Source organism: Pseudoxanthomonas sp. GW835-FHT14C01, assembly GCF_058793715.1.
In genome coordinates this window covers 617,501-844,371 of sequence record NZ_JBXAGB010000001.1, presented here as the reverse complement: position 1 = coordinate 844,371, position 226,871 = coordinate 617,501, and the positions used below count along the sequence as shown (strand labels likewise).

The 226,871-nt window shown below is 68.0% G+C and carries 193 protein-coding genes and 5 pseudogenes (2 of these 198 running past the window's edge); 106 read left to right on the top strand and 92 right to left on the bottom strand.

What is annotated here, in order from left to right; translation table 11 throughout:
• From AC1Q5B_RS03680 to AC1Q5B_RS03660, 5 genes are all read left to right on the top strand, one after another.
• Positions 1-7, top strand: partial view of an N-acetylmuramoyl-L-alanine amidase gene (locus tag AC1Q5B_RS03680; RefSeq protein ID WP_492630371.1) — the 3' end only. Its footprint begins 755 nt before the window's first position; 7 of the gene's 762 nt are visible here — the last part of the coding sequence; its start codon lies off the left edge, out of view; the stop codon is at positions 5-7.
• 323 nt (positions 8-330) lie between these two features.
• The gene (locus AC1Q5B_RS03675) at positions 331-3,222 is read left to right on the top strand and encodes a TonB-dependent receptor plug domain-containing protein (protein ID WP_492630370.1); all 2,892 of its coding nucleotides are present in this window, start codon (positions 331-333) and stop codon (positions 3,220-3,222) included.
• Between the two features lie 109 nt (positions 3,223-3,331).
• Entirely contained in the window at positions 3,332-4,876 is a 1,545-nt protein-coding gene (locus tag AC1Q5B_RS03670) for a serine hydrolase (protein ID WP_492630369.1), read from the top strand.
• Between the two features lies 1 nt (position 4,877).
• Positions 4,878-5,585 carry a M15 family metallopeptidase gene (locus tag AC1Q5B_RS03665; protein ID WP_492630368.1) on the top strand — a complete coding sequence of 236 codons (708 nt, stop codon included), beginning with the start codon at positions 4,878-4,880 and terminating at the stop codon, positions 5,583-5,585.
• Entirely contained in the window at positions 5,582-6,847 is a 1,266-nt protein-coding gene (locus AC1Q5B_RS03660) for an NAD(P)/FAD-dependent oxidoreductase (protein ID WP_492630367.1), read from the top strand. The genes AC1Q5B_RS03665 and AC1Q5B_RS03660 overlap by 4 nt, the downstream gene beginning before the upstream one ends.
• Positions 6,848-7,025: 178 nt before the next feature.
• On the opposite strand, the gene trmL is transcribed toward AC1Q5B_RS03660, so the two are convergent.
• The 3 genes from trmL to AC1Q5B_RS03645 all read right to left on the bottom strand — a co-directional run bounded on the left by trmL (position 7,026) and on the right by AC1Q5B_RS03645 (position 9,099).
• Complete coding sequence (trmL, locus tag AC1Q5B_RS03655; RefSeq protein ID WP_492630366.1) at positions 7,026-7,505, bottom strand: tRNA (uridine(34)/cytosine(34)/5-carboxymethylaminomethyluridine(34)-2'-O)-methyltransferase TrmL; 480 nt, start codon at positions 7,503-7,505, stop codon at positions 7,026-7,028.
• A 110-nt stretch (positions 7,506-7,615) separates the two neighbouring features.
• Positions 7,616-7,996, bottom strand: a complete 381-nt coding sequence (locus AC1Q5B_RS03650; RefSeq protein WP_492630365.1) for a hypothetical protein — start codon at positions 7,994-7,996, stop codon at positions 7,616-7,618.
• A gap of 398 nt (positions 7,997-8,394) precedes the next feature.
• Positions 8,395-9,099, bottom strand: a complete 705-nt coding sequence (locus tag AC1Q5B_RS03645) for an SDR family oxidoreductase (RefSeq protein ID WP_492630364.1) — start codon at positions 9,097-9,099, stop codon at positions 8,395-8,397.
• Positions 9,100-9,241: 142 nt separating this feature from the next.
• Between AC1Q5B_RS03645 and AC1Q5B_RS03640 the strand changes: the two genes are divergently transcribed.
• The 4 genes from AC1Q5B_RS03640 to AC1Q5B_RS03625 all read left to right on the top strand — a co-directional run bounded on the left by AC1Q5B_RS03640 (position 9,242) and on the right by AC1Q5B_RS03625 (position 14,630).
• Entirely contained in the window at positions 9,242-12,106 is a 2,865-nt protein-coding gene (locus tag AC1Q5B_RS03640; protein WP_492630363.1) for a M16 family metallopeptidase, read from the top strand.
• 108 nt (positions 12,107-12,214) lie between these two features.
• Positions 12,215-12,532, top strand: coding sequence for a DUF4156 domain-containing protein (locus AC1Q5B_RS03635; protein ID WP_492630362.1), 318 nt, complete (start codon positions 12,215-12,217; stop codon positions 12,530-12,532).
• A 123-nt stretch (positions 12,533-12,655) separates the two neighbouring features.
• Positions 12,656-13,672 carry a 3-oxoacyl-ACP synthase III gene (locus AC1Q5B_RS03630; RefSeq protein WP_492630361.1) on the top strand — a complete coding sequence of 339 codons (1,017 nt, stop codon included), beginning with the start codon at positions 12,656-12,658 and terminating at the stop codon, positions 13,670-13,672.
• Between the two features lie 67 nt (positions 13,673-13,739).
• On the top strand, positions 13,740-14,630 hold the full coding sequence (locus AC1Q5B_RS03625; protein ID WP_492630360.1) for an alpha/beta fold hydrolase: 891 nt from the start codon (positions 13,740-13,742) through the stop codon (positions 14,628-14,630).
• A gap of 247 nt (positions 14,631-14,877) precedes the next feature.
• Here the strand turns inward: AC1Q5B_RS03625 and AC1Q5B_RS03620 are convergent, their stop codons facing one another.
• Complete coding sequence (locus AC1Q5B_RS03620) at positions 14,878-15,258, bottom strand: YkgJ family cysteine cluster protein (RefSeq protein ID WP_492630359.1); 381 nt, start codon at positions 15,256-15,258, stop codon at positions 14,878-14,880.
• 93 nt (positions 15,259-15,351) lie between these two features.
• Between AC1Q5B_RS03620 and oleC the strand changes: the two genes are divergently transcribed.
• From oleC to ubiB, 5 genes are all read left to right on the top strand, one after another.
• Complete coding sequence (gene oleC, locus AC1Q5B_RS03615; protein ID WP_492630358.1) at positions 15,352-16,995, top strand: olefin beta-lactone synthetase; 1,644 nt, start codon at positions 15,352-15,354, stop codon at positions 16,993-16,995.
• Positions 16,992-17,993: a 2-alkyl-3-oxoalkanoate reductase gene (oleD, locus tag AC1Q5B_RS03610; protein ID WP_492630357.1), complete on the top strand. Its 1,002-nt coding sequence runs from the start codon at positions 16,992-16,994 to the stop codon at positions 17,991-17,993. The genes oleC and oleD overlap by 4 nt, the downstream gene beginning before the upstream one ends.
• Positions 17,994-18,271: 278 nt before the next feature.
• Positions 18,272-18,430, top strand: coding sequence for a DUF1328 domain-containing protein (locus tag AC1Q5B_RS03605; RefSeq protein ID WP_146388387.1), 159 nt, complete (start codon positions 18,272-18,274; stop codon positions 18,428-18,430).
• A gap of 190 nt (positions 18,431-18,620) precedes the next feature.
• The gene (locus AC1Q5B_RS03600; protein WP_492630356.1) at positions 18,621-19,262 is read left to right on the top strand and encodes a ubiquinone biosynthesis accessory factor UbiJ; all 642 of its coding nucleotides are present in this window, start codon (positions 18,621-18,623) and stop codon (positions 19,260-19,262) included.
• Positions 19,259-20,911: a ubiquinone biosynthesis regulatory protein kinase UbiB gene (gene ubiB, locus AC1Q5B_RS03595; protein ID WP_492630355.1), complete on the top strand. Its 1,653-nt coding sequence runs from the start codon at positions 19,259-19,261 to the stop codon at positions 20,909-20,911. Before AC1Q5B_RS03600 ends, ubiB begins: the two co-directional genes overlap by 4 nt.
• 63 nt (positions 20,912-20,974) lie before the next feature.
• Here the strand turns inward: ubiB and AC1Q5B_RS03590 are convergent, their stop codons facing one another.
• Positions 20,975-21,367, bottom strand: coding sequence for a hypothetical protein (locus AC1Q5B_RS03590; RefSeq protein WP_492630354.1), 393 nt, complete (start codon positions 21,365-21,367; stop codon positions 20,975-20,977).
• A 166-nt stretch (positions 21,368-21,533) separates the two neighbouring features.
• Here AC1Q5B_RS03590 and AC1Q5B_RS03585 point away from each other — a divergent pair, with 166 nt between their 5' ends.
• Positions 21,534-22,100: a type 1 glutamine amidotransferase domain-containing protein gene (locus tag AC1Q5B_RS03585; protein ID WP_492630353.1), complete on the top strand. Its 567-nt coding sequence runs from the start codon at positions 21,534-21,536 to the stop codon at positions 22,098-22,100.
• Between the two features lie 24 nt (positions 22,101-22,124).
• On the opposite strand, the gene AC1Q5B_RS03580 is transcribed toward AC1Q5B_RS03585, so the two are convergent.
• The gene (locus tag AC1Q5B_RS03580; protein WP_492630352.1) at positions 22,125-22,505 is read right to left on the bottom strand and encodes a hypothetical protein; all 381 of its coding nucleotides are present in this window, start codon (positions 22,503-22,505) and stop codon (positions 22,125-22,127) included.
• Between the two features lie 3 nt (positions 22,506-22,508).
• Entirely contained in the window at positions 22,509-22,823 is a 315-nt protein-coding gene (locus tag AC1Q5B_RS03575) for a hypothetical protein (protein WP_492630351.1), read from the bottom strand.
• A gap of 77 nt (positions 22,824-22,900) precedes the next feature.
• On the opposite strand from AC1Q5B_RS03575, the gene AC1Q5B_RS03570 reads away from it, so the two are divergent.
• Positions 22,901-23,752 (top strand): endonuclease/exonuclease/phosphatase family protein, encoded by an 852-nt coding sequence (locus AC1Q5B_RS03570; protein WP_492630350.1) that lies wholly within the window; start codon positions 22,901-22,903, stop codon positions 23,750-23,752.
• Between the two features lie 617 nt (positions 23,753-24,369).
• On the opposite strand, the gene AC1Q5B_RS03565 is transcribed toward AC1Q5B_RS03570, so the two are convergent.
• Together AC1Q5B_RS03565 and AC1Q5B_RS03560 are read right to left on the bottom strand one after the other, a co-directional pair.
• Positions 24,370-24,645: a hypothetical protein gene (locus tag AC1Q5B_RS03565; protein WP_492630349.1), complete on the bottom strand. Its 276-nt coding sequence runs from the start codon at positions 24,643-24,645 to the stop codon at positions 24,370-24,372.
• Entirely contained in the window at positions 24,642-27,431 is a 2,790-nt protein-coding gene (locus AC1Q5B_RS03560) for a M16 family metallopeptidase (RefSeq protein WP_492630348.1), read from the bottom strand. Before AC1Q5B_RS03560 ends, AC1Q5B_RS03565 begins: the two co-directional genes overlap by 4 nt.
• 82 nt (positions 27,432-27,513) lie before the next feature.
• Between AC1Q5B_RS03560 and AC1Q5B_RS03555 the strand changes: the two genes are divergently transcribed.
• The gene (locus AC1Q5B_RS03555) at positions 27,514-28,242 is read left to right on the top strand and encodes a pseudouridine synthase (RefSeq protein WP_492630347.1); all 729 of its coding nucleotides are present in this window, start codon (positions 27,514-27,516) and stop codon (positions 28,240-28,242) included.
• Between the two features lie 129 nt (positions 28,243-28,371).
• Here AC1Q5B_RS03555 and AC1Q5B_RS03550 read toward each other — a convergent pair whose 3' ends face one another.
• The 3 genes from AC1Q5B_RS03550 to AC1Q5B_RS03540 form a co-directional block, all read right to left on the bottom strand.
• A complete protein-coding gene (locus AC1Q5B_RS03550) occupies positions 28,372-28,764 on the bottom strand; it encodes an MAPEG family protein (RefSeq protein WP_492630346.1) in 393 nt (130 codons plus the stop codon).
• Positions 28,765-29,051: 287 nt separating this feature from the next.
• Positions 29,052-30,755 (bottom strand): M28 family metallopeptidase, encoded by a 1,704-nt coding sequence (locus tag AC1Q5B_RS03545; protein ID WP_492630345.1) that lies wholly within the window; start codon positions 30,753-30,755, stop codon positions 29,052-29,054.
• A 128-nt stretch (positions 30,756-30,883) separates the two neighbouring features.
• Entirely contained in the window at positions 30,884-31,546 is a 663-nt protein-coding gene (locus tag AC1Q5B_RS03540; protein ID WP_492630940.1) for a DUF4097 family beta strand repeat-containing protein, read from the bottom strand.
• A 138-nt stretch (positions 31,547-31,684) separates the two neighbouring features.
• Here AC1Q5B_RS03540 and gpmI point away from each other — a divergent pair, with 138 nt between their 5' ends.
• From gpmI to AC1Q5B_RS03525, 3 genes and pseudogenes are all read left to right on the top strand, one after another.
• On the top strand, positions 31,685-33,241 hold the full coding sequence (gene gpmI / locus AC1Q5B_RS03535; RefSeq protein WP_492630344.1) for a 2,3-bisphosphoglycerate-independent phosphoglycerate mutase: 1,557 nt from the start codon (positions 31,685-31,687) through the stop codon (positions 33,239-33,241).
• Positions 33,241-34,500, top strand: coding sequence for a murein hydrolase activator EnvC family protein (locus AC1Q5B_RS03530; protein WP_492630343.1), 1,260 nt, complete (start codon positions 33,241-33,243; stop codon positions 34,498-34,500). Before gpmI ends, AC1Q5B_RS03530 begins: the two co-directional genes overlap by 1 nt.
• A gap of 117 nt (positions 34,501-34,617) precedes the next feature.
• A pseudogene (locus AC1Q5B_RS03525) lies at positions 34,618-36,028 on the top strand (S41 family peptidase); the annotation flags it as partial.
• Here the strand turns inward: AC1Q5B_RS03525 and AC1Q5B_RS03520 are convergent.
• From AC1Q5B_RS03520 to AC1Q5B_RS03510, 3 genes are all read right to left on the bottom strand, one after another.
• A complete protein-coding gene (locus AC1Q5B_RS03520) occupies positions 35,989-37,245 on the bottom strand; it encodes a cation:proton antiporter (protein ID WP_492630342.1) in 1,257 nt (418 codons plus the stop codon). The pseudogene AC1Q5B_RS03525 and the gene AC1Q5B_RS03520 overlap by 40 nt on opposite strands.
• A gap of 74 nt (positions 37,246-37,319) precedes the next feature.
• The gene (locus AC1Q5B_RS03515) at positions 37,320-37,640 is read right to left on the bottom strand and encodes a DUF1820 family protein (RefSeq protein WP_492630341.1); all 321 of its coding nucleotides are present in this window, start codon (positions 37,638-37,640) and stop codon (positions 37,320-37,322) included.
• A gap of 88 nt (positions 37,641-37,728) precedes the next feature.
• On the bottom strand, positions 37,729-38,421 hold the full coding sequence (locus AC1Q5B_RS03510) for a rhomboid family intramembrane serine protease (RefSeq protein ID WP_492630340.1): 693 nt from the start codon (positions 38,419-38,421) through the stop codon (positions 37,729-37,731).
• A gap of 224 nt (positions 38,422-38,645) precedes the next feature.
• Here AC1Q5B_RS03510 and AC1Q5B_RS03505 point away from each other — a divergent pair, with 224 nt between their 5' ends.
• Positions 38,646-40,025, top strand: coding sequence for an OmpP1/FadL family transporter (locus AC1Q5B_RS03505; RefSeq protein ID WP_492630339.1), 1,380 nt, complete (start codon positions 38,646-38,648; stop codon positions 40,023-40,025).
• Positions 40,026-40,169: 144 nt separating this feature from the next.
• On the opposite strand, the gene AC1Q5B_RS03500 is transcribed toward AC1Q5B_RS03505, so the two are convergent.
• The 3 genes from AC1Q5B_RS03500 to putA all read right to left on the bottom strand — a co-directional run bounded on the left by AC1Q5B_RS03500 (position 40,170) and on the right by putA (position 45,761).
• Positions 40,170-41,123, bottom strand: coding sequence for an SMP-30/gluconolactonase/LRE family protein (locus AC1Q5B_RS03500; RefSeq protein ID WP_492630338.1), 954 nt, complete (start codon positions 41,121-41,123; stop codon positions 40,170-40,172).
• Positions 41,124-41,138: 15 nt separating this feature from the next.
• Positions 41,139-42,299, bottom strand: a complete 1,161-nt coding sequence (locus AC1Q5B_RS03495; protein ID WP_492630337.1) for a GGDEF domain-containing protein — start codon at positions 42,297-42,299, stop codon at positions 41,139-41,141.
• Between the two features lie 246 nt (positions 42,300-42,545).
• Entirely contained in the window at positions 42,546-45,761 is a 3,216-nt protein-coding gene (putA, locus tag AC1Q5B_RS03490) for a bifunctional proline dehydrogenase/L-glutamate gamma-semialdehyde dehydrogenase PutA (RefSeq protein ID WP_492630336.1), read from the bottom strand.
• A gap of 263 nt (positions 45,762-46,024) precedes the next feature.
• Here putA and AC1Q5B_RS03485 point away from each other — a divergent pair, with 263 nt between their 5' ends.
• From AC1Q5B_RS03485 to AC1Q5B_RS03460, 6 genes are read left to right on the top strand one after another with little or no spacing between them, the layout of a single operon-like run.
• Entirely contained in the window at positions 46,025-46,501 is a 477-nt protein-coding gene (locus AC1Q5B_RS03485) for a DUF2244 domain-containing protein (RefSeq protein WP_492630335.1), read from the top strand.
• Positions 46,502-46,555: 54 nt separating this feature from the next.
• A complete protein-coding gene (gene coxB / locus AC1Q5B_RS03480) occupies positions 46,556-47,458 on the top strand; it encodes a cytochrome c oxidase subunit II (RefSeq protein ID WP_492630939.1) in 903 nt (300 codons plus the stop codon).
• A gap of 35 nt (positions 47,459-47,493) precedes the next feature.
• Positions 47,494-49,125: a cytochrome c oxidase subunit I gene (gene ctaD / locus AC1Q5B_RS03475; RefSeq protein WP_492630334.1), complete on the top strand. Its 1,632-nt coding sequence runs from the start codon at positions 47,494-47,496 to the stop codon at positions 49,123-49,125.
• A 19-nt stretch (positions 49,126-49,144) separates the two neighbouring features.
• Positions 49,145-49,279 carry a hypothetical protein gene (locus tag AC1Q5B_RS03470; RefSeq protein ID WP_268793362.1) on the top strand — a complete coding sequence of 45 codons (135 nt, stop codon included), beginning with the start codon at positions 49,145-49,147 and terminating at the stop codon, positions 49,277-49,279.
• On the top strand, positions 49,276-49,854 hold the full coding sequence (locus AC1Q5B_RS03465; RefSeq protein WP_492630333.1) for a cytochrome c oxidase assembly protein: 579 nt from the start codon (positions 49,276-49,278) through the stop codon (positions 49,852-49,854). The genes AC1Q5B_RS03470 and AC1Q5B_RS03465 overlap by 4 nt, the downstream gene beginning before the upstream one ends.
• A gap of 28 nt (positions 49,855-49,882) precedes the next feature.
• Positions 49,883-50,761 carry a cytochrome c oxidase subunit 3 gene (locus tag AC1Q5B_RS03460; RefSeq protein WP_492630332.1) on the top strand — a complete coding sequence of 293 codons (879 nt, stop codon included), beginning with the start codon at positions 49,883-49,885 and terminating at the stop codon, positions 50,759-50,761.
• 94 nt (positions 50,762-50,855) lie between these two features.
• Here the strand turns inward: AC1Q5B_RS03460 and AC1Q5B_RS03455 are convergent, their stop codons facing one another.
• The gene (locus AC1Q5B_RS03455) at positions 50,856-51,077 is read right to left on the bottom strand and encodes a twin transmembrane helix small protein (RefSeq protein ID WP_162335975.1); all 222 of its coding nucleotides are present in this window, start codon (positions 51,075-51,077) and stop codon (positions 50,856-50,858) included.
• Positions 51,078-51,166: 89 nt separating this feature from the next.
• Here AC1Q5B_RS03455 and AC1Q5B_RS03450 point away from each other — a divergent pair, with 89 nt between their 5' ends.
• Genes AC1Q5B_RS03450 through cyoE form a run of 4 tightly spaced genes read left to right on the top strand, consistent with a single transcriptional unit; the run spans position 51,167 to position 54,606 of the window.
• Positions 51,167-51,901, top strand: a complete 735-nt coding sequence (locus AC1Q5B_RS03450) for an SURF1 family protein (protein ID WP_492630331.1) — start codon at positions 51,167-51,169, stop codon at positions 51,899-51,901.
• Positions 51,902-51,927: 26 nt separating this feature from the next.
• Positions 51,928-52,500, top strand: a complete 573-nt coding sequence (locus tag AC1Q5B_RS03445; RefSeq protein ID WP_492630330.1) for a redox-active disulfide-containing membrane protein — start codon at positions 51,928-51,930, stop codon at positions 52,498-52,500.
• Positions 52,501-52,522: 22 nt separating this feature from the next.
• Positions 52,523-53,668: a COX15/CtaA family protein gene (locus tag AC1Q5B_RS03440; protein WP_492630938.1), complete on the top strand. Its 1,146-nt coding sequence runs from the start codon at positions 52,523-52,525 to the stop codon at positions 53,666-53,668.
• A complete protein-coding gene (cyoE, locus tag AC1Q5B_RS03435) occupies positions 53,668-54,606 on the top strand; it encodes a heme o synthase (RefSeq protein WP_492630329.1) in 939 nt (312 codons plus the stop codon). The genes AC1Q5B_RS03440 and cyoE overlap by 1 nt, the downstream gene beginning before the upstream one ends.
• Positions 54,607-54,753: 147 nt before the next feature.
• Here cyoE and AC1Q5B_RS03430 read toward each other — a convergent pair whose 3' ends face one another.
• Both AC1Q5B_RS03430 and dnaG read right to left on the bottom strand, forming a co-directional pair.
• The gene (locus tag AC1Q5B_RS03430) at positions 54,754-55,254 is read right to left on the bottom strand and encodes a protein tyrosine phosphatase family protein (protein ID WP_492630328.1); all 501 of its coding nucleotides are present in this window, start codon (positions 55,252-55,254) and stop codon (positions 54,754-54,756) included.
• A gap of 10 nt (positions 55,255-55,264) precedes the next feature.
• Positions 55,265-57,004 carry a DNA primase gene (gene dnaG / locus AC1Q5B_RS03425; RefSeq protein WP_492630327.1) on the bottom strand — a complete coding sequence of 580 codons (1,740 nt, stop codon included), beginning with the start codon at positions 57,002-57,004 and terminating at the stop codon, positions 55,265-55,267.
• Between the two features lie 54 nt (positions 57,005-57,058).
• Here dnaG and dld point away from each other — a divergent pair.
• A pseudogene (dld, locus tag AC1Q5B_RS03420) lies at positions 57,059-58,750 on the top strand (D-lactate dehydrogenase); the annotation flags it as partial.
• On the opposite strand, the gene AC1Q5B_RS03415 reads toward dld, so the two are convergent.
• From AC1Q5B_RS03415 to rpsU, 4 genes are all read right to left on the bottom strand, one after another.
• Positions 58,710-59,666 carry a YihY/virulence factor BrkB family protein gene (locus tag AC1Q5B_RS03415; protein ID WP_492630326.1) on the bottom strand — a complete coding sequence of 319 codons (957 nt, stop codon included), beginning with the start codon at positions 59,664-59,666 and terminating at the stop codon, positions 58,710-58,712. The pseudogene dld and the gene AC1Q5B_RS03415 sit on opposite strands and share 41 nt — an antisense overlap.
• A gap of 58 nt (positions 59,667-59,724) precedes the next feature.
• A complete protein-coding gene (locus AC1Q5B_RS03410; protein WP_492630325.1) occupies positions 59,725-60,219 on the bottom strand; it encodes a GNAT family N-acetyltransferase in 495 nt (164 codons plus the stop codon).
• Between the two features lie 62 nt (positions 60,220-60,281).
• Complete coding sequence (locus AC1Q5B_RS03405; protein ID WP_492630324.1) at positions 60,282-60,728, bottom strand: GatB/YqeY domain-containing protein; 447 nt, start codon at positions 60,726-60,728, stop codon at positions 60,282-60,284.
• 110 nt (positions 60,729-60,838) lie between these two features.
• A complete protein-coding gene (gene rpsU, locus AC1Q5B_RS03400) occupies positions 60,839-61,054 on the bottom strand; it encodes a 30S ribosomal protein S21 (protein WP_002808376.1) in 216 nt (71 codons plus the stop codon).
• Between the two features lie 135 nt (positions 61,055-61,189).
• Between rpsU and tsaD the strand changes: the two genes are divergently transcribed.
• The 4 genes from tsaD to folK all read left to right on the top strand — a co-directional run bounded on the left by tsaD (position 61,190) and on the right by folK (position 64,548).
• Positions 61,190-62,257, top strand: a complete 1,068-nt coding sequence (gene tsaD, locus AC1Q5B_RS03395) for a tRNA (adenosine(37)-N6)-threonylcarbamoyltransferase complex transferase subunit TsaD (protein WP_492630323.1) — start codon at positions 61,190-61,192, stop codon at positions 62,255-62,257.
• Between the two features lie 124 nt (positions 62,258-62,381).
• On the top strand, positions 62,382-63,647 hold the full coding sequence (locus tag AC1Q5B_RS03390; RefSeq protein ID WP_492630322.1) for a mechanosensitive ion channel family protein: 1,266 nt from the start codon (positions 62,382-62,384) through the stop codon (positions 63,645-63,647).
• Between the two features lie 52 nt (positions 63,648-63,699).
• Positions 63,700-64,059: a dihydroneopterin aldolase gene (folB, locus tag AC1Q5B_RS03385; protein WP_492630321.1), complete on the top strand. Its 360-nt coding sequence runs from the start codon at positions 63,700-63,702 to the stop codon at positions 64,057-64,059.
• Between the two features lie 3 nt (positions 64,060-64,062).
• Positions 64,063-64,548 (top strand): 2-amino-4-hydroxy-6-hydroxymethyldihydropteridine diphosphokinase, encoded by a 486-nt coding sequence (gene folK, locus AC1Q5B_RS03380; RefSeq protein WP_492630320.1) that lies wholly within the window; start codon positions 64,063-64,065, stop codon positions 64,546-64,548.
• A gap of 104 nt (positions 64,549-64,652) precedes the next feature.
• Here the strand turns inward: folK and AC1Q5B_RS03375 are convergent, their stop codons facing one another.
• Positions 64,653-65,393: a pteridine reductase gene (locus tag AC1Q5B_RS03375; RefSeq protein WP_492630319.1), complete on the bottom strand. Its 741-nt coding sequence runs from the start codon at positions 65,391-65,393 to the stop codon at positions 64,653-64,655.
• 180 nt (positions 65,394-65,573) lie between these two features.
• Between AC1Q5B_RS03375 and AC1Q5B_RS03370 the strand changes: the two genes are divergently transcribed.
• Complete coding sequence (locus AC1Q5B_RS03370; RefSeq protein ID WP_492630318.1) at positions 65,574-67,031, top strand: circularly permuted type 2 ATP-grasp protein; 1,458 nt, start codon at positions 65,574-65,576, stop codon at positions 67,029-67,031.
• On the top strand, positions 67,031-67,972 hold the full coding sequence (locus AC1Q5B_RS03365) for an alpha-E domain-containing protein (RefSeq protein WP_492630317.1): 942 nt from the start codon (positions 67,031-67,033) through the stop codon (positions 67,970-67,972). Before AC1Q5B_RS03370 ends, AC1Q5B_RS03365 begins: the two co-directional genes overlap by 1 nt.
• Before the next feature lie 6 nt (positions 67,973-67,978).
• Here AC1Q5B_RS03365 and AC1Q5B_RS03360 read toward each other — a convergent pair whose 3' ends face one another.
• Positions 67,979-68,155, bottom strand: a complete 177-nt coding sequence (locus tag AC1Q5B_RS03360; protein WP_492630316.1) for a hypothetical protein — start codon at positions 68,153-68,155, stop codon at positions 67,979-67,981.
• Positions 68,156-68,178: 23 nt separating this feature from the next.
• Entirely contained in the window at positions 68,179-69,009 is an 831-nt protein-coding gene (locus tag AC1Q5B_RS03355) for a proteasome-type protease (protein ID WP_492630315.1), read from the bottom strand.
• A gap of 119 nt (positions 69,010-69,128) precedes the next feature.
• Between AC1Q5B_RS03355 and AC1Q5B_RS03350 the strand changes: the two genes are divergently transcribed.
• On the top strand, positions 69,129-70,313 hold the full coding sequence (locus AC1Q5B_RS03350; RefSeq protein ID WP_492630314.1) for a class I SAM-dependent methyltransferase: 1,185 nt from the start codon (positions 69,129-69,131) through the stop codon (positions 70,311-70,313).
• On the top strand, positions 70,310-70,726 hold the full coding sequence (locus tag AC1Q5B_RS03345; RefSeq protein WP_492630313.1) for a VanZ family protein: 417 nt from the start codon (positions 70,310-70,312) through the stop codon (positions 70,724-70,726). The genes AC1Q5B_RS03350 and AC1Q5B_RS03345 overlap by 4 nt, the downstream gene beginning before the upstream one ends.
• A gap of 48 nt (positions 70,727-70,774) precedes the next feature.
• Here AC1Q5B_RS03345 and AC1Q5B_RS03340 read toward each other — a convergent pair whose 3' ends face one another.
• The 4 genes from AC1Q5B_RS03340 to AC1Q5B_RS03325 all read right to left on the bottom strand — a co-directional run bounded on the left by AC1Q5B_RS03340 (position 70,775) and on the right by AC1Q5B_RS03325 (position 80,060).
• On the bottom strand, positions 70,775-73,114 hold the full coding sequence (locus AC1Q5B_RS03340) for a beta-N-acetylhexosaminidase (protein WP_492630312.1): 2,340 nt from the start codon (positions 73,112-73,114) through the stop codon (positions 70,775-70,777).
• A 100-nt stretch (positions 73,115-73,214) separates the two neighbouring features.
• Positions 73,215-75,992, bottom strand: coding sequence for a TonB-dependent receptor (locus AC1Q5B_RS03335; RefSeq protein ID WP_492630311.1), 2,778 nt, complete (start codon positions 75,990-75,992; stop codon positions 73,215-73,217).
• A gap of 226 nt (positions 75,993-76,218) precedes the next feature.
• Positions 76,219-78,909 carry a TonB-dependent receptor gene (locus tag AC1Q5B_RS03330; RefSeq protein WP_492630310.1) on the bottom strand — a complete coding sequence of 897 codons (2,691 nt, stop codon included), beginning with the start codon at positions 78,907-78,909 and terminating at the stop codon, positions 76,219-76,221.
• Between the two features lie 137 nt (positions 78,910-79,046).
• Positions 79,047-80,060, bottom strand: coding sequence for a glucokinase family protein (locus tag AC1Q5B_RS03325; protein WP_492630309.1), 1,014 nt, complete (start codon positions 80,058-80,060; stop codon positions 79,047-79,049).
• Positions 80,061-80,458: 398 nt separating this feature from the next.
• Here AC1Q5B_RS03325 and AC1Q5B_RS03320 point away from each other — a divergent pair, with 398 nt between their 5' ends.
• The 6 genes from AC1Q5B_RS03320 to AC1Q5B_RS03295 all read left to right on the top strand — a co-directional run bounded on the left by AC1Q5B_RS03320 (position 80,459) and on the right by AC1Q5B_RS03295 (position 87,447).
• A complete protein-coding gene (locus tag AC1Q5B_RS03320; protein WP_492630308.1) occupies positions 80,459-81,778 on the top strand; it encodes a sugar MFS transporter in 1,320 nt (439 codons plus the stop codon).
• Between the two features lie 11 nt (positions 81,779-81,789).
• The gene (locus AC1Q5B_RS03315) at positions 81,790-82,857 is read left to right on the top strand and encodes a LacI family DNA-binding transcriptional regulator (protein WP_492630307.1); all 1,068 of its coding nucleotides are present in this window, start codon (positions 81,790-81,792) and stop codon (positions 82,855-82,857) included.
• Positions 82,854-83,888 carry an SIS domain-containing protein gene (locus AC1Q5B_RS03310; protein ID WP_492630306.1) on the top strand — a complete coding sequence of 345 codons (1,035 nt, stop codon included), beginning with the start codon at positions 82,854-82,856 and terminating at the stop codon, positions 83,886-83,888. Before AC1Q5B_RS03315 ends, AC1Q5B_RS03310 begins: the two co-directional genes overlap by 4 nt.
• The gene (gene nagA, locus AC1Q5B_RS03305) at positions 83,885-85,030 is read left to right on the top strand and encodes an N-acetylglucosamine-6-phosphate deacetylase (protein WP_492630305.1); all 1,146 of its coding nucleotides are present in this window, start codon (positions 83,885-83,887) and stop codon (positions 85,028-85,030) included. The genes AC1Q5B_RS03310 and nagA overlap by 4 nt, the downstream gene beginning before the upstream one ends.
• Before the next feature lie 10 nt (positions 85,031-85,040).
• Positions 85,041-86,111 carry an acyltransferase family protein gene (locus tag AC1Q5B_RS03300; protein WP_492630304.1) on the top strand — a complete coding sequence of 357 codons (1,071 nt, stop codon included), beginning with the start codon at positions 85,041-85,043 and terminating at the stop codon, positions 86,109-86,111.
• Positions 86,112-86,367: 256 nt separating this feature from the next.
• Positions 86,368-87,447, top strand: a complete 1,080-nt coding sequence (locus AC1Q5B_RS03295; RefSeq protein WP_492630937.1) for a PQQ-dependent sugar dehydrogenase — start codon at positions 86,368-86,370, stop codon at positions 87,445-87,447.
• Here AC1Q5B_RS03295 and AC1Q5B_RS03290 read toward each other — a convergent pair whose 3' ends face one another.
• The 5 genes from AC1Q5B_RS03290 to AC1Q5B_RS03270 all read right to left on the bottom strand — a co-directional run bounded on the left by AC1Q5B_RS03290 (position 87,448) and on the right by AC1Q5B_RS03270 (position 92,771).
• Positions 87,448-87,804, bottom strand: a complete 357-nt coding sequence (locus AC1Q5B_RS03290) for a lipid-A-disaccharide synthase N-terminal domain-containing protein (RefSeq protein WP_492630303.1) — start codon at positions 87,802-87,804, stop codon at positions 87,448-87,450.
• Positions 87,801-88,532 carry a glycosyltransferase family 2 protein gene (locus AC1Q5B_RS03285; protein ID WP_492630302.1) on the bottom strand — a complete coding sequence of 244 codons (732 nt, stop codon included), beginning with the start codon at positions 88,530-88,532 and terminating at the stop codon, positions 87,801-87,803. Before AC1Q5B_RS03285 ends, AC1Q5B_RS03290 begins: the two co-directional genes overlap by 4 nt.
• Positions 88,533-88,558: 26 nt before the next feature.
• On the bottom strand, positions 88,559-90,226 hold the full coding sequence (locus AC1Q5B_RS03280; RefSeq protein ID WP_492630301.1) for a phosphoethanolamine transferase: 1,668 nt from the start codon (positions 90,224-90,226) through the stop codon (positions 88,559-88,561).
• Positions 90,223-90,948: a phosphatase PAP2 family protein gene (locus AC1Q5B_RS03275; RefSeq protein ID WP_492630300.1), complete on the bottom strand. Its 726-nt coding sequence runs from the start codon at positions 90,946-90,948 to the stop codon at positions 90,223-90,225. The genes AC1Q5B_RS03280 and AC1Q5B_RS03275 overlap by 4 nt, the downstream gene beginning before the upstream one ends.
• Positions 90,949-91,064: 116 nt before the next feature.
• The gene (locus AC1Q5B_RS03270; RefSeq protein ID WP_492630299.1) at positions 91,065-92,771 is read right to left on the bottom strand and encodes an ArnT family glycosyltransferase; all 1,707 of its coding nucleotides are present in this window, start codon (positions 92,769-92,771) and stop codon (positions 91,065-91,067) included.
• Between the two features lie 133 nt (positions 92,772-92,904).
• Between AC1Q5B_RS03270 and AC1Q5B_RS03265 the strand changes: the two genes are divergently transcribed.
• Genes AC1Q5B_RS03265 through AC1Q5B_RS03255 form a run of 3 tightly spaced genes read left to right on the top strand, consistent with a single transcriptional unit; the run spans position 92,905 to position 95,578 of the window.
• The gene (locus tag AC1Q5B_RS03265; RefSeq protein ID WP_492630298.1) at positions 92,905-93,597 is read left to right on the top strand and encodes a response regulator transcription factor; all 693 of its coding nucleotides are present in this window, start codon (positions 92,905-92,907) and stop codon (positions 93,595-93,597) included.
• Positions 93,594-94,859, top strand: a complete 1,266-nt coding sequence (locus AC1Q5B_RS03260; protein ID WP_492630297.1) for a sensor histidine kinase — start codon at positions 93,594-93,596, stop codon at positions 94,857-94,859. The genes AC1Q5B_RS03265 and AC1Q5B_RS03260 overlap by 4 nt, the downstream gene beginning before the upstream one ends.
• A gap of 56 nt (positions 94,860-94,915) precedes the next feature.
• On the top strand, positions 94,916-95,578 hold the full coding sequence (locus AC1Q5B_RS03255; protein ID WP_492630296.1) for an MliC family protein: 663 nt from the start codon (positions 94,916-94,918) through the stop codon (positions 95,576-95,578).
• A 141-nt stretch (positions 95,579-95,719) separates the two neighbouring features.
• Here AC1Q5B_RS03255 and AC1Q5B_RS03250 read toward each other — a convergent pair whose 3' ends face one another.
• Positions 95,720-96,949 (bottom strand): multifunctional CCA addition/repair protein, encoded by a 1,230-nt coding sequence (locus AC1Q5B_RS03250; protein ID WP_492630295.1) that lies wholly within the window; start codon positions 96,947-96,949, stop codon positions 95,720-95,722.
• A 196-nt stretch (positions 96,950-97,145) separates the two neighbouring features.
• Positions 97,146-99,107: a transglycosylase SLT domain-containing protein gene (locus tag AC1Q5B_RS03245; protein WP_492630294.1), complete on the bottom strand. Its 1,962-nt coding sequence runs from the start codon at positions 99,105-99,107 to the stop codon at positions 97,146-97,148.
• A gap of 90 nt (positions 99,108-99,197) precedes the next feature.
• Here AC1Q5B_RS03245 and AC1Q5B_RS03240 point away from each other — a divergent pair, with 90 nt between their 5' ends.
• The 7 genes from AC1Q5B_RS03240 to AC1Q5B_RS03210 all read left to right on the top strand — a co-directional run bounded on the left by AC1Q5B_RS03240 (position 99,198) and on the right by AC1Q5B_RS03210 (position 109,335).
• Positions 99,198-99,971 carry a sulfite exporter TauE/SafE family protein gene (locus AC1Q5B_RS03240; protein WP_492630293.1) on the top strand — a complete coding sequence of 258 codons (774 nt, stop codon included), beginning with the start codon at positions 99,198-99,200 and terminating at the stop codon, positions 99,969-99,971.
• A 209-nt stretch (positions 99,972-100,180) separates the two neighbouring features.
• Entirely contained in the window at positions 100,181-103,024 is a 2,844-nt protein-coding gene (locus AC1Q5B_RS03235) for a TonB-dependent receptor (protein WP_492630292.1), read from the top strand.
• Positions 103,025-103,308: 284 nt separating this feature from the next.
• On the top strand, positions 103,309-105,483 hold the full coding sequence (locus AC1Q5B_RS03230; RefSeq protein WP_492630291.1) for a TonB-dependent siderophore receptor: 2,175 nt from the start codon (positions 103,309-103,311) through the stop codon (positions 105,481-105,483).
• A 40-nt stretch (positions 105,484-105,523) separates the two neighbouring features.
• Positions 105,524-105,838 carry an iron uptake protein gene (locus AC1Q5B_RS03225; protein ID WP_492630290.1) on the top strand — a complete coding sequence of 105 codons (315 nt, stop codon included), beginning with the start codon at positions 105,524-105,526 and terminating at the stop codon, positions 105,836-105,838.
• 16 nt (positions 105,839-105,854) lie between these two features.
• Positions 105,855-107,519 (top strand): PepSY-associated TM helix domain-containing protein, encoded by a 1,665-nt coding sequence (locus AC1Q5B_RS03220; RefSeq protein WP_492630289.1) that lies wholly within the window; start codon positions 105,855-105,857, stop codon positions 107,517-107,519.
• Positions 107,512-107,853 (top strand): DUF3325 domain-containing protein, encoded by a 342-nt coding sequence (locus AC1Q5B_RS03215; RefSeq protein ID WP_492630288.1) that lies wholly within the window; start codon positions 107,512-107,514, stop codon positions 107,851-107,853. The genes AC1Q5B_RS03220 and AC1Q5B_RS03215 overlap by 8 nt, the downstream gene beginning before the upstream one ends.
• Positions 107,854-107,985: 132 nt before the next feature.
• Positions 107,986-109,335, top strand: coding sequence for a putative bifunctional diguanylate cyclase/phosphodiesterase (locus AC1Q5B_RS03210; RefSeq protein WP_492630287.1), 1,350 nt, complete (start codon positions 107,986-107,988; stop codon positions 109,333-109,335).
• A gap of 9 nt (positions 109,336-109,344) precedes the next feature.
• Here AC1Q5B_RS03210 and AC1Q5B_RS03205 read toward each other — a convergent pair whose 3' ends face one another.
• The 4 genes from AC1Q5B_RS03205 to AC1Q5B_RS03190 form a co-directional block, all read right to left on the bottom strand.
• Positions 109,345-110,115, bottom strand: coding sequence for an endonuclease/exonuclease/phosphatase family protein (locus AC1Q5B_RS03205; RefSeq protein ID WP_492630286.1), 771 nt, complete (start codon positions 110,113-110,115; stop codon positions 109,345-109,347).
• 23 nt (positions 110,116-110,138) lie between these two features.
• Entirely contained in the window at positions 110,139-110,963 is an 825-nt protein-coding gene (locus AC1Q5B_RS03200; RefSeq protein ID WP_492630285.1) for a thiol:disulfide interchange protein DsbA/DsbL, read from the bottom strand.
• Between the two features lie 97 nt (positions 110,964-111,060).
• A complete protein-coding gene (locus tag AC1Q5B_RS03195) occupies positions 111,061-111,711 on the bottom strand; it encodes a thiol:disulfide interchange protein DsbA/DsbL (protein WP_492630284.1) in 651 nt (216 codons plus the stop codon).
• Positions 111,712-111,843: 132 nt separating this feature from the next.
• Positions 111,844-112,626: a c-type cytochrome gene (locus AC1Q5B_RS03190; protein ID WP_492630283.1), complete on the bottom strand. Its 783-nt coding sequence runs from the start codon at positions 112,624-112,626 to the stop codon at positions 111,844-111,846.
• 129 nt (positions 112,627-112,755) lie between these two features.
• Here AC1Q5B_RS03190 and yihA point away from each other — a divergent pair, with 129 nt between their 5' ends.
• A complete protein-coding gene (gene yihA, locus AC1Q5B_RS03185) occupies positions 112,756-113,358 on the top strand; it encodes a ribosome biogenesis GTP-binding protein YihA/YsxC (RefSeq protein ID WP_492630282.1) in 603 nt (200 codons plus the stop codon).
• A gap of 8 nt (positions 113,359-113,366) precedes the next feature.
• Here the strand turns inward: yihA and AC1Q5B_RS03180 are convergent, their stop codons facing one another.
• Positions 113,367-114,083 carry a VIT1/CCC1 transporter family protein gene (locus AC1Q5B_RS03180; protein ID WP_492630281.1) on the bottom strand — a complete coding sequence of 239 codons (717 nt, stop codon included), beginning with the start codon at positions 114,081-114,083 and terminating at the stop codon, positions 113,367-113,369.
• A 110-nt stretch (positions 114,084-114,193) separates the two neighbouring features.
• Between AC1Q5B_RS03180 and AC1Q5B_RS03175 the strand changes: the two genes are divergently transcribed.
• The 3 genes from AC1Q5B_RS03175 to AC1Q5B_RS03165 all read left to right on the top strand — a co-directional run bounded on the left by AC1Q5B_RS03175 (position 114,194) and on the right by AC1Q5B_RS03165 (position 119,195).
• The gene (locus tag AC1Q5B_RS03175; RefSeq protein ID WP_492630280.1) at positions 114,194-115,609 is read left to right on the top strand and encodes a glutamate--cysteine ligase; all 1,416 of its coding nucleotides are present in this window, start codon (positions 114,194-114,196) and stop codon (positions 115,607-115,609) included.
• 167 nt (positions 115,610-115,776) lie between these two features.
• Positions 115,777-116,328, top strand: a complete 552-nt coding sequence (locus AC1Q5B_RS03170) for an ECF-type sigma factor (RefSeq protein ID WP_492630279.1) — start codon at positions 115,777-115,779, stop codon at positions 116,326-116,328.
• The gene (locus tag AC1Q5B_RS03165; protein WP_492630278.1) at positions 116,325-119,195 is read left to right on the top strand and encodes a serine/threonine-protein kinase; all 2,871 of its coding nucleotides are present in this window, start codon (positions 116,325-116,327) and stop codon (positions 119,193-119,195) included. Before AC1Q5B_RS03170 ends, AC1Q5B_RS03165 begins: the two co-directional genes overlap by 4 nt.
• 25 nt (positions 119,196-119,220) lie before the next feature.
• On the opposite strand, the gene AC1Q5B_RS03160 is transcribed toward AC1Q5B_RS03165, so the two are convergent.
• Genes AC1Q5B_RS03160 through AC1Q5B_RS03150 form a run of 3 tightly spaced genes read right to left on the bottom strand, consistent with a single transcriptional unit; the run spans position 119,221 to position 123,070 of the window.
• The gene (locus AC1Q5B_RS03160; protein ID WP_492630277.1) at positions 119,221-120,864 is read right to left on the bottom strand and encodes a hypothetical protein; all 1,644 of its coding nucleotides are present in this window, start codon (positions 120,862-120,864) and stop codon (positions 119,221-119,223) included.
• A gap of 45 nt (positions 120,865-120,909) precedes the next feature.
• Positions 120,910-121,761 carry a DUF2272 domain-containing protein gene (locus AC1Q5B_RS03155; protein WP_492630276.1) on the bottom strand — a complete coding sequence of 284 codons (852 nt, stop codon included), beginning with the start codon at positions 121,759-121,761 and terminating at the stop codon, positions 120,910-120,912.
• A gap of 55 nt (positions 121,762-121,816) precedes the next feature.
• Entirely contained in the window at positions 121,817-123,070 is a 1,254-nt protein-coding gene (locus AC1Q5B_RS03150; RefSeq protein ID WP_492630275.1) for a hypothetical protein, read from the bottom strand.
• A gap of 377 nt (positions 123,071-123,447) precedes the next feature.
• Here AC1Q5B_RS03150 and AC1Q5B_RS03145 point away from each other — a divergent pair, with 377 nt between their 5' ends.
• The 4 genes from AC1Q5B_RS03145 to AC1Q5B_RS03130 all read left to right on the top strand — a co-directional run bounded on the left by AC1Q5B_RS03145 (position 123,448) and on the right by AC1Q5B_RS03130 (position 131,808).
• Positions 123,448-123,951, top strand: a complete 504-nt coding sequence (locus AC1Q5B_RS03145) for an anthrone oxygenase family protein (protein WP_492630274.1) — start codon at positions 123,448-123,450, stop codon at positions 123,949-123,951.
• A 410-nt stretch (positions 123,952-124,361) separates the two neighbouring features.
• Positions 124,362-129,698, top strand: coding sequence for an RHS repeat protein (locus AC1Q5B_RS03140; protein WP_492630273.1), 5,337 nt, complete (start codon positions 124,362-124,364; stop codon positions 129,696-129,698).
• On the top strand, positions 129,695-130,648 hold the full coding sequence (locus AC1Q5B_RS03135; RefSeq protein ID WP_492630272.1) for an RHS repeat domain-containing protein: 954 nt from the start codon (positions 129,695-129,697) through the stop codon (positions 130,646-130,648). Before AC1Q5B_RS03140 ends, AC1Q5B_RS03135 begins: the two co-directional genes overlap by 4 nt.
• A gap of 668 nt (positions 130,649-131,316) precedes the next feature.
• A complete protein-coding gene (locus AC1Q5B_RS03130) occupies positions 131,317-131,808 on the top strand; it encodes a hypothetical protein (protein ID WP_492630271.1) in 492 nt (163 codons plus the stop codon).
• A gap of 316 nt (positions 131,809-132,124) precedes the next feature.
• On the opposite strand, the gene AC1Q5B_RS03125 is transcribed toward AC1Q5B_RS03130, so the two are convergent.
• The gene (locus tag AC1Q5B_RS03125; protein ID WP_492630936.1) at positions 132,125-132,910 is read right to left on the bottom strand and encodes a DUF5694 domain-containing protein; all 786 of its coding nucleotides are present in this window, start codon (positions 132,908-132,910) and stop codon (positions 132,125-132,127) included.
• A 702-nt stretch (positions 132,911-133,612) separates the two neighbouring features.
• On the opposite strand from AC1Q5B_RS03125, the gene frmR reads away from it, so the two are divergent.
• The 3 genes from frmR (at position 133,613) to fghA (ending at position 136,012) form a co-directional block, all read left to right on the top strand.
• Complete coding sequence (gene frmR, locus AC1Q5B_RS03120; protein WP_492630270.1) at positions 133,613-133,888, top strand: formaldehyde-responsive transcriptional repressor FrmR; 276 nt, start codon at positions 133,613-133,615, stop codon at positions 133,886-133,888.
• A gap of 29 nt (positions 133,889-133,917) precedes the next feature.
• A complete protein-coding gene (locus AC1Q5B_RS03115; protein WP_492630269.1) occupies positions 133,918-135,027 on the top strand; it encodes an S-(hydroxymethyl)glutathione dehydrogenase/class III alcohol dehydrogenase in 1,110 nt (369 codons plus the stop codon).
• Between the two features lie 148 nt (positions 135,028-135,175).
• A complete protein-coding gene (fghA, locus tag AC1Q5B_RS03110; RefSeq protein WP_492630268.1) occupies positions 135,176-136,012 on the top strand; it encodes an S-formylglutathione hydrolase in 837 nt (278 codons plus the stop codon).
• A 60-nt stretch (positions 136,013-136,072) separates the two neighbouring features.
• Here the strand turns inward: fghA and AC1Q5B_RS03105 are convergent, their stop codons facing one another.
• Genes AC1Q5B_RS03105 through AC1Q5B_RS03095 form a run of 3 tightly spaced genes read right to left on the bottom strand, consistent with a single transcriptional unit; the run spans position 136,073 to position 138,110 of the window.
• Complete coding sequence (locus AC1Q5B_RS03105) at positions 136,073-136,762, bottom strand: Dph6-related ATP pyrophosphatase (RefSeq protein WP_492630267.1); 690 nt, start codon at positions 136,760-136,762, stop codon at positions 136,073-136,075.
• Complete coding sequence (locus AC1Q5B_RS03100) at positions 136,762-137,106, bottom strand: hypothetical protein (protein ID WP_492630266.1); 345 nt, start codon at positions 137,104-137,106, stop codon at positions 136,762-136,764. The genes AC1Q5B_RS03105 and AC1Q5B_RS03100 overlap by 1 nt, the downstream gene beginning before the upstream one ends.
• A gap of 56 nt (positions 137,107-137,162) precedes the next feature.
• Positions 137,163-138,110, bottom strand: coding sequence for a DegV family protein (locus tag AC1Q5B_RS03095; protein ID WP_492630265.1), 948 nt, complete (start codon positions 138,108-138,110; stop codon positions 137,163-137,165).
• A 263-nt stretch (positions 138,111-138,373) separates the two neighbouring features.
• On the opposite strand from AC1Q5B_RS03095, the gene AC1Q5B_RS03090 reads away from it, so the two are divergent.
• Positions 138,374-140,050 (top strand): sensor domain-containing diguanylate cyclase, encoded by a 1,677-nt coding sequence (locus tag AC1Q5B_RS03090; RefSeq protein ID WP_492630264.1) that lies wholly within the window; start codon positions 138,374-138,376, stop codon positions 140,048-140,050.
• A gap of 14 nt (positions 140,051-140,064) precedes the next feature.
• On the opposite strand, the gene AC1Q5B_RS03085 is transcribed toward AC1Q5B_RS03090, so the two are convergent.
• Together AC1Q5B_RS03085 and AC1Q5B_RS03080 are read right to left on the bottom strand one after the other, a co-directional pair.
• Entirely contained in the window at positions 140,065-141,318 is a 1,254-nt protein-coding gene (locus AC1Q5B_RS03085) for an amidohydrolase family protein (RefSeq protein ID WP_492630263.1), read from the bottom strand.
• A 113-nt stretch (positions 141,319-141,431) separates the two neighbouring features.
• Positions 141,432-142,853 (bottom strand): amidohydrolase, encoded by a 1,422-nt coding sequence (locus tag AC1Q5B_RS03080; RefSeq protein ID WP_492630262.1) that lies wholly within the window; start codon positions 142,851-142,853, stop codon positions 141,432-141,434.
• 114 nt (positions 142,854-142,967) lie between these two features.
• On the opposite strand from AC1Q5B_RS03080, the gene AC1Q5B_RS03075 reads away from it, so the two are divergent.
• From AC1Q5B_RS03075 to AC1Q5B_RS03065, 3 genes are all read left to right on the top strand, one after another.
• Entirely contained in the window at positions 142,968-143,744 is a 777-nt protein-coding gene (locus tag AC1Q5B_RS03075; protein WP_192274337.1) for an AMP nucleosidase, read from the top strand.
• A 275-nt stretch (positions 143,745-144,019) separates the two neighbouring features.
• Positions 144,020-144,454, top strand: a complete 435-nt coding sequence (locus tag AC1Q5B_RS03070; protein ID WP_492630261.1) for a DUF695 domain-containing protein — start codon at positions 144,020-144,022, stop codon at positions 144,452-144,454.
• 43 nt (positions 144,455-144,497) lie between these two features.
• Entirely contained in the window at positions 144,498-145,037 is a 540-nt protein-coding gene (locus tag AC1Q5B_RS03065) for a DUF924 family protein (protein ID WP_492630260.1), read from the top strand.
• A gap of 140 nt (positions 145,038-145,177) precedes the next feature.
• Here the strand turns inward: AC1Q5B_RS03065 and grxD are convergent, their stop codons facing one another.
• Positions 145,178-146,107: a Grx4 family monothiol glutaredoxin gene (gene grxD / locus AC1Q5B_RS03060; RefSeq protein ID WP_492630259.1), complete on the bottom strand. Its 930-nt coding sequence runs from the start codon at positions 146,105-146,107 to the stop codon at positions 145,178-145,180.
• A 50-nt stretch (positions 146,108-146,157) separates the two neighbouring features.
• On the opposite strand from grxD, the gene AC1Q5B_RS03055 reads away from it, so the two are divergent.
• On the top strand, positions 146,158-146,985 hold the full coding sequence (locus AC1Q5B_RS03055) for a polysaccharide deacetylase family protein (protein WP_492630258.1): 828 nt from the start codon (positions 146,158-146,160) through the stop codon (positions 146,983-146,985).
• 198 nt (positions 146,986-147,183) lie between these two features.
• On the opposite strand, the gene AC1Q5B_RS03050 is transcribed toward AC1Q5B_RS03055, so the two are convergent.
• The 3 genes from AC1Q5B_RS03050 to AC1Q5B_RS03040 are packed head-to-tail and all read right to left on the bottom strand — an operon-like array spanning position 147,184 to position 149,472.
• The gene (locus tag AC1Q5B_RS03050) at positions 147,184-147,831 is read right to left on the bottom strand and encodes an SGNH/GDSL hydrolase family protein (RefSeq protein WP_492630257.1); all 648 of its coding nucleotides are present in this window, start codon (positions 147,829-147,831) and stop codon (positions 147,184-147,186) included.
• Positions 147,832-147,891: 60 nt separating this feature from the next.
• A complete protein-coding gene (locus tag AC1Q5B_RS03045) occupies positions 147,892-148,140 on the bottom strand; it encodes a DUF4926 domain-containing protein (RefSeq protein ID WP_492630256.1) in 249 nt (82 codons plus the stop codon).
• Positions 148,141-148,191: 51 nt separating this feature from the next.
• A complete protein-coding gene (locus AC1Q5B_RS03040; protein WP_492630255.1) occupies positions 148,192-149,472 on the bottom strand; it encodes a pyridoxal phosphate-dependent aminotransferase in 1,281 nt (426 codons plus the stop codon).
• A 93-nt stretch (positions 149,473-149,565) separates the two neighbouring features.
• Here AC1Q5B_RS03040 and rsgA point away from each other — a divergent pair, with 93 nt between their 5' ends.
• Entirely contained in the window at positions 149,566-150,714 is a 1,149-nt protein-coding gene (gene rsgA, locus AC1Q5B_RS03035; RefSeq protein ID WP_492630254.1) for a ribosome small subunit-dependent GTPase A, read from the top strand.
• Positions 150,715-150,921: 207 nt separating this feature from the next.
• Here the strand turns inward: rsgA and gltS are convergent, their stop codons facing one another.
• Positions 150,922-152,124 carry a sodium/glutamate symporter gene (gene gltS, locus AC1Q5B_RS03030; RefSeq protein WP_492630253.1) on the bottom strand — a complete coding sequence of 401 codons (1,203 nt, stop codon included), beginning with the start codon at positions 152,122-152,124 and terminating at the stop codon, positions 150,922-150,924.
• Between the two features lie 83 nt (positions 152,125-152,207).
• Here gltS and AC1Q5B_RS03025 point away from each other — a divergent pair, with 83 nt between their 5' ends.
• Complete coding sequence (locus tag AC1Q5B_RS03025; protein WP_492630252.1) at positions 152,208-153,446, top strand: flavohemoglobin expression-modulating QEGLA motif protein; 1,239 nt, start codon at positions 152,208-152,210, stop codon at positions 153,444-153,446.
• Positions 153,447-153,494: 48 nt separating this feature from the next.
• Positions 153,495-154,139, top strand: a complete 645-nt coding sequence (locus AC1Q5B_RS03020) for a response regulator (protein ID WP_492630251.1) — start codon at positions 153,495-153,497, stop codon at positions 154,137-154,139.
• Positions 154,140-154,142: 3 nt separating this feature from the next.
• Here AC1Q5B_RS03020 and AC1Q5B_RS03015 read toward each other — a convergent pair whose 3' ends face one another.
• Positions 154,143-155,057, bottom strand: coding sequence for an AEC family transporter (locus AC1Q5B_RS03015; RefSeq protein WP_492630250.1), 915 nt, complete (start codon positions 155,055-155,057; stop codon positions 154,143-154,145).
• A 22-nt stretch (positions 155,058-155,079) separates the two neighbouring features.
• Complete coding sequence (locus tag AC1Q5B_RS03010; protein ID WP_492630935.1) at positions 155,080-157,722, bottom strand: hybrid sensor histidine kinase/response regulator; 2,643 nt, start codon at positions 157,720-157,722, stop codon at positions 155,080-155,082.
• Between the two features lie 137 nt (positions 157,723-157,859).
• Here AC1Q5B_RS03010 and AC1Q5B_RS03005 point away from each other — a divergent pair, with 137 nt between their 5' ends.
• The 4 genes from AC1Q5B_RS03005 (at position 157,860) to AC1Q5B_RS02990 (ending at position 166,061) form a co-directional block, all read left to right on the top strand.
• Complete coding sequence (locus AC1Q5B_RS03005) at positions 157,860-159,215, top strand: dicarboxylate/amino acid:cation symporter (RefSeq protein WP_492630249.1); 1,356 nt, start codon at positions 157,860-157,862, stop codon at positions 159,213-159,215.
• Positions 159,216-159,252: 37 nt separating this feature from the next.
• Positions 159,253-162,330 (top strand): TonB-dependent receptor plug domain-containing protein, encoded by a 3,078-nt coding sequence (locus AC1Q5B_RS03000; protein ID WP_492630248.1) that lies wholly within the window; start codon positions 159,253-159,255, stop codon positions 162,328-162,330.
• A gap of 25 nt (positions 162,331-162,355) precedes the next feature.
• On the top strand, positions 162,356-163,648 hold the full coding sequence (locus AC1Q5B_RS02995) for a hypothetical protein (protein WP_492630247.1): 1,293 nt from the start codon (positions 162,356-162,358) through the stop codon (positions 163,646-163,648).
• A gap of 115 nt (positions 163,649-163,763) precedes the next feature.
• Complete coding sequence (locus tag AC1Q5B_RS02990) at positions 163,764-166,061, top strand: NADP-dependent malic enzyme (RefSeq protein WP_492630246.1); 2,298 nt, start codon at positions 163,764-163,766, stop codon at positions 166,059-166,061.
• Between the two features lie 164 nt (positions 166,062-166,225).
• Here AC1Q5B_RS02990 and AC1Q5B_RS02985 read toward each other — a convergent pair whose 3' ends face one another.
• From AC1Q5B_RS02985 to AC1Q5B_RS02970, 4 genes are all read right to left on the bottom strand, one after another.
• Positions 166,226-166,609: an STAS domain-containing protein gene (locus tag AC1Q5B_RS02985; protein WP_492630245.1), complete on the bottom strand. Its 384-nt coding sequence runs from the start codon at positions 166,607-166,609 to the stop codon at positions 166,226-166,228.
• A 94-nt stretch (positions 166,610-166,703) separates the two neighbouring features.
• Positions 166,704-167,090: an STAS domain-containing protein gene (locus AC1Q5B_RS02980; RefSeq protein WP_492630244.1), complete on the bottom strand. Its 387-nt coding sequence runs from the start codon at positions 167,088-167,090 to the stop codon at positions 166,704-166,706.
• A complete protein-coding gene (locus AC1Q5B_RS02975; protein ID WP_492630243.1) occupies positions 167,087-167,524 on the bottom strand; it encodes an ATP-binding protein in 438 nt (145 codons plus the stop codon). Before AC1Q5B_RS02975 ends, AC1Q5B_RS02980 begins: the two co-directional genes overlap by 4 nt.
• Positions 167,496-169,523, bottom strand: a complete 2,028-nt coding sequence (locus AC1Q5B_RS02970; RefSeq protein WP_492630242.1) for a SpoIIE family protein phosphatase — start codon at positions 169,521-169,523, stop codon at positions 167,496-167,498. Before AC1Q5B_RS02970 ends, AC1Q5B_RS02975 begins: the two co-directional genes overlap by 29 nt.
• Before the next feature lie 231 nt (positions 169,524-169,754).
• Between AC1Q5B_RS02970 and aceE the strand changes: the two genes are divergently transcribed.
• The 5 genes and pseudogenes from aceE (at position 169,755) to AC1Q5B_RS02945 (ending at position 174,826) form a co-directional block, all read left to right on the top strand.
• On the top strand, positions 169,755-172,448 hold the full coding sequence (gene aceE / locus AC1Q5B_RS02965) for a pyruvate dehydrogenase (acetyl-transferring), homodimeric type (RefSeq protein WP_492630241.1): 2,694 nt from the start codon (positions 169,755-169,757) through the stop codon (positions 172,446-172,448).
• A gap of 22 nt (positions 172,449-172,470) precedes the next feature.
• The gene (locus AC1Q5B_RS02960) at positions 172,471-173,595 is read left to right on the top strand and encodes a DNA glycosylase AlkZ-like family protein (RefSeq protein WP_492630240.1); all 1,125 of its coding nucleotides are present in this window, start codon (positions 172,471-172,473) and stop codon (positions 173,593-173,595) included.
• Positions 173,556-173,783: pseudogene (locus tag AC1Q5B_RS02955) on the top strand (DUF3817 domain-containing protein); the annotation flags it as partial. The gene AC1Q5B_RS02960 and the pseudogene AC1Q5B_RS02955, both read left to right, overlap by 40 nt.
• A gap of 91 nt (positions 173,784-173,874) precedes the next feature.
• Positions 173,875-174,639 carry an HPP family protein gene (locus tag AC1Q5B_RS02950; RefSeq protein ID WP_492630239.1) on the top strand — a complete coding sequence of 255 codons (765 nt, stop codon included), beginning with the start codon at positions 173,875-173,877 and terminating at the stop codon, positions 174,637-174,639.
• Positions 174,640-174,664: 25 nt separating this feature from the next.
• Positions 174,665-174,826: a hypothetical protein gene (locus AC1Q5B_RS02945; protein ID WP_492630238.1), complete on the top strand. Its 162-nt coding sequence runs from the start codon at positions 174,665-174,667 to the stop codon at positions 174,824-174,826.
• Positions 174,827-174,932: 106 nt separating this feature from the next.
• Here AC1Q5B_RS02945 and AC1Q5B_RS02940 read toward each other — a convergent pair whose 3' ends face one another.
• The 3 genes from AC1Q5B_RS02940 to AC1Q5B_RS02930 all read right to left on the bottom strand — a co-directional run bounded on the left by AC1Q5B_RS02940 (position 174,933) and on the right by AC1Q5B_RS02930 (position 179,617).
• The gene (locus tag AC1Q5B_RS02940; RefSeq protein WP_492630237.1) at positions 174,933-178,064 is read right to left on the bottom strand and encodes a discoidin domain-containing protein; all 3,132 of its coding nucleotides are present in this window, start codon (positions 178,062-178,064) and stop codon (positions 174,933-174,935) included.
• 153 nt (positions 178,065-178,217) lie between these two features.
• Positions 178,218-178,592, bottom strand: coding sequence for a hypothetical protein (locus tag AC1Q5B_RS02935; protein ID WP_492630236.1), 375 nt, complete (start codon positions 178,590-178,592; stop codon positions 178,218-178,220).
• On the bottom strand, positions 178,589-179,617 hold the full coding sequence (locus tag AC1Q5B_RS02930) for a DUF2272 domain-containing protein (RefSeq protein ID WP_492630235.1): 1,029 nt from the start codon (positions 179,615-179,617) through the stop codon (positions 178,589-178,591). Before AC1Q5B_RS02930 ends, AC1Q5B_RS02935 begins: the two co-directional genes overlap by 4 nt.
• A gap of 174 nt (positions 179,618-179,791) precedes the next feature.
• Here AC1Q5B_RS02930 and AC1Q5B_RS02925 point away from each other — a divergent pair, with 174 nt between their 5' ends.
• The 3 genes from AC1Q5B_RS02925 (at position 179,792) to AC1Q5B_RS02915 (ending at position 182,018) form a co-directional block, all read left to right on the top strand.
• Positions 179,792-180,631 carry an arylamine N-acetyltransferase family protein gene (locus AC1Q5B_RS02925; RefSeq protein WP_492630234.1) on the top strand — a complete coding sequence of 280 codons (840 nt, stop codon included), beginning with the start codon at positions 179,792-179,794 and terminating at the stop codon, positions 180,629-180,631.
• Between the two features lie 74 nt (positions 180,632-180,705).
• The gene (locus AC1Q5B_RS02920; RefSeq protein ID WP_492630233.1) at positions 180,706-181,674 is read left to right on the top strand and encodes a polysaccharide deacetylase family protein; all 969 of its coding nucleotides are present in this window, start codon (positions 180,706-180,708) and stop codon (positions 181,672-181,674) included.
• Positions 181,675-181,775: 101 nt separating this feature from the next.
• Complete coding sequence (locus tag AC1Q5B_RS02915) at positions 181,776-182,018, top strand: hypothetical protein (protein ID WP_492630232.1); 243 nt, start codon at positions 181,776-181,778, stop codon at positions 182,016-182,018.
• On the opposite strand, the gene AC1Q5B_RS02910 is transcribed toward AC1Q5B_RS02915, so the two are convergent.
• A complete protein-coding gene (locus AC1Q5B_RS02910) occupies positions 182,015-182,794 on the bottom strand; it encodes a LytR/AlgR family response regulator transcription factor (protein ID WP_492630231.1) in 780 nt (259 codons plus the stop codon). The two genes, AC1Q5B_RS02915 and AC1Q5B_RS02910, sit on opposite strands and share 4 nt — an antisense overlap.
• Positions 182,791-183,897 (bottom strand): sensor histidine kinase, encoded by a 1,107-nt coding sequence (locus AC1Q5B_RS02905; protein WP_492630230.1) that lies wholly within the window; start codon positions 183,895-183,897, stop codon positions 182,791-182,793. The genes AC1Q5B_RS02910 and AC1Q5B_RS02905 overlap by 4 nt, the downstream gene beginning before the upstream one ends.
• A 139-nt stretch (positions 183,898-184,036) precedes the next feature.
• On the opposite strand from AC1Q5B_RS02905, the gene AC1Q5B_RS02900 reads away from it, so the two are divergent.
• Positions 184,037-184,489 (top strand): hypothetical protein, encoded by a 453-nt coding sequence (locus tag AC1Q5B_RS02900; RefSeq protein WP_492630229.1) that lies wholly within the window; start codon positions 184,037-184,039, stop codon positions 184,487-184,489.
• A 1-nt stretch (position 184,490) separates the two neighbouring features.
• Here the strand turns inward: AC1Q5B_RS02900 and AC1Q5B_RS02895 are convergent, their stop codons facing one another.
• The 3 genes from AC1Q5B_RS02895 to adh form a co-directional block, all read right to left on the bottom strand.
• The gene (locus AC1Q5B_RS02895; protein ID WP_492630228.1) at positions 184,491-184,883 is read right to left on the bottom strand and encodes a DUF779 domain-containing protein; all 393 of its coding nucleotides are present in this window, start codon (positions 184,881-184,883) and stop codon (positions 184,491-184,493) included.
• A gap of 20 nt (positions 184,884-184,903) precedes the next feature.
• Positions 184,904-185,932 carry an alcohol dehydrogenase AdhP gene (gene adhP, locus AC1Q5B_RS02890; protein WP_492630227.1) on the bottom strand — a complete coding sequence of 343 codons (1,029 nt, stop codon included), beginning with the start codon at positions 185,930-185,932 and terminating at the stop codon, positions 184,904-184,906.
• A 122-nt stretch (positions 185,933-186,054) separates the two neighbouring features.
• Positions 186,055-187,584 carry an aldehyde dehydrogenase gene (gene adh, locus AC1Q5B_RS02885; RefSeq protein ID WP_492630226.1) on the bottom strand — a complete coding sequence of 510 codons (1,530 nt, stop codon included), beginning with the start codon at positions 187,582-187,584 and terminating at the stop codon, positions 186,055-186,057.
• Positions 187,585-187,825: 241 nt separating this feature from the next.
• On the opposite strand from adh, the gene AC1Q5B_RS02880 reads away from it, so the two are divergent.
• Together AC1Q5B_RS02880 and AC1Q5B_RS02875 are read left to right on the top strand one after the other, a co-directional pair.
• Positions 187,826-189,706 carry a sigma-54-dependent Fis family transcriptional regulator gene (locus tag AC1Q5B_RS02880; protein WP_492630225.1) on the top strand — a complete coding sequence of 627 codons (1,881 nt, stop codon included), beginning with the start codon at positions 187,826-187,828 and terminating at the stop codon, positions 189,704-189,706.
• A 15-nt stretch (positions 189,707-189,721) separates the two neighbouring features.
• Complete coding sequence (locus AC1Q5B_RS02875; protein ID WP_492630224.1) at positions 189,722-190,108, top strand: DUF1801 domain-containing protein; 387 nt, start codon at positions 189,722-189,724, stop codon at positions 190,106-190,108.
• A 168-nt stretch (positions 190,109-190,276) separates the two neighbouring features.
• Here the strand turns inward: AC1Q5B_RS02875 and AC1Q5B_RS02870 are convergent, their stop codons facing one another.
• A complete protein-coding gene (locus tag AC1Q5B_RS02870) occupies positions 190,277-192,970 on the bottom strand; it encodes a bifunctional diguanylate cyclase/phosphodiesterase (protein WP_492630223.1) in 2,694 nt (897 codons plus the stop codon).
• 229 nt (positions 192,971-193,199) lie between these two features.
• A complete protein-coding gene (locus tag AC1Q5B_RS02865; protein WP_492630222.1) occupies positions 193,200-194,015 on the bottom strand; it encodes a CHAD domain-containing protein in 816 nt (271 codons plus the stop codon).
• Positions 194,016-194,172: 157 nt separating this feature from the next.
• Here AC1Q5B_RS02865 and AC1Q5B_RS02860 point away from each other — a divergent pair, with 157 nt between their 5' ends.
• On the top strand, positions 194,173-194,451 hold the full coding sequence (locus AC1Q5B_RS02860; protein WP_492630221.1) for a hypothetical protein: 279 nt from the start codon (positions 194,173-194,175) through the stop codon (positions 194,449-194,451).
• Between the two features lie 88 nt (positions 194,452-194,539).
• Positions 194,540-195,535: an alpha/beta hydrolase family protein gene (locus AC1Q5B_RS02855; protein WP_492630220.1), complete on the top strand. Its 996-nt coding sequence runs from the start codon at positions 194,540-194,542 to the stop codon at positions 195,533-195,535.
• 1 nt (position 195,536) lies between these two features.
• Here the strand turns inward: AC1Q5B_RS02855 and AC1Q5B_RS02850 are convergent, their stop codons facing one another.
• The 3 genes from AC1Q5B_RS02850 to AC1Q5B_RS02840 form a co-directional block, all read right to left on the bottom strand.
• Positions 195,537-195,887 (bottom strand): VOC family protein, encoded by a 351-nt coding sequence (locus tag AC1Q5B_RS02850; RefSeq protein ID WP_492630219.1) that lies wholly within the window; start codon positions 195,885-195,887, stop codon positions 195,537-195,539.
• 71 nt (positions 195,888-195,958) lie between these two features.
• The gene (locus AC1Q5B_RS02845; protein WP_492630218.1) at positions 195,959-196,669 is read right to left on the bottom strand and encodes an AraC family transcriptional regulator; all 711 of its coding nucleotides are present in this window, start codon (positions 196,667-196,669) and stop codon (positions 195,959-195,961) included.
• 10 nt (positions 196,670-196,679) lie between these two features.
• The gene (locus tag AC1Q5B_RS02840) at positions 196,680-197,648 is read right to left on the bottom strand and encodes a LysR family transcriptional regulator (RefSeq protein ID WP_492630217.1); all 969 of its coding nucleotides are present in this window, start codon (positions 197,646-197,648) and stop codon (positions 196,680-196,682) included.
• Between the two features lie 110 nt (positions 197,649-197,758).
• On the opposite strand from AC1Q5B_RS02840, the gene aceB reads away from it, so the two are divergent.
• Positions 197,759-199,390: a malate synthase A gene (gene aceB / locus AC1Q5B_RS02835; protein ID WP_492630216.1), complete on the top strand. Its 1,632-nt coding sequence runs from the start codon at positions 197,759-197,761 to the stop codon at positions 199,388-199,390.
• 45 nt (positions 199,391-199,435) lie between these two features.
• On the top strand, positions 199,436-200,770 hold the full coding sequence (gene aceA / locus AC1Q5B_RS02830; RefSeq protein ID WP_492630215.1) for an isocitrate lyase: 1,335 nt from the start codon (positions 199,436-199,438) through the stop codon (positions 200,768-200,770).
• A 75-nt stretch (positions 200,771-200,845) separates the two neighbouring features.
• Here the strand turns inward: aceA and AC1Q5B_RS02825 are convergent, their stop codons facing one another.
• Complete coding sequence (locus AC1Q5B_RS02825; protein ID WP_492630214.1) at positions 200,846-202,906, bottom strand: alpha/beta fold hydrolase; 2,061 nt, start codon at positions 202,904-202,906, stop codon at positions 200,846-200,848.
• Positions 202,907-203,012: 106 nt separating this feature from the next.
• Positions 203,013-203,729: pseudogene (locus AC1Q5B_RS02820) on the bottom strand (ATP-binding protein); the annotation flags it as partial.
• A gap of 32 nt (positions 203,730-203,761) precedes the next feature.
• Here AC1Q5B_RS02820 and AC1Q5B_RS02815 point away from each other — a divergent pair.
• A complete protein-coding gene (locus tag AC1Q5B_RS02815) occupies positions 203,762-204,352 on the top strand; it encodes a Tn7 transposase TnsA N-terminal domain-containing protein (RefSeq protein WP_492630213.1) in 591 nt (196 codons plus the stop codon).
• Between the two features lie 140 nt (positions 204,353-204,492).
• On the opposite strand, the gene AC1Q5B_RS02810 is transcribed toward AC1Q5B_RS02815, so the two are convergent.
• Positions 204,493-204,675: a DUF4031 domain-containing protein gene (locus AC1Q5B_RS02810; protein ID WP_492630212.1), complete on the bottom strand. Its 183-nt coding sequence runs from the start codon at positions 204,673-204,675 to the stop codon at positions 204,493-204,495.
• 20 nt (positions 204,676-204,695) lie between these two features.
• Here AC1Q5B_RS02810 and AC1Q5B_RS02805 point away from each other — a divergent pair, with 20 nt between their 5' ends.
• On the top strand, positions 204,696-205,082 hold the full coding sequence (locus tag AC1Q5B_RS02805; RefSeq protein WP_492630211.1) for a helix-turn-helix domain-containing protein: 387 nt from the start codon (positions 204,696-204,698) through the stop codon (positions 205,080-205,082).
• A gap of 87 nt (positions 205,083-205,169) precedes the next feature.
• On the opposite strand, the pseudogene AC1Q5B_RS02800 reads toward AC1Q5B_RS02805, so the two are convergent.
• Together AC1Q5B_RS02800 and ubiK are read right to left on the bottom strand one after the other, a co-directional pair.
• Positions 205,170-206,006: pseudogene (locus AC1Q5B_RS02800) on the bottom strand (magnesium chelatase domain-containing protein); the annotation flags it as partial.
• A gap of 10 nt (positions 206,007-206,016) precedes the next feature.
• Entirely contained in the window at positions 206,017-206,280 is a 264-nt protein-coding gene (ubiK, locus tag AC1Q5B_RS02795; RefSeq protein WP_492630210.1) for a ubiquinone biosynthesis accessory factor UbiK, read from the bottom strand.
• Positions 206,281-206,468: 188 nt separating this feature from the next.
• Here ubiK and AC1Q5B_RS02790 point away from each other — a divergent pair, with 188 nt between their 5' ends.
• Together AC1Q5B_RS02790 and AC1Q5B_RS02785 are read left to right on the top strand one after the other, a co-directional pair.
• On the top strand, positions 206,469-206,807 hold the full coding sequence (locus AC1Q5B_RS02790) for a P-II family nitrogen regulator (RefSeq protein WP_492630209.1): 339 nt from the start codon (positions 206,469-206,471) through the stop codon (positions 206,805-206,807).
• Positions 206,807-207,265, top strand: a complete 459-nt coding sequence (locus AC1Q5B_RS02785) for a hypothetical protein (RefSeq protein WP_492630208.1) — start codon at positions 206,807-206,809, stop codon at positions 207,263-207,265. Before AC1Q5B_RS02790 ends, AC1Q5B_RS02785 begins: the two co-directional genes overlap by 1 nt.
• Positions 207,266-207,323: 58 nt before the next feature.
• Here the strand turns inward: AC1Q5B_RS02785 and speE are convergent, their stop codons facing one another.
• A complete protein-coding gene (gene speE / locus AC1Q5B_RS02780) occupies positions 207,324-208,181 on the bottom strand; it encodes a polyamine aminopropyltransferase (protein WP_492630207.1) in 858 nt (285 codons plus the stop codon).
• A 130-nt stretch (positions 208,182-208,311) separates the two neighbouring features.
• On the opposite strand from speE, the gene speA reads away from it, so the two are divergent.
• Entirely contained in the window at positions 208,312-210,201 is a 1,890-nt protein-coding gene (gene speA / locus AC1Q5B_RS02775; RefSeq protein ID WP_492630206.1) for an arginine decarboxylase, read from the top strand.
• 98 nt (positions 210,202-210,299) lie between these two features.
• On the opposite strand, the gene AC1Q5B_RS02770 is transcribed toward speA, so the two are convergent.
• The 5 genes from AC1Q5B_RS02770 to radC all read right to left on the bottom strand — a co-directional run bounded on the left by AC1Q5B_RS02770 (position 210,300) and on the right by radC (position 214,775).
• Entirely contained in the window at positions 210,300-211,052 is a 753-nt protein-coding gene (locus AC1Q5B_RS02770; RefSeq protein WP_492630205.1) for an SDR family NAD(P)-dependent oxidoreductase, read from the bottom strand.
• 34 nt (positions 211,053-211,086) lie between these two features.
• Positions 211,087-211,509: a hypothetical protein gene (locus AC1Q5B_RS02765; protein ID WP_492630204.1), complete on the bottom strand. Its 423-nt coding sequence runs from the start codon at positions 211,507-211,509 to the stop codon at positions 211,087-211,089.
• Positions 211,506-212,297, bottom strand: a complete 792-nt coding sequence (locus AC1Q5B_RS02760; RefSeq protein WP_492630203.1) for an SPOR domain-containing protein — start codon at positions 212,295-212,297, stop codon at positions 211,506-211,508. Before AC1Q5B_RS02760 ends, AC1Q5B_RS02765 begins: the two co-directional genes overlap by 4 nt.
• A 14-nt stretch (positions 212,298-212,311) precedes the next feature.
• Positions 212,312-214,000 (bottom strand): arginine--tRNA ligase, encoded by a 1,689-nt coding sequence (gene argS / locus AC1Q5B_RS02755; RefSeq protein ID WP_492630202.1) that lies wholly within the window; start codon positions 213,998-214,000, stop codon positions 212,312-212,314.
• Positions 214,001-214,100: 100 nt separating this feature from the next.
• Positions 214,101-214,775, bottom strand: coding sequence for a RadC family protein (gene radC / locus AC1Q5B_RS02750; RefSeq protein ID WP_492630201.1), 675 nt, complete (start codon positions 214,773-214,775; stop codon positions 214,101-214,103).
• A 96-nt stretch (positions 214,776-214,871) separates the two neighbouring features.
• Between radC and coaBC the strand changes: the two genes are divergently transcribed.
• The 3 genes from coaBC to AC1Q5B_RS02735 are packed head-to-tail and all read left to right on the top strand — an operon-like array spanning position 214,872 to position 218,919.
• Positions 214,872-216,104, top strand: a complete 1,233-nt coding sequence (gene coaBC / locus AC1Q5B_RS02745) for a bifunctional phosphopantothenoylcysteine decarboxylase/phosphopantothenate--cysteine ligase CoaBC (protein WP_492630200.1) — start codon at positions 214,872-214,874, stop codon at positions 216,102-216,104.
• Entirely contained in the window at positions 216,101-216,565 is a 465-nt protein-coding gene (dut, locus tag AC1Q5B_RS02740) for a dUTP diphosphatase (protein WP_492630199.1), read from the top strand. Before coaBC ends, dut begins: the two co-directional genes overlap by 4 nt.
• Before the next feature lie 14 nt (positions 216,566-216,579).
• Positions 216,580-218,919 carry a phosphomannomutase/phosphoglucomutase gene (locus AC1Q5B_RS02735; RefSeq protein WP_492630198.1) on the top strand — a complete coding sequence of 780 codons (2,340 nt, stop codon included), beginning with the start codon at positions 216,580-216,582 and terminating at the stop codon, positions 218,917-218,919.
• 91 nt (positions 218,920-219,010) lie between these two features.
• On the opposite strand, the gene AC1Q5B_RS02730 is transcribed toward AC1Q5B_RS02735, so the two are convergent.
• Together AC1Q5B_RS02730 and pyrE are read right to left on the bottom strand one after the other, a co-directional pair.
• A complete protein-coding gene (locus tag AC1Q5B_RS02730; protein ID WP_492630197.1) occupies positions 219,011-219,727 on the bottom strand; it encodes a hypothetical protein in 717 nt (238 codons plus the stop codon).
• Positions 219,728-219,742: 15 nt separating this feature from the next.
• Positions 219,743-220,414, bottom strand: a complete 672-nt coding sequence (pyrE, locus tag AC1Q5B_RS02725) for an orotate phosphoribosyltransferase (protein WP_492630196.1) — start codon at positions 220,412-220,414, stop codon at positions 219,743-219,745.
• A gap of 115 nt (positions 220,415-220,529) precedes the next feature.
• Between pyrE and AC1Q5B_RS02720 the strand changes: the two genes are divergently transcribed.
• Genes AC1Q5B_RS02720 through AC1Q5B_RS02710 form a run of 3 tightly spaced genes read left to right on the top strand, consistent with a single transcriptional unit; the run spans position 220,530 to position 222,905 of the window.
• Positions 220,530-221,300, top strand: coding sequence for an exodeoxyribonuclease III (locus AC1Q5B_RS02720; RefSeq protein WP_492630195.1), 771 nt, complete (start codon positions 220,530-220,532; stop codon positions 221,298-221,300).
• Complete coding sequence (locus AC1Q5B_RS02715; RefSeq protein WP_492630194.1) at positions 221,300-222,631, top strand: AmpG family muropeptide MFS transporter; 1,332 nt, start codon at positions 221,300-221,302, stop codon at positions 222,629-222,631. Before AC1Q5B_RS02720 ends, AC1Q5B_RS02715 begins: the two co-directional genes overlap by 1 nt.
• 46 nt (positions 222,632-222,677) lie before the next feature.
• Complete coding sequence (locus tag AC1Q5B_RS02710; protein WP_492630193.1) at positions 222,678-222,905, top strand: hypothetical protein; 228 nt, start codon at positions 222,678-222,680, stop codon at positions 222,903-222,905.
• On the opposite strand, the gene AC1Q5B_RS02705 is transcribed toward AC1Q5B_RS02710, so the two are convergent.
• Both AC1Q5B_RS02705 and AC1Q5B_RS02700 read right to left on the bottom strand, forming a co-directional pair.
• On the bottom strand, positions 222,902-224,041 hold the full coding sequence (locus AC1Q5B_RS02705) for an anhydro-N-acetylmuramic acid kinase (protein WP_492630192.1): 1,140 nt from the start codon (positions 224,039-224,041) through the stop codon (positions 222,902-222,904). The two genes, AC1Q5B_RS02710 and AC1Q5B_RS02705, sit on opposite strands and share 4 nt — an antisense overlap.
• 70 nt (positions 224,042-224,111) lie before the next feature.
• Entirely contained in the window at positions 224,112-225,557 is a 1,446-nt protein-coding gene (locus AC1Q5B_RS02700; protein ID WP_492630191.1) for a M23 family metallopeptidase, read from the bottom strand.
• Between the two features lie 186 nt (positions 225,558-225,743).
• On the opposite strand from AC1Q5B_RS02700, the gene tyrS reads away from it, so the two are divergent.
• Positions 225,744-226,871, top strand: the 5' portion of a protein-coding gene (tyrS, locus tag AC1Q5B_RS02695) for a tyrosine--tRNA ligase (RefSeq protein ID WP_492630190.1). 81 nt of this gene lie beyond the right edge of the window; 1,128 of the gene's 1,209 nt are visible here — the first part of the coding sequence; the start codon lies at positions 225,744-225,746; the stop codon falls past the right edge of the window.

Here is a 226,871-nt window from a genome sequence, read left to right as displayed (position 1 = left end):
GCAATGAACAGGAATATTCAAGTCAGTTTTTTTGCAATGCAAGAATAATTTATTGACTGCGGTCAAGCTGCGTGCTAAACCGCCATCACAGGGGTTTTGCCGGCAGGGGTGCCGGTGTGGTTCGTTTCAAACGCAATCTGTGGTGCGCACCCGGGATGGGATGCGCGGCGAGGCGCGAATGGGGAGCCATCCGGGCCGGGGATCGACGAACGACCGCGACGCGGCCTGCACGGGCCGCCGGTGTCGGCCCCCGTACCGCGCGTCGAGCGTATCGCAGCCCATCACATTGGTCGCGCGCACCGCGCGTACAGACATTCAGAGGAGATCCGCATGCCCGCTCGACGTCCTTCGCTTCGGCCCACTCACCTTGCCACCGCCATCCTGCTGGGTCTGGCCGTTCCGGGCGTCGTGTTCGCGCAGGAGGCAGCCGCACCTTCCGGTAGCGCCCGCACCCTCGACACGGTCACCGTGACCGGCTCGCGCATCAAGCGCACCGACGTGGAAGCGGCGCTGCCCGTCACCATCATCCAGAAGGCGGAGATCGAGGCGCAGGGCATCACCTCGGCGGAACAGCTGCTGCAGTTCCTCAATGTCGCCAGCAACGCGTCCGACAGCCTGGCGTCCAACGCCGGTATCGCGCCGGCCGACCTGCGCGGCAACAACGGCGTGTCGGGCGCCAACCTGCGCGGCCAGGGCGCCGACGCCACGCTGGTGCTGCTCAACGGCCGCCGCGTCGCCACCCATGGCCTGCGCGGCCAGGCGGTCGACCTGAACTCGATCCCGTTCGCCGCCATCGACCGCGTCGAAGTCCTGCGCGACGGCGCGTCCGCGGTCTACGGGACCGATGCCATCGGCGGCGTGATCAACTTCATCACCCGCAGCGACTACCAGGGCATCACGGTCAATGCCGGCTTCGACATCACGCAGGAGGGTGGCGGCAACATCTACACCTACAGCGTGCTCGGTGGTGCGGGCGACATCGACAACGACGGCTGGAACGTCTGGGGCACGATGAACTACCGCGAGAACGAGATCCTGCTCGGCAGCGATCGCGACTACTCGAACACCTTCCAGCTCAACCGCGGCCTGTCGCCCGATACGCGCGGCACGCCGTTCGCCACGGTGTCCAACATCGCCGGCGGTATCATCAACGGCACGCTGGCCGATCCGGCCGGCGGTGGCGGCCAGGCGCTGATCAACATCCTGAACCTGCCCGGCGCCGCAGGATGCGAAGCGGGCGGCGACATGATGGGGCCGTACGCCTACCGTCTGTGGGGCGTCGCGAACTCCAAGTACGCCTGCGCCTGGGACTACCCGGCGGCGCAGGTCATGCAGCAGCCTCAGGAGAGCCTGCAGGCGCTGGGTCGCGCCACGTTCAAGATCGGCGAGAACCATCGCTTCTACGCCGAGGCGATGGCGTCGCGTTCGGAATCCAACCGCCAGTTCGAGGCGCAGCAGATCACTTCAAGTGCCTCGACGGCCCTCACGGCACTGGGTCCGGATACCTGGTTCCCATATCAGCCCGGCAATGCGCAGTCGCTGGCGACCTACAACATGGTCTACAACGCGCTGGCGTCGTATTTCGGCACGGCCAACATGGTCTATGGCCGTCCGATTCCGTACCGTTGGCGTTGTGAGGTTTGTGGTCCACGCCAGATCGAGACTACCACCAAGGCCTACCGTTTCCTGGTCGGCATGGAAGGCACGCTCGGCAGCTGGGATTACGACGTCGGTCTGTCCCGCGCGTCCAGCGAGGCCGAATCCGTTCTGGGCAGCGGTTACTACTTCACGCCAGGCTTCCGGGCGGCGCTGGGCAGCGGCTATCTCAATCCATTTCTGATGCCCGGCCAGCAGCATAATCCGACCGGCTTAGCGATGCTGCAGGCGGCCTCGGCCGCCGGCGTGCGCCTGTATGGCGGTGAGTCCACGGTGACCACGCTGGATGCCGCATTCTCCGGCGGCCTGGGCTTCAACCTGTGGGGCGGCGAAGTGATGGCGGCCGTCGGCGTCGACCTGCGCCGCGAAGAGTTCGAATTCGGCTCGACCAAGGACGGCATCGTCCTCGACAACAGCTACATCTTCGGTGCGCCGTTCGATGCCACCAACAACCTGCCCAAGGTGTCGCGTGACGTGAAGGCGGTCTACGCCGAAGCCTTCCTGCCGATCGTGGACAGCCTGGAAGTGAGCCTGGCGGTGCGTCGCGACGACTACGACGGCTTCGGCAGCACGATCAATCCGAAGTTCTCGTTCAAGTGGCAGCCGATCGACTCGCTGGCCTTCCGTGGCGCGATCAGCGACGGCTTCAAGGTGCCCGAGTTCACCAAGCTCTTCAGCGGCGTGACGTCCAGCCCGTACACCGGCTTCGACCTGGCCGACCCGGCCAGCTGTCCCGGCGGCGTCGTCAATCCCGCTGTGCCCGGCTGTACGGCGATCCAGCCCGACATCCTCACCGGCGGCAAGGCAGACCTGAAGCCGGAAACGTCCGACCAGAAGAGCTTCGGTGTGGTGTTCGCGCCCAACGAGCACTTCAACGTCAGCCTCGACTGGTGGGAGATCGAGCGTACCAACACCATCCGCACGCCCAACCAGGCCACCCTGGTCGCGAACTACGACCTGTTCGCCGCCAACTGGATCCGCGACAGCAGCGGCCAGGTGGTCGCCATCGATCGCCGCTTCATCAATTCCGGCGGTACCTTGATCAGCGGCGTGGAACTGGATGCCAACCTGATCGGCGACCTGGCCGGCGGTACCTTCCGCGTGAACCTCAACGGCAGCTACATCGACAGCTTCCAGGAGAAGCCGCTGGAGAGCCGCCCGTACGGCCCCAACCTGGTCGGGAAGTACGTGCGCTACTACAACCTGCCGCTGAAGTGGAAGCACACGCTCAGCTTCGCCTGGGCGAAGGGCGACTGGTCGCACACGCTGACGCAGATCTACCGCGACGGCTACAAGGACGAGCTGCCGGTGAGCGTGGTCAACGGCAGCTACATCCCGGAGGACTGGAATCCGGATGTGGACGACTACATCACCTACAACTACAGCCTGGGCTGGACGGGTCTGGAGAACGCCAAGTTCACCTTCATCGTGCGCAACCTCCTCAACGAAGATCCTCCGTTCACCGCGCACCAGAACGACTTCGCGTCCGGCGCTGCCTGGGAGCCGCGCGTCGCCGATCCGCGCGGCCGCTCGTTCGCGCTGATGGTCGAGTACAAGTTCGACTGACCGATCCGTCATCGGACCATCGATGACCCGGGCCGTCGCCGCGCTGCGGCGGCGGCCCGCCTTCATGCGGGGCGCTCCGTTCGCGATCCCGCGGATACTGAGCCCCGCCATGAAACGTCTCCTCGCCTGTCTCGCCCTGCTGGCGCCCGTCGCGCATGCCGCGACCGGCGACGACGCCATCGATGCGGCCGTGGAGCAGACGTTCGAACGCTACCGGTTGCCCGGACTCGCGGTCGGCGTCATCCGCGATGGCGAGGTGGCCTACGCGCGCACGCTCGGCGAGCTGCAGGCCGGCGGCGGCGAAAAAATCGACAACGACACGCTGTTCAAGATCGCCTCCAACAGCAAGGCGATGACGGCTGGCGTGCTGGCGCGGCTGGTCGATGCCGGCAAGCTGAAATGGGACGACCCGGTCATCAGGTACCTGCCGCAGTTCCGCATGCACGACCCGTGGGTCACGCAGCAGATGCAGGTCCGCGACCTGCTGATCCACAACAGTGGCCTGGGGCTGGGGGCGGGCGACCTGATGCTGTGGCCGGAGCCCAACAGGTTCACCCGCGACGACATCATCGCCGGGTTGCAGCATCTCAAGCCGACGCACAGCTTCCGCTCGGCCTACGCCTACGACAACCTGCTTTATGTCGTCGCGGGCGAGGTTGCCGCTGCGGCCGGCGGCGCTTCGTACGAAGCGCTGGTGAAGCGCGAGCTGTTCCAGCCGCTCGGCATGCACCGTTGCCAGGTCGGCGAATGGAAGCGTGCCGAGGTCGGCAACGTGGCGCAGCCCCACATGCGCACACCGCAGGGCAACCGCGTCATCCGTGAAGATGGCGATGTCGTTCCCAACGTCACCTCGATGGCGGCCGGCGGCATCCGCTGCAGCCTCGACGACATGCTGGCGTGGATGCGCATGTGGCTGTCGCCGGATGCCGAGCCCGCGTGGCTGTCGGCCGCGCAGCGCAAGGCCGTGTGGGCGGCGCATATGCCGATGCCGGTCAGCGCGCGCATGCGCGCCTGGGACAACAGCCACTTCTCCGCGTATGGCTACGGCTGGCGCCTGTCGGACGTGGACGGCGCATGGAAGGTCGCGCATACCGGCACGCTGGCGGGCATGTATTCATCGGTCATCCTGCTGCCCGACCAGCGCACGGGCATCGTCATCCTGATCAATGGCGAAGGCGAGGCCGCGCGCACGGTGCTGGGGCAGGTGCTGACCAAGCAGTTCACCGCACCGCAGTCCTCACCTACCGTCGCGCACTACGCCGGGTTGCTGGAGCAGGAGCGCGCCGGCGAGCGGGTGGCGAAACCCAAGCCGGACACGCGCGGTCGCACGACGGCGAGCGTGGGCTCGCTCGCCGCATGGACCGGTCATTACCGCGATCCCTGGTTCGGCGAGATTGTGCTGTGCCCGGCAGGCGATCGCGTGCGTTTCGTCGCGGAGCGTTCGCCGATGCTGACCGGCACGATCATGCGCGTGGGGGATCGCTGGCTGGTGGACTGGGACGACGACAGCGTGGATGCGGAGCCTTGGCTGCACTTCGCGCCGTCGGAAGCCGACGGCGACGCGCGACTTACACTGTCGCATGTCGATCCGGATGCGGATTTCAGCTACGACTATGCCGATCTCGATTTCCAGCGCACGCAGGCGTGCCACTGACATGCGCAGTGCCGGATTACTGCTGGCGTGCGTGCTTCCCTGGCTTGGCGCCTGTGCTTCGACGCCAGGCGTGCAGGTATCGCCTGCGCAGGAGGCGGCGGAGGTGGACCTGGTCGATGCCGCCGGCGTCGTATCCGGTCTGCGGACGGAGATCCGCTACGCCAGCGGCAACAACTTCGTCGGCACGCCGGTCACCGGCTACGGAGCATCGAAGTGCCTGCTGCTGGCGCCAGTCGCGCAGGCGCTGGCACGCGTGCAGCAGGACGTCGAGCGGGAAGGCCTGTCGCTGAAAGTGTTCGATTGCTATCGCCCGGTGCGCGCCGTGCAGCATTTCGTCCGTTGGGCGCATGATCCCACCGACCAGCGGACCAAGGCGGCGTATTATCCGAATCTGGAAAAAGCGAGCCTGCTCGACGGCTACATCGCCGAAACGTCCGGGCACAGTCGCGGCGCCACGCTCGACCTGACCCTGGTCCGCTGCGAAAGCGATACCTGCACGGAACTCGACATGGGCACGCCGTTCGACTTCTTCGATCCGCGCGCCAACACCGCCGACCCGTCCATCACCGACGAACAAGGCCGCAACCGTGAACGGTTGGTGCAGGCGATGGCGCGGCACGGCTTCCAGAACTACGCGATGGAGTGGTGGCACTTCACCTTCCGTCCCGAACCCACCCCACGAACCGCCTACGACGTCCCGATCCAATGAGTGCTTCCCCCTCCCCCACATCACCGCGGACCGCCGATGTCGCGGTGATCGGCAGCGGCATCGTCGGCCTGTCGACCGCCCACCATCTGATGGACCGCGGGCTGTCCTGCCTGCTGATCGACGCCAAGGGACCGGCGGGCGAGACCTCGTTCGGCAATGCCGGTTCCATTTCGGTCGGCAACGTCATGCCGCAGTCCACGCCCGGCATCGTCACCAAGGCGCTGCGCATGCTAGCCAACCCGCTCGCGCCGCTGAAGCTGGACTGGGCGGTCAGTCCGTCCTACGCACGCTGGCTGCTGGAGTTCCTGGTCCAGGGACGGCTGCAGCATGTAGTGCCGATCATCGATGCGTTGAACGCCATCAACACCGCGTCCCGTAACGCGTGGCTGGAGCTGGGCGAGCGGATCGGCGCGGGCGAGCTGATCGGACATACCGGCTACCTGCACGTCTACAGCGAGGACGCGACGTTCGCGAAGGGCGAGTGGGAACGCGGGCTGATGCGCGAACGCGGCGTCGCCTTCGATGTACTCGACGCGGCCCAGCTGCGTGATCTCGAGCCGGGTATCGGCGCGGGATTCCAGCGCGCGGTGTTCCAGCGCGAATCGCTGGCGATGCGCGATCCTGGCGAGTTCTGCCGCCGCCTGTTCGACGCTCTCCGCGAGCGCGGCGCGACTTCGCTGACCGCCAGCGCGTCGGCCGTCGTGCGGCAGGGCGACGGTTACCGGATCGACACCGACCACGGTCCCGTGCAGGCGGGCCGTGTGGTCGTGGCCGCAGGCGCATGGAGCAATGCGCTGCTGCGTCCATTCGGCCTGAAGATTCCGGTGATTCCCGCACGCGGCTACCACCTGATGTATCCGCAGGCGCCGGCGGTGGTGCAGCGCCCGACGCTGTGGGCCGAGCGCTACATGGTGGTGTCGCCGATGCAGGCGGGCATCCGCATGACCAGCATCAAGGAGCTGACCGCGCTCGGGCGCGATCCGCACTTTGCGCTGATCCATCGCCTCGATCCGGAGGCGCGCAAGCTGTTTCCCGGCATCAGCGGCGAACCGGTGTCCGAATGGGCAGGCAACCGTCCATGCACGCCGGACTCGCTGCCGATCATCGATCGCGTGCCGGGCGAGGGAATCTTCGTCGCGACCGGCCACGGCCACCTGGGTCTGACCCAGGGGCCGGTGACCGGCCGCCTGCTCGACCAGATGATGGCGGGCGACCCGACGGAGATTCCGCTGGCGCCTTACGGACTGGCACGCTTCGAGTAGGCCGGCGTTGCAGGAGCGACGTAAGTTGCGACCGCGACCCGCGAGGGATACAGGTCTTAGCTTGGGGGTAGAGGCTGCAACGGCCTTTTGCCGATGCGTCTTGCGTTGATGTCGGGCGTATCGGCCGTCAACGCGTGCGGTCGCGACTCACGTCGCTCCTACAAGAAAGCCCGATAGGTCACGCACCGCCAACGAATCCTGCCTGTCGCCACGCCTCGAACACCACCACGGCGACCGTGTTGGACAGGTTGAGGCTGCGGTTGTCCGGGCGCATCGGCAGGCGCAGGCGCTGGTCTTCCGGCAGGCCTTCGAGCACGTCCTGCGGCAGGCCGCGTGTCTCGGGCCCGAACAGGAACGCATCGCCAGGCTGGTAGGCGGGCCGATCGTGGCGGACGGTGCCGCGCGTGCTCAGTGCGAACAGGCGCGTGGGCCGGATACGCTGCAGGGCCGCATCGAGCGAGGCGTGGACCTGCAGCGTGGCGTACTCGTGGTAGTCCAGGCCGGCGCGCTTGAGCTGCTTGTCTTCCAATGCGAACCCGAGCGGTTCGATCAGGTGCAGCCGCGCGCCGGTGTTCGCGCAGAGGCGGATGGCGTTGCCGGTATTCGGGGGAATTTCCGGCTGGTACAGCAGGACGTCGATGTCCAGGGTGTCGGTCATGGCGCGCATTCTACGCGGCGCTGCATGGCCTCACGGGCGGGTGTGTCGGTGAAGCGCCGGTCGCAGCCGGCTTGCGTGATGACGCAGGTGAAGCGTGTCTTGCCTGCGTATCAGCGCGAAGCCAGCTGACCGGCCAGCACGCCCGCCTGCACCGCGATCTGCTGCATGTCCTCGGCCGACGGACGCACGGTGACCACCGGCATGTCGACCACGCGGACCGCCTGCTGGGCGACGAACTGGGCCAGGTCTTCGGCGGCCGGCGTGACGGTGATGGTGGCCAGGTCGACGATCTTGGCGTCCTTGTAGGTGTTGTAGTGGGCCAGGTCGGCGGCATCCGGGGTAACCGTCACGGTCGGCAGGTCGACGATGCGGGCGCTCGGGGCGACGGCGTTGTGGTTGTTGTCGGCGTGGGTGGCGGAGACGACCATGGCACCGGCGCACAGGGCGAACACGGCAGCGGCGGTCAGGGGGAGGAGGTTCTTGGCGTTCATTGTCATGCCTCTGTAGTGATGTTGTTGGGTGGTGTGGTAGTAAAGTAGTACACCTAATCAGAACGGTCAAGCGAAACCTTTCGTTTCGGCAATTTTGTTCAGGCTTCAGTCAGGTTTGATCGGTGCTGCGCGTTCTTGTTGTAGGTGACGCAGAAACCGTGCCAAACGCAAGTCATTGATCCATGGGTATTTCTTTGTGCTTCCTGCGTGTCCGCTGTCCGAGGCGACTGTCCGCCAGGGTGTCCGTCCTGCTTCATCAAGACGGACGGCGCTGTTCGGTGTGACTGCGAACACGCCGCTTCGCCCTACGTCCGGTCACTCCGGTGCGTAAGGGTTTGGATGCCGTTCAACTGGAAAGCGTTGCGTTGTCGCCCGAGAGGCGCAGCCAACGTTCAGTTTCACCAGGGCAGCGGATCGCCCTGCCAGTCGAGGAAGCGGCCGCTGTCTTCCGGCTGCAGATGATCGATCACCTGCAGCAGGCCGGTGGCGGATTCCGCCACGGAAAGCGCCGCGTTATCGCCACCCATATCGGTGCGCACCCAGCCCGGGTGCAGCGCGACCACCTTGATGCCGCGGGGTGCCAGGGCCTGCGAAAGCAGGGACGTCGCCATGTTCTGCGCGGCCTTGCCGATGGCGTAGCTGGGCGTGCGGAACTCCTGGCGCAGCGCGATCGAACCGATCTCGGACGAGATGTTCGCCACGACCGCGCCGTCGGCGAGCCGTGGCGCCACCGCCTGCGTCAGCAGGAACGGGCCGGCGGCATGGGTGTGGAAGCTGGCATCGAGATCCGCCGCAGCGACCTGGCCGAAGCGCTCGCCACCGCGGAGTACGCCGGCATTGTTGATGAGCAGGTGCAGCGGCTCTTCGTCGGTGACCAGGGGCAGCTCGCGCAGCAGCGCATCCCGACTGCGGGCATCGGCCACGTCCAGCGGCAGCACATGCAGGCGGCCGGGGTGTTCGCCGGCCAGCCGGTTCAATGCCGTCGCCTTGCCGGGATGGCGGCAGGTCGCCACCACGTGCCGTTGGCGGGCCAGCAGCCGGGAGGTCAGTTCCAGGCCCAGGCCGCGGTTGGCCCCGGTCACCAGGCAGTGTTTGCGGTCCATGTCACCTCCACGGCGGGTCGACGGGCGATGCACCAACGCCGCCTAGGCCATTGGTCATGGCTTGTGGCCTAGTGTAATGACCGCGTGCGGCGGCTAGCATCGGCGGCTCAAGTTGGTCCATTCAGTATTCAAGGAGTGTCCGATGTCCGTTTACCGCCGGCCCCGCACCGCCCTGCTTGCCGTTGCCCTCTCCGCCGCCCTCGGCGGTCTGGCCTATGCGCCGGCCCCCACGTATGCGAAGCCGGCCACCGGCGCGGACATCGTCATCCCGTACGAGGAGTTCACCCTGCCCAACGGCCTGCGGGTGATCGTGCACACCGACCGGAAGGCACCGATCGTGGCCGTCAACATCTGGTACCACGTGGGCAGCAAGAACGAGACCCCGGGGCGCACCGGCTTCGCGCACCTGTTCGAGCACCTGATGTTCCAGGGCAGCGAGAACCACGACGGCGAGTTCTTCACTCCGTTCGAACTGGTCGGCGCCACCGACCAGAACGGCACCACCAACCAGGACCGCACCAACTACTTCCAGAACGTGCCGACCACCGCGCTCGACATGGCGTTGTGGATGGAGTCCGACCGCATGGGCCACCTGCTCGGCGCGATCGACCAGAAGGCGCTCGACGAACAGCGCGGCGTGGTGCAGAACGAGAAGCGCCAGGGCGAGAACCAGCCCTACGGCCGCCGCATCAGCGCGCGCATGTTCGAGGCGCTGTATCCGGCCGGGCATCCGTACAGCTGGCAGACCATCGGTTCGATGGCCGATCTCGACGCCGCCACGCTGGACGACGTGAAGACCTGGTTCCGCAGCTGGTACGGCCCGAACAATGCGGTGCTGGTGCTGGCCGGCGACATCGACGTCGCCACCGCCAAGGAGAAGGTCGCGCGCTACTTCGGCGACATCCCGGCCAGCGCCACGCTGGCGGACATGAAGACCAACATCCCGACGCACGCCAAGGACACGCGCGAGACCGTTCCCGACCGCGTCCCGCAGGTACGTGTTTACCGCGCGTGGCCGGTGGCCGAGATGGGCACGAAGGATGCCACGCTGCTCGACCTGTTCGCGCAGGTGCTCGGCGGCAGCGCGGCCTCGCGCTTCGACACGCGGCTGGTGCACGGCGAGAAGATCGCCGACCAGGCGTCCGCCTACCAGTGGAGCAGCGAGATCAGCGGCACCTTCTTCCTGATGTCCACGGTGAAGGAAGGCGTCGATCCGGCCAAGGTCGAGGCGGCGCTGGACGAAGAGCTCAAGCGCCTGATCACCCAAGGCCCGACGGCCGAGGAACTGGAGCGCGCGCGCGTCTCCGGCGTGGCCGGCTTCGTGCGCGGCATCGAGCGCATCGGTGGCTTCGGCGGCAAGTCCGATGTGCTGGCCTCGTGCGCCGTCTACCAGAGCAAGCCGGACTGCTACAAGGACGAGCTGGCGATCTACGCCAGCGCCACGCCGGCCGAGGTGCAGGCGGCGGCGAAGAAGTGGCTGAGCGGCGGATCGCACACCATCCTGGTGCAGCCGAGCGAGACCCCGGCCTCGGCCTTGCCGGAGAAGGTGTTCGCGGCTCCGGCCACCACGCCGGCCGCCACCCCGAAGGTGGATCCGAAGTTCAAGACGATCGCCAGCACCGTCGACCGCAGCGCGGGCGTGCCGAAGACCACCACCTTCCCGGACCTGAAGTTCCCGGCCGTCCATCGCGCCACGCTGTCCAACGGCATGCAGGTCGCGCTGGCCGAGCGCCATGAAACGCCGGTGGTGCAGATCAACGTGGAGTTCCCCGGCGGTTACGCCGCCGATGTCGGCAAGAAGCTCGGCACCGCCAGTTTCGCGATGCAGATGATGGACGAGGGCGCCGGCGAGTACGGTGCGCTCGACTTCGCCGCCCGCAAGGAGGCGCTGGGTGCGGAACTGACCACCGGCGCCGGCCTGGACTCGGCCTCGGTCGGACTGTCGGCGCTGACCGACAAGCTGGCGCCCTCGCTGGACCTGCTGGCCGACGTGCTGCGTCGTCCGACCTTCGCCCCGGCCGAAGTGGAGCGCGTGCGCGCCACCTGGATCGCCGGCATCAAGCAGGAGAAGGCGCGCCCGCAGACCGCGGCGCTGCGTACGCTGCCGCCGCTGCTGTACGGCGCCGGCCATCCGTACGCCATTCCGTTTACGGGTTCGGGCACCGAGGCATCAATCGCGTCGCTGACCCGTGACGACCTGGCCGCCTTCCACCGCGACTGGCTGCAGCCAGACCAGGCCCGCATCACCATCGTCGGCGACACCACGCTGGCCGAGATGGTGCCCCTGCTGGAAGCCCGCCTGGGCGACTGGAAGGCAGCCCCGAACGCGCCGAAGCTGGCCGCGGTGCCCAAGGTGGCGAACGCCGCCAAGCCGCGCGTGTTCCTCATCGACCAGCCCGGCGCGATCCAGTCGAACGTCTACGCCGCGCAGGTGGTGCCCCCGACCGGCGACGCCGGCACCATCGATTTCGACTTCGCCAACGGCGTGCTGGGCGGGCAGTTCACCTCGCGCCTGAACTCCAACCTGCGCGAGGACAAGCACTGGGCCTACGGCTCCTACAGCGGTGCCCGCAACGCCCTGGGCCAGCGGCCCTGGTGGGCCAGCGCTGCGGTGCAGAGCGATCGCACGGCCGACTCGATGAAGGAACTGCAGAAGGAAATCAGCCAGTTCGCCACCGGCCAGGCGCCCGCCACGCCGGAGGAGATCACCAAGGTCCGCGCCGCCAATACGCTGGAATTGCCGGGCGCCTATGAGACCGCGTCCGCGGTGCTGGGCCAGATCGCGTCCAACCAGCGTTACGGCCGCCCGGACGACTACATCGTCCAGTACAAGGCCCGCAACGAGGCCATCGGTGCCGCCGACGTGGCCAAGGCGGCCGCCACGCTCTCCCCGTCCTCGCTGACGTGGGTGGTGGTGGGCGACCTGTCGAAGGTGGGCGAATCGGTCCGCGCGCTGCAGCTGGGCGAGGCGGTCGAGCTGGACGCCGACGGTAAAGTGAAGAAGTAAGCGTGTCCTTGTCGCCGCCCCTTCCGGAAGGGGCGGTGCATGGCCCGGATTCGATTCATCCGGCATCGGCCAGAATGGCCCCCGACTCACATTCCTAGGTGACTCCCGATGCGTCTCGTCCTGCTCGCCGCTGCGTCCACCGTGTTGCTCTCCGCCTGCACCTGGGTGCATCTGGCCCCCAATGCCAGGAATGTGCGGGTGCTGCCGGCCGGGGCCGCGCCCGCCGGGTGCGAAAAGCGCAGCGAGATCACGGTGAAGGTGCAGGGCAACGTCGCCTTCTATGAACGCAACGCCCTGCGCGTGCGGGATGAGCTGGAAACCCTTGCCCGCAACGAGGCGCCGGGCGTTCAAGCCGACACCCTACAGCCCCTGGGCGATCCGGCCCACGGCGAGCAACGGTTCGCGGCGTACCGTTGCGGCCGCTGAAACGTGAACTGAGTCACAATTGGGGGTGGGTGTCCGCCGCCCCCGTTACCCGTAAAGATGCGGTGAAGGCGGGAAGCCGTTACCCTTGTCGGCCCCCTCGCCTGAGCCTTGGCGCTAACCTCGATGCTCTTCAAGAATGTCTCCATCGCGGGACTGGCGCATATCGATGCGCCCCACACGCTGACGTCCGCCGAAATCAACGCCCGCCTGCAGCCCACGCTCGACCGCCTGGGCATCAAGACCGACGTGTTGAACGATGTGGCCGGCGTGCACGCCCGCCGTCTGTGGGACGACGACGTCCAGGCCTCGGATGCCGCCACGCTGGCCGCGAGGAAGGCACTGGACGATGCCGGCATCGGTGCCGACAAGGTCGGCCTGGTGGTCAACACCTCGGTCAGCCGCGACTACCTGGAGCCGTCCACCGCCAGCATCGTCTGCGGCAACCTGGGCGTGGGCGACCACTGCCAGACCTTCGATGTCGCCAACGCCTGCCTGGCCTTCATCAATGGCATGGACATCGCCGCCCGCATGCTGGAACGCGACGAGATCGACTACGCGCTGGTCGTCGACGGCGAAACCGCCAACCTGGTCTATGAAAAGACCATCGAGCGCCTCAACGCGCCCGACGTCACTGAGCAGCAGTTCCGCGACGAACTGGCCGCCCTGACCCTGGGCTGCGGTGCCGTGGCGATGGTGCTGACGCGCCGCGCGCTGGCGCCGGAAGCCCCGCGCTACAAGGGCGGCGTGACCCGCTCGGCGACCGAGTGGAACAAGCTCTGCCGCGGTAACCTCGACCGCATGGTCACCGACACCCGCATGCTGCTGATCGAGGGCATGAAGCTGGCCACCAAGACCTTCGCCGCCGCCAAGGTCGCGCTGGGCTGGGCCGTGGACGAACTGGACCAGTTCGTCATCCACCAGGTCAGCCGCCCGCACACGCAGGCGTTCGTGAAGTCCTTCGGCATCGACCCGAAGAAGGTCATGACCATCTTTACCGAGCACGGCAACATCGGCCCGGCCAGCGTGCCGATCGTGCTGAGCAAGCTGAAGGAACTGGGCAAGCTGAAGAAAGGCGACCGCATCGCCCTGCTCGGCATCGGCTCGGGCCTGAACTGCACGATGGCCGAGGTGGAGTGGTAATCCCACCCGGCATTCGCATACCAGGGGCCGGTTCGCCGGCCCTTTTCTTTGACGGCGGCGACGCGCGATGAACCTTCCCGGCTATCCCTCCCATCCGAAGCGCTTCGAGGTCCGTCCGGGCCTGTCGATGAACTACCTCGACGAAGGTCCGCGCGATGGCGAGGTGGTGGTGATGCTGCACGGCAATCCGTCGTGGAGCTATTACTGGCGCACGCTTGTGGCGGGCCTGTCGGACACTTACCGCTGCATCGTGCCCGACCACATCGGCATGGGCCTGTCCGACAAGCCGGACGACAGCCGCTACGAGTACACCCTGCAGTCGCGTGTGGACGATGTCGCCGCACTGCTCACGCATCTCGGCATCACCGGCCCGGTCACGCTGGCCGTGCACGACTGGGGCGGCATGATCGGTTTCGGCTGGGCGCTGTCGCACGCCGCGCAGGTGAAGCGGCTGGTCATCACCAACACCGCCGCGTTCCCGATGCCGGCGGCGAAGAAGATGCCGTGGCAGATCGGGCTCGGTCGCGACTGGACCATCGGCGAGTGGATCATCCGCGGCTTCAACGCCTTCTCCGCGGGCGCCTCGTGGATCGGCGTCGAGCGGCGCATGCCGGCTGACGTGCGCCGCGCCTATGTGTCGCCGTACGACACCTGGGCGAACCGCATCTCCACCATCCGCTTCATGCAGGACATCCCGCTGGGTCCGCAGGACAAGGCGTGGTCGCTGCTGGACGCCGCCGGCAAGGCGCTGCCGTCGTTCGCCGACCGTCCCGCGTTCCTCGGCTGGGGGCTGAAGGATTTCGTGTTCGACCGGCACTTCCTGGACGGCTTCCGCGCCGCGCTGCCGAATGCGGAAGTGCATGCGTACGAAGACGCCGGTCACTACGTACTGGAAGACAAGCACGAAATCCTGGTGCCGCTGATCCGCGATTTCCTGGATCGCCATCCGTTGCCATAGAGCGGAGTCCGCTCCACTGTCCTCCGGCCGGTACCGGGATGCCTGACGGGACACGGAGCCGAGCAAGCTCGGCTCTACGTTGTTCGCGGTCAGTCCCCACCCTCTGGCCCCAGACGTCTCGTACACGGCCCGTCATCGCATGGAACGCGTAGAGCGGAGCTCGCTCCGCTGCTCTTCGGTCCGGCGCTTGGATACCCGACGGGACACGGACCCGAGCGAGCACGGTTCTACGATCGACCGTGCACGGTCAGAGCTCCGGCAGCGGATTCTTGTCCGCCTCCACCACGCCTACCCAGTCCGCCTCCACCAGCAGCGGCAGGCCGTGCGCCAACCGCGCCTTGTCGCACTGCGCGCTGCGTTCGCCGAACTCCAGCGACGCTGGCACCAGCGCGCACACCGACGGGCGCCGGTCGTGGATCGTGCAGCGGCTGTAGCGGCCGATGTCGGCATCCAGCGCGACGCACCAGGGACGCTTCTGCGAAGTGCCGCGCATCACGCGCTCGTGCACGCGCAGCGGCTCGGTCAGCTCGATCGGCACCACGCCGCCCTGCTCCGGGTCTGCCTCGCTCCAGTGGAAGCTGACGCGGAAGTGGGCGCAGCAGGCGCCGCAGGTCAGGCACGGATGCATTGGCGGGTGACTGGCGACGTTGCACGGGCGGGACGCGCATTCTGCCTGCGCCGCGGGCTGACGCAAGTACCGTCCAGCGGCGACAATGGCCGCATGACCGAACCGTGCAACATCGCCGCCAGCCTGCCCCGGCTGGCCCGCGAGCGGCCCGACCAGGTGGCGATGCGCTGCCCCGACGGCGCAGGCCGCTACACCCGCGACCTCACCTATGCGCAGCTGGACGCGCGCAGCGACGCCATCGCCGCCGGGCTGGGTGCCTACGGAATCGGCCGTGGCACGCGCGCGGTGGTGATGGTGCGGCCGTCGCCGGACTTCTTCCTGCTGATGTTCGCCCTCTTCAAGGCCGGTGCCGTGCCGGTGCTGGTGGACCCGGGCATCGACCGGCGTGCGCTGAAGCAATGCCTGGACGAAGCCGAGCCCGCCGCCTTCATCGGCATCCCGCTGGCGCAGCTCGCGCGTTGCGCACTGGGCTGGGCGAAATCGGCGAAGAAGATCGTCACCGTCGGCACGCGCTGGGGCTGGGGCGGCACCACGCTGGCGAAGATCGAGGCGCGCGGCGCCGGTGCCGGCCCGCAACTCGCGGACACTTCGCCCGACGATGTCGCCGGCATCCTGTTCACCAGCGGCTCCACCGGCGTGCCGAAGGGCGTGGTGTACCGCCATCGCCACTTCGTCGCGCAGATTGACCTGCTGCGCAACGCGTTCGGCATGCAGCCCGGCGGCGTCGACCTGCCGACGTTCCCGCCATTCGCGCTGTTCGATCCCGCGCTCGGGCTGACCTCGGTGATCCCCGATATGGATCCCACGCGTCCGGCCAGCGCCGATCCCGAAAAGCTGCACGCCGCCATCGCGCGCTTCGGCGTCACCCAGCTGTTCGGTTCGCCGGCGCTGATGAAGGTGCTCGCCGACCATGGCCAGCCGCTGCCGACGGTGCAGCGCGTGACGTCGGCCGGTGCACCGGTACCGCCGGACGTCGTCGCGAAGATCCGCACATTGCTGCCGGACAGTGGCCAGTTCTGGACGCCGTACGGCGCCACCGAATGCCTGCCGGTCGCCGTCATCGAAGGGCGCGAACTGGAAGCCACGCGCGCGGACACGGAAGCCGGTGCCGGCACCTGCGTCGGCCGCGCCGTGCCGCCGAACGAGGTCCGCATCATCCGCATTACCGATGACGCCATCGCCGACTGGGCCGAGGTCGAGATACTGAAGGACGGCGAGGTCGGCGAGATCACCGTCGCCGGACCCACCGCCACCGACACCTACTTCCGTCGCGATGCCGCCACCCGCATCGCCAAGATCCACGAAACGCAGGTCGACGGCGGCACGCGCATCGTGCACCGCATGGGCGACGTAGGCTGGTTCGATGGTGAAGGCCGACTGTGGTTCTGCGGCCGAAAGACGCAGCGCGTCGAAACCGCCGACGGCCCGCTCTACACCGAGCAGGTCGAACCCGTCTTCAACACGCATCCGCAGGTGCGCCGCACCGCACTGGTCGGCGTCGGCGAAGCGGGACGCCAGCAGCCCGTGCTCTGCTACGAACTGCATCCCGGTGCCAGCGCCGATCCGTCGCGCATCGAAGCCGAGTTGCGCGCGATCGCCGCGCGCCATCCGCACACCGCACGGATGGCCGCCTACCTGCCGCATCCGGGCTTCCCGGTCGACATCCGCCACAACGCCAAGATCGGCCGCGAGAAGCTGGCTGTGTGGGCGACAACCCAGCTGGAGCAACCTGCATGAAGATCCTCGTCACCGGTGGCGGTGGTTTCCTTGGCCAGGCGCTGTGCCGCGGCCTGGTCGAGCGCGGGCACGAGGTGATCAGCTTCAACCGCGGCCACTACCCGGTGCTGCGCGAACTCGGGGTGGGGCAGGTACAGGGCGACCTGGCCGACGGCCACGCGGTGATGCATGCCGCCGCAGGCGTGGACGCGATCTTCCACAACGCCGCCAAGGCGGGGGCGTGGGGCAGCTACAAGAGCTACCACGACGCCAACGTGGTCGGCACGCAGAACGTGCTGGACGCCTGCCGCACGCACGGCATCGGTCGTCTCGTCTACACCTCCACGCCCAGCGTGACGCATCGCGCCACGCATCCCGTGGAAGGCGGCAGCGCCGCCGACGTGCCGTATGGCGAGGGCTTCAAGGCGCCGTATGCCACCACCAAAATGATCGCGGAGAAGGCAGTGCTGGCTGCCAACGACGCCACGCTGGCGACGGTCGCGCTGCGTCCGCGGCTGATCTGGGGACCGGGCGATCATCAGATCCTGCCGCGGCTGGTGTCGCGGGCGCGCGCCGGCCGCCTGCGCATCGTCGGCAGCGGCGAGAACCGTGTCGACACCACCTACATCGACAACGCCGCGCAGGCGCACTTCGACGCGTTCGACCACCTCGCGCCGGGCGCGGCCTGCGCCGGCAATGCTTACTTCATCTCCAACGGCGAGCCGTGGCCGATGCGCAAGCTGCTGAACGCGCTCTTGGAGACCGCCGGTGCACCGCGCGTCGACAGGCAACTGTCGTTCAAGGCTGCGTACCGCATCGGCGCGGTCTGCGAGACGCTGTGGACGGTATTGCCGCTGAAAGGCGAGCCGCCGATGACGCGCTTCCTCGCCGAACAACTGAGCACGGCGCACTGGTACGACATGGCGCCTGCGCGGCGCGACTTCGGCTACGTGCCGCGTGTGTCGATGGACGAGGGCTTCGAGCGCCTGCGCGCCTGGTTGCACGCCCATCCGGTGTAGGAGAGGTCTCAGGCTCGGCCGCATTTCATTGGAAACACGAGCAAGCCAATTCGCCGATCAGGACGCGCTGCGGCGCGCTCCCTGACCTGCATGCGTAGCGCCGGCTCGAAGCGGGCGCACGACGTCCTCCGCAAGCATGGCCTTCACGCGTGAATCACGAGGCTGAAGGCTTTCCTTACCGTGCTGCAGCGCGCTCACGCGGCGATGACTTCCGCCATTCCAGCATGTCCCACGCCACTACCGGCTGCACTACTGGCCACATGCCAAAGGGAGTTTCCATGCTGCGCTACGCCGTCATCTTCTTCGTCATCGCACTCATCGCCGCCGTCCTGGGTTTCAGCGGCATCGCCGGCGCCGCCACCAACATCGCGTGGGTGCTGTTCGTCGTGTTCGTGATCCTGGCGATCATCTCGCTGCTGCGCGGCAAGCGGGTCTGACGTCACGTTGTCTCTCCGCCGGGACGGCAGGATGCCGTCGAGCCCGCCCCGAGCCCGCACGAAGCAGGCAGACGGGCGGGCGGGGCGCACACGCAGCGCCGTCGGCCTGTCGATGCCCGGTACCCCGCCGTACCGCCCTGTGCGACATGCGACAGGGGTCATCCGCGTGAACAGGCCCTAGAATGACGACATGGACCTGTCTCCGTTCGATGCCCTCAAGCCCCTCGCCGGCCGCGCACTGGAAGTCGCGCTCAACCAGGCGCTGTTGCTGGACCCCGATACCGCCGCGGCCCTTCTGCCGCTCGAAGGCCGACGTATCCAGTTGAAGGTCGATGTCCCGCCGCTGGCGATGGACATCATGGTCGGAGGCGGTCGCTTGCAGGTCGGGCCCGCGAGCGAAGTGCAGGAAGCCGACCTTGCCGTGCGCGGCACGCTCGGTGGCCTGCTCGGCCAGTTGCCGTTTTTCCGCCGCGACCACGCGACGCCCGTCGGCAAGGTGAAGGTCTCCGGCGATGCCGACCTCGCGCGCCGCCTGCAGACGCTGGCGACCCGTTTCGATCCCGACTGGTCGCTGCCGTTCACGCGCATGTTCGGCGACGTGATGGGCGTGCAGGTCGCCCATGCGGTACGCGGCGGTCTGCAGCAGGTGCGGCACGCGGCGGGCAATTTCGCCGAGAGTGCGGCGGATTACGTCACCGAGGAATCGCGCGATGTCGTCGGCCGCGAGGAACTCGAGGCCTTCCATGACAAGGTCGATGCGATCCGCGACGACGTCGAGCGCATGGCGGTGCGCGTCGGTCGCCTTGCCGCGCGCGTGGAGCATCGCTCATGAAGTCGGTGTTGCGGGCCAGCCGCATCGGCCGGGTATTGCTCCGCTATCGCCTCGATGACCTGCTCGACGGCACCCCGGTCGAACGCTGGCTGCGCCTCGGCCGTCCGTTCGTGCCGCGCGCCTCGGCCGAGATCGCCGCCCAGCCGCGCGGTGCGCGCCTGCGGCTGGCGCTGCAGGAGCTGGGGCCGATCTTCGTCAAGTTCGGACAGATCCTGTCCACGCGGCGCGACCTGATCCCACCCGACATCGCCGAGGAACTGACCCTGCTGCAGGACCGTGTCGCCCCGTTCGACGGCGACCGCGCGCGTGCACTGGTGGAGGCGGAACTCGGTCGCCCGATCCACGAAGCGTTCGAGCAGTTCGACACCACGCCGCTCGCGTCCGCGTCGATCGCGCAGGTGCACGCGGCCACGCTGCCCGGCGGGCGCGAGGTCGTGGTCAAGGTGCTGCGCCCCGACATCCGCAAGCAGATCGCCGGCGACATCGCGCTACTGGAGAGCGTCGCGGCCATCGTCGAGCGTGCGCATCCCAGCGCTGACAAGATCCGCCCGCGCGAGATCGTCGCCGAGATCGAGAACACGCTGGCGGCCGAGCTCGACCTGCAGCGCGAGGCCGGCAATGCCAGCCTGTTGCGGCGCAACTGGTCGGAGTCGCCGGACCTGTATGTGCCCGAGGTGATCTGGTCGCATACCGCCGAGCGCGCGATGACGATGGAACGCGTGCGCGGCATCCCGTCCGACGACATCGCGGCACTGGACGCCGCCGGCATCGACCGCAAGGCGCTGGCCGCCAAGGGCGTGCGCGTGTTCTACCAGCAGGTGTTCCGCGACAACTTCTTCCACGCCGACGCGCACGCCGGCAACATCTGGGTCGATCCGGAGCGGAAGACGGATCCGAGCTTCATCGCGCTGGACTTCGGCATCATGGGCCAGCTCTCGCGCGACGACCAGTACTGGCTCGCCGAGAACTTCATGGCGATCTTCAATCGCGACTACCGCCGCATCGCCGAGTTGCACGTGCAGGCCGGCTGGATGCCGTCGCACATCCGCATCGACGAGCTGGAAGCGGCCGCGCGCGCGGTCTGCGAGCCGTACTTCACCCGCCCGCTCAGCGAGATCTCGCTGGCCGAGGTGCTGGCCAAGCTGTTCCGCACCGCGCAGCGCTACGAGCTGACGCTGCAGCCGCAGCTGATCCTGTTGCAGAAGACGCTGCTGAACATCGAAGGCGTCGGCCGCCAGCTCGATCCGCAGATCGACATCTGGGCGGTGGCGCGACCGGTGCTGGAGCGCATCCTGCTGGAACGCTACAGCCCGCAGCGCGCCGCGCAGGAATTCCGCAAGCGCCTGCCGGAGATCATGACCCACGCGCCGGACATGCCGCGTCTGGTGCACGCGTGGCTCAGCCAGCAGGTGGAGGGCCGCCACGAACTGGCACTGCGCTCGAAGGATCTCGCCGATCTCGCACTGACGATGAAGGGCATGCAGCGCCGTGTCGTCGCTGCGATCCTCGGCGTCGGACTGCTGATCGTCGCGGCCGTGCTGTACGCGCTGGAAGCGGGCGGGCCGAGCCTGTTCGACGTGCCCGCCGCGGCGTGGATCGCCGGCATCGGCGGGCTGTGGGCGCTGCTGGCGGCGTGGCCGCGGCGGTGAGGCGGGAACGAGGGAAGAGGAGTGAGGAGTGAGTAGAGCGAGGACTGCTCTTTCGCTCACGACTCACTCCTTCCCGTTCACTGCTCGCCTTACCGCCCATCGCCAGCCCAACCCCACCTGCAAGGGCAAGGTCAGCAGGCAGGCCAGGGTGAACCAGCGCGGGAAGTCGTCCCATGCTGCCACGGTCACGTAGACGCCCAGGACCCCATAGATCGCGAAGATCGTCCACGCATGCGCGGTCTTCGCCACCGCCGCGACGCCCACCATCAACGCACTGCCGACGAGTCCGGCCAGGAAGACCCACAGCAGGTCGTAGGCCAGGCGCGCATCGCCGCCGGGCGGCAGCCGAAGCAGCAGGGCGAGTTCGCCGCCGGCCAGGTTCACCAAGGGGATCGCGACGATGGCCAAGGTCAGCGCCAGCACGCTGCGCAGCACGATGATCGTGGGGTTCGCCACCGTTCCCGTCTCTCCATGAACAGGCCCCATTGAAGCACGCCCCCTCGAAGCGCGCCCGCCGTCAGGCAGGCGGGTCGCGTGCATTGACGCGCCCGCAACGATTCTTTCGCGCGCCGTGCGCATGGCGCGCGCTACGGTACAGGCTCATTCGTACGGGAGTTCCCCCATGAGCCACCTGACCGGAAAGCGCGTCGCCATCCTCGCCACCGACGGTTTCGAGCAGTCCGAGCTGACCGAGCCACTGCGTGCGCTGAAGGAACACCAGGCGCAGGTCGACATCGTGTCGCTGGAGAGCGGCCGCATCCAGGGTTTCCAGCATTTCGACAAAGGCGACCAGGTCGATGTCGATCACGTGCTGTCCGAGGTCAGCGCGCAGGACTACGACGCGCTCGTCATTCCCGGCGGGCTGTTCAACCCCGACGCGTTGCGCGTCGACGAGCAGGCATTGGCGTTCACGCGCGGCTTCTTCGAGGCCGGCAAGCCGGTCGGTGCGATCTGCCACGGCCCCTGGGTACTCGCCAATGCCGATGTGCTGAAAGGCCGCACCATCACCTCGGTGCCGAACATCCGCAAGGACCTGGAGAACGCGGGGGCCACCTGGAAGGACGACGAAGTGATCGTCGACAAGGGCCTGGTCACCAGCCGCACACCGAAGGACCTGCCTGCGTTCTGCGCGAAGCTGGTCGAAGAGATCGCGGAGGGCAAGCACGGCGGCCAGCGCCGTTCGGCATGAACCGCACCCGCGATGCCACGCACCTCAGCGTGGTGTCGTCGATGCGGGAGGCGTGTCCGGTGCGCAGCGCGGCAGCGGCAACGGCCCGAACACCTTCGTGGTGCCGGCGAAGCCGCCTTGTTCGACCACGTACACCGCACGCGCGCGCGTGTCGACATGCACGAACTGCTGGTAGCCGTCGGCGACCTGGCCCATGTCCGCGAGCGGCGCGCCCAGCGAGTCCAGCACATCGGCCGGCGGCGACGCCATCACCGGCCATGCCTGCTGGATGCCGTAGGGACTGACAAAGGGTTTCAGTCGCTGCGCAACGCAAGCGCTGGCGGGTTCGCCGATGGCGGCGGGTACAGGCGCGTCGCGGCCGTCGTGGGGAACCGATGCAGCCAGCAGCAGTACGAGGGCGTGCATGCCTCAGCGGATCCGCGGGTCGTCGATCTGGATGCTGGCGTAGCGCAGCTGAGCGCCACGGACAACGCTGCAGCGGACCGCGACGTCCTGCCCGTCCGCGCGCAGCTTGCCTTCGACGAACAGGGTGTTGCCGCGGTCGACCTGCGACGAAGTCCATTGATAGGTCGGCATGCTGCGCGCGGCGTAGCGCGCTTCGGCCTCGGCGCGGCACCAGCCCACCAGGTCGTTGGCGCTGTTGATGGTGCGGTCGAGGTAGTACGGATCGTGGGCGCCGGCCTGTCCGGCGAAGGCGAACAGCGTGGCGATGAGCAATGACATGGCGATCTCTCGCTGATACGGAGTGATGGTCACGGACGCGGCCTATACTGCGGCCGGTTCCCGTGGACGAGGCGCGCATGAAGAGGATCGCACGTGGCATCGCATGGCTGGCGCTGGTGATGGCGACCGGTTTCAGTGCCGGTTTATCCGCGGCGGACGACACGCCACTTTCCGTGATGAGCTTCAACATCCGCCTGCCCGTCGAGAGCGATGGCGCCGACTACTGGGAGACGCGCAAGCCGCTGGCGGTGAAGATGCTGCGGGAGCAGGCGCCCGATGTGATCGGGCTGCAGGAACTGGTGAAGGCCCAGGCCGATTATCTGGCGAAGGAGCTGCCGCAGTACGCGTGGTTCGGCCGTGGGCGCGACGCCGATGGCGGCGGCGAGCGCATGGGCGTGTTCTACCGGAAGGACCGGCTGACGGTCGTCGAGGCCGGCGACTTCTGGTTGTCCGATACGCCGACCGTTCCCGGCAGCATCACGTGGAACCACCTGCATCCGCGTCTGGTGACGTGGGCGCTGTTCGAGCGTCGCGCCGACGGCAAGCGCTTCTATGTCTTCAACACGCATCTGCCGTACCGCGACCAGGACGAAGCCGCGCGCGTGAAAGGCGCGAAGGCCATCGCCGCGCATCTGGCCACGTTGCCGGCCGGGGTACCGGTGGTGCTGACCGGCGACTTCAACACCACGCCCGACAGCGAGGTGCATGCGGTGCTGGCCCGCACGCTGCAGGATGCGTGGACGACCGCGCCACGCGTCGAGGGCAGCGAGGCCACGTTCCACGGGTTCACGGGCAAGGCCGACAGGCGCATCGACTGGATCTTCGTGAAGGGCGTGCAGCTGGAATCGGTGACATCGGTGACCACGCGCTGGAACGACCGCTATCCCTCCGACCACTTCCCGCTGGTGGTGACGCTGAAGCTGCCGTAGCGCGGGATCGGACCATCGGGCACGAACAGCGGAAGATCGGGCCTTTGAGGCCGGTCTCCGGGCACGACGTGTCATTGATCGCTTCGACAATGCCATCGCTGGGTCCGGAAACGCGATGGGATGGCATGGAGAACGCATCGATCGCTTTCCCGAACCCGGCGACCGCTTTTCGCATGCCATCGATCGGTCTTTTCCAGCCATCGATGGCTTTGTACGCAAGAGGGATCGGATGGTGGAAGCCATCGATGGCAAGGGAGCGCTCGATCTTCCGCATCCCGGTCGCCACCGTGGGGATTTCGGGGCCCATCGATAGTGCCCGAGCCTCGCGGATGGCGCTCAAGTGCCCCATGGAGCTTCGTGCGAGATGGCGCGGACGGTCCTTGTAGGAGCGACGTAAGTCGCGATGAGGCGTTACCGACAGCCCGTCGCGACTTACGTCGCTCCCACGGCGAGAAGGATTTCCGGGCATCCATCTGGTCTGGACCTGCTCGCCTTTTGCGGTCCTCGACACCGTTCCCCACAGGCAGGACGAGGGGAGCCTCCCCGCCTGCGGCGCAAACAACAACGGCCCCGTGCGGGGCCGTCGTCGATGCAGGGAGCGTCAGAGGCGTGCTCCGTCAGCGTTCCGTGCGCTCGCGGTGTTTCTCCGCCATGAACCACATCGCGCCACCCCAGACCAGGCCGCCGATGGGAAAGCCGATCAGCGCGGCCGTCAGCAGTGGCAGGAACTCCCGCTCGGTGAACACCGCCATCAATCCGCACCACAGCAGCGCGGTGGCGATGCCCCAGCCGAGCATGCCGCGCAACACGATGAAGCGCAGGGGCCCCTGGTCGCGGATCTTCTGCCAGCGCGCGAGGGCGGCCTCGCGCCTGGCGTCGGTACCGGTGTTCATGGCGTCCCTCCCGGAGTGGCCGATGCGCTTGTCGTCTTCTTGGCGAAATCGCCCGCCACGAACACGCTGAGCGCCTGCGGCTTCAGGTGCTTGCGCATCGCCGCGTTGACCTGATCCCGGGTCAGTGCGGCGTACTTCGCATCCAGGTCGGCGGTGAACTGCATGGTGCGGCCGAAGTACAACTGGTCGGTCAGCATGCCGGCGATCGTGCCGTCCTCGGCGCGGGCCTGCTCGCGTTCGGTCAGCGTGCCGGCTACGGCGTCCTTCAGCTCGTCGGCGGTGATGCCGTCCTTCAACAGCCTGTCCAGTTCCTCGCGCACCAGCGCTTCTACCTTGGCCATGTTCTCGGGCGCGGCGATGGCCTGCACGGTGAAGCTGCCGGCGTCGTCCTGGCCGCTGCGGCTGTCGTCGGCACGGATGCCGCTGGAGACGCCGTAGCTGAGACCTTCCTGCTGGCGGATGCGATCGCCCAGGCGCGACTTCAGCGCGCCGCTGCCGAAGATGCGATTGGCGACGATCATCGCGGGATAGTCCGCATCGGTCACGCGCAGCGACAGGTTCTGCCGGGCCAGCAGCACGGCGTTGGGCTTGTCCGGCGTCTCGAACCGCTGCTGCTTCGCCGCCACATCGGTGTAGCGCGTATCGATGGACGCGTATGGCGTGCCCGCCTGCCAGCCGGCGAACAGCCGCTCCAGCTGCGCGCGCACGGCCACCGGGTCGAAATCACCGACGATGGCGATCTCGCCTTCGGACGTGCCGTAGAAGTCGCGATGGAACGCGCGCACGTCGTCGAGCTTCAGCGCCTTCATCATCGCGATGGATTCGTCCAGCGTGCGGTTGCGAAGCGGATGGCCGGCGGGCCACGGGTCGAAGTACTGCGCCAGCGCGCGGCCGGCGATCGCGCCCGGCTCCTGGCGCGAAGCTTCCATGCCGGTCAGGGCCTGCACGCGCAACTGCTCGAACTCATCCTGCGGGAACGCCGGGTTACGCAGCACGTCGGCCGCCAGCGCCAGCGCATCGGCGAGGTATTCGCGCCGGGTCTGCAGGCCGATCGCCGCGCCCTGCAGGCTGCCGCTGATGCTGCCCTGCGTCTTCAACTGGTCCATGCGCTGGTCGATCTGCGCGCGCGTCAGTGTCTTGCTGCCGCGCATCAGCATCGCGCCGGCCATGCCGGCGGCGCCCTCGCGGCCGGTCAGCGCGGCCTCGTCGGCGAAACGGAAGTTGGCGTCGACGATCACCGTGCCGCCGCGCGTCTTCTTCGGCAGCAGCGACACGCGCAGCGCCTTGCCCAGGATGAAGGTCTGCGTGCGCGCTTCGATGTTCTGCGGCGAGGGATCGAACCGCTCGCCCGCAGTGACCGCGGCGCGGCCGGTGTAACCATCCACCAGGGTGGCGACCGCGGGCGCGGCGGGAATCTCCACCCGCTCCGGCGCCTCGCTGGGGATGAAGCGGCCCAGTGTGCGGTTGCTCGACTTCAGGTAGGTCGCGGCGACGCGGTTCACGTCGGCGGCGGTGACCTTCTCGATCGCATCGCGACTGGTGAACAGCAGGCGCCAGTCGCCGGCGGACTGGAATTCCGACAGGCCCATGCCGACCGCGTTGACGTCGGTGAAGTACAGGTCGTAGGCGTTGCCGATGCGCTGCTTGGCCTCATCGACCTCCTGCTGCGTGATCGGCTGTGCGGCGATCTGTTCGACCTGCTTCAGCAGTTCGGCTTCGGTCTTCTTCGCATCGCCGTCGGCCGGGATGACGGCGACGGCGGTCAGCAGGCCGGGATCGCGCATGGACTCGCTGTTGGCGCCGCTGCCGGCCGCCAGCCTGCCTTCGACGAGGGCCTTGTGCAGACGTCCGCCCGGCGTGTGGCCCAGCACGTTCGCCAGCACGCTCAGCGGCGCGTTGTCGGCATGCGCGACGGCGGGCACGTGGTAGGCGGTAGCGACCAGCCGCAGGTTGCCGACGCGGCGCACGGTGACCTCGCGCTCGCCGTCCTGCGCGGGCTCGACCGTGTAGAAGCGCGGCAGCGCGCGCGCCGGCTTCTTCAGCGGTCCGAAGTGGCGCGCGATGCGCGCCAGCACGTCGGCGGTGTCGATGCGCCCGGCGACGATCAGGGTCGCGTTGTCCGGCTGGTACCACTGGCGGTAGAACGCCTGCAGCCTGTCGATCGGCACGCCTTCCACGTCGCTGCGCGCGCCGATGGTGGTGTTGCCGTAGTTGTGCCACAGGAAGGCGGTGGAACGGATGCGCTGGAACAGCACGCCGCCGGGATTGTTCTCGCCGGCTTCCAGTTCGTTGCGGACCACGGTCATCTCGCTGTCCAGGTCCTTCTTCGCGACGTTGGAATGGACCATGCGGTCGGCTTCCATCGTCAGCACCCACTCCAGGGTGTCGGTGTTGGCCGGGAACGAGGCGAAGTAATTGGTGCGATCCAGGCCGGTGGTGGCGTTGAAGTCGATGCCGCGCTTCTTCATCTCGCCGCTGATGTCGGACTGCGTGGGCGTGCCCTTGAACAGCAGGTGCTCGAGCAGGTGCGCCATGCCGGTCTCGCCGTAGTTCTCGTGCACCGAGCCGACGTTGTAGACCAGGTTCACCGTCACCGTCGGCTTGGTGGCGTCGGGGAACAGCAGCACGCGCAGGCCGTTGGCCAGGGTGTATTCGCTGATGCCCTCGATGCTGGGGCCGGCAGCGACGCCTTTCGGCAGCGCCGTCTGCGCCTGCAGCGCGGTGGGCGCGCCCAGGGCCAGCGTGATGGCCAGTCCGAGTGCGACAATGAAGCGGGGTGACGACATCCACGATCCTCCAACAGGGCCGCGGGCGTCCATCGCGTGCGGCGGACCCCGAGTTTCGCAGATTTGCAGGAAAGGGTGATTCATGGATCAGGAGGAGACCACGACCGACGACGGCGCGTTGCCGGTGCTGTATGCCGATGCGCAGATCGCGGTGGTGAACAAGCCGGCGGGCGTGATGGCGCACGACAGCAAGCTGGCGCGCGGCGAGACGGACTTCGTCGCCGACCGCCTGCGCGCGCAGTTCGGCAAGCCGATCTTCCTGATCCACCGGCTGGACCGCGCCACCAGCGGCTGCCTGCTGGTGGCGTTCGACCGCGACAGCGCGTCCACGCTGGGCAAGGTGCTGATGTCGCGCGAGGTGCAGAAGGATTACCTGGCCGTCTGCCGCGGCTGGCCGGAGCCGGACTTCATCGTCGACCACGCCATCGACGGCGGCCCGGGCAAGCCGGAGAAGAAGCCGGCGTTGACGCGCTTCATGCGGCTGGCGACGGGCGAGCTGCCGTTGCCGTCGGGCGACTTCGAGACCTCACGCTATGCGTTGCTCCGTTGTCAGCCGGAGACCGGCCGCTTCCGCCAGATCCGTCGCCATCTGAAGCATGCGTTCCATCACCTGATCGGCGATACCAGCCACGGCGATGGCCGCCACAACCGCCACTTCCGCATGCACGGCGTGCATCGCATGCTGCTGCACGCGGTGCGGCTGTCGTTCCCGCATCCGGTGACCGGCGAGCGTGTCGAGGCGGTGGCGCCGCTGGATGCGGAGTTCCTGAAGGCGTTTGCGTTGTTCGGGTGGGAAGAGGATCTGCGCTGAGCGTGCCGCGATCGGGCTGATCGGAGGAGTGGGATAGTCGGTGTGGGAGCGACGTAAGTCGCGATGGGCCACCGGTGAAGCTTCATCGCGACTTACGTCGCTCCCACATCTATTATCCCGGGGGCAACCTCACCCCACCTGCATCGCCGCCAGCACCATCAGCGCGACCGCGCACAGCATGCCGACGAGCCAGATGAAGCTGCGCAGCGACTGCTTGTCGGCCAGGTAGAAGACGCCGTGCAGCACGCGCGCGACGACGAAGGCGATGGCGAGCGGTGTGATCGTCGCTGCCGGCACGCCGGCCAACTGCGCCATCAGCACGCCGGCGACGAAGGCGGGAAATGCCTCGAAACCGTTGAGATGCGCGGCGTTGGCGCGCTGCACTTTGTAGTTGCCGTCCTGTTTGGCCAGCCACGCGCGCGGATTGCGGTTGTTGTAGCGCTCGCCGGACCGCTTGGCGATGAAGACCCACAGGTACGGCAGCAGGGCGGTGATCAGGATGCACCAGTAAGCGATGGCCATGCGTATTCCCTCCGAGGATGGCGCAGGGTAGTGCGCGTGCGGGGTGGGCGTCCATGCTCCTGTCCCTCGCCCCGACACGGGAAGAGGGGGTGAGGGGGGCGATGGCGTGCTGCCGGTTGCCAGGAAAGAGTGGTGTGGGAGCGACGTCCGTCGCGATGGGCCGCCGGTAACGCCTCATCGCGACGGACGTCGCTCCCACAGGAAAGAGGGTCGGTCGAACGAGTGGCCGGCAAAAAAGAAAACGGCGCCTTCCGGCGCCGTCTTCGTATCGCATCACAGCCGCCGGCTTATTTCTTCGCCGGCTCCGTCTTCATCATCGCGTCGCGCGCGGCCTTGAAGGGGTTGCCGTCGTACCAGGTCGGCCAGGTGTCTTCGACCGCCAGGTCCTTGCCCACGCCGTACAGCGCCTGCAGGTCCTGCACCACGCCGTCCAGTTTCCAGCCGTCGTGCACTTCGTCGCTGGCCTGGTGGTAGCGCTTGGCGTACTCCTCGCTTGCCGCCTTGCCGGCTTCCACGCCGCCTGCCAGCAGGTCGTTGCCGCCCTTGGCGTACAGCGCCGGCACGCCGGCCTTGGCGAAGTTGAAGTGGTCGCTGCGGAAGTAGTAGCCGCCGGCCGGGTTGCCTTCCTCGGCGAGCACGCGGCCCTGCTGGTCGGCGTAGACCTTCAGCATGTCTTCCAGCTGCGAGTTGCCCTTGCCGGTGACGACGAAGTCGCGCGACTTGCCGCCCACGCTCATCGCGTCGAGGTTGATCACGCCGGCGATCTTGTTGAGCGGGAAGGTCGGGTGCGCGACGTAGTACTTGGAACCGAGCAGGCCGGATTCCTCCAGCGTCACCGCCACGAACACCACCGAGCGCGCAGGTTTCGGATCCTGGTGGGCGAAGGCTTCGGCGATCTCCAGGATGCCGGCCACGCCGGTCGCGTTGTCGACCGCGCCGTTGTAGATGTTGTCGCCCTCTTCGCCTTCATGCTTGCCCAGGTGGTCCCAATGGGCCATGTACAGCACGGCCTCGTCGGGCTTGCTGGCGCCCGGCAGCAAGCCGATGACGTTGCGCGAGGTCTTCTCGGTAATAGTGCTCTTGAGCGTGGCGGACACCTGCGCTTTCAGCGGCACCGGCTTGAAGCCGCGCTTGCCGGCGCTGGCGTAGGCGGCTTCGAGGTCCAGGCCGGCATCGGCGAACAGCTGTTTGGCGGCATCGGCGCTCAGCCAGCCCTGCAGCGGGATGCGCTTCTCCGGATCGTCCTTGGCCGGCAGGTCGTACTGCGCGCCGGACCAGGAATTCTTCACCACGTCCCAACCGTAGCTGGCACCGGCGGTGTCGTGCACGATCAGCGCGGCGGCGGCGCCCTTGCGCGCGGCCTCTTCGAACTTGTAGGTCCAGCGGCCGTAGTAGGTCATGCGGTTGCCGCCGAACAGCGTCTCGTCCTTGCTGTGGAAGCCCGGGTCGTTGACGAACATCACCACGGTCTTGCCGGTCCAGTCCTGGCCGGCGTAATCGTTCCACTTCTGCTCGGGCGCATCGACGCCGTAGCCGACGAACACCAGGTCGCTGGCGTCCAGCGTGACGTCGGTCTGGCCGGTGCGGGTGCCGATGACGTAATCGGTGCCAAACTTCAGGTCGCGCTTGCCGGTCGAGGTGGTCAGCGACAGCGTGGTCGCGGCCTCGTCGGCGGTGGTCTCCACCATCGGCACGTTCTGGAAGTAGCTGCCGTTGTTGCCCGGCTGCAGGCCGATGCGCTTCATCTGCGCTTCGAGGTAGGCGGCGGTCTTCTCTTCGCCGACCGAGCCGGGCGCGCGGCCTTCGAACTCGTCCGACGCCAGCGTGTTCACCATCTCGGCGAAGTCGCCTTCGGTGATGTCGGCGGTGAAGGCGTGCGCGGCGGCGGGCGGCGTGGCGGCTTCTGGCGCGGCAGCGGGCGCCTCGGGTTCGCGCTTGCACGCGGCCAGGGCGGCCGCGGTGGCAAGCACCAGCATCAACTTGCGGGACATCGGGATTCCTCAACGAACGGAATCCCGATTCTAGCGGAACGGCCTGGCGGCAATGGACGGGTCGGGCTCAGCACGAGCAGTGCCCCACCCCAGTCCTCCCCCGCGGGCGGGGGAGGGAGCAGGACGGGTTACTCTGCCGGGGCGGTGTCGGTGCTGAACGGCTTGGCGGTGGCGCCGGTCACCGGGCCGATCTTGGCGCTGGTGTGCACGTAGAGGGTGACGGGGCGCTCGAACACCAGCGGGCCATTCACTTCGGCATTGGGGCCGATCACGATGCGCGGTACCTTCTTGCTGTTGGTGTTGAAGAAGCCGGCGTTGGACTTCTGCACGCGCAGGCCGCCGCGGACCTTCGAGCCGACGCCGACGGTGACGTCGCCGAGCACGGTCTCGATGCTGCCGCCGACCTGCGTGCCGACCAGCCCGATCGCGCCGTTGACGGTCTCGACGTCGCCGCCGACCACGCCGCCGCGATCGATGAAGATGCTGCCGTTGACGGTTTCGACGTCCTTGCGGACGTTGACGTCCTTGCCGGTGCGGATCCCGCCGTTGACGGTTTCCAGCGATTCCACCACGGCCTTGTCGCCGACGGTGATGCTGCCGTTGACGGTGCTGGCGTCCTCGGCGGTGACGCCGTCGGCGATGCGGATGCTGCCGTTGACGGTGTCCAGATCGCCATAGGTCTGGCCGGCGTCGGCGTTGATGCTGCCGTTGACCTTGGAGATTTCCTGCTGGGCCAGCGCGGGCGTGGCGGCCAGGGCCAGGGTCAGCAGCAGGGCGGTACGGGGACGGATCATGGTATTGCCTCTTGGGTGGTCTCGTATCGGTCTGATGCGCCGGCGGCGGCAAGGGTTTAAACACCGGCGTGCGGGCAAGGATGGCACCATGCTTCGCTACAATCGTCACCTGCCTGAAGTCACTGGAATCCTGCCGTGTCCGCATCCCCCGCGCCCGTGAAGCGTCCCAAGCCCGTCGTGCTGCTGATCCTGGATGGCTGGGGGCATCGCGAAGATCCCACCGACAACGCGCTGGCGCAGGCCGAACTGCCGAACTGGCGCCGCCTGCTGGTGACATCGCCGCACACGCTGATCCATACCGAAGGCCGCCACGTGGGCCTGCCGGACGGGCAGATGGGCAATTCCGAAGTGGGGCACATGAACCTGGGCGCCGGCCGCATCGTCTACCAGGACCTGACCCGCATCGACGCCGCCATCGAGGATGGCAGCTTCTACACCAATGCCGAACTCGTCGCCGCCTGCGAGGCGGCCAAGGCGGACGGAAAGACCCTGCACGTGTTCGGCCTGCTGTCGCCGGGGGGCGTGCACAGCCATGAGCTGCATATCTTCGCGATGCTCGAGCTGGCCAGGCGGCAGGGCGTACCGCGCGTGGCGGTGCACGCCTTCCTCGACGGCCGCGACACGCCGCCGAAGTCGGCCGAGCCCAGCCTGCACGCGCTGCAGGATCTGTGCACGAAACTCGGCAACGCGCACATCGCCTCCGTGAGCGGCCGCTACTACGCGATGGACCGCGACAAGCGCTGGGACCGCGTGCGACTGGCATGGGACGCCATCGTCGAGGCGAAGAGCGCGCACCATGCCGCCAGTGGCGTGGCCGCGCTGGAAGCGGCGTATGCGCGCGGCGAGAACGACGAGTTCGTGTTGCCGACCGTCATCGATGGCGCGCAGCCCATGGCCGATGGCGATGCGGTGGTGTTCATGAACTTCCGCGCCGACCGCGCGCGCCAGCTGACGGCGGCGTTCGTGTCGCCGGCGTTCGACGGGTTCGAGGCGCGCGTGCCGAAACTCGCGCGTTACGTCTGCCTGACCGAGTACGACGCCAAGCTGCCGGCGCCGGTGGCGTTCGGACCCGACGATCTGCGCGAGACTTTCGGCGAGCTGCTGGCCGAGCACGGCCTGACCCAGCTGCGCATCGCGGAAACGGAGAAGTACGCGCACGTGACGTTCTTCTTCAGCGGCGGTCGCGAGGACGTGTTCGAGGGCGAGGAGCGCATCCTGATCCCCAGCCCCAAGGTCGCCACCTACGACCTGCAGCCGGAAATGAGCTGCCCGGAGCTGACGGAGAAGCTGGTCGATGCGATCGGATCGGGCCGTTTCGACGCGATCGTCTGCAACATCGCCAATCCCGACATGGTCGGCCACAGCGGCGACCTGCAGGCGGCCATCCTCGCCGCGCAGGCGGTGGACAAGGCGGTGGGTGCGGTCGACGCCGCCGTGCGCAAGGCGGGCGGCGCCATGATCATCACCGCCGACCACGGCAACCTGGAAATGATGCGCGACCCCGCCACCGGCCAGCCGCATACCGCGCATACGGTCGGCCCGGTGCCGCTGGTGCTGGTGCAGCCTGAGGGCGCGCCCGTGGTCACGCTGCGCAGCGGCGGCGCGTTGCGCGATGTCGCGCCGACGCTGCTGCGGCTGCTCGGCCTGCCGCAGCCGGCCGAGATGAGCGGCCGCAGCCTGATCGACGCCTGATGCCGTATCGCGCGCGCGCCTTCGCTGCCATCGTCCTGCTGGCCGGACTGTCGCTCGTCGCGACCGCGCCGGCGCAGACCTCGCGCGAGGCCGAACAGAAGCTGCAGCGCGTGCGCAGCGAGCTGAAGTCGATCGCACAGGAACGACGCAAGCTGGAAAGCGAGCGCGGCGCCGCATCGCGCCAGCTGCGCGATGCGGACGAGCAGGTAGGGCGCACGACGCGTTCGCTCTCCGAAACCGAAACCGCGCTGCGCCGCGAAGCCGCGGCGCTGGAGGAACTGCAGCGCAAGCGCGACGCGATGCAAGGCCAGCAGGCGGCCCGGCGGGAGCAGCTGACGGCGCTGGTGCGCGCCGCCTACCAGCGCGGCGACGATGCGCCGCTGAAGGTACTGCTGTCGCAGGACCGGGTGGCGGACGCCAACCGCCTGCTGGCCTACCATCGCTATGTGCAGCGCGACCAGGCGCGGCGCATCGAATCCCTCAATACCGAACTGGCGGCGCTGGACCAGGTGGAGCGCGACATCGTCGCCCGTCAGGCCGAGCTGGATGCGGCCCGCGCGAAGCAGCGCACCCAGGTCGCGCAACTCGAGAAGGATCGCAAAGCGCGCGCCAGCCTGATGGCCGACCTCGACCAGCGTTATCAGGATCGCGCCAGCAAGGAAAAGGCGTTGGGCCAGGATGCGCGCTCGCTGGAGCGCCTGCTGGCGAACTTGCGCGCGGCGGCCGCACGCGCCGAGGCGGAACGACGCGCCGCCGCGCGTCGGGCCGCCGCCGAAGCCGCCGCAGCGAAGAAACGCGAACCGGCCGGAACCGGCGGCCGTCCCGCGCGCGACAGCGCGCCCGCGCGTCCCGCCGTCGCGTCCGCGCCGCCGCTGAAAGTCGGCGGTCTGGGCTGGCCGGTGTCGGGCAACCTGCTGGCGCGTTATGGCGGCCGCCTGCCCGATGGCCGTGCCAGCACCGGCGTGCTGATCGGCGCGCCGTCGGGAACGCCGGTCACCGCCGTGGCCGACGGCACGGTGGTGTTCTCCGAATGGATGACGGGCTATGGCCTGATCCTGATCCTCGACCACGGCAACGGCTACATGAGCCTGTATGCGCACAACGACAGCCTGCTGAAGGACAGCGGCGCCAGCGTCAAGCGCGGCGAGCCCGTCGCGCGCGTCGGCACGTCCGGCGGGCAGGGGCAGGCGGCGCTGTACTTCGAACTGCGCCGCAACGGCCAGCCGGTGGACCCCGCGTCGTGGCTGCAGCGGCGATGAATGGCGCGGCGGGTCCTAACCCGGCTTGAACATCTGGCCTTCGCGGCTTCGCGCATAATCCGGTGAACTTCGCGCATGCGTGCGAAGTCCCAACCGAGCACCCTCTGGAGCACCCGCATGCCGTCGCGTTTTCCCCTGGCCCTCCTGACCGTCGCCCTGCTCGCCGCGCTGCCGGCGTGGGCGCAGCAGCAGGCGCCGCTGCCGGACACGCCGCCGGTGGTCGCGCCCAGCGATGATCCCGATGCGGCGGAGAACGCGCCCAAGGTGCCGCTCGAGGAGATCCGCCGGTACGTGGCCGTGTTCAATGCGGTCAAGGAAGCGTACGTCGAGCCTGTCGAGGACAAGAAGCTGATGCAGTCCGCGATCCGCGGCCTGCTGCTCGACCTGGATCCGCACAGCACCTACTTCGACAAGGCCGATTCCGAAGCCTTCGACGAGCAGGCCAATGGCGCCTACGAAGGCATCGGCGTGGAGCTGATGCAGCAGCCCGACCGCACGCTGCTGGTGGTTTCCCCGATCGACGACACGCCTGCGGCCAAGGCCGGCATCAAGTCCGGCGATCTGATCACCGCGATCGACGGCAAACCGATCAGCGCCGAGGACGGCATGGAGCCGTTGCGTGGCGCGCCGGGCAGCAAGATCGTGCTGACCCTCGTGCGCGACGGCACGCCCAAACCGTTCGACGTCACCCTGGTGCGCGACACCATCCGCGTGGCGAGCGTGCGCAGCCGCATGCTCGAACCGGGCTACGGTTATGTCCGCATCAGCGCCTTCCAGACCGATACCGCCGCTGATTTCCAGAAGCAGATCGACCGCCTGCAGCAGACCGGCAAGCTGCGCGGCCTGGTGCTGGACCTGCGCAGCAACCCCGGCGGCCTGCTGCTCGCGGCCGTGCAGGTGGCCGACGATCTGCTCGACAAGGGCAACATCGTCAGCACGCGCGGGCGCATGTCGATCAGCGACTCCAAGTTCGATGCCACGCCGGGAGATCGCCTGAACGGCGCGCCGGTGGTAGTGCTGGTCGATGCCGGGTCGGCCAGCGCCTCGGAAGTACTGGCCGGCGCACTGCGCGACAACAACCGCGCGCGCGTGGTCGGCAGCCGCACCTTCGGCAAGGGCTCGGTGCAGACGGTGCTGCCGCTGGACAACGGCGACTCGGTCAAGCTGACCACGGCGCGCTACTACACGCCCAGCGGCAAGTCGATCCAGGCCAGCGGCATCGTGCCGGACGTGGTGGTGAAGCCGGAAGGCGCCGACGCCAAGCCGGGCTCGGTGGTCGAGCAGGACGGTCAGCTCTACATCACCGAAGCGACGCTGCCCGGCCACCTGCGCGGCGACGAGGAAGGCGCGGCGGGCTACACGCCCGGCGACGTGCTCGATGGCGACGCGCCGATCAACGCGGCGCTGGCGGAGCTGAAGAAAGTCGCCGCCACCGCCAGGGCGGACAGCGCGGCGCCCACCACGCGCCGCTGACGCGGCACGACGCGCTCAGCGCGCGTCCGATGCCAGCGGCGCCGCGACGGCGCCGCGCATGATGCGGTTGAACAGCGGCGTCGCCATCAGCGTGGTCAGGATGGCCATCACCACCAGGATGGAGAACAGGCTCGAGCCGATCAGGCCTGCCTGCAGGCCGATGTTGATGATGATGAGCTCCATCAGGCCGCGCGCGTTCATCAGTGCGCCGATCGCCATCGCATCGCGCGAGGATTCGCCCGCCAGCCGCGCGGCCGCCCAGCAGGCGACCGCCTTGCCGCCGAACGAGGCCAGCAGGATCGCGACCGCCGGCAGCAGCATGGCCGCATCGAAGATCAGCGACAGCTGCGTCTTCAGTCCGGAATAGGTGAAGAACAGCGGCAGCAGCATCACGACCACCACGGTCTGCAGCGTGGCGCGCAGGCGCTCGGTCAATGCGCCGCGGGGCAGGCAGATACCGAGCACGAAGCCGCCGAACACCGCGTGCAGGCCGATCGCATCCATCGCCCAGGCGCAGAAGAAGAACAGCACCATCACCACGGCGAACACGGGCGCAGGCAGCGGGCCTTCCGTGGGCACGTGCCCGGCCAGCGTACGCAAGAGCCTGCGGCCGGCCAGCAGCATCAGCGCGATGTAGGCGAGGCCGCCGCCGATCGCGAGCCAGGCCTGGCCCCAACTGCCGCCGAAGCTGGCCAGCACCACGGCCAGGATGCACCAGGCCGCCGCGTCGTCCATGGCGCCCGCGGTCAATGCCAGCGTACCGAGCGGCGAACCCGCCAGACCACGTTCCTGGATGATGCGCGCGAGCATCGGGAAGGCGGTGATCGCGATGGCGGCACCCAGGAACAGCGCCGTTTCGAGGAAGCGCGCCTGCGACGAGAACAATCCGGGCACGTCGTGCAGCCAGGGGGCCAATGCGAAGGCCAGCGCGAACGGCACCGCGATGCCCGCCCACGACACCGCCAGCGCACTGCGGTAGCGCGCCTGCAGGTGGCCCATGTTGAACTCGGTGCCGACGAGGAACATGTACAGGCCCACGCCCACCTGGCCGCCGATGTACAGCATGTCCAGCGAAGCGGGCGGGAACAGCGCCGTCTGCACACCCGGCGCCAGCGCGCCGAGCAGCGACGGCCCCAGCATCACGCCCGCGATCATTTCGCCGACCACCTGCGGCTGCCCCAGGCGCCGCGCCAGCGCGCCCGCCGCCCGGCACGCGAGGATGATCACCCCGACCTGCAGGAAGAAATAGATCGACAGTTGGGATGTGGACATCGTCGCCTGCGCCGCCCCGTTTACCGGCGCATCATAGGGTCACGGCCGATGCGTCAGGAACACCCGCGCAGCGCTCAGCGCGGCTTGGCCGGCACCGGGAACGGCGTCACCACTTTCTCGCCGGTGGCCGCGTCGCGGATCGCGGACTGGCCTTTCCGCTCCACTTCCTCCACGCGGATGATGCTCTGCATCGGCAGGTGCAGCACTTTCGTGCCACCGAACTCGTCGCGCAGGCGCTCCTCGGTGGGATCCACGACCAGCCCTTCGTGCACGTCGAACACCAGGTCGCTGACCTCGGTGAAGCCCCACAGTCCGCTGGCGGCGACCGAGCGCGCGTACAGTTCGTAGACCTTGGTGTGGTTGTGGAAGGTGATCTTGTAGAGCGTGTTCTTCATGCGGCGATTATAGGAGCGAGTGAAGAGGAGTGCGGAGTGGGGCAGCGCAGTGCCGCTCGCGCCTCACTTCTCTCCCTTCACCGCTGCGCTAGTAGCCTTGCCGCTTGCGCATGCGGCGCGCGATCGCCGCGCGCACGAACAGCGCGAACACCACGCCGAACAGGAAGCCGGCGATATGCGCCCACCACGCCACCGCGCCGAAGGTCGGGCCGGTATAGGCGAACACCACCTGCAGCAGCGCCCAGATGCCGATCAGCAGCGAGGCCGGCGCCTTTACGAATTCCAGGAACAGGCCCAGCGGCAGGACCACGCCGAGCTTGGCGGTGGGGAACAGCGCGAGGTAGGCGCCGATGACGGCGGAGATGGCACCGCTGGCGCCGATGATGACGCGGTCCGGCGTACCGATGCTCAGCACGGCGGCCACGTTCGCCACGGCGCCGCCTACCAGGAACAGCAGCAGGAACCGCCAGGGGCCCATCGCCCGTTCCGATGGCAGGCCGAAGATCAGCAGGAAGACCAGGTTGCCCAGCAGGTGCGCCCAGTCCGCATGCAGGAACAGGGCGGTGAACAAGCGCAGCACCGTGCCGCTCTGCAGCGAGGCCAGCCAGACTTCCGGTGCCACCATGCCGCCGGTCAGCGCTCCCCAACGGGTCAGCAGGTGGCCCTGGGCGGCGTCGCCGAGGGTCAGCGCCCAGCAGAAGGCGGCGGAAAGGAGCACCAGCAGGGCCGGCGTGGCCCAGCGGACGGGCGGCTTCCGGCGGGAGGGGAGCGAAACGAACATGCGGCGGAACTCTACCCGGTCGCTACCGAACTGCCCATGGGGCGCCCTGACGAAACTGAATAGGGGCAATGACTTACAGTGGATTGTTAGAGTTTAGTTAGCAGGTATACTGCATACGGCGTCGTATGTCGGGAGGGGCTTCCGGCAGGTCGAACGGGTGGAACACAACACCCGCGGCCCTGATCGGCGCAGGTGCTCATTACCCACGTCTCCGGAGACTTTCCATGGAATTTGCAAAGAACCTCACCCGCGTTTCGGCGCTGGCCCTCGGCATCGCCGGCGTCCTCGCTTACGGCGATGTCCACGCAGCCGCCTTCCAGCTGAAGGAAAACAGCGTCAAGGCCCAGGGCCGCGCGATGGCCGGTTCGGCCTCGGCCAAGGGCGACGCCTCGGTGGTGGTCAACAACCCCGCGCTGATGTCCACCTTCACCGACAAGACCTTCCAGGCCGACGTCACCGCGATCGACCTGTCGTTCGAATTCACCGGCGGCGGCACCGCCGCGGCCGGTACCGCCCTGCAGCAGCCGCTGCGGGGTGGTGACGGCGGAGACGCCGGCGATATCGCCGCCGTGCCGGCCATGTCCTTCATCCTGCCGCTGAGCGGCCAGTTCGAGTACGTCACGCTGGGCGCCATGATCAGCGCACCGTTCGGCCTGAAGACCGACTACGACGCTGACTGGGTCGGTCGCTACCACGCGCTGGAATCGGACGTGAAGATCGTCGACCTGACGCTGGCCGCCTCGCTGGAACTGAGCGACCGCGCGTCCGTGGGTCTGGGCGTGATCTACGAACACGCCGACGTCACCCTGACCAACGCCGTGGATTTCGGCGCCGGTGTCTGCCGCGTGGCGGTTGCCTTGTGCGTCACCCCGAACCCGGTCGCCGCCCCGTTCGGCCCGCAGAAGAACGACGGCGTCGCCGGCATCTCCGGCACCGACAACAGCTTCGGCTGGCTGGCGGGCATCAGCCTGCGCCCGACCGACAAGCTGTCGCTGGGCTACTCGTACCGTTCCGAGATCGACCACGAACTGCGCGGCACGGCGACCTTCGAGGTGCCGGCCAATGTCCGCGGCGTGCTGGGCAGCGCGATCTACAAGCCCACCGACGGCGGCGGCGCCAAGCTGACCACCCCGGCCACCCACACCTTCAGCGCCACCTACCAGGCCACCGAGCGCTTCGCGATCATGGCCGAGGGCGTGCACACCGGTTGGGATTCGCTGAAGGAAATCCGCATCGAATTCGACAACCCGCTGCAGGCCGACGCGGTGGAGAACTACGACTGGCACGACAGCTGGTTCTATTCGCTGGGCGGCGAGTTCGTGCTCAACGACAAGTTCACCCTGCGCGCCGGTATCGCGCGCGACGAGTCCCCGGTGGCCCGCGCGCACCGCACCCCGCGCATGCCCGATGAAGACCGCAACTGGTACTCGCTGGGCCTGAGCTGGAACGTCAGCGACAACCTGGAGCTCAACGCCAGCTACGTGCGTCTGGAACTGGCCGACAAGCCGGAAATCGACCTGCTGTCGTCCAGCGGCTCGCGTCTGGTGGGTCGCTACGACGGCGGCGCCAACCTGTTCGGCGTGTCGATGCAGTACAAGTTCTGATCGCATCGCGCATCGGAGCCATGGAAAACCCCGCCTCGGCGGGGTTTTTCTTTGCGCGCTCCCCGTGGGGGAACGCAATTGGACATGGCGCGGGTCAAGCGCGCGAAACGGAGTGCCCGAATCGCGCGCAGCGCGGGTGCACCGTCAGTACGGCAGCCCCGCCACATCGAGGTCGATCGACCACAGGCTGGCCGCGCCGGTGAGGAACAGGGTGCGGCGATCTTCGCCACCGAACGCGGCATTGGTGATGTTGGCGTCCACGCGGATCGTCGCCCGCACATCGCCGGTCGGCGAGAACACGCGCACGCGTTGTTCGCCGTGCTCGGTGACATAGACGTTGCCCAGGCAGTCGACGGCCAGGCCGTCACCGCCGCTGATGCGCGCCAGATCCCGCCCCGGGCCCGGCACGCCCTCCTGCAAGGGATACGCGCGCAATACGTCGCCATCGTCGGTACCGCCGGCCACGTAGAGCGTCGTACCGTCCGGCGACAGCGCGATGCCGTTGGGATTGCGCAGGCTGTCGTCCACCACCGTCGTCGTGCCGTCGCGATGGCGATAGACGCGCGTGCTCGGCTGCCCGCCGGGGGCGGCGTTGCGCTGGTAGTCCGGATCGGTGAAGTAGAGCGTGCCGTCGGCCGCCATCACCAGGTCGTTCGGCGAATTGAACGGTGCGCCGTCGAAGCTCGAGACGAGTGCGGTCCGCTTGCCATCGGCCAGGTCCACGCGTGCGATCTGCTTGCGGTCGTGGGTGGCGGCGATCAGGCGGCCTTCCGTATCCAGCGCCAGGCCGTTGCTGCCGCTGTCCTCGACCACGGTTTCCCAGCGGTCGGGCGGGGTGAAGCGACGAATGCGCGAAGGAAAGCGCCCGCTGTGCACGAAGTCCGACAGGTACAGCGCCCCATCCTTCCACACGGCACCTTCGTAGAGGCGGTCCTGGTCGTCGTCCACCGTCGCCACCGCCACGCGCGTCGCGGTCAGTTCGCCCGACGCCGCCTGGCCCGGATCGGCGGGGCAGACCGAGCGGTATGCCGAAGCGTGCGCGAGCGGCGCAGCGCCGCACAGGAACAAAGCGAGGGCGAGGCGATGGCGGCGTGGCATGCGGGGTTCTCGGGGTCAGGCGGGGTGCCAGCGTACCTCGATCCGGTTGCGGCCCTTGTGTTTGGCTTCGTACAGCGCCTCGTCGGCGAGTCGCATCAGCGTGTCGTAGGGCGCGTAGCGGTCCGCGGTGAACGAGATGCCCAGGCTGACGGTAATGCGGATGGCGCGGCCGGCCTGGGCGAGTTCCAGCGCCATGACCTGCTGGCGGATGCGTTCGGCCAGCGCGTGCGCGGTCTCGGCCTGGGTGTCGCGCAGCACCAGCATGAACTCCTCGCCGCCCAGCCGCGCGAACACGTCCTCGCTGCGGATGCAGCCGCGGACCACGTCCGAGAACCGCTGCAGCACGCGGTCGCCGGTTTCGTGGCCGTGATGGTCGTTGACGGACTTGAAGTGGTCCAGGTCCAGCGCGATCACCGCGACGCCGTGTTCGATGGCGGAGCGGCCGGCATGCGACTGCAGCTCGTTGTCCAGCCCGCGGCGATTCAGCGCGCCGGTCAGCGGATCGAACAGCGCGCCGCGCCGCAGCGGCTCCGCGGCACGGAAGCTGGCCAGCATCAGCATGCAGAAATTCAGCATGAACCAGATCGACAGGTCCATGTTCACCCACATCGGATTGGGACCGTAGCGGCCGGTCAGCGCCGCCAGCAGGTCGCCGCCGTACAGCCACAGCAGCACGACGCAGCCCGCGATCATCAGGCGCGCCGGCACGTGGTCGGGCGCGACGCGCAACACGAACAGGTGCCGCAGCATCACCAGCAGCACGATCACTTCGGTGGCGCTCATCGCGGCGCCCTGCGCATCCACGCCGCCGCCCATGCCGATGCCGACCAGCGAAAATCCCAGGCACAGCGGCAGCAGTGCGCGTTCCCACTGCGCCAGCGGGCGCTGCTGCACGAACTGGACGATCGACCACGCCAGCCCGACCAGACCGGCGCACGCGAGCAGGCCGCCAGCGCCTGCGATGCCGTCCGCCAGCGATTCGTTGCCCGCACGCACCAGCGTCTGCGCGGTGCCGTCCAGCATCGCCGCACCCAGCGAGTAGAGGAAGTGCGCCACGCCCCACGTGGCGATGCCACGCACGCCGCGCGAGACCTTCCCCACATAGAAGAACAGCGCCAGCAGCACGGCGGCGAGCGCGCAGTCGCTGAGCAGCAGGTTGTAGAAATCGGTCGTCATGCGTCGTTGGAGCCTCGCTGGCCGTGGAACTTCCTGTCGGTGCCAGAACGCAGGATAGGGCGCAATCCGGCAGCGGCACGGCATGGATGCTGGCGCAGGTGCGGCGCACGTTCAGCGACGGCGCCCACGGAACACGCAGGATCGCCGCGCGCTGCCGCAGGTGTCAGTGCCGTGGGTCATGCCCAACAAAAAGCCCCGCCTGAGCGGGGCTTGGAGCTTCATCCGCGCGGCGCGCGCCGCGAGGCGTCACTCGCCCAGCGTGAGCAGCGAGGCGTTGCCGCCCGCCGCCGTGGTGTTGACGGTGACGGTCTTCTCGGTGGCGAAGCGCGGCAGGTAGTGCGGACCGCCGGCCTTGGGGCCGGTGCCGGAGAGGCCCTGGCCGCCGAACGGCTGCACGCCGACCACGGCGCCGATCTGGTTGCGGTTGACGTAGACGTTGCCGACCTTCACCCGTGCGGCGATGCGGTCGATGGTCTCGTCGATGCGCGAATGCACGCCCAGGGTCAGGCCGTAGCCGGTGGCGTTGATCTGGTCGATCACCGCATCCAGCTGGTCGGCCTTCCAGCGCACTACGTGCAGCGCCGGCCCGAAGATCTCCTTGTGCAGCTGGTCCAGCGATTTCAGCTCCCATGCGCGCGGCGCGAAGAAGGTGCCGTGCGTCGTGTCCGCACCCGCGTTCGCCTGCTTGATCAGGCGTGCCTCGTTCGCCATGCGGGCGGCGTGGTCCTCGAGGATCTTCAGCGCGTCGGCGTCGATCACCGGGCCGACGTCGGTCGAGAGCAGGCCCGGATCGCCGATCTTCAGTTCGTCCATCGCGCCGGCGAGCATCGTCATCACCTTGTCGGCGATGTCGTCCTGCACGAACAGCACGCGCGCGGCCGAGCAGCGCTGGCCGGCAGAGGTGAAGGCCGAACCCATCGCGTCCTTCACCAGCTGCTCGGGCAGCGCCGACGAATCGGCGATGAAGGCGTTCTGGCCGCCGGTCTCGGCGATCAGCGTGGCGATCGGACCGGCCTCGCGGCCGGCGAGCGCGCGGTTGATCGCGCGCGCGGTCTCGGTGGAGCCGGTGAAGGCGACGCCGGCCACGCGCGGATCCTTCGTCAGCGCGGCGCCGACGGTCGCGCCGTCGCCGGGCAGGAACTGCAGCACCGCCTCGGGGATGCCGGCCTCGTGCAGCAGCTTCACCGCGGCATGGCCGATCAGGTTAGTCTGTTCGGCCGGCTTGGCGATCACGCTGTTGCCCGCGGCGAGCGCGGCGCAGACCTGGCCCAGGAAGATCGCCAGCGGGAAGTTCCATGGGCTGATGCAGACGAACACGCCGCGACCCTGCAACTGCAGCTGGTTGGATTCACCGGTCGGACCGGGCAGGTGCTCGGGCGCGCCGAACTGCGTACGTGCCTGCGCGGCGTAGTAGCGCAGGAAGTCGACGGCTTCGCGCACTTCGGCGACGCTGTCGGGAAGGGTCTTGCCGGCTTCCTTCACGCACAGCGCGATGTAGTCGGGCAGGCGCTGTTCCAGCAGGTTCGCGGCGTGCTCGAGGATGGCGGCGCGGCTGGGGGCCGGTGTACGGTCCCACGCCGGCTGCGCGGTCACGGCATTGGCCAGCGCCTTCTCGACGGTAGCGCTGTCGGCCGGCTGCCATTCGCCGACGGTCTGCCGGCGGTCGGCGGGATTGGTCACCGGCAGCGCCGCGCTGGACACGACCGCGCCCGGCACCAGTGGCGCGGCGCGCCACGGCTTGACGGATGCGTTGATGCGCTCGGCCAGGGCGCGCAGGTCATTGTCGTTGGCGAGGTTCGCGCCCATGGAGTTGTTCCTGTCAGAAGAAGCGATAGGAGCCGGCTGGCTCCGGAAAAGGTCGACCGGCAGCGGGATGCGCGGGTGCGGGATGGAGTCGAATTCCGACACGGTCTGCACCGGGTCGCGCACCAGGTCCTCGATGGCCACGTTCTCATCGGTGATGCGGTTGACGAAGCTGCTGTTGGCGCCGTTCTCGAGCAGGCGGCGCACCAGGTACGGCAGCAGGTCTTCGTGCGAACCGACCGGCGCGTACACGCGGCACGGTGTGTCGAGGCGGTGCTTCGGCACGACTTCGGCGTACAGGTCGTCGCCCATGCCGTGCAGCTTCTGGTGTTCGTACGGGCGGCCGTCGGCGATGAAGCGGATCGCGGCGATGGTCTGCGCGTTGTGGGTGGCGAACATCGGGTACAGCGCGTCGCCGTGGTCCAGCATGCGGCGGGCGTTGGCGAGGTACGAAACGTCGGTGTTCGGCTTGCGGGTGAACACCGGATAGCCCGGATGGCCGTCGATCTGCGCGCGCTTGATCTCGGCGTCCCAGTAGGCGCCCTTCACCAGGCGCACCGGCATGCGGCGGCCGACGCGGCGGGCGAGGTCGGCGAGGAAGTCGATCACGTACGGGGTGCGCTTCTGGTACGCCTGCACGGCCAGTCCGTAGCCTTCCCAGCCGTCGAGCGAGGCATCGGAAAAGGTCGCCTCGATCAGGTCCAGCGACAGCTCGAGGCGGTCGGCCTCTTCGGCATCGATGGTGAAGCCGATGCGGCAGGACTTGGCCAGTTGCGCCAGTTCGAGGATGGCCGGGGCCAGTTCCTTCATCACGCGGGCGCGCTTGGCGTGCTCGTAGCGCGGGTGCAATGCGGACAGTTTGATCGAGATGCTGGGGGCGGCGAGCACGTCGGCGAAGGGTCCGGTGCGGCCGATCGCGTGGATCGCCTGCCGGTAGGCCTCCAGGTAACGGGCGGCATCCTTGGTGGTCAGCGCGCCCTCGCCCAGCATGTCGAACGAGTAACGGTAGTCGGCGTTCTCGCCCTTGCGGCTGCGGGCCAGCGCTTCGTCGATGGTACGGCCCATGACGAACTGGTGGCCCATGATGCGCATGGCCTGGCGCACGGCCAGGCGGATCACCGGTTCGCCGACGCGGCCGACCAGGCGCTTGAACGCGCCCGGCACGTCGGCGCGCGTCAGGTCGTTCAGATTGACCAGCCGGCCGGTCAGCATCAGGCCCCAGGTGGAGGCATTGACCAGCACCGAGTCGCTCTGGCCCAGGTGCTTTTCCCAGTCGGCATCGCCCAGCTTGTCGCGGATCAGCTTGTCCGCGGTCTCCTGGTCCGGGATGCGCAGCAGCGCTTCGGCCACGCACATCAGCAGCACGCCTTCTTCGCTGCCCAGGTCGTACTGGCGCATGAAGGCCTCGATGGCGCCCTGGTCCTGGGCGCGTGCGCGGACCCGCTTCACCAGGTCCACGGCCAGCCGTTGCGCCTGGATCTGCTCGTCGGCCGGCAGACGCGCCTGTTCCAGCAGCTCGCGGACGTGCGTGGCCTCGTCGCGCAGCCAGGCGGCCGTGATGGCGGCCCGCAGGGCGGCCGGTGGCGCGGGAAGCTCGGGGGAGACGATGGTGCCGGCCACGGGGGCGGCGGGCGACGGGACGGGCGAAGGGGTCGACATGACGGCAGGGCAGTCCAAAGGCAGTCCATTAGTTTAGGGCCGCGCGGGCAGCCCGGATATGCCTGCCGTGCCGGCTCGACGGGCCTCGGCGGGCCGCATCGGCAAAGCGGTGACTGCGGTCCCGGAATCCTCTGTTGGCCTCGTCGCGTGGTGTGCTCGAGCGCCCCGCGCGCCTTGTGCTCGATCAATGAAACTTGCCGCGCCACGTGCTCGGGGGCTACCATTTAACGGTTTTCCGCAGCCCGGAGCGTGTGGCGGGCGACATGATCGAAGTGGTGCCGTCATCGTGGGACGGACACGGCGCGCAGCTCAGGCTGCGGCCGCCGCGGGCGCTGACGCGCCGCCAGTTCGTGATGTTGTTCGTGGCGCTGTCGGGCGCGATGTGGGTCGTCGCCATGCTGGGCTGGTGGGGAGGCAATGCCTTCGCGCCAGCCTTTGCATTGCTCCATTCGGCCATCGTGGCCACGGCGCTGCGCGTGCTGTGGCGCAGTGGCGACCGGGGTGAGGTGATCCGCATCGGTCCCGACGCGGTGGAGGTGACCACCTCCGGTGCCGGGATCGTGTTCCGGGCGCACCCGTACTGGGTCCGGCTGGGCATCGAGCGGAATGGCGAAAGGATTTCGCTGGCATCCAGCGGCAGGCGGGTCCGGGTAGGCGACTTCCTTGGGCCGGCCGAGCGCCGGGAGCTGGCGGACAGGTTGCAGGATTTACTGGCGGCCGCGAGTGGCCGCAACCGATGACGCATTGGGGTCTAGGCAATGACGCAAGTGAATGGATTGTGGAAGCGGTTGGCGATGGCGTGCACGCTGCTGGCGATGCCGGCGCTGGCCTGGGCGCAGTCGGCCGACCCGCACCGGTGGCAGCTGAACATGGGCAAGGGCGTCACCGCGTCCTCGCAGCACGCCTACGACGCGCACATGATCGCGCTGTGGGTCTGCATCGTGATCGGCATCATCGTGTTCGGTGCGATGGGCTACGCGATGTTCAAGTTCCGCCATTCGAAGGGCGCGGTGCCGGCCCAGTTCAGCCACAACACCACCGCCGAGATCATCTGGACCGTCATCCCGGTACTGATCCTGGTGGTCATGGCCTGGCCGGCGACGGCCAAGCTGATCGCCATGTACGACACCCGCGATGCCGAGATGACCGTCAAGGTCACCGGCTACCAGTGGATGTGGAAGTACGAATACCTCGGTGAGGACGTGTCCTTTACCAGCCGCCTGGACCGCGAGTCCGACCGCCTGCGCCAGAACAAGAACGCCACGCAGGAAGAGATCAAGGCGCACCCGCACTACCTGCTCGACGTCGACAACCAGCTGGTGCTGCCGACCGACACCAAGATCCGCTTCGTGATCACCGCCGACGACGTCATCCACGCGTGGTGGGTGCCGGCGCTGGGCTGGAAGCAGGACGCGATCCCGGGCATCGTCAACGAGGCCTGGACCGACATCAAGGAGCCGGGCATCTACCGCGGCCAGTGCGCCGAGCTGTGCGGCAAGGACCACGGTTTCATGCCGATCGTCGTGAAGGCCGTGCCGAAGGCCGAGTTCGCGCAGTGGCTGGCGTCCAAGAAGCCCGCCCCGGCCGCCGAACCGGCACCGGCTGCACCGGCGCCGGAAGCCGCGCCTGCGGACGCCGCCCCGGCCACCGATGCCGCCCCCGCTGCCGAGACCCCCGCGCCGTCGGCGCAGGGCTGATCGATCGCCCGATTTAGCTTCAAGAGAGTAAGCACATGGCCAACTCCAACGTCGCCCACGATTCTCATCACGAGGGGCACGACGATCATCACGGTCACCAGCAGGGCTTCATCGACCGGTGGTTCTTCTCCACGAACCACAAGGACATCGGTACCCTCTACCTGATCTTCAGCTTCATCATGTTCATCATCGGCGCGGGCATGTCGGTGATCATCCGTGCCGAGCTGATGGTGCCGGGCCTGCAGTTCGTCAGCCCCGAGTTCTTCAACCAGATGACCACCGTGCACGCGCTGGTCATGATCTTCGGCGGCGTGATGCCGGCCTTCGTCGGCCTGGCCAACTGGATGATCCCGCTGCAGGTCGGTGCGCCGGACATGGCGCTGCCGCGCATGAACAACTGGTCCTTCTGGATCATGCCGTTCGCCTTCACCCTGCTGCTGATGTCGCTGTTCCTGCCGGGCGGCGCGCCTGCCGGCGGCTGGACGCTGTACCCGCCGCTGTCGCTGCAGGGCGGCTACAACGTCGCGTTCACCATCTTCGCGATCCACATGATGGGTGTCAGCTCGATCATGGGCGCCATCAACATCATCGCCACCGTGCTGAACATGCGCGCGCCGGGCATCGACCTGCTGAAGATGCCGATCTTCTGCTGGACCTGGCTGATCACCGCGTTCCTGCTGATCGCGGTGATGCCGGTGCTCGCCGGCGCCGTGACCATGCTGCTGACCGACAAGTTCTTCGGCACCAGCTTCTTCAACGCGGCCGGCGGCGGCGATCCGGTGATGTACCAGCACATCTTCTGGTTCTTCGGTCACCCCGAGGTCTACATCATGATCCTGCCGGCGTTCGGCGTGGTGTCGGAAATCATCCCGACCTTCAGCCGCAAGCCGCTGTTCGGCTACCAGGCCATGGTGTACGCGACCGCCTCGATCGCGTTCCTGTCGTTCATCGTGTGGGCGCACCACATGTTCACGGTGGGCATGCCGCTGGGCGGCGAGATCTACTTCATGTTCGCCACCATGCTGATCGCGATCCCGACCGGCGTGAAGGTGTTCAACTGGGTCAGCACGATGTGGCGGGGCTCGCTGTCCTTCGAAACGCCGATGCTGTGGGCTGTGGGCTTCGTCATCCTGTTCACCATCGGCGGCTTCTCCGGCCTGATGCTGGCCATCGTGCCGGCGGACTTCCAGTACCACGACACCTACTTCGTGGTGGCGCACTTCCACTACGTGCTGGTGACCGGCGCGCTGTTCTCCATCATCGCCGCCACCTACTACTGGTGGCCGAAGTGGACCGGCCGCATGTACAACGAGTTCTGGGGCAAGTTCCATTTCTGGTGGACGATCGTGTTCGTCAACCTGCTGTTCTTCCCGCAGCACTTCCTGGGCCTGGCCGGCATGCCGCGCCGCATCCCGGACTACAACCCGGTGTTCGCGGACTGGAACTTCATCAGCTCGATCGGCGCGTTCGGCATGTTCGCCACGCCGTTCATCATGGCGGCGATCCTGTGGTCCTCGCTGCGCAACGGCAAGAAGGCCGAAGCGCGCGCGTGGGAAAACGCCAAGGGCCTGGAGTGGACCGTGCCGTCGCCGGCGCCGCACCACACCTTCACCACGCCGCCGGTCATCAAGGACGGCGACCTGGCGCACGGCGACGTGACGCACTGAGACGGTCGAGCGACAGCGCATGAACGTCCCCGCCTTCACTCCCGAAGAACTCGCACGCCGCCGCAGGGCGGTGCTGCGGACCGCGTGGGTGATCGGCGGCATCGCCTTCGCCATCTTCGCGGCCTTCATCGGTCGCGCGGTGCTGAGCGCATGACGGCCGCCAAGTCCAACTCGGCGGGCCTGTTCAAGCTGGTCGGCGTGGCGATGGCGGTGTTCGTGCTGACGTTCTCGCTGGTGCCGCTGTACCGCATCGCCTGCGAGAAGGTGTTCGGCATCCGTCTGGAACAGGGTCCCGGCCAGGCCTCGGCCGTGGCCGCCGCCAAGGCCCCGCGCACGGTCACGGTGCAGTTCGACGGCGGCGTGAACTCCAAGCTGCCGTGGGCGTTCAACCCGGAACAGTTGACCATGCAGGTCGTGCCCGGGGAGCTGTACGAAGCCAAGTACTTCGCCCGCAACGACAGCGACAAGGCTGTCGTCGGCAGCGCGGTGCCGTCGGTCGCGCCGGCGCGCGCGTCGGGCTACTTCACCAAGACCGAGTGCTTCTGCTTCACCGCCCAGACGCTGCAGGCCGGCGAAAGCCGCGACATGCCGGTCCGCTTCATCGTGGATCCGGACCTGCCGCCCGAAGTGAAGACGATCACCCTGTCGTATACCTTCTTCAAGAACGACGCCCTGACCGCGCAGATCGGCACCGGCAATGCGTCGCCCTCGCCGCTCGCGGCACCCTGAATTCGCCTTAGCAACCGGAAGCATCGCCATGGCAAACGCCCCATCGCCAGACGCCAACATCTACTTCGTGCCGCACAGCTCCAAGTGGCCGTTCGTGGGCTCCATCGCCATGTTCGTCACGATGTTCGGCGTGGCCAGCTGGCTCAACGACCTCGCCTGGGGCATGTGGACGTTCTACGCCGGCGTGGTGGGCCTGTGCGCCACGCTGTTCATGTGGTTCGGCGACGTGATCCGCGAATCGGTGAGCGGCAGCTACAACCGCCAGGTGGACGTGTCGTTCCGCATGGGCATGGTGTGGTTCATCTTCTCGGAAGTGATGTTCTTCGCCGCGTTCTTCGGCGCGCTGTTCTACGCCCGCACGCTGTCGCTGCCGTGGCTGGGCGGCGAAGGCGATGGCGTGATGACCAACAGCCTGCTGTGGGAAGGCTTCTCGGCCGCGTGGCCGAGCGCCGGCCCGGGTCAGGTGGGCGGTCAGTTCCAGACCATCCCGGCGTGGGGCCTGCCGCTGCTCAACACGCTGATCCTGCTGACTTCGGGCGTGACCATCACCATCGCGCACCATGCGCTGAAGGCGGGCAACCGCAGCCAACTGCTGATCTGGCTGGGCGCCACCGTGCTGCTGGGTTGCGTGTTCCTGTTCTTCCAGGCCGAGGAATACATCCACGCGTACAAGGAACTGAACCTGACGCTGGGCTCGGGCATCTACGGTTCCACGTTCTTCATGCTGACCGGCTTCCACGGCCTGCACGTGACGCTGGGCACGATCATGCTGGCGATCATCTGGTTCCGCTGCGCCAAGGGCCATTTCTCGAAGGACGACCATTTCGGCTTCGAAGCCGTGGCGTGGTACTGGCACTTCGTCGACGTGGTGTGGCTGGGCTTGTTCCTGTTCGTCTACGTGCTGTAAGTGCGGGCGATGCCGCAACGAAGAAAGGGCCGGCAATGCCGGCCCTTTCTTTTGCCCGGTTGGCGCGGCGTGCCGCGCGCGGGACAATGCGTACTCAGCCCGGGTTGATTCCGTGCGGCTGGATCCAGCCCATCTTGATGGCCAGCACCACCAGCAGGATCAGGCCGACGGACAGTGCGATGCGGCGGGTCAGCGCGTTCACCGTGCGCTTGCTCTCGCCCTTGTCCACCAGCATGTAGTACAGGCCCGCGCCCAGGTTCCAGACGATGAGGATGAGGAAGGCGATGATCAGCAGGGTTTTCAGCGAATCGTTCATGGCGTCCTCGATGGGACCTCGGCGGTGAGGCGCGCATTATCGCTCCACCGGCGTGAGCCGATGGTGGGTGCGACATTCGGACGCAGCGCGTGAGCCGACGCATGCCGCTGCCGATGGGCTGGACCCTGGCCGTGCTGGCGATGTCGCTGTTCGGCAGCCTCGGCGCCTGGCAATGGGGCCGGGCCGAACAGAAGGAGGCCATGCTGACGGAGACGTCGCGCGTGCTGGCCGAGCGCCAGCCGCAGCCGCTGGCGTTGGCCGCGGACAAGGCGCGGTCGCAAGCCTACGACTGGGCGGCGGGTGAGGGCGAGTTCCTGCCTGCGCCGGCCATCCTGCTCGACAACCAGACGCGCGATCGCCAGCCCGGTGTGCGTGCCTATCGTGTCTTCCAGCCGGCCGACGCGGGAGCGCCGCTGCTGGTGGAGCTGGGCTGGCTGCCGGTCCCGGGCAACCGCGTGATGCCGGCCGTGGCGCCGCTGTCGGGGCAGCGTCGTGTGGCGGGCCTGCTGGTGCCACCGCCCTCGGAAGGCATCGCCCACGCGCCGCCCAGCGCGCAGCCGGATGGCAGCCTGCTGGTGATCGCGCTGCAGCGGCAGGAGATCGGCCAGGCCCTGGGCCTGTCTTCGCTGGCGCCGCGCGTGCTGAAGCTCGATCCCGCCCTGCCGTTGGGCTACGACCGCGACCTCGACGTCCTGCCCAACACGCTGCCGCCGGAGCGGCACGTCGGGTATGCCGTGCAGTGGTTCGGGTTGGCCGGTGCGGTGCTGGTCACCGCGCTGGTGCTGACCTGGCGTAGCCGGCGGGGTGCGCAGAAGGGGCAATGATCGCCCGGGCGTGAGAAAATGCGCCCATGGACCCAAAACCATTCGATCCCGCCCAGCGGCGTCGCGGGCGGTGGATGCTCGTTGCCCTGTTCGCCCTGTTCTTCGGTACCGTGTTCGGCGCCGGCCTGCTGCGTTTCTCCGGCTGGCAGCCGGCAGGCCACAAGAACCATGGCCTGATGCTGCAGCCTCCGGCCGATGCACGCGACCTCGCGCCGGCGCTGGCTGACGGCGGACGCTACGACTGGAAGCCGGCGGAGCGCCGGTGGCGCATCGTCGCGGCGCCCGCACCGGGTTGCGCACAGGCGTGCACGAAACTGGCGACCGACCTGGATACGGTGTGGCAGCTGTTCGGCCACAACGCCACGGAAGTCGACATCCTGTGGATCGGCGATTATCCGGCCGACGCGCCGCGTCACTCGGCGCTGCGCTTGGTGCGCGCCGACGATGCGCTGCGCGCGCGGCTGCCGCAGGTGGACGACGCGGCAGGCACGCCGGTCTACGTGATCGATCCCCACGGCTTCATCATCCTGCGCTACGCCCCCGGCTTCGATCCGGGTCACCTGCGCACCGATGTCTCCAAGCTGATCAAGCTCATCTGAGCCACCGCCAGAACCACAGATGATGAATGCCGTTACGCGTCCCGTGATCTACCGTCATTTCCACCGTATCGCCTGGCTGGCGGTCGCGCTGACGTTGTGCGTCGTCGTGTTCGGCGCGTTCGTGCGTCTGTCCGACGCCGGCCTCAGCTGCCCCGACTGGCCGACCTGCTACGGCCGCGCCGCCTGGCCGAAGGCGGTGGACGAAGCCGCCTCGCACGTCGCCAGCGAGATCCGCCCGTTCGAGACCCACAAGGCTTGGCGCGAACAGGTGCACCGCCACCTCGCCGCGTCGCTGGGCGTGCTGGTGCTGGTGCTGGCGTTGCTGGCGGCGCGCCGCCGTCGCTGGGGGGTCGCGCAGATCCTGGTCGCCGCCGGTCTGGTCGGTGCGGCGATTCCGCTGTACATGCACGGCGAACACGTGGAGGCGTCGGTGCTCGCCATCGTCGGCGAAGCGATCCTGCTGTTCGCGGCATTGCGCTGGTCGAACATCGACCTGGCGCGCGCGGGCGCACTGACGCTGGCGGTGATCATCTTCCAGGCCCTGCTGGGCATGTGGACGGTGACCTGGCTGCTCAAGCCGATCGTGGTGATGGGTCATCTGCTCGGCGGCCTGACCACGTTCTCGCTGCTCGTGTGGATGGCCTGGCGTGCCACCGACCGGCCGATCACGCTGGCCGATGCGACCGTGCTGCGACGCTGGCTGATCGGCGGCCTGGCGCTGCTCGGCATCCAGATCGCACTGGGTGGCTGGGTCAGTGCGAATTACGCAGCGCTGGCCTGCGGCATGGATTTTCCGAAGTGCGTGGGCCAGTGGGCGCCACCGGCGGACTTCGGCGAGGCCTTCGTGCTGTGGCGCGGGATCGGCGTCGATTACGAAGGTGGCGTGCTCGATGGCGCGGCGCGCATCGCGATCCAGCTTAGCCATCGCATCATGGCGGTGATCGTCGCCCTGTACGTGCTCGCGCTGGCGCTGCGCCTGTTCCGCACGCCGGGCATGCGCAGCTGGTCGCTGACCCTGGTCGTGCTGATCGTCGCGCAGGTCACGCTGGGCATCCTCAACGTCAAGCTCAACCTGCCGCTGCCGGTCGCCGTGGCACACAACGCCGGCGCCGTGCTGCTGCTGTTCACGATGGTCTCGCTGACCGCGCGCCTGCGCAGGCCCGACTGATGGCCTCGACGTTCCGCCAGTATTGGGATCTGACCAAGCCGCGCGTGGTGGCGCTGATCGTGTTCACCGCGATCGTCGGCATGTTCCTCGCCATCGACGGACTGCCGGACGGTGCCGAACTTCTGCGCGGCGCGCTGGGCTTCCTCGGCATCTGGCTGGCCGCGTCCAGCGCCGCGGCGATCAACCAGCTGCTCGACGCGCGCATCGACGCGAAGATGGCGCGCACGTCGTGGCGTCCGCTGGTGCAGGGACAGGTGAAGCCGTGGCAGGCGCTGGTGTTCGCGCTGGTGCTGGCGGCGCTGTCGATGGCCATCCTGGTGCTGTGGGTCAACACGATCACCGCGATCCTGACCTTCGCCTCGCTGATCGGCTACGCGGTGATCTACACCGTGTTCCTGAAGCGCGCCACGCCGCAGAACATCGTCATCGGCGGCATCGCCGGCGCGGCGCCGCCTCTGCTCGGCTGGGCGACGATGACCGGCATGCAGGGCGAGTGGGACTGGCCGCACGCGCTGCTGCTGGTACTGGTGATCTTCGTGTGGACGCCGCCGCATTTCTGGGCGCTGGCGATCTTCCGCCGCGAAGACTACGCGCGCGCGCTGGTGCCGATGCTGCCGGTGACGCATGGCGTGACGTACACGCGCTGGCAGATCCTGTTCTATACGGTGCTGCTCGTCGAAGTGACGGTGCTGCCGGTGGTGTTCGGCATGAGCGGCTTCTTCTACCTGGGCGGCGCGCTGGTGCTCGGCGCGGTGTTCCTCTGGTACGCGTGGCGCCTGCTGGACCCGCCGGACGAATTCTTCGCCATGCGCGTGTTCAACTACTCCATCGTCTACCTGATGGCGCTGTTCGCCTTCCTGCTGGTCGACCACTGGGTGATGCCGCTGCTACGGCCCGCGGCATCGGTGGCGGGCATCGAGTTCGTGCCGGCGGGTTGACGACGCCGTTGTAGAAGCGGCGTGAGTCGCGACCGCGAGAACGGAGCTGCGTGAAGCTTGGAGGAGCCTGCTGATGAACGCTGAAGGACCATGCGCGTCGCCACTGCGATGCATGCGGTCGGCGTGCGGTCGCGACTCACGCCGCTTCTACAACGGCTTGGCTGCGTCCGGCACGCCCAGCCGCTCCACCACCACCGGTTCCAACGACGTCAACCCGGCCTTGCGGCCCAGTTCCAGGGCTTCCTCGTGCGGAACGCCCCGCGCCGCCGCGTCCATCGCCAGCAGCGCGCCGACGCGGTTGCCGGAGGCACAGTGCAGCAGCACGTCGCTGTCCTGCGCCCTCAGCAGGTCGCCCAGCGCCTTCGCGTTTGCCGGCGTGACGTCTTCCTTTCCGGCGATCGGCAGGGCAAGGTAGTTCAGGCCAAGCCGCTGCGCTTCGGTGACCTCGTCGTAGCCGCGGTCTTCCTGAGGTCCGCGCAGGTCGATCACCGTACGCACACCCTCGGATTTCAGACGCACAAGATCGTCCTGCGACGGCTGGCCGCCGGTATGCAGGCCGGGCTGGGGTTGGGCGAAGTCGGTGGCATGCGCGGCGAACGATCCGCAGCCCCCCAGCAAGGCCGATAGCAGAAAGGCGAAGCGGATCATCACGGACTCCTCAATGGCGGCCGATGCGGGCCTGCAGCAGGGTGCGCAATTCGTACTTGTCGGTTTCGTCCAGGCCTTGGCTGCGCTGCTTGGCCTGCAGTTCGTCCAGCCGCTGCTGCAGCATCTGCTTCTCCAGCTGCACAGCGGCATCGAGGAGTTCCTGGCGCCAGCTGTCCTCGTCGCCAGGCAGGTCCTGCATCGCCAGCTTCTGCAGCGCGGCGGCCTCGTCGCGTTCGGCGAAGTGCTCCAGCAGCACGCCGGTGGTGATGTCGGGACGGGCATGCACCAGGTCGATCAGTTCCAGCAGCAGTTCCATGCCGGCCAGCCGCAGCGCCGAAAACCCATGCGTCGATTCGATCGCCAGCGCCAGCGACGGCTTGTGCAGCAGGCGCACGATGATGCTGCGGACCAGGCTGGGCTTGTTGTGGCCTGAATGCGAAGGCGACGCACGCCGCGTCGATGCGGGTGGTGCGGCCGGCGCGGCGCCCGTATTGCCTGCGCCGACGCCGGTGATCTCGGTCAGGCGCTGGCGCATCAGGTCGCCGAACGCGCCATCGGGAATCTGCGCGAGCAGCGGGCGCGCGCGCTCGGCCAGGCGTGCCTTGCCGTCGAGCGTGGACAGCTTGATGTCCTTGGCCAGTTCGTCGAAGAAGAACTGCGACAGCGGCATCGCCTGCTGCAGGCGCGCGTCGAAGCCTGCCGCGCCTTCCTGCCGCACGATGGTGTCGGGATCCTCGCCATCGGGCAGGAACAGGAAGAACGCCTGCCGTCCGTCCTTCATGCGCGGCAATACCGATTCCAGCGCGCGCCACGCCGCGCGCTGGCCGGCAGCGTCGCCATCGAAGCAGAAGTACACATCGGGCGCGTTGCGGAACAGCAGCTCGGCGTGTTCCGGCGTGGTCGCCGTGCCCAGCGTCGCCACGGCTTCCTTCACGCCGAACTGGAACAGCGAGACCACGTCCATGTAGCCCTCGACCACGACCAGTCGCGCGATCTTCTGGTTGGCCTGCTTCACCTGCCACAGGCCGTACAGCTCGCGGCCCTTGTGGAACAGCGCGGTCTCGGGCGAGTTGAGGTACTTCGGGCCGTCGTCCTTCTGCAGCACGCGGCCACCGAATGCGATCACGCGCCCGCGGCGGTCGTGGATCGGGAACATCACCCGGTCGCGGAACTTGTCGTACACATGGCCGCGATCGTTCTTCGAGAACAGGCCGGCCCGCTCGAGCAGTTTCATCCGGCGCTCGTCCGTGCCCAACGCATCCTTCAGCGCCGAATAGCCGTCCGGCGCATAGCCGATCATGAACTGCGTGCGGATCGCCGCGTCCACGCCGCGGCCATCGAGATAGGTCTTCGCCTTTTCGCTGCCGTCGAGGTTGCGCTGGAAGAAGCGCGCCGCCGCTTCCAGCGCATTGAACAGATCGCGGGTATCGTTGTTCTCATTGCGCTGCTGCGTCTCGCGCGGCACCTCCATGCCGTTGCGGCGCGCCAGCTCCTCGACCGCATCGAGGAACTCGAGGCGGTCGTAGTTCATCAGGAACGACAGCGCCGTGCCGTGCGCGCCGCAGCCGAAGCAGTGGTAGAACTGCTTGGTCGGCGACACCGTGAACGACGGTGAGCGCTCGTCGTGGAACGGACAGCAGGCCGAGTATTCCTTGCCCTGCCGCTTCAACGGGACGCGCGCGCCCACCACCTCGACGATATCCGTCCGGGCGAGCAGTTCGTCGATGAAGGCGTCGGGGATGCGGGCCATGGGACGCATAGGATGCCATGCCGGGCCACAGGGCCGGCGCGCTACCATGCCGCCATGCCCGTCGACGCGATTCCCGATGACGTCCTGCTCGCGCGATTGCGCGCGGCGGTCGGTCGTGCGCATGTGCTGACCGGCGAGCGCGCCACGCGGCGCTACCGCAAGGGCTACCGCTTCGGCGACGGGCCGGTGCTCGCGGTCGCCTGTCCGGGCACGCTGCTGGAACTGTGGCAGGTGCTGCAGGCCACCGTGGACGCGGGACGCATCGTGCTGATGCAGGCCGCGAACACCGGCCTGACCGGCGGTTCCACGCCGGATGGCGAGGGCTACGACCGTGGCATTGTCCTGGTCAGCACGTTGCGCCTCACCGGCGTGCAGCTGCTCGACGGCGGGCGCCAGGTCGTCTGCCTCCCCGGGGCAACGCTGGATGTACTGGAGAAGCGGCTGGCGCCGCTGGGCCGCGAACCGCACTCGGTCATCGGGTCTTCGTGCATCGGGGCGTCCGTACTGGGCGGCGTCTGCAACAACTCCGGCGGCGCGTTGGTACGACGCGGGCCGGCCTACACCGAGCTCGCGCTGTACGCGCTGGTGGGCGAAGACGGTGTGCTGCGGCTGGTCAACCATCTCGGCATCGCACTGGGCGACACGCCGGAAGAGATCCTGTCGCGACTGCAGGCCGGCGACTACGGCGCGGATGCCGTCGTCCATGATGCAGCGCAGGCGGCGTCCGATCCCCATTACGCCGATCACGTGCGCCAGGTCGACGCGCCCACGCCGGCCCGCTACAACGCCGATCCGTCGCGCCTGCACGAGGCCTCGGGTTGTGCGGGACGGCTGGCGGTATTCGCCGTACGGCTGGATACGTTCGAGCAGGACGCCGCCTCCGTTTTCTACATCGGCAGCAACGACCCGGGCGACCTCACCGACGTGCGCCGTCATCTGCTGACCGCGTTCGAGCGGCTGCCGATCGCCGGCGAGTACCTGCATCGCGACGCCTTCGACATCGGCGACCGCTACGGCAAGGACACCTTCCTGCTGATCGACCGGTTCGGCACCGGCAGGGTGCCCGCGGCCTTTGCGCTGAAGAGCCGCCTGGATGGGTGGTGCGAGCGGTTCGGCGTGCCAGGGATGGTGGATCGCATGCTGCAGTCACTGGCCGCGTTGCTGCCCGACCACCTGCCGCCGCGGCTGCGCGCGTACCGCGACCGCTACGAACACCATCTGCTGCTGAAGGTATCGACCCGCGATGCGGAGGCGACGCGTTCGTTCCTCGACCGCTTCTTCGCCGAACGCGAGGGCGATTTCTTCGCCTGCGAGGCGGACGAGGGCCGCAAGGCCTTCCTGTTGCGCTTCGCGGTCGCCGGCGCGGCGGTGCGCTATCGCGCTGTGCACGCCGCGCAGGTCGAGGACATCGTCGCGCTGGACATCGCCCTGCGCCGCGACGACCGCGCGTGGGTGGAAACGCTGCCGGCCGAGCTCGCTACCACGATGGTGGCGCGGCTCTATTACGGGCACTTCTTCTGCCATGTGTTCCACCAGGACTACATCGTGAGGAAGGGCATCGATCCGCTGGCGGTGGAGCATCGCCTGTGGGACCTGCTCGACGCGCGCGGCGCCGAATATCCCGCCGAGCACAATGTCGGTCACCTGTATCGCGCCAAGCCGGCGCTGGCCGAGTTCTACCGTGCGCTGGATCCGACCAACAGCTTCAATCCCGGGATCGGCCAGACATCGAAATGTCGCCACTGGGCGGATGCGGCGCCATCACCGGATCCGCCGGTGTCGCCGTCGACAACGGCCACCGCACGTGCAGGCGCTCATCGATCACCGCCGTGATCAGCGCGCCGACAAAGAACACCACGCTGGCGTAGTAGATCCAGACGAGCAACAGCACCAGCGCACCCATCGAGCCGTAGGCGCTGCCGGGTGCGGCCTCCGCCAGATACAGGCCGATCAGGTAGCGGCCGGCGGCGAACAGCAGCGCCGTGATCGCGCCGCCCAGGAAGGCCTGCTTCCACGCCACGCGCCGGTCCGGCAGATAGTGGTAGAAGAAGGCGAATGCCAGCGCATAGAGCAGCAGCGTGGTGGTATAGCCGAGCGCGGGCAGGACCGACGGCAGTCGTGCGAAGACCACCTGCAACGCCGTCGTGGCGACCATCGAGACGACCAGCAGGAAGCCGATGGCCAGCACCACGCCGAGCGAGAACACGCGCTTCTTCAGCCAGGCCAGCACGCCGTTGAGCCGCTGCGCATCGGTGCGGAAGATGAGGTTGAGCGCGCCCTGCAATTGCGCGAACACCACGGTGGCGCCGATGAAGAGCAGGGCGGTACTCCACCACCCGGCCAGCGAGCCGACATCCGGCCGATCGCTGGCGTTGCGGATCACCGTCTCCGCCACGGTCCCGGCGCTGGGGCCGGCGAGCTGCTGGATCTGGTCGAGCAGCGATTGCTGCGCCGGCGGATACAGCGACGCGGTCAGCCACAGCAGCAGGATGAGCAGCGGGGCCAGCGACAGCAGCGCATAGAACGACAGCGACGCCGCCTGCGTCATCAGGTCGGTTTCGACGAAGCGTCGCACCAGCGCCGCCGGGAGGCTGCGGCTGGCGCGTTCGCCGGCATCGCGCGCCCGTGCGCGCAGGGTACGGAAGGAGACTCGACGTTCCATGCGCCGAGCGTGCCAAGCGCGGCGTCAGCAGTTCGTTATGGCGACGTGGTCCTCGCGTTCACGCGTCGCCGCGCGCGAGCGCCCGCAGCGCGTCGCCGGTGACGCGCTGCACGGTCCATTCGTCCAGGCCGACCGCACCGAGGCTGCGATAGAGGCGGAGGGCGGGCGCGTTCCAATCCAGCACCGACCACTCGAAGCGGCCGCAGCCCCGGGCCACGGCCACCTGCGCCAGATGCACCATCAGCCGCCTGCCGATGCCAAGCCCGCGATGGCTCGGCAGTACGAACAGGTCCTCGAGGTACAGGCCGGGCTGTCCGAGAAACGTGGAAAACGAGTGGAAGAACAGCGCGAAGCCGGCAGGCACGCCGTCGGCCTCGGCGATGACGACTTCGGCGACGGGGCGTTCGCCGAACAGGTGGGTTTCCAGCAGCGCCGGCGTCGCGACGGCTTCGTGGGCGAGCTTTTCGTACTCGGCCAGGCCACGGATGAAGTCGAGGATCTGCGGGATGTCGGCGCGGGTCGCCGGGCGCAGGATGACGGCGGGGGTGTCCATGGCGCGAGGATGCCATGGATGAGGCGCCGCGCCGGAAACGTCCGGCACCGCGCCGTGCGGGCTCAGCCCGCGAGTTTCTTCTTGATCAGCGCGGAGACCTGGCCCATGTCGGCCTGGCCGGCAAGGCGCGGCTTCAGCACGCCCATCAGCTTGCCCATGTCGGCCGGGCCGGTGGCGCCGGTCTCGGTGATGGCGGCCTCGATGGCGGCCAGGACCTCGGCCTCGCCCAGCTTGGCCGGCAGGTAGGTGTCGATCACGGCCAGTTCGGCACGCTCGATGGCCGCCAGGTCCTCGCGGTTGGCGGCTTCGAACTGGCTCACCGAGTCCTTGCGCTGCTTGACCATCTTCTCCAGCACGGCCAGCACGGCGGCGTCGTCCAGCTCGATACGCTCGTCGACTTCGCGTTGCTTGATGGCGGCGTTGATCAGGCGGATGACCGCCAGGCGATCCTTCTCGCCTGCCTTCATGGCGGCCTTCATGTCATCGGTGAGCTGCTGTTTCAGGGACATGGTGTGCTCCGGGGGAACGGTGGAAGGGCGCGGCGCGGTGCCGTGAGACGCCAAAAACACAAAAAGCCGGCGACGCTCGCGCGTGCCGGCTTCTTGCGAAGCGACGCGGCTCAGTACAGGCGCTGGCGCTTGGTGACGTCGCGCGAGCTGCGGCGCAGCTGGCGCTTCACCGCGGCGGCGGCCTTGCGCTTGCGCTCCTGGGTCGGCTTCTCGTAGAACTCGCGCTTGCGGGTTTCGGCCAGGACGCCGGCCTTTTCGCAGGTGCGCTTGAAGCGACGCAGCGCAAACTCAAACGGCTCGTTTTCGCGGACTTTGACGCTGGGCATACGTAATCTCGGTGGTGTAAACGGTCCGGGCGCGCCCGGTGAGCCGCGTATTATAGCGGCCGGCGCCGAGGCTGCAACCCACCCCCGTCGCCAGGACCGCTTGTCCCTTCCCTTCCAGGCCCCCAGATCCCCCTCATGAGAGTCCTCGGCATCGAAACCAGCTGCGACGAAACGGGCGTGGCCGTCTACGACACCGGCCGCGTGTCGCGGACGGGGCCGGTTCTGCCCGGGGCCGCCGGCCTGCGCGCCCATGCGGTCTACAGCCAGATCGCCCTGCACGCCGAGTACGGTGGCGTGGTGCCCGAGCTGGCCAGCCGCGACCACGTCCGCAAGCTGCTGCCATTGATCCGCCAGACCCTGGCCGAAGCCGGCCTGACGACCGCCGACCTGGACGGCGTGGCCTATACGGCCGGGCCGGGGCTGGTGGGCGCGCTGCTGGTCGGCGCGGGCGTGGCCCGCTCGCTGGCCTGGGCGCTGGAGGTGCCGGCGATCGCCGTCCACCACATGGAGGGCCATCTGCTGGCCCCGCTGATGGAGGACGATCCGCCCGAGGCGCCGTTCGTGGCCCTGCTGGTTTCCGGCGGACACACCCAACTCGTGGCCGTGGACGCCATCGGTCGCTACCGCCTGCTCGGCGAGACGCTGGACGACGCCGCGGGCGAGGCCTTCGACAAGACCGCCAAGATGATGGGCCTGCCGTATCCGGGCGGCCCGCAACTGGCGGCGCTGGCCGAGAAGGGGACGCCCGGCCGGTTCAAGTTCGCCCGGCCCATGACCGACCGGCCCGGCCTCGACTTCAGTTTCAGCGGCCTGAAGACCCAGGTGCTGCTGGCTTGGCGCGACAGCGACCAGTCGGACCAGACCAAGGCCGACATCGCGCGCGGCTTCGAGGATGCCGTGGTCGACACGCTGGCGATCAAGTGCGAGCGCGCGCTGGATGAAGCCGGCAGCGACGTCATCGTCATCGCCGGTGGCGTGGGCGCCAACAAGCGTTTGCGTGCGAAGTTGCAGGAAATGGCGGCCAAGCGCGGCGGACGGGCCTGTTTCCCGCGGCCATCGCTGTGCACCGACAACGGCGCGATGATCGCCTTCGCCGGCGCGCTGCGTCTCGAAGCGGGCCAGCACGAGACGGCGGAAGTGAAGGTCACGCCGCGCTGGGACATGGCCACGCTGCCCGAGGTCGCGGTGGTCCACTTACCGTAACCTGCGGCCGAATTCCGTTCAGGTTCAAGGCGGTGCGGGTAGGGTGTCCGCTCCGCCAACCGGCGCGTCCGCCTGCGCAACGCAGGTGGCAGGGCGCGCATGAACCACCTCGAGGGGTAACGGAATGATCGAACACCTGGACGCCCTGCGCGCGGGCCTCGCCCCGTATCCGTGGGCCTACACCGTCGTTGTCGCCTGCGCGCTGGTCCTGCTGGCCTGGCTGGCCAACTGGATCACCAAGCGCGTGCTGCTGCGCGGCCTGCGCCGATTGCTGGCCACGTTGCCGGTGGGACAGGGCGATCACCAGGTGCGCCTGCGCGTCATCCCGCGGCTGGCCAACGTGGTGCCTGCCGTGGTGCTTGCGGCCGGCGTCGCGTTCGTTCCCGACCTGCCGCCGTTGCTGGTGACCGTGGTCCGCAACGTCTGCTTCGCCTTCATCATCCTGACGGTCGCATTGGCCATCGCCGCGGCGCTCGATCTGGCCAACGAGGTCTACCAGCGTCGTCCGGATGCCGCCGACAAGCCGATCAAGGGCTACCTGCAGTTGCTGAAGATCATCGTGTTCGTCCTTGCGGCCGTGCTGATGGTCGCCGCGCTGATCGACCGCTCGCCGGTGATCCTGCTGTCGGGCCTGGGCGCGATGATGGCGGTGCTGATCCTGGTGTTCCAGGACACCCTGCTGTCGCTGGTGGCCAGCGTGACCATCAGCTCGAACGACATGGTGCGCGTGGGCGACTGGATCGAGATGCCCACCCAGAATGCCGATGGCGATGTCGTGGATATCGCGCTGCACACGGTGAAGGTGCAGAACTGGGACAAGACCATCACCACCATCCCCACCAAGAAGCTGATCAGCGATTCGTTCAAGAACTGGCGAGGCATGAGCGAATCGGGTGGGCGCCGGATCAAGCGCGCGCTGTACCTGGACCAGAACAGCGTGCGCTTCCTGGACGGGGACGAGCAGGCGCGCCTGCGCCGGTTCCGGCTGCTCGGAGACTACCTGCACCACAAGGACAGCGAGATCGACGCATGGAACGCCCGCCTCACGGAGCAGGGGCGCGAGCCGGTCAACCAGCGCCGCATCACCAACCTCGGCACGTTCCGCGCTTATGTCGAGGCCTATCTGCGCGCGCACGGCGACATCCACGACGGCATGACGCTGCTGGTGCGCCAGCTGCCACCGGGGCCCACCGGGCTGCCGCTGGAGATCTACTGCTTCACCCGCACCGTGGCCTGGGGGGCTTACGAAGGCATCCAGTCCGACATTTTCGACCATCTGCTGGCGATCCTGCCGGAGTTCGGGCTGCAGGTATTCCAGCAGCCGGGCGGCGCGGACGTGCGCCAGCTGCAGGGCATGCCAGGCGGCGCTGCGGCGATGGCCACCGGCTGAGCGGGCGCGACGATTGCGCGTACCATTCCCGCTCCTGAATCCAGAGCCCCACATGGACATCGTTTTCATCGAAGACCTGCGCATCGAGACCGTCATCGGCATCTACGACTGGGAGCGCGGGATCCGGCAGACCGTCGCACTGGACGTGGAAATGGCGTTCGACAACCGCGTGCCGGCGGCGAGCGACGACATCGCGCACACGCTGGACTACAAGGCGGTGTCGAAGCGGCTGATCTCCTTCGTCGAGGAGGCGAACTTCGGCTTGGTCGAGACGCTCGCCGAGCGCTGCACCGAGATCATCCGCGAAGACTTCGGCGTTGCGTGGGTGAGGTTGAAGCTGAGCAAACCCGGTGCCGTCACCGGCGCGCGCAACGTCGGCGTGCTGATCGAACGCGGCGTACGTCCGGACTGACCCATGGGAAAGGCCTATCTCAGCCTCGGCAGCAACGTGGAGCCCGAGCAACACCTGCGCGCGGCCGTCGCGGCGCTGCGCGACCGCTTCGGCGAGGTGGTGCTGTCGCCGGTCTACCGCACGCGTTCGGTCGGTTTCGACGGCACCGACTTCCTCAACTCGGCCGCCGTGATCGACAGCGACCTGGATCCGTTCGCGCTGAACGACTGGCTGCATGCGCTGGAAGATGCGCACGGCCGCGACCGCAGCGGTCCGCGCTTCTCCGACCGTACGCTGGACATCGACATCGTGCTGTACGACGACCTCGTGCTGGAGGGTCCCGGCAATCTGCGACTGCCACGCGACGAGCTGAAGCACGCTTTCGTGCTGTTGCCGCTGGCGGACATCGCGCCCGATATGGTCGATCCGCGCAGCGGTCGCACGCTGGCGGCGCTGTGGCGTGCGCATCCCGACCACGACACGCCGCCGCAGCCGGTGTCTTTCGAGTAGGCACGGCGGTGCAACCGGGCCGCCGCTGATCTGCGGATATTCGCAAGCCATCATCCCGGCGCAGGCCGGGATGATGGCGCGTGGCGGGCACAACAGGCTCGATCTCAGGCGATCGCCCGTCCGCCATCCACGTGGATGACCTGACCGGTGACATAGGCCGCCGCATCGCCCAGCAGCCATGCCACGGTGCCGGAAATGTCGTCCGGATCGCCGATGCGCCCCAGCGGTGTCTGCGCCAGCAGACCCTCCTGCACGTCCGCCGCGATGCCGCCGTCGGGCCACAGGATGGCGCCGGGCGACACCGCGTTCACCCGCACCTCCGGCGCCAGCGACACCGCCAGTCCGCGCGATACCGCGAGCAGTGCGGCCTTCGACGCCGCGTACACCGCCAGATCGCCACGTGGCTTCTCGGCATAGATATCGGCGATGTTGACGATGGCGCCACGCGCGGCGCGCAGGTGCGGTGCGGCGGCTTGCGCCAGAAAGAACGGCGCACGCGCATTGACGGCGAACAGTTCCTCCCACTGCGCCGGTGTGGCGTTGCCCGGCGGCGTGGGATAGAACGCCGAGGCGTTGTTGACCAGCGCATCCAGTCGGCCGAAATGTCCCACGGTCTTCGCCACCAGTTCCGGCAGGCGGTCGAACAACGCCAGGTCGGCCTGCAACATCAGCGTGCTGCCCGGGCGGACGGCGTCCAGTTCGTCGGCGAGTGCGCGCATGTCGGCCGAAGCGCTGCGGTAGTGCAGGGCCAGGTCATGGCCGTCGGCGTGCAGCCGGCGGGCGATCGCGGCGCCGATGCGGCGGGCGGCACCGGTGAGCAGGACGGCGCGACGCGGTTTCAACATGGCGGACTCCGGACAGATGCCCGCATTGTCCCCGCTTTGCACCGAAATGGCGCAGGTCGCCACCAGAATTGTGAGCGGATCGCCCGGTACGACAACGCTTGACGGCGCGCACATCCACCATGCATGTTGCGACGCATTACCCGTCGTCGGATGTGCCGGCGCGGGGCAGCAGGATGGCGAATGGACTGGGCGAAGTACCGCACCACGACCTTTGACGAACTGATCCAGGCCGATGGACGGCCGCGGCCGGCAGCGCGCCGGCTGGTGGAATACTTGGCCGGACTGTCCGGCCGCGAACTCGCCGAGCGGCAGCTCGCCGCCGACGTGGTGGCGCGCGTGCAGGGCATCACCTTCACCGTGTACTCCGACGGCCGCAACGTCGACCGCACGCTGCCGTTCGACCTGATCCCGCGCATCATTCCGCTCAGCGAGTGGCAGCGCACCGAGGCCGGCCTGAAGCAGCGCATGCGCGCGCTGAACCTGTTCATCGGCGACATCTACGGCAAGCAGCAGATCGTCAAGGACAAGGTGTTCCCGGCGATGCTGCTGAAGGATTCGGTGAACTTCCGCGAGCAGTGCGTCGGCATCACGCCGCCGCTGGGCGTGTGGGCGCACATCTGCGGTTCGGACCTGGTGCGCGACGGCGACGGCACGCTGTACGCGCTGGAAGACAACCTGCGCATCCCCAGCGGCGTCAGCTACATGCTGGAAAACCGCATGGTGGCGAAACGGGTGTTCCCGGAGCTGTTCGAGACCAGTTCCATCCTGCCGGTCGACGAATACCCCAGCCAGCTCTACGACACCCTCGCCGCACTGTCGCCGCGGCCGGGCAATACGCCGGTGATCGCGCTGCTGACGCCGGGCGTGTTCAACAGCGCCTACTTCGAGCATGCCTACCTGGCGCAGGCGATGGGCATCGAACTGGTCGAAGGCAGCGATCTGTTCGTCGCCGACGACGACTGTACCTACATGCGCACGGTGTACGGGCCGCAGCGCGTCGACGTGATCTACCGGCGCGTCGACGACCTGTTCATCGACCCCGAGGTGTTCCATCCCGATTCGGTGCTGGGCGTGCCCGGGCTGATCCGCAGCTGGCGCGCCGGCAAGGTGGCGCTGGCCAACGCGCCCGGCGCGGGCGTGGCCGACGACAAGGTCGTCTTCGCCTACGTGCCGAAGATGATCAAGTATTACCTGGACGAGGATCCGATCCTGCCCAACGTGCCCAGCTACCTCTGCCACAACGCGAAGGAGCGCAAGTACGTGCTGGAGAACATCGAGAAACTGGTGGTGAAGCCGGCCAACGAATCCGGCGGCTACGGCATGCTGATCGGCCCCCGCTCGACCAAGCGCCAGCGCGAGAAATTCAAGGCGCTGATCGAGGCCAATCCGCGCAACTACATGGCGCAACCCACGCTGGCGCTGTCCACCGCGCCGATCGTCACCAAGCAGGGTCCGTCGCCGCGCCATATCGACCTGCGTCCGTTCGTGTTGTCGCGCGACGACACCTACGTCACCACCGGTGGCCTGACCCGCGTGGCGATGGTGAAGGGGTCGCTGGTGGTGAATTCCTCGCAAGGCGGCGGTGCCAAGGACACCTGGGTGGTCGATCTGGCCGATGACGAAGGGGAGGCCGCCTGATGCTGTCGCGTGTCGCCGACGACCTTTACTGGTTCAGCCGCTACGTGCGTCGCGCGGAGAACACCGCGCGCCTGGTCGGTGTGGGCAGCCAGCTGCAGCTCGACATGCCGCGCTCGGTGCGTTTCGCGTGGCGGCCGATGATCGATACCGTCGGCGCGGGAGACTGCTTCGAACGGTGCTACCCGGAGGCGGGCGATGCAGCGGGCGATGTCGACGTGATCCGCTTCCTGCTGCTGGACGAACGCAATCCGTCGTCGCTGCGGACCACGGTGGATGCGGCGCGCGAGATCCTGCGCAGCATCCGCGACACGTTGCCGCAGGACGTGTGGGAAGCGATCAACGATCTGCATCTGTACATCGCCGCGCAGGGCGAGCGCAGCCTCAGCCGGCGCTACCGCATCGAATTCCTGCAGCGCATCGTCGATGGTTGCCTGAAGGTGTCGGGCCTGCTCAGTGCGAATGTCAGCCGCGACATCGGCTACCAGTTCCTGCGCCTGGGTACCGCGCTGGAGCAGGCGGACATGACCACGCGCATCATCGATGCCGGCGCCTCAGGCCTGGTCACGCCGCGCAACGAGGACGACCGAGAGGCGTTCCAGAACATGCAGTGGATGAGCGTGCTGCGCTCCGTCGCGGGCTACCAGATGTACCGCCGCCACGTGCGCCAGCGCGTCACGGCGGAATTGGCGCTGCGCTTCCTGCTGCAGAACAACGAATTCCCGCGCAGTGTGCATTTCTGCCTGACCCGCGCGCAGAGCGTGCTGCCGACGATGCCGCCGCGCCCGGGCGTGGATCGGCATCTCAACCGCATCGTCGGCATGACCCGCAATGCCGACCCCGCCGTGCTGGCGGCGCGCAATCCGGCACAGTTCATGGACGAGATCCAGACGCACCTGAGCTCGCTGCATGTGGCGATCGCGGACGGGTACTTCCGCGGCTGAGCGGTCTCAGGTCGTTTTTTCGTGCGAGGCGGCTGCGGCGGCGGCAGCAAGCTTGCTGGCCACGAGAATGCCCGCAGTGCCTGAGATGACGCGCCAGGCCGGCGGCGCGAACAGGGCCACGCAGAGCACGGTGACGCCGGTGCCGAGGCAGAACGCCAGCACCGCCACGGCCCACGCTTTCATGGGAGGCGCGACATCATCGCCGACTACTGCTGGCCCTGTGCATCGCCAGGATCCTGCCGCGACGGCGCGCGGCGCGGCGGCATGACGGGCAAGGGACCCGGTGCGGCTTCGCGCGCCTGCTGCGGCTCCCACGGAAAGCGCGGCAGGCTGTGTACGGCGGCTTCCAGCTTGCGCGACCAGGTGTCGTGGATCTCGGCGTACAGGGGCGTATCGGCTTCCAGTCGCATCCGCTGGCTGATCTTCAGATCACCGTTGCGCAGCAGCGCCATGTCGACCGGCATGCCGACCGACAGGTTGGAGCGGATGGTGGAGTCCAGCGATACGAGCGCGCAGCGCGCGGCGTCTTCCAGCGGCGTCTCGGGCCGGATGATGCGGTCGAGGATCGGCTTGCCGTACTTGGATTCGCCGATCTGCAGATAGGGCGTTTCCGGCGACGTCGCGATGCAGTTGCCGAGCGGATATACCATGTACAGCCCCGGGCGCTCGCCGGCGATCTGGCCGCCCAGGATCAGCGTGGACTGCACGTTGACGCCGCTCTGCTGCGCCTCATCGTTCATCTTCACCTGGCTGGCGACCAGCGTATCGCCGACATATTCCGCGACTTCGTACAGATGCGAGAACGTGCGCAGGCTATGCTTCGCGTTCGGATCGTCGGCATCGCGCTGCAGGCGCGAGATAGTCAGCTGCGTGGTGGCCAGGTTGCCGGCCGACATGATGACGAACACGCGGTCACTAGGCCATTCGAACACGTGCATCTTGCGGTACACGCGCACGTCGTCGAAGGAAGCGCTGGTGCGGGTATCCGCGGCGAAGACCAGGCCTTCGTTGACTTCGATGCCGACGCAATAGGTCATGGCGTGTCCGCTGCTGCTGTGCATCACGATTCTATGCGTGGCCCACGGGGTTGGCTAGGGCTGGCGCGGTAGTGTGAAACGGCCCGTACAATGGCGCAGACTCCCGCTTCTGGTGCGCCATGCACACCGATCTCCCCCTTCCCGATGACGCTGCGCAGGCGCACAGCGCGCGACTTGCGGCCCTGATCCGCGCCGAGATGGCCGCCGAGGGCGGCAATCTGCCGTTCTCGCGGTTCATGGAGCGCAGCCTGTATGCGCCGGGCCTGGGTTATTACAGTGCGGGCAGCACGAAGTTCGGTGAGGCCGGCGATTTCACCACCGCGCCGGAACTGGGGCCGCTGTTCGCCAGTTGCGTGGCGCAGGCGGTCGCACCGGTGCTGCAGCAGCTGGGTCCGGAAGCCGAGTTCGTCGAGATCGGCGGCGGCAGCGGCGCGTTCGCCGAGATCGTGCTGAAGCGGCTGCTCGAACTCGATGCATTGCCCGCGCGCTACGCCATCCTCGAGCCCAGCGCCGATCTGCGCGAACGGCAGCGCGAGCGGCTGGGACAGCGCCTGATTCCGCCGGTGTTCGATCTGGTGGAATGGCTGGAGGGACCGCCGTCCGAGGCGTGGAATGGCGTGCTGTTCGCCAACGAGGTGATCGACGCACTGCCGACGCCCCGTTTCACCCTGCGTGATGGCGAAGTGTTCGAGGAAAGCGTGGCGCTGGATGCCGGTGGCGGTTTCGTGCGCAGCGATCGCCCGGCCGATGCCTTGCTGGCCGCAGCGGTGCGCCATGTCGAGCGCTACCTGGAGCAGCCGTTTCCCGACGGTTACCGCTCGGAACTGCTGCCGCAGCTGCCCTACTGGATCCAGGCGGTGATGGGTGGGCTGGAACGCGGCGCCATGCTGTTCGCCGACTACGGCTATACCCGCCGCGAGTTCTATCAGCCGGATCGCGACGAGGGCACATTGCGGGCGTACTACCGCCATCGCGTGCACAACGATCCGTATCTGTGGCCGGGATTGCAGGACATCACCGCCTCGGTGGATTTCACCGCGCTGGCCGAGGCCGGCACGCAGGCCGGTTTCGATCTGGCCGGTTACACGACGCAGGCGAACTTCCTGCTCGGCAATGGCCTGCAGGAGCGTTTGAACGAAGCGGAGGCGCGCGCCGACGAGGCCACGCTGCTGCGCTTGCGCAACGAGGCCAAGCGGCTGACCCTGCCCAGCGAGATGGGCGAGCGCTTCCAAGTGATGGGCTTCTCCAGCGATGTCGAGTTCGGCACGGCCTTCCTGTTCAACGATCTGAGCTGGCGCCTTTGAAACGGGCGTCCGCGCTGAAGCCGTTCCAGTATCCGCGCCTGTGGCTGGGGCTCTGGCTGGTGGCGGTCGCGGTGGTCATCGTGCTGTCGCTGGTCAACCTGAGCGGATTGCCGCCGGTGCCGGAAGGCGGCGACAAGGTGGAGCATTTCATCGCCTACGCACTGCTGTCGGCATCGGCAGTGCAGTTGTTCGCGACACGTCGCGCCTGCATGGTCGTCGCCCTGCTGCTGGTTGTGCTGGGTATTGGCCTGGAGTTCGCGCAAGGCGCGCTGACCACCACGCGCATGGCCGATCCGCGCGATGCGCTGGCCAATACGCTGGGGGTCGTCGCGGGTCTGCTGACGGTGTTCATGCCGTTGCGCCACGCACTGCAGCGGCTGGACGCACGCTTCAAGCCCGCGCGCCGTCCCTAGACGAGCGCCCCGACGTCGAGGCGCTCCCTGCCTGGGCTGCGCCGTGGGTCAGCGCGGCTGCAGGGTGATCCGGTCCAGCACCCACATCTGCGGGCGCGTGTCGCCGGTGAAGCGCACGCACAGGTCCTGCTTGCCGGTAGTACCCGCCGGCAGCGGGGCGTCGAGCTCAAGGAAGCCGTCGGCGTTCGGCGCGGCGGGCAACGGCACCGTCGCCAGCGTGCGGCCCTTGCAGCCGCCGCCCAGGATCTCGAGTTCGCCCAGCGGCGACTTTGCCGGTTCGAAGTTGCGATGCGGCTCGTCGTGGGCCAACTGGAAGTAGTACGGAATGCGGCCCGCACGCACCTTGATCGACGCGATGCCATCCAGGTCGGCCTGGTTCCACTGCCAGCACGGATAGAAGATCGTGGTGTTGAAGATGGCGCGCTCGCCTTCCAGCGGACCATCGTCTTCCAGGCGCAGCAGCAGGCGTCCGGCGTCCGGGCAGATCGCCATCGCTTCGTCGGTGCGCGTCAGCATTGAGGCAGGCGTCAGTTCGAACGTCGACGCGGGTGCCAGCGCACGACCCTCGGCGAAGGCGGCGGCCCGCACGGTCGTAGGCAACTTCACCTCCAGCGGCGAGGTGAACGTCGGCGACGCCTGCGTCGGTTCGCTGCCGTCGGTGGTGTAGTGCACCGGGTAGTCGAGCGGGTTGGACAGCGTGACCTTCGCCGTGCCGGCCTGGCGGTCGTCCTCGGCGGCGATCAGCGGCTCGAACGGCGTCTTCGCGTAGCCCAGACCGATGGCGTCGTAGCGTTTCAGCAGTGCCGGCAGGCGGGCGGCGAAGCTGGCGAAGTCCTTCTTCACCGCCGGAGTCCAGCCGGTTTCCGCCACAGCGGCCAGGCGCGGGAAAGCGTTGTGCTGCAACCGTGCGAACGTGCGCGTGTGTTCCGTCCACAGGTTGGCCTGGAGACCGAGGATATGGTGACGCTGGCTTTCCTCGAGATCCGGCGGCACCGGTTCGAAGCCGTAGACATCCTGCAGCGTGATCAGCGCCGGACGGCCGGGCGGCTCATTGGGCGAAGCGGTCTGCAGGTAGTCGAGGTAGGTCTTGTTCGACGGCGACATCACCACGTCATGGCCTTGGCGCGCGGCCTGCAGGCCGCCTTCGATACCGCGCCACGACATCACCGTGGCCTCGGGCGGCAGTTTGGCTTCCAGGATCTCGTCCCAGCCGATCAGCCGCTTGCCGTGCTTGGACAGGTACTTCTCCAGGCGTTCGACCAGATACCCCTGCAGGTCCATCTCGGTCTTGGCGCCCACCTGGCGCATGCGCGCCTGCTCGCGCGCGGAGGCTTCCCACTGGTCCTTGACCGCTTCGTCGCCGCCGATATGTACGTAGGTGCCCGGGAACAGCTGCACCACTTCGCCCAGTACGTTCTCGAGGAACGTGATCGTCGGTTCTTCCACGTTGACCAGGTTGGGGAACACGCCCCATTCGTTCGACGGGACCAGCGGCGTATCGATCGAACCGAGCTCGGGGTATGCGGCAATGGCTGCGGTCGCATGGCCGGGTACGTTGATCTCCGGCACCACGGTGATGTGGCGCTCGGCAGCGTACTTCACCACGTCGCGGATCTGGTCCTGCGTGTAGAAGCCGCAATAGGGACGCGGTTCGCCCGTCTTCGGATCCTTGCCGCCATCGCCGGCCGGGATGCGGCAGCCGCCGATCCCGGTGAGCTTCGGATACTGCTTGATCTCGATGCGCCAGCCTTGGTCGTCGGTCAGGTGCCAGTGCAGCGTATTGAGCTTGTGCAGCGCCATCGCGTCGATGATCTTCTTGACGTCCTCGACCTGCTGGAAGTGGCGCGCGGGATCCAGCATGAAGCCGCGCCAGCCGAAGCGCGGCGCGTCCTCGACATGCAGTGCGGGCAGCGTGACGCGGCCCTTGTCGCCCTGCGTGATCAGCTGCCACAGTGTCACCGCGCCGTAGAACAGGCCGCGCTCGTCGCGCGCCTTGACGGTGACGCCATCCGGCGTCACGTCGAGCGTGTACGCCTCGGGATTCGTTCCTTCCGCGCCGGCTGCTTCAAGCACGAAGCGGATCAGGCCCTTGCCGTCTTCCTGCGTCGTCTTCAACGCAGGTGCGCCAGCCGCCTGCAGGTAGGCGGAAAACTGCTGCGCGACCCGCGTCGCGGCCTCGCCGTCGGCGAACAGGCGCGTGTCGCCGTTGATCGCGAAGGCGCCCGCGGACGTCTGCAATTCGACGGGCGCCGGAATCAACGACGGCGTGATGGGCGTGGAGGCCGCGGCGGCGCCGGCCTCGTCGCCGCTCCCGTCCTTGCAACCGGCCAGGACAAGCAGGATGACGGCCAATCCGGCCAGGGCGCGATGGGCGAAGGATCGTTTCATCGGAGTCCTCGGTAGCGAAGGGCACAGCATGCCCAAAAAAAAGCGGGCCCGGACAAGTCCAGGCCCGTGAGGGAAGCAAAAAACTACATCGGTGGAGAGATCAGAACTGGAAGCGTAGCGAGGCCAGCACGCGACGGCCGGTACGGTAGCTGCCGCGCACCAGCTTTTCCGTATCGGCGATGCCCGGCACTTCGGCGTAGGTGTAGTACTCCGTGTCGAGCAGGTTCATGCCGTCCAGGCCCAGGCTCAGGCGGTCGTTGATCTTGAACGACAGGCTCGCGTCCAGCGAGTCGTAGTCGTCGGTGACCAGATAGTTGCCGCGGTCGACCTGCGTGTAGTACTTCGAACGCCACGAGTAGGTCACGCGTGCGCTGAAGCGCTCGCTCTCGAAGAACGGGCTGAGGTTGACCTGGCTCTCCGAGTTGAACGGCAACTGGTCGCCGTTGTCGGCTTCCGCATCGGCGTAGGTGTAGTTGGCCAGCAGGCCGAAACCGTTCTCGAAGCTCTGCTGGAACGCCGCCGAGAAGCCCTGCACACGGGCGCTGCCGGCGTTGCGGGGACGCGAGATGATGAACGTGGTATCGGTGTTGGTCGACTGGTTGAAGTGCACTTCCGGACTGGTGGTGTACAGGATGTAGTTGGACACGTCCTTGTAGAACACCGTGCCGGCCAGGATCGAGTTCTCGTTGAAATACCATTCGGCCGAGAAGTCGTAGTTGTTCGACTCGTACGGATCCAGGTCCGGATTGCCGCCGCCGCCGGTAAGCGTCTGCGGGCCCAGCCACAGATAGTTGGACATGTCGCCGTAGTTCGGACGCGAGATGACCTTTGCCGCGGATGCTCGGAGAACCACGTCGTTCGACAGGTCGTAGGCGACGTTGAGATTGGGCAGGACGTTGTTGTACTTCTTGCGGACATTGACCTGCTCGTAGCCGTTGGCTGCGCAGACGGTGCCGGTAGTGCACTGCCAGCCCTGGCTGTTGGATTCGGTCTGCACGAAGCGGACGCCCACATTGCCTCGCAGGCCGTTCCAACTGTAGTCCGCCTGCGCATAGGCAGCGTTGACATCCTCGGTCACCGTCCAGGTGTTGGAGACGAACGACGGGTCGTTGAAGGTGCCGGGCTGCGGCATCGTCTGCCACGGGGCCAGCCAGTCGCCGCTGAGGATGTAATCGGCCAGGGCCCAACCATCAATGGTGAAGCGGTTGGCGAGGTCGCCGGTGTTGTGGAATCCGCTCAAGTAGTTGCCGGGCAGGGGGCGCGGATCGAACTCGGATGCCAGCGCGTTGCCGTAACCCGCCACGGTCGCCAGCGACACGCCGCCCATACGCTGTCCGGTTTCGTGCTCGCGGCGCTTGGCGCCGAAGCGGATCTGGTAGACCGGCGAATCCAGGCGGATGCCGAAGTCGGCCTGCGCGTACTTCTCTTCGTCCCAGGTCGGCTTGAAGACGATGTTGCCGCCCCAGCCAGGATTCCACGTCGGCAGGTTCGGGTCGGCGCCCCAGCCGCCGTCCATCTGGAATGCGGACGGATCGGTGAACGGATTGGCGCCGCTGAACGTCAACGTCGGATCGCCGCTGATGTCGTAGGTGTAGTCCGACCAGTTGAGGAATTCGCCGTACACCTGACGGCCCGTGCCGCCGGTGGCCTTGGAGCGGCCCACGTGCGCCGAGGCGAACCAGCGCTCATCGTTCCAGGTGGCCTTGAGGTCGTAGGAGTCGGTATCGACGGTCGCCTGGCGGTTGATCAGGTCGTACACCACCAGCGCATTGTCGAATGTGCCGCGGGTGATCACGCCGCCTTCCACGGTGACGTCCGTCAGGTTCATCAGGCCGTTCCACGCGTTGCCCATGAAGGCGAACATGGAGTGGCTCATGTTGTCGTAGTCGGCCGACACGTCGAGCGCGTTGAACTCGATGTCCAGCTTGTCCGTCGGCTTGAACTGCAGCGCCAGCGACACCGTGTCGCGCTTGCGGGTCTGCTCGAAGTAATGCGCGCTCAGTGAATTGGGGCCGACCGCCGTCAGGTTGTTCTGCAGCGTGGTTTCGCAGGCGCCGACGCAGATCTGCGGCTTCGGAGCACCGACCGACCAGTCCATCGGGCGGTTGTTGACGGAACCGCCACCGCCCTGACCGTCGCGGTAGTCGATCGCGCGGACCGTGCCGTAGGACTCGATGCCGTCTCGGCGGATGCCTTCCTCGGACGACTGCGCGGTGAGGATCAGGCCGAAGTTGTCGGCGGCGTTCTTCCAGCCGAACAGCACGGAGGCTTGCGGGTCGCCATCTTCGATGCGGTCGTTGTACAGATAGCCGATCTGGCCGGAGATCGTGGTCTTCTCGAGGTCTAGCGGCTTGCGCGTGCTGATGATCACTGTGCCGCCGATCGAGCCTTCGTCGATATGCGCTTCAGGCGATTTGTAGACCTCGACCTTGTTGACCAGCTGCGGCGCGAGCAGCGAGTAGTTGAACGTGCGGCCCGGCTGGTCGCTGATGAACCAGTCCGCCGACGCCATCGTCTGCCCGTTGAGCAGCGTGCGGTTCAGGGCGGGATCGGTACCCAGGATGCTGACCTTCTCGCCCTGGCCGAACGCCTTGTCGATGGTCACGCCCGGGATGATGGTGATGGCTTCGGCCACGTTGGTTGCGGGGAACTTGCCCACGTCCTCGGCGGTGACCACGTCGATGATGGAGTCGGCATCGCGCTTGGTGTCGATGGCCTGCTTGAGGCTGCCGCGGATGCCGACCACGACCACGCGGTCGAGTTCGGAAGCCTGCTCGGTGGAGGCCGCAGGTGCGGTGGCCTCCTGCGCCTGTGCGTGCACGGCAAAGCCGAGACACGTCACGATGGCGGCGGATAGAACGGTCTTGCGATGCTTCATGATGTCTCTCCCATCATTGCCCGAAGAATGTGCGGCCCGACCCTGCGGCCGCTTGCGATATAGCGGAAGGCGTCCCCACGCCCTGCCCGCGATGCGCCTGTCCTGACGCTCCCCTGTCTTTCTCCCGTGCCGGCGCGGGGGCGCCGATGCCACGACGCGATGGTCGTGTGTGTTGCGATGGATCGCCGGAGGCAGGCGCAAGCACCTGCCTCCGGTAACGCGTGGATCAGAACTTGAAGCGGAAATTCAGGTAGTACTGGCGGCCGTTGCTGTAGAACGCGTGCGGCAGGTAGCCCGGCACCGCGTCGTTCTCGGTGTAGTACTTCAGCTTCGGGTCGTTGAGGTTCAGGCCATCCAGGCTGATCGTCAGCCAGTCGGTCGCCTTGAAGCCCAGCGACGCCGACACCGTGGCGAAGTCGTCCTGGTAGAAGTTGTCGGTACGGCTCACGCCGGCATAGAACGAGCTGCGGTAGCTGTAGTTCACGCGGGCGTTGAAGCGCGCGTTCTCGTACCAGGCCGAGAAGTTGTAGGTGTTCTCGGAGGTGCCGTTGAGCGGCTTGCCGCCATCGGCGTCGCCATCCACATAGGTGTAGTTGGCGTTGATGCCGAAGTTTTCGCCGATCGGCTGCTCGTAGGTCAGTTCGACGCCACGCGCTTTACCGTTGGAGTTGATCGGGATCGATACCAAATAATCGCTGTAGACGTCGGTACCGGCCGCCTGGCTGGCCTGCTGGTCCTTGTACTGCAGGACGACGTTGTCGAAGTCCACGTAGCCGTCCATGTCCATCGAGAAGATGCTGGCGGACAGCAGGGCGCGCGGCGCGAAGTACCACTCCAGCGAAGCGTCGAAGTTGGTCGAGACCAGCGGATCCAGGTTCGGGTTGCCGCCGCTGCCCTCGTGCGTCAGGTCGTTCAGCGTCAGCGAGCCGGCCAGTGCCGAGAAGTCTGGACGCGTCATGGTCTTGCTGCCTGACACGCGTGCTACCAGATTGTCGGTCAGCTCGAACTTGAAGTTCACGCTGGGCAGCAACTCGTTGTAGTCGTTGTTGACCACGACCGGGAGGTAGTCGCCGAAGGCCGAACCGACCACTGCGCCGGGAATGCCGGAGTTGGGCAGGAGCCCCTGGTTGTAATGCACATCCGTCTGCGTCCGCACATAGCGCAGGCCGGCGTTGCCGCTCCAGCGGTCGCCGCGGAAGTTCAGCTGCGCATACACCGCATTGATGTCTTCCTTCACGCCATAGACGTCGGAGAAGTAGAAGCGTTCGGGATTGTTCCGGTTGGCGAAGCGGGCGTTGATCTCCGCCAGCTGGCCGGGCGTGTAATACCAGATGTTTGATGGCACGTTACCGCCGACGCCGAAGTCGCCCGGATAGTTGCCGCCGGCGGCCGGATAGGCGGTGATGTCGGTCCAGTTGGTGGACCAGTTCGGTCCCTGCGCGAGCGAGAAGTCGTTGCTGCGCTCGTGTGTGGCGTAGCGGTAGCCGAAATCCAGCGACGACAGCGTGTCATTGTCGAAGAAGAACTGGCCGTCGGCTTGCGCCCAGTCTTCCTTGTCGAGCACGTCGATGCCTTGGGCGCCGAAGATCCAGCCGCTCTGCGGCAGGTGGTTCGCCGCCGTGTTGGTGCCGCCCAGCGACCAGTCGATGGGATTGCTGACACCGTTCATGCTCCAGCTTGCGCCGGCGTTGCCGGCGATGCCGGTTTCCAGCACGTCCTGGGTAGGACTGCTGCCGTTGCCCTTGGTGGTGCCAAGCTGGAAGACGAACTTCAGCGCGTCGCTGGCATTCCATTCCGCGTCGAGTGCGATGTACTTCGACGTCGACTCCGCACCCGGGCGGGAGATCATGTCGTACACGCCGTAAGGTACGACCGGCGAGTCTGTCGTGGCTGCGTAGGTGGCGCTTGTCAGCACGCCATTTTCGACCGTGTAGGCGGTAGGCGTCTTGGAATTGACGAACTGACTGGCCCACATCATGTAGTTGCGGTTGTAGTTGTCCGCTTCCAGCTTCGAGTAGAACGCATTGACGTTCAGGGTCAGGTTGTCGGTGACCTTCGCCTCGATATTTGCCACACCGCCCTTGCGCTTGCGCACCTGCTCAAACAATGCGGCGCCGATCAGGTTGGGATAGAGCACGCCATTCAGATCGGGGTTGGTCGAGGTGATGGTGCCGTACCCGCCCACCACTTCCTGGCCGTCGCGGCGCAGGCTGCGCTCCTCGTTGAACACCTGCACCAGGAAGCCGGCCGTGCTTTCGTCGTTGCGCCAGTTGAGCAACGCATCGAGCTGCGGCTTGGTGTCGCCCGGCAGGTCGGAGTGCACGGCGCCGATCGAGCCCTGGATGGTGAGCGGCTCTGCAAACTGCAGCGGACGGCGGGTGATGATGTTCACCGAGCCTGCGGTGCCACCTTCGACCAGCTTCGCTTCGGAGGTCTTATGGACGACGACGCGGTCCACGATCTCGGACGGATACAGCGAATAGCTCACGCTGCGGCCGACGTTGCCGACCTGGCTGAGCACGAACCAGTCGCCGGTGCCGATGGTATGGCCGTTGACCAGGGTCTGGGTAAGGCTTGGGTTGGTGCCGCGCAGGCTGACGCGATCGGCTTCGTCGAAACCGCCTTCGCTCGCGCTCGAGGAGGCGATGTTGACGCCCGGCAGCTGGCGTAGCGTGTCGGCCACGTTCTTGGCCGGCAGCTTGCCGACGTCTTCTGCGGTGACGACTTCGACATGCGTGGCGGCATCGCGCTTGGCGTCGAGCGCCTTTTCGATGCTGCCGCGGATGCCGGTGACGACCACGGTATCGAGATCGGTCGCCTGCGTATCGGTAGGTGGCGTGTCCTGCGCCTGCGCCTGAACAGCCATGGCGAGACACGTCACGATGGTGGCCGAAAGGATGGATCTGCGGTAATTCATGGTGTCTCTCCGATCTGCTTGAGTGTCGGCAGCCATCGCTCGCGCTGTTCCGCCGTGCCTGGTGTTGCGTTGTTCCGTCGACGGCGTGCCAGCCCTGACATCGCCGCTATCGCATGCGCCTTTCCCGGCGCTTGGTCTCACTCGCCGTCCTGCTGCCCCAGGTACCACCGGGCCGCACCGATCACCCCCAGTTGCCCGTGTTCCACCAGCTTCACGGGAATGCGTTCCAGCGCCTCGCGCATCGATCCCTTGTTGAGGAACCGCGGCACGAAGCTGCTGGCGATCAGGACGTCGCGGATCTTCGGCAGGATGCCGCCGGCGAGATACGCGCCGCCCTGTACGCCGTAGAGCAACGCCATGTCGCCGACGACACTGCCGAGCAGGCCGCAGAACACGTCCAGGCTTTCCCGCGCCAGCGCATCTTCGCCCGACTGCGCGGCGGCGGTGATCTGGCCCGGCTGCGTGTAGGACGACGGCGGCGCACCGCGCACGGCGCACAGCGCCGCGTGCAGGTTCATCAGGCCGGGGCCGGACAGGGCGTGTTCGACCGGCACGTGCGTGCGGGTCTTCAGCATCTCGGCGAGCAGCGCCATTTCCAGTGCGTTGCCGGCCGTAAGTGCGGCCTGGCCGGCCTCGGTCGCCAGTACGACGGCCCGCCGTCCCGCGGGAATCCAGACGGCGGCGCCCAGGCCGGTGCCCGGGCCGAGGATCAGCGTAGGCCCGTGCTTCGGCGCGATGGCCGGCCCGGTCAGCTGCAGCACCTCGCTGGCATCGATCTGCGCGGCGGCATGCGCCACCGCCTCGAAGTCGTTGACCAGCCGCACGTCGTCGAAGCCCAGCTGTGTGCGCAGTTCGGCCGGCGACAGCCGCCAGGGCAGGTTGTTGGTGATGACGGTGCCGTCTTCCAGCGCGTAGCCGGCGCTGGCGATCACCGCGCGCGTCACCCGGCCCGCGCCCAGGCGGGCGATGAAGTCGGCGACGATGTCGCCGAGGCCGGCATGGTCGGCACAGGCGTACTTGCGGTACTCCAGCACGCTGACCGGCGCGCCGGGCTCGCGGCTGCCGCGGACCAGGCCGATGCGGACATGGGTGCCGCCGACATCCGCCGCGATGAAGGCGTCGTGCGCCCCGCTGATGGCATCCGTCGGCATTGGATTCGCTATGGCGACCACACGTCTCCCCACATGTTCGCGGCCGGGACTCCCGCATCCCGATATGGCCGGAGTGTGGAAAGTGTTTGACAACGTTGTCAAGGCTCTGTCATGAAATAGGCGTTCGACAGGCAGGGGGACGTAATGAAACGGAAACAATCTCCGTGTTCAGGGAATCATTGCTCGCATGAATGTCGTTAATTGTTGAACAGAAAGGAAGAATCCGGGCAAGTCCGACAGGACTTGATGCTGCAGTGCAAGAGGATGAGGCCCTCCCGCTGAGGCTTCAGGCGTCTCCCGGCTCCGTGCATTTCCGGGGCTTGCCCGAATGGCTTTGACAACGTTGTTCCCGATGCCCGACGCTTTGGCGGCTGGCATCGCCAGCTCAAGGGGATTCCATGACCACCGCAGCCGGTTCCAGTGCAGTCCGCTCGCTCGCCATCGTCGGCGTGCTGTTTTTCATCATCGGCTTCTTCACTTGGATCAACGGGCCGCTGATCACCTTCGTGCAACTCGCCTTCGATCTGGACGAGGTGAATGCCTTCCTCGTGCTGATGGTGTTCTACCTGTCCTACTTCTTCCTCGCGCTGCCGGCCGCGGCGCTGCTCAAGCGCACCGGCATGAAGAAGGGCTTGGCGGCCAGCCTGTTCGTGATGGCGCTGGGCGCCGCGACGTTCGGTGAGTTCTCCACGCAACGCTGGTATCCGGGCGCGCTGGCGGGCTTGTTCGTGATCGGCGGTGGCCTGGCGCTGCTGCAGACGGCGGTAAACCCCTACGTCAGCATCCTGGGTCCGATCGAAAGCGCCGCACAGCGCATCGCGCTGATGGGTATCTGCAACAAGGTGGCCGGCATGCTGGCGCCGCTCGTGCTCGGCACGCTGGTGCTGCATGGCGTGGGCGACCTGGCCGCGCAGGTCGGGGCCGCCGATGCGGCCGGAAAGGCGGTGCTGCTCGATGCCTTCGCGGCGAAGATCCACCTGCCCTACCTCGTGATGGCAGGTGTCCTGGTCGTCGTCGCCATCGGCATCCTGTTCTCGCCCCTGCCGGAAGTGAAGCCGTCGGAGGTCAATGCCGCGCCGGTGGCGGGCGGCGTCGACGACGAGCGCGGCCTGTGGCGATTCCCGCACCTCTGGCTAGGCGTGCTGTGCCTGTTCCTCTACGTCGGCGTGGAGGTATTGGCGGGTGATGCGATCGGTACCTATGGGCGGGGCTTCGGCCTGCCGCTGGACCAGACCAAACTGTTCACCACCTACACGCTGTTCGCGATGCTGGCGGGATACCTGGTCGGCCTGGCACTGATCCCGCGCCTCGTGACGCAGGAACGGTACCTCGCCATCTCCGCCACGCTGGGCGTGCTGTTCGCCCTCGGTGCGCTGCTGACGCACGGCTACGTATCGGTCGGCTTCGTCGCCGCGCTCGGCTTCGCCAACGCGATGATGTGGCCGGCGATCTTCCCGCTGGCGATCAAGGGACTGGGCCGGCATACCGAAACCGGTTCTGCGCTGCTGATCATGGGCATCGCCGGCGGCGCCATCCTGCCGCAGGCGTTCGCGGTGCTGAAGCAGCACTACGACTTCCAGGCGGTGTTCGCCGGACTGGCCATTCCCGGCTACCTCTACATCCTCTACTACGCCCTGGCCGGGCACCGGGTGGGTGTCGCGCAGCGGGCGGCGACGGCCGTGCCGGAACGCGGCATCATGGCGGACTCGCCTCCATGACGGAAACGCCCATGCGCCGACCCACCATCAAGGACGTCGCCGAACGCGCGAAGGTCTCGCTGAAGACCGTGTCCCGGGTCATCAACAACGAACCTTCGGTGCTGCAGGGCACGCGGACGCGCGTGCTGCACGCGATCGCCGAACTGGACTACGAGCCGGACCAGTCCGCGCGCAACCTGCGCAGCGGTACGCCCTTCGTGATCGGGCTGGTGTACGACAACCCCAACCCCTACCACATCATCGGTGTGCAGAACGGTGTACTGGCGGCGTGCAAGGAAACCGGCTTCGGCCTGCAGATCCATCCGGTCGACTCCACCTCGCCGCTGCTGGCGGAAGAGCTGGTGGAATTCGTGCAGCGTTCGCGCCTGGCGGGCCTGGTGCTGACCGCGCCGATGTCCGAGCGCGCCGACCTGGTCACCGCGCTCGCCGCGCGCGGCGTGAAGCTGGTCCGCATCATCGCCGCGACCGAGGATCCCGAGGATGGCCTGCCCTGCGTCTACGTCGACGACCGCGACGCCGCCTACGAGATCACCGAGCACCTGATCCAGCTGGGCCACCAGCGCATCGGGTTCCTGTGGGGTGGGCTGGCGCACCGGTCGAGTACCGAGCGCTACGCCGGCTACGAAAAGGCGCTGAAGGATTACGGCATCACGCTCGACAAGCATCTCGTCGTGCCGGGCGACTACACCTTCGACGATGGCTTCCGTGGCGCGCGTCGCCTGCTCGCGCTGCGCGAGCCGCCGACGGCGATCTTCGGTTCCAACGATGAAATCGCCGCCGGTGTGCTCGCGGCGGCCAAGTCGGCCGGCATGAACGTGCCCTACGACCTGTCCATCGCCGGCTTCGAGGACAGCCCGTTCTCCAAGCAGTCGTGGCCGCCGCTGACCACCGCCAAGCAAGCCACCCAGGACATTGCCAAGCAGGCGGCGCGCCTGCTGATCGCCGGCCTGCGGACCGACGCCTACGACGACCATCCCACACCCGTGCACAACCAGGGCTTCGTGCCGCAACTGGTCGTGCGCGGATCCACCGCGCCGGTCCGGCCGCGCGCCGAGAGACCCGAACCCTCCACGCCATGACGACATCGCTTCCTGCTCCCGCCGATACCCTGATGCACCAGGAGGCCGCCCAGGCGTCCACGATCATCGCCGACCAGTACACACGCAATGCCGGTACGGTGAAGGCGCTCGCGGATGACCTGCGGCGCAATCCACCGCCGTTCGTCGTCACCTGTGCGCGCGGCAGCTCGGACCATGCCGCCACCTATGCGAAGTACCTGTTCGAGACGCAACTGGGCGTGGTGACCGCATCGGCTTCGCCGTCGGTGGGCTCTGTCTATGAAGCGAAGCAGCGGCTGGAGGGCGCGCTGTACGTCGTGATCTCGCAGTCGGGCAAGAGTCCCGACCTGTTGAGCAACGCGACCGCCGCCAAGGAGGCGGGTGCGCGCGTGGTCGCCGTCGTCAACGTCGCCGACTCGCCGCTGGCGCAGCTGGCCGATACCGTACTGCCGATGCATGCGGGCCCGGAGCGCAGCGTGGCGGCGACCAAGAGCTATCTCGGTTCGCTGGCCGCCATCCTTCAGCTCGCCGCGTACTGGAAGGACGAAGCGCCGCTGCACGATGCGACGCGCGCCTTGCCCGAAGCGCTGCAGCGCGCGTGGCAGGCCGACTGGTCGCCGCTCACCGAAGGCCTGGTGGGCGCGCACAACCTGTTTGTCCTCGGGCGCGGCCTCGGTCTGGCGGCGGCGCAGGAAGCGGCGCTGAAGTTCAAGGAGACCTGCGGCCTGCATGCCGAAGCCTACAGTTCGGCCGAAGTGAAACACGGGCCGATGGCCCTGGTCGGTCCGGGCTTTCCGGTGCTGTGTTTCGCGCAGCCCGATGAAACCGAAGCGGGTACGCTGGCGCTGGCGCAGGAGTTCCGTGGTCGCGGTGCGCAGGTGTGGGTGGCGTCGCGGCAGGGCGACCTGCCGCTGGTCGCCGCGCCGCATCCGGCGTGCGCGCCGCTGCTGACCATCCAGAGTTTCTACCGCGCGATCAATGCGCTCGCGCTGCGCCGAGGCCACAATCCCGACGTGCCGCCGCACCTCAACAAGGTCACCGAAACGGTATGAACACGACGCGTCCCGCCACCGCCCTCTGCAATGCCCGCGTGCTGACGCCCGATGGCTTCGTCGATGGGCTGGCGGTGCTGATGCAGGAGGGACTGATCGTCGATCTTGTCGCCGACGGTGCGGTGCCTGCCGATGCCATCCGCCAGGACCTGCGGGGTGCGGCGCTCGTGCCGGGCTTCATCGATGCGCAGGTGAACGGCGGCGGCGGCGCGTTGTTCAACAACGATCCCAGCGTCGATGCGATCCGCACCATCGCGCAGGCGCATCGGCGCTTCGGCACCACCGGCCTGCTGCCGACGTTGATCAGCGACGATGCGGACGTGATGGCGCGCGCCATCGCGGCCACCCGCGTCGCGATAGAACAGCGCGTGCCGGGCGTGCTCGGCATCCATCTGGAAGGGCCGTACATCGCGCCCGCACGCAAGGGCACGCACGACGCTGGCAAGTTCCGCGTGCCGGCGCCGGACGAGGTCGCGATGGCCACCTCGCTCGACAACGGCGTGACGCTGCTGACGCTGGCGCCGGAGCAGGTGCCGGCCGACACCATCCGCGCGATGGTCGCGCGTGGCGCGATCGTCGTCGCCGGTCATACGGCCGCGACCTACGAGCAGATCCGCGACGGCATCGACGCGGGCGTGTCCGGCTTCACCCACCTCTACAACGCGATGTCGCCGCTGCAGGGACGCGAGCCCGGCGCGGTCGGCGCGGCGCTGGAGGACGATGGCTGCTGGTGCGGCGTGATCGTCGATGGCGTACACGTGCATCCGGCCAGCCTGCGCGTGGCGCTGGCGGCCAAGCCGCGCGGCAAGGTGTTCCTGGTGACGGATGCGATGCCGATGGTCGGTTCCGACGATCCGGCCTTCGATCTCTACGGCGAAACCATCACCGCCGTCGATGGCGTGGTGCGCAATGCCGCCGGCTCGCTGGCCGGCTCGGCGCTGGACATGGCGACCGCCGTGCGCAACAGCGTGCGGCTGCTCGGCCTGCCGCTGGACGAAGCGGCGCGCATGGCCTCGACCTATCCGGCGGAGTTCCTCGGCCTGGGGCGTTCGCACGGCCGCATCGTGCCCGGCTTCCGTGCCGATCTGGTCGCGCTGGATGCCGACCTCCGGGTGATGGGCACCTGGATCGGCGGCGAGTGACGTCCGCTGCATGAGTGCCGCGCCGGCCCGGTTCGCGTCCGTCGATGCCCTGCGTGGCCTGACGGTCGCCGCCATGCTGCTGGTCAACACGCCGGGCGACTGGTCGCATGTGTACGCGCCGCTGTTGCATGCCGAATGGCATGGCGTCACGCCGACCGATCTCGTGTTCCCGTTCTTCCTGTTCATCGTCGGTGTCTCGATCACCTTGGGCGTGGTGCCGCGTGCGGAAGCGGGCGTCGCCAGACCGGTGCTGGTGCGCGCGGTACTGTGGCGCGCCGTGAAGATCGTGGCGCTCGGCCTGTCGCTGCACCTGCTGGCGTACCTGCTGCTGGACCGGACGTCGTTCCGGCCCTGGGGCGTGCTGCAGCGGATCGGGCTGTGTTTCGCCGTCGCCGGCATGATCGCCCTGTACGTGAAGCCGCGCCTGCAGTGGGCGCTGGTCGTTGCCCTGTTGCTCGGCTACTGGGCGCTGATGGCGCCCTGGGGCTACGCGCCGTATACGAATCTGGCGGCACGCGTGGATACCGCGCTGTTCGGGCCGTGGCTGTACCAGTGGGATGCGGCGGCGATGCGCGGACAGGATCCGGAAGGAATGCTGAGCACGCTACCCGCCATCGCTACGACGCTGCTCGGCGTGCGGGCCGGCGGCGCATTGCGCACCGGCGCGCTTCGTGCGCTCGGTGGGGCGGGCGTTGCGATGGTCGTGCTGGGCTTGGCATGGTCGCTGCTGTTTCCGTTGAACAAGGCGCTGTGGACGTCGTCGTACGCGCTGTTCACCGCCGGCTGCGCGATGCTCGCCCTGCTGCTCGCGCACGCGCTGGTGGATCGCCTCGGCGGGCCCGCGATCGGTCGCCGCTTCGGCGTCAACGCCATCGCCGCGTACGTGGGGGCGGCGGTGATGACCTACGTCGTGCTCGGCACGGGCTGGATGGGGCCGCTGTACCGGTACGGCTTCGCCGACTGGATGACGCCCCGGTTCGGCGCCTACGTGCCTTCGCTGGCGTTCGCACTCGCCTTCGTCGGCGTGTGGTGGCTGGTGGTCTGGGCGATGGACCGTCGCGGCTGGTACGTGAAGGTCTGAAGCGCCGCCATCGTCACGCTTTCCTGCCCCGGGCCGGGTTAAAACGGCAGACAGCCCACCGCCGGATGCCGCCTGCATGAAGATGCCGCTGCTGCTCGCCTGTGTTCTCTGCCTGTCCGCGTGCCAGCGGGCGACCCTGGACGACAAGGGCCTGGAGGTCGCGGTGGCGTCGCGCCCCGCAGCGACGCCGCCCGTCGCATCGCTGCCCGCCGAGACCCGTGCCCCGTCGACAGCGTCCGCGGACGGGGGACGCGTCATGGCCGGCCTGTCGCGCGCACGCCTGGTGCCCGATCCGCCGTTCACCAGCACGCCGGTGGCCACCTTCAACGAGCCGTGGGCGATGACCTTCCTGCCCGACGGGCGTCTGCTGGTGACCGAGAAGTCCGGCCGGTTGAGGCTGGCCAATGTCGCCAACGGCCAGGTCGGCGAGGTCATCGGTATTCCGGCCGTCTCGTACGGCGGTCAGGGCGGGTTGGGCGACGTGCTGTTGCATCCCCGCTTCGTCGACAACCGGCTGGTCTACCTCAGCTATGCGGAGGCCGGCAGCGGCGGCACCCGCGGCGCGGCGGTGGCGCGCGCCACCCTGCAGCTCGACGCCAGCGGCAATGGCGGCAGCCTGTCCAACCTGCAGGTGATCTGGCGCCAGACGCCGAAGGTCGCTGGTGCGAACCATTACGGCCACCGGCTCGCGTTCGGTGCCGACGGCAAGCTGTGGATCACCTCGAGCGAACGCGACCAGCAGACGCCGGCTCAGGATCTGCAGTCCTCGCTGGGCAAGCTGATCCGGCTCAACGACGATGGCAGCGTTCCGCCCGACAATCCGTTCGCCGCGCAGGGCGGTGTCGCGGCGCAGGTGTGGACGCTGGGCCACCGCAACATGCTCGGCATCGCCTTCGACAATGCGGGCCGGCTGTGGACGCACGAAATGGGACCGGCCGGCGGTGACGAACTGAACCTGATCGAGCGCGGCGCCAACTACGGCTGGCCCGTGGTCTCCAACGGCAACCACTACGACGGCACGAATATCCCCGACCACCCCACGCGTCCGGACTTCAATGCGCCCAAGGCCTGGTGGACGCCGGTGATCGCACCGGCAGGCTTCGTGATCTATTCGGGCAACCTGTTCCCGTGGTTCCGCGGCAAGGGATTCATCGGCGGACTGGCGTCGCAGGCGCTGATCGAGATCGAATTCACCGGCACGCAGGCGCGCGAGGCCCGCCGCTATCCGATGGGCAAGCGCATACGCGAGGTCGAGCAGGGCCCCGATGGCGCGTTGTGGCTGCTGGAAGATGGCGGTGGCGGACGCCTGCTGAAGCTCACGCCGAACCCGAGCTGATCATCGTGCCGCGTGCGCCGGCGGATCGCCCGCGGCGAGCCGCTGTTCGCGACCGTGGCGGACATCCAGATACAGGCTGTACGCCGCGGTGAACGCGGGCAACAGGTTCTGCAGCACGCCCACCGCATCCTGTTTCGACGAGAAAACGAAGTAGCTGAGCGCCATCAGGCTGCCGGCCAGGCTCATGTACCAGAACAGGCGCGGGATCACCGGCCGACGCGCCCGGCGCGAGGCGACGAACTGCACCAGCCAGCGTGCGCCGAACAGCGCCGCGCCGGTCAGGCCGATCAGTTTCCATGGCGTCATGTGCAGGCCGGTCCAGCCCAGCCACAGGATTTCCTGGTCCATCACGCTCATGGCTTGCGTCCCACGTTCAGTTCGCTGATCGGCGTCACGTGGCTGCGCTGGATCAGCCAGGACACGCCCATCAGGTCGCGGATGCCGACCAGTGCGCGTCCAAGGTTGGTGTACTTGGAGTGTCCCGAGCCGCGCGGCCGGTGCGAGACCGGCACGCTGACGGTCTTCCAACCCGCACGCTGCATCAGCGCCGGCAGATAGCGGTGCATGTGGTCGAAGTACGGCAACTCGAGGAAGGCGGCGCGCTCGAACAGCTTGATGCCGCAGCCGGTGTCGGGCGTGTCGTCGCGCAGCAGACGCTGGCGGATGCGGTTGGCCCAGCGCGAGGCCCAGCGCTTGCTGGCGGTGTCCTTGCGGTCCACGCGCCAGCCGGCGAAGAGCTTGGTCTGCGGATTGCCGCCGTCGCGCGCCGCGATCAGCTTCAGGATGTCGGCGGGATCGTTCTGCCCGTCGCCATCGAGGGTGGCGATCCACGGCGACAGCGCGTGCTTGACGCCGGTGCGGATGGCGGCGCTCTGGCCGCTGCGCTGCTGGTGCAACAGCACGCGCAGTTCCGGCACTTCGGCCTTCAGGCCCGCCAGGACGTCGCGCGTGTCGTCGTCGGAGTGGTCGTCCACGCAGATGACGTCGAACGCCACGCGGCCCCGCAGGTGGCGCACGACTTCGTGGACCAGCGGCCCGATGTTGCCGCGCTCGTTGTAGACGGGAATGACGACGGACAGGCTCATGACAGGAGGGGTCGGTACGTTCAGCATCAGCCTGCGCTCCTGCAGGTCAGGAAAATGTCGTGGTCCGGGCGGTACAGATCCGTCTTCACGTCGGTGAGGCCCAGGACCGTATGGAACAGGTCGTCGTGGCTGTGTTCGCCGCTCGCCTGCCGTCGCAGGCAGCGGTCGTCGAGATGGGTGGACCGGCGCCAGCCGTCGGAGAACCAGGCGACCATCGGCACCTCCAGCTGTTCGCGGGGGGCGATCGAGTACGGCATCCCGTGCAGGTACAGGCCCTTCTCGCCCAGCGACTCGCCGTGGTCGGACACGTACAGCAGGGCGGTGTCGTAGCCATCCAGCGCGGCCAGCTGGTCGACGGCCGATGCGAGCACGTGGTCGGTGTAGCGCAAGGCGTTGTCGTAGGCGTTGGTGATCTGCGCCTGCGTGCAACGCTCCAGGTCCGACGTGGCGCAGACCGGCGAATAGGCGCGGAACGCCGCCGGATAGCGTTCGGAATACGTGGGCCCATGGTTGCCCAGCATGTGCAGCACGATCACCTGGTCGCCCTTCTGGCGACGTGCGTCGTCGGCCAGGCCCGCGAGCAGGATGCCGTCGTAGCAGCGCTTGCCGTTGCACAGGCCGGCATCCGTACGGGCATGCAGATCCTCGACCGGCAGGCCATCGCAGACCCCCTTGCAGCCGGACTGGTTGTCGCGCCACAGCGTGGCGACGCCGGCACGCTGCAGGACATGCAACAGCGACTGGTGGCTGCGGATTTCCTTCTCGTCGTAATGCGCGCGCCCCCACGGCGAGAACATGCACGGCAGCGAAACTTCCGTGCTGCTGCCGCAGGAAGTGACATGCGGGAAGTTGAGGACGTCGCGCTTGGCCAGCTCCGGTGTGGTCTGGCGCGCATAGCCATTGAGGCCCCAGTTGGCGGCGCGCGCGGTCTCGCCGACCACCAGCACCAGCAGCCGCGGACGGCGCATGGTGGCGGCGGGCGACTGCACGGCGTCCTCGCCGATCGGCAGCAGCGCGCGCTTCTGTCCCGGCGGCTCCTCGCTGACCACCTTGGCCAGCGACACCAGCACGTTCGCCGGGGTCACCAGATAACGCACTTCGCGCTGGTTGCGCAGGAATGCGGTCAGCTGCTGCGTGGACGGCAGGACGCCCAGCACGCCGACCACCACCATGCCGCCGAGGAAAGCGGCGCGCATGCCCAGCGTCCGCGCCCACGTGCGCTCGCGCAGGCGCACCCGCCAGATCACCAGCAACGCCGGCAGCGCGGCCAGCAGCGGCAGCAGGATATCGGCGCCCGCGAGGTCGCTGGCTTCGCGCCAGTCGGTATGCAGCACGTTGCGGACCATGTCGGCATCGATGTAGATGCCATACGCCGCCATGTAATGCCCTGCCATCGCCGCCAGCACCACCAGCACCGACAGCACCACGCGCGCGGTACGGCGCCAGACCAGCAGCGACAGCCACACGCCATGGGCGGCGGTGACCAGCAGGAACAGCGACAGCGTCCATCGCCACTGCAGCCAGGGATGCGGCGCGGCCGCCTGCCAGAACACCGCATTGGCGAACAGGCTGAAGTACAGGCAGGCGCACAGGATCAGCCCCTCCGTCGACACCTGCGGGCGCACCAGCAGCCGCGCCCGCACGTGCCGCCAGCGCGCCGAGGTCGCGACGGCGTCGAAGACCGAGGTGCTCATGCGCGTGCCTCCCCGGCGGCGAGCGGCCTGCGCCACGTGCCGATGCGATCGACACCGCAGGCCACGGCCCAGCAGATGGCCAGGCTGGCGATGTCGTGCGACAGGAAGTGCGCACCGCGCAGCTGTTGCGCCAGTCCGAACACCAGACCGGCCAGCAGGCCGGCGGCCAGTCCGGCGTGGCGCCAGCGGGGCGCCGCATGCAGGAAGAAGAAGTACAGCGCGACCCAGGCGTAACCGCTCGCGGCATGCGCGGCGGGGAAGCAGGCGGGTGCACCGAGCCCGGCCGACCGGTGCCCGAACAGGGGAACGAACGGGCGTTCCCCGCCGAAGCCGACCAGATCCCACGGGCAGTCCATGTGCGTCGTCGCCTTGAGCCACGCCACGCATGCCGTGGATATGAACACGGCCACCAGCAGGCGCGCGGCGGGACGCGTCCATCGATCTGCAGAGGGCGTGCGCCAGCGCACCAACGTCGCCAGCAGCATGCCCGCCCACGCCAGCTGGCTGAGCAGGCGTCCTCCCCGATGCAGTGCCGTTTCCAGCACGAAGCTGTTCTTGTGCGACCAGGCGTCTCCCTGGAGGTGGAACAGCCACGACGCCCATGGGTGGTCGAGCGACTGCGCGGCCAGCCAGGCCGCGATCAACAGGATCACCGAGACCGGCAGCAGGCCGGACAGGCGCTGCTCGGGAACGGTGGCGAAGGACGTCGGAGAGGCGGACATGCGGCACGCAGAGAGAGAAGTGCGCGCATGCTGGTCGCGACGATGTCGTAGTGCGGTCGGACCGCTGTCGGAACCGCGTTAAACGCCTCGCGCGGCCCCACGATGTTGTTCGGTGTTCAGTCTTCGCTGACGTCGGCGGACCAGGTGGCCGGCACATCGCAGCCCGGAATCCACGCGTCGCCCGGCGCCAGGATCCAGGCGCGGCGATTGGACGCGCCGATGTCGATCACCCGCGACGGATCCAGGCAGGGACCGAGGGCGTCCTTGCGCAGGAACAGCCAGCGCCTGCCCGGCGCTTCCAGCAGCCAGGCATGCGCGTGCTGCCACTGGTCCACCCAAGGCTGCTTGAAACCGAAGTCGGTGACCGGCCGGTCGGCCTGCAGCAGATGCTGTTCGCGCCAGCCCAGCAGGGCCAGTTCGGCCTCCGGCCCGATGCGTTCGCCGACGCGTTGCATCAGCGCCCTGGCCGAACTGTCCGGACTGATCGCCGGCATGAAACCCAAGCCATACGCCGTCCACAGCGCCGCCGTCACCGCAACCAGCGCGATCGCCACCTGGCGTCTGGCCGCCACCATCACCGCGGTCGCCACCCCCGCGAAGCCGAGCAGCCACCGGCTCATCTGCGCGACCGTGGCCATGTCCATGCCGCGGCCGTCGACCAGCGCATGCACGCGTTCGGGCGAGGCCGTCAGCAGCCACAGTCCCAGCGCACCGGCGACCGTCGCCAGCACGGCCATGTAGGTCCACAGCACCGCGCGCACGCCGCGACGCCGCAGCAGGCCGGCCAGCAGCGGCGCTGCCGCCACCGCGAGCGCCGGCAGCATCGGGAAAACGTAGACCTCGCGCTTGCCCGGGCTGGCGCTGAAGAACACCAGCACCAGCAGCGCCCAGCCGAGCAGCAGCGCGTAACGCGCATCGACGCGGCGCAGGCGCCGCCACCAGGCCGGCAGCAGCCACGGCGCGAGCAGGACGCCCGGCAGCCACAGCGTCAGCATCGTCTGCAGGTAGTACCACGCCGGTTTCACGTGGTGCCAGGCGTTGGCGTAGCGCGTGCCGGTCTGCTTGAACAGCATCTCGCGCGCGTACGCATGCAGCGCGGGATCGGTGGAGGTCAGCGCGACGGACAACATCGGCACCAGCCACACACCGGCGCCCAGCAGAAAGCCGGCCACGCCCGCCAGCGCGTGTGCGCCCCGGTGCACAGGCAGGTCCTGCGGCGATTTCCGCCGTACCCACAGCCAGGGAATGAACACCAGGAGGGGCAGGAAGCCGACACCCTTGGTCACCGTGCCCAGCCCGGCGGCGAACGCGCCGAGCGCCAGCAGCCACGGGCTCGGCTTCTCCAGCAGATAGCGCAGCAAGGCCCACAGCGACAGTATGGTCATGCCCACCAGCACCATGTCGATCTGCGCACGCTTGGCCTGCAGCGCGAACTGCAGGCAGACGAACAGGCCGAACACCGCATACGGCACCGCGCGGCGTCCCCACAGCCGGCGCGCGAGATCGCCGGACAGCCACAGCGTCAGCAGCGCGGCGAGCAGCGAAGGCAACAGGAAGGCCACGTCCCAGTCGCGCACCAGCCGATAGCTCGCCGCCTGCAGCCACATGAAGACCGGGGGCTTCTCGGCATACAGCTCGACGCCACGATGGGGAAACAGCCACTGTCCCGTCTCCACCATCGTCCGTGCGGCCAGCACGAAGCGGGGCTCGTCGGCCGGCATCGGGTCGCGCAGCCCCAGGCCCGCCAGCAGCGCCCACACCATCAGCACGGCCAGCAGCGGCAGCTGCCAGCGGGGGGCGCGTCGGAGAGGGATCGGTCGCATCGGTGGCGTGGTCGGTCTGCAGGCGGGCGCCCGATGGTGGATCATGGGGCGTAAGAGAACCGTCGGAATTCCGACGTCGCTTCGACCTCCGGCCTGCGATGCTGCCGGTCCTCTCCTGACGCGGATGCTTCCGATGCGGCTGCTGGTGATCGAAGACAACCGGAATCTGGTGGCGAACCTGTTCGATTACTTCGAAGCGCGCGGCCACACGCTGGACGCTGCGCCCGACGGCGTCACCGGCCTGCATCTGGCCAGTACCCAGGCCTACGACGCCATCGTGCTGGACTGGATGCTGCCGCGGCTCGAAGGACCCGAGGTGCTGCGGCGGCTGCGCGAAGAGCAGGATTCCACGGTGCCGGTGATCATGCTGACCGCGCGCGACGAGCTCCCCGACAAGATCGCCGGATTCCGCGCGGGCGCGGACGACTACCTGACCAAGCCGTTCGCGTTGCCCGAGCTCGAGGTCCGGCTGGAAGCCCTGATGGCGCGCCTGCACGGACGGCAGCGCCGCAAGGTGCTGGAAGTGCACGACCTGAAGCTGGACCTGGCGACGCTGGAGGTCACGCGCGGCGGCAGGCCGCTGCATCTGTACCCCGCCTGCCGCAGGCTGCTGGAGACATTGATGCAGGCCAGTCCTGCCGCGGTCACGCGGCAGCAGCTGGAGCACGCGCTGTGGGGCGACGATCCGCCGGACGGCGACATGCTCCGCTCGCACATCTACGAATTGCGGCGCAGCGTCGATGGCCCGTTCCCGGTCAAGCTGATCCAGACGCTGCCGCGTACCGGTTACCGCCTTGCGGTGCCGCACGAGGCGAAAGAGGCATGAAGCCCCGCCGCAGCCTGCGTGCGCACATCCTGATGTGGCTGGGCGGTTACGCGCTGCTGCTGACCATGGCCGTGGTGCTGCACGGCTACATCCTCAACGAGGTCGCCGAGCGGCTGGTCTGGGATTCGCTGATGCGGACCGAGCTCGACCATCACGTGGAACGGCTCAACGACGATCCGCGTTACCGCTGGCGCGACACCGACGACCTGCAGCTGTACAGCGTGCCCGGTCGCGCGCCACCGCCGACCCTGGCATTGCTGCCGGAGGGGATCCACGACGAACTGGTCCTCGGCGACCGCGAGGTGCTGGTGCTGGTGCGGGCGGAACAGGGCGTGCGCTACACGCTGGTGCTCGACATCACCGAGCTGGAGTCGCAGGAGGACACGCTGACGCTCACCGTGCTCGGCCTGGCGATCGGGCTGGTGGTGGTCATGGGTGCGCTGGTCGCCTGGGGCCTGCGACGGTCGCTGCGGCCGCTGCAGGACCTGGCCGGCGACATCGGCGCGCTCGCACCGGATCGCGCAGGACAGCGCATCGCCGTGGGCGAGAAGGCGAGCGCCGAACTGGTGGTCATCGCCAGCGCGCTCAACGACTACCTGCGGCGCCATGAAGACTTCGTCGAACGCGAGCGCGTCTTCATCGACACCGCCAGCCACGAACTGCGCACCCCCATCGCCATCATCGCCGGTGCCAGCGAACTCGCACTGGGCCAGCCGGCTCTGCCGGCAGCGGCACGCCAGCAGGTGCAGCGCATCCATCGGACCGCGCGCGACGTCGAGCGGCTGATCGCACTCCTGCTGACGCTGGCCAAGGACCCGGCGAGGCTGTCGCGCAACAACGAGCTGGTGATGCTGCACGAACTGCTGCCCGAGATTATCGACGACCATCGCCATCTGATGGTGGGCAAGGACCTGTCCATCGTCGTCGACGACCTGCAGCCCAGCAGCGTGTCGGCGCCGTTGCATATCGTGCAGGCCGCGATCGGCAACCTGTTGCGCAACGCCATCGAGAACAGCGACCGCGGCGAGATCCATGTCCGGCTCGACGCCGACACCACCGTCACCCTGCAGGATCCCGGGCACGGGATGACGCCGGAAGACATCAGCCGCCTGTACGCGCAGATGGCACGGGGCGGTGGCCGCGAGGGCGGTGGCATCGGCCTCGACCTGCTGGCGCGCTTGTGCGAACACCTGGGCTGGACACTGTCGATCCAGTCGGTGCCGGGGCGCGGCACGATCAGCCGCCTGCGCCTGTCGCGCTGAGACCGCCATCACGCGCCCGGCGCTAGCATGCGCATCCGCCCAGCCGGAGCCTGCCGATGAAAGCGCCCCTGTCCTGCACCGCCCTGTTGCTGCTTGCCGCCTGCAAGCCGGATGTCGTGCCGCCTGAGGCACCCACGCCCGCGCCCGCGCCCGCGGATGCCGGCGCCGCGACGGTCGCGGCGCCGGCCGGCCAGGCGGGTACTACCGCGCCGTCCGCCATGGCGCCTCCTTCGTTCGACTGCGTGCGCGCAGCAAGCGACGCCGAGAAGCTCGTCTGCGGCGATGCCGAACTCGCTGCGCTGGATCGCCAGCTGGCCGCCAGGTATGCGGAAGCGCAGGCGCCCGATCCGGCCGCGCAGCGTGGCTGGGCCAAGGGACGCGACGAGTGCTGGAAGCAGTCGGACCTGCGCCTGTGCGTACTGGACGCGTACCGGACGCGTCTGGTCGAACTGGCCATCGCCGCGCCCGGCGCGGCCACGCCGAAGAAGGTGGCGTTCCGCTGCAGCAACAACCGCGAACCCTTCACCATGACGTACTACAACGACATCGATCCGCAGGCCGCGGTGATGATGCTGGGCAACGACCAGGCCATCGTGTTCCCCCAGCCGGCGGCCAGCGGCGCCAAGTACGGGCGCGTGGGCGTCGAATACTGGGAGCACCAGGGCGAGGCCAGCGTGGACTTCTTCGGCGACAGACTGAGCTGCACGCCGGTCATGTAAGGCACCGCGCCGCCGCGGTGACGGGCGCGCCAGCTTCGCGCGCGTTTCCCATGTCGATCCCTCGGGTGGTGACAGGTCGCACGAAGCCTGCCGCCGCGAACGCGACGATGTCCGGTGGAGGATGACGAGGGTGCGCGAGGATCAACCGCTGGCCTGACGGGCGCGATGTACCGCCGCCACGCGCGCGGCATGCATGGCGACGCCGATCTCCGGCCCCGACATGCCCTCGCGCACCACGTCCCGCGCGCCCACACCGCAGGCGGCCTCGTGCAGTCGCACCAGCTCGCGGCCCTGCGGATAGTCCGCGTCTTCGTTGCCGCCGCGGCCACGCTTGTCGGCCTCGCAGACGGTCGCCAGCCAGGGGATGCGTTCCGGCCGGCGGAACGCGTCGCAGCGCGTGAGCAGCTCGACCACGGTGGCATCGCGCAGTTCGGCCAGGCGATGCACGTTGAGGTGTTCGCGACAGGCCATCACCGCCAGCTCGCGATGGTCGATCGGGACCTTGAGGCGTTCGCACAGCGCGATCACCGGCTTCACGCCCGCATGCTCGTGGCCGATGTGCTTGGGCAGCACGTCGGCCGGCGTCAACGCCTTGCCGAGGTCGTGCACCAGCGCGGCGAAGCCGATGCGCGCGTCGCCGGGCGCGAGCCGTGCCGCCATGTCGCTGACCATCTGCTGATGGAGGCCGGTGTCCACTTCCGGGTGGTACTCCGCGCGCTGCGGCACGCCATACAACGCATCGACTTCCGGCAGTACCACGGCCAGCGCGCCGCAGGTGCGCAGCGTGGCGAGGAACGCTGATGGCGTCGCCGAGGCCAGCGCGCGGCGGAGTTCCTGCCAGACGCGCTCGGGCACCAGGGTGTCCAGTTCGCCGCCGGCGACCATGTCGCGCATCAGCGCCATCGTCTCCGGCGCGACGGTGAAGCCGAGCGACGCGAAGCGCGCCATGAAGCGCGCCGCACGCAGCACGCGCAGCGGATCCTCGACGAAGGCCTCGCCCACGTGGCGCAGCACGCGCGCTTCGATATCCCGCGCGCCGCCATAGGGATCGACGAGCGAGCCGTCCTCGTCCTGCGCGATGGCATTGAGGGTGAAGTCGCGCCGCTGCAGGTCTTCCTCCAGCGTCACCGAGGGGTCGGCATCGACGACGAAGCCGCGGTAGCCGCGGCCGCTCTTGCGCTCGGTGCGCGCGAGGGCGTACTCCTCGGCGGTGTCCGGATGCAGGAACACCGGGAAGTCGCGGCCGACGGCCTTGAAGCCCTGCGCCTCCATCTGCGCCTGCGTCGCGCCGACCACGACCCAGTCGCGGTCGCCCGGTGCCAAGCCGAGCAACCGGTCGCGTACCGCGCCGCCGACGAGATAGGTTTTCATGCCGGCATGATGCCGGATCGGAAGCGCAATGCGGCGTTCCTGTAGGAGCGACGTGGGTCGCGACCGCGATCGGTGCGGGTCATGAGCCTTCTGTTGGTGCGCAATGGATCCGCCGAAGATGTGACCCTTCGGTACGGGTCCTGCCCGTTCTGTTTTCGCGGTCGCGACTCACGTCGCTCCTGCGGGGAGCCGCGCCTCAGCTCTTCGGCATCTGCGCGGTCGGACACGTGAAGGCCTTGCGCTTGGCCTGCACGCGGCCCATCAGGCGATCGCTGACCGGCAGCGCGGTGCCGTTGAGGCGCCAGTCGTAGATCACGCTGAAGGCGAGCACGCGCGCCACGTATTCGCGCGTTTCCTTGTAGCTGATCGTTTCGATCCAGATGTCCGGGTCGAAGCCCGGGCGCTGCGACTGCCAGCGGGCGGTCGGTGCCGGTCCTGCGTTGTAGGCGGCGATGGCGACGTACGGCACCGCGTACTTGTCCTCCATTTCACGCAGGTAGGCCGTGCCGATGGCGATGTTGGTGTCCGCGTTGTACAGGCTCGCCGCGCCGGCGTACGGGATGCTCCACCGCTTGGCGACGCCCGCCCCGGTCGACGGCAATACCTGCATCAGGCCCATCGCGTTGGCGCCGGAGCGCGCCTTCGGGTTGAAGATGCTCTCCGCGCGGATCTCGGCCGCGACCCAGGCGGGATCGATGTCGTGCCGGGCGGCCTCGCGCCGGATGGTGTCGCCGTGGTGCAGCGGGAAGCGCAACTGGTACAGGCGCTGTTCGTCGGGCTGTTTGCCCAGCGAAAACACGGCACGGTCGAACCAGCCGTTGTCCTGCGCGACCTCCACCGCGAGGCGGCGCTGGGTATCGTCGAAGCGCGACAGTGCGTCGTTCCATTCGGCCGTCGCCCAGCCGGGGCGTTCCAGCTGCCACAACTCCATCGCGCGCACGATCGCGGGATCGCGCGCGACGGCCTGCTTGGCGGTGGCGGGGTCGTTGGGAATCCAGGCGCACAGCGCATAGGGTTGTTCCAGGCGGTCGGCCGCGAGGAAGCCGTGGAAGGTGGGGCTGGACGCGGTCTCACGATACAGGCGCTGCGCACTGGTGCGGTCGCCGGTCTTCTCGCTCATGCGCGCTTCGAAGTAGCGCCAGCGCGAGTCGTTGCGTTGCGACGGCGGCATCTTCCGCAGCGCCGCGAGCGACGCCGGCCAGTCGCCGCGGGAGAGCGCTTCGCGCACGCGCCACTCGTGCAGGCGCTCGTCGTAGGCCGATTCGGGCACGTTGCCCAGCCGCCGAGCGGAATCCGGCCCATAGGATGCGACCGTCCACAGCGCGATCTGGTAGAGCACCTGGCCGCGCTCGCGGTCGCCCATGCCCAGCGCGTCCGCGTACTGCGGCAGCAGGCGTTCGGCGGTATCGGGATCGTTCTGGGCGAGCTTCGCCAGGCCGTAGGCGGCCATGCGGCGACTGCGATCGGTCCTGGGCCAATTCAACGCGCGGGGATGGACGGCATCGAGGAAGGCCGCGTAGTCATTGGCGAGCGTGGCCTCGTCGGGCGGCAGGCCGCGTGCGGCACTGCGCATCACGCCGGTCTGGCGCTCGGCGGCGGCGGCCTCGATGCGCTCCCACCGCAGCGCCGGCGTCAGCGCGCCCTGGCTGGCGAGCAGGTTGAATACGGGGTCGCAGCCATCGGGCAACGATTTGGCGCCCTTGCGCCAGAGTGCCTGCGCCTGTTCGGTCCATGCGGCATCCGTGCGTCCGGTAGCCTGGCGCGCCTGCAGGTGCGCGCACTGCAGGGCGACACTGTCGGTCGGTCGCCATGCGGCGAGGAACGTGGGCCAGTCCTGTCGGCGCGCCAACGCGGCCAGCCACACGTTGCGAAGCTGCGCGGCGACGGCCTGGCCGTCGTAGCGCGCGAGAAACGCCTGCGCCTGTGCGGTCGAGATCGCATCGGGGTCGCGACGCAGGGCCGCCAGTTCGACCCATCCGTACAGCGGATGGCCCGCGAGGGATGACGAGGCCGCGGCATTGAAGCGGCCCGCCTCCGCGGCGGCGAGCGCATCGCGCATGGCGGGGCGTTGAGCATCGAGCGTCTGCGCATGCAGGACCGGGGCGGCGCACAGGCCCGTGAAGGCAACGAGTACGATAAAAGGGGAGAGACGGATCATGCCGGGACTATACCCAAGCCGCCTGAACCGACCCGTAGACAACAGGCCGCGACAGTGAGGTGGCAAGTGGAAGGTGTGTGGATTTTTCCGGTGCTTGGTGTGTTGGCCGGCGTTCTTGCAGGATTGCTGGGCATCGGCGGCGGCCTGGTGTTGGTCGCTGCGCTGGCGTGGATCCTGCCGCTGCATGGCATTCCGAAAGAGGCCGCGATGCATGCCGCACTGGCGAGTTCGCTGGCGAGCATCGTGCTGACGGCGACGTCGTCGGCGTATTCGCATCATCGCCGCGGCAGCGTACTGTGGCCGACCGTCGCATGGATGGTGCCGGGCCTGCTGCTGGGTGGCTGGCTGGGCAGCGGCCTGGCGGTGTATCTGGATGACGGCGTGTTGCGCTGGATCGTGGCGGGATACTGCTTCGTCGCCGGCGCGCAGATGGCGTTCGGCGGCAACGCAAATCCGGAAGGGCGGGGCGTGCCGGCGCCGCGCGGTCCGGCGATGAGCGCCGCGGGTTCGGTGATCGGCGCGGTGTCCGCCGTGGTGGGCATCGGTGGCGGCAGCATGACCGTGCCGCTGCTGGTGGCGCGCGGCGTGCAGCCCGTGCGTGCCGTGGGTACCTCCAGTGCGTGCGGCGTCGCCATCGGGATCGCCAGCGCATTCGGCTATGCGCTGCATGCGCCACCCGGTGCGTTGCCGTCGCATGCGATCGGTTACATCTATCTGCCGGCCGCGATCGGTGTCGCCATCGCCTCCGTGCTCGCCGCACCCTACGGAACGAAGCTCGCGCACCGCATCGGTGGCAAGGCGTTGAAGCGGGTGTTCGCCATCTTCATGGTCGTCATGGGCATCGCCATCGTCGCCAGCGGCTGATGCACGCGAAGTACACGGGTTTAGTTGTTAATGCTGGTGAAAGCCGCGTGTAGAAGCGTCGGGTAATCGCATTTACCCGGTGATAATCGTCATTACCATTTGCAAAACGGTGACTTGTTTCCGTTGTCGGCGTTTTACTGATTCTTTACAACGAAGGGCCGCTTTAGGCGTTCGCCGTGCGGCACCACACCTTTCGGAGAGAGAGAATCATGAAAGCGCGCCGCCACACCCTGGCTTCGGCCATACGCATTGCCGTGCTCCTTGCCCTGCCCGCCAGCGCCGTGGCACAGGAAGCCACCACGCTTGATACGCTCACCGTGACAGGCAGCCGCATCAAGCGTGCCGAAATGGAGGGCCGCGTTCCCGTGCAGACCCTGTCGCGCGAAGAGATCGAGCGCACCGGCCTGACCTCGATCGGCGACATCCTGCAGGAACTGACCGGTTCCGGTTCGGCACTCAATACCAAGTTCAATTCATCGGGCAACTTCGGTTTCTCGCCGAACGGTGATGGCGTCGGTGCCGGTTCCGCGCAGGTCGACCTGCGCAACCTGGGGCCGAAACGCGTGCTGGTGCTCGTCGATGGCATGCGCTGGGTCAACGAGTCGTCGGCGTCAGGTGTCAGTGCGGCCGTGGATCTCAACACCATCCCGCTCGCGTTGGTCGAGCGCATCGAAGTGCTGGAGGACGGCGCATCCTCGCTGTACGGCTCCGATGCGATCGCCGGCGTGGTCAACATCATCACGCGCCGCAATTTCGATGGCGGCCAAGTCACGCTGAACTATGGCCAGTTCGACAAGGGCGACGGCGAGGTCACCGGTGCGGACGTCGCTTGGGGCTTCGACAACGAGCGCAGCAACCTGTTCCTCAGCCTCAGCTACACCGAGCAGAAGGAAGTCAGCTCCGCGGACCGCTACATCTCGTCGATCCCGATCCAGGGCGGCAGCTCGCGCATCCTCGGTGGTCGCTACGCGTTCACTGATCCGAACGGCGTCGACTACGATCTGTCGGTCAAGCCGGGGCAGACCAATCCGGTCTATACGCCTGGCCTGCCGGCATGCGGACCGGGCGTGACGCGTAGCGACGGTTTCCAATGCTTCGACTTCGGGCGCGACGCCTTCAACTACGCACCCTTCAACCTGCTGATGACGCCCTCCAAGCGGATGGGTGCGTTCGCCCAGTACCGGTTCTCGATCACCGAGCAGCTGAACTTCTACGCCAAGGCGCTGTACAACCGGCGCGAGTCCACCAACCAGGCGGCCCCCGAGCCGATCGATCTCGGGCCCGGCGCGGGTACCAGTTACACCGCTGATCTCGTCATCCCCGCCAATCATCCGTTCAACCCGTTCGGCTTCGACCTGATCGGCAGCGGCCCGAACGCCAACATCGGCACCATCCGCCGGCGTCCGATCGAGGGTGGGCCGCGCATCTTCGAGCAGGAAGTCGATACGCAGTACGTCGCGGCGGGGCTGGAGGGTTCGTTCGGCGGCGAGCGGCAGTTCTTCTGGGACGTCAACGCGGCTTTCAGCAAGAACGAAGCCGACCAGACCAACCATGGCAGCTACAACGCGCGCAACATCGCCATCGCGCTCGGCGACCCGGCCGTGTGCGCAACGACGCCGGGCTGCACGCCGCTGGACATCTTCGGCTTCGACACCATCACGCCGGCCATGCTGGCCTACATCAGCCCGCTGTTCCGCGACCGCAGCGAGCAGAAGCTGACGCAGGTGACCGCCAACCTCAGTGGCGCGCTGTTCCCGGGCTGGGCAGGCGACATCGAGTTCGCCGCCGGTTACGAGTACCGGAAGTACGAGGGCAGCTACAACCCGGATCCGCAGACCGTCGCCGGCGAGTACAACGGCGTGCCGTCGCTGCCGACGTCCGGCGAGTACGACGTCAACGAGGCCTACCTCGAATTGAACGTGCCGCTGTATGCGCAGCAGGACGGACCGGGCAAGTTCGACCTGAGCCTGGCCGGCCGCTACTCGGATTACTCCACCTTCGGTGGCGAGTTCACCCCCAAATACGGTCTGCGCTGGCAGGTCGCCGAGGATCTGCTGCTGCGTGCGACGTATGCGGAGGGCTTCCGTGCACCATCGATCGGTGAGCTGTACGGCTCGCAGAGTCGCTTCGATGCGCTGCTGGTCGATCCGTGCCTGGTACCGCCGAGTGCGCCCGCCGGTTCGATCGCACCTGTCGCCTGCCCGGGCGTACCGGTGGGTGCGCGCCAGAACGATCCGCAGATCCCGGTGCTGACCGGCGGCAACCCGGCGCTGCAGCCGGAGACCGCACGCAGCTTCAGTGCGGGCCTGGTGTTCAGTCCTTCGTTCGCCGAGAACGTAGCCTGGTCGGACAAGTTCGACATCGAGGTCACCTACTACCGGCACAACCTGGAGGGCGCGATCCAGGCCATCGATGCGCAGACCCAGCTGGACCTGTGCGCCACCACGCAGGATCCGCAGTACTGCACCGGTATCAACCGGCTGGCCTCCGGCGAGATCGACACCTTCGCCAACTTCCTGATCAACCTGGGTTCGATCAAGACCGATGGCTGGGATGCGGACCTGTTCTGGACGCTGCCCGAGTCGAACCTCGGTCGCTTCAAACTGAGCTGGCAGAACACCTTCGTCACGCGTTACGAGGCGCGGGGTGCCGGTGGCCAGCTCCAGCCGCAGGGGCCGGGCATCGTGGTGAACGATACGGCCATCCCCGAATGGACCTCGACCGCCACGCTCGACTGGAAGCTCGGCCACTGGAACGCGGCCTGGAGCGTCCGCCACCTGTCCGAGATGGAGGAAGCCTGCCTGGCGGCGGATCCGGCGGCGTTCTGCAGCACGGCCAACACCAACACCCTGGCCGCGACGACGTACCACGACCTGCAGCTGGGCTATGAGTTCCAGTGGTTCAAAGGCCTGCAGCTGACGGGCGGCGTCAACAACGTGTTCGACGAGGATCCACCCGTCTGCACCTCGTGCTCGCTCAACGGCTACGAGGCGTCGACCTACGACATCCCGGGAGGCCGTTTCTTCTACGTGCGGGCCAGCTTGCGGTTCTGATCCGCTGGCGACAGTGGGACGAAGAAGCCGGCGAAAGCCGGCTTTTTCGTGCCTGCGAAGGGTAGGGCGAGGGGCGATGCCGGCGTCGGCGGAACAGGAGGCGCGACGACAGGTCGCGGCCCAAGACAACCTGGCCCACCTTGAAAAATAAGACTCATTCGCATTTAATGAGCGTCAGGCGGCAGGTCCTTGCGACTCCGGTCGTCGCCTGCAGCTGCCTTCCCGCCCATCAGCGGGGCGGCTGCGCGGGCTCCCCACCCCTTACTCCTCAGGTCCCCACGTCCATGCGTCGTTCGTCCTTCCTCCGCCCGTCTTCCGCTCACGCGTGGCACGCCCCACGCCTGGGGCGCCTCCATGCCGCCATCGGACTGGCATTGTTGTGCGTTTCCGGCGCGGCGCTGGCAGCCCCCCAGGAAACGGCACCGAATGGCGCCGCTGCCAGCGCGACCGACCTGGACGCGGTGATGGTGGTCGGCCAGCGCGCCAACCGCGTCAGCAACGGTGCCACCAACCTGGACCTGGCCATCAAGGACACCCCACAGTCCATCAGCGTGGTCAGCAACGAACAGATGACGCAGTTTGGTACCGACAGCCTCAATGACGCGCTGCGCCTGGCCACCGGCATCCAGGTGGAGGAGTGGGAGACCAACCGCACCAACTATCTGGCGCGCGGTTTCGAGATCAAGAGCACCCAGATCGATGGCGTCGGCATGCCCAACGACTGGGGCATCGCCACCGGCGCGATGGATGCGTTCGGCTACGAGAAGCTGGAAGTCATCCGTGGCGCCAATGGCCTGTTGACCGGTGTCGGCAATTCGGCCGGCACCATCAATTACGTCCGCAAGCGTCCGACCAACGATGCCGAAGGCAAGGTCGGAGTGAAGGTCGGCTCCTGGGGCGAGCGCCGGGTCGAGTTCGACTACTCCATGCCCTTCAACGAAAACGGCACCTGGGCCGGTCGTGTTGTCGTGGCGCGGGAGGAAAGCGACTCCTATCTGCGTGATTTCGAGGCCGAGCGCACGTTCGGTTATGCCGTCATCGATGGCCAAGTGGGCGATAACGGCACGCTGGCGTTCGGCTACTCGTGGCAGCAGGCGGACACCACCGGCAACATGTGGGGCGCGCTCCCGTTCGTGAATGTCGACGGCACGCAACCGTCATGGGGTCGCGGCGCATCGACCACGGTGGACTGGGCCTACTGGGATACCAACACGCAGACGGCCTTTGTCGAGTACACGCACCAGTTGGGCGACGACTGGCAGCTGAAGGCGACGTACAACCGTCGCAAGGGCGACAACGACGATCAGCTGTTCTTCGCCTATTCGATGACCGGCCTCGATCCCGTCACCCATCTGGGGCTCGTCGGCTGGGGCTACAAGGGTCAGGACGAGCTGACATCCGATCTGTTCGATGTGAGCGTGAACGGGCGTTTCCAGCTGTTCGGTCGCGAGCACGAGGCGATGTTCGGCATCAGCCATTCGGAAAGCGAGCAGGGCTATTGGTACAACCCGGCACCGTTCGATTCACCGGCGTTCGGCCCGCTGCCCGCGTTCCCCTACGAGGGCAACGCCGTACCCGAGCCGGTCTGGGGCGCCCAGGTGGCGTCGAGCCGGTTCAACCAGCGGCTGAAGCGTGCGTTCGGTGCGACCCGCATCGCGCTGACCGAAGACCTCAAGGCGATCGTCGGCGTCAACTTCGCCGAGTATCACCGCGACGGCAACAACGATGGCACTCCGTTCGCCGAAACCGAGAGCAACACCAGCCCATATGCGGGCCTGACTTACGATTTCACCGAAGATTTCCTTGGCTACGTCAGCTACTCGGACATCTACCAGCCGCAGGACCAGCGCGACTTCGATGGCTTCTACCTGGCGCCGTCCAAGGGCGTGAACTACGAAGCGGGCATCAAGGCCGAGTGGCTGGACAAGCGCCTGCTGACCACCCTGGCGTACTTCACCGCCAAGCAGGAGGGGCTGGCGACGTTCGCCGGATACAACAACGAAACCCTGATGAACTTCTACGTGCCCAAGGACGTGGAGTCGAAGGGCTGGGAGTTCGAGGCCACCGGCAGGCTCAACGAGTACACCGATCTGGTCTTCGGGTACACGCACCTGAAGATGGACGGCGAGGAAGGCACGCTGACCTACAACTGGGTCCCGCGCCGCACCGCGAACCTGATGCTCAGCGCGCGACTGCCGTCGTACAACGCCGTGTCGTTCGGCATCGGCGGCCGTTGGCAGAGCGCCATCTCCAACACCGAAAGCTACAGTGGCCAGACCGTGCGGCAGGGCAGCTACGCGGTGGTGAACGCGTTCGCGGCGTGGGACTTCCTGGAGAATGCGACGCTGCGCGCCAACGTCGGCAACCTGACCGACGAGAAGTACATCAATACGCTGTACCAGATCGGCTACTACGGCGCACCGCGTCACTGGTCGCTGAGCCTGGAATACCGGTTCTGATGCCCGTTCCGCCGTTCCTGCCACGGTAGCCGCCGCCACCATGTCCGCGATCAGGCATTCCCCCGCGCCGGGTTCTTCGCGCCTTCATCGGGCATCCCGCATCGCCGCCGCCATTCTCGGCGGCTACGGCTTCGCCTGGGGCATCGTCGCGGCCGGTGCCAGTCTGATGTTCGCCGCCGGCATGGATTTCCACGATGCCGAGTTCCTCGCCAGCCTGCTGGGCGTGCTGGCGTTCCTGCTCGTATTCCTGTGGGCGTTCGCGGCGCGGCGCCTGTGGCTCGTCTGGACGGTACTGGCCGGTGGCGGTGCGCTGCTGGCGGCCACCGGCTCGTTCGTGCAATCGCTGCTGGTCTGAGGCGGAGGACGTCATCATGATGCCGAGCTTCCGCCAGACGATGGCCTGGCTCCACACCTGGTTCGGGCTGGTCCTCGGTTTCGTGCTGATGGCCGCGTTCTTCTTCGGCGCCCTGTCGGTGTTCGACCGCGAGATCGACCGCTGGGCCATCCCGTCGACGCGCTTCGAGCCGCAGCCGATGCCTTCGTACGAGAAGATCCTGCGGCCTGCCTTCGAACGCATGCAGCCGTTGCCGGCGACCGTGGATGCGATGCGCCCGCGCGTGGACGGTCCGATGCCCGAGCGCTTCGACACGGTGGTCAGCTGGAGCGCGTATACCACCCACCGCGACCCGGTGCTGCAGCTGTTCGCCGGCTATGAAGTGCCCAACGCGAAGGATCCGGAAGAAGCCATCTGGGCCGACACCACCCTCGATCCGCGCGATGGCACGCCGCTGCCCGACGACCGTCTGAAGGTCGGCAGCGGGTTCTTCTATCCGATGCATTACGGCCTGACCCTGGACTGGAAGAATCTGGGTATATGGATCGTCGGCTTCTCCGCGCTGATGATGCTGGTGGCGCTGGTCACCGGCGTGGTGATGCACCGCAAGCTCTTCCGCGAGTTCTTCACCTTCCGGCCCGGCAAGGGCGGGCTGCGCAGCGTACTGGATCTGCACAACCTGACCGGCGTGGTGGCGCTGCCGTTCCACTTCTTCTTCGCCTTCACCGGCCTGCTGATCTTCGCGGCGACGTACTACTTCCCGTTGGGCCATACGCAGTTGCATGAACTGCACGACCTGCATGCGCAGGTCGAAGCGCGCGAAACGGGATTGCCGCACAAGCGTGCCGGCGTGCCGGCGGGTCTCGCCGACGTGGACGCGATGGTGGCGGATGCGCAGCGCCGCTGGGAGGCGAACGACAAGGCCGGCGAGGTCGGCTTCCTGGTGTTGCAGCACGTCGGTGACGCAAACGGCTACGTCAGCGTGTACCGCGCCGGCACCGACCGCATCGCCCTGGTCGGCGATGGCATCCATTACAAGGCATCGACGGGCGACCTGATCCGCGAGGATCCCGCGCCCACCGCGACGGGCCGTGTCGCCGAGTTCCTCACCGGCCTGCACCTGCAGCACTTCCGCCACTGGTTGCTGCGCTGGATGTACGTGTTGGGCGGCCTGCTCGGCGCGGTGTGCATCGCCACCGGCTTCCTGTTCTTCGTCGAGAAGCGAAAGCGGCAGCATGCGAAGCAGGGACGGCAGGGCGCGCGCGTGGTCGATGCGTTGGCCGTGACCACCGTGACCGGCATGGTGCTGGCGGCGCTGGGCATCCTCGTCGCCAACCGGTTGCTGCCGGACGACCTGCCGGCGCGCGGCGACTGGGAGCGCTACGCGTTCTGGGGCACCTGGTTGCTGGCGCTCCTGCATGCGGCGTGGCGCAGTGCGCCTGTCGCGCGCGGCCTGGCCAATCCGGCGTGGCGCGAGCAGTGCGCGATGATCGTCGTGTTGGCATGCGGTGCGGTGCTGTCCAACTGGATCACCACCGGCGACCACCTGCTGCATACGATCCGCACCGGCTATTGGCCCGTCGCGGGCGTGGACCTGGCACTGCTTGCCGGTGGCGTGATCGCGGGGCTGGCGGCCCGTACGTTGAAACGGCGCGAGGCATCGGCCTCGCAGGCGAGCCACGCGGAGGCGACCCATGCATGAGCCGGTGATCGCGACGCTCCTGTTGCTGGGCGCGCTGTTGGCCAGCGTGGCCGGCATGGGCTGGTTGGCGCTGTCCATGGCCGTCCATGCGCAACAGGTATGGGGGAACCCGCTGTCCACCGGCGCGTCGCGGACGCTGCGTATCGCCGGAGTACTGTCGCTGGTCGCCGCCCTGGCGCTCTGCCTCGCCGTGGACCATGCCAGCATGGCCAGTCTGGTCTGGGTGATGGCCCTGACCGCCGCCGCCGTCAGCGTGGCCATGACGTTGTCCTGGCGGCCGCACTGGCTGCGTGTGCTGGCGCCTTGGGCGCGTACGCGCAACACGGACCGCTGAAGACGGAGCGTCATCTGTCGCCCTGACGGCGCGCGCCGGCGTCCGGACCGCTTCGGTACGCCCCTTTCCCCGCGCGGCCACTTCCCGTCCCGCAGGAGTACGATGCGGCCACGCGGAGAGGATGTTCACCGAATGGACGCGCCACTCGACAATGCGCATGCCACGGGATGGGCGGGCACGATGGCGCGCCGCCGGCGGCGACGTGCCTTCCATCTGCTGCTGGCGACCGGCCTGATCATGGTGGCGCTGGGCCTGGGGTGGGGCGCGTTCTTCGCTTGGCGTGGCGCGTGGCCCGTGGCCGCGGTCGAGCTGGCGATCGCACTGCTGGGGCTGGGAGTGATCGCGATGGCGCGCCTGCACCGTCCGCGCGCCGCCTCGTGGGTGGCGTTCGTCGGCCTGACGGTGCTGCTGTGCTTCTTCTCGACGTTCCTCGACGTGTCGACCGAAGCGATCCCGCGGACGAGCCATGTCTTCCTGCTGGTGCTCGCGCTCTGTGCGCACCACGTGTTCCGCGACGAAAAGGCCTGGCTGCGCTACGGCGTCGTGGTCGTGCTGCTGGGGTTGTTCGCGATGTTCGCGGCGGCACCGGTACGCGTGCCGCATGCGTTCGCGATCGCCGAGGACGTGCGGAGGGTCGGCATCTGGGTGAACCTCGCTACCGCGGTGGCCAGTTTGCTGGTGGTGCTGCGCCTGGCCGAAACGGACGTCGCCGAACATCGCGCGCTCCACCGCGCCCTGCGCGATGCGCTGTCGCACCGTCGCTTCGTGCTGTTCTACCAGCCGCAGGTCGATGTGCACGGGCAGATCGTGGGCGCCGAAGCCCTGCTGCGTTGGCAGGACGAACGGCGCGGCCTGGTGCGCCCGGCCGACTTCATGCAGGCGGCGGAAGACACCGGGTTCATCCTGCCGCTGGGCCAGTGGGTGCTGCAGGAAGCCTGCCGGCAGCTGTCGGCGTGGCAATCGCAGCCCGCGCTGCGCCATCTGCGCCTGTCGGTGAACATCAGCGCGCTGCAGTTGCAGCAGCCGGACTTCGTGCAGCAGGTGGGCGATGCGATCCTGCGCAGCGGCGTCAGCGCGGAGCAGCTGACCCTTGAGCTGACCGAAAGCGTGCTGGTGCACGACATGCACGATGCGGTCGGCAAGATGCGCGCCCTGCATGCGATGGGCGTGCGGCTGTCGCTCGACGACTTCGGCGCGGGCTATTCCTCGCTGTCGTACCTGCGGGAACTGCCGTTCGCCGAAATGAAGATAGACCGTGCGTTCACCCGGGAGATCGTGCGCGACCCGCATGCCGCCACGATTTCCCGCAACCTGCTGCAGATGGGCCGCGAACTGGGCATCGACGTGATCGCCGAAGGCATCGAGCAGGAAGACCAGTTCACCTTGCTGTGCGAGCAGGGAGCCTGCCTGTTCCAGGGTTATCTGTTCGGACGTCCGATGGAGGTCGGCACGTTCGACCAGCGCCTCCTTTCAGGGGCGTGAAGCGGAGCGTCAGCGCAGCGCGGTGTCCGGCACGTCGATGTCCATCGCCAGCGCCAGATGGTCCGAATTGGCGGCGGGCACGGCACGGGCATTGTCGCCGCGGAGGTCTTCGCTGAGCAGGATGTGGTCGATCGCGCGTTGCGGGCGCCAGCTCGGGAACGTGGGCACGCAGAACGCCGGCGGACGCAGGCGCGTGCGCTTGTAGAGCAGCTCCATTTCCGGCGTATCGGGGACGCAGTTGAAGTCGCCCATCAGCACGGCATGCGGATGGTCCGACAGCAGCTCGCCGATGAAGGCCAGCTGTGAACGGCGCGAATTGGCGCCCAGCGACAGGTGCGCGACGGCGACGGTCAGGCCCTCGTCGCCGTCGCCGAAGCGCGCCATCAGCACGCCCCGCCCACCGATGCGGCCGGGCAGGCTGTGGTCGGTCACTTCGACCGGCTCGAGCTTGCTGAGCAGGCCGTTGGCGCTGCCGGCCACGCGCGCCACGTTGCGGTTGGGCTGGTGGGTCCAGTAGTCGAAACCGGCGCGCTCGGCCAGGTAATGCGTCTGGTTGGTGAAGCCCGAGCGCAGGCTGCCGGGGTCGGCCTCTTGCAGGCCGACGATGTCGTGCTCGCCGGCCAGCTGCGCGATCGCATCGAGGCTGCCGCGCTTGTTGCCCGCCGGCAGCGCATGCGACCAGCTGCGGGTCACGTAGTCGCTGTAGCGGCGGGTGCTGGAGCCTGCCTGGATGTTCGCGCTGAGCAGGCGCAGCCGCCGCGTGGCGGGGGAACCGGTCATGGAAGTGGGGGCTTCCGGGCGGCTCAGCGCTGCGCGCGTTCCATCGCGATCAGGTGATCGGCGATGCGCAGCACGTCGGCATAGGTCTGGCCGCCGGTGACGCGGTACTTGCCGTTGACGATGATCGTCGGCGTGCCTTCCACGCCGCTGTTCTTCGCGAACTGCATGCCGCGCGCGATCTGCGAATTGGTGCCGAAGCTGTTCATCAGCGACACGAACTCCTTCGCATCCACGCCGTACTGCTTGGCGTACCACTGCGCGATGGTCGCGGGGTCGGCCGGCGGCTGGCCTTCGCCCGGCAGCGCGCGCTGCAGGTGGATGGCGGCGAACACCGCGTCATGGCTCTTGTCGACCAGGCCCTTGGACTGCGCCGCATAGAACGCCTTGCCGTACGGCGCCCATACGTTGCCGAACACGACCGGCACGTACGACACGCGCACGTCGGCGGGCTGCTTTTTCTTCCACGCGGCGATCTCGGGCGCGAAGCGGGCGCAGGCCGGGCAGACGTAGCCGAACACTTCGACCACTTCGACCTGGCCGTTGAGCGGCGCGTACGGCTGGCCGTTCGGAATCACGACGTAGTCCGTGCCCGCCACCGGCGCCGGGCCCTGGGGCGGCACGACCGGGTTGGTGTTGGCCGCGGCGGCGGTGTCGGTACCCTCGGCGGGCGTGGCCGGGGTGGCATCGGCCGGCGTGGCCGATGCATCCGTTGCCGGCGCAGGCGCGGCATCGGTCGTCGTGGCGGCGGGCGCTTCGCCGGTTGGGGTGGCGTCGGTGGACGGCTTCGGTCCACAGGCGGCCAGCAACGGCAGCAGCAGGGACAGCATCAGGACGTGGCGGGACTTCATCGCGCGGACTCCAGTGGATCAGAGGAAAGGGGGGCCGGCAGCGCCGGCGGACATCGCATTCTGCATGGCGCCCCTGGCGGTCGCCATGACGGAATCGTCACTTGCGGGTGCGTTCGCGGGCGATCAGGCGGTCGGCGATCTTCAGCCGGTCGCTGTAGTTGTTGCCGCCGGTCACGCGGTACTTGCCGTTGACGATGATCGTCGGCGTGCCTTCCACGCCGGCGGCAGTCACCCAGTCGCGCGCCTTGGCGAGTTGGGCATCGACCTCGGGCCCGCGCAGCGCAGCCATGAACTTCGTGCGGTCCACGCCCTGGCTGGCGTAGAAGCCGGCGATCTCGTCGGCCGTCGCGTTCTGGATGGGCAGGGAGCCGACCTTGTGGAGGGCGTCGAACACCGCCTGGTGGGTGCGCTCCTGTACGCCCAGCTGCCTGGCGGCGTAGAACGCGCGCGCATACGGTATCCAGTAGCCGCCGAACGCGGCGGGGACCGGCGTCAGCTGCACGTCGCGCGGTAGCGTCTTCTTCCACGCGGCCAGCGTGGGCTCCAGGTGCGCGCAGTGGATGCAGGTATAGCCGAACACTTCGACCACCTCGATCTTCCCCTTCGCCGGCGCGAAAGGCTTGCCGTCGGGGATCACGTCGTAGTCCTGGCCTTCGACCAGCGGGGCGGGCGGCGGCGGTGCGGCGAGGGTAGCGGCCGGCAGCAGGGCCAGCAGGGTGATCAGCACGGGCAGCAGACGCGACACCATCGGGACTCTTCCTCTAGAGGCGGTGCCCGGCGTTCGGGCATCGCGGAAAAAAGAAACGCCGGCCATGGTGGGGCCGGCGCGATGAACAGGAGCTTGAACTTCCGGCCGCGGGACGCGGGCGGAAGCCCCGGGTTACTTGCCGCCGGCCTTGGCTGCCGCCAGGTCGTCGGCGCGGGCGTGCAGGCCCTGCAGGTAGCTGGCGAGCGCCTGGATCTCCTGCTCGGTCAGCGGGCCGGCGACCTGCGCCATGATGTTGAAGTGGGCGGCGTCCTTCAGCGTGGTCGTGCCGGCCTTGTACTCGGTCAGGCGACGCACGGTGTAGTCCTGCGTCTGGCCGCCGATGTGCGGATAGGCCGGGCCCGGGTTGCCGGCGCCGGTCGGGCCGTGGCACGCCAGGCAGGCGGGCACACCGCGCTTGGCGTCGCCGTTGCGGTACAGCTGCTGGCCCACTTCGTAGAACTTCATGTCCTTGTACGGGCCATCGGCGACGACACTGTCGTCGGCCAGGCCGGCGCCCGACTTCTGGGTGGCGAAATAGGCGCCGACATCGCGCATGTCCTGCGCGCTGAGGGTCTGGGCGAACGGGATCATCACGGCCGCCATGCCGGTGTTGCGCTCGCCGGAGGCGAACAGCGCCAGCTGCTGGGCGACGTAGCGCTCGCTCTGGCCGGCGATGCGCGGGTACTGCGGATCGCTGGGATTGCCGTCGGCGCCATGGCAGGCGGCGCAGGCTGCGGCCTTGGTCTGACCGGCCTTGGCGTCGCCCCAGGTGGTCTTGGCCAGGTTGATCTCCAGCGGCGCGGTTTCGACCGGCGCATTGTCCGGCACGGGAACGACCGTGGTCTGTGCAAAAGCGACTGCGCCCACGGCCAACACGGCCAGTCCGGCAAGTCCCATAACGCGAGCGTGGCGCATGCTAAAGCTCCGAAACCCTTGAACGAGGCGGCACCTGCGAGGGCCGCGAAACCCGCGAATTATCGTCGCGGCGGCCGCTTGCGGTCAATTCAGGCGGTATCCGCCCCGCCCCCGTGCGATCCTATCGGCATGTCGAACCCCCTGAATTCCGCGAGCTACCTGCTTTCCGCCCACACCCCGCGCCAGTTGCCGGCCGATGGCGGGTTCGAGGTGGCTTTCGCCGGCCGTTCCAACGCCGGCAAGTCCAGTGCGTTGAATGCGCTGGTCAACCACAACCGCCTGGCGCGCGTGTCCAAGACGCCCGGCCGTACCCAGCAGCTGGTGTTCTTCCAAGTCCAGCCCGAGCGTTATCTCGTCGATCTGCCCGGCTACGGTTACGCCAAGGTCCCGCAAGACCTGCAGGCGCACTGGCAGGCCTTCATCGACCGCTATTTCCGCACCCGCGAGGCGCTCAGGGGGCTGGTGGTGGTGATGGACATCCGCCATCCGCTGAAGGATTACGACCGCCAGATGCTGGGCTATGCCGTCCAGCGCGGCCTGCCGGCCCATGCGCTGCTGACCAAGGCCGACAAACTGGGGCGCGGGCAGCAGGGCAACGCCTTGCAGGCCGTGAAGAAGGAACTGTTCTCCGCCTTCGGCGATACGGTCAGCGTGCAGACGTTCTCCGCCGAGTCGAAGCAGGGCGTGGACGAGGCCCGCCTGATCGTGGGCAACTGGCTCGAACTGTCCTGAGCCGAGGCTCAGACGCTGACGTGGAACAGGCGACCGACGGCCGCCGAGGCCGCCATCGCCATCGCGCCCCAGAAGCCGACCCGCCACGCGCCGCGTAGCACCGGTGCGCCGCCGACCCATGCGGCCAGGCCGCCGGATGCCAGCAGGCCGACCAGGGTGGCGAGGGTGGTGACCACGGCCACGCGGTCCGGCGGCGCCAGCAGTGTGGTGGCGATAGGCAGCAGCGCGCCGACCGTGAACGCCGCCGCCGACGCCAGGGCGGCCTGCACCGGACGCGCACGCAGGGCTTCGGTGAAGCCCAGCTCATCGCGCGCGTGCGCTTCGAGGGCATCGTGCGCAGTCAGCTGATCGGCGACCTGCCGGGCCAGTTCCGGCGTCAGGCCGCGATGCATGTAGATCTGCGCAAGTTCTTCGCGCTCGGCGTCCGGCACGGTGTGCAGCGCCCGCTTTTCGATGGCCAGGTCCGCCGCCTCGGCGTCGGCCTGCGACTGCACGGAGACGTACTCTCCGGCCGCCATCGACATCGCCCCCGCCACCAGGCCCGCGATGCCGGTCATGAGGATCGTGGAGGGAGGGGCGCCGGCGACGGCGACGCCCACCACCAGCCCGGAGATGGACACGATGCCGTCGTTCGCGCCCAGCACGGCCGCACGCAACCAGCCCACGCGCGCGGAGCGGTGCACCTCGTGATGGGGGCTGGTCGGGAACGGCGGGCGGGCGTCCATGCAGGCAGCGTAACGGGGCAGGGCCGAGGCGTCGATGCGGCCGTCCGTGGGACGCTGGGTCGCCGGCGTGGGCCTGCTGGCGTGCGGGTCGTCACGCTATAGTGCCGCCCTTGCCGCGCCGCCCACCGGCGGCGTGCCTTCCCCCTCGCGAGTCACCGCCCTTGTCCAGCCCCAGCCACGTCGCCGACACGCTGATCTCCGACCGTACCCAGCTGGTCGAGTACATCGCCTCCGGCGAGAAGCCCGCACAGGACTGGCGCATCGGCACCGAGCACGAGAAGTTCGGCTTCCGCCTCGACGACCTGCGTCCGCCGACGTTCGATGGCGACCGCGGCATCGAGGCGCTGCTGAAGGGCCTGACGCGCTTCGGCTGGGATCCGGTCGAGGAGAAGGGGCGCGTCATCGCGCTGACCAAGGATGGCGCCTCGGTCACGCTGGAACCGGCCGGCCAGCTCGAACTGTCCGGCGCAGCGGTGGAAACCCTCCACCAGACCTGCGTCGAGGTCGGCACGCACCTGAAGGAAGTGAAGCAGGTCGCCGACGAACTGCGGCTCGGCTTTCTCGGCATGGGCTTCCAGCCCAAATGGCGTCGCGACGAGATGCCGTGGATGCCGAAGGGCCGCTACCAGATCATGAAGTCGTACATGCCCAGGGTCGGCCAGCTGGGCCTGGACATGATGACGCGCACCTGCACGGTGCAGGTCAACCTCGATTACGCCAGCGAAGCGGACATGGTGAAGAAGTTCCGCGTGTCGCTGGCGCTGCAGCCCGTCGCCACCGCGCTGTTCGCCGATTCGCCGTTCACCGAGGGCAAGCCGAACGGGTTCCAGAGCTACCGCTCGCATATCTGGACCGATACCGACGGCGACCGCACCGGCATGCTCGATTTCGTCTTCGAGGACGGCTTCGGTTACGAGCGCTATGTCGACTACATCCTCGACGTGCCGATGTACTTCTCCTACCGCGACGGCATCTACCACGATGCCAGCGGCAAGTCGTTCCGCGCGTTCCTGCGCGGCGAACTGGACGTGCTGCCCGGCGCGCTGCCCACGCTGCGCGACTGGTCCGACCACCTGACCACCGCCTTCCCCGAAGTGCGGATGAAGAAGTTCCTGGAAATGCGCGGCGCCGACTCGGGGCCGTGGAACCGCATCTGCGCCCTGCCCGCGTTCTGGGTCGGCCTGCTGTACGACGATGCCGCACTCGACGCGGCGTGGGACCTGGTCAAGGACTTCTCGCTGGCGGAGCGGCACGCGTTGCGCGATGGCGTGCCGAAGCACGCGCTGAAGCTGCCGTTCCGCGGCGGGACCGTACGCGATCTCGCCCGCGAGGCGGTGAAGATCGCCATCGGCGGCCTGCAGCGCCGCGCGCGCCTCAACGGCAAGGGCGTGGACGAAAGCGGCTTCCTGGATGCGCTGGTCGAGATCGTCGAGGCGAACCAGACGCCCGCCGAGCGCAAGCTCGCGCTGTTCCACGGCGAATGGAACGGCGACATCGACCGCGTCTTCCGCGAGTTCGCGTACTAGTACCAGACCGGTGCGTCGCCAGGGCGGCGACCGCGCCCTGTCCTCGCCGCCGGGGTCTTTGCGTTGATCCCGGTGATGGACCGGCCGCCCGCTGATCTGCGCGCCGGTATCAGGGGGAGGCGGCGCGGAGCGTCGCCATGGTGCGTGTCGGGTTCGGCGAGCGACGCATGGATCAGGTTCCGGTCACCCAGTTGTTGCAACGCGCGCGCGAAGGCGACGTGCGTGCCGCCGATGCGGTGTTCGCCAGCCTCTACGACGAACTCAAGCGCGCCGCGCACCTGCAGCTGCGCCGGCATCGCGACAACCTCGACACCACCGTGCTGGTGCACGAAACCTATCTGAAGATGGCCACCGGCGAACGCCTGGCGGCCAACGACCGCGCGCACCTGCTGGCGATGTCCGCGCGCGCGATGCGCCAGGTACTGGTGGACCATGCGCGCATCGCGCATGCGCAGAAGCGCGGCGGCGGCGTGGACGCGCTGACGCTCACCGCGCGGCTGGGCGGCGGCGAACGGGCGGTGGTCGAAGTGCTGGCGCTGGATGAACTGCTCGATGCCCTGCAGCAGGCCGACGCGCGTGCGGCGCAGATCGTCGAGCTCCGCTACTTCGGCGGCTACGAGGAAACCGAGATCGCCCGGATGCTCGGCGTCAGCGAGCGCACCGTGCGTCGCGACTGGCGCACGGCGCGGGCCTTCCTGCTGGCGGAGCTGGGCAAGTGAGCGACGACGCCATGGCGCGCCGCCGGCAGGCGCTGGCGCTGTTCCGCGAGGCGGTCGAGATCGCACCGAACGAGCGCGCCGCCTGGCTGGAGCGCGCCTGCGGGGGCGACGCCGCGCTGCGGGCGGCCGTGGATGCGCTGCTGGCGGCGGATGCGAGCGGCACCGAGCCGTTCGCCGGCGATGCGCTGGCATGGGGACGCGCGTTCCGCGACGAACACGACGACGTGGCACGCGATTCCCTGGTCGGCCGCAGCATCGGGCCGTGGCGGATCACCGGCATCCTCGGCCACGGCGGCATGGGCGCGGTGTACCGCGTCGACCGCGACGATGGGGCGTACACGCAGCACGCCGCGCTGAAGCTGATCCGTGCCGGCACCGATTCTCAGGCGGCGCGCGAGCGCTTCCTGCGCGAACGGCAGATCCTCGCGCGGCTGCGCCACCCGAACATCGCCACCCTGCTGGATGGCGGCATCAGCGGCGACGGCGATCCGTGGTTCGTGATGGAACTGGTCGACGGCCAGCCGATCGACCGGTGGTGCGATGCGCGGCAACTGGACCTGCGCCAGCGCATCGTACTGTTCCTGCAGGTGGTCGACGCCGTGCGCCACGCGCATCGGAATCTGGTGGTGCACCGCGACCTCAAGCCGTCCAACCTGCTGGTGGATGCCGACGGCCGGGTGAAGCTGCTGGACTTCGGGATCGCCAAGGAACTGGCCGATACGCGCGCGTTGACCGTCGATCGCGCGCTGACCTTCGAGTACGCCTCGCCCGAACAACTGCTCGACGCACCCATCACCACCGCGACCGATCTGTGGCAGCTGGGCGTGGTGCTGCACCGCCTGCTGTCGGGCGCGCATCCGTTCGGCGTGACGCGCGAAACGCCGGTGGCCCACCAGCTGCAGCAGCTGGAACGCGATCCGGAGCCGTTGACGCGGGCCGCATCGCAGGCCAGCGCCGAGCAGGCCGCGCAGCGTGGCGGACACAGTCCCGCTTCGCTGGCGCGCGCCCTGCGCGGCAGCCTCGCGCAGATCGTGCAGGCCTGTCTGCGCCGCGATCCCGAGGCGCGTTACGCGTCGGCGGACGTGTTGGCGAACGATCTGCGTGCGTGGCTCGATGACCGGCCGATCAGCGCGGTACCGCTGTCGCGCGCCGACCGCGCGCGGCTGTGGCTGCGCCGCAACCGGGGCGTGGCCACCGCTGCCGGCATCGTCGCGGTCGCGCTGGTCGCCGGCACCGGTGTGGCGGTGTGGCAGGCGCATGAAGCACGCGCACAAGCGCGCATCGCCGAGCGAGAATCGGAGAACGCGCGCGCTACGCTGGCGTTCCTCGCCGACACCCTGGCGGCCGCCGCGCCCGAACAGGCGATGAGCACCGAAGTCAGCGTGCGTGAATTGCTGGACCAGGCACGCGCCAAGCTCGACCAGCGCGCCCTCGATCCCCAGGTGAGGCAGCCCGTGCAGCGGATGCTGGGGCGGCTGTACCGCTCGCTGGGCGACGATCGACAGTCGGTGGATCTGTTCGCGGCCGGCCTGAAGGGCGTGGCCCCGCAGACACGCGAGGAAGCCCTCGCGCTGGCGGACGACCTGGTGGCCTATTCCGACGAACTGGGCGATCTGGAGCGCAACGCCGAATCGTTGGCGGCGGCCGAGCAGGCCGTGGAACTGCGCCAGCGTTTCGCGCCGGACGATCCCGAACAGCAGCTCCGCGCCATGGCGCACCTGACGCTGGGCCACGTGGAGAAGTACGGGCTGGAGTGGTGCCGCAAGCGGGCCGAATCCTCGCTCGCCTTCGCCAAGCGGCTGCCGTCGCCGCCGGTGGACGTGGTGCTGGACATCTATTCGGACATCAGCACGGCGGCCAACTTTCAGAACGACCGGCGTCGCCTGTTGTCGGTCAGTCGCGAGGGTCTGGCGTACGCGGACGCGCATGGCATCGCGGCGGATTCGCCGGTGCGGCGCACGCTCGTCCGCAGCCTGGTGTCCGGGCTGTTGCTGGAAGGCAAGGCGGCCGACGCCGAGCGCGTGGTCCGGCAGGCGATCGCCGATGCGGAGAAGACCGGCGGTTACGGGGGCGCCAGTGCGACGGTGCTGTACCAGACACTGGCCGACGCGCTGCTGGGACAGGGGCGTTACCGCGAGTCGCGCGACGCCGCCGACAGGAGCTACGCCCTGTCCAGCCGGCATGGCGAGGGCCCACGCAACCTGGCCATGGCGCTCGCCAACCTCACCGCGATCAACCTGCTGTACGGCGACTACGCGACGGCGCTGGCGCGCTCCACGCAGGGCATCGCGCGGCTGGACGAGGCGACGGTGTCTCCCGAGGATACGTTCCGCCGCACGATCGAACGCGTGCATGCACGCGCGCTGGTGGCGAATGGCCGCTTCGAGGAAGCCGCCGTGCGACTGGAAGATCTGCGAGCGCGCGCGGCGCGCCTGGATGGCGATGCCTCGGACGAGTACGCGCAGGTGCTCGGCGACCAGCTGAACCTGCATCTGCGCAGGCGGGACGCCGCGCAGGCGACGCCGCTGCTGGCCGAACTACGTTCCCGCATGACCCAGCGCGGCGTTCCCGACAGCCACGAACAGTTCGCCGTCTTCACCGCCATGCAAGCCACGCTCGATCGCCTGCGCGGCGACGCCGCTGCCGCGGAGCGTCACCAGCGCGAGGCGATCCGCCGGCTGCAGACCAGCGCTAGCGCGGTCGACGTGGCGATCGCGCGCGCCATCCTGGCCGACGACGTCGCGGCCCGCGGCGACCGGAAGGAGGCGCGCCGCCTGCTGGACGAGGCGTTGCCGGTCATGCGCGGGACGTTGCTGCCCGGCGAACGGAACCGGATCGCCGCGGAGACCCTGTCGTCGCGCCTGTGAGGCGGAAACACCGCTGAGCTTTCTGCTATTCCGCACAGGGCGCGATGGGTGTCAGCGTGTACCGTTCGGTGCCGTTGTTGCATCGCGTGCCCATCGGCGTCTTGACACACCCATTGCCGGTGCCGGTCATGGTGCCACCGTTCTCATCCGCCGATACCGAATAGGTGCCGTTGCCGTACACGCCGATCCCGCCCATGTTGCCCTGGTAGCGGTAGGAGCCGCCTGTCTCGTCGCTGGGCGTGAACGTCACCGTGTTGCCGCCGCCGCTAATGGTGAAGGTGTCGGCCAGGTTGCAGATCGTGCCGGTGCCATGGAAGGCATCGAGCCCGCCGGCCGCGGTGTAGGCCTGCGGCCGCTTGGTATCGAACTCCAGCGTCGCGCGGCCGACGCCGCGCTTGCTGCGCGCCTCGAATGCGATGGTGGCTTCCTCGTTCTTCTTGTCCGGTCCCGCATAGGCGTACTTCGCGTCGGCCGGCACCTTGCCGCCCGCAGGCTGCAGGCTGGCGCCGCCGCTGAGCGTTGCGGTGACGGTGCCGCCGGCCGGCGCGCCGTCGGACCTGGCGCGGGGGATGGCCTCCAGGTCGAAGGCGGTACTCGGACGGATGCCTTTGCGCTTGCCGGGACTGCTGGTGACCTTGAGCTCCACGCAGCGGCCGCTTTCCCACGGACCGCCTCCCTGGCCGACACCGCGCAGCATCATCTCGGCGACCATCTGCAAATAGAGAAAGGACTGCTCGGCCAGCTGCGCGGCGTGTTTCACCTCGTCCATGTGGAAGATGCTGAAGCCGCTGTGGTCGCCGAAATCCTCGTAGCCGCTGCCGGGTTGGCGCCCATAGCCCATCCTGACGTCGAAGGACTGCGGCTTGCCGCCGACCGTGCCGCCAGCGGACATCGTCATGCTCGCCGTCGATCCGCCGTTGTCCTGGATGAGGTGCGCATCGTTGTCCAGGAATCGCTCGAGCTTGAACTCACTGCGTACGTGCCCGCCCACGCCCGCCTGGCCGACGACGCTCATCTGCGAATCGACGTTGAGCGTCACCGTCAGCTTGCCTTCCGGGTCGGGGCAGGCATCGATATGGACCTTGATCTTCATCTTGCCGGACAGACCGTCGGTGGCCTTGCCCTCGAATTCCAGCGTCTGGTCCAGCGAGCCGTCCGCGCCGAAGGCGAGCTCCGCGCCGCCCTTGCCGTCGGCACCCAACTTCACCGGTCCGGCCTTGGCCAGTTCGGCCAGTTGTTCGTCCGACATGGTCTGCACCGCTCCGTTGACCATGCCCCCCGCGATCAGCCCGCCGAAGGCGCCCACCGCCAAGCCGGTGAATCCGGCATCCATGCCGCTGCCATCGAACGCCACCGGAATCATGCGAGGCGCATCGGCCTGCGCGCCGCGCAGCGCACGCTCGTTCTGTTCGCCCCAGGCCTTCAGCGCGGCGACCGCCTTCGTCTCGCCGCCGAGCGCGTCGACCATGCCGGTGGCTTCCATCACCCGGTAGTGAACCAGGTAATCGAACAGCGCCATCCGGCGAAGCGTGGCATCTGCGTCCGTGGCGCGGAACGCGTCCCTCTGCGCGGGCGTCGGCATCAGTTTCGCGCGATTGTCAGGCCCGCCCGTGTCGGGTTCCGCCTGCGGACGCGAACACGCGGCGATCGCGGCGACGGCGGCTGACATCAGGAGAACCTTAGCGGATGCTTTCATGAGCGTGTGCCTGCTGGTTCAGTGTGGGGAAGCGGCGAGCAACGTCTGCGTCTCGGTGGCCCTGAGTTTCAGCAGCGCCGCCCAGTCCTGCCGGTTGAGGTTGCAATGTGCGGGCACGTCGGGGCTGCACGGCGCATCGCCCGCGCTGCGCACAGGCAGGTCGGCGAAGCGGCCCGTCTCGTCCAGCCGCAGCATCCGCAACGCGACCGTCTGCTGCACGTTGCCGCCGACCAGCCACGCCATGCCGGCCTCCGTCGCGACGACGATGTCGCAATGCATCGGCAGGCCGTCGCCCGCATCGAGGACGCCGAGCAGACCCGGATAGCCCAAGGCACGCGCCTGTCCCCGCACGTAGCAGAGCAGGTCCCCGGCTGCAGGCGCCGCCTCGTCCGGTGCGACCAGCCGGTAAGGCGCGGTCGGCGATGCGCGGCGTGCCGCTCGCACGTAGTCGACATGGCGGGACGAGGCGCCGAAGCCCGGCACCCGCGCCTGCCGCATCACCCACGACACGAACGCGGCCGACCACGGCGTGTCGACCACGAAGCTGCGGCATGCCGCGCCCGCACCGCCACAGCCGCTGCCGAGTCCGCTGCCATTCCAGTACGTGGCGACCTTGCGCCAGGCCGGCGCGCCGTCGGCCAGCGCATCGTTCTCGGCTTCGTACACCGCCTGTCCGCTGGCACGACCATCCGCATCGATGAAGGGGCGGAACCACGCATGGTTTTCCTGGCAGGCGATGGCCGCGATGCGCGTGGCGACGTCGGCCGATCCCAGCTGCGTACGCAGCTGCGGACAGGGATCGGCCGCCTTCGCGAAGGGCGCGTACCAGAGGGTGGCGAGAGCGAACAGCAGCAGCAACGTGGGTTTCATCGGACGTCATCCATGGCGGGTGCGGGCAGGCGGACGACCTGCGCGCGACCGGGGTTCAGAAGTTCCTCAGCAGGCCGCGCAGCAGTTTCTTCGCGCCGCCTTCTTCCTTCTTCTCGGGATCCTGCTTGCCGTCGCCATCGCCTTCGTCGGTGGGCATGCCGCCCATGTCGCCGAAGTCCATGCCCAGCATCGCCACGGTGGTGGCCTTGGTCCGCACGCGCACGTTCCATTCCGGATCCCACGGCTGCTTCGGATCCGTCGGTTTCGGCGGCCAGGCGATGTTGGTCTCGGGGCCGTAGGCGATCATGTTGAGCGAGGCGAAGCCGCCCTGCTGTCCGGGCTTGGCCGTGCCCTTGAAGATGCCCTGCGGAATCGCGCAGTTCGTCGTGCCCGGTGCGAGCAGCACCTTCTGCTTCAGCCACTTGTCGATGTACGAGCCCGTCAGGTAGTTGACCAGCTCATGGCCCGCGCCGGGCACTTCGGCGCTGCTCCACACGGTGAAGTTGCGTTCGTCCTGCATCGCGATCGCATTGAGGAAGTAGGCCTTCGCGCGATCGACCGGCTGCCAGCTCAGGCCGATGCTGTCGGTCAGTTCGCCGCGCGTCTGCAGTGCGATCTTCGGCATGAAGTCCGCGCTCTGGCCCAACTCGAACTGGAGCGACGCCGGTATGCCATCGCCGGTGATGCGGTGCTGGCCGACCATCGACGAGCGCTCGCCGACGCGCTTGTTGTTCTTCAGGTTGGGCCACAGCGCGTAGCTCGGATTGACGTCGATGTCACGGTCGGGAACGAACAGGCCGGGTGCGATCGCGCCGTTCTGCTGGAACTGTCCATCCTTGATCTTCAGCGTCATCACCTTCGGCTGGCCGGGGCGCACGGTCGCGCCGCAGCCCCAGTACTGCCGGACAGTGACCTCGATGTCGTGGATCTCGTGCTCCTTCCGTTCCTCCACGTTCTTGCCGGGCGGTGGCGGCAGCAGCGACAGCGACTTGCCGACGCCGAGCCCGGCCGGTACCGCCTGCTCGGCGGGTACGCCGGGCTTGAGCCGGTTGTGCAGGGCGATGTCGAGGACGTGGCCCTGCGTGGCCGGGATGTTGCGCGATTGCGGATAGCCCTGCGGCCCCTTCTCGCCGCCCATCATCCGGCCTGCCAGACCGCCCAGCATGCCCATGTCGGGCATGCCGGCCATCGAATGGGTGGCGACATCGATCCAGACCTGCGTTTCCGGTCCGGCGGGTGGCGCGCTGCTCGCCGGCAGGGCGATCAACAGGGCGGTGGCGAGAGCGGGTTTAAGCGGCGGGCGGCGCATGGCGAGGAGCTCCTGGTGAAGGCGATGGGGTGGTATGCGAAGGAATGCGTCCACAGGGGACACGCGCCTGACACATCGCATCGGCCCGATCGGAGGACCGATGTCGTGGGTTCTCGGGACGTCGACGTTGGCCACCGGACCGTCTGGTGGCGCCGATCCAGGTCGCTCTGCCGCCTCCCGATGTGCAGGGCGATACGTCGGCTTGTTCGCCGTACCCGGGCGGCCTAAGATCCAGCGGCATCGAGTCGGCACGTCATCCGGAGCGCGGTGCCCGGTTGGCTATCCGGAAGCGGGCAGATGGTCGTAGAGGTCCATCCGCCGCGGGAATGTCCATGCACTGATGGGGAAGCGGCGCGATGTCGTTACGGATTCGCATCATGCAAACCATGCTCTGGGCTTCGACGGTCGCGTGGGGCGTCGGGCTCGGGGCCAAGGTTTTTGATCTTCTCGTCGTGGCGGGTGCCTGGGGGGCGTCTCCCCCCGATTCGTTCGCGTTGTTGCCTTATGGGCCAAAGTACCCGGTGAATCCGGGAAGTTTCTTCCAGCCGCTGTCGGTGCTCATGGCGCTCACCCTGGCGGGCGCACTCATCGCGGGGTGGCGGCAGCCCCGTCCTCTTCGCCGCTGGCTGATGACGGGCGTGTCCGCATTCGTAGTGATCTGGGCGATCACGCCCACGATCTTCTGGCCGATGATCAATGCCCAGTACGCCATCGCAACCGGCAAGGCGATCGCCAGCGCCGCCGAGGCTGACGAGTTGACGGCGCGATGGATTGCATGGGATTGGTTTCGTGTCGCGCTCATCGCGGTCGGCTTCTTCGCATCCTTGAGGGCCCTCACGCTGGCGACCGTGGGCCTCGTCCAGACGGAAGGGGACGTCTGAACATCTTCCGGGCTCGCGCTGCTTTCCATAGCGACACCCGCACGTGCTTGCCCGTCCGCTTCTGGCCGTAAGCTGCCATTTCGGTTAAACCAATGGAGCCCACCGCTGACTGCCGCCGGCGCATCTGACAAGTCGGCTGGCCAGTCTGACTGTTTGGCTTACGCCGGTCGGTCGACAGTTCGGCGAGTGACGGACTGGTTCGACAGCGAATAGAAATGTAAGAAAAACAAAGCTGTAAGAGTTTTTTGTATTCTCAGGTAGCACTCTCGTTGCGTTGCGGGTGATAAACGCGGGGCTGGCCGAGACTCTCGCTGCGGGATGCCCGTGGGTCGCGTAAATGCATTTAGCCAGAACGGCGGGTAACGTCGTCTCGGGGAAATGGACCAGGGGTGTTAGGGATGCGACGTGTCGTGTGGTTGCTGCTGGTGCTTGTCAGTTTCAATGCTTACTCACAAGCGCTCGATGACCTTGAAGCCATCGAGGACTACAACAAGAAGATCCAGTCGGCGCAGATGGTTGCGCCTATGTCGGGTGACTCGTTCGGAGAGAGTGTCAGTCTCTACGACGGAACCGTCACCTTCAGTGCGACCGATATCGATGTGCCGGGCAACAGCGACCTTCCGGTTCAGTTGAGCCGCTACTTTAAGGTCATGAATCGCAAAGACGAGTACGGCCTCCCGGGAGTTGCCGATTGGGAGCTCGATACGCCGCGCGTATACGGCGAGTTTTACGTCGACAAGGGCTGGAAGACGAAAAGCACCTCGCCCTACAGTCGGTGCTCTATCCCCGCGATTGCAGACGCCGCCGCCTTGATCAACGGCAGCGAGAACAACGGCACGATCCACGACATCTGGCACGGCTACCACATGCATCTTCCCGGCTCCGGCGATCAGGAAATGCTGGTCGCCCCGGATGCCAAAGTGCCCGCGATCCAGGATGGCGGGACCTACCCCTGGATCACGCGCGACTTCACCCGCATCGGTTGTCTCGCCTCGACCAAGAATGGTTATCCCGGCGAGGGCTTCGTTGCGTTGACAAAGGATGGGACAAAGTACTACTTCGACCACGCCATCACACATGCGATCAAGGGGTACAAGGTCGGCAAGCCGCCCAACGTCAGTTTCGTGGGTCGTACGCGCGTCTACCTGATGGCCACACAGGTCGTGGACAGGTTCGGCAACTGGGTGAAGTACCACTATTCCGGCGACTTGCTCACCAGCATCGAAGCCAGTGACGGAAGACTGATCTCGCTTGCCTACGTCGATGGGCGCCTGGCGACTGCGACCACGAACGGTCGTACCTGGGGTTATGCGTATGAATGGAGCCAGGCCTATCCGAAAAGGACGGGCGACTACCGGTTGCGCACGGTCCAGTTGCCAGACACCTCCACGTGGGGATACCGGGTGGAGGGCACGCTAATGCCTAAGCGCGAACCGCCACCGGATGGCGGTCAGAACACGAGCTGCCGCTCCGAGACCGATCGGCTCGACGGCGCCTTCTCGATGAGTGTCGATGCACCTTGGGGGGCAACGGCGACGTTCGGTTTTAGTCACACGCGTCTCTACCGCGGCCACACGCCCATCCATCCCTGCGACACGCCCCCGGGTGTGCCCGAGCTGCTTCCTTACATCCCGCATTTCTTCGACAACTACATTCTCGGCAGCAAGACGGTTGCGGGGCCCGGTCTTACTCCGGCGACCTGGTCCTATTCCATTGGTCAGGGTACGAGGAGCATCTATACGACCGGCGGCCCCAACGATCCCTGCACCGGCTGTACGCCGTCCAAGATCACCACTGTCACCGCGCCCGACGGTGTCAAGACGCAGCACGAATTCGGCATCCTGTATGGGCTCAACGAAGGTCGGTTGCTGTCGACCACAGTGAAGGACGCAGCAGGCGCTACCGCTACGACATCCACGACGACCTACGTTACCGACACGGAAGTCGCTGCGCAGAAGTTTCCCGCCCAGGTAGGGTCGACGCTGCTGCATCTACCCAATGCCCTGGCCAACAGGATTCGCCCGGTCAAGCAATCGGTATTGGCCCAGGATGGCGTGACCTACACCACCACGATCGACGCCGGATGCGACGGTGTGCTGTGCTTCGATGCCCTGGGGCGTACGCTGCGGAAGACGGCGTCCAATACGCTCGGATACAGCAAGACCGATGCGACCGCCTATCACGACAACTACGTCCGGTGGGTACTGGGACAGGTCGCACAGGTCACCAACCTCAACACCACCCCGAACCTGATCGTCTCGCGTACCGAGTACGACGCCGCGAGCGTCCTGCCATTGCGTCGCTATGCCCCGGGGACAGCCGCCAGTCCGGGCGCGCTGGTCCAGACGGTCGGCTATAACGCGGATGGCACGGTCCAGACCATCAAGGACGGCAACAACTTCACGACAGTGCTCTCTGGCTGGCATCGCGGTATACCCGGGTCCATCCATTACCCGGCCACCCCGGACTCTCCGTCCGGCGCGGTGGAATCCGCCGTCATCGACAACAATGGATGGGTGCGCTCCGTCACTGATGAGATGGGTTTCGCGACGGGCTACGACTACGACGTGATGGGCAGGCTCAAGACCATCACCTATCCGACAGGCGATGCCGTCAGCTACAACAACTGGAACGGAACCTTCGCCTCGGTTAAGACCGCCGACTGGCGTCCGCCCGGTGTCGCGGACGGGCAGTGGGTGCGTACGGAATGGCAGGGCGACCTGCGACGCTTCACATACATGGATGCCCTGTGGCGGCCTGTCCTGAGTTATGAGTACGACGAGAGCAGCCAAGCCGCAACCCTGCGTGCAACGCGTACGCAATACGATCCTGCAGGCAGGACCGCGTTCGTCTCGTATCCGCACAACACGATCACGCCTCCAGCGCAAGGAGCTTGGACCACCTACGACGCTCTGGGCCGCGCGACGGCAGTGTCTCAGGATAGCGAGCATGGTGTACTGACGACGTTGACGGAGTACCTCGCCAACCATCGCACCAGGGTCACCAATCCGCGTGGATTCCAGTCCGTCACCAGCTACCAGGTGTTCGGCAGTCCGAGTCTGGACCGACCCATGTCGATCCAGCACCCGGAAGGTGCGTTCACGGACATCACGCGCGACATCTTCGGCAAGCCCTTGTCGCTGACGCGCCGGAACGCCGACAGCAGCCGGTCCGTCACGCGTCGGTACGTCTATCAGCTGGATCAGCAGCTCTGCAAGACCATCGAGCCGGAGACGGGCATCTCGATAATGGGCTACGACAATGCCGGCAATCTGGTGCGCAGTGCGGCGGGCCTGGCGGGACTGGGCGACATCACGCAGTGCAACGCAGCCGATGCCTGGGCCAGCGGTCGCATGGTGCAGCGCACGTACGACGCACGCAATCGACTGACCAATCTCTACTTCCCTGATGGTCGCGGCAATCAGTCGTGGAGCTATACCAAGGACGGATTGCCGTCGCAGGTCATCACCTACAACGCATCCTCCAGTGGCGATGCGGTCACCAACAGCTACTCGTACAACCGTCGCCGGCTGCTGGAAGGAGAGGCGATCTCCCAGTCCACGCCGGCAACGGGTGCTCAGACGCGCAGCTTCGGCTACGGCTACGACAGCAACGGCAGCCTGGCACTCCATAGCTATCCCACCGGGACGCTGGTTCAGTACGAGCCCAATGCCCTTGGGCAGGCGACCCGTGCGGGAAGCTACGCAACGGGCGTCCAGTACTATCCCAACGGCGGCATCAAGCAGTTCACCTACGGAAACGGCATCGTGCATTCGATGACGCAGAATGCGCGGCAGTTGCCCGCCCGCAGCGTCGACGCCGGTGTCATGGACCTCGATACGAGGTTCGACGTCAATGGCAATGTCAGCGACATCTACGATGTGGCCCGCGGGGCCCACTACGACCGCCATATGCAGTACGACGGTCTGGATCGTCTAACCATCGCAGGTTCGTGGGTGTTCGGCGGCGATGCCTGGCATCGTTTTACCTACGATGCGCTGGACAACATGACGTCGTGGACGCTGGCCGGTGTAAAGGACTATTCGCAGTACATCTACGATGCCAGCAACCGGCTGGGCAACATCAAGAACAGCGGCGGCTCGACCATTGTTGGTTTCGGCTATGATGTGCAGGGCAATCTGCAGAACAAGAACGGCCAGCAGTTCGTCTTCGACTACGGCAATCGCCTGCGCTCAGCCGTCAACAAGGAGGACTATCGCTACGACGGTCATGGTCGACGCGTGTTGTCGACGGCTGCGCAGGGCGAGATCCTGTCGTTGTATGACATGGGGGGCGTGCTGAGACGGCAGGAGGACGCACGGCAAGGCAAGCACACGGACTACATCTACCTGAGCGGCAGCCTAGTCGCGCGCGTCAACACAGTAGTGGCACCGGGCACGCCGCTCTTGACTGTGCCCGGCTACAGCACGGCAGGCAACTACGATGTGCAGTGGACTGCGATCACTGCCGCAAGCCATTACGAGGTGCAGCAGCAAGCCAATGGGGGTGCTTGGCAGGTCGCCTATAGCGGTTCGTCGCTGTCGCTGGGCAGGAGCGGCATGGCCAGCGGCACCTATGGCTATCGCGTGCGCGCCTGCAATCCCTCGGCGTGCGGGAGCTGGAGCGGCACCGCCAACGTGACCGTGGAGCTGGCCCCTGCATCGGCACCCAGTCTGTCGGTGCCGGGCACCGCGCTCAACGGTAACTACATGGTGTCCTGGACCGGCGTGTCGGGTGCGACGAGCTATCAGTTGGAGCAGAACACCAATGGCGGTGCGTGGGCCAGCGCTTATTCGGGCGCGGCTAGCTCGCAGTCTTACGCGTCGGTGCCGGCGGCCACGTACGGTTACCGCGTCCGCGCCTGCAATCCGGCCGGATGCTCTGACTGGTCCGCCAGTGCATCGGTGGTGGTGATCTATCCGCCTGCGGGTGTGTCCGCCGTTTCGGCGACGCCCACGCTGAGCAATACGGGCAGTTATACGGTCAGCTGGACCGGCGTGGCAGGCGCCACGACCTACCAACTGGAAGAAAGCGCGCTGGGTGGCGGTTGGGCGTTGGTCCTGAACCAGCCGGTCGGTGGCTGGTCGGCCTCCGGCAAGATCGCGGGTAACTATCTCTACCGTGTGACCGCGTGTAACAGCGCGGGGTGCGGTGCCACGTCCAGTGCGGTCACGGTGCAGGTCGTGTTGCCGCCCACACAGGCACCGGCGGTGTCGGTGCCGGGTTCGCTGATGGTGGACAACTACACGGTCAGCTGGACGGCGGTCGGCGCGGCCACGAGTTACCACCTGGAAGAACGCGTCAATGGGGGGGGCTGGACCTTGGTGCACGATGCTGCGGCCGCATCCAAGGCATTCGCAGGCAAGGCCAACGCGACCTACGGCTATCGCGCACGTGGCTGCAATGTGGGCGGATGCGGGCCTTGGAGCGCGGAAGCCAGTACGGTGGTCAACGTGCCGCCGGCAATTCCATCAACACCGTCGGGCCTCTCTGCTAGCCGGCACTTCGATGACAGTACGACGCCGGGCAAATGGGTTGCAGACTTGAGCTGGAGTTCGTCCTACGGTTCGACCTACTACGAGTTCCAGGAGAAGAGAGGGACTGCAGCGCCGACGACGTTCACTGCGCCGGCCAGTCCGACCTGGTATCGACGACAGAACGTGGGACCGAGCGTGGCGCTGACCTATTGGATCAGGGCCTGCAGTACGAACGGCTGCTCGGCCTGGTCGGCGGGGGTGTCGCCATGAGCCACTTCATGACAGGCGTGATTCGTAAAGCGGCAGCGCTGTTGCTGGTTGTGATCGGATGTGTATCAGGTGAGGCTCATGCGCAGACAACGGTGGAATATGTCCACACGGATGCATTGGGTAGCCCAGTTGCGGTGACCGATCAGGCGGGTGCGGTCATCGATCGGAATGATTATGAGCCGTATGGCACAGTCATCGGCGAGCCGAACTATCAGGGCGTGGGGTTCACGGGGCACGTCCAGGACGCGGCCACGACGTTGACGTACATGCAGCAGCGTTACTACGATCAGCAGTTGGGCATATTTCTCAGCGTCGACCCAGTGACTGCTTACAGCAATCCTGTGGGGCAGTTTCATCGCTATCGCTATGCCAACAATAGCCCTTATCGTTTCACCGATCCCGACGGACGACAGAGTAACGAAACCGCTCGTGAAAATAGGGCCTCGATATCATCAAGGTCTCCGGCGGCACAGTCCTTCATGAAGCTGGGATCGGGCATGGAAAGTGGATCGTCGGGCGCTCAAAACCCACAAGTCTCAAAGGTGGCCTCCCCCTTACAGGCGGCGCAATCAGCTCAGTCTAGCCCCGCTTTCCAAGACGACCGTAACACTGAGAAACCTGGCTATCTTCGGAGAGCTTGGCAGGCTTTTGGTGATGTACTGAAGGTAGGTAACCTTCCTCTGACTCGCGCGGGTGACGCAATCGATAACTCTCCCGCTGCGAAAACTGCCGTGATTGGCGCAGCCGGAGCCGCGCAAGCCGGCACTCCTATCGTGAAGCCGCTCGTAGAGAGGGGAGGGCAATATGTCCTAATGTATGAAGTGTCAGTGGTGCTATCCGCCGTGGCCGCAGGACTGATTATTCCAATTCAGGATATGCAAGGCCCGGACGCGCCCCTTAACTTCCTTGTTCCCCCGGAATCACGTAGGACAGAAGAGGCGAAAGACTAATGTCAATTTTATCCAGCAGAAAGGCTTACGTGATCACGTTTCTCGGTTTTGTCGGACTTCTCACTATTGATACATTAACGGGATTGGGCTTGATTTGGCTATGGGGCATCTTGGCAATATTTTTCGCTATCTCTGCCATTAGATCTAAATGATAGGATTTCTTTGGAAAATCATTTCCAAGCAGGGCTTAGAGTAGGTTTTCTGCTGCTGGTCAACTCCACGCCCTCGCCGCCTCCAACATCGCGACCAGATTGACGTGCTTCGCGATGCTCCGCTTGCCGAAGCTGGAGGCGTAAACCGTGGGATCAGATCGCTTGGGCTCAGGTCCATAGGTTGGGGAGAGCTAGCGACCCCAACTAGGTGGAGTAACGAGCGGCAATGGAGCGCCGGCGGACTCGCCAAGAGGGCGGCACCCACCTCTTAACCGTTATCGCGCGGAACGTCCTGCTGCGTTATCGATGAGAACTCGGCAATGCGGGGTCCGCGTGCCGATTGGGCTTGGCGATATCGGGGTTCGTTCCATTCACCCGCTTCTGGCCGATACCCGACATGCAGCTTGGGATGTCCGCTTCCGGCCAACAGCCGACACGCTAGGACTGTGGTTTGACTAAGCGCGTTTACCTCTAGAGGCTACTTGCTTCGCATGTGGACCATCGAAGGTGAGCGACATGGAAAGCGTCTCTAAAGCGTCATTGGCAAGAGCGGCCTTCCAACTTGCTTTGGGCCTTTTGCTCTGCGCTGCATTCGCGGTCACCGCGACATCGACGCCAGCGCCACTACCTACGGCCGCAATGATGCCGGCAGCTGACCGCCTCGAGATCGAGCAGCAACTGACCGAAGAGGTGCAGGCACGGGTCAACCGGCAGAAGCGGATCGAGGGACAAAGCAAGGAGGTGTCCGCCCACGTCAAATTCGACATTTCCAGCAAGCGAGTGATCGTGGATCTGAGCCGCGGATACGTCCCCAAGTACGCCGGAGGCGAGCTGGAAGACCTCGAAGCGCAATTGAGGATCGTCGTTGAAGAGCTTTTGATGGACCTGGTGGACTTCAGCGGCGTCCAGTTCCGCTACGACGGAAGATCAATCCAGTACTTCCATCCCGATCCGCCACGGCCGACTTTCCGCTCGTCGACCCTGAGGCCGGCGGTCCCCACGCTCTGACGGTATATCGTCAGCAAGTCCGCTTCGACCCAAAGCGGACATCCACCGCCGCGCACGCTCTACACTCTGCTGGATCCGGTTATTCATCGGCTTGTTAGCCGTACCGAGCCGCCCTAAGATCGAGCCGTATCGAGGGGATGGCCCACCATACGGTGCGCTGTGGATAGCGCTCGACGGCATCACGCCAGCCAGCCGCAGGGCGCCACTTTTGGCGATTGTTGATGGAGGATTGCCGCTCAAGCTGCCCCCTTCTTCTTGATTCCTTCCGTTTTAGTTTCGTAGCGCGACAGACCTGCCGAACGGCGCACGCTAGCCGTCACGGGGTCAGGTAAGGCACCACATCCTCCGCCACGCGCTGGCCATCGATCGCCAGCAGGTCCTTGAGGATCGCGGTGTGCCCCGCGCCGGCGATCACCAGCACACGGCGCCCCGGCGCAGCAGCGGTCTGCACGTTGGCATACATGCGGAAATTGCGATGCCACCAGCTGGCCGACGCATCGGCGCCGACGAAACTGTCGCCCGCATCGACCGCATTGGTAAAGATGTAGAGATTCTTGTTCTCGCGATCGCGCTCCGGGTCGTTGGTCAGCCGCAGCAGTTCGTGCAGCGGCAGCGTGGTTTGCTCCCGGGTCGTGCGCTCGGAAAGCGATGCGAACACCGCGTCCATTTCCGCTTTCTGAGCGGGCGCGTGCGCACTGACGTACGCGAACAGCGACTCGCCATTCCATTGCACGTTGCCTTCGTCGAAACAGGTCACGCCAGCGAGACCCGCTGCCCGGGCCACACGAAACCCGATCTGCTGCGTCTCGTCGACGTCGAGCGCTGCCGTTCCGTCGCGCCACGCGGCGTATGCGGCATCCTGTTTCGCCTGTGCCGCAGGCTCGCATTCCACCAGGACGTCGGTCGGAGCGAACCCGGCAATTCGTGTCGCCAGGCCCGTCAAATACGCCTGATTTTCGTCAGTGGAGACATCGACGACCTTCGACTTGACCACGTCCAGGCCAGGATTTTCGAAGTGGAACACGCCCAGCATCATCACCTTCGCCGGCTCAGACTCCACCGCCCGCCCCGTTCCCGGCATCAACGCCGCGCACAGCAACACCAACGCACACCACCACCGAGCAACACCCATCACACACCCCAATCAGAATAAAGACATCCCTATCATGATGCCTCCGGCCCCCAGATCGTTTAAACGTAGGGTGGGTCCTGGCCCACCATCACGCCCCCACCGCTCCTGTGTCTCCAAGTCTCCCGCATCGCGTCTTCGCAATACCCGCGCCCGCGACATCGTCCGCCCCGAAAAGCCAGAGACCATCGCCAACCCGCGATCGGACAGCACCCCACGTCGATGGTTACGACGTAATGCACCAGCCACTTTTTGCTTTCGTGCCGCGGGCGCAGTGCGCACGGGATGGGTTGCACGAAGTCGGCATGGCGAGCGATGCAGGCATGCATGGGCGGATCAGGCAGGGCCATGGCCGCTGCAGTCGGTGGCGTCTGCGGTGTGCGCTACCCGCTGAGTGATCAGAAGGCCGCAGATTGGGCGACCCACTCCTGAACTCTGCAGCCGCGTCGGTACCTCCCCCTCAACCCGTCCCAGCGCTGCCACGAAGGCCGCCCCCTGCTATACCGGTTCCAAAGCCGCGCGTGCCAATGGCGGTGGACCATGGGTTGGTCCACCGGAGTGACCCTAGTTGGGTCCTTGGGTCGCAACCAGGGTCTTCCGTTCAACCGTCGGCTCGCTTTGCCCCGACGGAACGATCGTCCTATACTCCCCCCCACTATTTGAGGGGTCAGCCTCATGCCGCATTCGCCCGCCGACAAGAAGAAGGCGCTCACGCGCGTGAAACGCATCCGCGGACAACTCGATGCGCTGGAGCGCGCGCTGGAGCAGGGCGCCGATTGCGCGCCCGTGCTGCAGCAGCTCGCGGCCGTGCGCGGCGCGGTCAACGGGCTGATGTCGGAGATCCTGGAGAGCCATCTGCGCGAGGAGTTCGCGCACCCGGCGTCCACCCCCGAACAGCGCGAGGCCGGCATCGACGCCGCCGTCGCGCTGGTCCGTTCCTATCTCAAGTAAGCCCCTTTCAAGCAAGCAGGAGTGCCACCATGAAATCCCGTGCCGCCGTCGCCTTCGCCGCTGGCGAACCGCTGAAGATCGTCGAGATCGACGTCGCCCCGCCGCAGAAGGGCGAAGTACTGGTGAAGATCACCCACACCGGCGTCTGCCACACCGATGCGTTCACGCTGTCGGGCGACGATCCGGAAGGCCTGTTCCCCGTCGTGCTGGGTCATGAGGGCGCCGGCATCGTCGTCGAGGTCGGCGAAGGCGTGACCAGCGTGAAGCCGGGCGACCATGTCATTCCCCTGTACACCGCCGAATGCGGCGAGTGCCTGTTCTGCAAGAGCGGCAAGACCAATCTGTGCACGTCGGTGCGCGCCACCCAGGGCAAGGGCGTGATGCCGGACGGCACCTCGCGCTTCTCCTACGAAGGCCAGCCGCTGTACCACTACATGGGCTGTTCGACCTTCAGCGAGTACACCGTGGTTGCCGAAGTCTCGCTCGCGAAGATCAACCCCGACGCGAATCCGGAACATGTCTGCCTGCTCGGTTGCGGCGTCACCACCGGCATCGGCGCCGTGCACAACACCGCCAAGGTGCAGGCGGGTGATTCGGTCGCCGTGTTCGGCCTCGGCGGCATCGGCCTGGCGGTGATCCAGGGCGCGCGCCAGGCCAAGGCGGGCCGCATCATCGCGATCGACACCAATCCGTCGAAGTTCGAGATGGCGCAGCAGTTCGGCGCCACCGACTGCGTCAACCCGAAGGACTACGACAAGCCGATCCAGCAGGTCATCGTCGAGATGACGGGATGGGGCGTCGACCATTCGTTCGAATGCATCGGCAACGTCAACGTCATGCGCGCGGCGCTGGAATGCGCGCATCGCGGCTGGGGCCAGAGCGTGATCATCGGTGTCGCCGGCGCGGGACAGGAGATCAGCACGCGCCCGTTCCAGCTGGTGACCGGCCGTAAGTGGATGGGCACCGCGTTCGGCGGCGTGAAGGGTCGCTCGCAGCTGCCGGGCATGGTCGAGGACGCGATGAAGGGCGATATCGAGCTCGCGCCCTTCGTCACCCACACCATGCCGCTCGACGGCATCAACGAAGCCTTCGACCTGATGCACGAAGGCAAGTCGATCCGCTCGGTGGTGCATTACTGAGGCGTTGTCCCCTTCTCCCTCCGGGAGAAGGGGCCCGCAGGGCGAATGAGGGTGCGGCCGCGCCCGCCGCGTCCGCACCTCAGCGGCTCCGCCGTACCCTCACCCCAACCCCTCTCCCGGCGGGAGACGGGCTACCCAGGAACTTGCGATGACACTCCAACGCATCGAACACCGCGCCTGCTCCGGCGGCTGGCAGGACGTTTACGAACACACATCCCGCACACTCCGCTGCACGATGCGCTTCGCGGTCTACCTGCCTCCGCAGGCCGAGAAGGAAAAGCTGCCCGTGCTGTACTGGCTGTCGGGCCTGACCTGCACCGAGCAGAACGTCATCACCAAGGCCGGCGCGCAGCGCTATGCGGCCGAGCACGGCGTGATCCTGGTCGCGCCCGACACCAGTCCGCGTGGCGACGATGTCGCCGATGCCGAGGGCTACGACCTCGGCAAGGGTGCGGGCTTCTACGTCAACGCCACGCAGGCGCCATGGGCGGCGCACTACCGCATGTACGACTACGTCGTCGACGAGCTGCCCGCACTCATCGAAGCGAATTTCCCGGTCACCGATGCGCGTGCGATCAGCGGGCACTCGATGGGCGGCCACGGCGCATTGACGATCGCGCTGAAGAATCCCGGCCGCTACCGCAGCGTGTCGGCGTTCTCGCCGATCGTCGCGCCGTCGCAGGTGCCATGGGGCGAGAAGGCGTTCGGCGCCTATCTCGGCGACGATCGCGAGATCTGGAAGCAGTACGACACCGTCGAACTGGTCGCGCAGGCGACGGAGCGGCTGCCGCTGCTGGTCGACCAGGGCGACGCGGACGAGTTCCTGCACACCCAGTTGAAGCCCGAACGGCTGCAGGCGGCGGCCGAAGCGGCCGGCCATCCGCTGACGCTGCGCCTGCAGCCCGGCTACGACCACAGCTATTACTTCATCGCCAGCTTCATCGGCGAGCACATCGCGCATCACGCCGCGGCATTCAAGTCGTAGGGCGGGCTCAAGCCCGCCGCCCGGTGCCTGCCGGAGAGCGAGGCTGGGCCAAGGCCCACCCTACGGACGTGCGTCGGCGAGTGCGTAATCGGTGAAGGCGAAGCGCCCGTCCCGCAGCTCGGTGTCTCCCTGCACCAGCTCGAGTGGCGCGTCGAACACCGGGCCGGCGGAGACGCAGGTGTGGAATTCGCCGTTCTCGCCGCAGGGATCGACGTCCACCGGCAAGTCGCGAAGCAGGGCCTCGTCGAAGGGGCGGCCGGCGAATGCGGTGTCGAGTTGTTGCGTATCCACGCAGCACAGTCGGGCGCGAAGCCCGCCGGCGATCATCTCCCGCGCCAGCGCGCCGGTGTCCATGCCGAACAGTGGCGTCAGTACGTCCCAGCCGATGTTCGCCAGGTTCCGCACGCGCCAGGCGCGGATGTCCTCGAGGAACAGGTCGCCGAACGCCATCGTGCGAAGGCCGGCCCAGCGCTGCGCGGCTTGCACCAAGGCATCGGTCATGGCCTGTACGTAGTCCTCGTTGGTGCAATGAGCGGGGATCATCGCCTCGATCAGCGGCAGGCCGGTGGCCTTCGTCTGCGCGTGCAGCACGCTGCGGCGGATGCCCTGCATCGATACGCGCTGGTCGTCCTTCGTCACCGTGGTGAGCAGGCCGACCACGTGGATATCGTCGCGCTGGCGCAGCACATGCAGTGTCCATGCCGCATCCTTGCCGCCGCTCCAGGCGAGCAGCACGGGGGTCCGTGCCATCAGGCCGCCGAGACGTCCCGCAGCTCCCAGGCGTGTCCCGCCAGCAGGCGAAGGCGATGCTTGAGGACCTGTCCCGGGATGGAGGAGGTCGCCACCAGCAGGATGCTCAGATCGTCCTGCTGGCCGCGCACCGTGGCGCCGTCATCGATCACGCCAAGGCCGGGGTCGACTTCGTCCGGTTCTTCCTGGCGGGCGCGCCAGCGGTCGAACAGGCTGCTGGTGCGTAGCGCATGCTGCAGCTGGGCGGCGAATTCGTCCGCGCCATGCGCATCGAAACTGAAAGCCGGATCGCCGCCGCGTGCGCGGCCGGGATCCGGCAGGCTGATGTAATAACGGACGGCCATGGCACCCCCGGTAGAAACCTGGGGCATAGCGTCATCCAAGGCGCGTTAGCCCGCCGTTATGCCGGCTTGAACGGCGCTGGCGGTGCGGCGAAGGCGGCGACCACCGCGCCCTTGCCCACGTTGACCATGCCGGTCAGGCTCATCACGCTTTCGAACACCTCGACCTGGTTGTTCTCGCAGATGTCGCGCAGCCGCTGGTAGCCGGGCAGGGCGCGCAGTTCCGACAGCTCGCCGCCATAGCTCAGGCACACTGTCGGCGTCATCAGCCCGGCCATCACGCGGTTGCCGGTGAACTTGAACATCTGTTCCACCGCATTCTCGAAGCCCTTGATCTTGGCCACCGGCTCGGTGTTGCCGGCGTGGCCGTATAGCACGGGCTTGATGTCCAGCGCGCTGCCCAGCGCGGCGCTGAGCAGGCCGACGCTGCGGTCGCCCTTGGTGCGCGCGCGGTTGCGCAGGTAGTACAGGTCGCGCGGGATCATGTAGCCATGCGTGTTGTTGGCCAGTTCCTCCAGGCGCTCGCGGATCTGCTGCACCCCGGCACCGGCGTCGCGCATGCGCACGGCTTCCACCGCAGTGATGCCCTGCGCGGCGAACAGGTTCTGCGTGTCGATCACGCGCAGCGCGAACGGCGAGTTGTGGCCCGCGGCCTGACGCACCGGCTTGTAATCGTTGAGGATGGCGAAGCTGGCCTGCATCGCGTTCTCGTGGATCGGCGACCGCGTCTTGGTGATCGTCATGCAGAAGACGTGGTCGTAGTCGATCACCAGTCGGCCCAGGAACAGGTCGCGGATCTGGTTGACGGTGAACGGTGTGGTCTCCGCCTCGTGGCCGCGCTCGGCCACGTGCGCGTGCAGGAAGCTCAGCGTGGCCTGTTCGTCACGATGATCGGCCAGCACGGCTTCGCCGATCCGCACCGTGATCGGCAGGATGACGATGTTGTGTTGTTCCAGGTACTCCAGCGGCAGGTCGCACGCCGAATCGACGACTATTCCAATGCGCATCTAGCCCCTCCCGGCATTCGTCGCATTTGTATCTATCTCCGGAAAACTAGCGGAGAACGGCAGGCAAGTCGCTGGATAAACGCATGAAGTGTGCGGTGTGTCACTCTTTTGTGACATGAAGTGCGCGGGAAAACGGGTCCGCCGTCAGGTCGTGCCCGGGGCGCAGGCCCATAATTTGTGTGCTTCCAGTCACAAAAACGGCGGAATCGGGCTTGCCGTGCCTTTGCCCCGGCCCGACACTCGCCTGCTAGGGAAGGGGCTACATGACGCAGCGGTGGTGGTTGTCGCTGCTGTTGGTCCTGCTGCCGGCGGGCGCGCACGGGGAGAACATCGCGCGGATCGACCACCCCCAGCCGTCAGGGCTGGAACAGCAGGCCGGACAGCGCGCCGGATTGTTCTCGGAACGTCGCTTCGACAGCGGCGCCGCAGGCGTGCGCGCGATCGGCAACGGCGAATGGCGGGTGCTGCCGAAGCCCGGCGTCTCCGAGCCCTTGCTGGTGCTCTACCACCCCTACACGGCGCGCGTGACCGTGCAGGATCGCCACGGTGGCCCGCTGCGGCGGCAGGACATCTTCAGTCCCGACCTCGATCCGCAATACAGCCGCCGCGCGCTGGTGTTCCGGCTGAGCGGCGATGGGCCGGTCGAGGTCAAGGTCGAGGGCGCGCGCTACCCGCTGCGGATCGCGGTGGAATCCGCGCCCGCCTATGCTGCCGCTGATCTCCGGCACGTGCGGCTGGTATTGCCGGCGATCGGCATGGTGCTGGGCGTGTCGATGGTGGTGCTGCTGTTCTGGGCGATGCTGCGCGACCGCGTCTATCTGCTGTACGCCGCCGCCATGCTCTTCCAGTTGCTGTACGCGCTGTGCTCGTACGGCGAGGCGTACGCATGGCCGGGCCTGTCGTGGCTGGCGCGGTTCGGTGCGCAGGGCATCTGGTTCTCCGGGTCGCTGGCCACCATCCTGATGGTCTTCCTGTGGCTGGACTACGCCGGCCTGCGTCAGGCCACGCCGCGGTTGGCCATGGCGATGCGCGCCTTTGGCGTATACGGCTGCGGCGCGACCCTGATGCTGCTGTTGTCGCCGTGGCCCGTCGACAAGGCGTGGTTTCCCGACATCGCCAACGCCCTGTTCCTGCTGACCAACGCCGTGACGCTGGCCACGCTGGTCGTGGCCTGGACCCGCGGCCAGCGCCATGCCGCCTACGTCCTGATCGCGTGGGTACCGCTGCTCGTATTCACCATGACGCGCGCTTTCCGCTTCAGCGGAGGCGAACGGCCGGAACCGTGGCTGGAGTACGGCCTGCCGTGGGTGCTCGCGTTCACCGCCGTGGTGCTGGCCCTGGGCCTGGCGGACCGCATGTTGACCTTTCGGCGCGAGCGCGACAGCGCAAAGGCGCATGCCGAACGCGACGCGCTGACCGGCGTGCTCAACCGCGGCGCCATCGAGCACCGCCTCGACTGGGCGCTGATCGAACGCCAGCGCGAACACATCCCGGTGTCGCTGCTCTTCATCGACCTGGACCACTTCAAGCAGGTCAACGACCGCCACGGGCATGCGCTGGGCGATGCCTGCCTGCGCGCGGTGACGCGGGTGGTCAGCCAGCACTTCCAGTACGGCGACCAGCTGGGACGGCTGGGCGGCGAGGAATTCGTCCTGGTGCTGTCCGGCGTGGAGCTGCGTGCGGCCCTGCGCATCGGCGAAGAGGTCGGGGCGCGCATCCGGCACGATTGCGCGCGCGTGGAAGGGGTGGCGGTCGATGTCACCGCCAGCATCGGCGCGGCACAGGCGCGCGCTGGCGACACCGTCGCGTCCCTGATCGCACGCGCCGACCTGGCGATGTACGCGGCCAAGCGGGCCGGTGGCGATCGCATCGTCGCCGAGGACGCGCCCCGCCATGCCGCAGACAGCACGAAGGCGCCCGCAGGCGCCTCCGTGGACTGATATCCGCCCCGCGCTTACTTCGAATAAGCACGCGGCAGCGGACCGGCCTGCTGCAGGTAGCGGTCGCGAAGGTCGGTCTGGCGCGAGCGCATCGGGATCGCGCGACCGCCCAGCCACACCTGCTCCGCCGTGTTCGCCACATCGAGCGGATCGCCGGTCCACAGCACCAGATCGGCCAGCCTGCCCGGGGTGATGGTGCCCACCCGATCGCCCACACCGAACGTCTCCGCCGGCACGCGCGTCAGGCCCGCCAGGCCGTCTTCCCACGGCAGGCCGTTGGCCACCGCGTTGCCGGCCAGCTGGCGGTTCTTGCGCGCGTTGTGCGACTCGCCACCCTGGGAGAACCCCACCTGCACGCCGGCGGCATCCAGCCGCGCCGCGTTCTCCAGCGACGCGCCGATCTGGTCGAAGTCCGCCGGCAGATCGGCCAGCGCATCGACGAACACCGGCACCTTCGCCTGCGCGAGTTGCGGCGCGAGCTTCCACGCTTCCGCACCCCCGGCGATGGCGATGCGCACGTTCTCCCGCTGTGCCCAGCGCAGCAGCTGGCGGATGTCGGCCGCCCGGTTCACCTGCACCACGATGCGGCCGTTGCCGGCCAAGTAGCGCGCCAGCGTCGCGCGACCAGCGGGCGTCAGCAGCGCATGCGGCGAATCCACCGGCACGCGGCCGCGCGCTTCGGCCACCATCTGGTCCAGCAGCATCCACTGCGCTGCGCGCGACTTGCCGGCCAGCTCCGCACCGGCACTGCCCAGTCGCACGAACAGCGCGCGCGGACCGACCGGATCGGCGCTGCCGTCCAGCCGCATCACGCCGCCCTGGCCCGCAATGAACGAGCCGCCCGTCGACGCGGCCAGCAGAGTGAACCCGATGCCTTCCACGCGCGTCACCGGGATCACCACCGACGCCGGGTTGTAGGCCAGCGTCACGTCGAACTCGGGTCGCATCGGCTGGTCTTCCAGCGTCACCGATGCATCGACGGTGGACGATTCGCCCGACACCTCCTCGATCCCGATCTCGGTGATGCCGCCGAACAGCGCCGGCGTCAGCGGACGGCCATTGGCTTCCACCACCGTCGCGCCGGGTGCGGCCAGTCCGCTACCGACCGCTTGCACCACGCCATTGCGCACCAGCACGTCGGCGTTCCGCAGCGTGCCCTGCGCCCCGGCGGTATGCACGGTGGCGTTGCGGATCAGCACGTCCTGGGCGAAGGCGGCGAACGAGGTCGACGCCAGTGCAGCCACCAGCGCAAGCCTCTTCACCGTCATCCCGGCGAACGCCGGGACCCAGTGCCTCTTGCTATCCGCAGCGCGGGACCCGCCGAAAGTCGCTGGGTCCCGGCGTTCGCCGGGATGACGGGCGGGAAGATCATGGATGCGCTTCATGGCAACACCTCCTGCCCCAGCATGAAGTCCGATACTGGTTGCCTGCTCCGATCGTTGCGGTCGTAGATGCGTGCGCCGTCGATGTAGACCTGTTCGGCCTTGGCGTAGACGCTGAAGGGGTTCTGGTTCCACACCACCACGTCGGCCATCTTGCCGGCTTCCAGCGTGCCGGTGCGTTCGGCGATGCCCAGCGACTTCGCCGCGTTGCTGGTCATCCAGCGGATCGCACGCTCCGGCGCGATCTCGCCCATGCCGGCGCGACGCGCATTCGCCATCACTTTCGCCGCTTCCTGGTTGAGGCGCTGGATGCCTTCATCGGAATCCGAATGCACGATCGCGCAGCTGTTGGCCGGGCGGTCGACCAGGGCGATGTTCTCTTGGATGCCGTCGAAGGCTTCCATCTTGAAGCCCCACCAGTCGGCCCACAGCGCACCGCACACGCCGTCCTGCGCCAGCCGGTCGGCCAGCTTGTAGGCCTCCACGCCATGGTGGAAGGCGGCGATCTTGAAGCCGAACTCCTTCGCGAGGTCGAGCATCGTGGTCATCTCGTCGGCGCGGTAGCAGTGGATGTGCACCAGGATCTCACCGTTGATCGCGCCGGCCAGCGTGTCCAGCTTCAGATCGCGTTTGCCGCCGCTGTCGCCGCCGCTGTCCGCCTTGTCGTCGCCGCTGGCGCGTTCCCACCAGCGCTTCTTCTTCGGCTGCTGCGGCTTGGGCGCGTTCTTCTTCAGGTATTCGCTGGCATCGATGAAGGCCGCGCGGTAGCCGGCCACGTTGCCCATGCGCGTGGCCGGGCCGGCCTTGCCGCCGTACACGCGCTTGGGGTTTTCGCCGCAGGCCATCTTCAGGCCCCACGGCGCGCCGGGGAACTTCATGCCCTGGTAGCTGGTGGACGGCACGTTCTTCAGCGTCACGCCGCGGCCGCCGACCAGGTTGGCCGAGCCCGGCAGGATCTGCAGCGAGGTGATGCCGCCGGCCAGCGCGGTATGGAAGCCGGGATCCTGTGCCCAGATCGAATGCTCGGCCCACACGTTCGCGGTCACCGGCGCGGTCATCTCGTTGCCGTCGCTGTGCGCCTTGACGCCCGGGCTGGGGTACACGCCCAGGTGCGAGTGCACGTCGATCAGGCCCGGCGTCACCCACTTGCCGGTCGCGTCGACGCGCGTGGCGCCGTCCGGAGCGGACAGCCCGCGACCCACCGCCATCACCTTGCCGTCGGCCAGCAACACGTCGGCACCCTCCAGGCGTTCGCCGGTGCCGGTCAGCACGGTGGCGTTGGCCAGCAGCACGGGGCTCGAGGCCAGGGGCCTGTAGGTGCTCGGGTACGGATCCTGGGTGAAGCGGGAGGTGGGCGTGGCGGCCAGCGCGCTGCCGCCCAGCGAAGCCAGGACCAGCCCGGCCAACAAGGTCATTCGCATCGTGTATCCCCTGGAAGAGATCCGGAACCTAACCGGCCACGCCGTCGCTTGCCAAGTGCGTGCGTCGCAGTCGTGCCAGAATCGCCGGTACAACAACAAGAAAAAGAGGCTTCCATGAAGGACAAGAACGAGATCGTCGACAACTGGCTGCCGCGCTACACCGGCGTGCCCCTGGACCAGTTCGGCGAGCATGTGCTGCTGACCAACTTCGGCGGCTACCTCAATGTGTTTTCGCAGCTCACGGGCGCGCCCATCGTCGGCCTGGACCGGCCGATGGCCAGCGCCACCGCCGACGGCATCACCATGATCAACTTCGGCATGGGCAGCCCCAACGCCGCCACGATGATGGACCTGCTGTCGGCCATCATGCCCAAGGCGGTGCTGTTCCTCGGCAAGTGCGGTGGGCTGAAGCGCAAGAACCAGCTGGGCGACCTGGTGCTGCCGATCGCGGCGATCCGCGGCGAAGGCACCAGCAACGATTACCTGCTGCCGGAAGTACCGGCGTTGCCGGCGTTCGCGCTGCAGCGTGCGGTGTCGACGATGATTCGCGACCTGGGCCACGACTACTGGACCGGCACGGTCTACACCACCAACCGGCGCGTGTGGGAACACGACCTGGCGTTCAAGGAGCGCCTGCGCGCGATGCGCTGCATGGCCATCGACATGGAAACGGCCACCGTCTTCGCCGCCGGCTTCGCCAACCGCATCCCCTGCGGCGCACTGCTGCTGGTCAGCGACCAGCCGATGATCCCGGAAGGCGTGAAGACCGAAGCCAGCGACGCCAAGGTCAGCTCCTCGTTCGTCGAGAACCACATCACCGTCGGCATCGAAGCGCTGAAGCTGATCCGCCGCAACGGCAAGTCGGTGCGGCATTTGCGGTTTGATGAGTGAGTGCGTCCAACACTGCCGCTGATGCGATATCGCATCGGCGCGTGAGGAACAGGGTGGTGAAAACAGGGGGTGCCAGCGTGATGTTACTTTGCAGACATGCTGTCATGGTCGGATTGCTTCTTTACGGAGTGCTTCCCGTGCAAGCGGGCAGTGCTAGGGCCGCAGAGTCCCACGACCCTCTGGACGGGTTCGCAAACACAAGTGAAGCCGTGTCGTTGGCTCCCCCGGCCAAGCAATGGCAACCAGGCAAGGAGCAAAGACAGGCGAATTCCTCTATGCAATCCGAAACTGAGAATGGCGACGAACAGAAGTGGTTGCTGCTCCGATCGCTGACAGAAGACCGTCCCCATTTCGTGGGTGTGATTTCAGCGCTCCCACCGCGTGATGTGCGGGCCGCCTTCCCCGAGAGGGTCACGATCGTGGTCGCCTACGAAGAGGACGAAAAGGGCCTGCCGCTTTATGCGAACGACCTGAAGGCGCTCAACAGGCTGGAGGACGACATGCGTGAATGGGATCCCGAGCGGCGCGTCTTCCTCAACGCGGCACGCAGCACGGGGCTGGGGGAGCGGCGCTGGATCCTGTACGCATCGGACGTCGCTGCCATGGAGGCGCTGGTGCCGGAGAACGACATCATGGATATCTATACCGAGCACGATCCGGAATGGTCGGAGATCGCTGCCATTCTCGCCGGGATTCCAAAGGCCCATTGATCCGGTCTGTGAGATTCCCGCTGATTCCAGCCAGAGGAAAGCCATGAACGAATCCAACGACGTCATCACCTTCTGGAAGAACGCGGGCTACGAGAAGTGGTTCGCCAACGACGATGCGTTCGATGCCGAATTCGACCAGCGGTTCCGCGGGCTGCACTTCCGTGCGGCGCGGCGGGAACTGGAAGGCTGGATGGGCGATGCCGAGGGTGCGCTGGCGTTGATCCTGTTGCTGGACCAGTTCCCCCGCAACTGCTTCCGGCAGAGCGCGCATTCCTACGCCACCGACGGGCTGGCGCGGCACTACGCCACGCGCGCCATCGAAGCCGGTTTCGATGTGCAGGTCGATCCGGCGCTGAAGATCTTCTTCTACATGCCGTACGAACATTCCGAAGCACTGGACGACCAGCAGCGCGCACTGGACCTGTTTCGTGCCGTCGGCAATGAGGAGTACATGAAGTACGCGCAGCTGCACTACGACCTGATCGCCCGCTTCGGGCGCTTCCCGCATCGAAACGAGGCGATGGGGCGCACTTCCACGCAGGAGGAGCGCGACTACCTGGCGGCAGGCGGCTTCTCTGGATAGGTGGGTGGTGTTGGCTTGCGGGTGCGTCGCCGGCATTGAAAGGAAAGCATCGCACCCATAGGGCGCGATGCTTTTGCGGAAAGGCAAAAAGAAAGCGGGCCGAAGCCCGCTTTCCCATGTATCGCCTGCGCCGCGTCGGCTCAGTACTTGCTGATCGTGCCGTCCACGTCGTCGGCCCAGGCATGGATGCCGCCGGTGACGTTGTAGACATTGGCGAAGCCGAGCGCGCGGAACTCCTCCGCGGCCTGCTGGCTGCGGCCGCCGTGGTGGCACAGGAACGCCAGCGCGGTGTCCTTCGGCAGGGCTTCCAGCTCGGCGCGGCCAGCGCCGTCGAAGGTCTTGAAGGGCAGCTTCACCGCTGCGAGGGCGCGCTCGTCGGCCGGGCGCACGTCGACCAGCAGCACTTCGCTGGCGCGGACCTTCGCATCGGCATCCATCGGCGACAGCGCCTGCACCGGCTTGGGTGCGTTGGGGTTGTCGATGGCCAGGCCCTTGCCGCGGATGTCGTCGACCCAGTCGATGGTGATGCCGTCGGCGCGGCGCGCGCTGGCCAGGTCGAACTGCACGCGCACGCCGTTGGATTCGCTGGCGATGGCGTTGGCGTCGAACTGCGCCAGTTGGAAGTTCGGCTGGAACTGCGCGTTGATCGACAGTGCCAGCGCGGCGCCCGGGCCGGCGTCGGCCACGGCGTTCTGCAGCATCTCGGCGGCGGCAGGCGTGATCGTGATCGCCGGCGGGGTGCGGTCGGGGGCGGCGAGCCCCAGCACGGTGGCCAGTTCGCCGGAGTTGGTCATCTGCTCGATGATGTCGCTGCCGCCGACCAGTTCACCGTCGATGTACAGCTGCGGGATGGTCGGCCAGTCGCCGTAGACCTTGATGCCCTCGCGGATCTCCTGGTCGGCCAGCACGTTGACGTGCGCGTAGTCCACGCCCAGCGCCGATAGCGCGCCGACGGCCTTGGCCGAGAAGCCGCACTGCGGCATGGTCGGCTGGCCCTTCATGAAGAGCACCACGCGGTTGGACTGCAGGAGGGATTCGATGCGCGAGCGCAGGGCGGGATCGAGGGACATGTCGGGCACCGGAAAGCGTGAAGGGCGTGGGGGAGGGGATTTTACGCCCCGTGGCATCATGGGGCATGAGCACGACAGGAACACTGCATCGTCCGCCGCGTCGTCCCGGACTGATATTGGGCCTGCTGGCGCTGTCGCAAGTGGCCGTGGCGTGGCTGTGGTGGCGGTACGGCTGGCGGATCGGCCTGCCGGCGATGCTGGCCACCCACCTGCCGGTGGTCTGGGCCACGCTATACCCGCGCGCCACCCTGTTCTGCCCGGCGCTGTCGCGTCTGCCCACCCGCGAACGCGTGGTCTGGCTGACCATCGACGACGGCCCCTCCGGCGACACCGCCGCGATGCTCGACCTGCTGGACCGGTACGGGGCGAAGGCGACCTTCTTCCTGGTCGGCGAGCGCGCGCTGGCGCAGCCGGACGCGGTCCAGGCTATCCGCGACCGCGGCCATGCCATCGGCAACCATAGCGCCACGCACCCGGACACGCGTTTCTGGCGGCTGGGACCGGGCGCGCTGGAGGATGAGATCGGCCGCAGCCAATCGACGCTCACCGCGATCACCGGCGAGACGCCGCGCTGGTACCGCAGCGTGGTGGGCATGACCAATCCCTTTGTCGGCCTGTCGCTGAAGCGCCACGGCCTGACCCGGGTGGCGTGGAGCGCGCGCGGCTTCGACGGCGTCGACTGCCAGCCCGACAAGGTGCTGGCGCGCATCACCCGCGACATCGCACCGGGGGCCATCGTGCTGCTGCATGAAGGCGCCGCACACGGGCACAACGTCGCGATCCTCACGCAGCTTCTGGCGTGGCTGGACGCGCAGGGCTATCGCACGGTGTTGCCGGAATCGGACGCGGAACTCGATCCGCAGATCGCGGTGGCGTGACGCGTCAGCGTGGCGCATCGGACCCTTCTCCCTCCGGGAGAAGAGCCTGCCCCGTACTCGATACGGGGTGGCGCGCAGCGCCGGATGAGGAGCGGTGAGATCGGGGAGGTTCGCCGCCAATGATTTCGTCGGCCCCTCACCCCAACCCCTCTCCCGACCGGAGAGGGGCTTAAGCGAGCCGCCGCCGCGCAGCGCACGCTACGCCAGCAGATGATGCGCGACCGGGAACGCGAGCCGCGTCCACTCGGTGTACATCGCGGCCGACGGATGCAGACCGTCGTCGGCGAGCATCGCCGCTTCGCCGCCACGCGACCGGCTGACGCCCGTGATGTCGACGAAGGCAACGCCGCGCTGCGCGCAGACCTGGCGCGCGGCGAGGTTGTAGGCGTCCAGTTCGCGCGCGATCTGCACGGTATCGCGGCCGGACTGCAAGGCGAATGGCGTGACGCCCCAGTCGGGGATCGACAGCACCAGCACGCGATCGTGACGCTGGCGGGCGAAGCCGATGGCGCGCCACAGCAGTGCGGCGAACTGCGTGCGGTACTCCTCCACGTCGCGGCCGCGGTACTGGTTGTTGACGCCGATCAGCAGCGTGACGAAATCGTGCTCACCCAGTGGTTCCGCCGCGGTGATCGCGGCGTCGAGTTCGTCCGTGGTCCAGCCGGTCGTGGCGATGATGCGCGGATCGCCCAGCAGCACGCCCTCCCTCCGCAGCAGGCGCGCCAGCTGCACAGGCCAGCGGCCCGCCTCGTCGACCCCTTCGCCGATGGTGTAGGAATCGCCGAGCGCGAGGTAGCGCATCTCGGTGGTGAGGGCGGTGGTATGCGGGTCGGCGATGGTGGTCATGGAATCTGCCTGTGGGAGCGACGTGAGTCGCGATGGACGACGAGGAGATCCGCTCGCGACTCACGTCGCTCCCACAGGCGAAACCCGCTCGATTTCGTCCTGGAACAACGTGGCCAACCAGCGCGTGCGGCCGTCAGGACCGACACACTCGACCTCATAGGCCGTACGCGTATCGGGTGCCGTCAGGACCATCACGATCGTCCCCAGGTCGCCGATGCAGACGTCCTTCGCTTGGGACAGGGGCAAGTCGATACGCTCGGACGTCATCGATGCGACCACCCGGACGACGTCATAGACTTCCAGTGCCATCTTGCCTCCTTGCCAACCTGCCCCGCGGTGCGATGGCAGGACGATGTATCGCTACGCCGCCGCCGGCCGCGACTTGCCCTTGATCGGCACCACCTTGGTGGCCGCTTCGGCGCGGCGCGACAGGGCGCGGTCGATGCGGGCGAAGACTTCGCGCATCGTCGCCGCTTCCGGCAGCAGCGTGACGCGGAAATGGTGGCGGTAGGGCACGTTGAAGCTGGAGCCCGGCACGACCAGCACGCCTTCGGTTTCCATCAGCTCCAGTGCGAACACGTGGTCGTCGAAGTTCTTCGCCGCATCGCCGACCACCGCCGGGAACGCGTACAGCGCGCCGGCCGGGTTCACCAACTCCAGGTGAGGGCTGGCCTCGCAGGCCTCGATCACCGCGCGGCGGGTTTCGTACAGGCGGCCGCCCGGTGCGCACAGCGCACTGATCGTGTCCGGTCCGTTGACCGCCGCCTCGATCGCGTACTGGCCCGGCACGTTGGCGCACAGGCGCAGTGCGCTGAGCAGGTCCATCGCGTGCAGGAAGTCGCGCACCACGTCGCCGTGGCCGGACACCACGCCCCAGCCCACGCGCCAGCCGCAGGCGCGGTGCACCTTGCTGAGGCCGCTGAAGGTGATGCACGGCACGTCGCCGGCGAGCGGCGCGACCGGCACGAAGGCGGCGCCGTCGTACAGCACCTGGTCGTAGATCTCGTCGACCATCAGCAGCAGGCGATGCTTCGCCGCGATGGCGACGATGCGCTCCAGCAGCTCGCGCGAATACGTCGCGCCGGTCGGGTTGTTCGGGTTGATCAGCACGATAGCGCGCGTGCGCGAACTGATCAGCTGCTCGATCTCGTTCGGATCGGGCTGGAAGTCGTTGTCGGGATCGCAGCGGTAGTACACCGGGCGACCGTCGTTGAGGATGGTCGCCGCCGACCACAGCGGATAGTCGGGCGAAGGCACCAGCACTTCATCGCCGGGATTGAGCAGCGCACGCAGCGACAGGTCGATCAGTTCCGACACGCCGTTGCCGACGAACACGCGGTCCGGGTGCGCATCCGGCGTGCCGCGCTTGGCGTACGCCGCGGCGATCGCATCGCGCGCCGAGGGCAGGCCCTGCTGGTGCGTGTACGGATCGGTGCGGCCCATGTCGTCGGCGATCGCGCGCTGCAGGTGTTCCGGCGCGCGGAAACCGAAGGCCCCCGGGTTGCCGATGTTGAGCTTGATCAGCTTCTGCCCCTGCGCTTCCAGCTCCCGGGCTCGCCGTGCCAGTTCGCCCCGGATCTCGTAGCGGACTTCGGACAGGCGTTCGCGCGTGGCGAGCGGTTTGACGGGCGGGGTGGACATGGCGGCGACCGCACAGGGGCAAAATAGGGAAGGGGGGCCAGCTTAACGGATATTTAGCCTGTCCGGTCCCGCTGGCTTCAGCCCGCGTCTAGAATGCGCGCCATGCCCGAAACCCCCGTCCCGCCCGTGTCCGACGTCGCCCTCCTGCGGTCCATTGGCTGGCCGTACACGGGGGAACCGGAGGACCGCGCATGGCGCGAGGCGATGGCCGCGCACCCGCAGGCCACCCCGGCGCGGGTGATCGAGCAGCACCGCTCCGGCTACGTGGTGGCGAACGCCCCCGGCGACGGCGTGAAGGCCGAATCGCTGCCGGAGTGGCAGCGCCCCCGGTTCCCCGCCCATGAGCGCCCCGCCGTCGGCGACTGGGTGCTGCTGGAAGATGCCGCCTCGAAGCGCCCGCGCATCGTGGCGCTGCTGCCGCGCCACACCGGCATCAAGCGCGGTGCGGCCGGCGAGCATTACCACCAGCAGGTGATCGCCGCGAACATCGATACGGTGTTCATCGTCTGTGGCCTGGATGCCGACTTCAATCCGCGCCGCATCGAGCGCTACCTGCTGCTGGTCGGCGGCGGTGGCGCGCAGACGGCGGCTCCAGAACCCGTGATCGTGCTGACCAAGGCCGACCGCACCGAGTACGCCGACGACGCGGTCGAGGTGCTGGCCGACCTCACCGCGCAGGGCGTGCCGGTATTCACCGTCAACGCGAAGGATGCGGCGAGCGTCGCGCAGCTCGCACCGTGGCTGGAGCCGGGCCACACGGTGGTGCTGGTCGGCTCGTCCGGCGCGGGCAAGTCCACGCTGACCAACACGCTGCTCGGCGACGAGCGCATGAAGACCGGCGAAGTGCGCGAGAGCGATTCGCGCGGTCGCCATACCACCACCTTCCGCGCGCTGATCCCGCTGCCGGCGGGCGCGTGCCTGATCGACACGCCCGGCATGCGCGAGCTGAAGCCGACCGGCGAGGAAGACCTGGCCGACGGCGGCTTCGCCGACATCGAGGCGCTGGCCGAGCAGTGCAAGTTCCGCGACTGCTCGCACGACCGCGAGCCCGGCTGCGCCGTGCGCGCGGCGATCGAGCGCGAGGAACTGGACGAAGGCCGCTTCCTCAACTACCTCAAGCTGCGCGACGAGGTCGCCGCGGCGGCCGACAAGCTCGCCTCGCGGCTGGCCGACAAGGCCAACGCCAAGGTACAGAACAAGGCGTTGAACAAGCGCCTCGCCGACAAGTACGGCAAGCGGTGATTCCCGTCGTAGAGCCGAGCTCGCTCGGCTGCGCGATGTTTGATGTCGCGGGTGATGGATAGGGGAGCAGCGGAGCAAGCTCCGCTCTACCAAAGAGGGGCGCCTTGACGTAGAGCCGAGCTTGCTCGGCTGCGCGATGTTTGATGTCGCGGGTGATGGACAGGAAAGCAGCGGAGCAAGCTCCGCTCTACGCGGGTGATGTCCGCTTCAATCCCACAGGTTGATGAACCCGGTGATGATCAGCGCATTCGTGAAGTCGATGAAGAACGCGCCGACCAGCGGGGCGACGAGGAAGGCGCGCGGGGCCATGCCGTAGCGTTCGACCAGCGTGCGCATTACCGCCATCGCGTTGGCGGTGGTGCCGAGCATGAAGCCGATGAAGCCGCCGCCCATCACCGCCGCGTCGTAGTCGCGGCCCATCACCCGGAACACCACGCCGCAGAACAGCGCCACCAGCACCACCTGCAGGCCGAGATTCACCAGCAGCGGCGCGGCCAGGCCGGCCAGTTCCCACAGTTTGAGGTTCATCAGCGCGACCGCGAGGAACAGGGCCAGGCAGACGTTGCCGATGAGGTCGGTGGTCGCCACCGGCAGGCCGATCCAGCCGGTGCGGTCGTCGACATAGCGGATCAATGCGCCGACCATCATCGCACCCACGTAGGCCGGCAGGGTGAGCCCGGCGGCGGACAGGCCGGCGCTGACGCCGGCGCCGGCCCACATCGCCACCAGGATCACCACGATGCTCTTCAGCGCGGCCGATTCGCGCGTGGCGAAATCGGGCGTGTCGCGCGCACCCGTCGGTTCGGCGGCGGATTCATCGGGTTTGCCCAGGCGCACGCCGCCGTAGAGTTTGTGGCGACGGATCAGCACCGTGGCCACCGGTCCGCCCAGCAGGCCACCGCAGACGATCCCCGCCATCGCCGAGGCGACCGCGATCGATTCGGCACCGGTGACACCGGCCTGCTCGAACAGGGGGGCGAACGCCAGGCCGGTCGCGGGTCCGCCGGTCAGCGTGGTGGAACCGGCCAGCACGCCGAACAGCGGATGCAGGCCGAAGCCCAGCGCCACCGCCATGCCCAGCAGGTTCTGCACGATGGCGAAGCCACTGGCCAGCAGCAGGAAGACCACCACCTGGCGCCCACTGAGCTTGAGCAGCGCCACGCTGGCGTTGACGCCGATGGTGGTGAAGAAGGCGATCATCAACGGCGCCTGCAGGCTGGTGTCCAGCGTGAAGAGGGCGACGCCGTGGCTGCGCGCCACCAGCACGGCCAGCGCGACCGCCAGGCCGCCGATCACCGGCGCGGGCAGGTTGTACCGGGAGAACAGCGGGACCACGCGGCACAGCGCGTAACCGAGGAACAGGGCGAGGCCGGCGAACGCCAGCGTCTGCACCGCATCGAGCTCCAGCATGCTGCCCCCGCAACCGTTGGACGAGCCCCGAGCATAGTCGAGTGGCGCGCCTCGTGGGCTACAGTGGCGCCCGGAGGATCCCGATGCAGCCCGATATCGCCCATCACGCCGCGCTTGATGCGCGCCTGGTCAAGGCCGTGCGCGGCATCAAGCTGCTCAGCCTGGCCAGCTGGCCGGCCGAGGCGCAGGCGCCGTTCCTCGACGGTGTCGCGCGTGGCCAGCCGCAGCTGCCGGCGATCGACTACCCGCGGCTGGACTTCAGCGACGCACGCCGCGAACTGGCCGCCATCGCCGCCGCGGCGGACGCGGCGCATCCGCTCGGCTGCTACCTGCGCGAGTCGGTGCGCAGCTGGGACATTGCCGCGCAGCTGCTGGAATCGCTGGGCACGCCCGCGGTGACCATGCACTCGATCGCGCTGTTCGGCACGCCGGAGGAATGCCTGCCCGGCGACGGCCCGACCACACGCGATGCGGCCGGCCATTTCATCGCCATCGCCAACGATCTCGACCACGAATTGCTGGCGCCGGAGGAGCAGATCCCGGTGTCGGCGACCGCGCTGCAATTGCAGCTGCAGGCGGACCTGGACGATTTCTTCGACGGCCGCGTCATCACGGTGGAGCTGGATCGGCAGCTGATCGCCAAGGCCGCGGCCGGTGCGACGCGCATCCGGCTGCGGCATGGCGCCGCCTTCAGCGATTACGACCGCCGGCAGCTGCTGCAGCACGAAGCGCTGGTGCATTCGCTGACCGCATTGAACGGGCGCGAGCAGACGGTGCTGCCCAGCCTGGCGCTGGCCTCACCGCGCGTCACCGCCACGCAGGAAGGACTGGCGACGTTCGCCGAGCAGATCACCGGCAGCATCGACATCGAGCGGATGAAGCGCATCAGCCTGCGCATCGAGGCAGTGGCGATGGCGCTGGCCGGCGCCGACTTCATCCAGGTGTTCCGCTACTTCACCGACGCGGGGCAGAACCCGGCCGAGAGTTTCTCGTCCGCGCAGCGCGTGTTCCGTGGCGTACCCACGACGGGCGGTGCGGCGTTCACCAAGGACACGGTGTACCTGCGCGGGCTGATCGGCGTGCATACGTTCTTCCGGCGCTCGCTGCAGCAGGACCGGCTGCGGCTGTGCCGGCGCCTGTTCGCCGGCAAGATGACGCTGGAGGATGTCGGCATGTTCGAGCCGATGTTCGAGGCCGGCGTGCTGGTGCCGCCGCGCTGGCTGCCGAGCTGGGTCAGCCGTGCCAATGGGCTGGCGGGCATGCTGGCGTTCTCGCTGTTCGCCAACCGGATCCGCCTGGACAAGTTGTCGACCGGCGCCTAGCCACAAAGTGGTACGCGCCGCGCGCGACACTGGTGGCACACTGGGCGCATGAGTTCGCCTTCCATCCTCGTCGCCGACGACCATCCGCTGTTCCGCACCGCAGTGATCCATGCGCTGCGCGAGGCGCTGCCGGGCGCCACCGTCGCCGAAGCGGCCAGCGCCGCCAGTCTCGGCCAGGCACTGGATGCGCGGCCGGATACCGACCTGGTGCTGCTGGACCTGACCATGCCGGGCGCGCACGGCTTCTCCGCGCTGCTGCACGTGCGCGGCGAGCATCCCGAAGTGCCGGTGGTGGTGATCTCGTCGAACGAGCACCCGCGGGTGATCCGGCGCGCGCAGCAGTTCGGCGCGGCCGGCTTCATTCCGAAGTCGTCGCCGGCCGAGACCATCGGCGAGGCGGTGGTGGCGGTGCTCGACGGGGGCGCGTGGTTCCCGCCGCTGACCGTCGAGCGTTCCGAGCAGGATGCCGCGCTCGCGGCGCGGCTCGCGCAGCTGACCCCGCAGCAGTTCCGCGTGCTGCTGTGCCTGGCCGATGGCCTGCTCAACAAGCAGATCGCCCACGAGCTGGGCCTGGCCGAGAACACGGTGAAGGTGCACGTCACCGCCATCCTCAAGAAGCTGGAATGCCACAGCCGCACGCAGGCGGCGGTGCTGGTGAAGTCGCTGGAGCCGGAAGGCCCGCCGCTCGAGTGAGGCTCAGCCCGGCCAGCGCGGCAGTTGCATCGCCAGCGGCACCGTCGCCGCGGCCAGCAGCGTCTGCCATGTCACCAGCGACGCCATCAGCGGCGCGTCGCCGCCCATCTGGCGCGCCATGATGTAGGCGTTCGATGCGGTCGGCAGCGCGGCGTAGAAGCAGGCCGCTACCGTCACCGGCGCGCTGGCGTCCAGCCAGCGGCAGACCAGCACCGCCAGCAGCGGCAGGGCGAGCAGCTTCAGCGCGGAGGTCGCACCGAGCAGCGCCGGACGCACGTGGTCGCGGGTGAACTGCAGGCCGCCGCCCACGCACAGCAGACCCAGCGCCAGCGCCGCATCGGCGAGGATGTCGAGCGTCGCCGCCAGCGAGACGGGCAGCGGCAGGCCGCCGAGGTTGAACAGCAGGCCGGCCAGCGTCGCCAGGATGATCGGGTTGCGCGCCAGCGCCCGCGCGATGCCGCGCGCGCTGGCATCGCCACTGCCCCAGACCGCCAGCGCGACCACCGCGATCACGTTGACCACCGGCAGGCAGATCGCCAGCGCCAGCATCACCATCGCGGTGGTTTCTGGGGGGAACAACAGCGCCGCCACCGCCAGCCCGAAGTAGCTGCTCGGCCGCACCGCGCCCTGCACCACCGATGAGCGGCTGGGATCGGGCAGGCGCTTCGCGAACCGCAGCGCCAGCAGCACAATGCCGGTCAGCAGCAACGTGGGCAGCAGCGCGGCCAGCGACAGGTCGAGGGCGTCGGTGGCGGACAGCTTCAACCGTGCGGCACCGACGAACAGGAGCGCCGGGAAGGCGACGTAGAAGGAAAACCATTCCATCGCCGGGAACAGGCCGTCGGGGACGCCCGGCATCCGTCGCAGCACGGCGCCGAGCAGCACGATGGCGAGGACGGGAATGACGTAGGTCAGCATCGGCGCGGCATCGGGTCTGTCCTCAGCGCGCGCGGCGCACGTGGAGTTGGGTCATCAGTGCGCGCAGCGCCGCGGGTTTCACCGGCTTGGCGAGGAAGCCCCAGCCATGCTGCAGCGCCAGCGCGCGCAGCGCATCGTCGCGCTCGGCGGTCACCAGGACGACCGGCGGCGCGCTGCCCCAGCGTTCGCACAGGCGCGTGTAGAGCGTCGGGCCATCGGTGTCGCCCAGCCGCACGTCGAGCAGCAGCAGGTCGGGCGCCTGTCCCGGCATCGCCGCCGCCAGCGCGTCGGTCGGGCCGGCCGCCAGGCCGACGTCGCACTCCCAGCGCTGCAGCAGCGCGCGCGTGGCCTCGCAGACGCGCGGATCGTCGTCCACGCACCACACACGGCGGCCACGCAGCGGCGAACCGTCGTCGATATCGGCGGCGACCGGCGGCGGCGCCGTCATCGCACCGGCGGCGATGCCGCGCGGCAGCTCCACCCAGAACACGCTGCCGCGCCCGAGTTGCGAGCGCAGGCCGATGCGGTGGCCGAGCAGGCGGCCGATGCGTTCGACGATGGCCAGGCCCAGACCGGCGCCACGGTCGTTGGCGACGCCGTCGTTGAGCCGGCGGAACTCTTCGAAGATCTCCGCCTGCAGGCTTTCCGGAATGCCCGGTCCCTGGTCGTGCACCTCGATGCGCAGGCCGTCGCCGCTGCGACGCACGCCCAGCAGCACGCGCCCGCGCGGCGTATAGCGGATCGCATTGGACAGGAAGTTCTGCAGGATGCGGCGCAGCAGCGCTTCGTCGCTGCGCACCACGGCCCGCGTGCGCACGCTGTCCAGCACCAGGCCGCGCTCGGACGCGAGCATGCCGAATTCGCGCGCCAGCGCGTCCAGCAGCGGCGCCACCGCGAAGTCGCGCACGCGCGTCGGCAGGGTGCCGGACTCCAGCCGCGCGATGTCGAGCAGGCTGTTGAGGATGGCGTCCTGCGCGGTCAGCGCGTTGTCGACATGGTCGGCGATGCGGCGCGCCTCATCCTCGTGCAGGCGACCGCGCAGCGCCGAGACGAACATGCGCGCCGCGTTGAGCGGCTGCAGCAGGTCGTGCACGGCGGAGGCGACGAAGCGGGTCTTGTAGCGGTTGGCGTTTTCCGCCGCCAGGGTGGCGTCCGCGAGCGCGCGCGTGCGCTCCTCCACGCGGTGCTCCAGGGCGTCGGCCAGCGAGCGCAGTTCGCGCGCCGCGTTCTTGTAGCTGGTGATGTCGGCATAGCTGGTGACGAAGCCGCCGTCCGGCAGCGGGTTGCCGCGGATCTCCAGCACCACGCCGTCGTCCTTTTCGCTCTCGCGCATGTGCGGCTTGCCGCTGCGCAGGTGCTCGAGCCGGCGCTGGATCGCCTCTTCCACCGGTCCGGGGCCGAGCAGGCCGCGGCGTGCGTTGTGGCGGAACACGTCCTCGATCGGCCGGCCGACGTGGATCAGGTCGGGCGGGAAGCGGAACAGCTCCACGTAGCGCGAATTCCACGCCACCAGCCGCAGGTCGGCGTCGATGATGACCACGCCCTGCGGCAGGTGCTCCAGGCTGCGGCTGAGTCCGGCATCGGCCGAGCGCGCCGCCTCGACGATGCCGTCCTGCGCGGTGCGCAGCTCCTGCGCGTGCTGCTGCAGCACGGCTTCCAGCTCCTCGCGGCTGCGCCGCTGCAGCAGCGCGGTACGACGGCGCTGCTGCACGAACAACGCCAGGAACGACAGCGCCAGCCAGCCGCCGCCGGCCGCGAGCGCGGCGCTGCGGCCGGCGGCGGTGATCGCCGACGCATCGTGCAGCAGGTGCAGCTGCCAGCCTTCCTCGGGCAGCGCCATCGATTGCCACAGCAGGGTGCCGGCCAGCGCCGGATCGCGCATCTGCACGCGGTGCGCGCCATCGCCGGATGCCGACAGGTCCTGCCATTGCAGGGGGGTCAGCGTCTGCCGCGCATACTGGCGCGTCGCCGTCAATTCGCGGCGGTCGGCGTCGGTCAATGTCCGCAGCGTCCGGTAGCGCCATGCATCCTGGCTGGCGAGGAAGACCACCCCGTGCGCATCGCTGACCAGCACGATGTCCGGCGTCTGCAGCCATTCCTGTTCCAGCGCATCCAGTTCGATCTTGATGACGACCAGGCCGACCACCTCGCCGCCGTCGCCGTGGATCGCCTGCGACAGGAAGTAGCCGGGCTCGCCGGTGGTCAGGCCGATGCCGTAGAACTGGCCCTGGCCGTCGCGCAGCGCCTGTTTCACGTAGGGCCGGAAGCTGTAGTTCTCGCCCACGTTGCTGGTCGGCTCGCGCCAGTTGCTGGCCGCCAGCGCGATGCCGTGGCGGTCGATCAGCGTCAGCGTCGACGAGCGGGTGACGCTGTTGGCGTCCTCCAGGCGCTGGTTCAGCGCGTTGCGACGCGCATCGTCCGCCGGGGAGGCCAGCGCGGCGCGCAGGTCCGGATCCTGCGCCAGCACCTGCGGCAACGTGCGGTAGCGGTCGATGCGTTGCTGCAGCGCCTGCGCGTGCAGGTCCAGCTGGCGATCCAGCTGCGCGGTTTCCGTGCGCTGCGCCCGCGCGCCGGCCCAGTGGTAGGCCAGCGCCATGACCAGCGCGGCACCGCCCAGGATCGCCAGCACGACGGAGAGGATCTGGCGGTGGCGGCGGGCACGCAGCATGGGCGCCCAGTCTACGGGTGCGCGGCGGCAGGCGTGGCGGCTAGTACCAATAGGTTATCGGTGCGGCGGCGAAGCGGGGGTACAACATGCCGGCCCCGGTTCCGTGGGCGACGCCATCCGTCCCGGAGTCTCCCATGCATCTGGCCGATACCCCGTTCGTGCCGCCGCCCAAGCAGCCGCTGTACAAGCAGCTGTACTTCCAGGTGATCGTGGCGATCGTGCTGGGCGCGCTGCTGGGCCATTTCGAGCCGGCGCTGGCCGAATCGATGAAGCCGCTGGGCGACGCCTTCATCAAGCTGGTGAAGATGATCATCGCGCCGGTGATCTTCCTGACCATCGTCACCGGCATCGCCGGCATGACCCACCTGCGCACGGTGGGCCGCGTGTTCGCCAAGGCGATGGCGTACTTCCTGTTCTTCTCCACGCTGGCGCTGGTGATCGGCATGATCGTGGCGCACGTGGTGCAGCCCGGCGCCGGCATGAACATCAACCCCGCCGACCTGGACCGGTCGGCGGTCGACGACTACGTGCAGAAGTCGCACGAGCTGTCGCTGGTCGGCTTCCTGATGGACATCATCCCGAAGACGCTGGTCAGCCCGCTGGTGGGCGACAACATCCTGCAGGTGCTCTTCGTGGCCGTGCTGTTCGGCCTGTCGCTGGCGATGGTCGGCGAGAAGGGCCGGCCGGTGCTGAACCTGCTGGAGGCGCTCACCGCGCCGGTGTTCCGCCTGGTGCACATCCTGATGCGTGCCGCACCGATCGGTGCGTTCGGCGCCATCGCCTTCACCATCGGCAAGTACGGCGTGGGCATGCTGGTCAACCTGGCGTGGCTGGTGGGTTCGTTCTACATCACGTCGCTGCTGTTCGTGATCGTCGTCCTCGGCCTGGTGTCGTGGTGGTGCGGATTCTCGATCTTCCGCCTCATCCGCTACCTGAAGGCGGAACTGCTGCTGGTGCTCGGCACCTCGTCGTCCGAATCCGCGCTGCCCTCGCTGATGGAGAAGATGGAGCGCGCCGGCGCGTCGAAGTCCGTCGTCGGCCTGGTCGTGCCGACGGGCTATTCGTTCAACCTCGACGGCACCAACATCTACATGACGCTGGCCGCGCTGTTCATCGCGCAAGCCACCAATACCGAACTGAGCCTGGGCCACCAGATCATGCTGCTGCTGGTGGCGATGCTGAGTTCGAAGGGCGCCGCAGGCGTCACCGGCGCCGGTTTCATCACGCTGGCCGCCACGCTGGCCGTGGTGCCGGAAGTGCCGGTCGCGGGCATGGCGTTGATCCTGGGTATCGACCGCTTCATGAGCGAGTGCCGCTCGCTGACCAATTTCACCGGCAACGCGGTGGCCACGCTGGTGGTCGCGCGCTGGGAGAACGCGCTCGACCGCGATGCGCTGGCGCGCGCGCTGGGCGGACCGTCCGCGCCGATCGCCGCCGCGCCCGATCCGGCCGCAGGCCCGGGCGACCCGACACGACTCACGGCCGACTGACGCCGGCCAACCACGTCTTCAGAGGAGGGACTGAACGATGCATACCCCGAACCCACGCCGCGCCCCGTTGCGCAGCAGCCTGACACTGGCGTTGCTGGCGGTGATCCACGCCGCGGCGGCGCAGGACACGGCGCCACCCGCCGAGCCGGCGCCGCAGACGGCGTCCGCCGAGGAACCGACCACGCTCGGCAAGGTCACCGTGGTCGGCTCGCACATCCAGGGCGCGTCCACCACCGACGCGTTGCCGGTGATGGTGGTCGGCGCCGAACAGATCGATGCCGCCGGTGCGATCTCCGGCGACGAACTGATGCGCACCATCCCGCAGATGGGCGACGTGCTGTTCGATGCGTCCAACAACCCGCAGACCAGTAACGCGGCGCGCGGCGACGTCAACTCGGTCAACCTGCGCTCGCTCGGCGTCGGCAACACGCTGGTGCTGCTCAACGGCCGCCGGCTGGTGCAGCACCCGACCAGCCAGGGCACGTCCGACACCGGCACGGTGCCGGTGCAGAGCTTCAACTCCAACGCGATCCCGGTATCGGGCCTCGACCGCATGGAGATCCTGCTCGACGGCGCGGCCGCGATCTACGGCGCCGATGCGGTCGCCGGCGTGGTCAACACCGTGCTGCAGACCGATTTCGACGGTGTCAGCGCCAGCGCGCGCTACGGCGGTGCGGAAGGTACAGGCATGAACGAGTTCGAGCTGAACCTGTTCGCCGGCCGCAACTATGACCGCGGCAACGTGTCGGCGTTCATCAATTACACCGACCGCTCTGAGCTGATGGCGTCGGACCAGGATTTCACCGCCACCGACGACCTGCGCGCGCTGTTCGCCGGTTATCCGGACTTCGCCGGCCTGGCCGCACTCGACGGCCGCTCGTCGCACACCCCGTGGGCGCGCCTCACGGTCGGTCCGCGCGCGGTGATCCGGTCCAATGGCGTGGCGGTGACGAACACTGCTGGCGCCTTCCGCATCCAGCCGTCGAGCTTCGGTTGCGGTGTCAGCCTCGGCAATGATCTCTGCCTGGCCAGCGGCAACCACAACTTCAACACCACCAACCGCGAGATGCGCTACGACACGCGCCACGGCACCAGCGTGCGGCCGTCGGTGGAGCGCATCAACCTGTTCCTGACCGGCCATTACGATGTGAGCGACAACGTCGAGGCCTTCGGCGAGATCGGCTTCTACCGCGCGGTCAGCGAAGCCACGCAGCCGCCGGTGGTGAACCTCAACAGCCTGTGGATCCCAGCGACCAACTACTGGAATCCGTTCGGCGCGGCCACGCTGCCCGACGGCACGCCGAACCCGAACCGCCTGCCGGGCCTGACGGGCGTGCCCGCCGCCGGCCTGCCGGTGCAGATGAGCAACTACCGCTACGTCGACGCGGGTTTCCAGCGCGTGCGCGTGGAGAACTACCAGGCGCGCTTCCTCGCCGGGCTGCGCGGCGAATGGAACGGCTGGAACTGGGAAACGGCGCTGCTGTACTCCGAGGCCGAGGCCGAGGACCGCTCGCCCAACATCAACATGACGAAGCTGCAGCAACAGCTCGCCCTGGCCACGCCGGACGCATACAACCCGTTCAGCGGCGGCTGCGTGTCCACGCCGAGCTATGGCGACTGCTCGCCGAGTTCGCAGGCGGCGATCGACGGCATCGTGTTCGACCTGGTGCGCGAGTCGCGCACCACGCTGACGATGGCCGACTTCAAGATGAGCCGCGGCGACCTGTTCTCGCTGCCGGCCGGCAATGTCGGTATGGCCTTCGGTGCGGAAGCGCGCCGCGAGACCCAGCGCGACGACCGCGACGCCAACCTCGACGGCACCTACACCTTCACCGACATGGTGACCGGCGAGACCAACCTCAGCAACGTCTCGGCGGTCAGCCCGAACCCCGATACGCGCGGTTCGCGCAATGTCGGCTCGGCCTATGTCGAATTCGCGGTGCCGCTGGTATCGGAAGACATGGGCATTCCGCTGGTGCATCGCCTCGACATGCAGCTGGCGGGCCGTTACGAGCACTACTCCGATTTCGGTTCCGTCGCCAAGCCCAAGGTGGCGCTGGCGTGGGACCTGGTGGACGGCGTGCGCCTGCGCGGGTCGTATTCGGAAGGCTTCCGTGCGCCGAACCTCGAGCAGACCAATGCGACGCAGTACTCGCGCCTGGCCAGCGGCATGGACCACATCCGCTGCGAAGCCGACCTGCGCGCCGGCCGCATCGCCTCCTTCAGTGCGTGCGGGCAGAACATCGCCGGCGCGTCGCTGCTGGTGGCGGGCAACCCGGACCTGGAGCCGGAAGAGAGCACCAACACCTCGTTCGGCGTGGTGTTCCAGCCGACTTTCATCCCCGAGCGCTTCGGCAGCTTCACCTTCACCGTCGACCGCTGGAAGATCAAGCAGGAACAGATCGTCGGCCTGCTCGGCGCTCAGACCGCGCTGACGCTGGACTACCTCAACCGCGTCGATGGCGGCAGCAACCCGCTGGTGGTGCGCGAGGCGCCCACGCAGGAGGACATCGACTTCTTCGCCGGCACCGGCATCGATCCGGTGGGGCGCGTCATCGGCATCAACGACCGCTTCATCAACCTGCAGCCGCAGACGGCGGGCGGCCTGGACTTCGGCATGGACTGGTCGCTGCGGCGCACGCGCTTCGGCTCGTTCTCGGTCAACCTCAACGCGACCCGTCTGCTGGAGTTCACCCGCGATCCGGGCGACATCGTCAACGCGCTGTACGCGGCGCGCGCGGCCGGCACCATCGATCCGCTGACGCCGTTGCCGGACCCGACCCAGCTGATCGGCCAGAACGGCCGTCCGGAGTGGCGCGCCAGCGGCTCGCTGACCTGGAACAAGGCGGCGTGGCGCGTGGGCTATTCGGCGCAGTACATGAGCTCGTTCGAACAGCCGCAGTTGCTGGGCATCTCGGGGAATCCGTGGGTGGTCGACCAGCGTCTGACCCACAACCTGTACGGCCAGTACCGCTTCCCCGATGGCACCGCCGTGCGCCTGGGCGTGCGCGACCTGACCGACGAGGGCCCGTCGCTGGCCGATGGCGGTTACCGCGGTTCGCTGCACAATCCGTGGGGCCGCTACTGGTACGTCAACATCGCCCGCTCGTTCTGAGGAGGACACAGGCACGATGCGAAGGATGAGCCGCCGCTGGATCGCCACCGCGCTCGCCGTGCTGGGCGCGGCCGCCCTGCCTGCCGGGGCGGCCGAGGCCGACAGCGAGGCGAGGTTCGCAGCGGTCGCCTGTCCCGCCTCGGTCGGTGCGCAGGTCGACTGCCACGAGGCCCGCGATGCGAACGGGGCCTGGCTGCTGGTAGCGATGCCGAAGACGTGGAACCGCCGGCTCATCGTGCACGCGCATGGCGGGCCGCGGCTGGGTGCGCCGCAAGCGGGCGATTCGGCCGAAGATCTCGACCGTTTCGCGGTGATGGTGCGCAGCGGCTATGCGTGGATCGGCAGCACCTATCGCCGTGGCGGCTATGGCGTGCGCATGGCCGCAGCCGACGTGGACGTCAGCCGCCGCGTGTTCTGGTCGCGCTGGGGTCGTCCGCAACGCACGCTGCTGCACGGCCAGTCGTGGGGCGGCAACGTCGCGGCGAAGGCGGCGGAGCTGTACGCGCTCGACATCGACGGACGGCCGAACTACGACGGCGTACTGACCACCAACGGCCTGTTGTTCGGCGGTACGCAGGGGTACGGCTTCCGCGCCGACCTGCGTGCGGTCTACCAGTACTACTGCCGCAACCATCCGGCGGCCGACGAAGCGCAGTACCCGCTGTGGCAAGGGCTGCCTGCAGGCGCGAAGATGACGCGCGACGACCTGCGCAAGCGTGTGGACGCGTGCACCGGTGTCGATCGGCCGGCGTCGAAGCGCACGCCGACGCAGGCGGCGGCGCTGCGCGATATCCTCGCCGTCACCGGCGTGGCCGAGAAGCAACTGGTCGCGCACCTGGCGTGGGGCACGTTCCATTTCCAGGACATGGTGCAGAAGCGGCTCGGCGGAAGAAATCCGTTCGACAACAGCAGGACGGTGTATCGCGGCTCGCGCGACGACACCGCGCTGAATGCCGGTGTCGAGCGCTTCCGCGCCGATCCCGCCGCGCTCGCCGCGCTCGCCTACGACGCGGACCTGTCCGGCCTGATCGTGCTGCCCACCGTCACCGTGCATGCACGCCATGATCCGACCGTGTCGTACGAAGCCGAAGCCGCCTACAAGGCCACCGTCGAGGCCGCCGGCCGCGGCCACCTGCTGTTGCAGGCGTTGACCGACGAGCGCGATCACAGCCGCCTGCAGGATGCGACGTACGCCAGCGCACTGCAGGTGCTCGAACAATGGCTGGACACCGGCACACGGCCCGCGGCCACCACGTTCGCCGAGACCTGCGGCCGTGTGTCGCAGGCACGCGACGCCTGCCGTTTCATCGCGCCCTGAGCGCGTCCTGCATGACCCTGGCGTGATGCAGCGCCGCAACCGGCCGGGTCCGGCCATGGCGGGGAAGGGGTAGAATCGCCGTTCCCCCGCCTTCATCACAGGCACCGTTTCCGCAATGACGAACGACGATTTCAAGCAGGCCGCGCTGGAATACCACCGCCTGTCTCCGCCGGGCAAGATCAAGGTCGCCCCTACCAAGCCGATGCTGACCCAGCGCGACCTCGCGCTGGCGTACTCGCCGGGCGTGGCCTACGCCTGCGAGGCGATCGTCGAGGACCCCAACACCGCCAGCGAGCTGACCGCGCGCGGCAATCTCGTTGCGGTGGTCACCAACGGCACCGCGGTGCTCGGCCTGGGCAACATCGGCGCGCTGGCCGGCAAGCCGGTGATGGAAGGCAAGGGCGTGCTGTTCCAGAAGTTCGCCGGCATCGACGTGTTCGACATCGAGATCGACGAGACCGATCCGGACAAGCTGGTCGACATCATCGCCTCGCTGGAGCCGACCTTCGGCGGCATCAACCTGGAAGACATCAAGGCGCCGGAGTGCTTCATCGTCGAGCGCAAGCTGCGCGAACGGATGAAGATCCCGGTCTTCCACGACGACCAGCACGGCACGGCGATCATCGTCGGCGCGGCGGTGGTCAACGCGCTGGAAGTGATCGGCAAGAAGATCGAGGACGTGAAGCTGGCCACCAGCGGCGCCGGCGCGGCCGGCATTGCCTGCCTGGACATGCTCGTCGCCCTGGGCCTGAAGCCGGAGAACATCCTGGCCTTCGACCGCGACGGCGTGATCTACACCGGCCGTCCGCACCTGGACCCGGACAAGGCGCGCTACGCGCGCGATACCGACAAGCGCTCGCTGGCCGAGATCGTCGCTGGCGCGGACATCTTCCTCGGCCTGTCGGCGGGCGGCATCCTCAAGCCGGAGATGGTCGCCACGATGGCGGACAAGCCGGTGATCCTGGCGCTGGCCAACCCGAATCCGGAAATCTCGCCGGCCGACGCCAAGGCCGTGCGCCCGGACGTCATCATCGGCACCGGTCGCAGCGACTACCCGAACCAGGTCAACAACGCGCTCTGCTTCCCGTACATCTTCCGTGGCGCGCTGGACGTGGGCGCGACGGTCATCAACGAGGACATGAAGGTCGCCTGCGTGCACGCCATCGCCAAGCTGGCGCGGCGCGAGGCCTCCGACCTGGGCAGCGCGTACGGCGACGACGTGCCGTGCTTCGGCCCGGAATACCTGATCCCGCGCCCGTTCGACCCGCGCCTGCTGGTGGAAGTGGCGGCGGCGGTGGCGCAGGCGGCGATGGATTCGGGCGTGGCGCTGCGTCCGATCGCCGACATGTGGGCCTACCGCGAGAAACTGGGCCAGTTCGTCTACCGCACCAGCCTGATGATGAAGCCGGTCTACGACCGTGCACGCGCCGACACCAAGCGCGTGGTCTACGCCGAAGGCGAGGAGGAGACCGTGCTGCGCGCGGTGCAGACGGTGATCGACGAAGGCCTGGCGTTCCCGATCCTGATCGGCCGTCCGGACGTGATCGAGTCGCGCATCCAGCGCCTGAGCCTGCGCATGCGCGCCGGCGTCGACTTCGAGATCACCAACCAGGACGACGACCCGCGCTTCAACGACTACTGGCAGCACTACCATGCGCTGACCTCGCGCCGCGGCGTGACGCCGGCGGCGGCGAAGAACCTGATGCGCTCGCGTCCCACGCTGATCGCCGCGGTGATGGTGGCGCGTGGCGAAGCCGACGCGATGATCACCGGGCTGGTCGGCCGCTTCCACAAGAAGCTGGGCTACGTGCGCAGCGTGATCCCGCTGGACCCGGGCGTGCAGTCGACCTCGGCGATGACCGGCGTGATCAACAATCAGGGCGCGTACTTCTTCCTCGACACGCACGTGCAGGACGACCCGACCGCCGAGCAGATCGCCGAAGCGACGCTGCAGGCCGCGTACCGCCTGAAGCTGTTCGGCATCGAGCCGCGCATCGCGCTGCTGTCGCACTCGAACTTCGGCAGCCACGAGACGCCGGGTTCGATCAAGATGCGCAAGGTCCGCGAGCTGTTGCTGAAGCGCAAGCCCGACCTCAATGTCGACGGCGAGATGCAGGGCGACACCGCGTGGGACGAGGTGCTGCGCAGCCGCATGATGCCGGGCAGCACGCTGTCGGGCCGCGCGAACCTGTTCGTCATGCCCAACCTGGATGCAGCCAACATCGCCTACAACATGGTGCGCGTGGTGACCGACGGCGTGGCGATCGGCCCGATCCTGATGGGCATTTCCAAGCCGGTACACATCCTGACCACCAGCGCCACGCCACGCCGGGTGATCAACATGACCGCCATCGCCGCGGTGGATGCGCAGATCCGCCTGCAGCGCGAAGCGGAGCGCAACGGGCCGGGCTGAGCGGCGGGAGGTCCACTGGAAATGGAAAACGCCCCGCATGCGGGGCGTTTTCTTTGACTGGGTCGGTGGTTGTAGGAGCGACGTGAGTCGCGACCGAGCGAATCAAACGTCCGTGGCGCTCCAGGGCTTCCGGTCGCGACTTACGTCGCTCCTACAGAAAGCCGTCAAGCCTCATCCTCACCATCGAGGATCCGCCGCTGCAATGCGTCGAGGTAGGCATCCGCGTCGGCGCTGGACTCGAAGATCTCGTCCATCGGCACCGCCTGCACGATCTCGATGACCTTGCGGATCTGTTCCTGCGGGTGCACCACCAGCAGGCGGCCTTCGTGCGGGGCCAGCGCCTTGCGCGCCTTGAGGATGCTGCGCACGCCGGCGCTGCTGATGTAGTCCAGGTGCGCCAGGTCCAGCACCAGCGCCTGCGGGTGCGCGGCCAGCATCGGCGCCAGCGCCTCGTCGAGCTGCAGGTAGCTCTGCGTATCCAGTCGTCCGGACAGCAGCACGTACTGGTTGCCGTTGACCGGCGGGTAGACCTCAATCTCCAACGTCATCGGGCATCTCGGTGTAGCGGATCTGCCGGGTGGGGGCGCCCGGGGAGGCAGGGAGGCGAAATTGGATCGTAAATCAAATGTGAGGCGATGGGCGTCAGTCGTCGTCGGCGCCGGCTTCCAGCACGCGTCGTTGCATCAGGTCCAGGTAGGCGTCAGCCTCGGCCGTGGACGAGAAGATCTCGTTCAAAGGCACCGCCTTCACCATGTCCAACACTTTCTGGATCTGCGGTTGCGGATTGACCAGCAGCACCTTGCCGCCGTGCGGCGCGAGCGTCTTGCGTGCCTTGAAGAGGGAGCGGATGCCGGCGCTGCTGATGTATTCCAGCCCGGACAGATCCAGTACCAGCGAGTGCAGCTGCCGGGTCAGCAACGGTGCCAGCGCTTCGTCGAGGTCTTCGTAGGTGTGGGTATCGAGGCGGCCACGCAGGTCTGCGCGCTGGCTGCCCCTGCCGGGAGGGTGGAACTCGATGGCCAGGCTCATGCGGGGGTCTCCTCGGTGGGGATGCGCAGCGACAGGCGCAGGATGTTGTAGTTACCCATTCGCTGATACGAGGCCATTTCGGCCACCTGGCGCACCAGGTGCAGGCCCAGGCCGCCGGTGGGTCGGTCCAGGATGTCGGCGTCGAGGTCCGGGTCGGGTTGTTCGAGCGGGTTGAACGCGGTGCCGCTTTCGCGGAACTCGAGCGTCAGCAGGCGATCGCGGATGGCGATGTCCACGCACAGTTCGCGCTCGCCGTCCTCCAGGCCGGACGGATCGCCGTGCTCGATGGCGTTGCTCGCCAGCTCCTCGACAATGAGACGCACGTCACCCTGGATGGCACGACTGACGCCGTTGTTGGCCAGCACGGCTTCGAGCGAGGCGTTGAGATCGTCCACGCGGGCATGCTCACGCGGGATGAATAGGCGCATCTGCATCTGCGTTCTCCTGGGTAGACGGAGGTTCGGGCGAAGTGGGGGCGCTGTCCAGTCGGCGGCGGATGGCCAGGACGGTGATGTCGTCGGACTGCGGCGCGGGATCGGTAAATGCGTGAACGCGGGCGATCAGCGCCTCGCACTGCTCGCGCGCGGTGGCGCGCGGCTGCAGGGCATCGGGAATGCGCTCGGGCCCGAAGGCGAGGTTGTCTATGTCGAAGGCTTCGGTGATCCCGTCGGTCCACGCCAACAGGGTGGCGCCGGCCGGCAACTGGCCCGACCACAGCGGGAACGCATCGCCGACCTCGAAACCCAGCGGCGGACCTGGCTGCACCGGCAGTACCTCGTGGCGACCGTCCGCATGCAGCAGCAGCGGCGCATCGTGGCCGGCGCTGGCCAGTTCGCAGACGCCGGTGCGCACGTCGACGCGTCCGCACAGCACCGTGGCGAACATGCACGCGTCGTTGCCCTGCACCAGTCGCCGCGACGCTTCGGCCAGTACGCGCTCCGGCGACGGATGGGTACTGGCCGCCACTTCCAGCACGGTCACGGTGCGCGCCATGAACAGCGCCGCCGGCACGCCCTTGTCGGACACGTCACCGATGGCGAACCACAGGCGGTCGGCATCGGTCTGGATGAAGCAATAGAAATCGCCGCCGACCGCCTTGGCCGGCTCCAGCCGCGCATACGCCTCCAAGTGCGCGTGTTCGCGATCGATCACGCGGCCGGGCGGCAGCATCGCCTGCTGGATCTCGCGTGCGATCGACAGTTCGCTTTCCAGCTTCTGCCGGGACGCGGTCATCTCCTCGATCTCGCGCAACTGCTGCCGGATCGAGCCGCGCGCATGTTCCAGCGTGCGCGCCAACTGGCCGACCTCGTCGCGCCGGCCGACGTGCGGCACAGGGGTTCCGTAGTCGCCCTGCGCCAGCCGCCCGGCCGAAGCGGACAGGATCTCCACCGGCTGGCTGATGCGGCGCGCCAGCCCGCCCACCACCAGCATGCAGGTCAGAGCAAGCAATGCGCCGATCGCGGCCAGCAGCCACAGTGCCTGCGCCAGCCGTTCGGTGACCAGGTCGTACGACTGGGCCACCAGCAGCGTCCAGCCGGTGTCGCCGATGGGCTCGACCACCGTATAGCGGCGTTCGCCGCTGACCGCGTCTTCGTGCACGTACTGCAGGGCGCTGCGCATGCGCACCGCCTGTGCGGCTTCGCGCAGGTCGGTGCGCCGGGCGCGGACGATGTAGTCGTCCAGCGTCTCGCGGCGCTCCACGCCGACCTCCGGATTCAGCGCGAGCGTGCCGGCCGGGGCCACCAGCGACACCCGCCAGCCCGGCAGGTGGGACAGCGATTCCACCGGATCGGTCAGGCTGGCCAGCGGCAGGTCCAGACTGACCATGCCGCGCGTGCGTGCACCGCGGCCCGGTTCGCGCAGCGGCATGTTGTAGGTGACCATCCACACGTCGCCGGCGGTGCGGTTGAGGTAGGGCTCGGACCACCAGCCGGCCGGCGACGCCACGGTGCGCTGGTACCAGCCCTGGTCGCGGAAGGAATAGCCGTCGGCCACGAAATCGCGGTCGCCGCCGTTCCGCACCACATAGCGCGCGAACGCCGTATCGCCGCGCTCGCGCGGTTCGAGGACCAGCAGCCCGCCCGTGCAACCCGGCGTGGCCTTCACCATCGCGCGCAGCGTGGAGGCGAGTTCGTCCGACGACAGCTGCGTGTTGGCCACCAGGTCGGCCATGCCCAGGGTGGTGATGGTGACCACGTGCATGGCGGCGTCGAGGCGCTGCGCGGCTTCCTGCGCGGTGGCCTGCGTGTCGCGACGTGCATCCTCCAGGATCATCCGGCGTGCGAACCACGCCGTCGCGACTACCAGCAGCGCCAGCAGCACCACGTTGACCAGGCCCGCCCACAGCGCGATACGTGTGCGCAGGCTGCTGCGCCAGTGCGCGGCACCGGCATCCCTTGCTGGCACGACTGCGTTGGGCACTGCATTGCGCATGCCGACCCCGATCGTCGCCTTCCCCCGGACCGCGATCATACGACGGCACGGCGTGCTGCATTGCAATAGCGAAAAGGTCTGACTTTGGTGTTGTCAGTGTCCCGGGACAGGCACGCGGTGTCCCGTCCATACGCCTGCGTAGCCAGGTCCCGCGCGGGGTGCGTGCGTTACACTTCAACGCTCTACAAGAACGGCAATGCCGCGCCCACGCGCGGCGCAACAGGAGCGGGAATGAACTGGTTGAACGACATGTTGCAGAGCGATCCGGATCCGCAGGAATCCCGCGAATGGATCGATTCCATGCAGGCGGTGATCGAGAAGAACGGCGCCCTGCGTGCTCACCAGTTGCTCGAAGGCATGGTCGAAGTCACCCGCCGTGCCGGTGCCTACCTGCCGTTCTCGCCCACCACCGAATACGTCAACACCATCGCGCCGCAGAACGAGGCCAAGAGCCCCGGTGACGCCGCGCTGGAATGGCGCATCCGTTCCATCATCCGCTGGAACGCGATGGCCACCGTCGTGCGCGCCAACCGCAAGCCCGGCGACCTGGGCGGCCACATCGCCAGCTTCGCTTCCGGCGCGACGCTCTACGACGTCGGCTTCAACCACTTCTGGCGCGCGCCGAGCGACAGCCATCCGGGCGACCTGCTGTTCATCCAGGGCCACAGCGCGCCGGGCATCTACGCGCGCTCGTTCCTTGAAGGCCGCATCAGCGAGCAGCAGCTCGACAACTTCCGCATGGAAGTCGACGGCCAGGGCATTTCGTCCTACCCGCACCCGTGGCTGATGCCGGACTACTGGCAGACCCCGACCGTGTCCATGGGCCTGGGCCCGCTGGCGGCGATCTACCAGGCGCAGTTCATGAAGTACCTGGAGCATCGCGGCCTGATCGAGAAGTCCGACCGCAAGGTGTGGTGCTTCATCGGCGACGGCGAGAGCGACGAGCCGGAAACCCTCGGCGCGATCGCGCTGGCCGGCCGCGAGGGCCTGGACAACCTGATCTTCGTCGTCAACTGCAACCTGCAGCGCCTGGACGGCCCGGTGCGCGGCAACGGCAAGATCATCCAGGAACTGGAAGGCGTGTTCCGCGGCGGCGGCTGGAACGTCATCAAGCTGCTGTGGGGCAGCTACTGGGATCCGCTCCTCGCGCGCGACACCAGCGGCATGCTGAAGAAGCTGATGATGGAAACCGTCGACGGCGAGTACCAGAACTGCAAGGCGTTCGGCGGCAAGTACACGCGCGACAACTTCTTCGGCAAGTACCCGGAGACGGCGGCCATGGTCGCCAACCTGTCCGACGACGACATCTGGCGCCTCAACCGCGGCGGCCACGATCCGCACAAGGTCTACGCGGCCTACCACGAGGCGGTGAACACCAAGGGCATGCCCACGGTGATCCTGGCCAAGACGGTGAAGGGTTACGGCATGGGTTCGGCGGGCGAATCGCTCAACCCGACCCACCAGACCAAGAAGCTGGACGACGAAGCCATCCGCACGTTCCGCGACCGCTTCAACATCCCGGTCAGCGACAAGCAGCTGGAAGAGTCGGCGCAGGTGCCGTTCTATCACCCGGGCGAGGATTCACCGGAGATCCAGTACCTGAAGTCGCGCCGCGCCGCGCTCGGCGGCTACCTGCCGCAGCGTCGCCGCAAGGCCAGCGAGTCGTTCGAGACGCCCAAGCTGGAAGCCTTCGACCGCCTGCTCAAGAGCACCGGCGACCGCGAGATCTCGACGACGATGGCGTTCGTGCAGGGCCTGAACATCGCGCTGCGCGACAAGCAGGTCGGTCCGCGCCTGGTGCCGATCGTCGCCGACGAAGCGCGCACGTTCGGCATGGAAGGCATGTTCCGCCAGATCGGCATCTATGCGCCGTTCGGCCAGAAGTACAAGCCGGTCGACGCCGACCAGCTGATGTACTACCGCGAAGACCAGTCCGGCCAGGTGCTGCAGCAGGGCATCAGCGAGCCGGGTGCGATGTCGTCGTGGATGGCGGCGGGCACCAGCTATTCGGTCAGCAACGTACCGATGCTGCCGTTCTACATCTACTACTCCATGTTCGGCTTCCAGCGCATCGGCGACATCGCCTGGCAGGCGGCGGACATGCGCACGCGCGGCTTCCTGCTGGGCGGCACCGCGGGCCGCACGACGCTCAACGGCGAGGGCCTGCAGCACGAGGACGGCTTCAGCCACGTGGTGGCCGGCGGCATCCCCAACGTGCGCAGCTACGACCCGACCTTCGGTTTCGAAGTCGCGGTGGTCCTGCAGCACGGCATGCAGAAGATGCTGCAGGAGCAGGTGGACGAGTACTACTACGTCACCCTGATGAACGAGAACTACACCCACCCGGACATGCCGGCAGGCGCGGCCGAGGGCATCATCAAGGGCATGTACCTGCTGACCGATGCCGGCAAGCCGAAGAAAGGCGAGTTGCGCGTGCAGCTGCTGGGCAGCGGCACCATCCTGCGCGAGGCGATCGCGGCGGCCGAGCTGCTGGACAAGGATTTCGGCGTCACCGCCGACATCTGGTCGTGCCCGAGCTTCAACGAGCTGCGTCGCGACGGTTTCGACGCGGAGCGCTGGAACCGCCTGAACCCGGAAGCGAAGACGCCGCGCAAGGCGTACGTGACGGAGCTGCTGGAAGGCCGCCAGGGTCCGGTGATCGCCGCGACCGACTACGTGCGCGCCTACTCCGACCAGATCCGTGCCTTCGTGCCGGCGTCGTACACGGTGCTGGGCACGGACGGCTTCGGCCGCAGCGACACCCGCGCCAACCTGCGTCGCCACTTCGAGGTGGACCGCTACTACATCGCCCACGCCGCCATCGCCGCGCTGGCGAAGGAAGGCAAGATGACCGGCAAGGACGTCGCCCGCGCGATCAAGCAGTACAAGATCGACGTGGACAAGGCGAACCCGGTCACCGTGTGACCGCGGTCGCGGGCTGCACGGCATGGCGCTCACAGGGGATCACCTGCGCCGCTATGCCGTCGCCCGCAGCCTGTTCAAGCCGACCACCCTGCCGCGGGCGATCCAGCGGCTGGGGTTCGTGCAGGCGGACCCGATCCGTGCGCCGGCACGCGCGCAGGACCTGACGCTGCGCCATCGCGTCGCCGGCTATCGCGCCGGCGACCTGGAGCGGCGGTATCCGCGCCTTCCGCTGGAAGAAGACTTCTTCGTCAACTACGGCTTCCTGCCGCGCGAGCATCACCAGCTGATGCATCCGCGCACCGCACGCGAGGCGTGGACGCCCGCGCGCTGGAAGCAGGCGCAGGCGGTGCTGGCGTTCGTCAGCGCGCGCGGCAGTGCGCATCCGCGCGAGGTGGATGCGCACTTCGGGCATGGCAAGACGACCAACTGGTTCGGTGGCTCGTCGAACGCGAGTACGCAGCTGCTGGATGGCATGCATTACCGCGGGCTGCTGCGGGTCGCGCGTCGCGAAGGCGGCACGCGGGTCTATGCGCCGCGCATCGGCGACGCGACGCCGGTCGCGATGTTCGATGCGGAAGCGCGACTGGACGCACTGCTCGACATCATCGTGCGCAAGTACGCGCCGTTGCCGGCGGCGAGCCTGGGCCAGTTGCTGGGTTACTTGCGCAGCGGCGTACCGCAATGGACCGACCTGCGCGCGGCGGCGCTGAAGCGTGCGCGCCAGCGCTTGGGCACGGCGCGGGTCGATGGCGTGGACTGGTACTGGCCGGCCGAGGAGGATCCACGCTCCCGCCGCTGGAAGCCGGACGACCAAGTGCGCCTGCTGACGCCGTTCGACCCGGTGGTGTGGGACCGGCGACGGTTCGAACTATTCTGGGGCTGGACGTATCGCTTCGAGGCGTACACGCCAGCACCGAAGCGAAAGCTGGGGTATTACGCACTACCGGTGCTGTGGGGTGACCGGGTGATCGGGTGGGCGAATCTGAGTGTGGTCGGTGGGGAATTGCGGTCGACGTTTGGATATGTTGATGTGCGTGGGCCGCGGGATGTCGCTTTTCGTGCTGGGCTTGAGGCGGAGCTGGGGCGGGTGATGACTTTCTTGAGCCGTTCCTCAAGTACGGGCCGGTGGGTAACGAACTGGGCGTGAAGATCTTCGGGCCGCTGCATGGCGGCGCCTTCCTGTTCTACGTCGTTGTCACCGTGCTGTCGGTCCTGCGCTTGCGCTGGCCGTGGTGGGCCACGCTGCTGGCGCTGACCGCCGCCGTGCCGCCGCTGGTGACCGTGCCGCTGGAAATGTGGTTCCGCCGGATCGGATTGCTCAGCGCACGCGCCTGATGTTCGGAAGCGGCGGGCCGAGGCCCGCCCTACGACGGACGGACGCGTGTCCCTCGCATAGACTGCGGCGCTCTTCCCTGCGTGTCCGCCCATGAGTACGCCCTCCCGCCTGACCGAGTTGCGCCTGCTGCTGGGCATCGAGCGCAACACCACCCGCCACGGCGAGAAGTGGATCTCCGGCCTCGGCGCGCTGCTCGGCATCGTGGCGGTCTACTGGCTGGCCCGCTGCACGTTCCCCCAACACGCGGCCGGTGCCGTCGGCGGCGCGCTGATGGTCACCTCGATGGGCGCGTCCGCCGTGCTGCTGTTCGCCGTGCCACAGGGTGCGCTGTCGCAGCCGTGGGCCGTGGTGGGCGGCCACCTGTTGTCCGCGATCATTGGCGTGAGCTGCCAGAAACTGTTTCCCGGCCACGCCTGGACCGCCGCCCTCGCGGTCGGGCTGGCGGTGCTGGGCATGTACTATCTGCGCTGCATCCATCCACCCGGCGGCGCCACCGCGTTGGCGGCGGTGATCGGTGGCCCGGACGTACATGCCCTCGGCTATCACTACGTGCTGATGCCGATCCTGATCAACGTCGTGGCGATCTTGGCGATGGCCGTCGCCTTCAATGCGCTGTTCCAGTGGCGCCGCTATCCCGCGCACCTGCACAAGCGCCGCCAGCCGATTCCCGCCACGCGACCGGCCGCGCGCCAGTTCGAACTGACGCAGGAGGATTTCTCCGCGGCGATGGAGCAGCTCAACTCCTACGTCGACATCACCACCGAGAACCTCACCGAGCTACTGAAACTCGCCAAGCAGCACGCCGAGAAGAATCACCCATCCCGATGCCATCGTCCACGGACGCTTCTACAGTAACGGAAAACTCGGACGCCTGTGGAGCGTGCGGCATGTCGTGGGCGGCGAGGGCGCAGCATTGCAATACCGTGTCGTGGCCGGCGAACAGGCAGGGACGACGGCGACTGCCAGCATCGACGAATTCCGTCTGTGGGCGCGCTTCGAGGTCGTACTGCAGGACAACGGGCGCTGGGTGAAGGCGGACTAGCGCGCGTCGCGCGGGTCTGTTCTCGTGCTGCCGGAGTACGAAGCCTATCGCCGGCGCGTACCGATGCTGGTGCCCGGAACGCGCCGCTCCCATGGATCTCCGTCGCTCACCAGGTCGCGATCAATTCCTTGAACGGCCGGGTCGTGCGCAGACCTTGGTCGTCGAAGTCGGCGACCGCCTTGCCGTCGATCATCACGCGTGCTGGCTTCGTGCGGTTCGGCCAGCTGACGCGCAGCGCGGTGTCCTTTCGCAGGCCGCGGCCGAGCGTCACGCGCAGGGTCTGGTCCTGTTGCCGTGCGGTCATCGCCAGCGTGCCGTAGGCGGTCGGCAGGCCGTCCACGCGCAGGCCGTCGCCGGCCACCCACGCGGGCGGCGCGCCCGGCAGCAACGACAGCGCGTCGTCGCCTTCGTGCATCAGCATGCCGAAGATGGCGCGTGCGTATTCCGAGCCGATCCACGTGTGCGGCATGTCGCCGAGATAGATCGCGTGGCGCGGATCGGAATACACCACTTCCGCCAGCACCTGCCACGGCGCGGGGCGACGATCGCCGAGGAAGCGCATCAGCAGTTCGTGGGCCTCCTGCGGACGGTTGAGGTGCACGTAGGTCAGCACATTGCGGATCTCGTACGGCGTGTACGCGTACAGGGCGCCGGGCACGTCGCGCTTGCGCACGTCGGCCAGGTAGCGGTCGAACGTGGTCTTCAGCGCATCGGCCGGCAGCACGTCCTGCTGGCCGGCCGGATCCAGGCCGATCGACAGGCTGGTCGGATCGCTGCCGCCCATGTCCGCATCGGCCGGGATGGTGTCGATGCCCTTCCATGCCATCGTCGCCCGCATCGACGCCGACAGCGAGGCACGCAGCGCGGCGTACTGCTCGCGCGCCCAGGCGGCGGTCTTCGCATCGCCCCACTGCTCGGCCAGCCACGCACCGTCGTGCCAGCCTTTCAACGCCCAGAAATCGTCCCAGTAACTGTGCGTGGGAACGGGATAGCCTTCATGGCTGATCGACGGCGCGAGGATGCCGTGGAAACGCTCCGGCGACGGCTGGTCTGCCAGGTAGCCGGGCACCATCGTGCGCTCGCGCAGTTCCTGCATGAATTTCATCGCGCGCGTCACCTTGTCCTGGTACTCGCGCACGCTGGCCGCGCCGCCATCGAGGCGCGCGATCTCGGCGACCAGCCAGATCAGCTGGCCCTGGCTGTCGTACTCGATGTCGGAACCGAAGCCGGTGTTGACCGAACCGTCGTCGTTGAGGATCGGCGAGACCAGGCCGTTCTCGTGCACCGCATGACCGGCATACCACGCCAGATAATCGCGTGCGGTCGTTGGCATGCCCATCCGCACCAGCGTGGCGGCCGTGGCGGCACCATCGCGGATGAAGGAGCGGTTGTAGTTGCGCGGACCGGGCTGCATGGCGTGGCCGCTCTGGTTGATCAGCATGTACGCGGCCTGCGCACGCAGCATGTCCACCAGCGAGGCATCCGGCAGCGACAGGCCAATGCGGCCGAGGCGTGCCTGCCACTGCGCCGCCACCTGGTCGGCGAGACGGTCGAATGCGCCTTCGCCGGTCAGGCCCGCCAGTGCGATGGGCGGTGCCGGCGGCAGCGGCTTGGCCGGATCGATGCGCGCATCGCCGAGTGCGAAGGCGATGACGATGTCCTGTCGCGCGCCCGGTGCGAGTGCCACGTCGTAACCGAGTCGCCCGGCGGCGAGGCCGCTGTCGTCCTGCGCCTGTCGCGTATCCGGCAGCGCATCCGCGACCAGCAGGCCGGTGATCTCGCCTTCGCCGTGCGTGCCGAAGGCGGATGCCGATACGTGCTGCGTCGGCACCAGCGACTGGAACAGCGCGCGGCCATTGACCTTCACCACAATGCCGTCGCCGGTCGTGTCGATGGCGATGTCGCGGATCGGCGACGGTCCGCCGTTCTGCCACGGCGGACTGACCTGCATGGGACGCGTCAGCAGGTTGAACGTGCCGGCGACCGGCGCGGTGCCGGTGTTGTGCAGGCGGTAGCGCACCAGCGTCACCGGCGCGCCCCGCTGTTCGATGGCGATCGCCGAGGTGGTCAGTTCCAGCCCCGGCTGCGGCGACCACTGCACCGACGGCATCGGCATCCAGCCATCGCGCAGGGTGTGCGTGATCGGGGTCTGGGTGTTCGCGGCGCTGGCGCGGCCGGACGCATCGCGCCAGACCGGCTGCACCAGCGGCGCACCCTTGAAGGCTTCGACATGGCCGAACTCGTCGAGCACCGACTTCTGCCGGCCCGCGGGAATGCCGACCGCGGTCCAGTACACCTGCTGCTGGTGCAGCGACGACGGGAACAGCGCGGCGTGCTCGCGCGAGGCCGCCAGTTCGTAGCGCTTCATCGCCGTCATCACACGCTTGGGGCCGATCAGTCGCAGCCGTTGCAACGTCGGTGCACGCGCGTCCGTGCCCTGCACGCTCAGGCGCAGGGCGGACAGCGTGCGCGCCTGCGTGTCGGCGAGGAACGAACTGCCCCCGTAGGCACGCGGATCTTCGGCGAGCGTGATCCAGCGATCGCTGCCGGCCTCGCGGCCTTCGAGCGTGGCGCTGCGCGGGGTGTCCTTCCAGAACACTTCCAGACCGGCCAGCGACAGCGGACGCGGCAAGTCGATCTCCAACTGGCGCGCGCCGTCCTTCGTCGGCGCACCCTGCATCGTCTGCGCGCCGTCGCCCGTCCACAGCCGCGCCGCATCGCGGCCGGCCCCGCGGATCCGCGGGGCTTCGCTGGCTGCGTAGGGCTGGAACTCGAAGACGGACACGCCCCAGTCGGCCGTGCGGTCCGGTGCGGCCAGCCGCAGGTAGCGTGCCTGCACGGTGGGGAAGATGTCGTAGCTGATGCCGCCGACACCGTCGCGGGTCCGGAACGCGGTGCGCCAGTGCTGGCCGTCGTCGGACGCCTCGATCGTGTACGCGCGCGCGCCACCCCATTCCCAGTGCAGTTCGACGGCGCCGACCGCGACGCGCTTGCCCAGGTCGACCTGGTACCAGTGGCCCTGCGAGAACGCGCCGCCCCATTTGGTCGCCGGATCGCCGTCGATCGCTTTCGCGGGCGCCATCTCGACCGTGGTGCTGGCCGAGCTGCTGGCGACCCAGGTCGAGCGGGGCGGCAGCCCGTCCGCGGCACGGGTGGCATCGGTCGTCAGCATGACCACGGCCAGCGCGAGGACACGAAGGGAGGCGGGCAGCGCGCGAGGCGACGGCGAAGGGTTCATGCGGGGTGTCCTGGCAGGCGTGGGGGCGACCCGGGAGCGCCGGACACTAGCCATGAAAACGTTTACATGCGAGCTGCGCTGCACCATCGCCGTCGTCCGGTGCGATGAGAACCGAGCCGTTTCCCGTGATCGGTGGCGCGCGGTCCGTCCGGATCAGGGCGTCTTGCGCAGCCCGTGCGCCGCGTTCTCGCAGACCACCAAGGCGCCGTCGTCGGTGACGGTGCCGGTGGCCTGCACGCGGTCCCCGGCCTTCAGCGCCGGCACGTCATCCGGTGGCGGCGCCTTGCACAGGTTCCAGCGGGCAGGCAGGTGCACGTCGACCTGGCCGTTCTCGCTCGCGATCTTCACGATCGCGCTGCCGTCGTAGGTCCACGGCGTGGTGTCCACGCTGACGATCGTGCCGTCGACGGTGGCCTGCTGGCCGGCCGCCAGGGTGGCGCTGGGCGTGGCGATCGGCGTGGTCGCGCAGGCGCCGAGCAGCAGCGCGGCGGCAGACAGCATGCAAGGAATGAGGAGGCGCAGGGTCATTCGGACGTGTCCGTGGCGGACGGGGCGTCCGACGTTGCGGGGCACCTTGGCACACCCGCGCCGATGACGCAGTGAACGCAGCACTCCGCCTTCTCCGGCGACTCGCCGCTTGGCGCCTCCTGCGCCGGCGGTAGGAAGCCTGGCAGCTTCGCCAGCTGCTCCGGCGACTTCAGCCGCAGGATCGCCGCCCAGTCCTGGCGGTTCATGTTGCACGCGGCCTCGTTGTCCGGCGCACACAGCGTGCCGTCGCCGATGCGCAGCGGCAGGCCGCCCCAGAACTCGCCATTGCGGTTCAACGGCAGCATCCTCATGGTCACGGCCTGCTGCACGTTGCCGCCGATGGCGTACGCGGTGTTGTCGTTGTTCGGGTTCACCGCCACCACGATGTCGCAATGCATGTCGAGCGAACTGCCGTTGCGCAGCAGCGGCACCAGGCCCTCGTAGCCGAACAGGCGGCTGGACTGGCGCACATAGCAGATCAGGTCGCCGACCACCGGCTTGGCCTTCGCCACATCGATCACGTCGAACGCGTTGGTCGACGGGTTCTGGTAGGCCGCCTGCACGTAGGTGAAGTGGCGGCCGGACCCGCGGAAGCCGGGGACCCTGGCTTCGCGCATCACCCACGAGATGAAGGCCGCCGACCACGGCGTGTCCACCACGAAACCGCGGCAGGCCTCGGCCTGCGGTCCGGTCGCCGAGGCGTACAGGCAGTCGGTCGCGCCGCGGCGGTGGCCGATCGCGGCGAGCAGGCCGCTGTCGCGCCAGTAGCGTGCGACGCGCTGCCAGGCGCGGTCATCGCCGATCGACAGCAGCGACGACTCGGCTTCCATCACCGGCGCGTTCGCCAGCCGGCCGTTGCGATCGATGAAAGGGCGATACCACATCAGGTGCTCGCGGCAGGCGACCGCCGCGATGCGGGTGGCGACGTCCGACGGTGTCTGTTGCGACAACTGCGGGCAGGCATCGGCCGCGAACGCGGCACCGGAGGTCAGCAGCAGGAGGGGCAGCAACAGCCATGCACGCATCAGAGGGTCCTTGGGGGTCGGTGATCCTTCTTACGCATCATGCCGCATCGGCAGGACACCACGTCATCACGCGGAATGAAGGTATGGGAAAGGTCTGGAGCGAAGGTGGCGCCAGCTTGACCTCAATCGTGGTTGAGGGCGCACCGTGGAGAACCCGCCACATCCGGAACCGACATGTCCGCCTCCCTCATCGACACGACGCTGTACCTGCGACGACTCGGCTACGACCGGCCCCCGCCGCCGACGCTGGACACCCTGCGCACGCTGCAGTGGCGGCACACGGCGGCGTTTCCCTTCGAAACGCTGGCGACGCTGCTGCGCCAGCCGGTACCGATGGAACTGCACGCCATCGAGCGCAAGCTGCTGCACGAAGGGCGGGGCGGCTACTGCTACGAACTCAACCGCATGTTCCTGGCGCTGCTGTCGACGCTCGGGTACGCCGCACGTGGCATCACCGGGCGTGTCGTGATGGGCGAGGCGGAGGGCGCCGTCACGGCGCGTACCCACCTGCTGTCGCTGGTGACCGTCGACGGCGTGCGCTACACCGTCGATGTCGGCTTCGGCGGCATGGTCCCGACCGCGCCGTTGCGGCTGGACCGCGAGGACGCACAGTCCACGCCGCATGAGCCCTATCGCATCGTGCGCCGCGGCGACTCGCGTCTCCTGCAGGCGCAGGTGGCCGGCGAATGGCGCGCGCTGTACGTCTTCGACCTGCAGCCCCAAACCGAGATCGACTACATCGTCGGCAACTGGTACGTCAGCACGCATCCGGACTCGCCATTCCTGGACCAGCTGCGCGTGGCGCGCACCGGCCCGGGCTGGCGCAGGACGCTGGGAAACGGCAGTGTCGCCCTGCACCGCATCGGCCACGCAAGCGAGCGGCGCGCGCTGGTGGACGCGGAAGACGTGATCGCCGAGCTGCGGGACGGCTTCGGCATCCGCGCGCCCGACCATCCCGCGCTGGTGCCGGCGATCGCGCGGTGGCTGCAGGCGCATGCGCACGCCGACGCCTGAGCGGCGCGAGGTCGGCGCTGGTCGCGCGAAGGTCTCCACGGGTAAGCTCGCGCCTTCCCACCCTTGGATCGCGCATGCGTTTTCTTCTGCGAACCCTGCTGCTGCCGCTGGTCGCACTGTCGGCGCACGCCGCCAGCGCCGACCGCCGCATCGCCATCACCATCGACGACCTGCCGTGGCAGCGCATGGACAAGACGCCGCCGGCGGAACTGGCATCGCGCCACGCGCAACTGATGGCGCAGTTGAAGCAGGCCGGCGTGCCGGTGGTGGGCTTCGTCAACGAAGGCAAGCTGGAGGTCGAGGGCCAGGTGCAGCCGTCGCGCGTGGCGATGTTGCGCGACTGGCTCGACGCGGGTTACGAGCTGGGCAACCACACGCACGGCCACCTCGATGCGCATGCGGTGGGGTTGCCGGCGTTCCAGCAGGACATCCTCGATGGCGAACGCGTGCTGCGGCCGTTGCTGGCCGAGCGTGGCCAGGTGCCGCGCTGGTTCCGCCATCCCTACCTGCGCGCCGGTCGCACGCCCGAGGAGCGCGCCACGCTGTCCGCCTTCCTCGGCGACCACGGGTACCGCATCGCGCCGGTGACCGTCGACAACGGCGAGTGGGTGTGGGCCTTCGCCTACGCCAACGTACTCGACGGCCAGCCCGACACGCCCGAACGCGCCGCCACGCTGGAGCGGCTGCGTCGAGGCTATGTGCCCTACATGCTCAACAAGGTCGATTACTACGAAGCGCAGTCGCAGGCCCTGCTGGGTTATGCGCTGCCGCAGGTATGGCTGCTGCACGCCAACGAGTTGAATGCGGCCGCCTACGCGGAGCTGGTGGCCGGCGTGCAGCGTCGCGGTTACCGCGTGGTGACGCTGGACGAGGCGATGCGCGATCCGGCCTACGCGCGTGGCGAGGACGGGTACAACGGCCGTTACGGCCCGAGCTGGCTGCATCGCTGGGCGATGGCCGAGAAGAAGCCGAGGGATTTCTATGCCGGCGAGCCGGGAGTGCCGGGCTGGGTGCTGACGCTGGCGGGCGTGGAATCGGAATAACTGGCCCACCATGCCGCGTTTCCGCGTTGGTCACGCTGGACCAGGGCGGGCCGCATCGCATGCCAGGCAGGGCGCAACCACAGCGTGCCGGGAGCGGGAACATGCAGAAGAAGGTGGACCTGTCGACCTGCCAGGGGCATCTGGTGGAAGTGGTGCTGGAGCGCGCCGGCGAACGCGAGCCCTGGTCGCTGGCCGTACGGGTGCGCGATGCCGGCGGCGACTGGAGCGACAACCTCTGGGTCGACGACCGGCATGCCTACTTCACCTGCTACGACGCGCTGGCGGCCTGCAAGGCACGGGCGCAGCACGTCATCGATGCCCGCCGGCAGATCCGCACCGGCTAGTCTTCGCGCCGCAGCGTGGCCAGTTTCAGGAACGCCTCGTGCTGGTAGCGGCTCATGCGCAACTGCTGGCCGGTGTCCATCGTCACCACGTGGTAACCGTTGAACCACGGATGGATGTCCTTTACCCGGCGGATGTTGATGATGGCCGAGCGGTGCACGCGGGCGAAGCGGCGCGGATCCAGGCGCGCGGCCAGCGCGGCCATGGTCTCGCGCAGGTCATGCACGCGGTCGGCCAGGTGCAGGCGCACCGTGTTGCCGCTGGCCTTGATCCAGACGATGTCGTCCACGTCGACCAGCACGACGCGTTCGTCCTCGCGCACGGGCACCCGTTCCAGATAGGCGTCGCGCTGCTGCAGCGACGCCAGCGCCTGCATGATGCGCGACGTCGTGTCGGCATCCGCACCCTGTGCGGTGGCCAATCGCTGCTTCGCGCGGCGCAGCGTCTCCGCGAAGCGGTCGCGGCTGAACGGCTTCACCAGGTAGTCCACCGCGTTCGCCTCGAACGCGCGCACTGCGAACTGTTCGTAGGCGGTGACGAAGATCGTCGCCGGCATGCGGGCCGCGCCGATCGTCGCCACCACATCCAGGCCGGTGATGGCCGGCATCTGGATATCCAGGAACACCAGATCGGGCGACAGGTCGCGGATCGCGGCCACGGCGGACACCCCGTCGCCGCACTCGCCGGCGACATCGATGTCGGGATCCTCGCGCAGCAGCCGCACCACCGCATGGCGCGCGATCGGCTCGTCGTCGACGACCAGCGCGGTGAGGCTCATGCCGGCACGTGCTCCGGCAGCACGTCCGCATCAAGGTCGCGGAACGGCAGGCGCAGCCTGCAGGCCACGCCGCGCGGGACGATCAGGTCCAGCCGCAGGCTGGCGTCGCCGCCGTAGAGTTCGCGCATGCGCAGGCGCGTGTTCGACAGGCCGATGCCATGCCCGCCGGCGTGGCCGCCTTCGTCCAGCGTGCTGTTGTAGTTGCGCACGTCGATGCACAGCTGGTTGCCTTCGCGCCGGCAGTCGACCTCGACGCAGTCCTCGCCGACGTGCTGGCCGATGCCGTAGCGGATCGCGTTCTCCACGATCGGTTGCAGCACCAGGCTGGGGACGGCGGCGTCGAGGACGTCCGGCGCGACGTGGATGCGCGTGGTCAGCCGGTCCTTGAAGCGACGGCGCTGGATGCCGAGGTACAGCTCGAGCAGTTCCAGTTCGCGCCGCAACGGGATTTCCTGGCCGTCGTAGTCCTCCAGGAACGCGCGCAACAGTTCGCTCAGGCGCAGCAGCATGTCCTCCGCCGACAGCGTGTCCTCGTCGAGCAGGGTGATGATGGCGTGCAGCGTGTTGAACAGGAAGTGCGGCTGCAGCTGGGTCTTCAGCACCTGCAGCCGCGACTGCGCGAGTTCGGTCGCCAGCCGACTGGCTTCCAGTTCGCGGCGCGCCTTCTCGGCGTGGAACTGGATGGCCTGCTGGATGGCGAACAGCATCCAGTAGGTCAGCAGGCCGATGGCGAAGTGCTGCTCGAGGAAATAGCCGAGCTGTTCAAAGAAGCCGCTGGGTTCGAACAGCGTGGAGACCAGCGCGCCGATCATCATCGCGAGGAAGGTCGTGCACAGGCTGGCCACCAGTTGCTTGCCCAGCCCGCGGAAGCGCAGCGTGCCGCGTACCGGATAGCGCTCGGCCAGGCGGAACACGAGGGGCGCCAGCGCCGCCCACGTGTACCACTGGATCAACGACCAGCGGATCAGGTCCCACAGCGGCCAGCTGGGACGTGACAGGCCGCTGTTGAGCTTGTTCTGCAGGGTGAACAGCAGCGCGACCGCCGTCCACAGGGCCAGGTAACGGAACAGGCCGATCTCGGTGCTGCCCAGACGGATTTTCATGCGGACCTCCCAATCGGCGTCCGCATCGTAAGGGCCGCGCGCGGGCGGCGGGAAGCCATCGGGAGGCCGACTACGATTCGCCACGGCGGCACGACGATTCGTCACGGATCCGTTGCCGCCCTGTCCGGACAGGCGCGAGATGCGCTCGCCCCGCACGCGATCCCGCGTCGCCGGTGGCGACCTCATCACCGGAGATCACGCCATGCACCGCCTGTCCGTCGTCGTCCTGCTTATCGCCGCCAGTCCGATCGCCGCCCTCCAAGCGGCTGAGCGCACGCACTATCTGTACGTCGTGAACCGCGCCCACGATGGGATCGTGTCGATGTCCGCGGCGCCGGCCGGCGTCGACGACCCTCGCGAAATCCTCGCCGGCGCCCGACTGGCCGGCGGCGGCGATGCCGCCACCGTCGAGATCCGGAGCGAGGGCTGCGTGCACGACCTCCGGATCGTCTTCGCCAATGGTCGACGCGCGCTGTATCCGGCCTTCGACCTGTGCCGTGCAGGCGGCCTGCGGGTGATGCCGCTTCCAGCCCGCGACGCGAAGATGCGACTGGCCGGCACGCGGGCGCAGGAACGGACCGTCGCCGACTGAGTCAGACCCGTCCCGCCGCCGCCAACGCCGCGAACTCTTCGTCGGTGAACAGCCGCGAGCGCACCAGGAAGCGCACACCCTCGCCGTTCTCCAGCGAGAACATGCCGCCGCGCCCGGGCACCACGTCGATGACCAGCTGGGTGTGTTTCCAGTAGGCGAACTGCGTGGGACTGATGTGGAAGCCGGCGCCGCCGATGTCGCCCAGATGCACGTCGCGGTCGCCGAGGATGAAGTCGCCGACCGGGTAGCACATGGGCGAGGAGCCATCGCAGCAGCCACCCGACTGATGGAACAGCACGGCCCCGTGCCGGGCCTGCAGGCGCGCGATCAATGCCAGCGCCGCCGGCGTGGCCGTCACCTGCGGCGGCGGGGAGACGCGGGGCGTGGCGTGCATGGTCGGAACCCCGGCTGCGCTCAGGCGGCGAAATCCAGCACGACGCGTCCCTCGATCGCGCCGGCATGCATGCGGGCGAACACCTCGTTGATGTTCTCCAGCCGGTCGGTCGCCACCGTGGCCGCCACCTTGCCCATCGCGGCGAATTCCAGCGATTCCTGCAGGTCCAGCCGCGTGCCCACGATGGAGCCGCGCACGGTGATGCCGTTGAGCACCATGCCGAAGATGTCCAGCGGGAACTGGCCCGGCGGCAGGCCGTTGAGCGAGACCGTGCCGCCACGGCGGACCATGCCGATGGCCTGTTCGAACGCCTTTGGCGAAACCGCGGTGACCAGTGCGCCGTGTGCGCCGCCGATCTCCTTCTTCAGGTAGGCGACCGGGTCGGTCGTCTTCGCGTTGACGGCGACGGTGGCGCCCAAGCGGCGGGCGAGGTCGAGCTTGGCGTCGTCGACATCGACGGCCGCCACGTTCAGGCCCATCGCCTTCGCGTACTGCACGGCCATGTGGCCGAGCCCGCCGATGCCGGAAATCACCACCCAGTCGCCGGGCCGGGTGTCGGTGACCTTGAGGCCCTTGTACACGGTCACGCCGGCGCAGAGGATCGGCGCCACCTCGACGAACCCGATGTTCGCCGGCAGGTGGCCGACGTAGCCGGCATTGGCCAGCGCGTATTCCGCGAAGCCACCGTTGACCGAGTAGCCGGTGTTCTGCTGCGTCTCGCACAGCGTTTCCCAGCCGCCGAGGCAGTGCTCGCAATAGCCGCAGGCGGAGTACAGCCACGGAATGCCGACGCGGTCGCCTTCTTTCACATGGCTGACCCCGGCGCCGACCGCAACCACGTGACCCACGCCCTCATGGCCGGGTATGAACGGCGGGGTGGGCTTCACGGGCCAGTCGCCCTCGGCGGCGTGCAGGTCGGTGTGGCAGACGCCGCAGGCTTCGATCCTGACCAGGATGTCGCCGGCGGCCGGACGCGGCACCGGCACCTCCTCGATCACCAGCGGTTTGCCGAATTCCCGCACGACGGCGGCTTTCATGGTGCTGTCCATGGTCGGTTCCCAATGAAGTGAGGATGGCCACGCTACGACGAACGCGTGGCCGTGACGTTGATTGCGATCAATCCCGTGTGCGTGCGCGATGCCGCCGGTCGGACGGCAGCGCGCATGCGATGTCAGAAGAAGCCCAGTGCCTTCGGCGAGTAGCTGACCAGCAGGTTCTTCGTCTGCTGGTAGTGGTCGAGCATCATCTTGTGGTTCTCGCGACCGATGCCCGACTGCTTGTAGCCGCCGAACGCTGCGTGCGCCGGATAGGCGTGGTAGCAGTTGGTCCACACGCGGCCTGCCTGGATCGCCCGGCCCATGCGGTACAGGCGCGATGCGTCGCGGCTCCACACGCCCGCGCCCAGGCCGTACAGCGTGTCGTTGGCGATGGCCAGCGCCTCGGCTTCGTCCTTGAAGGTGGTCACCGACACCACCGGCCCGAAGATCTCCTCCTGGAAGATGCGCATGCGGTTGTGGCCCTTGAAGACGGTCGGCTTCACGTAGAAGCCGCCGGCCAGGTCGCCATCGAGCACGGCCTGCCCGCCGCCGGCCAGGATGTCGGCGCCTTCCTGCCGGCCGATGTCGATGTAGCTCAGGATCTTCTCCAGCTGTTCGCCGGAGGCCTGCGCACCGACCATCGTGTTGGGGTCCAGCGGGTTGCCCTGCTTGATCGCGGCGACGCGCGCGAGCACCTTCTCCATGAAGCGGTCGTAGATCGATGCCTGCACCAGAGCGCGGGACGGACACGTGCAGACTTCGCCCTGGTTGAAGGCGAACATCACGAAGCCTTCCACCGCCTTGTCGAGGAAGTCGTCGTCCTCGGCCATGACGTCGGCGAAGAAGATGTTCGGCGACTTGCCGCCCAGTTCCAGCGTCACCGGGATCAGGTTCTGGCTGGCGTACTGCATGATCAGCCGGCCGGTGGTGGTCTCGCCGGTGAACGCGATCTTGGCGATGCGCGGGTTGGAGGCCAGCGGCTTGCCCGCCTCCAGGCCGAAGCCGTTGACCACATTCAGCACGCCCGGCGGCAGCAGGTCGCCGATTACCTCCATCAGCACCAGGATCGAGGCCGGCGTCTGTTCGGCCGGCTTCATCACCACGCAGTTGCCGGCGGCCAGCGCGGGCGCCAGCTTCCAGCACGCCATCAGCAACGGGAAGTTCCACGGGATGATCTGGCCGACCACGCCCAGCGGCTCATGGAAGTGGTAGGCGATGGTGTCGGCGTCGATCTCGCCGATGCTGCCTTCCTGCGTGCGGATGGCGCTGGCGAAATAGCGGAAGTGGTCCACGCACAGCGGGATGTCCGCGTTGAGCGTCTCGCGGATCGGCTTGCCGTTGTCCCAGGTCTCGGCGTGGGCCAGCAGTTCCAGGTTCTGCTCGATGCGGTCGGCGATCTTCAGCAGCACGTTGGCGCGGTCGGTGGTGGATGTCCTGCCCCACGCCTCCTTCGCGGCATGGGCGGCATCGAGCGCCAGTTCGATGTCCTCGGCGTTGGAGCGCGGCACCCGGGTGAACACTTTGCCGGTCACCGGCGTCGGGTTGTCGAAATACTGGCCCGAACGGGGCTCGACCCACTGGCCGCCGATGAAGTTGCCGTAGCGCAGCTTGAAGAGGGCGGAGGGATCGACGGCCTGGGGGCGGGGCGAGGCAACTGCGTTCATCGGAAACTCCATGCAAAGGTGGACCCGGTGCGGGTGCGTCCCTCCGACGCAGGCGGCGTGCCAGATCCGCGTGCTGCGGCGCGTCACGGCGGCGGGCGGCATGGCGGCTGGCATCGATGCGCGCTCCTGCGGCATCGCAGCATCGAAAGCGATTGCAGGCTGTCGCAGCCTGTGGTGTGTATCGGAACAGCGGGCGGTCGGGTTGTCGCAGAATGCGACACATCGCCGGCAGGGCAGGACGATGGCGCATACACGGATTTCCCCTGGCAACGACTCGCTGCTCGAGGCGCGACGCGCGTTCTTCGAAGCCGGGCGCACGCCGGTCGGCCAGGTGCCGGGCGCCATCCTGCAGTCGTGGCGCCGCTGCCGGGGCCTGGGGCTGGCGGCGAACGCGCGGCCGGCGATCGAGCCCATCGACGCGCCGCGCCTGCGCGCGATGCGCGAGCAGCACGAGCGCCTGTGGCGGCTGGCACGGGCCGAGGTGGAAATGCTCGCGGCGGATGCGACCAACACCGGCAGCATCGCCATCCTGACCGATGCGGAGGGCTGGATTCTGGACGCGGAAGGCAGCGACGCTTTCCTCGACAAGGCCGGGCGCGTGGCGCTGATGCCCGGCGCGTGCTGGAGCGAGGCGCGCGTGGGCACCAACGCCATCGGCACCGCCATTGCCGATGGACGGGCGGTGGAGGTGCGGGGTGCCGAGCATTACGCCGCGCCGCATCGCATCCTCAACTGCGCCGCGGCGCCCATTTTCGACCCCTACGGCCGTCTGGTCGGCGTGCTGGACATCTCCGGCGACGCCGCGGTCGCGCAGGTGCATGCGCTCGGGCTCGCGCAACTGGCGGTGGCCCACATCGAGCACCGCTACTTCGACGAGGGCATCGCGGAGGCCGACCTGCTGCGCGTACACAGCAATCGCGCGCTGCTGGGGACGGCCCGCGAGGGGCTGCTCGCCTTCCGCAACGGGCGGCTGGTCGCGGCCAACCGCGTGGGCCTGGCGCTGTTCGGGCTGGAGCGCGGCGACCTGGGACGCGCGCCGTACGAGGCGCTGTTCGACGGGGCGGTTTCGCGGTTGCGCGACGACGGCGCAGTGCACGACCGCACCGGCCGCGTGCTGTATGGCCACGTGGACGAACCCACCCGTACCCGCCGCGCGCGTGCAGCATCACCCATCACGGTCTCCGCTGCGGTGGCGGGCACGGAAGCCGACGCGCCGCTGTTCGACGCGACCCGCCAGGCCGATCTGGAGCGGGCGCGACGCGTGCTCGACGCGGGTATCCCGGTGCTGGTGCTGGGCGAGACCGGCACGGGCAAAGAGGTGTTCTCGCGCGAGCTGCACCGACGCTGCGCGCGTGCCGGACGGCCGTTCGTGGCGGTCAATTGCGCCGCGTTGCCGGAAGGGTTGATCGAAGCGGAACTGTTCGGCTACGAGAGCGGGGCCTTCACCGGGGCGCGCAAGGACGGCAACGCGGGCCTGTTGCGCCAGGCCGAGGGCGGCGTGCTGTTCCTGGACGAGATCGGCGACATGCCGATGGCGCTGCAACCGCGCCTGCTGCGCGTGCTGCAGGACCGCGAGCTGTCGCCGCTGGGCGGCGGCAAGCCGGTGAAGCTGGACTTCGCCCTCGTCTGCGCGACCCACCGCGACCTGGAGACCGCCGTCGCCGAGGGCCGCTTCCGTGCGGACCTGTACTACCGCATTTCCCACCACATCGTCGCGCTGCCACCGCTGCGCGACGCCACCGACCGCGATGAACGGGTGCGGACGCTGTGGCAGCGCATCGGTCAGGGTCGCCGACTGACGCCGGCGGCGCAGGACGCGCTGTCGCGTTACGCGTGGCCAGGCAACCTGCGCCAGCTGGTCGCCAGCCTGCGCACGCTCGCGGCGCTGAGCGAGCCCGGCAGCGAGATCGACGTGGACGCGCTGCCGGCCTACCTGCGCACGTCGCTGCTTGCGGTCGCCGTGGTCGCGGCGGCGGACGCCGACCTGGACGCGATCACGTTGGCCAGCATGCGCGCGGCGGTGGAGGGCTGCGATGGCAACATCGCGCGGGCGGCCCGCCGGCTGGGCATCAGCCGGAGCACGCTGTACCGCCGGCTGGGCGCCGGCCTGCGTACCCGCTGAGCAGGACGTTCGAACATGCCGCGTTCGCTGACCGACGATATCGATGCTTTCCTCGCCGCGCTGCCACGGCCGCAGCAGGCCTGCGTGCGGCGCTTGCGCGCCGTGATCCTGGCCGCCGATCCCCGCATCGGCGAGGGCATCAAGTGGAATGCGCCGAGCTTCCACCTCGGAGGCCGCCACTTCGCGACGATGCAACTGCGGCGTGCGGACCGCATGCTGCTGGTGCTGCACCTGGGCGCGGGCAAGCGTGCGCTGCCGAAGGACGCCATCGCCGATCCGCACCGGCAGCTGGCCTGGCTGGGTGCGGATCGCGCGACCTGGTCGTTCGCAGACCTCACGGACGTGGAGGCGCGGGCCGCCGGGCTGCAGGACTTGCTGAGGCAGTGGATGGCGCACGTGTGAGCGCCGTTCCGCGCGATGCACGGGCGCGGACGGCGATCGGTGCCACGCGCAGCACGGCCATCGACACACGCCCGTGACGGCCGCTGCGGCGACACGGGTCTTCTCCACGGTCAGCCTGCTGGAAGACGTGCGGCCGTTGGCGCTCGGGCCGGCGGCGGAGTGGAGGCCTCAGCGCACCACGACGAGGCGACGCGGTGGCGGCTCCTCGCGCTGGAACAGCACGCGCTCGGGACGGTGCAGGGCGTAGCCCTGGCCGTAGTCCACGCCCAGCGAACGCAGCGCGTCGCAGATCTTCGGGCTGGCCACCCATTCGGCCACGACCTTCAGGCCGCGCTGGTGGCCGATCTGCGCGATGGCGCTGACGATGGTGCGGCTCATCGGGTCGGTCTCGAGGTCGCGGATGAAGCTGCCGTCGATCTTGATGAGGTCCGCCGGCAGGTTCTTCAGGTAGCCGAACGACGACATGCCGGCGCCGAAGTCGTCCAGCGCGATGCGGCAACCGACCCGGCGCAGGCGCTCGATCACGCTCACCACCTTCAGCAGGTTGCGCACCGCGACGGTCTCGGTGATCTCGAAGCACAGGGCATGCGGCGGCACGCCGTATTCGGTGATGCGGGCGAGGATGAAGTCGGCCAGGCCCTCGTCTTCGATGCTGGCGCCGGACAGGTTGATCGCGCAGGTGCCCAGGCGCATGCCGGAGTGGTGCAGCTCGCCGAAGTGCGCCAGTGCGTTGCCGATCACCCAGCGGTCGATGGCCGGCATCAGGCCATAGCGTTCGGCGGCGGGCAGGAACGCGCCCGGCAGGACGATGCCGCCGTCCTCGTCGCGCAACCGCAGCAGCAGTTCGATGCTGTGGGCGGTGTCGCGGCCGTCGAGCGGCACGATCTCCTGGTAGTCGAGCAGCAGCCGGTCCTGCTCCATCGCCCAGCGCAGGCGGTTGGCCCACTCCATCTCGCCGTGCCGCCGCGTGGTCTCGTTGTCCTCGCGGTACATGTGCACGCGGTTGCGGCCGTTCTCCTTGGCCAGATAGCAGGCGGTATCCGCCCACGCCAGCAGGTCCTTCAGCGTCGGCTCCTGCTGGTCCACCACCACCACGCCGATGCTCGCGCTGACCGTGTAGGTGCGGTCCTGCCAGACGAACATCAGCGCCTCGATGCGCTCGCGCAGGCGCTCGGCCAGCGCGCGCGCGCCCTCGGCATCGACGTGGAACGCCATCAGGCCGAACTCGTCGCCACCGAGTCGCGCCAGTACGTCGCCGCCCCGCAGCTGCTGGCGCATCGCCAGCGCGAGCTGCGCGAGCAGCTGGTCGCCGGCCATGTGGCCGGAGACGTCGTTGATCAGCTTGAACTGGTCGAGGTCGATGTACAGCAGTGCGCAGGGGTCGCAGACGGCGCGGCCCTTGCGTTCGCCGAGCGCTTCTTCCACGCGGCGTTCGAACTCGCGCCGGTTGCACAGTTCGGTCAGCGCGTCGTGGGTGGCCTGGTAGCTGAGCCGTTCGGTCAGTTCGCGCTGCTCGGAGATGTCGGTGGCGACCATGAGCAGGTGCGGAACGCCCTCCACGTCGACCTGCGCGATCGACGCGCTCGCCCAGAAGGCGCCGCCATCCGGGCTCAGCAGCACCGCTTCCAGGTTGCCCCAGTCGTTGCCGATGGCGGCGGCGTCGCGCGCGCGCGCCTGGAGCTGCGGATCGGAGAACAGCGTGGACAGCGGCAGGCCGGTGGTATCGCCCAGGCGAAGCCGGGCCGCCTGGTTGACGTAGACGATGCGGCCATCGCGCGCGTCGGCCAGCAGCACCAGCGCGGGCAGCAGCTCGTTGAGCGCGCGGAAACGCAGTTCGCTCTCGCGGTAGCGCTGGCTCATCTGCTGCCCGAGCGCCACCGCGCGCCGGCGTGTGGCCGTCAGCGACCAGGCGAGCGCAGCCAGCAGCAGGCTGATGACGCCGCCACCGGCCAGGATGGCCTGCAGGCGCCCGCTGTCGAGCGGCTGCGGACGCGGCTGCATCTCCAGCCGCCATTGCCGGCCGCCAAAGTCCAGCCTGCGCACCTGCGCCGGCTGGCCCGTCGCCACGGCGGTGGCGGAGTCGTAGAACGGTTGCGCGTCCGCAGTGGCGTCGTACAGCCGCACGCGGAAGCCGTCCAGCACCGCGCCGGCCATCGCTGTCTCGATCAGCGGTTGCAGGCGGATGCCGATGGCCAGCGCGCCGATCTCGCGCGCGCGGCGCTGGTTCGGCGTGCCCGGCGTGGGGCCGTCGGAGTACACCGGCAGCCGCAGCGTCACGCCCAGCGGATTCTGTCCGGCCGGCGTGGTCTGCCGCAGCGCGAACGGCGCGGAGATCACCACAGTGTCGGTATCGCGCGCGCGCAGCAGGGCCGCCAGGTTCGCCTTCTGGGTGACCATGTCGAAGCCGATCAGCGACGTGTTCGCCTGGTAGGGAGCGACGAATTCGTAGCGGTACGAGACCTGGTCGGCCAGCGGCTGGTCGACCGGCAGGCGGCGTGCGAACGCCACCGAGGTGTAGGCCCCCGGGGCGAGCGGGCTGCGCAGGCTGGCGTGGTACTGGCTGAAGCGCGCCTGGTCCATCTGGTCGTTGGCCAGGTACAGCGTCTGCATGGCGCGCAGCATCGACGCGGCCTGCTCCAGCGGCACGCGCAGCTGGGACACGCCGGCATCGGCCAGCGCACGGTGGGCCTCTTCCGCGCGCTCCTGCAGATCGCGCCATTCGCGCTGGGCCACGATCGCGGTGCACGCCAGGCCCAGCAGCAGGACAGCCGCCGCCCACGCCCGCGGCGACAGGCCGGCGCGGCGGGAAGACGGAGCCGGTGACGCCGGGGCGTCGCCGGGATGGGCGGGGGTGGAATCCACCTGGGCCTTGATCCTGCGTGAGGGGAGGGCGATCCGACCGGAGCCGACCCCAAGGGGATGCAGGCTTCGTGCCACACGGGGTCGCGTGCCGGAACACCGGATCTTCGGGCCCACCATTCGTGCCGGAGGATTTCCGGGCGCCGGCGGAGGGACCGTATGGGTCACTATCGGCCCGGCGATGGCGTTCTTGACGCGGACGCACCCGCGGGGCCCGGGATACAGGCCGGGGTTATGCCAGGGGATGAATGGGCGAAGGCGTGCTGGCGTGCCGTGGGGCGACCGGCCGGGGCAGCGGATGGGCCCGTTCCAGAACGTCCAGCGCCTGCGACAGCAGCGCCAGGTCCTGCAGGACGCCCAACTGGTCGACGAGTCGGGAGACATGCCGCAGGTTCATCACGCCGTGCTCGCCCATCGACGGGCGCACGTGCAGCTTGCGCAACGCGCTCAGCTGCATGCGCAGCCGTCGCGATCGCCGGCGCCAGTCGTGCAGGTCGTCGACGGCGCCCGAGGCGAGCGCCGTGGCCTGGGCCCGCGCCTGCCGGCTTGCCGAGCGCCCCAGCGCCTCGCGCAGGTCGCTGCTGCGGAGCCGATGCCAGGTCAGCTGCTGCAGCCGCTCGGCCTGCCGATGCGCCTGCGCCTGCCGGCGCACCAGGCCCGGATCCTCGCGCAGCGCGTCGGCGAGCCGGTGCCGCTGGCGTTCGGCCAGCAGCGGCAACAGGGATTCCCACGTAGCGCGTTCGTCGGCATCCGCCTCGCTCGCCAGTTGCCGTGCCGTGTCCTGCACCACTTGGCCGTCGCGCAGTGCGGAGAGATCCTTGGCCAGCAGGCGCAGTTCATGGTCGATGGCATCGACGGCGTCCTTGCCCAGCCTGCGCCGGCCCAGCGCCAGTAGCGAACGCAGGCGGCGGACGCTCTTGCGCGCTTCGTGCACGCCGGCCGGATCGGCGGGCGCGATCGCCAGCGCCGCGGCCAGCGCCCGCGCGTCGCGGACGGCGAGCGCGGCGGCACGTTCACCGATTCGGAAGGCGTCGGCGCGAGGGCGCATGGGCGGCCACCATGGCGGGAGGCCGACAGTCTAGATCCCGGCAACCCGGTATCCGGTGTGCCGCCGGACTGAACGCGTGCCGCTCGTCGGCTGGCGACCGGATTGGCAGCAAGGGCGCAAAAAGGTATAAATCGTTTATACGATTCAAGGGTGTGCCGTGGCCAAGTCCCGCAAGACGCGCGAAGCCGGGGGTGCCGGCGAGGCCGCAGACGCCTCGCCGGCGAAGCTGGTCCGCGACAGCTTCACCATGCCGGCCGACGATTTCGCCCTGGTCGATGTCCTCAAGGGCCGCGCGCTGCAGGTGCAGCGTCCGGCGAAGAAGAGCGAGTTGTTGCGTGCCGGCCTGCAAGCGCTGTCCGCGCTGTCACCGCAGGCGCTGGCCCAGGCGCTGGATGCGCTGACGCCGGTCAAGGCCGGTCGCCCGAAGAAGAAGTAGAAAAAAGACCGCCGCGTCCGCGCGGCACCCCTGTTGTCCTGTCCATGCGTCGAGACGCGTGGCGTCTCCCGTTCCGGATGTGTCGTCGATGAACGTTGCCGCCTTCCTCCGCCGCCACCGCGTGGCGGTCCTGTTGTCCCTGCTGCTGCTCGCGCCGATGCTGGTGGCCTCGTCGCACGTGCCCGCACGCGCCGATGCGGCCATCGAGATCCGTGCGGGCTATCGCGTGCAGGATCTCGACTGGGTCGATCCCGCGCGCGGACGCGCCGTGCCGGTGAAACTGTTCTGGCCGGATGCGGCGCGCACCGGCAAGGTGCCGCTGGTGGTGTTCTCGCACGGCATCGGCAGCGCACGGGACGGCTACACCTACCTTGGCCACTACTGGGCGAAGCACGGCATCGCCAGTCTCCACGTGCAGCACGTCGGCAGCGATCGCACGCTATGGCAAGGCAACCCGCTCGAACTCGTCTCGCGCTTCCAGCGGGCTGCGGGCGAGACCGAAGCCGTGGCGCGCGTGCGCGACCAGCGGTTCGCCCTCGACAGCGCACTGGCCGGCGAATGGGGCAAACACATCGACCGCACGCGCATCGTCGCCGCCGGCCATTCCTACGGCGCCAACACCACGCTGCTGGCGGCCGGCGCGCGCGTGGTGCGCGAAGGCAGGACGATCGACCTGCGCGATCCGCGCTTCACCGCGGCCATCGTCATCTCCGCGCCGCCGTTCTACGGCGACGACGACGTCCGGCCGATCCTCGCCGGCATCACCATTCCCACGCTGCACGTCACCACGGCCGACGACATCATCCGCATCCCGGGGTTCGGCTCGGGGGTGGGCGACCGGCTGAAGGTGTTCGACGCCACCGGCGGTGCGCACAAGGTGCTGGCGGTGTACCGGCACGGCACCCACAACGTGTTCACCGACCACCGCTACTTCGATTCGCGCGAGGTCAGCGAGCAGGTCAAGCAGGCGACCGAGTCGCTGTCGCTGGCCTTCATCGATGCCGCCTACGGTGGATCGACCGGTGAGCTGGCGCAGTGGCGTGCGGGCCATCGCGCGCTGCTGGCGCGCTACGACGCCCGCTGACTCAGGTCGTCGACCAGACGGCCAGTTCGTAGCCGTCGGGATCGGTGAACTGGAAGCGGCGTCCGCCCGGGAAGGCGAAGATCGGCTTGGTGACGTGGCCACCGGCCTTTTCCACCTGTGCCAGGCTGTCTTCCAGCGCGGTCGAATACAGCACCACCAGCGCGCCGCCGGGCTGCGGCGCGCCCTGCGCGAAGCCGCCGGTCAGGCGGCCGTCGCGAAATTCGCAGTAGTCCGGGCCGTAGTCCTGGAACGTCCAGCCGAATGCGCCGCCGTAGAACGCCTTCGACGCGGCGATGGAGGCGACGTTGAACTCGATGTAGTCGATGCGGTGATGGTGCTCGGCGGCGCTCATGGCGGGTGTCCGTGGAAGAGGCCGACAGTCTGCGGCAGTCGGCGCGTCGCCGTCTTGGCGAAATCGGACAGTCAGCGCGCGACCTGCGCCAGCAGCTGCGTCGGCGTCAGGCCGGTGAGGCGACGCGCATCGCCAGCGAGTTGCGCGGCGTCGTAGTAACCGGCGTCCAAGGCCGTTTCCACCAGCGTCGCGTCGTCGCGATGCATGCGCAGGAAACGCTGCAGCCGCAGGATGCGCGCCAGCAGTTTCGGTCCGTAGCCGAACGCTTCGTCGCACCGGCGCAGCAAGGTGCGCTCGGCGATGCCGAGGTCGCGGGCCAGCCGTGCGACCGGGCCGGGTTGCGTGCGCGCCAGTCGCGCATGCACGGCCTGCATCGCATCCATGCGCGGCGGTCCGTCGGCCAGGATCCGGTCGGCGAGCCAGCCCATCGCATCGGCGTCGCGCTCCGCCATCCGGTCAGCCAGCATCGTCAGGCGAGGAACGTCGAGATCGCGCAGCTCCACGCGCTGGTTGGCGAGCGCATGCAGCGGCACGCCCAGCCAGTGCGCGGCCACCGCGGGCGCAAAACGAAGCCCCTGCACGCACTGGCCGGGCGCGATGCGGGCGTGTTGCGCGTGCGTGTCGGGCCCGGCGATGCTCAGCCGCGCGCCATCCCACAGCAGATCGACGCACGCATCCGGCAACACCAGCGCAGGCGTCGCGTGCGCGCCCTGCACATAGTCCCAGCGGCACAGCAGCGACTGGCCGGAGGCGAAGTCGTGCTGTCGGTAACGGCCGCTCACCGGTCGCGCGTCAGCGTTCGGAATGTCCGCTCTCATCGTACTCGCGGCGTTCGAACAGGTGCGGCTGGATCAATTCGATGAAGGCGCGCGCCTGCGGCGACAGGAACTTGCCCTTGCGCACCACCACGCCGTAGCTGCGCGACGGGAACCATTGCGCCAGCGAGCGCGCGGCCAGCCGGTCGCGATCGCTGTCGGTCAGGCAGATCGAGGCGATGATCGAGATGCCCATGCCCATGCTGACGTACTGCTTGATGACCTCCCAGCCGCCCACCTCCAGCGCGACCGTGTAGGGCACGCGTGCCTGCTGGAACACCAGATCGACCAGCCGGTAGGTGATCAGCCGCTTCGGCGGCAGGATCAGGCCGTAGGGCGACAGATCCTCCAGGCGCAGGTCGCGCTTCTTCGCCAATGCGTGGTCGGGCGGTGTGATCAGCATCGGCTCGAACCGATAGACCGGTGCGTAGCTGAGATCCGCCGGCACGTCGAGCACGGAACCCACCGCCAGATCCACCGCATCCGAGCGCAGCAGGTCGGTGCCGTCGGCGGTGGCCGCGTTGTGCAGGGTGAGCTTCACGTCCGGGTGCTGCCGACGGAAGTGCTCCACGATCTTCGGCAGCAGGTAGAGGATGGTCGAGCTGTTGGCGGCCACGTTCAGCTCACCGGCTTCCAGTCCGCTGACCTTCTCGCGGAAGGTGGCGTCCAGCCCGTCCAGGCCGGCGACCAGCGGCTGTGCCAATTCGTACAGCAACTGACCCTCCCGGCTGGGCGACAGCCGGCGCCCGCTGCGCTCGAACAGGGTGACCCCCAGGTCCCGCTCCAGCGCCTGCAACTGCAGGGTGATGGCCGGCTGGCTGACGAAGAGTGCCTCGGCCGCCCTTGAAACCGACCCCAGGCGCACCGTCTGGCAGAAGGCCCGCAGGGGCTTCAGCCGGTCGGATTTGTAGGGAAATCGCGGAGTTGGCGCTTCTTTAGAGCTCACGATCTAGCCAATTATTAGCTGAGCTTATTTAGTGCATTGACAAAACTGTTTTGTCAAATAATTCGGATCAGGAGCACTGTGCGCCTCCAGCAAGACGCCAGGAGAGCCCCATGTCCGCCCCCGCATTCGCCCTGCCGACGCGCGATACCCGCGCCGACCGTCCCACCCCCGGCATCGCCCTGACCACTAATCTGGCGGGCCAGGACGCGCTGCTGCCGCCCGGCGTGCTGGCCTTGCTGGTCTCGCTCCATCGTGCGATCGAGCCGGAGCGACAGGCCCGCCTGGCGGCTCGCCGCGAGCGCCAGGCCTTCTTCGACGGGGGCGGCCTGCCGGATTTCCGCGACGACACCCGCGCGATCCGCGAGGGCGACTGGACGGTGGCGCCGGTGCCGAACGCGCTGCAGGACCGCCGCGTGGAGATCACGGGCCCGGTCGACCCGAAGATGGTCATCAACGCGCTGAACTCGGGCGCGAAGGTGTTCATGGCCGACTTCGAGGATTCCACCTCGCCGACCTGGCAGAACCTGCTGACCGGCCAGCGTGCGCTGGTCGGCGCGGTCGCCGGGGACCTGACCTTCACGGGCGACAACGGCAAGCACTACGCGCTGAAGCCGCAGGACGAGCAGGCGGTGCTGCTGGTGCGCCCGCGTGGCTGGCACCTGGACGAGAAGCATGTACTGATCGATGGCGCGCCGATCGCCGGTGGCCTGTTCGATATCGCGGTGTTCGCCTGGCACAACGCCCGCGCGCTGCAGGCGAAGGACCGCGGCCCGTACTTCTACCTGCCCAAGCTGCAGGGCATGGAAGAGGCGGCGCTGTGGGAAACCGCGCTGTCGCACATCGAGGCCGCGCTGGGCCTGCCGCACGGGCAGATGAAGGTCACCGTGCTGATCGAGACGCTGCCGGCCGTGTTCGAGATGCACGAGATCCTGCACGCGCTGCGCGACCGCATCGTCGGCCTGAACTGCGGTCGCTGGGACTACATCTTTTCCTACCTGAAGACCTTCCGCCGCCACGCCGACAAGGTGCTGCCGGAGCGCGGCCAGGTGACGATGACGCAGCCGTTCCTGAAGGCGTACTCGGAGCTGCTGATCCAGACCTGCCACCGCCGTGGCGCGCATGCGATGGGCGGCATGGCCGCGCAGATCCCGATCAACAACGACGAGGCCGCCAACGAACAGGCGATGGCCCGCGTGCGCGCCGACAAGCTGCGCGAAGTCACCGCCGGCCACGACGGCACCTGGGTCGCGCACCCGGCGCTGATCCCGGTGGCGAAGGCGATCTTCGATGAGCACATGCCGCAGACCAACCAGCGCGGCGTGCTGCGCGAGGACGTGGCGGTCACGCGCGACGACCTGATCCGGCCATCCACGGGGACCATCACGCGCGCCGGCTTCGAAGGCAACGTCGAGGTCTGCGTGCGCTATCTGGCCGCGTGGCTGGACGGCAGCGGCTGCGTGCCGATCCACTGGTTGATGGAAGACGCCGCCACCGCCGAGATCTCGCGCACGCAGATCTGGCAGTGGCTGCACACGCCGGACGTGCACTTGTGCGACGGCACCCAGATCGACTACGCGCTGCTGCAACGCACGCTGGCCGCGCTGCCCGCGAAGCTGGGCGACCACTCTCGCCTGCCGGGCGGCGAGCGCATCTCCGAAGCCATCGCCCTGCTCGACCACCTGAGCCGCGCCGACGACCTGGCCGACTTCCTGACCCTGCCCGCGTACGACCGCATCGACTGACGTACCCCCCACCCACGACGTCCGCACGACGAAAGAGAGCCCGCCATGAGCACCAAGCAACAGCAGATCGACACCATCCAGAAAGACTGGGACAGCAATCCGCGCTGGACCGGCGTGAAGCGCGACTACGCCGCCGCCGACGTCGTCCGCCTGCGCGGCAGCCTGCAGCCGGAATACACGCTGGCGCGCCGCGGCGCGGAGAAGCTGTGGAAGCTCGTGAACGGCGAAGCGAAGAAGGGCTACGTCAACGCCTTCGGTGCGATCAGCGCCGGCCAGGCGATGCAGCAGGCCAAGGCGGGCCTGGAAGCGGTCTACCTGTCCGGCTGGCAGGTCGCCGCCGACGGCAACACCTCCGAGACCATGTACCCGGACCAGTCGCTGTACGCCTACGACTCGGTGCCGACGATGGTCCGTCGCATCAACAACACCTTCCAGCGCGCCGACGAGATCCAGTGGAAGAACATCTGCGACGGCAAGGCCGACGAGAAGGATGCGATCGACTTCTTCCTGCCCATCGTCGCCGACGGCGAAGCCGGCTTCGGCGGCGTGCTGAACGCCTACGAGCTGATGAAGAACATGATCGTCGCCGGCGCCGCAGGCGTGCACTTCGAGGACCAGCTGGCCGCGGTGAAGAAGTGCGGCCACATGGGCGGCAAGGTACTGGTGCCCACGCAGGAGGCGGTGCAGAAGCTGCAGGCCGCGCGCCTGGCCGCCGACGTGCTGGGCGTGCCCACCATCGTGCTGGCGCGCACCGATGCCGAGGCCGCCAATCTGCTGACCTCCGACTTCGATGCCAACGATCAGCCCTTCGTCACCGGCCAGCGCACCGCGGAAGGCTTCTACCGGGTGAAGAACGGCCTGGAGCAGGCGATCAGTCGCGGCATCGCCTACGCGCCCTATGCCGACCTGGTGTGGTGCGAGACCGGCACGCCGGACATCGGCTTCGCCCGCGAGTTCGCGCAAGCCGTGCATGCGAAGCACCCGGGCAAGCTGCTGTCCTACAACTGCTCGCCCAGCTTCAACTGGAAGAAGAACCTGGACGACGCGCAGATCGCCCGTTTCCAGGACGAACTGTCGGCACTGGGCTACAAGTACCAGTTCATCACTCTGGCCGGCATCCACATCAACTGGTTCAACACCTTCAAGTTCGCCCACGACTATGCGCGTGGCGAGGGCATGAAGCACTACGTCGAGCAGGTGCAGGAGGCCGAGTTCGCCGCGCGTGAGAAGGGCTATACCTTCGTCTCGCACCAGCAGGAAGTGGGCGCCGGCTACTTCGACGACGTCACCACCGTCATCCAGGGCGGCAGCTCCAGCGTCACCGCCTTGAAGGGCTCGACCGAGGAAGAGCAGTTCTACGAGAAGGAAAAGGCGGCCTGACCGCGCTTGCAGGGATGCAGAAAGAGGAAACGCCGGCTTGTGCCGGCGTTTCCTCGTCGTCAGGGTGGGAACGACTTACTTCTTCACTTCCTGCGTGTGGCGCTTCAGTGCCTCCGACAGGCCGAGGACGCCATCGGCGCCAGTCGGCACGCTGATGCTGGAACCCTTGAGATCGTCACCGATCCGCTCGGCGCGGCCGCCCAGGCACTGGGCGAGGAAGCCTTCGGCAACGGCATTGAACGCTTTGCTGTTCTCGGGCCTAGCAAAGCCATGGCCTTCGTCGGGGAACAGCACGTACGTCACGGGGATCCTCTTCGCCGTCATCGCCTTGACGATCTGGTCGCTCTCGTCCTGTTTCACGCGCGGGTCGTTGGCGCCCTGGCCGATCAGCAGCGGCTTCTTGATCTGGTCGGCGCGGGTCAGCGGCGAGCGCTCGGTCAGCCATGCCTTGCCGGCCTCGGTACGCGGATCGCCCATGCGCTTGGCCAGTTGTTCGAAGAAGCTGGCCCAGTACGGCGGCACGGTGCTGAGCAGGGTGTTGAGGTTGGACGGGCCGACGATGTCCACGCCGCAGGCGAACGTGTCCGGCGTGAAGGTCAGGCCGGCCAGCGTGGCGTAGCCGCCATAGCTGCCGCCCATGATGGCGACCTTGTCCTCCGTGGTGACGCCCTGCTTGACGGCCCACTGCACGGCATCGATCAGGTCGTCATGCATCTTGCCGGCCCACTCGCCGTTGCCGGCGTTGGTGAAGTCCTTGCCGAAGCCGGTGGAGCCGCGGAAATTGACCGACAGCACTGCGTAACCGCGGTTGGCCAGCCACTGGTTGTAGCCGCCGTAGCCGTAGGAGTCGCGCGCCCACGGACCGCCGTGGACCAGCAGTACCAGCGGCACCGGCGCATCGGCCTTGCCGTCGTTGTTCGCGTCGGCACTACGCGGCAGGGTCAGGTAGCTGACCAGCGTCTTGTCGTCGCGCGAGGTGATTTCCACCGGCCACTGCGGCACCAGCGGCTTGCCGTCCAGCTTGGGGCGTGCCGAGAACAGCTTGGTCAGCGTGCCGGCCGGACGGTCGTAGCGGTAATAGACCAGCGGCGTTTCCGCCGCCGAGTACGCGACGATCCAGGTCTTGTCGTCGAGCGTGCGCGTGTTGACCGATACGTCGCCGGGCCCGATCGCGTCGAGTTTCTCGATATCGGCACGGATCGCCGGATCGATCACTTTCCACTCGTCGCGCAGGTAGTCGACCGACACCGCCTGCACCTTGCCGGTCGCGGGATCGGACAGGCTGCCGCCGACATCGGCGCGCGCATCCTCCAGCACCAGCGTGCGCTTGCCGCTGGCCACGTCCACGGCGAACAGCGCGGCGGTGTTGCGGCCACGCGAATCGGTGAAGTACAGCGTCTTGCCGTCGAGCGTCAGGCCGCCGGGACTGGTGGTCAGACCGTCCTCGAACGGGATGTCTTCGATCTTCTCCCAGGCACCCGAAGCGCCTCGCTTCAGCACGTCGGTACCGCCGTCGGGACGCGAGCGCGTGGCGTAGCGCAGCTGGTAGTCGGCGTCGGCGATGTAGCCGCCGATCTCGGATTCGTTCTTCTCCAGCAACGTACGCTGTCCGCTGGACAGGTCGACCTTGTAGATGTCGTGCCACTTGGTGTCGCGGTCGTTCATGCCGACCAGGATCGTGCCGGGCTGCGTCGGGCTGAGCCCCGCGACCTGGGCGGTGGTCTTCGGAAAGGGCGTCAGGTCCTTCGCCTGCCCGCTCTTCAGGTCCACCGCGTACAGGTGGAAGTCCTCGTCGCCGCCGCTGTCGCGCAGATACAGCAGCGTGTCGGGCTGGTACGACCAGAAATAGCTGCGGATGCCGCGTGCCTTGTCCTGGGTGACGGCCTTGGCCTGCGCCGGGTTGTCGGCGGGCGCGACCCAGACATTGAGTACGCCGTCGACGGCCGCCACCCAGCTCAGGTACTTGCCGTCGGGGCTGATCTGCACGTTGGCGCGTTCAGGATTGCCGAACAGGGCATCGCGCGCGATCAGCTCGGTGCCGGCGATGCGGTCGGCGGCGGTTTCCGCCGCCTGGGCCGACAAAGCGACGGCGACGGTGGAAGCCAGCAACGTGAGACGGAATACGGTACGGCGCATGTGTGAACTCCTGGAGGGCAGGAAGGGGACGGCAGACCGGACGTCCGCCAGCGATATGTGTGACCCGAGTAGACCACACCCCATCCTCCATCGCCGTGGCCGGAGGTCATGTTGCACCGCCGCGATCCACGCCCCGGTAGCCCAGGGCTTCGGTCAGGTGTGCGGTCCCGATGGACTCGCTTCCCGCCAGGTCAGCAATGCTTCGCGCCACCCGCAGGATGCGATGCAGGCTGCGTGCGGAGAGTTGCAGGCGTTCGACGGCGCGCTCCAGGAGGGCCTGGTCGCGTGGCTGAAGCCGGCAATGCGCCATCGTTTCGGCCTGCCCCATGCGTGCGTTCGGTTTGCCGCAGCGGCCGTGCTGGCGCAGGCGGGCCGCGATCACGCGTGCCTGCACGGCGGCGGTGCCCTCGCCATCCGGCGCATCCGGGCGCAGTTCGTGCGGTGGCAGGCGCGGCACATGGACATGCAGGTCGATGCGGTCCAATAGCGGGCCTGAGACACGGCTGCGATAGCGTCGGACGAGATCCGGGCCACAGCGGCAGCGCCCGCTGGGATCGCCCGCCCAGCCGCAGGGGCAGGGATTCATGGCCGCGACCAGTTGGAAGCGGGCCGGGAATTCCGCCGTGCGCGCAGCGCGGGATACGGTGACCGTGCCGGATTCTAGCGGCTCGCGCAGTACTTCAAGCGCGGCCCGGTTCCATTCGGGAAGTTCGTCGAGAAACAGCACGCCGTGGTGCGCCAGCGAAATCTCGCCGGGACGCGGCTGTGCGCCTCCCCCAATGACAACTTGCAAAGTAATTGCCACCGTGTGCGCCGCCAGATACACACCGGGAGTGCGCTATGCCAAGGAAGGGGTTGCAACTATCCGCCAAAGTCAATGACACTAGTTTCGAATTTGACCCTAGTGATGCCACCGGATTCCCGCGCCGCTTGCCTCCTGCCCGAAAGATCGGCCTCGGTCGCCGTGCACTGACCGGCCTTATCCCGAGCCAGAAACTTTCTGAAGGCGCGTCAGCGCGCTTCGAATCTTCATTGGAGCGAGATTTCTTCGCGCTACTGGAGTTCAGCAACGACGTCTTGGGTTGGGATCCCCAGCCGGTCCAGATCCCGATCCCCGACGGGCGCCCCTACGTACCTGATGTCCTGGTGAGATGGCTAGGTGAGAATCCTGAACAGGATGACGTAGAGACCGTCCTGTATGAGGTGAAGTACCGCGAAGAGCTTCGACGGCGGTGGCGTGAGCTGCGCCCGCGCTATCGCGCAGCGGCGCGCTATGCCCGGGACCGGGGCTGGCGATTCAGGTTGGTCACGGAAGATCGTATCCGGACACCTGCGCTTTTCAACGCCAAGTTTCTGCTCCCCTACCTCAATGACCCTCGCCTGCGATTTGCCCTTGGCCGCGACCGGCCGGCCAGCGGTGCAAGCGGCAGTTCGTTGGCAGCGTAAGCTTGAGCGTGCCTACCGTGTTGGCAGCGCACCATGGTGTGGATCCAGGGAAAGTGCACTGGACATCTTCGGCGGTCTGCGAGCCTTGGCACGCCAGATCCGACGGCCCGCCCATGGCGCCGGCCTGATCGATTTGATGCCTACCCCCCTTCGCCGCTCGGCACCTGTCTTGCCGGGATTGGCGATCGAGCATTGGCGAGCAGATCTCCGCTGGCTGGCCATGGGCATCCTGCGACGGGGAGCTCTTCCAGGGTGTCGGCGACCATGTGACACCACTCGCGGCCCCTCCAGCGAATTGCTTCCGAATCGACGTAAATCGCCATGCCTAGTACATTTGCAAATAATGTGCAAAAATTTAGCACATATGGCCGAGCGATTCAAGACACTAGACGATGCGGCGCGACTTGGTGCGAGGATGCGTCTAGCGCGAAAAAGTAAGGGTTTTACGCTAAATTATGTGGCAGAGCGAACCGGGGTAGATGCGGGGCAACTCTCCAAACTTGAGCGTGGGCAGATGGTTCTTCTGTCGAAGAACGTGCAAAAAATATGCAATTTCTTGCGGATTCCAACGATGACTGGAGATCTTCCGCGCACGGGGACTGGTCGGCTGCTGGATGAACTGATCGCGGGACTACCAGGCAGTGAGCCGGCGGTTGCGAGACTCGTAGCCGCGATCGAGGATCTGGTGCTAAGCGCCGGTGCGCGCTCCGGGCAAGAGCAGCCCCACTAGGCGATGCGTTCCGGCGTAGCGCCCACCTGAAGCTAGTTGCGAGTTGCACTCTCTTTACAAGAGTTGCATTCACTTAGCAGATTCACACCCAACTAGCGCCACCGCACTCGCCGTGTGGTGGGGCGCCCGGTAAGGGCGTTGCCGCCAGCGCGCAGGATCCAGTCCGCGACCGCTGACCGAGGCGATGGCGGCGCTCTCCATGGCCTCCGCGTCGCTGGCATCCGGCAGCAGACCGGGAAGCCGCGACGCGAGTAGCGTCTTGCCGCACCCCGGAGAACCGATGAGAAGCAGATGGTGGCCGCCTGCGGCAGCGACCTCCAGTGCCCGGCGTGCGTGCGCCTGCCCGCGTACGTCGGCCATATCGGGAATGGACGGCGGTAACGGCGGCGGCGCAACGGCCGGCGGCAGGACTTTGCGACCCTCCAGCAGCGCGCACACTTCCAGCAATGTACGTCCGGTACAGGCGTGACCCTGGCGCACCAGCGCGGCTTCCGCACCGCTGGGCTCGGGTACCACGAGCGTGCGGCCACAGGCGGCGACGGCGAGGGCCGCGGGCAACACGCCATCTACCGCGCGGAGTTCGCCGGTCAGGCTTAGTTCGCCGAGGAACTCGTACTCCGCCAGCGCTTCGCGACGGATCTGTCCGCTGGCGGCGAGGATGCCCAGGGCGATCGGCAGGTCGAAGCGTCCACCGTCCTTGGGAAGGTCCGCTGGCGCGAGATTGACGGTGATGCGGCGCGCCGGAAATTCGAACTGCGCGCAGAGGATCGCGGCACGCACGCGGTCGCGGGCCTCCCGCACGGCGGCTTCGGGCAGGCCGACAATCTGCGTGGACGGCAGGCCGCCGGACAGGTGCACTTCCACCCGGACCGGCGGTGCGGACACGCCCGCCCGTGCCCGGCTGTTCACCAGGGCCAGACTCATGGCGGCGGGATCAGCGCAGCGCGGGCTTGTCGGCCAGCTGGGATTCCAGCGTGGCGACGGTACTTTCCAGCGATTCGAGCTTCTCGCGGGTACGCAGCAGGACGGCCTGTTGCACGTCGAACTCCTCGCGCGTCACCAGGTCCAGCTTCGCCAGGCCCGCCTGCAATGCGGACTTGAAGGTCTGCTGCAGTTCTTCCTGCGAGTCGCGCAGGCCGGGTGGCACCAGCTGGCTGAGGCGGCGGGCGAGGTCGTCGATGTGGTTGAGGTCAATCATGTCTGTTCTCCGGCAGAGCATCGAGCTTGCGAGGCCGACACCGGTGCCGGCCATCGGGATTCGCTGCGCAGCGCTGTCGGGAAAATCCGGCGGCGAGGCGGCCATTGAACCGCGATGAGGCCCGTAGCCGCAACCACACGCCGTCGCGTCGCGCTATCCTGCGGGCAGCATCGACGGGAGCACCCTGCATGAAAATGGTCATGGCCATCATCAAACCGTTCAAGCTGGACGACGTGCGCGAAGCGCTGGCGGAATCGGGCGTGGCCGGCATCACCGTCACCGAAGTGAAAGGCTTCGGCCGGCAGAAGGGCCATACCGAGCTCTATCGGGGCGCCGAGTACGTCGTCGACTTCCTGCCGAAGGTGAAGCTGGAAGTCGCGGTAACCGACGAGCAGGCCGACCAGGTGGTCGAAGCCATCGTGAAAGCCGCCGGCACCGGCAAGATCGGCGACGGCAAGGTATTCGTCTACGACCTGGAGCGCGTGGTGAGGATCCGCACCGGTGAGTTGGACGCCGACGCGCTGTAATGCAGCGCTCCGTGGCGCTGTGGTCGACGGGCGCGCTGCTTGCCTGCATGGCCTTGGTGGCGGCCGCCACTTCCGTCCGGCCCAAGCCGCTCGACGAGATGGTGCATGAGGCCGATCTCGTCGTGATGGCCACCATCAAGGCGGTCGCCATGGTGGATGGCAGCGGGCGTCCCATCACGGACCGCCGGGCACGCACCGGGCCCGGATCAGACAATCGGATGCAGCTGACCTTGCGCGTGCAGGAAGTGCTGTTCGCCCGCACGGCAACGAAGGCGTCGTCGCTGCAGGTGCCGTTGTGGCCGATGTGGCACTACGAACTCGGCGCGATGCAGGATGACCTCACGGGTGGCGGGGGTATCTTCCTGCTCAAGGGGGCCGCATATGAGCCGGTCTATCCGGCAGGGTTCCATCGCGACATCCGGGAACGTCCTCGGATAGAAGCGCTACTGGGCCGGTGATCGGATGTCAGTTAAAGAAAGCCCCGCGAAGCGGGGCTTTTTCCTGGGGTCGGTGCTCTTACTCGCCCAGCGCCTTCGCCACGAACGGCGGTGCCACCAGCACACCGGTATGCAGGTGCGCGGTGTAGTACAGCGTGTCGAACGGCGTGGCCGCCGCGTCCGCCTGGCGGAAGGCGAAATCGAAACCGGCCTGCTTGCTGGCCACCGTGACGCTCCACCAGCCGGTCGGATAGCACGGCTGAGGGAACGGCAGCGTCTTGAACGACTGGAAGCCGGCCTTGCCCATCTCGGCGCGCATGTCCTTGATCAGGTCCAGCAGCGCCAGCGGCGACTCCGACTGCTGCACCAGCAGGCCGTCAGGCTTCAGTGCGCGGTAGCAGCTCTCGAAGAACGCCTTGTTGAACAGGCCTTCGGCAGGACCGACCGGATCGGTCGAGTCGACGATGACCACGTCGACGCTGCCCGGCGCGCAGTTGGCCATGTACGCCACGCCGTCGTCGAACAGCAGCTCGGCGCGCGGATCGTTGTTCGACTCGCACAGCTCGGGGAAGTACTTCTCCGCCATGCGCGTGACCTGCTCGTCGATATCGCACTGCGTGGCCTTCTCCACGCCGGGGTGCTTCAGCACTTCACGCAGCGTGCCGCAGTCGCCGCCGCCGATGATCACCACGCGCTTCGGCGCGGCGTGGGTGAACAGTACCGGGTGGCTGATCATCTCGTGGTAGAAGAAGTTGTCGCGCGTGGTCAGCATCATCGCGCCGTCGATCACCATCAGCTTGCCCCAGTCGGTGCTGTCATAGATCTCGATCTTCTGGAACGGCGACTGCACCTCGTCCAGCTTGCCGGTGGTGCGGAACCCGATGGCCGAGCCGGTGTGCGAGAAGTGTTCGATGAACCAGGTGTCGTTGGCGGTCATGGGGCTGTCCTGCGTGAAGGGAGTGGCAACGACGGCAGGGCCTGCCGTCGAGCGGGCCGCATTGTAACGGACCCATGTGACCGCAGCCTGTAGAATGCGCGCTCGTTCGCCACCCCACTGGAAAACCGCCATGTCCTGGTCCACCGACCACGCCCGCAAGACCTACTCCGTCCCGCACTGGGCCGAAGGGTATTTCGACGTGGACGCCGCCGGCCGGATCGTGGTGTCGCCCAAAGGCGTGCAGGGGCCGGTGATCCCGCTGCCGGAGGTGGTCGATGCCGCGCGCGCGCAGGGCGCGCAGTTGCCGTTGCTCGTGCGCTTCCCCGACATCCTGGGTGATCGCCTGGGCAAGCTGCAGGCCGCGTTCGCTCAGGCGCAGGCGGACTGGGAGTACAAGGGCGGTTACACCGCGGTGTATCCGATCAAGGTCAACCAGCATCGCGGCGTCGCAGGTACGCTGGCCTCGCATGCAGGCGAGGGTTTCGGCCTGGAAGCGGGCAGCAAGCCGGAACTGATGGCTGTGCTGGCGCTGTCGCGCCCTGGCGGGCTGATCGTCTGCAACGGCTACAAGGATCGCGAATACATCCGCCTGGCGCTGATCGGTCGCAAGCTGGGCCTGCAGACCTTCATCGTCATCGAGAAGCCATCCGAACTGGCGCTGGTCATCGAGGAGTCGCGCGCGCTGGGCGTGAAGCCCGGCCTCGGCGTGCGCATGCGCCTGGCCACGCTCGGGGCGGGTAAGTGGCAGAACAGCGGTGGCGACAAGGCCAAGTTCGGCCTGTCCCCACGCCAGGTGCTGGACCTGTGGAAGCAGCTGCGCGAGGCAGACTTGCAGGACACGCTGGGACTGCTGCATTTCCACATGGGTTCGCAGATCAGCAACGTGCGCGACATCGCCAACGGCATGCGCGAGGCGACGCGCTATTTCGTCGAGCTGTCGAAGCTCGGCGCGAACATCAGCCACGTCGATGTCGGCGGCGGCCTCGGCATCGATTACGAAGGCACGCGCTCGCGCAGCTACTGCTCGATCAACTACGGCATCGGCCAGTACGCCAGCAACATCGTGCAGCCGTTGGCCGAAGCCTGCGAGCAGCATGGTCTGAATCCGCCGCGGATCGTCACCGAATGCGGCCGCGCGATGACGGCGCACCACGCCGTGCTGGTGGTCAACGTGTCGGAAGTGGAGCAGGCGCCGGAAGGCCGCGTGCCGCCGGCGCACGACGACGAGCCCGCGGTGATCCGCCACCTGCGCGAGATCCATGGCGAACTCGACACGCGGCCGGCCGTCGAGCTGTTCCACGAAGCGCAGCACCACCACAGCGAGGGCCTATCGCTTTACGCGCTGGGCCAGATCGACCTGGTGCATCGGGCGCGCATCGACGACCTGTTCTACGCCATCGCGCATGCCGTACGCGCGCGCCTGAGCAGCGACGAGCGCAGCCACCGCGACCTGCTGGATGAGCTCAACGAGCGCCTGGTCGACAAGTACTTCGTCAACTTCAGCGTGTTCGAATCGATCCCCGACGTATGGGCGATCGACCAGGTGTTCCCGATCGTGCCGATCGAACGCCTGGACGAGGTGCCGGCGCGCCGCGGCATCATCGCCGACATGACCTGCGATTCCGATGGCATGGTCAAGACCTACGTCGAGAATGAGGGCCTGGACTCTTCGCTGCCATTGCATGCGATGAAGCCGGGCGAAAGCTATCGCCTGGGTATCTTCCTGGTCGGCGCGTACCAGGAAATCCTCGGCGACATCCACAACCTGTTCGGCGACACGGATGCGGTCGAAGTCAGCGCCGATGCCGGCACCGGTTACCTGCTCACCCAGCAGCGCCGCGGCGATACCACCGACGTGATGCTCGACTACGTCGGGTACCGGCTGGACGACCTGCGCGCGGTGTATCGCCAGCGCGTGGACGAGGCGGGTCTGTCCGCCGATGAATCCCGGCATCTGGCCGATGCGCTCGAAGCCGGGCTGACCGGCTACACCTACCTGTCGGACGAGCCGCTGGGCTGACTTCGCGTGCCCCGGGACCTCGTAGAGTCGAGCTTGCTCGACGCACGCGGCATCGGCATCACGACAACCCGGCGGAGTGCAGCGGAGCAAGCTCCGCTCTACGCATCGCGCGCGACCTGGAACCCGGCGAACGACTGCGTCACCGGCATGATCTCCAGCCGGTTGATGTTGAGGTGCGGCGGCAGTGTGGCGACATAGAAGATCGACTCGGCGATGTCGTCGGCTGTCATCGGGTTCGCACCGGTGTAGAGCTTGTCGGACGCTGCCTGGTCGCCGTGCGTGCGTACCAGGGTGAACTCGGTTTCCGCCATGCCGGGCTCGATCGTCGTCACGCGCACGCCGGTGCCGTGCAGGTCGCTGCGCAGGCCCAGCGAGAACTGGCTGACGAAGGCCTTGCTGCCGCCGTAGGCATTGCCGCCCGGGTACGGATACACGCCGGCGACCGAGCTGATGTTGATGATGGCGCCCTTGCGCTCGACCAGCTGCGGCAGCAGGCGGTGCGTCAACACGACCAGCGCGGTGATGTTGGTGTCGATCATCGTGCGCCAGTCCGACAGCAACGCACGCTGTGCCGGCAGCGTGCCCTGCGCGAGACCGGCGTTGTTGACCAGCAGATCGATGTCGCGGAAGCCCTCCGGCAATGTGGCGAGGGCGGCGTCCATCGCCGCCTCATCGCGGATGTCGAAGGCGGCGGCGTGCACCTTGTCGGCGCCGACTTCGTCCACCAGCGCCTGCAGGCGGTCGGCGCGACGCCCGGTGGCGATCACGCGCCATCCCGCGACGGCGAAACGACGGACGGCGGCGGCACCGAAGCCAGACGTGGCGCCGGTGATGAGGGCGGTGCGGGTCATGGGAGTTCCTTGGGAGGAGGACAACGGAAAGCGGTCAGCGCTGCGCGGCGCGGCGCGCGTACCAGAGGGCGCCGAGCCAGGCGCCGATTGCGGCGGCCACCATGGAGAACGTGGCGCTGAGCGCATTCGTGCGCAGCAGGTAATCGAGCGGGTAGGCGATGTCCGAGGCCGAGCCGGCGATGCCGGCGAGCACCGACAGCGTCGCGATCCACACGGCCAGCGTCAGGCCGACGGCGACGATCAAGAAGCGATGGCCGGCCAATGCGCCCCCCAGAGCCATGCAGAGCGCGGTGACGACGTAGCTGACCGGCGTCAGGAATCCCCAGCGGGTCTGCACCACTTCCTGCCAGGCCGAAGGCAGCGCGCGCCCGACCAACCATGATGCGACGAGCAGCGACACCATCGCCGCGGCCGTCGCCATCACCAGGCGCTGCCAGGGCGGCCGCGCCGCGCTCACTGCGCCTTCACCGCCATCGCCGGCAGGCCGCCGCTGGCGAGCTTCTGTTTCGCTTCGGCCAGTTCGCTGGCGGTGCCGTACGGCCCCATGCGTACGCGATAGACGGTCTTGCCGTTGATCTGCGCCGATTCGACACGGGCGCTGAGGCCGAGCATGGCGATCTTGGCCTTGGTGGCCTCGGCATCACCGGACGCACCGAAGGCGCCGGCCTGTAGGATGTAGCGTGCGCCGGTGTCGGCGCTGGCCACGGTGGGGGCGGGCCGGGGGGCGGCCGGGGCATCCGCCGCGCGCGGCGTTTCGGCGGCGCGCGCCGGCACGGTTTCGTTGATCGGGGTCGGCGGCGCCGCCGCGGTTTCCGTACCCGACGTAGCGGGTACCGGCGTGGTCGCCTGGCCGTTCAGGGCGGCGCGCGCCTTGCGGGCGTCCTCTTCACGTGCGCTGGCGGCCAGCTCCGCGTCGGACATCTGCACTTCCTTGCCGGGCAGCAGGGTGTAGAAGTCGTACTGCGTTTCCTTCGCGCCGGATTCGTCGGCCGCTGCCGCGGATGGCGTATCGCCGGCAGGCGCATCGGGCACGACCGACTCGACGTCGGCGCTGTCGACCGGCACCGGCTGTGCGTCCGGATTGGGCTGCGGGCGGAAGAAGCCGTCGCCGTCCTTCTTGCCCAGGCCGGGCACGATGAAATACACCGCCAAGCCGATCAGCAAGCCGAGCACCAGCCACACCCACGGCGGGGTGGCATGGCTCGAGTTGCGGGTGGCCTGGTTCTTGCCGCGCCTTGCTGCCATCTACTGCTCTCCGCTCACATCTTCTCGGGCGCGCTGACGCCCAACAGGTCCAGTCCGTTCGCCAGTGCCTGGCGCACGGCCAGCGCCAGCGCCAGCCGCGCATCGCGTGCGGCCGCGTCGTCGATCAACACCGGCGTGCCCGCGTACCACGTGTGGAAAGCATAGGCCAACTCGCGCAGGTATTGCGCCACGGCGTGCGGTTCCAGCGATTCGCCGGCCGCTTCCACCACTTCCGGATAGCGCGAGAGTTCGACCATCAGCTGCAGCGAGGTGTCGTCGTCGAGCTTCGCCAGGTTCGCCAAGCCGTTGGCCTGGTCGTAGGCGTAGCCCTTCTCGCCGGCCTGGCGCAGCAGGCTGCACACGCGGGCGTGCGCGTACTGTACGTAGAACACGGGGTTGTCGTTGCTCTGCTGGCGGGCGAGGTCGATGTCGAACGTCAGCTGCGAATCCGGCTTGCGCGCGATCAGGAACCAGCGCGTCGCGTCGGCACTGGTTTCCTCGATCAGGTCGCGCAGGGTGAAGTAGCTGCCCGCGCGCTTGGACAGCTTCACCTCCTCGCCGCCGCGCATCACCGTGACCATCTGGTGCAGCACGTACTCCGGATAGCCCTGCGGGATGCCTTCGCCCAGCGCCTGCAGGCCGGCTTTCACGCGGGCCAGCGAGCCGTGGTGGTCGGCGCCCAGTTCGGTGATCGCACGCTCGTAGCCGCGCTGCCACTTGCTGAGGTGGTAGGCGACGTCCGGCACGAAGTAGGTATAGGTGCCGTCGGACTTGCGCATCACGCGGTCCTTGTCGTCGCCGAAGTCGGTCGACTTCAGCCACAGCGCGCCACCCTCTTCGTAGGTGTGGCCGGAGGCGACCAGCTTGCGCACGGTCTCCTCGACCTTCTGGTCGGCGTACAGCGAGCTTTCCAGGAAATAGCGGTCGAACGACACGCCGAACGCGGCCAGGTCCAGGTTCTGCTCGCGGCGCAGGTAGGCCACGGCGAAGCGACGGATGGCGTCGAGGTTGTCCGGGTCCTTCTCGCCGGTGACGACGTGGCCTTCGACCTCGACCGAGTCGCCGGCGAGGTAGGCCTGCGCCACGTCGGCGATGTAGTCGCCGCGATAGCCGTCTTCCGGCCAGCCTTCGCCGTCCGGTACCACGCCCCGCGCGCGCGCCTGGGTGGACTTGGCCAGGTTGTCGATCTGCACGCCGGCGTCGTTGTAGTAGAACTCGCGCTTCGCGTCCCAGCCGTTGGCGGCCAGCACGCGGGCGATGCAGTCGCCGATGGCGCCGGCGCGGCCATGCCCGACGTGCAGCGGGCCGGTCGGGTTGGCCGACACGTATTCCACCCCCACGATGCGGCCCTGGCCGCTCTCGTTGCGGCCGTAGGCGGCGCCCTGCGCCAGCGCCGCCGCGACTTCGCGCTGGTACGCGCCGGGGCTCAGATGGAAGTTGATGAAGCCGGGGCCGGCGATCTCGACCTTGGCCACATCGTCGCTGGCGGGCAGGGCCTCGACCAGCGCGGTGGCGATCGCACGGGGATTGCTGCGCGCGGCCTTGGCGAGCAGCATCGCGGCGTTGGTGGCGAAGTCGCCGTGCTCGCGGGTCTTGGGTCGCTCGACCACGAAATCGGGCGTGGCGGTGTCGGCCGGCAGGGTGCCGGCGGAGCGCAGGGCATCGATGCCCTGGGCGATCAAGGCGCGGAGGGAAGCTTTCACGGAGGACCGTCGTGTTGCGTGGGAACCGCCTATTCTAGGTTTTCCCGGTCCCCAGGTGGGGTCGGCGCGGTTCAGCGAGGCCCGCCCAGGCTTGGCCGCGTCAGACCCAGCCGCGCGCCGCCATCGATTGCGGCGGTCCGTCGCCTACGACGAAATGGTCCAGCAGGCGCACATCCACCAGCGTCAACGCCTGTTTCAGCCGTTGCGTGACCGCACGGTCGGCGGCGGACGGTTCCGCGCAGCCTGACGGATGGTTGTGGCCGACGATCAGCGCGGTCGCATTCAGGGCGAGCGCGCGTCGGGCGACTTCGCGCGGGTGCACTTCGGCGCTGTCCACCGAGCCTTGGAACAACTCCTCGAAGGCCAGCACGCGATGGCGGGTATCGAGGAACAGTGCGGCGAAGACCTCATGTGGCCGGCCACGCAGCCGCTGTGCGAAGTAGCGGCCGGCGGCCTCCGGGTCCCCGATCGCGTCGCCGCGTTCCAGCGAGGCGTGCAGCAGGCGGGTGCCGAGTTCCAGCGCGGCGGCGAGGGCGCAGGCGCGGGCCGGCCCCAGGCCGGGGAGGGGGATCATGTCGGCGGGCGGACGTTCCAGCAGGGCGCGCAGCGGACCGTGCTGGGCCAGCAGCTCTCGGGCAGTGGCGACGGCGTCACGTCCGCGCAGACCGGAACCGAGGAAAATCGCCAGCAGTTCGGCATCGCTGAGGCTGGCGGGACCGCGGGCCAGCAGCTTCTCGCGGGGACGTTCGTCGTGGGGCCAGTCGCGTATATGCATGCGGGCATGGTCGACCGGCGGCGGCCGTGCTGGCATCGGGCGTTACGGGGCGTTCGGGTAAGCTAATCGCCGGTATCGACGTAGGAATGGGCCGACGTGAGTGGATCGGACAACAAGGCGCGGGGACTGGCGGGGCAACGCCTGCTGCTGTGCGTGGGGGGTGGGATTGCCGCCTACAAGGCGCTGGAACTGGTGCGCCGGCTGCGCGACGCGGGGGCGGACGTGCAGGTCGCGATGACCGCCGGCGCCCAGCAGTTCGTGACGCCGCTGAGCTTCCAGGCCCTGTCCGGCCACCCCACCCGCACCACCCTGTGGGACAGTGCGGCCGAGCAGGCGATGGGCCATATCGAACTGGCGCGCTGGGCGGATCGGGTGATCGTGGCACCGGCCACCGCCGACCTGATGGCACGGCTGGCGCATGGGCTCGCCGACGATCTGGTGACCACGCTGTGCCTGGCGACCACCGCCCCGATCACCCTTGCGCCCGCGATGAACCACCGCATGTGGCAGCACCCTGCCACCCAGGCCAATCTGGCCACGCTGCGCGGCCGCGATGTGCAGGTGGTGGGCCCGAACGACGGTCCGCTCGCCGAGGGCGAATCCGGACCCGGCCGGCTGGCCGAGCCGGACGAGATCGTCGCCGCCCTGGCCCACCAGGCCGCTGCCGTTCCGCAGGGGCCGCAGGACCTGGCCGGGTTGAAGGTCGTGGTCAGCGCCGGCCCCACCTATGAGGACCTGGATCCGGTCCGCTACCTCGGCAACCGCAGCAGCGGTAAGATGGGCTTCGCCGTCGCCGCCAGCGCGGCGCGGCGCGGCGCCAGCGTCACCCTGGTGGCGGGTCCAGTGCATCTGTCCACGCCGGCGGGCGTGAGCCGCGTGGACGTGCGGTCGGCCGCACAGATGCACGACGCCGTCTTCGCCGCACTGCCGGCCGACATCTACATCGGGGCCGCCGCCGTGGCGGACTACACCCCGCGCGAGCCGGCCGCCAACAAGATCAAGAAGTCCAGCGAGTCGCTGGCGCTGGACCTGGTGCGCACGCCCGACATCCTGGCCGAAGTCGCCGCGCAGACGCAGGCGTTGAAGCTGGTGGTCGGCTTCGCCGCCGAGACCAACAACGTCGCCGAGTACGCGCGCAGGAAGCTGGAGGCCAAGCGGCTGGACATGATCGTGGCCAACCGCGTGGGCATCGCCGATGGCGGCTTCGAGAGCGACAGCAATGCCATGACGGCGTACTGGAAAGACGGCGAGCGCAGCTTCGCGTCCGCGCCGAAGAAGCAGTTGGCCGACGAACTCATCGACCTGATCGTGGAGCGACTGAACGCATGAGCGCAGAGCGCACCGTGGAAGTGAAGCTGCTGGATCCCCGCTTCGGGGACGAATGGCCGCTCCCGGCCTACGCCACCGAGGCCAGTGCCGGCATGGACCTGCGCGCGGCGCTGGAAGCGCCGTTGGTGCTGGAGCCCGGCGACGCGGCGCTCGTGCCCAGCGGCATCGCCCTGCACCTGGGTGACCCGCAGTTGTGCGCGGTGGTGCTGCCGCGCTCCGGGCTGGGCCACCGCCACGGCATCGTGCTGGGCAATGGCACCGGCCTGATCGACGCTGATTACCAGGGGCCGCTGCTGATCAGTGTATGGAACCGGGGGCACGAGGCCTTCACCATCCAGCCCGGCGACCGCATCGCCCAGGTCATGGTGTTGCCCGTCGTGCGCGTGAGCCTGCAAGTGGTGGATACTTTCGCCGACAGCGCACGAGGGACGGGTGGCTTCGGCCACACCGGCGTGCGGTGACAGGGGACGAACCGATGAACACGACGAACGAGAGCCGCGCGCGCATGGCCGTGGGCGACCTACGCAGTGCATTGCCGAAACTGGCGGTGCTGCTCGCACTGCTGGCCGCGCTGCTGGCGTGGAGCGGCATCCGGCAATGGCGCGACGCCGGCCTGCTGGCGGATGTCGAACGGGCGCGTGACCAGGCGGTACAGGCCGTGCAGGCCAGCCACGCGGCGCAGGTCAAACAGCTGCGGCAGCGCCTGGCATCCGCACCCGTGAAGGCGGCGCTGGCCGCGAACGACACGAGTGCGGCGGTAGCCGCCATCCGTGAGGGCTGGGCCGGCGTGGAGCGGGTGGAGATCCTGGAGGGCGGGCTGCAGGCGGCCTACGACGCCGCTCCGACCTTCGGCTTCAGCAAGCTGGCCCTGCTGGAAGCCGGCATGCAGGGCGAGGCCGTGGCGAGTCGGGTGGTGAAGGATGGCAAGCAGGCCGCCTTCGGCCTCGCGGCAGCGGTACCGCAGGGCGTGCTGTATGCGCAGCTGCCGTTGTCGCGGCTGACCGACGGCTTCGATCAGGTGTCGATGCCGGCCAATGGCTATCTGGCGCTTCGCCAGGGCGGCTACTCGATCAAGGAGCGCGGCAGCAGCCGGCTGGCGGACGGGGCCGAGCGCATGGCCCACGCGGTCGGCAAGACCGGCCTGCGCGTGGCGACGGCGGTTCCCGACAGCGAATCCGGTCCGCTGGGTCTGGGGGCGATCCCCGCGCTGGTCGTCGCGGCGGTGCTGGCCGGGCTGGCGATCGCGGCGGTGGTGTTCGCGCGCGGCGGCGTCGGCCTGGGACGGTTTGGGAAGAAAGGAACAGAGATGAGCGTCACGGAAGAACCCACCCTCGGCGAAGCGCTGCTGCGCGAACCGCCGCCCGTTGTCCCCGGACGCGCCGTCGTGGCCGCCGAGGAAGACGGGGAAGCGTATCGCCAGGCCGGAGACAGGACGGTCGATGTCGACCCCGGCATCTTCCGCGCCTACGACATCCGCGGCATCGTCGGCAAGTCGCTGAGCGTCGAGGTCGCCGAGCTGATCGGCCTGGCCATTGGCTCGGTGATGCGCGACGAAGACCTGACCGACATCGTCGTCGGCCGCGATGGCCGCCTGTCCGGGCCGGACCTGATCGGCGGACTGATCGAGGGCCTGCGCAAGGCGGGCCGCAACGTCATCGACATCGGTCTGGCGCCGACGCCGGTGGCCTACTTCGGCGCCTACCACCTGCGCGCGGGCAGTTGCGTGGCGGTGACCGGCAGCCACAATCCGCCGGACTACAACGGCTTCAAGATCGTGGTCGGCGGGCAGACCCTGTCGGGCGACGCCATCACCGACCTGTACGAGCGCATCCGCGACAACCGCCTGTACGTCGCGGGCGTCCCCGGCGACCTGCAACAGCGCGACATCGCCGCCGACTACATCCAGCGCATCGCCGACGACGTGCAGCTGGAGCGTCCGCTGAAGGTCGTGGTGGATGCGGGCAACGGCGTGGCGGGCGACATCGCGCCGCAGCTGCTGGAAGCCATCGGCGCCGACGTGATCCCGCTGTACTGCGAGGTCGACGGCACCTTCCCGAACCACCACCCGGATCCCAGCGAGCCGCACAACCTGGAAGACCTGATCCAGACGGTGAAGCGCTTCGACGCCGACATCGGCCTGGCCTTCGACGGCGACGGCGACCGTCTCGGCGTGGTGACGAAGGAAGGCGCGATCATCTTCCCGGACCGCCTGCTGATGCTGTTCGCGGCCGACGTGCTGGAGCGGAATCCGGGCGCGCTGATCATCTACGACGTGAAGTGCACCGGGAAGATGCAGGGCTGGGTGCTGCGCCATGGCGGCACCCCGATGATGTGGAAGACCGGCCATTCGCTGATCAAGGCCAAGATGCGCGAAAGCGGCGCGGAACTGGCCGGCGAGATGAGCGGCCACTTCTTCTTCCAGGAGCGCTGGTACGGGTTCGACGATGGCCTGTATTCGGCCGCCCGCCTGCTGGAGATCCTGGCGAACCGCACGGAGACGCCTTCCGACGTGCTGGCCGAACTGCCGGACGGTGTATCGACGCCCGAGATCAAGGTCGACGTGCCGGAAGGTACCCCGCACGCCATCGTCGAGCGGTTCGTCGACGGCGCCGAGTTCGAGGGCGCGCGCCTGTCCACGATCGACGGCCTGCGCGCGGACTGGGACGACGGCTGGGGCCTGGTGCGCGCCTCCAATACCACGCCGATCCTGGTGCTGCGTTTCGAGGCCGACGACCACGCGGCGCTGGAGCGCATCAAGAACGAGTTCCGCACGCGCCTGCAGGCGCTGGCACCGGAACTGAAGATGACCTTCTGACCCCGGAAGCGGGTTGCCACACGAAAAACGCCGGGCATTGGCCGGCGTTTCCGTTTTCCGGCGCAGAGGCACGCCGGTCGAAGGGAACGCCCTAGCGCCGAGCGGGGGGCGGAGCCTCGGGTACGGGCGTGGCGTTCAGGGCGGCCTCTTCGGCCTGCTCGGGCGTGATGCCCTTCATTTCGCGGAAGCGCCGCAGGATATCGGCGATCTCCGCGTCCAGGTCCGTGCGCTGCTTCTCGAAGCTCTGCTGCAGGCGGCGCGTGCGGACCAGTTCCGCATGGCGCTGGTGGATGGAGGCGACCATGGCCGGCGGGACGGGCTGGTCCGACAGCTCCCGGTCGCCCGCGGTCTGCAGCAGGGTGATCAGGCCGTCGCGCAGGCTGACGGCGTTGTAGCCGGCCATGCGCACGTTGTTGTCGACGATGGCCGTGCGCTCGTTGAAAACCCTGCGCAGTTCGTCTTCGTTGCGGTACGACAGCAGCATCGCGGCATCGGTGCGGCGGCGCATGTCCGCGGCGGCGGCATCGATCAGCTGCTGTTGCGCCTCGATGGCGGCCTGGGCGCGTTCGTCGTCGGTCATGGCGCGATCCACGCCGCCGGTGCGCATGCCGCTGCTGGCGCTGATCTCGTCGCGCGCGACATTGACGGCATCGGCCGGCAACGCATCGCTGCACACGCGCTGGCCCTTCTCTTCCCAGCAGAAGAGTTTCTTGTTGGCCGGTGCCGACGCGCCCCGATTGCCTTGGGCATGCACCAGCGGCGCAGCCAGCAGCACGGCGGCCAGCATGTAGGAAGTGCGGACGTTCATGGCAGCCCCCTGCTGTCAGTCCTGGATCGCGCTGCCGTAGCGGGCCCGGTAAGCCAGCAGGTCGTCGCGATGGCGGACAAGGTCGGCGGTTTCGCCTGCAAATGCAAGCAGGTCGTGGAGGTTGGCCACGGCAACCACCGGCACGCCGGTCTCGTCGGCCACGGATTGCGCGGCCGAGCGGCGCACGCCGCCGGCACCGGGTTCGCCCAGCGCTTCCTGCCGGTCGAGCGCCACCACGATGCCGGCCGGCATGCCGCCCCCGGCGCGGATCAGCCCCAGCGCTTCACGGATCGCGGTGCCGGCGGTGATCACGTCGTCGACGATCAGCACCTGACGGTCTTCCAGCGGCGCGCCGATCAGCAGACCGCCTTCGCCATGATCCTTGGCTTCCTTGCGATTGAACGCCACCGGCACATCGCGGCCGCGGCGGGCGAATTCGCAGGCCACGGCGGTCGCCAGCGGAATGCCCTTGTAGGCCGGTCCGAACAGCAGGTCGAACGCCAGGCCGGCTTCCTCGACGGCGTCGGCGTAGCACGCGGCCAGCCCGGCCAGCCGCGCGCCGCTGTCGAAGCGTCCCGCATTGAAGAAATACGGGCTCTGCCGTCCCGATTTCAACGTGAACTGGCCGAAGCGCAGCGCCTGCGCGTGCAGGGCGAGCTGGAGGAAGCGGGCGCGGTGATCGGTCATCGGCGGCACGGGGCTGAACGTGTGAGAGGACAGGATAACCCCGTGACGGCCGGCGCCGCGCGACGGACGCGCCGGTTCGGGTACGCTTGCCCGGTTTCCGACGAACGACGTGTCCATGCGCATCATCAGCTTCAACGCCAACGGCCTGCGCTCGGCCGCCACCAAGGGCTTCTTCGACTGGTTCGCTGCGCAGAACGCCGACGTGCTCTGCGTGCAGGAGACCAAGGCGCAGGAACATCAACTGGCCGGCCCCGAATTCCTGCCGGCCGGCTACAAGGCCTGGTTCCGCGACGCCACCACCAAGAAGGGTTACAGCGGCGTGGCCATCTACGCCCGACGCGAGCCCGACGAGGTCCGCACCGCGCTGGGCTGGCCCGATTTCGACGAGGAAGGCCGCTACATCGAGGCGCGCTTCGGCGACCTGAGCGTGGTGTCGTTCTACATCCCGTCCGGTTCGTCCGGCGACGAGCGCCAGGGCTTCAAGTTCAAGGTGATGGACTGGCTGGCGCCGGTGCTGGACGAATGGCGCCGCAGCGGCCGCCATTACGTGCTGTGCGGGGACTGGAACATCGTGCGCAGCCGCCTCGACATCAGGAACTGGACCAGCAACCAGAAGAATTCCGGCTGCCTGCCGCCCGAGCGCGACTGGTTGAACGGGATGTGCGTGGACGAGGGCGGCTGGGTCGACGCCTACCGCGTGTTGCATCCGGAAGGACAGGACTACACGTGGTGGAGCAACCGTGGCGCCGCGCGCGCCAACAACGTGGGATGGCGGATCGACTACCAGTTCGTCACGCCGTCGCTGCGCGACCGCCTCACCGCCTGTTCGATCTACCGTGAGCAGCGCTTCTCCGACCATGCCCCCTTCACGGTGGACTACACCTGATGACGACCGCCAGCGATCGCCCGTCCAAGCCCTCGGTCTGGCGCGCGTTCGCGCAGCCGTCGGCATGGACAATGTTCTTCTTCGGCTTCGCCTCCGGCATGCCGTTCCTGCTGGTGGCCGGCACGCTGGCGTACTGGTTGACCGAGAACGGGCTGGAGCTGAAGAACATCACCCTGATCGCCAGCGCCGGCCTGACGTACACGCTGAAGTTCCTGTGGGCGCCGCTGGTGGATCGCTGGCGCCTGCCGCTGCTGGGCCGGTTCGGCCAGCGCCGGGGTTGGCTGCTGCTGGCGCTGGCGGTGGTCATCGCCGGGCTGCTGCTGATGGCGCACCTGACGCCTGGCAAGCTGGCGCCTTTCATCTGGGTCACGCTACTGACGGCGTTCGCGGGCGCCACGCTGGATATCGCGGTGGACGCCTACCGCATCGAGATCGCGCCGCAGGAGTCGCAGGGCGCGCTGCTCGCGACGTACTCGCTGGGCTACCGCATCGCACTGATCATCACCGGCATGCTGGCGCTCGTGCTCGCCGATCACGTGCCGTGGCCGCAGGTGTACGTCGCCATGGCCGGGTTCATGGTGATTCCGGTGGTCGCGGTCCTGCTCGCCTCGGAGCCTGACGTGGTGCGCGTCAGGATGACGACCTGGGCGCAGGGCCTGCAGGAAGGCGTGGTGGAGCCGTTCCTGGATTTTTTCCGCCGTTTCGGTGCGGCGCTGGCCCTCGCGCTGCTGGCCTTCATCCTGCTGGCGAAGATCTCCGACCAGTCGCTGGGCGGCGGCATCATGGCGCCGTTCTATCTCGGCCAAGGGTTCACCAAGACCGAGATCGCGACCGTCACCAAGTTCTACGGCATCTGGGTGGGTCTGGGCGGCGTATTCCTGGCGGGCATCGCGATCGCGCGCTGGGGCGTGAAATGGCCGCTGCTGGCGGGCATCGTGCTGGGCGCGGTCAGCAACCTGCTGTATGTGTGGCTGATCGGTGCCGATGGCGACCTGTGGAAGCTGACGATGGTGATCTCCGGCGAGAACCTGGCGCAGGGCTTCCAGGGCACCACACTGGTGGCTTTCCTGTCGGCGCTGGTCAACCAGCGCTTCACCGCCACCCAGTACGCGCTGTTCTCCTCGCTGGTGATGCTGCCGGGCAAGCTGCTCAGCGCGGTCTCCGGCGGCATCGTCGAGCAGACCGGCTACGGTGTGTATTTCTGGATCACCGCGCTGGTGGCGGTGCCGGCGGTCGTGCTGTTCTTCTGGCTGGCGCCACGGATCCGGTTCGGCGGCGACCACCAGCCTGCGAGCGGCGTGGACAGGCCCGCGGGCGCGACGACAGACTGAGCGCGTGCGCTACAGTCTGCCGATGGGGAGTGCAGGGGACGGGGCAATGACCGACATCGTGCTGAAGGACGTGGATCCGATCCTGGCCGAGCGCATCCGGCGCGTCTCGCACGCGCGGGGCTGGCCGATCCACGACACCATCGTCAACCTGCTGGAGCAGGGGCTGTTCGTCTGCGAGGCGGAAGTCCGCGGCGGCCTGAGCGATCGTGAAGTCAACGCGCTGGCCGATGCGATCAGCGCGCTCAGGGAAGTGCCATCCGGCAAGGGCTTCTAGGCCGGATATACGGTGCCGAGCACGCGGCGCCCCGACGCGCCGGTCACCGCAGGCAGGTTGCCGGGACGTCCGGCCAGCGTTTCGCGGGCCAGCCACGCGAACCCCATCGCCTCCATGAAGTCCGGATCCAGGCCGTGCACGGCGGTGGACTCCACCACGGCCTGCGGCAGATAGGCCGCCAGACGCGCCATCAGCACCGGATTGCGCACGCCCCCGCCGCAGACCAGCACGCGGCGCGTGTCGGGCTGCGTCATCTGCAAGGCGTCCGCAACGGTGCGCGCGGTGAGTTCCAGCAGCGTCGCCTGCACGTCCGCGTTCGACACGGGGGTGCCATCCATGCGCGCCTGCAGCCAGTCCAGGTGGAAGTGTTCGCGCCCGGTGCTTTTCGGTGGCGGCAGCGCGAACCACGGGTCGGCCAGCAGGCGGGCCAGCAGCGTCGCGTTGACCTGCCCGCTGGCGGCGAAGGCGCCGTCGGCGTCGTAGGCGTGGCCGGTGTGGCGTTCGCACCAGGCATCCATCAACGCGTTCGCCGGGCCGGTATCGAAACCGCGGACGTCACCGGCAACCGGCAGCAGGGTGAAATTGGCGATGCCGCCCAGGTTGAGGGCCGCGCGGTCTTCCTGCGTGGAGCCGAGCAGTGCGGCGTGGAAGGCCGGCATCAGCGGCGCGCCCTGGCCGCCCGCCGCCACGTCGCGACGGCGGAAGTCGGCGACGGTGGCGATGCCGGAGCGTTCGGCGATGACGTTGCCGTCGCCGAGTTGCCAGGTGAAGGGAGGGTCCGCGTGCGGCCGGTGACGGATCGTCTGCCCGTGGGAACCGATCGCCCGTACGCGGCCGCGCGGCACCCCGGCCTCCTGCAGCAGCGACAGCGCCGCCTCGGCGAAGGCGAGCGCGATGCGTCCGTCCAGCGTGCCCAGCGCATCCAGCGATACCGTGTCAGCGCCCTGGCCCAGCGCGACCAGTTGGGTACGCAGCGTCGCATCCCAGCCGAACGTGCGGCCGAGCACCAGTTCGCAGCGCAGGGCATGGCCTTCGCCGTCGAAGCGCACCAGCGCCGCGTCGATGCCGTCGGCGCTGGTGCCTGACATCAGGCCCAGGTAAAGCTCGGAAGTGAGGGCGTGGACGGCGTCGGTCATGCGGGAACGTCGGGCAAGAAAAAGGCGGGACAGTGTCCCGCCTTTTTCCGCTTGCCGCCATGCATGGGCGTCAGCCCTTGCCGCCCTTCTTGCCCGCCGCGGGCTTGGCGGCGGCGACGGTGGTCGCCTTGGCGTCTTCGGTGGGGCCGACATCGGCGTAGATGATGTCTTCGACGGTACGGATGCGTGCCAACGCGTTCGCGGTGTAGGTGCGATACGCCGCGAGCTGCGCGCCGGCCAGCGGTTCCGGCGGCGGCATCGTCACCGACAGCGGGTTGCGGTGCACGCCGTTGATGCGAAATTCGTAGTGCAGGTGCGGACCGGTCGACAGGCCGGTAGTGCCCACGTAACCGATCACCGTGCCCTGCGCGACGCGCTGGCCCTGCTTGATGTTGCCCATGCGCGACATGTGCGCGTACAGCGTGGTGTGGCCGCGGCCGTGGTCGAGGATCACGGTGCGGCCATAGCCGCCCTGCCAGCCTGCGAACTGCACGCGGCCATCGCCGGCCGCCATGATCGGCGTACCCGTCGACGCGGCGTAGTCCACGCCCTTGTGCATGCGCATCGTGCCCAGCACCGGGTGGCGGCGCGCGCCGAACTTGGAGCTCATGCGCGCGTACGCGATCGGCATGCGGATGAAGTTCTTCTTCAGCGGGCGGCCGGCGGCGGTGAAGTACTCCGGCTTGCCGCCCGGACGGGTGAAGCGGAAGCCTGAATGCAGCTTGCCGTCCACGGTGAAGGTGGCGGCCTGCACCGGACCGGTACTGATCAGCTCGCCCTCGCGCCAGGTCTGTTCGACCACGACGCTGAAGCGGTCTTCGGGGCCCAGGTCGGAGTTGAAGTCGATGTCGTACTTGAAGATCTCGTCCGTCATCGAGTTGATGTTGGCGGACGTCAGGCCGGCCTTTCGCGCCGACCGATTCAACGAACGCCCCACCTTGCCGCTGAGCACGACGGTACGGGTGGTGGTCTCCCGCGCAATGACGCGCTCGGTGACCTTGTCCTCGCCGACCACCAGCTCGACGCGGTGGCTCGGGTCGCGGTCGTAGCGCAGGGTGCGCAGGCCGCCGGTGACCGGCAGATCGAAGGCGATCTCGGTACCTGGCTTCAGTCGCGTCAATGCCTTCTTGGCGTCGGCATTGTCCAGGATGCGGTGCAGCGTCGTGGCCGGGATGCCCAGTTCTTCGAAGATCGCGCCCATCGTCTGGCCCGGCTTCACCCGCACGACCTGCCAGCTGTCGCCTGCAATACCGGCCTGGCGGGCCGCCGACAATTCGGGCAGATCGAGCAGCAGCGTGTTGCGCGGCTCGGACACCGGTGCCTGGATCGCACTGGAGAAGCCCGGCACGATGGTCGCCATCAGTACACCGATGGTGGTGAACAGGCTGGCGTGGATCCAATGGCGGCGCGTCCAGCGCCCTTCCGGCAGATGCCGTTTAACCGCAGTATCGCGGAGTACTCCCAGGCGATCCCGGAAGAGTTGCTTGCGGCTGTTGCCGCCCCCATGAGTTTGCATCAAGGTTGCACCCCGGAGCCAAGGCAAAGCCCCAATCGGCGTACCATAGACACGCGAAGACTTCGCGTCAAACCATTGAGTCAAATAGCTTTTTTGATTGGTATCACTATTTACTTTCTTTTAACGCCAGCTTCACGTCACTGACTTGGCCTTCACAGGGCCGCCCCCTACTGGAACCGTTATCCCGTGTCCTCTGCAGAAGCTCTTGCCCTGATCGGCCGTGGCGCCGACGAAATCCTCAAATCCGAAGATCTGGAGGCCCGCCTGCAAGTGGGGCGCCCGCTGCGCGTGAAGGCGGGTTTCGACCCCACCGCGCCGGACCTGCACCTCGGCCACACGGTGCTGCTGAACAAGATGCGGCAGTTCCAGGATCTGGGGCACCAGGTGATCTTCCTGATCGGCGACTTCACCGGAATGATCGGCGACCCGTCGGGCAAGAACGTCACCCGCAAGCCGCTGACCCGCGAGGACGTGCTGGCCAACGCGCGTACCTATGAAGACCAGGTGTTCAAGGTGCTGGACCGGGAGAAGACTGAAGTCCGCTTCAATTCCGAATGGTTCGGCAAGATGGGTGCGGCGGACATGATCCGCCTGGCCGGCCAGCACACCGTGGCCCGCATGCTGGAGCGCGACGACTTCGCCAAGCGCTACGCCGCCCAGCAGTCCATCGCCATCCATGAATTCCTCTATCCGCTCGTGCAGGGCTACGACTCCGTGGCGCTGCAGGCGGACGTCGAGCTCGGTGGTACCGATCAGAAGTTCAACCTGCTGATGGGCCGCGGTCTGCAGGAGCACCACGACCAGCCCCCCCAGATCGTGCTGACCATGCCGCTGCTGGAAGGCCTGGATGGCGTCAACAAGATGTCCAAGTCGCTGGGCAACTACATCGGTGTCAGCGAACCGGCGATCGACATCGTCACCAAGGCCATGAAGATCGGCGACGAGCTGATGTGGCGCTGGATCGAGCTGCTGAGTTTCGAGATCAGTGCGGCGGAGGCGGCTGTGCTGAAGGCGTCCGTCGCCGGTGGCGAGCTGAATCCGCGCGACGTGAAGTTGCGGCTGGCGCGCGAACTGGCGACACGGTTCCACGATGCGGGTGAGGCCGAAAAGGCCATCGCGGGCTGGCATGCGGTCGTCACGGGGCAGGGCGATACGTCACTGCTGGAGATCAAGGAGGTGGCGGTGCCCGCAGAAGGCATCCGTATCGCCGCGCTGCTGACGGCCGCCGGCATCACGCCCAGCAATTCCGAAGCCAGTCGCAAGCTCAAGGAGCGGGCGGTCAGGGTGGGTGGTGAGATCGTCGAGGATGCGGCC

Excerpts from the sequence above, each read along its gene's own strand:
- AC1Q5B_RS03675 (WP_492630370.1), top strand. The coding sequence starts at position 331 with ATGCCCGCTCGACGTCCTTCGCTTCGGCCCACTCACCTTGCCACCGCC.
- AC1Q5B_RS03670 (WP_492630369.1), top strand. The coding sequence starts at position 3,332 with ATGAAACGTCTCCTCGCCTGTCTCGCCCTGCTGGCGCCCGTCGCGCAT.
- AC1Q5B_RS03665 (WP_492630368.1), top strand. The coding sequence starts at position 4,878 with ATGCGCAGTGCCGGATTACTGCTGGCGTGCGTGCTTCCCTGGCTTGGC.
- AC1Q5B_RS03660 (WP_492630367.1), top strand. The coding sequence starts at position 5,582 with ATGAGTGCTTCCCCCTCCCCCACATCACCGCGGACCGCCGATGTCGCG.
- trmL (WP_492630366.1), bottom strand. The coding sequence starts at position 7,505 with ATGACCGACACCCTGGACATCGACGTCCTGCTGTACCAGCCGGAAATT.
- AC1Q5B_RS03650 (WP_492630365.1), bottom strand. The coding sequence starts at position 7,996 with ATGAACGCCAAGAACCTCCTCCCCCTGACCGCCGCTGCCGTGTTCGCC.
- AC1Q5B_RS03645 (WP_492630364.1), bottom strand. The coding sequence starts at position 9,099 with ATGGACCGCAAACACTGCCTGGTGACCGGGGCCAACCGCGGCCTGGGC.
- AC1Q5B_RS03640 (WP_492630363.1), top strand. The coding sequence starts at position 9,242 with ATGTCCGTTTACCGCCGGCCCCGCACCGCCCTGCTTGCCGTTGCCCTC.
- AC1Q5B_RS03635 (WP_492630362.1), top strand. The coding sequence starts at position 12,215 with ATGCGTCTCGTCCTGCTCGCCGCTGCGTCCACCGTGTTGCTCTCCGCC.
- AC1Q5B_RS03630 (WP_492630361.1), top strand. The coding sequence starts at position 12,656 with ATGCTCTTCAAGAATGTCTCCATCGCGGGACTGGCGCATATCGATGCG.
- AC1Q5B_RS03625 (WP_492630360.1), top strand. The coding sequence starts at position 13,740 with ATGAACCTTCCCGGCTATCCCTCCCATCCGAAGCGCTTCGAGGTCCGT.
- AC1Q5B_RS03620 (WP_492630359.1), bottom strand. The coding sequence starts at position 15,258 with ATGCATCCGTGCCTGACCTGCGGCGCCTGCTGCGCCCACTTCCGCGTC.
- oleC (WP_492630358.1), top strand. The coding sequence starts at position 15,352 with ATGACCGAACCGTGCAACATCGCCGCCAGCCTGCCCCGGCTGGCCCGC.
- oleD (WP_492630357.1), top strand. The coding sequence starts at position 16,992 with ATGAAGATCCTCGTCACCGGTGGCGGTGGTTTCCTTGGCCAGGCGCTG.
- AC1Q5B_RS03605 (WP_146388387.1), top strand. The coding sequence starts at position 18,272 with ATGCTGCGCTACGCCGTCATCTTCTTCGTCATCGCACTCATCGCCGCC.
- AC1Q5B_RS03600 (WP_492630356.1), top strand. The coding sequence starts at position 18,621 with ATGGACCTGTCTCCGTTCGATGCCCTCAAGCCCCTCGCCGGCCGCGCA.
- ubiB (WP_492630355.1), top strand. The coding sequence starts at position 19,259 with ATGAAGTCGGTGTTGCGGGCCAGCCGCATCGGCCGGGTATTGCTCCGC.
- AC1Q5B_RS03585 (WP_492630353.1), top strand. The coding sequence starts at position 21,534 with ATGAGCCACCTGACCGGAAAGCGCGTCGCCATCCTCGCCACCGACGGT.
- AC1Q5B_RS03580 (WP_492630352.1), bottom strand. The coding sequence starts at position 22,505 with ATGCACGCCCTCGTACTGCTGCTGGCTGCATCGGTTCCCCACGACGGC.
- AC1Q5B_RS03575 (WP_492630351.1), bottom strand. The coding sequence starts at position 22,823 with ATGTCATTGCTCATCGCCACGCTGTTCGCCTTCGCCGGACAGGCCGGC.
- AC1Q5B_RS03570 (WP_492630350.1), top strand. The coding sequence starts at position 22,901 with ATGAAGAGGATCGCACGTGGCATCGCATGGCTGGCGCTGGTGATGGCG.
- AC1Q5B_RS03565 (WP_492630349.1), bottom strand. The coding sequence starts at position 24,645 with ATGAACACCGGTACCGACGCCAGGCGCGAGGCCGCCCTCGCGCGCTGG.
- AC1Q5B_RS03560 (WP_492630348.1), bottom strand. The coding sequence starts at position 27,431 with ATGTCGTCACCCCGCTTCATTGTCGCACTCGGACTGGCCATCACGCTG.
- AC1Q5B_RS03555 (WP_492630347.1), top strand. The coding sequence starts at position 27,514 with ATGGATCAGGAGGAGACCACGACCGACGACGGCGCGTTGCCGGTGCTG.
- AC1Q5B_RS03550 (WP_492630346.1), bottom strand. The coding sequence starts at position 28,764 with ATGGCCATCGCTTACTGGTGCATCCTGATCACCGCCCTGCTGCCGTAC.
- AC1Q5B_RS03545 (WP_492630345.1), bottom strand. The coding sequence starts at position 30,755 with ATGTCCCGCAAGTTGATGCTGGTGCTTGCCACCGCGGCCGCCCTGGCC.
- AC1Q5B_RS03530 (WP_492630343.1), top strand. The coding sequence starts at position 33,241 with ATGCCGTATCGCGCGCGCGCCTTCGCTGCCATCGTCCTGCTGGCCGGA.
- AC1Q5B_RS03520 (WP_492630342.1), bottom strand. The coding sequence starts at position 37,245 with ATGTCCACATCCCAACTGTCGATCTATTTCTTCCTGCAGGTCGGGGTG.
- AC1Q5B_RS03515 (WP_492630341.1), bottom strand. The coding sequence starts at position 37,640 with ATGAAGAACACGCTCTACAAGATCACCTTCCACAACCACACCAAGGTC.
- AC1Q5B_RS03510 (WP_492630340.1), bottom strand. The coding sequence starts at position 38,421 with ATGTTCGTTTCGCTCCCCTCCCGCCGGAAGCCGCCCGTCCGCTGGGCC.
- AC1Q5B_RS03505 (WP_492630339.1), top strand. The coding sequence starts at position 38,646 with ATGGAATTTGCAAAGAACCTCACCCGCGTTTCGGCGCTGGCCCTCGGC.
- AC1Q5B_RS03500 (WP_492630338.1), bottom strand. The coding sequence starts at position 41,123 with ATGCCACGCCGCCATCGCCTCGCCCTCGCTTTGTTCCTGTGCGGCGCT.
- AC1Q5B_RS03495 (WP_492630337.1), bottom strand. The coding sequence starts at position 42,299 with ATGACGACCGATTTCTACAACCTGCTGCTCAGCGACTGCGCGCTCGCC.
- putA (WP_492630336.1), bottom strand. The coding sequence starts at position 45,761 with ATGTCGACCCCTTCGCCCGTCCCGTCGCCCGCCGCCCCCGTGGCCGGC.
- AC1Q5B_RS03485 (WP_492630335.1), top strand. The coding sequence starts at position 46,025 with ATGATCGAAGTGGTGCCGTCATCGTGGGACGGACACGGCGCGCAGCTC.
- coxB (WP_492630939.1), top strand. The coding sequence starts at position 46,556 with ATGGCGTGCACGCTGCTGGCGATGCCGGCGCTGGCCTGGGCGCAGTCG.
- ctaD (WP_492630334.1), top strand. The coding sequence starts at position 47,494 with ATGGCCAACTCCAACGTCGCCCACGATTCTCATCACGAGGGGCACGAC.
- AC1Q5B_RS03470 (WP_268793362.1), top strand. The coding sequence starts at position 49,145 with ATGAACGTCCCCGCCTTCACTCCCGAAGAACTCGCACGCCGCCGCAGG.
- AC1Q5B_RS03465 (WP_492630333.1), top strand. The coding sequence starts at position 49,276 with ATGACGGCCGCCAAGTCCAACTCGGCGGGCCTGTTCAAGCTGGTCGGC.
- AC1Q5B_RS03460 (WP_492630332.1), top strand. The coding sequence starts at position 49,883 with ATGGCAAACGCCCCATCGCCAGACGCCAACATCTACTTCGTGCCGCAC.
- AC1Q5B_RS03455 (WP_162335975.1), bottom strand. The coding sequence starts at position 51,077 with ATGAACGATTCGCTGAAAACCCTGCTGATCATCGCCTTCCTCATCCTC.
- AC1Q5B_RS03445 (WP_492630330.1), top strand. The coding sequence starts at position 51,928 with ATGGACCCAAAACCATTCGATCCCGCCCAGCGGCGTCGCGGGCGGTGG.
- AC1Q5B_RS03440 (WP_492630938.1), top strand. The coding sequence starts at position 52,523 with ATGAATGCCGTTACGCGTCCCGTGATCTACCGTCATTTCCACCGTATC.
- cyoE (WP_492630329.1), top strand. The coding sequence starts at position 53,668 with ATGGCCTCGACGTTCCGCCAGTATTGGGATCTGACCAAGCCGCGCGTG.
- AC1Q5B_RS03430 (WP_492630328.1), bottom strand. The coding sequence starts at position 55,254 with ATGATCCGCTTCGCCTTTCTGCTATCGGCCTTGCTGGGGGGCTGCGGA.
- dnaG (WP_492630327.1), bottom strand. The coding sequence starts at position 57,004 with ATGGCCCGCATCCCCGACGCCTTCATCGACGAACTGCTCGCCCGGACG.
- AC1Q5B_RS03415 (WP_492630326.1), bottom strand. The coding sequence starts at position 59,666 with ATGGAACGTCGAGTCTCCTTCCGTACCCTGCGCGCACGGGCGCGCGAT.
- AC1Q5B_RS03410 (WP_492630325.1), bottom strand. The coding sequence starts at position 60,219 with ATGGACACCCCCGCCGTCATCCTGCGCCCGGCGACCCGCGCCGACATC.
- AC1Q5B_RS03405 (WP_492630324.1), bottom strand. The coding sequence starts at position 60,728 with ATGTCCCTGAAACAGCAGCTCACCGATGACATGAAGGCCGCCATGAAG.
- rpsU (WP_002808376.1), bottom strand. The coding sequence starts at position 61,054 with ATGCCCAGCGTCAAAGTCCGCGAAAACGAGCCGTTTGAGTTTGCGCTG.
- tsaD (WP_492630323.1), top strand. The coding sequence starts at position 61,190 with ATGAGAGTCCTCGGCATCGAAACCAGCTGCGACGAAACGGGCGTGGCC.
- AC1Q5B_RS03390 (WP_492630322.1), top strand. The coding sequence starts at position 62,382 with ATGATCGAACACCTGGACGCCCTGCGCGCGGGCCTCGCCCCGTATCCG.
- folB (WP_492630321.1), top strand. The coding sequence starts at position 63,700 with ATGGACATCGTTTTCATCGAAGACCTGCGCATCGAGACCGTCATCGGC.
- folK (WP_492630320.1), top strand. The coding sequence starts at position 64,063 with ATGGGAAAGGCCTATCTCAGCCTCGGCAGCAACGTGGAGCCCGAGCAA.
- AC1Q5B_RS03375 (WP_492630319.1), bottom strand. The coding sequence starts at position 65,393 with ATGTTGAAACCGCGTCGCGCCGTCCTGCTCACCGGTGCCGCCCGCCGC.
- AC1Q5B_RS03370 (WP_492630318.1), top strand. The coding sequence starts at position 65,574 with ATGGACTGGGCGAAGTACCGCACCACGACCTTTGACGAACTGATCCAG.
- AC1Q5B_RS03365 (WP_492630317.1), top strand. The coding sequence starts at position 67,031 with ATGCTGTCGCGTGTCGCCGACGACCTTTACTGGTTCAGCCGCTACGTG.
- AC1Q5B_RS03360 (WP_492630316.1), bottom strand. The coding sequence starts at position 68,155 with ATGAAAGCGTGGGCCGTGGCGGTGCTGGCGTTCTGCCTCGGCACCGGC.
- AC1Q5B_RS03355 (WP_492630315.1), bottom strand. The coding sequence starts at position 69,009 with ATGACCTATTGCGTCGGCATCGAAGTCAACGAAGGCCTGGTCTTCGCC.
- AC1Q5B_RS03350 (WP_492630314.1), top strand. The coding sequence starts at position 69,129 with ATGCACACCGATCTCCCCCTTCCCGATGACGCTGCGCAGGCGCACAGC.
- AC1Q5B_RS03340 (WP_492630312.1), bottom strand. The coding sequence starts at position 73,114 with ATGAAACGATCCTTCGCCCATCGCGCCCTGGCCGGATTGGCCGTCATC.
- AC1Q5B_RS03335 (WP_492630311.1), bottom strand. The coding sequence starts at position 75,992 with ATGAAGCATCGCAAGACCGTTCTATCCGCCGCCATCGTGACGTGTCTC.
- AC1Q5B_RS03330 (WP_492630310.1), bottom strand. The coding sequence starts at position 78,909 with ATGAATTACCGCAGATCCATCCTTTCGGCCACCATCGTGACGTGTCTC.
- AC1Q5B_RS03325 (WP_492630309.1), bottom strand. The coding sequence starts at position 80,060 with ATGCCGACGGATGCCATCAGCGGGGCGCACGACGCCTTCATCGCGGCG.
- AC1Q5B_RS03320 (WP_492630308.1), top strand. The coding sequence starts at position 80,459 with ATGACCACCGCAGCCGGTTCCAGTGCAGTCCGCTCGCTCGCCATCGTC.
- AC1Q5B_RS03315 (WP_492630307.1), top strand. The coding sequence starts at position 81,790 with ATGCGCCGACCCACCATCAAGGACGTCGCCGAACGCGCGAAGGTCTCG.
- AC1Q5B_RS03310 (WP_492630306.1), top strand. The coding sequence starts at position 82,854 with ATGACGACATCGCTTCCTGCTCCCGCCGATACCCTGATGCACCAGGAG.
- nagA (WP_492630305.1), top strand. The coding sequence starts at position 83,885 with ATGAACACGACGCGTCCCGCCACCGCCCTCTGCAATGCCCGCGTGCTG.
- AC1Q5B_RS03300 (WP_492630304.1), top strand. The coding sequence starts at position 85,041 with ATGAGTGCCGCGCCGGCCCGGTTCGCGTCCGTCGATGCCCTGCGTGGC.
- AC1Q5B_RS03295 (WP_492630937.1), top strand. The coding sequence starts at position 86,368 with ATGGCCGGCCTGTCGCGCGCACGCCTGGTGCCCGATCCGCCGTTCACC.
- AC1Q5B_RS03290 (WP_492630303.1), bottom strand. The coding sequence starts at position 87,804 with ATGAGCGTGATGGACCAGGAAATCCTGTGGCTGGGCTGGACCGGCCTG.
- AC1Q5B_RS03285 (WP_492630302.1), bottom strand. The coding sequence starts at position 88,532 with ATGAGCCTGTCCGTCGTCATTCCCGTCTACAACGAGCGCGGCAACATC.
- AC1Q5B_RS03280 (WP_492630301.1), bottom strand. The coding sequence starts at position 90,226 with ATGAGCACCTCGGTCTTCGACGCCGTCGCGACCTCGGCGCGCTGGCGG.
- AC1Q5B_RS03275 (WP_492630300.1), bottom strand. The coding sequence starts at position 90,948 with ATGTCCGCCTCTCCGACGTCCTTCGCCACCGTTCCCGAGCAGCGCCTG.
- AC1Q5B_RS03270 (WP_492630299.1), bottom strand. The coding sequence starts at position 92,771 with ATGCGACCGATCCCTCTCCGACGCGCCCCCCGCTGGCAGCTGCCGCTG.
- AC1Q5B_RS03265 (WP_492630298.1), top strand. The coding sequence starts at position 92,905 with ATGCGGCTGCTGGTGATCGAAGACAACCGGAATCTGGTGGCGAACCTG.
- AC1Q5B_RS03260 (WP_492630297.1), top strand. The coding sequence starts at position 93,594 with ATGAAGCCCCGCCGCAGCCTGCGTGCGCACATCCTGATGTGGCTGGGC.
- AC1Q5B_RS03255 (WP_492630296.1), top strand. The coding sequence starts at position 94,916 with ATGAAAGCGCCCCTGTCCTGCACCGCCCTGTTGCTGCTTGCCGCCTGC.
- AC1Q5B_RS03250 (WP_492630295.1), bottom strand. The coding sequence starts at position 96,949 with ATGAAAACCTATCTCGTCGGCGGCGCGGTACGCGACCGGTTGCTCGGC.
- AC1Q5B_RS03245 (WP_492630294.1), bottom strand. The coding sequence starts at position 99,107 with ATGATCCGTCTCTCCCCTTTTATCGTACTCGTTGCCTTCACGGGCCTG.
- AC1Q5B_RS03235 (WP_492630292.1), top strand. The coding sequence starts at position 100,181 with ATGAAAGCGCGCCGCCACACCCTGGCTTCGGCCATACGCATTGCCGTG.
- AC1Q5B_RS03230 (WP_492630291.1), top strand. The coding sequence starts at position 103,309 with ATGCGTCGTTCGTCCTTCCTCCGCCCGTCTTCCGCTCACGCGTGGCAC.
- AC1Q5B_RS03225 (WP_492630290.1), top strand. The coding sequence starts at position 105,524 with ATGTCCGCGATCAGGCATTCCCCCGCGCCGGGTTCTTCGCGCCTTCAT.
- AC1Q5B_RS03220 (WP_492630289.1), top strand. The coding sequence starts at position 105,855 with ATGATGCCGAGCTTCCGCCAGACGATGGCCTGGCTCCACACCTGGTTC.
- AC1Q5B_RS03215 (WP_492630288.1), top strand. The coding sequence starts at position 107,512 with ATGCATGAGCCGGTGATCGCGACGCTCCTGTTGCTGGGCGCGCTGTTG.
- AC1Q5B_RS03210 (WP_492630287.1), top strand. The coding sequence starts at position 107,986 with ATGGACGCGCCACTCGACAATGCGCATGCCACGGGATGGGCGGGCACG.
- AC1Q5B_RS03205 (WP_492630286.1), bottom strand. The coding sequence starts at position 110,115 with ATGACCGGTTCCCCCGCCACGCGGCGGCTGCGCCTGCTCAGCGCGAAC.
- AC1Q5B_RS03200 (WP_492630285.1), bottom strand. The coding sequence starts at position 110,963 with ATGAAGTCCCGCCACGTCCTGATGCTGTCCCTGCTGCTGCCGTTGCTG.
- AC1Q5B_RS03195 (WP_492630284.1), bottom strand. The coding sequence starts at position 111,711 with ATGGTGTCGCGTCTGCTGCCCGTGCTGATCACCCTGCTGGCCCTGCTG.
- AC1Q5B_RS03190 (WP_492630283.1), bottom strand. The coding sequence starts at position 112,626 with ATGCGCCACGCTCGCGTTATGGGACTTGCCGGACTGGCCGTGTTGGCC.
- yihA (WP_492630282.1), top strand. The coding sequence starts at position 112,756 with ATGTCGAACCCCCTGAATTCCGCGAGCTACCTGCTTTCCGCCCACACC.
- AC1Q5B_RS03180 (WP_492630281.1), bottom strand. The coding sequence starts at position 114,083 with ATGGACGCCCGCCCGCCGTTCCCGACCAGCCCCCATCACGAGGTGCAC.
- AC1Q5B_RS03170 (WP_492630279.1), top strand. The coding sequence starts at position 115,777 with ATGGATCAGGTTCCGGTCACCCAGTTGTTGCAACGCGCGCGCGAAGGC.
- AC1Q5B_RS03160 (WP_492630277.1), bottom strand. The coding sequence starts at position 120,864 with ATGTCAGCCGCCGTCGCCGCGATCGCCGCGTGTTCGCGTCCGCAGGCG.
- AC1Q5B_RS03155 (WP_492630276.1), bottom strand. The coding sequence starts at position 121,761 with ATGAAACCCACGTTGCTGCTGCTGTTCGCTCTCGCCACCCTCTGGTAC.
- AC1Q5B_RS03150 (WP_492630275.1), bottom strand. The coding sequence starts at position 123,070 with ATGCGCCGCCCGCCGCTTAAACCCGCTCTCGCCACCGCCCTGTTGATC.
- AC1Q5B_RS03145 (WP_492630274.1), top strand. The coding sequence starts at position 123,448 with ATGCAAACCATGCTCTGGGCTTCGACGGTCGCGTGGGGCGTCGGGCTC.
- AC1Q5B_RS03135 (WP_492630272.1), top strand. The coding sequence starts at position 129,695 with ATGAGCCACTTCATGACAGGCGTGATTCGTAAAGCGGCAGCGCTGTTG.
- AC1Q5B_RS03130 (WP_492630271.1), top strand. The coding sequence starts at position 131,317 with ATGGAAAGCGTCTCTAAAGCGTCATTGGCAAGAGCGGCCTTCCAACTT.
- frmR (WP_492630270.1), top strand. The coding sequence starts at position 133,613 with ATGCCGCATTCGCCCGCCGACAAGAAGAAGGCGCTCACGCGCGTGAAA.
- AC1Q5B_RS03115 (WP_492630269.1), top strand. The coding sequence starts at position 133,918 with ATGAAATCCCGTGCCGCCGTCGCCTTCGCCGCTGGCGAACCGCTGAAG.
- fghA (WP_492630268.1), top strand. The coding sequence starts at position 135,176 with ATGACACTCCAACGCATCGAACACCGCGCCTGCTCCGGCGGCTGGCAG.
- AC1Q5B_RS03105 (WP_492630267.1), bottom strand. The coding sequence starts at position 136,762 with ATGGCACGGACCCCCGTGCTGCTCGCCTGGAGCGGCGGCAAGGATGCG.
- AC1Q5B_RS03100 (WP_492630266.1), bottom strand. The coding sequence starts at position 137,106 with ATGGCCGTCCGTTATTACATCAGCCTGCCGGATCCCGGCCGCGCACGC.
- AC1Q5B_RS03095 (WP_492630265.1), bottom strand. The coding sequence starts at position 138,110 with ATGCGCATTGGAATAGTCGTCGATTCGGCGTGCGACCTGCCGCTGGAG.
- AC1Q5B_RS03090 (WP_492630264.1), top strand. The coding sequence starts at position 138,374 with ATGACGCAGCGGTGGTGGTTGTCGCTGCTGTTGGTCCTGCTGCCGGCG.
- AC1Q5B_RS03085 (WP_492630263.1), bottom strand. The coding sequence starts at position 141,318 with ATGACGGTGAAGAGGCTTGCGCTGGTGGCTGCACTGGCGTCGACCTCG.
- AC1Q5B_RS03080 (WP_492630262.1), bottom strand. The coding sequence starts at position 142,853 with ATGCGAATGACCTTGTTGGCCGGGCTGGTCCTGGCTTCGCTGGGCGGC.
- AC1Q5B_RS03075 (WP_192274337.1), top strand. The coding sequence starts at position 142,968 with ATGAAGGACAAGAACGAGATCGTCGACAACTGGCTGCCGCGCTACACC.
- AC1Q5B_RS03070 (WP_492630261.1), top strand. The coding sequence starts at position 144,020 with ATGCAATCCGAAACTGAGAATGGCGACGAACAGAAGTGGTTGCTGCTC.
- AC1Q5B_RS03065 (WP_492630260.1), top strand. The coding sequence starts at position 144,498 with ATGAACGAATCCAACGACGTCATCACCTTCTGGAAGAACGCGGGCTAC.
- grxD (WP_492630259.1), bottom strand. The coding sequence starts at position 146,107 with ATGTCCCTCGATCCCGCCCTGCGCTCGCGCATCGAATCCCTCCTGCAG.
- AC1Q5B_RS03050 (WP_492630257.1), bottom strand. The coding sequence starts at position 147,831 with ATGACCACCATCGCCGACCCGCATACCACCGCCCTCACCACCGAGATG.
- AC1Q5B_RS03045 (WP_492630256.1), bottom strand. The coding sequence starts at position 148,140 with ATGGCACTGGAAGTCTATGACGTCGTCCGGGTGGTCGCATCGATGACG.
- AC1Q5B_RS03040 (WP_492630255.1), bottom strand. The coding sequence starts at position 149,472 with ATGTCCACCCCGCCCGTCAAACCGCTCGCCACGCGCGAACGCCTGTCC.
- rsgA (WP_492630254.1), top strand. The coding sequence starts at position 149,566 with ATGCGCGCCATGCCCGAAACCCCCGTCCCGCCCGTGTCCGACGTCGCC.
- gltS (WP_492630253.1), bottom strand. The coding sequence starts at position 152,124 with ATGCTGGAGCTCGATGCGGTGCAGACGCTGGCGTTCGCCGGCCTCGCC.
- AC1Q5B_RS03025 (WP_492630252.1), top strand. The coding sequence starts at position 152,208 with ATGCAGCCCGATATCGCCCATCACGCCGCGCTTGATGCGCGCCTGGTC.
- AC1Q5B_RS03020 (WP_492630251.1), top strand. The coding sequence starts at position 153,495 with ATGAGTTCGCCTTCCATCCTCGTCGCCGACGACCATCCGCTGTTCCGC.
- AC1Q5B_RS03015 (WP_492630250.1), bottom strand. The coding sequence starts at position 155,057 with ATGCTGACCTACGTCATTCCCGTCCTCGCCATCGTGCTGCTCGGCGCC.
- AC1Q5B_RS03005 (WP_492630249.1), top strand. The coding sequence starts at position 157,860 with ATGCATCTGGCCGATACCCCGTTCGTGCCGCCGCCCAAGCAGCCGCTG.
- AC1Q5B_RS03000 (WP_492630248.1), top strand. The coding sequence starts at position 159,253 with ATGCATACCCCGAACCCACGCCGCGCCCCGTTGCGCAGCAGCCTGACA.
- AC1Q5B_RS02995 (WP_492630247.1), top strand. The coding sequence starts at position 162,356 with ATGAGCCGCCGCTGGATCGCCACCGCGCTCGCCGTGCTGGGCGCGGCC.
- AC1Q5B_RS02990 (WP_492630246.1), top strand. The coding sequence starts at position 163,764 with ATGACGAACGACGATTTCAAGCAGGCCGCGCTGGAATACCACCGCCTG.
- AC1Q5B_RS02985 (WP_492630245.1), bottom strand. The coding sequence starts at position 166,609 with ATGACGTTGGAGATTGAGGTCTACCCGCCGGTCAACGGCAACCAGTAC.
- AC1Q5B_RS02980 (WP_492630244.1), bottom strand. The coding sequence starts at position 167,090 with ATGAGCCTGGCCATCGAGTTCCACCCTCCCGGCAGGGGCAGCCAGCGC.
- AC1Q5B_RS02975 (WP_492630243.1), bottom strand. The coding sequence starts at position 167,524 with ATGCAGATGCGCCTATTCATCCCGCGTGAGCATGCCCGCGTGGACGAT.
- AC1Q5B_RS02970 (WP_492630242.1), bottom strand. The coding sequence starts at position 169,523 with ATGCGCAATGCAGTGCCCAACGCAGTCGTGCCAGCAAGGGATGCCGGT.
- aceE (WP_492630241.1), top strand. The coding sequence starts at position 169,755 with ATGAACTGGTTGAACGACATGTTGCAGAGCGATCCGGATCCGCAGGAA.
- AC1Q5B_RS02960 (WP_492630240.1), top strand. The coding sequence starts at position 172,471 with ATGGCGCTCACAGGGGATCACCTGCGCCGCTATGCCGTCGCCCGCAGC.
- AC1Q5B_RS02950 (WP_492630239.1), top strand. The coding sequence starts at position 173,875 with ATGAGTACGCCCTCCCGCCTGACCGAGTTGCGCCTGCTGCTGGGCATC.
- AC1Q5B_RS02940 (WP_492630237.1), bottom strand. The coding sequence starts at position 178,064 with ATGAACCCTTCGCCGTCGCCTCGCGCGCTGCCCGCCTCCCTTCGTGTC.
- AC1Q5B_RS02935 (WP_492630236.1), bottom strand. The coding sequence starts at position 178,592 with ATGACCCTGCGCCTCCTCATTCCTTGCATGCTGTCTGCCGCCGCGCTG.
- AC1Q5B_RS02930 (WP_492630235.1), bottom strand. The coding sequence starts at position 179,617 with ATGCGTGCATGGCTGTTGCTGCCCCTCCTGCTGCTGACCTCCGGTGCC.
- AC1Q5B_RS02925 (WP_492630234.1), top strand. The coding sequence starts at position 179,792 with ATGTCCGCCTCCCTCATCGACACGACGCTGTACCTGCGACGACTCGGC.
- AC1Q5B_RS02920 (WP_492630233.1), top strand. The coding sequence starts at position 180,706 with ATGCGTTTTCTTCTGCGAACCCTGCTGCTGCCGCTGGTCGCACTGTCG.
- AC1Q5B_RS02915 (WP_492630232.1), top strand. The coding sequence starts at position 181,776 with ATGCAGAAGAAGGTGGACCTGTCGACCTGCCAGGGGCATCTGGTGGAA.
- AC1Q5B_RS02910 (WP_492630231.1), bottom strand. The coding sequence starts at position 182,794 with ATGAGCCTCACCGCGCTGGTCGTCGACGACGAGCCGATCGCGCGCCAT.
- AC1Q5B_RS02905 (WP_492630230.1), bottom strand. The coding sequence starts at position 183,897 with ATGAAAATCCGTCTGGGCAGCACCGAGATCGGCCTGTTCCGTTACCTG.
- AC1Q5B_RS02900 (WP_492630229.1), top strand. The coding sequence starts at position 184,037 with ATGCGCTCGCCCCGCACGCGATCCCGCGTCGCCGGTGGCGACCTCATC.
- AC1Q5B_RS02895 (WP_492630228.1), bottom strand. The coding sequence starts at position 184,883 with ATGCACGCCACGCCCCGCGTCTCCCCGCCGCCGCAGGTGACGGCCACG.
- adhP (WP_492630227.1), bottom strand. The coding sequence starts at position 185,932 with ATGGACAGCACCATGAAAGCCGCCGTCGTGCGGGAATTCGGCAAACCG.
- adh (WP_492630226.1), bottom strand. The coding sequence starts at position 187,584 with ATGAACGCAGTTGCCTCGCCCCGCCCCCAGGCCGTCGATCCCTCCGCC.
- AC1Q5B_RS02880 (WP_492630225.1), top strand. The coding sequence starts at position 187,826 with ATGGCGCATACACGGATTTCCCCTGGCAACGACTCGCTGCTCGAGGCG.
- AC1Q5B_RS02875 (WP_492630224.1), top strand. The coding sequence starts at position 189,722 with ATGCCGCGTTCGCTGACCGACGATATCGATGCTTTCCTCGCCGCGCTG.
- AC1Q5B_RS02865 (WP_492630222.1), bottom strand. The coding sequence starts at position 194,015 with ATGCGCCCTCGCGCCGACGCCTTCCGAATCGGTGAACGTGCCGCCGCG.
- AC1Q5B_RS02855 (WP_492630220.1), top strand. The coding sequence starts at position 194,540 with ATGAACGTTGCCGCCTTCCTCCGCCGCCACCGCGTGGCGGTCCTGTTG.
- AC1Q5B_RS02850 (WP_492630219.1), bottom strand. The coding sequence starts at position 195,887 with ATGAGCGCCGCCGAGCACCATCACCGCATCGACTACATCGAGTTCAAC.
- aceB (WP_492630216.1), top strand. The coding sequence starts at position 197,759 with ATGTCCGCCCCCGCATTCGCCCTGCCGACGCGCGATACCCGCGCCGAC.
- aceA (WP_492630215.1), top strand. The coding sequence starts at position 199,436 with ATGAGCACCAAGCAACAGCAGATCGACACCATCCAGAAAGACTGGGAC.
- AC1Q5B_RS02825 (WP_492630214.1), bottom strand. The coding sequence starts at position 202,906 with ATGCGCCGTACCGTATTCCGTCTCACGTTGCTGGCTTCCACCGTCGCC.
- AC1Q5B_RS02810 (WP_492630212.1), bottom strand. The coding sequence starts at position 204,675 with ATGGCGATTTACGTCGATTCGGAAGCAATTCGCTGGAGGGGCCGCGAG.
- AC1Q5B_RS02805 (WP_492630211.1), top strand. The coding sequence starts at position 204,696 with ATGTGCAAAAATTTAGCACATATGGCCGAGCGATTCAAGACACTAGAC.
- ubiK (WP_492630210.1), bottom strand. The coding sequence starts at position 206,280 with ATGATTGACCTCAACCACATCGACGACCTCGCCCGCCGCCTCAGCCAG.
- AC1Q5B_RS02790 (WP_492630209.1), top strand. The coding sequence starts at position 206,469 with ATGAAAATGGTCATGGCCATCATCAAACCGTTCAAGCTGGACGACGTG.
- AC1Q5B_RS02785 (WP_492630208.1), top strand. The coding sequence starts at position 206,807 with ATGCAGCGCTCCGTGGCGCTGTGGTCGACGGGCGCGCTGCTTGCCTGC.
- speE (WP_492630207.1), bottom strand. The coding sequence starts at position 208,181 with ATGACCGCCAACGACACCTGGTTCATCGAACACTTCTCGCACACCGGC.
- speA (WP_492630206.1), top strand. The coding sequence starts at position 208,312 with ATGTCCTGGTCCACCGACCACGCCCGCAAGACCTACTCCGTCCCGCAC.
- AC1Q5B_RS02770 (WP_492630205.1), bottom strand. The coding sequence starts at position 211,052 with ATGACCCGCACCGCCCTCATCACCGGCGCCACGTCTGGCTTCGGTGCC.
- AC1Q5B_RS02760 (WP_492630203.1), bottom strand. The coding sequence starts at position 212,297 with ATGGCAGCAAGGCGCGGCAAGAACCAGGCCACCCGCAACTCGAGCCAT.
- radC (WP_492630201.1), bottom strand. The coding sequence starts at position 214,775 with ATGCATATACGCGACTGGCCCCACGACGAACGTCCCCGCGAGAAGCTG.
- dut (WP_492630199.1), top strand. The coding sequence starts at position 216,101 with ATGAGCGCAGAGCGCACCGTGGAAGTGAAGCTGCTGGATCCCCGCTTC.
- AC1Q5B_RS02735 (WP_492630198.1), top strand. The coding sequence starts at position 216,580 with ATGAACACGACGAACGAGAGCCGCGCGCGCATGGCCGTGGGCGACCTA.
- AC1Q5B_RS02730 (WP_492630197.1), bottom strand. The coding sequence starts at position 219,727 with ATGAACGTCCGCACTTCCTACATGCTGGCCGCCGTGCTGCTGGCTGCG.
- pyrE (WP_492630196.1), bottom strand. The coding sequence starts at position 220,414 with ATGACCGATCACCGCGCCCGCTTCCTCCAGCTCGCCCTGCACGCGCAG.
- AC1Q5B_RS02720 (WP_492630195.1), top strand. The coding sequence starts at position 220,530 with ATGCGCATCATCAGCTTCAACGCCAACGGCCTGCGCTCGGCCGCCACC.
- AC1Q5B_RS02715 (WP_492630194.1), top strand. The coding sequence starts at position 221,300 with ATGACGACCGCCAGCGATCGCCCGTCCAAGCCCTCGGTCTGGCGCGCG.
- AC1Q5B_RS02710 (WP_492630193.1), top strand. The coding sequence starts at position 222,678 with ATGACCGACATCGTGCTGAAGGACGTGGATCCGATCCTGGCCGAGCGC.
- AC1Q5B_RS02705 (WP_492630192.1), bottom strand. The coding sequence starts at position 224,041 with ATGACCGACGCCGTCCACGCCCTCACTTCCGAGCTTTACCTGGGCCTG.
- AC1Q5B_RS02700 (WP_492630191.1), bottom strand. The coding sequence starts at position 225,557 with ATGCAAACTCATGGGGGCGGCAACAGCCGCAAGCAACTCTTCCGGGAT.